The 181,996-nt window shown below is 42.6% G+C and carries 162 protein-coding genes, 1 tRNA gene, 5 riboswitches and 2 other annotated features (1 of these 170 only partly in view); of the genes, 121 read left to right on the top strand and 42 right to left on the bottom strand.

What is annotated here, in order from left to right; genetic code table 11:
* Nucleotides 1-82: 82 nt before the first annotated feature.
* From Q1B03_RS06865 to Q1B03_RS06840, 6 genes are all read left to right on the top strand, one after another.
* Nucleotides 83-154: transfer RNA gene (locus Q1B03_RS06865), tRNA-Glu, on the top strand.
* An 822-nt stretch (nt 155-976) separates the two neighbouring features.
* Complete coding sequence (gene glgB / locus Q1B03_RS06860; RefSeq protein ID WP_299739526.1) at nt 977-2,839, top strand: 1,4-alpha-glucan branching enzyme; 1,863 nt, start codon at nt 977-979, stop codon at nt 2,837-2,839.
* A gap of 16 nt (nt 2,840-2,855) precedes the next feature.
* Complete coding sequence (locus Q1B03_RS06855; protein WP_299739524.1) at nt 2,856-4,013, top strand: glucose-1-phosphate adenylyltransferase; 1,158 nt, start codon at nt 2,856-2,858, stop codon at nt 4,011-4,013.
* A gap of 41 nt (nt 4,014-4,054) precedes the next feature.
* On the top strand, nt 4,055-5,083 hold the full coding sequence (locus Q1B03_RS06850) for a sugar phosphate nucleotidyltransferase (protein ID WP_299739522.1): 1,029 nt from the start codon (nt 4,055-4,057) through the stop codon (nt 5,081-5,083).
* Nucleotides 5,080-6,525, top strand: a complete 1,446-nt coding sequence (glgA, locus tag Q1B03_RS06845; RefSeq protein WP_299739520.1) for a glycogen synthase GlgA — start codon at nt 5,080-5,082, stop codon at nt 6,523-6,525. The genes Q1B03_RS06850 and glgA overlap by 4 nt, the downstream gene beginning before the upstream one ends.
* A complete protein-coding gene (locus Q1B03_RS06840) occupies nt 6,515-8,920 on the top strand; it encodes a glycogen/starch/alpha-glucan phosphorylase (RefSeq protein ID WP_299739518.1) in 2,406 nt (801 codons plus the stop codon). Before glgA ends, Q1B03_RS06840 begins: the two co-directional genes overlap by 11 nt.
* A 39-nt stretch (nt 8,921-8,959) precedes the next feature.
* Here the strand turns inward: Q1B03_RS06840 and Q1B03_RS06835 are convergent, their stop codons facing one another.
* Together Q1B03_RS06835 and Q1B03_RS06830 are read right to left on the bottom strand one after the other, a co-directional pair.
* Nucleotides 8,960-9,721, bottom strand: coding sequence for a TraR/DksA C4-type zinc finger protein (locus Q1B03_RS06835; RefSeq protein WP_341358021.1), 762 nt, complete (start codon nt 9,719-9,721; stop codon nt 8,960-8,962).
* Nucleotides 9,722-9,835: 114 nt separating this feature from the next.
* A complete protein-coding gene (locus Q1B03_RS06830) occupies nt 9,836-10,759 on the bottom strand; it encodes a 1,4-dihydroxy-2-naphthoate polyprenyltransferase (RefSeq protein ID WP_299739698.1) in 924 nt (307 codons plus the stop codon).
* Nucleotides 10,760-11,062: 303 nt separating this feature from the next.
* Between Q1B03_RS06830 and Q1B03_RS06825 the strand changes: the two genes are divergently transcribed.
* From Q1B03_RS06825 to Q1B03_RS06795, 7 genes are all read left to right on the top strand, one after another.
* Entirely contained in the window at nt 11,063-12,469 is a 1,407-nt protein-coding gene (locus tag Q1B03_RS06825) for an isochorismate synthase MenF (RefSeq protein ID WP_299739514.1), read from the top strand.
* Nucleotides 12,462-14,204: a 2-succinyl-5-enolpyruvyl-6-hydroxy-3-cyclohexene-1-carboxylic-acid synthase gene (gene menD / locus Q1B03_RS06820; RefSeq protein WP_299739512.1), complete on the top strand. Its 1,743-nt coding sequence runs from the start codon at nt 12,462-12,464 to the stop codon at nt 14,202-14,204. The genes Q1B03_RS06825 and menD overlap by 8 nt, the downstream gene beginning before the upstream one ends.
* 2 nt (nt 14,205-14,206) lie before the next feature.
* Entirely contained in the window at nt 14,207-15,010 is an 804-nt protein-coding gene (menH, locus tag Q1B03_RS06815) for a 2-succinyl-6-hydroxy-2,4-cyclohexadiene-1-carboxylate synthase (protein WP_299739696.1), read from the top strand.
* Between the two features lie 15 nt (nt 15,011-15,025).
* On the top strand, nt 15,026-15,844 hold the full coding sequence (gene menB / locus Q1B03_RS06810; RefSeq protein ID WP_044340358.1) for a 1,4-dihydroxy-2-naphthoyl-CoA synthase: 819 nt from the start codon (nt 15,026-15,028) through the stop codon (nt 15,842-15,844).
* 274 nt (nt 15,845-16,118) lie between these two features.
* Entirely contained in the window at nt 16,119-17,609 is a 1,491-nt protein-coding gene (locus Q1B03_RS06805) for an o-succinylbenzoate--CoA ligase (protein WP_299739507.1), read from the top strand.
* Nucleotides 17,599-18,705 carry an o-succinylbenzoate synthase gene (gene menC / locus Q1B03_RS06800; RefSeq protein ID WP_299739694.1) on the top strand — a complete coding sequence of 369 codons (1,107 nt, stop codon included), beginning with the start codon at nt 17,599-17,601 and terminating at the stop codon, nt 18,703-18,705. The genes Q1B03_RS06805 and menC overlap by 11 nt, the downstream gene beginning before the upstream one ends.
* A 76-nt stretch (nt 18,706-18,781) precedes the next feature.
* Nucleotides 18,782-19,153, top strand: coding sequence for a VOC family protein (locus Q1B03_RS06795; RefSeq protein WP_299739505.1), 372 nt, complete (start codon nt 18,782-18,784; stop codon nt 19,151-19,153).
* Between the two features lie 62 nt (nt 19,154-19,215).
* Here Q1B03_RS06795 and Q1B03_RS06790 read toward each other — a convergent pair whose 3' ends face one another.
* From Q1B03_RS06790 to yidD, 5 genes are all read right to left on the bottom strand, one after another.
* A complete protein-coding gene (locus Q1B03_RS06790) occupies nt 19,216-19,938 on the bottom strand; it encodes a 3-ketoacyl-ACP reductase (protein WP_299739504.1) in 723 nt (240 codons plus the stop codon).
* 108 nt (nt 19,939-20,046) lie between these two features.
* Entirely contained in the window at nt 20,047-21,078 is a 1,032-nt protein-coding gene (locus tag Q1B03_RS06785) for a cytochrome d ubiquinol oxidase subunit II (protein WP_299739502.1), read from the bottom strand.
* A 24-nt stretch (nt 21,079-21,102) separates the two neighbouring features.
* A complete protein-coding gene (locus Q1B03_RS06780; RefSeq protein ID WP_282138950.1) occupies nt 21,103-22,461 on the bottom strand; it encodes a cytochrome ubiquinol oxidase subunit I in 1,359 nt (452 codons plus the stop codon).
* Nucleotides 22,462-23,103: 642 nt separating this feature from the next.
* On the bottom strand, nt 23,104-24,072 hold the full coding sequence (locus Q1B03_RS06775; protein ID WP_299739692.1) for a metal ABC transporter substrate-binding protein: 969 nt from the start codon (nt 24,070-24,072) through the stop codon (nt 23,104-23,106).
* 172 nt (nt 24,073-24,244) lie between these two features.
* Nucleotides 24,245-24,490 (bottom strand): membrane protein insertion efficiency factor YidD, encoded by a 246-nt coding sequence (gene yidD / locus Q1B03_RS06770; RefSeq protein WP_299739497.1) that lies wholly within the window; start codon nt 24,488-24,490, stop codon nt 24,245-24,247.
* Between the two features lie 240 nt (nt 24,491-24,730).
* Here yidD and Q1B03_RS06765 point away from each other — a divergent pair, with 240 nt between their 5' ends.
* A complete protein-coding gene (locus Q1B03_RS06765) occupies nt 24,731-25,204 on the top strand; it encodes an S-ribosylhomocysteine lyase (protein ID WP_299739495.1) in 474 nt (157 codons plus the stop codon).
* A gap of 47 nt (nt 25,205-25,251) precedes the next feature.
* Here Q1B03_RS06765 and ytzI read toward each other — a convergent pair whose 3' ends face one another.
* The gene (gene ytzI, locus Q1B03_RS06760) at nt 25,252-25,425 is read right to left on the bottom strand and encodes a YtzI protein (protein WP_299739493.1); all 174 of its coding nucleotides are present in this window, start codon (nt 25,423-25,425) and stop codon (nt 25,252-25,254) included.
* 50 nt (nt 25,426-25,475) lie between these two features.
* Here ytzI and Q1B03_RS06755 point away from each other — a divergent pair, with 50 nt between their 5' ends.
* Complete coding sequence (locus tag Q1B03_RS06755; RefSeq protein ID WP_299739491.1) at nt 25,476-25,799, top strand: hypothetical protein; 324 nt, start codon at nt 25,476-25,478, stop codon at nt 25,797-25,799.
* A gap of 196 nt (nt 25,800-25,995) precedes the next feature.
* Here Q1B03_RS06755 and Q1B03_RS06750 read toward each other — a convergent pair whose 3' ends face one another.
* Nucleotides 25,996-26,241, bottom strand: a complete 246-nt coding sequence (locus Q1B03_RS06750; RefSeq protein WP_044340349.1) for a DUF6154 family protein — start codon at nt 26,239-26,241, stop codon at nt 25,996-25,998.
* Nucleotides 26,242-26,469: 228 nt separating this feature from the next.
* Between Q1B03_RS06750 and Q1B03_RS06745 the strand changes: the two genes are divergently transcribed.
* The 3 genes from Q1B03_RS06745 (at nt 26,470) to ytkD (ending at nt 27,823) form a co-directional block, all read left to right on the top strand.
* The gene (locus tag Q1B03_RS06745) at nt 26,470-26,859 is read left to right on the top strand and encodes a phage holin family protein (protein ID WP_341356854.1); all 390 of its coding nucleotides are present in this window, start codon (nt 26,470-26,472) and stop codon (nt 26,857-26,859) included.
* Between the two features lie 56 nt (nt 26,860-26,915).
* Nucleotides 26,916-27,254, top strand: a complete 339-nt coding sequence (locus tag Q1B03_RS06740) for a hydrolase (RefSeq protein WP_299739484.1) — start codon at nt 26,916-26,918, stop codon at nt 27,252-27,254.
* A 95-nt stretch (nt 27,255-27,349) separates the two neighbouring features.
* Nucleotides 27,350-27,823 (top strand): RNA deprotection pyrophosphohydrolase, encoded by a 474-nt coding sequence (gene ytkD, locus Q1B03_RS06735; protein WP_299739482.1) that lies wholly within the window; start codon nt 27,350-27,352, stop codon nt 27,821-27,823.
* On the opposite strand, the gene Q1B03_RS06730 is transcribed toward ytkD, so the two are convergent.
* From Q1B03_RS06730 to Q1B03_RS06720, 3 genes are all read right to left on the bottom strand, one after another.
* Complete coding sequence (locus Q1B03_RS06730; protein WP_299739480.1) at nt 27,813-28,613, bottom strand: ABC transporter permease; 801 nt, start codon at nt 28,611-28,613, stop codon at nt 27,813-27,815. The genes ytkD and Q1B03_RS06730 overlap by 11 nt on opposite strands.
* On the bottom strand, nt 28,594-29,370 hold the full coding sequence (locus tag Q1B03_RS06725) for an ABC transporter ATP-binding protein (RefSeq protein WP_299739478.1): 777 nt from the start codon (nt 29,368-29,370) through the stop codon (nt 28,594-28,596). The genes Q1B03_RS06730 and Q1B03_RS06725 overlap by 20 nt, the downstream gene beginning before the upstream one ends.
* 76 nt (nt 29,371-29,446) lie before the next feature.
* On the bottom strand, nt 29,447-30,448 hold the full coding sequence (locus Q1B03_RS06720) for an ABC transporter substrate-binding protein (RefSeq protein WP_299739476.1): 1,002 nt from the start codon (nt 30,446-30,448) through the stop codon (nt 29,447-29,449).
* 218 nt (nt 30,449-30,666) lie between these two features.
* Here Q1B03_RS06720 and Q1B03_RS06715 point away from each other — a divergent pair, with 218 nt between their 5' ends.
* The gene (locus Q1B03_RS06715; RefSeq protein WP_299739474.1) at nt 30,667-31,467 is read left to right on the top strand and encodes a S9 family peptidase; all 801 of its coding nucleotides are present in this window, start codon (nt 30,667-30,669) and stop codon (nt 31,465-31,467) included.
* Between the two features lie 27 nt (nt 31,468-31,494).
* Complete coding sequence (locus tag Q1B03_RS06710; RefSeq protein ID WP_299739472.1) at nt 31,495-31,737, top strand: DUF2584 domain-containing protein; 243 nt, start codon at nt 31,495-31,497, stop codon at nt 31,735-31,737.
* Nucleotides 31,738-31,777: 40 nt separating this feature from the next.
* Here the strand turns inward: Q1B03_RS06710 and Q1B03_RS06705 are convergent, their stop codons facing one another.
* Nucleotides 31,778-32,110, bottom strand: a complete 333-nt coding sequence (locus Q1B03_RS06705) for a hypothetical protein (RefSeq protein WP_299739470.1) — start codon at nt 32,108-32,110, stop codon at nt 31,778-31,780.
* A 131-nt stretch (nt 32,111-32,241) separates the two neighbouring features.
* A riboswitch (cobalamin riboswitch) is annotated at nt 32,242-32,429 on the top strand.
* A 166-nt stretch (nt 32,430-32,595) separates the two neighbouring features.
* Here Q1B03_RS06705 and Q1B03_RS06700 point away from each other — a divergent pair.
* From Q1B03_RS06700 to Q1B03_RS06670, 7 genes are all read left to right on the top strand, one after another.
* Nucleotides 32,596-33,117: a hypothetical protein gene (locus Q1B03_RS06700; protein WP_299739468.1), complete on the top strand. Its 522-nt coding sequence runs from the start codon at nt 32,596-32,598 to the stop codon at nt 33,115-33,117.
* Between the two features lie 20 nt (nt 33,118-33,137).
* Complete coding sequence (locus Q1B03_RS06695; RefSeq protein WP_299739466.1) at nt 33,138-34,076, top strand: ABC transporter substrate-binding protein; 939 nt, start codon at nt 33,138-33,140, stop codon at nt 34,074-34,076.
* 219 nt (nt 34,077-34,295) lie between these two features.
* Entirely contained in the window at nt 34,296-34,988 is a 693-nt protein-coding gene (locus Q1B03_RS06690) for a copper homeostasis protein CutC (protein ID WP_299739464.1), read from the top strand.
* 82 nt (nt 34,989-35,070) lie between these two features.
* Nucleotides 35,071-35,187: riboswitch (TPP riboswitch) on the top strand.
* A gap of 148 nt (nt 35,188-35,335) precedes the next feature.
* Nucleotides 35,336-37,093, top strand: coding sequence for a phosphomethylpyrimidine synthase ThiC (thiC, locus tag Q1B03_RS06685; protein WP_299739462.1), 1,758 nt, complete (start codon nt 35,336-35,338; stop codon nt 37,091-37,093).
* On the top strand, nt 37,071-37,268 hold the full coding sequence (locus tag Q1B03_RS06680; protein WP_299739460.1) for a hypothetical protein: 198 nt from the start codon (nt 37,071-37,073) through the stop codon (nt 37,266-37,268). Before thiC ends, Q1B03_RS06680 begins: the two co-directional genes overlap by 23 nt.
* A gap of 97 nt (nt 37,269-37,365) precedes the next feature.
* Nucleotides 37,366-37,476, top strand: a riboswitch (SAM riboswitch).
* Nucleotides 37,477-37,545: 69 nt separating this feature from the next.
* A riboswitch (cobalamin riboswitch) is annotated at nt 37,546-37,731 on the top strand.
* Nucleotides 37,732-37,883: 152 nt separating this feature from the next.
* A complete protein-coding gene (gene metE / locus Q1B03_RS06675) occupies nt 37,884-40,184 on the top strand; it encodes a 5-methyltetrahydropteroyltriglutamate--homocysteine S-methyltransferase (protein WP_299739458.1) in 2,301 nt (766 codons plus the stop codon).
* A gap of 418 nt (nt 40,185-40,602) precedes the next feature.
* The gene (locus tag Q1B03_RS06670; protein WP_299739688.1) at nt 40,603-41,142 is read left to right on the top strand and encodes a biotin transporter BioY; all 540 of its coding nucleotides are present in this window, start codon (nt 40,603-40,605) and stop codon (nt 41,140-41,142) included.
* Nucleotides 41,143-41,185: 43 nt separating this feature from the next.
* Here the strand turns inward: Q1B03_RS06670 and Q1B03_RS06665 are convergent, their stop codons facing one another.
* Nucleotides 41,186-41,974 (bottom strand): GNAT family N-acetyltransferase, encoded by a 789-nt coding sequence (locus Q1B03_RS06665; protein WP_299739456.1) that lies wholly within the window; start codon nt 41,972-41,974, stop codon nt 41,186-41,188.
* Nucleotides 41,975-42,206: 232 nt separating this feature from the next.
* Here Q1B03_RS06665 and Q1B03_RS06660 point away from each other — a divergent pair, with 232 nt between their 5' ends.
* Nucleotides 42,207-42,356: a lmo0937 family membrane protein gene (locus Q1B03_RS06660; protein ID WP_299739454.1), complete on the top strand. Its 150-nt coding sequence runs from the start codon at nt 42,207-42,209 to the stop codon at nt 42,354-42,356.
* A 53-nt stretch (nt 42,357-42,409) separates the two neighbouring features.
* Here the strand turns inward: Q1B03_RS06660 and pckA are convergent, their stop codons facing one another.
* Nucleotides 42,410-43,999, bottom strand: coding sequence for a phosphoenolpyruvate carboxykinase (ATP) (gene pckA, locus Q1B03_RS06655; RefSeq protein ID WP_299739452.1), 1,590 nt, complete (start codon nt 43,997-43,999; stop codon nt 42,410-42,412).
* Nucleotides 44,000-44,328: 329 nt separating this feature from the next.
* Nucleotides 44,329-44,472: riboswitch (SAM riboswitch) on the top strand.
* Between the two features lie 211 nt (nt 44,473-44,683).
* Between pckA and metK the strand changes: the two genes are divergently transcribed.
* Nucleotides 44,684-45,886 (top strand): methionine adenosyltransferase, encoded by a 1,203-nt coding sequence (gene metK / locus Q1B03_RS06650; protein ID WP_299739450.1) that lies wholly within the window; start codon nt 44,684-44,686, stop codon nt 45,884-45,886.
* 237 nt (nt 45,887-46,123) lie between these two features.
* Here the strand turns inward: metK and Q1B03_RS06645 are convergent, their stop codons facing one another.
* Nucleotides 46,124-46,639, bottom strand: a complete 516-nt coding sequence (locus Q1B03_RS06645) for a gamma carbonic anhydrase family protein (protein WP_299739449.1) — start codon at nt 46,637-46,639, stop codon at nt 46,124-46,126.
* Between the two features lie 85 nt (nt 46,640-46,724).
* Here Q1B03_RS06645 and Q1B03_RS06640 point away from each other — a divergent pair, with 85 nt between their 5' ends.
* The 4 genes from Q1B03_RS06640 (at nt 46,725) to Q1B03_RS06625 (ending at nt 52,441) form a co-directional block, all read left to right on the top strand.
* The gene (locus Q1B03_RS06640) at nt 46,725-47,528 is read left to right on the top strand and encodes an alpha/beta fold hydrolase (RefSeq protein WP_299739447.1); all 804 of its coding nucleotides are present in this window, start codon (nt 46,725-46,727) and stop codon (nt 47,526-47,528) included.
* A gap of 14 nt (nt 47,529-47,542) precedes the next feature.
* Entirely contained in the window at nt 47,543-48,616 is a 1,074-nt protein-coding gene (locus Q1B03_RS06635) for a tetraprenyl-beta-curcumene synthase family protein (protein WP_299739445.1), read from the top strand.
* A 345-nt stretch (nt 48,617-48,961) separates the two neighbouring features.
* Nucleotides 48,962-51,328: an immune inhibitor A domain-containing protein gene (locus Q1B03_RS06630; RefSeq protein ID WP_299739686.1), complete on the top strand. Its 2,367-nt coding sequence runs from the start codon at nt 48,962-48,964 to the stop codon at nt 51,326-51,328.
* Between the two features lie 108 nt (nt 51,329-51,436).
* A complete protein-coding gene (locus Q1B03_RS06625; RefSeq protein ID WP_299739443.1) occupies nt 51,437-52,441 on the top strand; it encodes an LLM class flavin-dependent oxidoreductase in 1,005 nt (334 codons plus the stop codon).
* A 169-nt stretch (nt 52,442-52,610) separates the two neighbouring features.
* Here the strand turns inward: Q1B03_RS06625 and Q1B03_RS06620 are convergent, their stop codons facing one another.
* Nucleotides 52,611-53,183: a class I SAM-dependent methyltransferase gene (locus tag Q1B03_RS06620; protein WP_299739441.1), complete on the bottom strand. Its 573-nt coding sequence runs from the start codon at nt 53,181-53,183 to the stop codon at nt 52,611-52,613.
* Nucleotides 53,180-54,145 (bottom strand): TIGR01212 family radical SAM protein, encoded by a 966-nt coding sequence (locus Q1B03_RS06615; protein WP_299739439.1) that lies wholly within the window; start codon nt 54,143-54,145, stop codon nt 53,180-53,182. Before Q1B03_RS06615 ends, Q1B03_RS06620 begins: the two co-directional genes overlap by 4 nt.
* Before the next feature lie 201 nt (nt 54,146-54,346).
* Here Q1B03_RS06615 and Q1B03_RS06610 point away from each other — a divergent pair, with 201 nt between their 5' ends.
* From Q1B03_RS06610 to Q1B03_RS06600, 3 genes are all read left to right on the top strand, one after another.
* Nucleotides 54,347-54,640 (top strand): YtzC family protein, encoded by a 294-nt coding sequence (locus tag Q1B03_RS06610; RefSeq protein ID WP_299739437.1) that lies wholly within the window; start codon nt 54,347-54,349, stop codon nt 54,638-54,640.
* Nucleotides 54,637-54,801: a glycogen biosynthesis protein GlgD gene (locus Q1B03_RS06605; protein WP_299739435.1), complete on the top strand. Its 165-nt coding sequence runs from the start codon at nt 54,637-54,639 to the stop codon at nt 54,799-54,801. The genes Q1B03_RS06610 and Q1B03_RS06605 overlap by 4 nt, the downstream gene beginning before the upstream one ends.
* Before the next feature lie 156 nt (nt 54,802-54,957).
* Nucleotides 54,958-56,145 carry an MFS transporter gene (locus Q1B03_RS06600; protein ID WP_299739433.1) on the top strand — a complete coding sequence of 396 codons (1,188 nt, stop codon included), beginning with the start codon at nt 54,958-54,960 and terminating at the stop codon, nt 56,143-56,145.
* Between the two features lie 344 nt (nt 56,146-56,489).
* On the opposite strand, the gene Q1B03_RS06595 is transcribed toward Q1B03_RS06600, so the two are convergent.
* On the bottom strand, nt 56,490-56,999 hold the full coding sequence (locus Q1B03_RS06595) for a cupin domain-containing protein (RefSeq protein WP_299739431.1): 510 nt from the start codon (nt 56,997-56,999) through the stop codon (nt 56,490-56,492).
* Between the two features lie 173 nt (nt 57,000-57,172).
* Here Q1B03_RS06595 and Q1B03_RS06590 point away from each other — a divergent pair, with 173 nt between their 5' ends.
* From Q1B03_RS06590 to Q1B03_RS06565, 6 genes are all read left to right on the top strand, one after another.
* Nucleotides 57,173-58,534: a sigma-54-dependent Fis family transcriptional regulator gene (locus Q1B03_RS06590; RefSeq protein WP_299739429.1), complete on the top strand. Its 1,362-nt coding sequence runs from the start codon at nt 57,173-57,175 to the stop codon at nt 58,532-58,534.
* 295 nt (nt 58,535-58,829) lie between these two features.
* Complete coding sequence (locus Q1B03_RS06585; protein ID WP_299739427.1) at nt 58,830-60,152, top strand: GntP family permease; 1,323 nt, start codon at nt 58,830-58,832, stop codon at nt 60,150-60,152.
* A 15-nt stretch (nt 60,153-60,167) separates the two neighbouring features.
* On the top strand, nt 60,168-60,944 hold the full coding sequence (locus Q1B03_RS06580) for a 3-hydroxybutyrate dehydrogenase (protein ID WP_299739425.1): 777 nt from the start codon (nt 60,168-60,170) through the stop codon (nt 60,942-60,944).
* A 76-nt stretch (nt 60,945-61,020) separates the two neighbouring features.
* A complete protein-coding gene (locus Q1B03_RS06575) occupies nt 61,021-61,314 on the top strand; it encodes a hypothetical protein (RefSeq protein WP_299739423.1) in 294 nt (97 codons plus the stop codon).
* A gap of 122 nt (nt 61,315-61,436) precedes the next feature.
* Nucleotides 61,437-61,658, top strand: a binding site (T-box leader).
* Between the two features lie 92 nt (nt 61,659-61,750).
* Nucleotides 61,751-64,165: a leucine--tRNA ligase gene (gene leuS, locus Q1B03_RS06570; protein WP_299739421.1), complete on the top strand. Its 2,415-nt coding sequence runs from the start codon at nt 61,751-61,753 to the stop codon at nt 64,163-64,165.
* A 290-nt stretch (nt 64,166-64,455) separates the two neighbouring features.
* On the top strand, nt 64,456-64,767 hold the full coding sequence (locus Q1B03_RS06565) for a rhodanese-like domain-containing protein (RefSeq protein WP_299739419.1): 312 nt from the start codon (nt 64,456-64,458) through the stop codon (nt 64,765-64,767).
* Between the two features lie 95 nt (nt 64,768-64,862).
* Here the strand turns inward: Q1B03_RS06565 and dacB are convergent, their stop codons facing one another.
* A complete protein-coding gene (gene dacB / locus Q1B03_RS06560; RefSeq protein WP_299739417.1) occupies nt 64,863-66,371 on the bottom strand; it encodes a D-alanyl-D-alanine carboxypeptidase/D-alanyl-D-alanine-endopeptidase in 1,509 nt (502 codons plus the stop codon).
* Nucleotides 66,372-66,883: 512 nt separating this feature from the next.
* Here dacB and Q1B03_RS06555 point away from each other — a divergent pair.
* Complete coding sequence (locus Q1B03_RS06555; protein WP_044340313.1) at nt 66,884-67,066, top strand: sporulation protein Cse60; 183 nt, start codon at nt 66,884-66,886, stop codon at nt 67,064-67,066.
* A 47-nt stretch (nt 67,067-67,113) separates the two neighbouring features.
* On the opposite strand, the gene Q1B03_RS06550 is transcribed toward Q1B03_RS06555, so the two are convergent.
* Nucleotides 67,114-68,376, bottom strand: a complete 1,263-nt coding sequence (locus tag Q1B03_RS06550; protein ID WP_299739684.1) for an NAD(P)/FAD-dependent oxidoreductase — start codon at nt 68,374-68,376, stop codon at nt 67,114-67,116.
* A 201-nt stretch (nt 68,377-68,577) separates the two neighbouring features.
* Here Q1B03_RS06550 and Q1B03_RS06545 point away from each other — a divergent pair, with 201 nt between their 5' ends.
* Nucleotides 68,578-70,197, top strand: a complete 1,620-nt coding sequence (locus Q1B03_RS06545) for a polysaccharide biosynthesis protein (RefSeq protein WP_299739412.1) — start codon at nt 68,578-68,580, stop codon at nt 70,195-70,197.
* 168 nt (nt 70,198-70,365) lie between these two features.
* On the opposite strand, the gene Q1B03_RS06540 is transcribed toward Q1B03_RS06545, so the two are convergent.
* The gene (locus Q1B03_RS06540) at nt 70,366-70,620 is read right to left on the bottom strand and encodes a hypothetical protein (protein ID WP_299739410.1); all 255 of its coding nucleotides are present in this window, start codon (nt 70,618-70,620) and stop codon (nt 70,366-70,368) included.
* Nucleotides 70,621-70,746: 126 nt separating this feature from the next.
* Between Q1B03_RS06540 and Q1B03_RS06535 the strand changes: the two genes are divergently transcribed.
* Nucleotides 70,747-71,466 (top strand): pseudouridine synthase, encoded by a 720-nt coding sequence (locus Q1B03_RS06535; protein ID WP_299739408.1) that lies wholly within the window; start codon nt 70,747-70,749, stop codon nt 71,464-71,466.
* A 498-nt stretch (nt 71,467-71,964) separates the two neighbouring features.
* On the opposite strand, the gene Q1B03_RS06530 is transcribed toward Q1B03_RS06535, so the two are convergent.
* Entirely contained in the window at nt 71,965-72,186 is a 222-nt protein-coding gene (locus Q1B03_RS06530) for a DeoR family transcriptional regulator (RefSeq protein WP_044340309.1), read from the bottom strand.
* 563 nt (nt 72,187-72,749) lie between these two features.
* On the opposite strand from Q1B03_RS06530, the gene pepV reads away from it, so the two are divergent.
* The 3 genes from pepV to Q1B03_RS06515 are packed head-to-tail and all read left to right on the top strand — an operon-like array spanning nt 72,750 to nt 75,324.
* On the top strand, nt 72,750-74,156 hold the full coding sequence (pepV, locus tag Q1B03_RS06525) for a dipeptidase PepV (protein ID WP_299739403.1): 1,407 nt from the start codon (nt 72,750-72,752) through the stop codon (nt 74,154-74,156).
* 21 nt (nt 74,157-74,177) lie between these two features.
* Nucleotides 74,178-75,032: a D-amino-acid transaminase gene (gene dat, locus Q1B03_RS06520; RefSeq protein ID WP_299739401.1), complete on the top strand. Its 855-nt coding sequence runs from the start codon at nt 74,178-74,180 to the stop codon at nt 75,030-75,032.
* 13 nt (nt 75,033-75,045) lie between these two features.
* Nucleotides 75,046-75,324 (top strand): hypothetical protein, encoded by a 279-nt coding sequence (locus Q1B03_RS06515; protein ID WP_299739399.1) that lies wholly within the window; start codon nt 75,046-75,048, stop codon nt 75,322-75,324.
* A gap of 86 nt (nt 75,325-75,410) precedes the next feature.
* Here the strand turns inward: Q1B03_RS06515 and cysK are convergent, their stop codons facing one another.
* Nucleotides 75,411-76,340: a cysteine synthase A gene (gene cysK, locus Q1B03_RS06510; protein WP_299739397.1), complete on the bottom strand. Its 930-nt coding sequence runs from the start codon at nt 76,338-76,340 to the stop codon at nt 75,411-75,413.
* Nucleotides 76,341-76,505: 165 nt separating this feature from the next.
* Between cysK and thpR the strand changes: the two genes are divergently transcribed.
* The 5 genes from thpR (at nt 76,506) to Q1B03_RS06485 (ending at nt 82,098) form a co-directional block, all read left to right on the top strand.
* On the top strand, nt 76,506-77,066 hold the full coding sequence (thpR, locus tag Q1B03_RS06505) for an RNA 2',3'-cyclic phosphodiesterase (RefSeq protein ID WP_299739395.1): 561 nt from the start codon (nt 76,506-76,508) through the stop codon (nt 77,064-77,066).
* Nucleotides 77,067-77,080: 14 nt separating this feature from the next.
* A complete protein-coding gene (locus Q1B03_RS06500; protein ID WP_299739393.1) occupies nt 77,081-78,049 on the top strand; it encodes a nuclease-related domain-containing protein in 969 nt (322 codons plus the stop codon).
* Entirely contained in the window at nt 78,046-78,999 is a 954-nt protein-coding gene (locus Q1B03_RS06495; protein ID WP_299739391.1) for a diacylglycerol kinase family protein, read from the top strand. Before Q1B03_RS06500 ends, Q1B03_RS06495 begins: the two co-directional genes overlap by 4 nt.
* Nucleotides 78,993-81,137, top strand: a complete 2,145-nt coding sequence (gene pulA / locus Q1B03_RS06490; protein ID WP_299739389.1) for a type I pullulanase — start codon at nt 78,993-78,995, stop codon at nt 81,135-81,137. The genes Q1B03_RS06495 and pulA overlap by 7 nt, the downstream gene beginning before the upstream one ends.
* Before the next feature lie 187 nt (nt 81,138-81,324).
* The gene (locus tag Q1B03_RS06485; RefSeq protein WP_299739387.1) at nt 81,325-82,098 is read left to right on the top strand and encodes a phosphotransferase family protein; all 774 of its coding nucleotides are present in this window, start codon (nt 81,325-81,327) and stop codon (nt 82,096-82,098) included.
* A 4-nt stretch (nt 82,099-82,102) separates the two neighbouring features.
* Here Q1B03_RS06485 and Q1B03_RS06480 read toward each other — a convergent pair whose 3' ends face one another.
* Entirely contained in the window at nt 82,103-82,381 is a 279-nt protein-coding gene (locus Q1B03_RS06480) for a YtzH-like family protein (protein WP_299739385.1), read from the bottom strand.
* A gap of 262 nt (nt 82,382-82,643) precedes the next feature.
* Here Q1B03_RS06480 and trmB point away from each other — a divergent pair, with 262 nt between their 5' ends.
* Together trmB and Q1B03_RS06470 are read left to right on the top strand one after the other, a co-directional pair.
* Nucleotides 82,644-83,288, top strand: coding sequence for a tRNA (guanosine(46)-N7)-methyltransferase TrmB (trmB, locus tag Q1B03_RS06475; RefSeq protein ID WP_299739383.1), 645 nt, complete (start codon nt 82,644-82,646; stop codon nt 83,286-83,288).
* A gap of 133 nt (nt 83,289-83,421) precedes the next feature.
* Nucleotides 83,422-84,264 (top strand): MBL fold metallo-hydrolase, encoded by an 843-nt coding sequence (locus Q1B03_RS06470; RefSeq protein WP_299739381.1) that lies wholly within the window; start codon nt 83,422-83,424, stop codon nt 84,262-84,264.
* Nucleotides 84,265-84,335: 71 nt separating this feature from the next.
* Here the strand turns inward: Q1B03_RS06470 and Q1B03_RS06465 are convergent, their stop codons facing one another.
* Nucleotides 84,336-84,650 carry a PepSY domain-containing protein gene (locus Q1B03_RS06465; protein WP_299739379.1) on the bottom strand — a complete coding sequence of 105 codons (315 nt, stop codon included), beginning with the start codon at nt 84,648-84,650 and terminating at the stop codon, nt 84,336-84,338.
* A 223-nt stretch (nt 84,651-84,873) separates the two neighbouring features.
* On the opposite strand from Q1B03_RS06465, the gene Q1B03_RS06460 reads away from it, so the two are divergent.
* From Q1B03_RS06460 to Q1B03_RS06450, 3 genes are all read left to right on the top strand, one after another.
* Nucleotides 84,874-85,947, top strand: coding sequence for a M42 family metallopeptidase (locus Q1B03_RS06460; protein ID WP_299739377.1), 1,074 nt, complete (start codon nt 84,874-84,876; stop codon nt 85,945-85,947).
* A gap of 125 nt (nt 85,948-86,072) precedes the next feature.
* The gene (locus tag Q1B03_RS06455; RefSeq protein ID WP_299739375.1) at nt 86,073-86,594 is read left to right on the top strand and encodes a DUF84 family protein; all 522 of its coding nucleotides are present in this window, start codon (nt 86,073-86,075) and stop codon (nt 86,592-86,594) included.
* 149 nt (nt 86,595-86,743) lie between these two features.
* On the top strand, nt 86,744-86,986 hold the full coding sequence (locus Q1B03_RS06450; RefSeq protein ID WP_299739373.1) for a hypothetical protein: 243 nt from the start codon (nt 86,744-86,746) through the stop codon (nt 86,984-86,986).
* 93 nt (nt 86,987-87,079) lie between these two features.
* Here the strand turns inward: Q1B03_RS06450 and Q1B03_RS06445 are convergent, their stop codons facing one another.
* Both Q1B03_RS06445 and Q1B03_RS06440 read right to left on the bottom strand, forming a co-directional pair.
* Nucleotides 87,080-88,573: a peptide MFS transporter gene (locus Q1B03_RS06445; RefSeq protein ID WP_299739371.1), complete on the bottom strand. Its 1,494-nt coding sequence runs from the start codon at nt 88,571-88,573 to the stop codon at nt 87,080-87,082.
* 221 nt (nt 88,574-88,794) lie between these two features.
* A complete protein-coding gene (locus tag Q1B03_RS06440; protein WP_299739369.1) occupies nt 88,795-89,241 on the bottom strand; it encodes a YtoQ family protein in 447 nt (148 codons plus the stop codon).
* 173 nt (nt 89,242-89,414) lie between these two features.
* Between Q1B03_RS06440 and Q1B03_RS06435 the strand changes: the two genes are divergently transcribed.
* From Q1B03_RS06435 to murC, 9 genes are all read left to right on the top strand, one after another.
* A complete protein-coding gene (locus Q1B03_RS06435) occupies nt 89,415-89,921 on the top strand; it encodes a hypothetical protein (RefSeq protein ID WP_299739367.1) in 507 nt (168 codons plus the stop codon).
* A gap of 647 nt (nt 89,922-90,568) precedes the next feature.
* The gene (locus Q1B03_RS06430; RefSeq protein ID WP_299739365.1) at nt 90,569-91,600 is read left to right on the top strand and encodes a PTS transporter subunit IIC; all 1,032 of its coding nucleotides are present in this window, start codon (nt 90,569-90,571) and stop codon (nt 91,598-91,600) included.
* 1 nt (nt 91,601) lies between these two features.
* The gene (locus Q1B03_RS06425; RefSeq protein WP_299739363.1) at nt 91,602-91,919 is read left to right on the top strand and encodes a thioredoxin family protein; all 318 of its coding nucleotides are present in this window, start codon (nt 91,602-91,604) and stop codon (nt 91,917-91,919) included.
* Between the two features lie 176 nt (nt 91,920-92,095).
* Complete coding sequence (locus Q1B03_RS06420; RefSeq protein ID WP_299739361.1) at nt 92,096-92,905, top strand: DUF1444 domain-containing protein; 810 nt, start codon at nt 92,096-92,098, stop codon at nt 92,903-92,905.
* Nucleotides 92,905-93,510, top strand: a complete 606-nt coding sequence (ytpR, locus tag Q1B03_RS06415) for a YtpR family tRNA-binding protein (protein ID WP_299739359.1) — start codon at nt 92,905-92,907, stop codon at nt 93,508-93,510. Before Q1B03_RS06420 ends, ytpR begins: the two co-directional genes overlap by 1 nt.
* 581 nt (nt 93,511-94,091) lie before the next feature.
* Nucleotides 94,092-96,875 (top strand): DNA translocase FtsK, encoded by a 2,784-nt coding sequence (locus tag Q1B03_RS06410; RefSeq protein ID WP_299739357.1) that lies wholly within the window; start codon nt 94,092-94,094, stop codon nt 96,873-96,875.
* Nucleotides 96,876-96,983: 108 nt separating this feature from the next.
* The gene (locus Q1B03_RS06405; protein ID WP_299739355.1) at nt 96,984-98,087 is read left to right on the top strand and encodes a nicotinate phosphoribosyltransferase; all 1,104 of its coding nucleotides are present in this window, start codon (nt 96,984-96,986) and stop codon (nt 98,085-98,087) included.
* Between the two features lie 8 nt (nt 98,088-98,095).
* Nucleotides 98,096-98,764 (top strand): hypothetical protein, encoded by a 669-nt coding sequence (locus Q1B03_RS06400; RefSeq protein ID WP_299739353.1) that lies wholly within the window; start codon nt 98,096-98,098, stop codon nt 98,762-98,764.
* Nucleotides 98,765-98,921: 157 nt separating this feature from the next.
* Nucleotides 98,922-100,238, top strand: coding sequence for a UDP-N-acetylmuramate--L-alanine ligase (gene murC, locus Q1B03_RS06395; RefSeq protein ID WP_299739351.1), 1,317 nt, complete (start codon nt 98,922-98,924; stop codon nt 100,236-100,238).
* 381 nt (nt 100,239-100,619) lie between these two features.
* On the opposite strand, the gene Q1B03_RS06390 is transcribed toward murC, so the two are convergent.
* Nucleotides 100,620-101,735 carry an aminopeptidase gene (locus Q1B03_RS06390; RefSeq protein ID WP_299739349.1) on the bottom strand — a complete coding sequence of 372 codons (1,116 nt, stop codon included), beginning with the start codon at nt 101,733-101,735 and terminating at the stop codon, nt 100,620-100,622.
* A gap of 206 nt (nt 101,736-101,941) precedes the next feature.
* Here Q1B03_RS06390 and Q1B03_RS06385 point away from each other — a divergent pair, with 206 nt between their 5' ends.
* From Q1B03_RS06385 to Q1B03_RS06370, 4 genes are all read left to right on the top strand, one after another.
* Nucleotides 101,942-102,454 (top strand): DUF948 domain-containing protein, encoded by a 513-nt coding sequence (locus Q1B03_RS06385; RefSeq protein WP_299739347.1) that lies wholly within the window; start codon nt 101,942-101,944, stop codon nt 102,452-102,454.
* A gap of 16 nt (nt 102,455-102,470) precedes the next feature.
* On the top strand, nt 102,471-102,953 hold the full coding sequence (locus tag Q1B03_RS06380) for a YtxH domain-containing protein (RefSeq protein ID WP_299739346.1): 483 nt from the start codon (nt 102,471-102,473) through the stop codon (nt 102,951-102,953).
* Nucleotides 102,954-103,080: 127 nt separating this feature from the next.
* Complete coding sequence (ytxJ, locus tag Q1B03_RS06375) at nt 103,081-103,395, top strand: bacillithiol system redox-active protein YtxJ (RefSeq protein WP_299739344.1); 315 nt, start codon at nt 103,081-103,083, stop codon at nt 103,393-103,395.
* Between the two features lie 177 nt (nt 103,396-103,572).
* Entirely contained in the window at nt 103,573-104,145 is a 573-nt protein-coding gene (locus tag Q1B03_RS06370; protein WP_299739342.1) for a YtxH domain-containing protein, read from the top strand.
* 43 nt (nt 104,146-104,188) lie between these two features.
* Here Q1B03_RS06370 and Q1B03_RS06365 read toward each other — a convergent pair whose 3' ends face one another.
* Nucleotides 104,189-106,345, bottom strand: a complete 2,157-nt coding sequence (locus Q1B03_RS06365) for a cell division FtsA domain-containing protein (RefSeq protein WP_299739340.1) — start codon at nt 106,343-106,345, stop codon at nt 104,189-104,191.
* 205 nt (nt 106,346-106,550) lie between these two features.
* Here Q1B03_RS06365 and Q1B03_RS06360 point away from each other — a divergent pair, with 205 nt between their 5' ends.
* The 4 genes from Q1B03_RS06360 to motS all read left to right on the top strand — a co-directional run bounded on the left by Q1B03_RS06360 (nt 106,551) and on the right by motS (nt 110,931).
* Nucleotides 106,551-107,627, top strand: coding sequence for a bifunctional 3-deoxy-7-phosphoheptulonate synthase/chorismate mutase (locus tag Q1B03_RS06360; protein WP_044339452.1), 1,077 nt, complete (start codon nt 106,551-106,553; stop codon nt 107,625-107,627).
* Nucleotides 107,628-108,329: 702 nt separating this feature from the next.
* A complete protein-coding gene (ccpA, locus tag Q1B03_RS06355; protein ID WP_299739682.1) occupies nt 108,330-109,328 on the top strand; it encodes a catabolite control protein A in 999 nt (332 codons plus the stop codon).
* Between the two features lie 60 nt (nt 109,329-109,388).
* The gene (gene motP, locus Q1B03_RS06350; protein WP_299739334.1) at nt 109,389-110,204 is read left to right on the top strand and encodes a flagellar motor protein MotP; all 816 of its coding nucleotides are present in this window, start codon (nt 109,389-109,391) and stop codon (nt 110,202-110,204) included.
* The gene (gene motS, locus Q1B03_RS06345; RefSeq protein ID WP_299739332.1) at nt 110,194-110,931 is read left to right on the top strand and encodes a flagellar motor protein MotS; all 738 of its coding nucleotides are present in this window, start codon (nt 110,194-110,196) and stop codon (nt 110,929-110,931) included. Before motP ends, motS begins: the two co-directional genes overlap by 11 nt.
* 79 nt (nt 110,932-111,010) lie before the next feature.
* Here motS and Q1B03_RS06340 read toward each other — a convergent pair whose 3' ends face one another.
* The 3 genes from Q1B03_RS06340 to Q1B03_RS06330 are packed head-to-tail and all read right to left on the bottom strand — an operon-like array spanning nt 111,011 to nt 113,499.
* Nucleotides 111,011-112,186, bottom strand: coding sequence for an acetoin utilization protein AcuC (locus Q1B03_RS06340; RefSeq protein WP_299739330.1), 1,176 nt, complete (start codon nt 112,184-112,186; stop codon nt 111,011-111,013).
* Nucleotides 112,183-112,830 carry an acetoin utilization AcuB family protein gene (locus tag Q1B03_RS06335; RefSeq protein WP_299739328.1) on the bottom strand — a complete coding sequence of 216 codons (648 nt, stop codon included), beginning with the start codon at nt 112,828-112,830 and terminating at the stop codon, nt 112,183-112,185. Before Q1B03_RS06335 ends, Q1B03_RS06340 begins: the two co-directional genes overlap by 4 nt.
* Nucleotides 112,831-112,866: 36 nt before the next feature.
* Nucleotides 112,867-113,499: a GNAT family N-acetyltransferase gene (locus tag Q1B03_RS06330; protein WP_299739326.1), complete on the bottom strand. Its 633-nt coding sequence runs from the start codon at nt 113,497-113,499 to the stop codon at nt 112,867-112,869.
* 253 nt (nt 113,500-113,752) lie between these two features.
* On the opposite strand from Q1B03_RS06330, the gene acsA reads away from it, so the two are divergent.
* Entirely contained in the window at nt 113,753-115,471 is a 1,719-nt protein-coding gene (gene acsA / locus Q1B03_RS06325) for an acetate--CoA ligase (protein ID WP_299739324.1), read from the top strand.
* Nucleotides 115,472-115,594: 123 nt separating this feature from the next.
* Here the strand turns inward: acsA and Q1B03_RS06320 are convergent, their stop codons facing one another.
* Nucleotides 115,595-118,558, bottom strand: coding sequence for a transglycosylase domain-containing protein (locus Q1B03_RS06320; protein ID WP_299739322.1), 2,964 nt, complete (start codon nt 118,556-118,558; stop codon nt 115,595-115,597).
* Nucleotides 118,559-118,760: 202 nt separating this feature from the next.
* Nucleotides 118,761-118,970 (top strand) — a binding site (T-box leader).
* Nucleotides 118,971-119,043: 73 nt separating this feature from the next.
* Between Q1B03_RS06320 and tyrS the strand changes: the two genes are divergently transcribed.
* Entirely contained in the window at nt 119,044-120,306 is a 1,263-nt protein-coding gene (gene tyrS, locus Q1B03_RS06315) for a tyrosine--tRNA ligase (protein WP_299739320.1), read from the top strand.
* A gap of 338 nt (nt 120,307-120,644) precedes the next feature.
* Here tyrS and rpsD read toward each other — a convergent pair whose 3' ends face one another.
* A complete protein-coding gene (gene rpsD / locus Q1B03_RS06310) occupies nt 120,645-121,247 on the bottom strand; it encodes a 30S ribosomal protein S4 (RefSeq protein ID WP_034765742.1) in 603 nt (200 codons plus the stop codon).
* A 332-nt stretch (nt 121,248-121,579) separates the two neighbouring features.
* On the opposite strand from rpsD, the gene Q1B03_RS06305 reads away from it, so the two are divergent.
* From Q1B03_RS06305 to Q1B03_RS06290, 4 genes are all read left to right on the top strand, one after another.
* Nucleotides 121,580-122,191, top strand: a complete 612-nt coding sequence (locus Q1B03_RS06305; protein WP_299739312.1) for a hypothetical protein — start codon at nt 121,580-121,582, stop codon at nt 122,189-122,191.
* A 38-nt stretch (nt 122,192-122,229) separates the two neighbouring features.
* Entirely contained in the window at nt 122,230-124,062 is a 1,833-nt protein-coding gene (locus Q1B03_RS06300) for a sensor domain-containing diguanylate cyclase (protein WP_299739311.1), read from the top strand.
* A gap of 171 nt (nt 124,063-124,233) precedes the next feature.
* On the top strand, nt 124,234-125,415 hold the full coding sequence (gene megL, locus Q1B03_RS06295; RefSeq protein WP_299739309.1) for a methionine gamma-lyase: 1,182 nt from the start codon (nt 124,234-124,236) through the stop codon (nt 125,413-125,415).
* An 88-nt stretch (nt 125,416-125,503) separates the two neighbouring features.
* Complete coding sequence (locus Q1B03_RS06290; protein ID WP_299739307.1) at nt 125,504-125,689, top strand: hypothetical protein; 186 nt, start codon at nt 125,504-125,506, stop codon at nt 125,687-125,689.
* 126 nt (nt 125,690-125,815) lie between these two features.
* Here Q1B03_RS06290 and Q1B03_RS06285 read toward each other — a convergent pair whose 3' ends face one another.
* Nucleotides 125,816-126,301 (bottom strand): GAF domain-containing protein, encoded by a 486-nt coding sequence (locus tag Q1B03_RS06285; RefSeq protein WP_299739305.1) that lies wholly within the window; start codon nt 126,299-126,301, stop codon nt 125,816-125,818.
* Between the two features lie 284 nt (nt 126,302-126,585).
* On the opposite strand from Q1B03_RS06285, the gene refZ reads away from it, so the two are divergent.
* Nucleotides 126,586-127,239, top strand: coding sequence for a forespore capture DNA-binding protein RefZ (gene refZ, locus Q1B03_RS06280; protein WP_299739303.1), 654 nt, complete (start codon nt 126,586-126,588; stop codon nt 127,237-127,239).
* A gap of 54 nt (nt 127,240-127,293) precedes the next feature.
* Here the strand turns inward: refZ and hisJ are convergent, their stop codons facing one another.
* Entirely contained in the window at nt 127,294-128,088 is a 795-nt protein-coding gene (hisJ, locus tag Q1B03_RS06275; RefSeq protein WP_299739301.1) for a histidinol-phosphatase HisJ, read from the bottom strand.
* A gap of 279 nt (nt 128,089-128,367) precedes the next feature.
* Here hisJ and ezrA point away from each other — a divergent pair, with 279 nt between their 5' ends.
* A complete protein-coding gene (ezrA, locus tag Q1B03_RS06270; RefSeq protein WP_299739299.1) occupies nt 128,368-130,062 on the top strand; it encodes a septation ring formation regulator EzrA in 1,695 nt (564 codons plus the stop codon).
* A gap of 121 nt (nt 130,063-130,183) precedes the next feature.
* Here the strand turns inward: ezrA and brnQ are convergent, their stop codons facing one another.
* Nucleotides 130,184-131,524 carry a branched-chain amino acid transport system II carrier protein gene (gene brnQ / locus Q1B03_RS06265; RefSeq protein ID WP_299739297.1) on the bottom strand — a complete coding sequence of 447 codons (1,341 nt, stop codon included), beginning with the start codon at nt 131,522-131,524 and terminating at the stop codon, nt 130,184-130,186.
* Between the two features lie 343 nt (nt 131,525-131,867).
* Between brnQ and Q1B03_RS06260 the strand changes: the two genes are divergently transcribed.
* From Q1B03_RS06260 to rarD, 6 genes are all read left to right on the top strand, one after another.
* Nucleotides 131,868-133,019: a cysteine desulfurase family protein gene (locus tag Q1B03_RS06260; protein ID WP_299739295.1), complete on the top strand. Its 1,152-nt coding sequence runs from the start codon at nt 131,868-131,870 to the stop codon at nt 133,017-133,019.
* Complete coding sequence (gene thiI, locus Q1B03_RS06255) at nt 133,016-134,227, top strand: tRNA uracil 4-sulfurtransferase ThiI (RefSeq protein WP_299739293.1); 1,212 nt, start codon at nt 133,016-133,018, stop codon at nt 134,225-134,227. The genes Q1B03_RS06260 and thiI overlap by 4 nt, the downstream gene beginning before the upstream one ends.
* Before the next feature lie 85 nt (nt 134,228-134,312).
* Nucleotides 134,313-134,516 (top strand): alpha/beta-type small acid-soluble spore protein, encoded by a 204-nt coding sequence (locus Q1B03_RS06250; RefSeq protein ID WP_044339433.1) that lies wholly within the window; start codon nt 134,313-134,315, stop codon nt 134,514-134,516.
* A gap of 341 nt (nt 134,517-134,857) precedes the next feature.
* Nucleotides 134,858-136,441, top strand: coding sequence for an acyl-CoA synthetase MbcS (locus tag Q1B03_RS06245; RefSeq protein ID WP_299739290.1), 1,584 nt, complete (start codon nt 134,858-134,860; stop codon nt 136,439-136,441).
* Nucleotides 136,442-136,567: 126 nt separating this feature from the next.
* Nucleotides 136,568-138,169: an amidohydrolase gene (locus tag Q1B03_RS06240; RefSeq protein ID WP_299739288.1), complete on the top strand. Its 1,602-nt coding sequence runs from the start codon at nt 136,568-136,570 to the stop codon at nt 138,167-138,169.
* A gap of 73 nt (nt 138,170-138,242) precedes the next feature.
* Nucleotides 138,243-139,157 carry an EamA family transporter RarD gene (rarD, locus tag Q1B03_RS06235; protein ID WP_299739286.1) on the top strand — a complete coding sequence of 305 codons (915 nt, stop codon included), beginning with the start codon at nt 138,243-138,245 and terminating at the stop codon, nt 139,155-139,157.
* A gap of 381 nt (nt 139,158-139,538) precedes the next feature.
* Here the strand turns inward: rarD and Q1B03_RS06230 are convergent, their stop codons facing one another.
* Nucleotides 139,539-140,339 carry an NAD kinase gene (locus tag Q1B03_RS06230; RefSeq protein ID WP_299739284.1) on the bottom strand — a complete coding sequence of 267 codons (801 nt, stop codon included), beginning with the start codon at nt 140,337-140,339 and terminating at the stop codon, nt 139,539-139,541.
* A 157-nt stretch (nt 140,340-140,496) separates the two neighbouring features.
* On the opposite strand from Q1B03_RS06230, the gene sppA reads away from it, so the two are divergent.
* The 8 genes from sppA to Q1B03_RS06190 all read left to right on the top strand — a co-directional run bounded on the left by sppA (nt 140,497) and on the right by Q1B03_RS06190 (nt 148,460).
* Nucleotides 140,497-141,507 carry a signal peptide peptidase SppA gene (gene sppA, locus Q1B03_RS06225; RefSeq protein ID WP_299739282.1) on the top strand — a complete coding sequence of 337 codons (1,011 nt, stop codon included), beginning with the start codon at nt 140,497-140,499 and terminating at the stop codon, nt 141,505-141,507.
* 105 nt (nt 141,508-141,612) lie between these two features.
* Nucleotides 141,613-142,065 (top strand): RDD family protein, encoded by a 453-nt coding sequence (locus tag Q1B03_RS06220; protein WP_299739681.1) that lies wholly within the window; start codon nt 141,613-141,615, stop codon nt 142,063-142,065.
* An 873-nt stretch (nt 142,066-142,938) separates the two neighbouring features.
* Nucleotides 142,939-143,649 carry a DUF2953 domain-containing protein gene (locus Q1B03_RS06215; RefSeq protein ID WP_299739280.1) on the top strand — a complete coding sequence of 237 codons (711 nt, stop codon included), beginning with the start codon at nt 142,939-142,941 and terminating at the stop codon, nt 143,647-143,649.
* Nucleotides 143,650-143,664: 15 nt separating this feature from the next.
* On the top strand, nt 143,665-144,144 hold the full coding sequence (gene ytfJ / locus Q1B03_RS06210) for a GerW family sporulation protein (protein WP_299739278.1): 480 nt from the start codon (nt 143,665-143,667) through the stop codon (nt 144,142-144,144).
* Between the two features lie 129 nt (nt 144,145-144,273).
* On the top strand, nt 144,274-144,774 hold the full coding sequence (tpx, locus tag Q1B03_RS06205) for a thiol peroxidase (RefSeq protein WP_149157128.1): 501 nt from the start codon (nt 144,274-144,276) through the stop codon (nt 144,772-144,774).
* A 123-nt stretch (nt 144,775-144,897) separates the two neighbouring features.
* The gene (locus Q1B03_RS06200; protein ID WP_299739276.1) at nt 144,898-145,893 is read left to right on the top strand and encodes a class I SAM-dependent methyltransferase; all 996 of its coding nucleotides are present in this window, start codon (nt 144,898-144,900) and stop codon (nt 145,891-145,893) included.
* Nucleotides 145,894-146,274: 381 nt separating this feature from the next.
* Nucleotides 146,275-147,468 carry an acetate kinase gene (locus Q1B03_RS06195; protein ID WP_299739274.1) on the top strand — a complete coding sequence of 398 codons (1,194 nt, stop codon included), beginning with the start codon at nt 146,275-146,277 and terminating at the stop codon, nt 147,466-147,468.
* A gap of 155 nt (nt 147,469-147,623) precedes the next feature.
* The gene (locus tag Q1B03_RS06190) at nt 147,624-148,460 is read left to right on the top strand and encodes an EcsC family protein (protein WP_299739272.1); all 837 of its coding nucleotides are present in this window, start codon (nt 147,624-147,626) and stop codon (nt 148,458-148,460) included.
* Between the two features lie 44 nt (nt 148,461-148,504).
* Here Q1B03_RS06190 and Q1B03_RS06185 read toward each other — a convergent pair whose 3' ends face one another.
* Nucleotides 148,505-148,810, bottom strand: a complete 306-nt coding sequence (locus Q1B03_RS06185; protein ID WP_299739679.1) for a hypothetical protein — start codon at nt 148,808-148,810, stop codon at nt 148,505-148,507.
* Nucleotides 148,811-149,021: 211 nt separating this feature from the next.
* Here Q1B03_RS06185 and Q1B03_RS06180 point away from each other — a divergent pair, with 211 nt between their 5' ends.
* Both Q1B03_RS06180 and argH read left to right on the top strand, forming a co-directional pair.
* Nucleotides 149,022-150,233, top strand: a complete 1,212-nt coding sequence (locus Q1B03_RS06180; protein ID WP_299739270.1) for an argininosuccinate synthase — start codon at nt 149,022-149,024, stop codon at nt 150,231-150,233.
* Entirely contained in the window at nt 150,230-151,624 is a 1,395-nt protein-coding gene (argH, locus tag Q1B03_RS06175) for an argininosuccinate lyase (RefSeq protein ID WP_299739268.1), read from the top strand. Before Q1B03_RS06180 ends, argH begins: the two co-directional genes overlap by 4 nt.
* 50 nt (nt 151,625-151,674) lie before the next feature.
* On the opposite strand, the gene Q1B03_RS06170 is transcribed toward argH, so the two are convergent.
* Entirely contained in the window at nt 151,675-152,139 is a 465-nt protein-coding gene (locus tag Q1B03_RS06170; RefSeq protein ID WP_299739266.1) for a universal stress protein, read from the bottom strand.
* A gap of 108 nt (nt 152,140-152,247) precedes the next feature.
* Here Q1B03_RS06170 and Q1B03_RS06165 point away from each other — a divergent pair, with 108 nt between their 5' ends.
* The 3 genes from Q1B03_RS06165 (at nt 152,248) to Q1B03_RS06155 (ending at nt 154,364) form a co-directional block, all read left to right on the top strand.
* Entirely contained in the window at nt 152,248-152,400 is a 153-nt protein-coding gene (locus tag Q1B03_RS06165) for a hypothetical protein (protein WP_299739264.1), read from the top strand.
* Nucleotides 152,401-152,674: 274 nt separating this feature from the next.
* Entirely contained in the window at nt 152,675-153,640 is a 966-nt protein-coding gene (locus Q1B03_RS06160; protein ID WP_299739262.1) for a zinc-binding dehydrogenase, read from the top strand.
* A 70-nt stretch (nt 153,641-153,710) separates the two neighbouring features.
* Nucleotides 153,711-154,364: a YdbC family protein gene (locus Q1B03_RS06155; RefSeq protein WP_299739261.1), complete on the top strand. Its 654-nt coding sequence runs from the start codon at nt 153,711-153,713 to the stop codon at nt 154,362-154,364.
* Between the two features lie 143 nt (nt 154,365-154,507).
* Here Q1B03_RS06155 and Q1B03_RS06150 read toward each other — a convergent pair whose 3' ends face one another.
* Nucleotides 154,508-155,074 carry a TetR/AcrR family transcriptional regulator gene (locus Q1B03_RS06150; protein WP_299739259.1) on the bottom strand — a complete coding sequence of 189 codons (567 nt, stop codon included), beginning with the start codon at nt 155,072-155,074 and terminating at the stop codon, nt 154,508-154,510.
* A gap of 159 nt (nt 155,075-155,233) precedes the next feature.
* Here Q1B03_RS06150 and Q1B03_RS06145 point away from each other — a divergent pair, with 159 nt between their 5' ends.
* The 19 genes from Q1B03_RS06145 to Q1B03_RS06055 form a co-directional block, all read left to right on the top strand.
* Nucleotides 155,234-157,291, top strand: a complete 2,058-nt coding sequence (locus tag Q1B03_RS06145) for an RND family transporter (RefSeq protein WP_299739257.1) — start codon at nt 155,234-155,236, stop codon at nt 157,289-157,291.
* A gap of 2 nt (nt 157,292-157,293) precedes the next feature.
* The gene (locus tag Q1B03_RS06140) at nt 157,294-159,084 is read left to right on the top strand and encodes a YhgE/Pip domain-containing protein (RefSeq protein WP_299739256.1); all 1,791 of its coding nucleotides are present in this window, start codon (nt 157,294-157,296) and stop codon (nt 159,082-159,084) included.
* Nucleotides 159,085-159,618: 534 nt separating this feature from the next.
* Nucleotides 159,619-160,695 (top strand): peptidyl-alpha-hydroxyglycine alpha-amidating lyase family protein, encoded by a 1,077-nt coding sequence (locus Q1B03_RS06135; protein WP_299739254.1) that lies wholly within the window; start codon nt 159,619-159,621, stop codon nt 160,693-160,695.
* 136 nt (nt 160,696-160,831) lie between these two features.
* On the top strand, nt 160,832-162,076 hold the full coding sequence (locus Q1B03_RS06130; RefSeq protein ID WP_299739677.1) for an extracellular solute-binding protein: 1,245 nt from the start codon (nt 160,832-160,834) through the stop codon (nt 162,074-162,076).
* Nucleotides 162,077-162,206: 130 nt separating this feature from the next.
* On the top strand, nt 162,207-163,436 hold the full coding sequence (locus Q1B03_RS06125) for a carbohydrate ABC transporter permease (RefSeq protein WP_299739675.1): 1,230 nt from the start codon (nt 162,207-162,209) through the stop codon (nt 163,434-163,436).
* A gap of 1 nt (nt 163,437) precedes the next feature.
* Nucleotides 163,438-164,280, top strand: a complete 843-nt coding sequence (locus Q1B03_RS06120; protein WP_299739253.1) for a sugar ABC transporter permease — start codon at nt 163,438-163,440, stop codon at nt 164,278-164,280.
* Nucleotides 164,281-164,352: 72 nt separating this feature from the next.
* Nucleotides 164,353-165,510 carry an ROK family transcriptional regulator gene (locus tag Q1B03_RS06115; protein ID WP_299739250.1) on the top strand — a complete coding sequence of 386 codons (1,158 nt, stop codon included), beginning with the start codon at nt 164,353-164,355 and terminating at the stop codon, nt 165,508-165,510.
* A gap of 74 nt (nt 165,511-165,584) precedes the next feature.
* A complete protein-coding gene (locus Q1B03_RS06110; RefSeq protein WP_299739248.1) occupies nt 165,585-166,442 on the top strand; it encodes an esterase family protein in 858 nt (285 codons plus the stop codon).
* Entirely contained in the window at nt 166,436-168,229 is a 1,794-nt protein-coding gene (locus tag Q1B03_RS06105) for a glycoside hydrolase family 13 protein (RefSeq protein WP_299739246.1), read from the top strand. The genes Q1B03_RS06110 and Q1B03_RS06105 overlap by 7 nt, the downstream gene beginning before the upstream one ends.
* Complete coding sequence (locus tag Q1B03_RS06100; RefSeq protein ID WP_299739673.1) at nt 168,226-168,807, top strand: sugar O-acetyltransferase; 582 nt, start codon at nt 168,226-168,228, stop codon at nt 168,805-168,807. Before Q1B03_RS06105 ends, Q1B03_RS06100 begins: the two co-directional genes overlap by 4 nt.
* Nucleotides 168,808-169,135: 328 nt before the next feature.
* Nucleotides 169,136-170,380: a helix-turn-helix domain-containing protein gene (locus tag Q1B03_RS06095; protein WP_299739244.1), complete on the top strand. Its 1,245-nt coding sequence runs from the start codon at nt 169,136-169,138 to the stop codon at nt 170,378-170,380.
* Nucleotides 170,381-170,653: 273 nt separating this feature from the next.
* Entirely contained in the window at nt 170,654-174,445 is a 3,792-nt protein-coding gene (locus Q1B03_RS06090) for a S8 family serine peptidase (protein WP_299739242.1), read from the top strand.
* 376 nt (nt 174,446-174,821) lie between these two features.
* A complete protein-coding gene (locus Q1B03_RS06085; RefSeq protein WP_299739240.1) occupies nt 174,822-178,607 on the top strand; it encodes a S8 family serine peptidase in 3,786 nt (1,261 codons plus the stop codon).
* A 241-nt stretch (nt 178,608-178,848) separates the two neighbouring features.
* Nucleotides 178,849-179,394 (top strand): GNAT family N-acetyltransferase, encoded by a 546-nt coding sequence (locus Q1B03_RS06080; RefSeq protein WP_299739238.1) that lies wholly within the window; start codon nt 178,849-178,851, stop codon nt 179,392-179,394.
* A gap of 93 nt (nt 179,395-179,487) precedes the next feature.
* The gene (locus tag Q1B03_RS06075; RefSeq protein ID WP_299739236.1) at nt 179,488-179,859 is read left to right on the top strand and encodes an iron chaperone; all 372 of its coding nucleotides are present in this window, start codon (nt 179,488-179,490) and stop codon (nt 179,857-179,859) included.
* 38 nt (nt 179,860-179,897) lie between these two features.
* Nucleotides 179,898-180,488, top strand: a complete 591-nt coding sequence (locus Q1B03_RS06070; RefSeq protein ID WP_299739671.1) for a YdeI family protein — start codon at nt 179,898-179,900, stop codon at nt 180,486-180,488.
* 433 nt (nt 180,489-180,921) lie between these two features.
* Nucleotides 180,922-181,083, top strand: coding sequence for a hypothetical protein (locus Q1B03_RS06065; protein ID WP_299739234.1), 162 nt, complete (start codon nt 180,922-180,924; stop codon nt 181,081-181,083).
* Complete coding sequence (locus tag Q1B03_RS06060) at nt 181,071-181,751, top strand: sugar nucleotide-binding protein (protein WP_299739232.1); 681 nt, start codon at nt 181,071-181,073, stop codon at nt 181,749-181,751. Before Q1B03_RS06065 ends, Q1B03_RS06060 begins: the two co-directional genes overlap by 13 nt.
* A 72-nt stretch (nt 181,752-181,823) precedes the next feature.
* Nucleotides 181,824-181,996 carry the beginning of a YafY family protein gene (locus Q1B03_RS06055; RefSeq protein WP_299739230.1) on the top strand. 736 nt of this gene lie beyond the right edge of the window, so 173 of the gene's 909 nt are visible here — the first part of the coding sequence; its start codon is at nt 181,824-181,826; its stop codon lies off the right edge, out of view.

Genomic DNA, 181,996 nt, shown 5'->3' with positions numbered 1-181,996 from the left:
TGGCTGAAGAGGCGCCCCTGCTAAGGGTGTAGGTCGGGCAACCGGCGCGAGGGTTCAAATCCCTCCTTCTCCGCCATATTATGGCCCATTGGTCAAGCGGTTAAGACACCGCCCTTTCACGGCGGTAACACGGGTTCGAATCCCGTATGGGTCATCTGAAAAAAGACTATCATTTTTGATAGTCTTTTTTTTTGTACAAAGTAGTAGAATTAGTGGTTATTTTATTAATAATAGAAGAAAAAATGACTAAATGAAGAGAGTTAATTGAATATGGAGGCAGATCGGGACTAAAATAAGCGGTTTTACAAGAGAAACGCATGCTTCTATTTCTCTACGAAGGATATATTATCGACTTCTCCACATATATTATCGACTTTTCCCAATATATTATCAACTTCTGCACTTTTCTTTTCAGATCCAATTTTTCAATACAATAAACGGAGGATGGGAACATTCAGTCAGTGATCATCGAAAAGTAAATGGCATCAATCACCTCTTAATCTCTTCATTAAACTTCTCAAGCTCTTCAATAAACCCAACCTCCTTTAAAGACTAAACTATGAATGCTCCCTCCTTAATTACCCATCCGGGACCATTAGAACATGTTTCATTCACCCTACTAATCACCATAAGCATGCAGGCGCCTGATGCATTACGCCTTCTCAATCACTCCTTAATTCGACACCGCCATCCTTCTCACAATCAGCCAGAAACGATACAAAATACCGGAATCCTTCTGCATTTTCTGCAAATTTCACATTTTTTAATTAAAAAACTTTCGACAAATTCCGCTATGAATTCAACATGATTCCCCTATGTTCTTCCAATGTAAACCTTATCATTTAGTAAGACTTTCCAATAGTGAACCATTTTATCAAATGTATGTAGGAAATTGTCGTAATTGAGCGACGATAATAAAGAGGATTTTGATGAACTTGAAAGAAAGTAGTAAGTAGATTGAAAAAATGTAGGTGAGATGATGAACGCAATGACCATATCAGATTATGATGTTTTTTTGTTTCATGAGGGAAATTTGCAGCAGGCCTATCAGTTTATGGGTTCACATGTGAGAAGAGACTCTACTGGAACCTATACAGAATTTTGCGTTTGGGCACCGAAAGCAAGACATGTTTCATTGGTTGGATCTTTTAATCATTGGAATGGAACAGGGTATGAACTTACGAGGCGGAATAACGAAGGTTTATGGACAATTCGCATTGATGAGAATCTATCGGGAGAAACGTATAAGTACGAGATTACGACTCCCTCAGGTTCAAAGAAGCTGAAGGCGGACCCCTATGGGTTTGCTTCTGAGAAGCGTCCAAATACTGCAAGCGTCGTGTATGAGCTGCAGGGGTTTTCATGGGAGGATGAGGAGTGGCTTGAGCATCGAGCCAGTTCGACGGTCTATGACAAGCCTATGGCAATTTACGAAGTGCATTTAGGCACATGGAAAAAGAAAGCAGGGAAATTTCTTTCCTATAAGGAATTAGCACAGCAATTAATTCCCCATGTGAAAGAACAAGGATTTACACATATTGAGTTGCTTCCTGTCACGGAGCATCCGTTTGATCGTTCTTGGGGGTATCAAGGTACTGGTTATTATTCTCCGACTAGTCGCTATGGCTCACCTCATGAATTGATGGCGTTCGTGAATGAATGTCATTTACATAATATTGGCGTGATATTGGATTGGGTCCCGGGTCATTTTTGTAAGGATGCTCACGGGTTATATGAATTCGATGGTTCGTTTGCTTATGAGTATGGAGAGGAAAGGGACCGTGAGAATTATACGTGGGGAACGGCGAATTTTGATTTAGGTAAGGGAGAAGTGAGAAGCTTCCTGATTTCGAATGCCCGTTTCTGGATGGACCTGTATCATATTGATGGATTCCGGATTGATGCAGTGGCCAATATTATTTACTGGGCTAACCAGGGAGAGCTTGCTCCCAATGAAGGAGCCATACAGTTTTTGAAAAACTTGAATATGGCAGTGTTCGAGTATGATTCTTCGATTTTGATGATTGCAGAGGATTCTACAGACTGGCCACAGGTGACGTCTCCTGTTCATTATGGAGGACTTGGCTTTAATTATAAGTGGAATATGGGATGGATGAATGACGTCCTTAAATATATGGAAACAGACACGTCTGAAAGAAGGCATGTGCATTCTCTTATAACATTTTCATTGTTATATGCGTACTCAGAGAATTATGTGCTTCCCTTTTCCCATGATGAGGTGGTACATGGGAAGAAGTCATTATTGAATAAAATGCCAGGTGATTACTGGCAGAAATTCGCTCAATATCGTCTGCTCCTGAGCTATATGATGGCTCATCCAGGGAAAAAGCTTCTGTTTATGGGAAGTGAACTTGCCCCGTTTTCAGAGTGGAAGGATTTAGAGGAAATAGATTGGCATTTATTGGATTACGAATTTCATCACAAATTCAACTCATATTTTAAAGAGCTTATGCATTTATATAAAGGTGCTGAACCATTATTTCAAATGGATCATCGTTCAGAGGGATTCGAATGGGTGGATGTGGATAATCGAGAGCAGCAGATTTTCTCTTTTATCAGAAATGGGAAAGAGAAGGGGGATCATCTTGTGGTGATCTGTAATTTCAGTCCTCGTGTGTATCATCAGTATAAGGTAGGAGTCAATAAGGTTTCTTCTTATGAAGAGATTTGGAATAGTGATGATGAACGATTTGGTGGTTCACATCAGGTGAATCCTATGCCTCTTACAGTGCACAACGAGTCCTACCATGGAAGAGAAGGATATGTGGAAATGACGATTCCACCATATGCAGCCGTTTATTTAAAACCAATAGATTGAAAGGGGAGAGAAAAAGATGGCAAAAGGTAGATGTGTGGCCATGTTATTAGCAGGTGGAAAAGGGAGCCGTTTAAGCTCATTGACGAAGAGTCTGGCGAAACCAGCCGTTCCGTTCGGAGGAAAATATCGTATTATTGATTTCACATTAAGCAATTGCACAAATTCAGGGATTGATACGGTGGGTGTCCTTACTCAGTACCAGCCGTTAGTATTAAATTCTTATATTGGAATCGGAAGTGCATGGGATCTTGACCGTAGAAATGGGGGAGTGACCGTACTGCCACCTTATGCTGAATCATCTGAAATGCGTTGGTATACAGGGACGGCGAGTGCCATTTATCAAAATATGAATTACCTTGAGCAATATGATCCCGAGTATGTGCTGATTCTATCAGGAGATCACATTTACAAAATGGATTATAGTAAAATGCTTGATTATCACATCGAGAAGAAAGCGGATGTCTCGATTTCCGTCATTGAAGTAGGCTGGGATGAGGCAAGCAGGTTCGGTCTTATGAACACCAATGAGGAAATGAGAATTACAGAGTTCGAAGAAAAGCCGGCTTTTCCTAAGAGTAATCTTGCTTCGATGGGAATCTATATTTTCAATTATTCCGTACTGAAGGATTATTTAGAGATGGATGAGCGTAATCCCGATTCAAGCCATGACTTTGGGAAGGATGTTATCCCTTTACTGCTTGATGAGAAGAAAAAGCTGATGGCCTATCCGTTTAAAGGGTACTGGAAGGATGTCGGAACAGTTAAGAGCCTGTGGGAAGCGAATATGGACTTGATTGATGAGGAAAATGAGCTGAATCTGTTCGATCATGACTGGAGAGTGTATTCAGTGAATCCGAATGAGCCGCCTCAATACATTTCTGAAGAAGCGCTTGTTGAGGGGTCTCTTGTGAATGAAGGATGTACGATTGAAGGGACGATTCGTAAGTCCGTCCTGTTCCAAGGAACAACGGTGAAAAAGGGAGCACATGTAAGCCGCTCAGTCGTTATGCCGGATGCGGTCATTGGGGAAAACGCCTATATTGAACAGGCGATCGTGCCGTCGAATGTCAAGGTTCCGAACGGCCTATGCATCATGCCGGAAGAAGGATCGGATGAAATTATCCTGGTTACGGAATCATTCATTGAAACACTACTGGAACAAGAAAAAGTGTAAAGGTTGAAGACCCACATTACAACTTAAGAGGAGGAAGTGTTTTGAAAAATACAATGCTTGGCGTTATTGATGCTACTAGTTATTATGATTCGTTGGAGGATTTACTGTTACATCGTTCATTAGCTGCTCTTCCAATTGCCGGGAGATACCGCTTGATCGACTTTGTACTCTCTAATATGGTGAACTCAGATATTGGTTCCGTTGCGATTTTTCCTAAGTTTCAATACCGTTCCCTTATGGACCATCTTGGATCTGGGAAGAACTGGGATCTGAATCGGAAGCGTGATGGGTTGTTTTTCTTCCCGGCACCAGGATTAGAGGCGAATGAAGAGGGTGTGGGTTCATTTAATCACTTCGCTCATCACTTAGACTACTTTTATCGCAGTACCCAGGAATACGCATTGATCAGCAATTGCTTTACATTATGCAATATTGCCTATCAACCGGTTCTTGAACGCCATATCCGTATCGGCTGTGATATAACGGAAATGCGTCATAACGGAAACTCTTTAGATATGTACCTGGTGAAAACTTCTACACTCATTGATTTGATTGAGAATCGAAGTGAAACAGGCTATACGTGTATGCAGGATGTTGTGGATGATATGGACAGCGGATTTAAGGTGTGCGGCTATGAGCATGAAGGATTTGTTCAAACGATTGATTGCATTGAAGAATACTATGATGCCAGCATGAAACTTTTGAATCTATCTTATTGGAAAGAATTGTTCAAAAAGGATTCACCTGTCTACACGAAGGTAAAAGATGAGCCGCCAACACGCTACACTTCAGCTGCAAGTGTGAAAAATAGTATCATCGCCAATGGATGCTTCATAGAAGGCCAAGTGAAGAATTCTACGATGTTCAGAGCGGTCAAGGTAGGGAAAAATACGATGATTTCGGGTAGCATCATTATGCAGAAGAGTCAAATTGGAGATAACTGTGTACTAGAGAATGTGATTTTAGATAAAGATGTGAGAATCGAAGATGGCGTCAAGCTTATCGGAGATCCAAACAATCCAATAGTCATTCGCAAAGGGATGATTCAAGGAGCGCTGATGAATTCGTGAAAGTGTTATTTGTAGTATCTGAGTGTGTCCCTTTTATTAAATCTGGGGGCTTGGCGGATGTTGCCGGCGCTTTGCCTAAGGAATTAAGAAGTTTAGGGACGGATGTCAGGGTGATCCTGCCTAAATACGGTGGGATCCCTCATGAGTTTCGTTCAAAAATGAAAAGGAAGAAAGAGTTCTTCGTGTCAGTCGGCTGGCGGAATCAGTATTGTGGAATTGAAGAGTACAGTGAAAATGGAGTAACGTATTATTTCGTCGATAATGAATACTATTTTAATCGGGATCGTTTATACGGATATTTTGATGACGGGGAGCGATTTGCGTATTTTACCAGAGCGGTGCTGGAAAGTATTGCTGTTCTTGATTTTTATCCAGATGTGATTCATTGTCATGACTGGCACACGGGAATGGTTCCATTTTTATTAAGAACCGAATACCAGGAGAGACCGGGTTATTCGTTTATCCGCAGTGTGTTCACCATTCACAATCTTCAATTTCAGGGGATTTATCCTAAACAGGTGATGACTGACTTATTAGGCATTCACGATAAGTATTTTCATCACGAATACCTTGAGTTCTATGGAAATATCAATTTTATGAAGGGTGCTCTGATTTCTGCGGATTTTGTTACCACGGTGAGTCCTACATACAAAGAGGAAATTCTGACGCCTTATTACGGGGAAAAGCTTCATACTATTTTAGGGCAGCGATACAACCAGTTATTAGGTATTTTAAACGGTATTGATGATGAAGTGTACAATCCTGATGATGGAGAGTTTCCTTACTTTAGCGGCAATCTCCATGGAAAGAAGAAAGCGAAACTTCACCTGCAAAAAAGCTTGGGGTTAGAAGAGAATGAAGGAATCCCTCTTGTTTCCATCATTTCAAGATTAACGAATCAAAAAGGGCTGGAACTAGTAAGGGGAGTATTTCATGAAATGCTCCAGGAAGAAGTTCAATTTGTCCTCCTGGGAACAGGCGATTGGGAGTTTGAGCAGTTCTTCAGGGAGATGGAATGGACCTATCCGGATAAGGTCAGAGTGCAAATCGGATTTAATGAGGAACTGGCAAAACAGATCTATTCTGCCAGTGATATATTCCTGATGCCTTCTAAGTTCGAGCCGTGCGGACTGGGTCAATTGATTGCCATGAGATATGGAGCCCTGCCGCTTGTCCGGGAGACCGGTGGATTGAACGATACGGTGGAATCCTATAATGAAGAAACGAAGACAGGGAACGGTTTTTCGTTTAAGAACTTTAATGCCCACGATATGCTCTACACTTATCGAAGAGCTCTATCGTATTTCTACGAAGATCCGGAAACATGGAATCATATTGTACGAACTGCAATGAATAAGGATTATAGCTGGGCGCAATCGGCCTTTAAGTATAATCAACTATATGCTGACCTGGTATCAAGGAGTGAAAGCCATGTTTTCTGATCCAATTGAATTTAAAGAAATGTTTCTGAAGAAGCTTGAAATGATGTATGGGAAGACGTTTCCTGAATCCACCAGTCAGGATCAGTTTTTCACATTAGGTCACCTTATACGGGAATACATCTCCATGAACTGGATTCATACGAATGAGCAGTACCGGTTCAGTAAACAAAAGCAGGTGTATTACTTATCGATTGAATTTCTTCTGGGGCGTTTGCTCCGCCAGAACCTGATGAATTTAGGAATCTACGATATTGTGGATAAGGGATTGAAGGACCTGGGAATAGACCTTGCTGAAATGGAAGAGGTGGAGCACGATGCAGGACTCGGAAACGGCGGTCTGGGTCGTTTGGCTGCATGTTTCCTCGACTCATTGGCTTCCCTTAATCTACCTGGACATGGCTATGGAATCCGTTACAAGCATGGTTTATTTGAACAAAAGATCGTCAACGGTTTTCAGATGGAGCTTCCGGAGCAGTGGCTGCGTCATGGACATGTATGGGAAGTTCGAAAGTCAGATCTTACCGTCGAAGTGCCTTTCTGGGGGAAGGTGGAATCTTATACGGATAATGATGTATTGAAGTTTCGTCATGTGGATGCAGAAGTAGTAGCGGCCGTTCCTTATGATATGCCTGTAGTAGGGTATGAAACGTCGACGGTTAATACCCTTCGATTATGGAGTGCTGAACCCGCTGCCTATAAAGCCGGGAAAGATATGATGAAATACAAGCGTGATACGGAAGCGATCACAGAATTCCTTTATCCTGACGATACCCATGAAGAAGGGAAAATCCTGCGATTGAAACAGCAGTATTTCCTTGTATCAGCAAGCATCCGTTCGATTCTTGATTCCTACCTTTATCGAAATGGGGACCTGAAGGAACTGCATGAGAATATATCGATCCATATCAATGATACTCATCCCGTTCTCGCGATTCCAGAACTGATGAGGGTCCTGCTTGACGAATATTCCTTCGAATGGGAGGAAGCGTGGGAAATCACGACGAATACATTTGCCTATACGAATCATACGACGCTTTCAGAAGCATTGGAGAGATGGCCGATCCGTATTTTCCAACCTCTGCTGCCCCGCATCCATATGATCGTGAATGAAATCAATGAGCGATTCTGTCAGGAATTGTGGAAGGAATATCCCGGTGATTGGAAGCGGATAGAGGATATGGCGATCATCTCCCATGATGAAGTGAAAATGGCTCATCTGGCGATTGTAGGAAGCTTTAGTGTGAATGGCGTGGCAAAGATTCATACTGAAATCTTAAAGCTTAGAGAAATGAACTTATTCTATCAATATTATCCTGATAAATTTAATAGTAAGACAAATGGCATTACACATAGAAGATGGCTATTGAATAGCAACCCGTCTCTGTCGAATCTGATATCGTCTTCCATAGGAGATGGGTGGATTAAAGATCCAGGTAAGTTAGCGGACTTGAAAGAGTATCATCACGATACGGCGTTTCTTAAGGACCTGTATGATGTAAAACAGGAAAATAAACGGAAGCTTGCAGATCGAATTTTTGAAAGTAATGGAATCGTCGTGGATCCTACTTCGATTTTTGACATTCAAGTGAAGCGGCTCCATGCGTATAAACGCCAGCTGATGAATGTTTTACACATTCTTCATCTCTATAATCGCTGTGTGGAAGACCCAAGCTTTGATTTTCATCCGCGAACGTTCATTTTTGGTGCGAAAGCATCCCCAGGGTATTACTATGCGAAGAAAATCATAAAGTTGATTCATTCTGTAGCGGATCTGGTGAATGACCACCCGCTTGTAAAAGGGCGGATTAAAGTCGTATTCCTGGAAAATTACCGGGTTTCATTAGCTGAAGAAATCATTCCTGCAGCTGATCTGTCAGAACAGATTTCTACAGCCAGCAAGGAAGCATCCGGTACTGGAAATATGAAGTTCATGATGAACGGGGCTTTGACCCTTGGAACATTGGACGGGGCTAATATTGAGATTCTTGAGCAAGTAGGGAAAGAGAATATCTTTATATTTGGATTAACGGCGGATGAAGTAATGAAATATCAGCATCACGGTGGATACTATGCCATGGAGTATTTCCACTATGATACCCGCATTAAGAAGGTGTTGAATCAATTGATTGATGATACACTTCCAGACGCAGGTGACCATTTTGAAACCATCTATGACTCCTTACTGACCGAGAATGATCAATTCTTTGTTCTGAGGGATTTCGATTCCTATGTAAGGGCTCACGAGCAAGCAGGAAAAGCGTACGAAAATAAAGAGCATTGGTCACGAATGTGCTTGCAGAACATTGCAAACTCCGGCTATTTCTCAAGTGACCGGACGATTGAACAGTATGCGAAAGACATCTGGGGCATTTCACAGGGCAGTTTAATAAAGTAAAAGAAGGCTTGGGGAAAAGTTTCCCCAAGCCTTTTTAAATTATTTCTTCTTATCAGAAATATAACTGTCGCCATCTTTATACGGAATGTCACCCAATGTGGATTCCATATTATTTTCATCCAGCATATCCTCGTATTCTTCATGGGTTTTCGAAGGATATGCTTTACGATTGGAACCTTCCATATCGGTTCCGACAAAGGATTCGAAATCCTCGGTGAATCCTTCGGAAGTGTCCTCATCCTGATACAATTCCGAGTAGTCTTCATAATCACCTTCGAAGTCAGAAGGTGTTTCAGATGTCCCGAAGCGTCCTACTTCCTGAAAGCTGTCTTGATCATCACGGACATTACCATCTGTTTCATGTCTGAATTCGTTATCAACAGGCGGCTGCAGTACATCTTCCTCTACGGGTCTATCCTGAGGTGTCGATTGTTCCGGTGAATGATCTTTACAATAAAGTGTCGTTGGAATGACTTCCAAACGCTCAAAAGGAATATCCTGGCCACACTCTTTGCATTGACCGTATGTTCCTTGGCTTATCGCCTGCAAAGCGCGTTGAATTTTATTTAGTTCGAGCTTGGCGTGATCATCTATGGCGAAATCCTTCTCTCGTTCATATAACTCTGTTCCCATGTCGGCAGGATGGTTATCGTAAAGGGAGAGTTCACCTGAGTTATCCCGTTCATTTGTATGGTGAAGATTATCTAAATCCTGATGAAGATGTTCTTGCAACTGTTTTTCCTGCTGAACCAATTCTTGTTTTAATGTCTGTTTTTGGCTGTCTGTTAGCAATTTCTTCACATCCTTCATTATGTTCGCTTAAATAATGTACTAACCATACTTTATCCGAAAGTGGGGTTGTTAAAACATAAAAAAAAGAGTCGTCCCGAAATGAAGGGGCGACTCTTGATTTTTTTAAAGCATATATGCAAGTAATAGTCCAATGGATAATAGGAATCCAAAGATGGTGTTCGTTTGTGCGGTGGCTTTCATGGCGGGCATCATTTCGATCGGCTGTGATTTGCCGATGAATCCTGTCGTTGCCTTGAATGCTTTCGGAATACTTAGAAAGGCAACGAATAGCCAAGGTGATGAAACGCCGGCAAGGACCAGTCCGACAATCCAGCCATAGGATACGACAAACATGCCGCCCAAAAGGATGATCGCTCCTTTTCTTCCTAAAAGAATCGCGATGGTTTTACGGCCGTTTTCTTTATCACCGTCCAGGTCGCGGATGTTATTCGCTAATAGAATGGCGCCGACTAAAATGGATACGGGAACAGACAATAGGATGCTGTCACCATTGATATATCCAGTTTGAATGTAGAACGATATGAGTATGATCACAAGTCCCATAAAGAAACCGGCTACGATTTCTCCAAAAGGCGTGTAAGCAATTGGCATAGGTCCGCCAGTATAAAAGTACCCCGCTGCCATGCACACTATACCTATGAGTGCCAGCCACCATGTGCTATTAAGACAAATGTAAATTCCTAATAAAAGGGCGATTCCGTACAGTGAAAAGGCGAGGTTTATGACCGTGGATGGTTTAACTCCGTTCCGGACGATTGCTCCACCGATACCGACCGAATGCTCTGTATCCAAACCTCTTTTATAGTCATAATACTCATTGAACATATTGGTAGCAGCCTGGATGAGCAAGCAGGCAATGAGCATGGCTGCAAACAGTGATAAACTGATCTTGGTAAATTGCAGAGCTAGTACAGTCCCCAGTAAGACAGGTACAAATGCTGCTGTAAGAGTGTGAGGCCTTGTAAGCTGCCACCAGATCTTCCACCCTTTATCTGATTCCAACACGTTGGATGCTTGTTGTTCCATCATATTCTCTCCCTTACGCAATAAGGAATTTTCAGAAAACATTCCAATTCCTTTACAGATTAAAGTGTAGGTAAAGGGAAGAGGACTGTCAATCATTTTTTAAAAATCTGTGAAGGTGCTATTTTCCAGTAATTGAGGACTTTTACAACGCTTTTGGTTTCTCAAAAGGGGAAAAAGGGTTTATTATATATAATAAGGATAAATATTGTTAACATGTCTTAAACTCCGTTGACACACCTTAAAGACAGGTGTATCTTAAAATAAGTTTGAATATCGTACGTGATTTTGTTTGGGGGAATTCAATTGGTTACCATTCATAAAACCAATATTGAAAAAGCATATGATACAGCCAAAATGAAGGCTAAACAATTACATCACCCCGTCCTTCTCAGCATAGTGGAGGAAGTCGATGCAGTCGATCCTCTTTCTTTTTATTATGGAGGAAGCTCTTTTGTTGGTGAGCGTTTTCTATGGAAGGACCGTGATCATACCATCTCGCTAGTAGGGATTGGAGCGGCTCATATATTGTCTACAAATGAGATTGAAGAACGATTTTTTACGGTTGAGAATGAGTGGAAGCGCTTAATTGTAGAGTCTGTCGTTGTCACTGGGGAAGAAATTGCAGGCACAGGACCTTTGTTATTTGGCGGCTTTAGCTTTGATCCGCTTAAATCTATCGGAGAAGAGTGGAGGCAATTCTCGAACGGTACGTTTCAATTACCTATGTTTATGCTGACAAAGCCGGGAAAAACCAATTATTTAACGGTGAATTTCATTTGTCATCCGGATGAGGAAGAATCATTATTCTATGATTGCATAAGAATCAAGGATGAACTTCTTGCCAATGCAAGGATGCCTATTATTCCTGAACAGCCCCAATGGCTGCAAAATAGGGATATGAAGCCTGAAGAATGGAAGGATTCTGTTCAAAATGTGGTGAATCGTTTAAAGCAGGGTGAAATGGATAAGGTAGTGCTTGCCAGAAAATGTGAAGTGTCGTTTGATACCCAAGTGTCATCTGATTTTGTATTGGATAATTTGTGGAAGCAGCAGCCGGACAGCTTTGTCTTCAGCTTTGAGAGGGAAGATAGCTGCTTTATCGGAGCTACGCCCGAACGCCTCGTGAAGAAATCGGGAGAAGAAATTCTTTCCACCTGTTTAGCAGGATCGATTGCCCGCGGGGAATCGTTGGAAAGTGATGAGAAGCTGGGCGAAGAGCTCCTGCTGGATGAAAAGAACCGTTATGAGCACCAGCTCGTGGTGGAGAGCATTCAAGACGCTCTTACACCTTTTTGTGAAACATTGACGATTCCGTCTTCGCCTCAACTGATGAAGCTGAAAGACATTCAGCATTTATATACTCCTGTCATTGGACAGGCGTCTGAACATACATCTCTTATCAATCTGGTGGAAAAATTACATCCAACCCCTGCATTAGGCGGGGTACCAAGGGATAAGGCATTGCATGTGATCAGAGAAGAGGAAGCTATGGATCGTGGTTTGTATGCGGGTCCTGTCGGCTGGATCGATGCCTATGGAAATGGTGAGTATGCCGTTGCCCTTCGATCAGGTCTACTTCAGAAGGATAAGGCTTATTTATATGCAGGGTGCGGAATAGTGGCAGATTCTCAGCCGGAAAGTGAATTTAGAGAAACACAAATGAAATTTCGACCGATGCTAAGGGCATTAGGGGGAAACATAAATGATTGATGAACATCAGCAGCATTTAACACATTATTTAGCGGCATTTATTGAAGAATTAGTTGGAAATGGAGTAGACGAAGTAGTCATTAGCCCTGGCTCTCGATCTACTCCTTTGGCGTTATTATTCGCCCATCATCCAGAGGTAAAGACGTACATTAACGTAGATGAACGTTCTGCTGCGTTCTTTGCTTTAGGGGTTGCGAAGGCAAAGAAAAAGCCGGTAGCCATCCTCTGTACATCCGGAACGGCAGCAGCCAATTATTATCCAGCGATTATTGAAGCCCGCTACGCGAAAGTGCCGTTGATCGTGCTGACGGCTGATCGTCCCCATGAGCTGCGGGAGGTAGGTGCCCCGCAAGCGATTGATCAGCTGGATCTATATGGGAAACACGTAAAATGGACAGTGGATATGGCATTGCCGGAGAATAGTCCGTCCATGCTTGAATATGCAAGATCGTCAGCATCCAGAGGAATAGGACTTTCACTAGCAGAACCGAGAGGACCCGTTCACTTTAATTTTCCATTTAGAGAACCGTTAATTCCTGATTTAAAGGGCGTATCTTATTCAACAGGTTCACAGATGAAAAGGGTCCTCCACGGAGAAAGGAGCCTTTCCCACTCAATCTCTCAAGAGCTTCAAGGGATACTCAGAAATAAAGAGAGAGGTCTGATTGTATGCGGACCGGGCCTGAATAGTGATTCGATTGATTCCATCGTTGCCTTTAGTGAGAAACTCGGTTTTCCCATCGCAGCGGACCCCCTCTCCCAGATGAGAAGCGGTTCTCATTCGAAGGCACATATTATCGATACCTATGATACGTTCCTGAAGATTGATGAAGTGAAGAAGAGCCTGCACCCTGAAATCGTGATCCGTTTCGGTGCCATGCCTGTTTCAAAGCCTCTCATGTTGTTTTTGAAAGGTCTTTCTGAAATGCCATACTGGATCGTGAGTCCGGGGGAAGAATGGCAGGATCCCATTGCAAAAGGGACGGAATATATCTATTGTGATGAGAGCCAATTCTGTCAAAGCATGATCAATGAAGAAAGCCGTGTTTTTTCTAAAAAGTGGATCAATCACTGGAAGAATGTGAACCATTCTACAAAGGAACTCCTTCTAAAAGGTCATTTGTCATGGGATGAAGGAATGGCAGTAAGTGAACTTATTCAACACCTGCCTGAAAAATCAAATGTATTTGTAAGCAACAGCATGCCGATACGGGACATCGATACATTTTTCTTTAGTAATGATCGGTCAATCGGTATCTATGCCAATCGGGGAGCGAACGGAATTGACGGCGTGGTGTCGACAGCACTTGGGATGAGCACAAGCTCAGAATCCATGTATCTTTTGATAGGTGATCTTGCTTTCTTCCACGATTTAAACGGCCTCCTCGTCGGTAAGAAATACAAGCTTAATCTGACCGTTGTGGTCCTTAATAATAATGGTGGGGGAATCTTTTCTTATCTTCCGCAGGCGGGTGAAGGTGAATACTTTGAAGAGCTGTTCGGCACGCCAATGGATCTGGATTTTTCCCATGCGGCCAAGCTTTACGAAGCCGGTTATTTCCGAGTGGAATCAGAAGAAGAATTTGCTTTTGCTGTTGAGGAAGCAAAGCATAAAAACGGCTTGAAAATCATTGAAGTAATGACGAACCGTGAAGAAAATGTAGCAAATCATCGTAATTTGTGGAATTTTGTTTCCCGGGAAATGGTGAAGAAATGTAAGGGTGAAAATCATTGATCCTGCAAGTGAATGATATTCGCTATTTTGTAGAAGTTAAAGGAGAAGGAGAGCCTTTGGTTTTTCTTCATGGCTTTACCGGGGATACGACGACATGGTCAAAAATCACCGATCAATTATCTTCCACCTATAGGTGTGTAAGCATTGATTTGATTGGTCATGGCCGCACAGAAGCACCTGAGGATTTCTCAAGGTATACAATGGATCGTGTATCCAATGATCTTGATTCCATTTTGTCTGCACTTGAAATAGAGCAGGCGGTCTTGATCGGCTATTCAATGGGAGGCCGGACAGCCCTTCACTTCGCCATGAGCTACCCTCAAAAGGTGAAGTCCCTGATTCTTGAGAGTGCCTCTCCCGGATTGAAAACGGGTGAAGAAAGAGTGGAACGGCGGAAAAAAGACCACGCATTAGCCGAAAGGATCATGAGAGAAGGAATGGAAGACTTTGTCGACTTTTGGGAAGAGATCCCGTTGTTTGCTTCTCAAAAAAGACTTACTGATAATGAGCGTGCCGAGATTCGGCAGCAGCGCCTGGGTCAGTCCCCATTAGGCTTATCCAATAGCTTAAAAGGAATGGGGACAGGGGCTCAAGACTCATGGTGGGACAAGCTGGGCGAGCTTTCTATACCAGTCCATTTACTTGTCGGAGAGCTGGATCAGAAGTTTGTTCATATCGCAAAAGAAATGAAAAACCTCAATCCGGACTTTCAAATCATGACAATTTCTAACACAGGTCATGCAATTCATGTGGAAGAACCGCGAAAGTTTGGTACAATAATAGAGGATCTACTGTTAACTACATAAAGGAGGAACAAACCAATGGCTTTTGAATGGGTTTCAGAAAGAAACTACGAAGATATTTTGTACGAAACATATAATGGAATTGCAAAGATCACGATCAATCGACCAGAAGTTCGCAACGCTTTTCGTCCTAAAACTGTAATGGAATTAATCGATGCATTTGCTTATGCACGTGATGATTCTAAGGTTGGTGTCATCGTTTTAACAGGTGCCGGTGAGAAGGCATTCTGTTCGGGCGGAGACCAAAGAGTGCGCGGACATGGCGGTTACGTCGGGGAAGATGAAATTCCACGATTGAATGTATTGGATTTACAACGTCTGATCCGCGTGATCCCTAAGCCAGTCATTGCAATGGTAGCAGGTTATGCCATCGGAGGAGGACACGTCCTTCACGTAGTGTGTGATATTACGATTGCTGCTGACAACGCGATCTTCGGACAAACAGGTCCTAAAGTAGGAAGCTTTGATGCCGGATACGGTGCAGGATATCTTGCACGCATCGTCGGTCATAAGAAAGCGAAAGAAATCTGGTACCTATGCCGTCAGTACAACGCACAGGAAGCGCTTGAAATGGGACTTGTCAATACAGTTGTTCCATATGAGCAGCTTGAAGCGGAAACAGTTCAGTGGGCTTCAGAGATGCTTGAAAAAAGTCCGACTGCCCTTCGTTTCTTAAAGGCTTCATTCAACGCAGATACAGATGGATTGGCAGGTCTGCAGCAGCTTGCAGGTGACGCTACCCTTCTATACTACACAACGGAAGAAGCCAAAGAAGGTCGCGACGCATTCAAAGAAAAGCGTAAACCAGACTTTGGACAATTCCCTCGTTTCCCTTGATCTAAGGTGGCCTGATGAATCTTTGCTGATTCATCGGGCTTTTTTAAATGAAGATTTACTGAATACACATTCTGTTCTTGGTTTTTCTTATTGTTCACAATTTGGCACAAGTTTTGTGGGAGTCGGCACAACAAAAGCCAAAAGTGGCACAACAAAGTCCAGAAGTTACAGAACAAAGCTCAGAAGTGCCGTAACAATGAACAAAAGATCCAATAAAGCTCTGTAACGAAAGACGGTAAAGAGCACAAACAAGAAAGGAATGGAGAATGACAGGATGACTACACAGCAATTGCCTAACTGGCTAAAACAAAGAGCGTTCTTAACCCCTGATCGGATGGCACTAAGTAATGGTGATGTGGAATATACTTTCGGAGAGCTCTGGGATAAAGCAATTCATATAGGCGAACAGCTTCATACAGTAGTGAAATCTTCCACCCATCCCTTTGTGGGACTCATGATTAAAAATAAAGTGGAATCTGTGTTGGTTATCCATGCCATTCAACAGCTGGGATTCACGACGGTTTTATTAAACAACAAACTGAGTTCGAATGAATTATCTTTTCAAATACAGGATATGGAGTTAACAACGGTCATTTATGAAGATGAGTTTGAGGATAAGTTGTCTTTTTTAGGGGATCACGTTGATGGGGTCCCATTCTCTCAGTTGTTTCAAACACCACCTACAAGCTTTAAAGTGAAGGATTATTTTCAGTTAGACCAAGCATGCTCGGTTATGTATACCTCTGGTACGACCGGAGCCCCAAAAGGAGTCCTTCAATCGTACGGAAACCATTGGTGGAGTGCCATTGGTTCTTCCTTGAACCTGGGAATAAGTGAAAATGATGCCTGGCTTTGCTCGGTTCCTCTCTTTCATATAAGCGGGTATTCGATCCTTATGAGAAGTGTCATTTATGGGATGAAGGTACGACTGTTTGAAACCTTCGACGTCGAGAGCATCAATCAGGAGCTTGAAAGTGGAAGGGTTACGATCATGTCGGTTGTAAGCAATATGCTTCAGCGTTTGATGAAAGATTCAGGGAGTCGAACGTATCACCCGAATTTCCGCTGCATGCTGTTAGGCGGCGGACCTGCACCACTTTCTTTACTTCAGGCTTGTAAGGATAAGGGAGTGCCCGTCTTTCAAACGTATGGAATGACTGAAACGGCTTCACAAATCGTGACATTATCACCTGAATATAGTATGAAGAAGCTGGGTTCCGCCGGGAAGCCCCTCTTTCCTTCAGAATTAAGAATCAAGAATGAAAAAGGTGCAGCTCGAGCAAATCAAGAGGGTGAAATCCTGGTAAAAGGCCCGAATGTAACGAACGGGTATTATCGAAGAGAGGAAGCCAATGCGAAAAGTTTTGAAGATGGCTGGTTCCATACAGGGGATATCGGTTATGTAGATGAAGAGGGGTTCTTATTTGTACTGGACCGGCGATCAGACCTCATCATTTCCGGGGGGGAAAATGTGTATCCTGCGGAAATTGAAAGTGTGCTGTTGGGCTGTGACGGAGTAGAGGATGCCGGGGTGGCTGGAATTCCAAATGACACATGGGGACAAATTCCCTGTGCGTTTATCGTTAAAAAAGAGCATCTTACAAAAGAAGAGATCTTAAACTACTGCTCCGATCATCTGGCATCATATAAACAGCCGAAAAAAATAATCTTTGTAGATGAGTTACCACGAAATGCCTCGAACAAACTGCTGAGAAGGGTGTTACGGGAGCAGTGGGAGAGGGGACTGTATGTCGATGAAGATTAAATCCATTACGCTTCACATCCTATCGATGCCATTGAAAAAGCCCTTTGTGACCCATCTGCAAACCGTTGAAAAACGGGAAGGGATCATCGTTGAGATTCAGGATGCCGACGGATTGATTGGGCTGGGAGAGGGAGTTGCTTTTTCCACACCGTGGTATACAGAAGAAACTGTGAAAACATCCTATCATATGATCAAAGATGTATTAATTCCTTTAATGAACAGCGACCCGTTTGAACACCCTAAAGAAATCGGAAAGAGATTCGCAGCCGTTCGGGGAAATTCAATGGCGAAGGCTGCACTTGAAATGGCTTTATGGGATCTCTATGCAAGGCAGCAGAACGTTCCTCTCTGGGAGATGATCGGGGGGACACGTTCTGAAATTCTTGCCGGCGCCGTTGTGGGGTCCAACTCAGTGAAAGAAATGATCCATTCGGCTGAAGATCTTGTGCAGGAAGGGTATCAACGCATAAAGCTGAAAATCTCTCCTGGAGCGGATGTGGAGATTGTGAAAGAGTTGAGGGACCATTTTCCTTCGCTTTCTCTTCTGGCAGATGCGAACTCAGCTTATTCCCTTGAAGACAAAAGCCGGCTTCAAGCACTAGATGAGTTTGGTCTGGAGATGATCGAACAGCCTTTGGGAGTTAATGATTTAGTGGAGCACTCTCTTTTGCAAAAAGAGCTGTCGACTCCGATTTGTTTGGATGAAAGTATCGTAACCCCTCATGATATGAAAAGTGCCATCTATTTAAATAGTTGCGGAGTGGTCAATATCAAGCTTGGCAGAGTCGGAGGTTACACAAGTGCTTTGGAAATCTACCGGTTGTGCCAGGAGAATCACATCAATGTATGGTGCGGAGGCATGATCGAGTTTGGGGTTTCCCGGGCTCATAATCTGGCCCTTGCCACTCTCGAGGGATTCTCGATTCCGGGGGATATTTCTTCCTCCTGGAAATATTGGGAAGAAGATATCATTTCTTCTCCTATCGTCGTGAAAAATGGTAGGGCGGAACGTTTGGATGGTCCGGGGATAGGTGTGGAGTTGAATAAAAAACGGTTGAGTGAAGTGACCACGTATAGAGAAAAGTTTAACGCATAATTGTCTTTCCAATGGTAATTATTTATACTTGACCTATCACGAATATCTGAATTATCAATTTTCAGGAGGAGGAAATATGAAACTAGGTGCATTTTCTGTAAGCTTAAGTGTGAAAGACATTCATAAATCAAAAGCATTTTATGAAAAACTTGGATTTCAAACTTTGGGAGGGGAAATTGCCCAAAATTGGCTTATCATGAAGAATGGAACTACTGTAATCGGTCTGTTCGAAGGTATGTTTGAGAAGAACCTCCTGACCTTTAATCCAGGATGGGATCAAAATGCCGAAAATCTCGAATCGTTTACGGACATTCGGGACCTTCAAAAACAGCTGAAAGAACAAGGTGTAAAAATGTTGACTGAAGCAGATGAATCAGGCGAAGGTCCTGCAAGTTTCACGATTGAAGATCCTGATGGCAATCCGATTCTTGTAGATCAACACAGATAAAAAGAAGGTTGAAAAGGAAAAGCTCAGAGCTGAATCTGAGCTTTTCTTGTTTCTTATGTTTATTAAAAAGGGTTCGTCGCCCACTGAAGAGACTGCTTGATAAAGATACGCGGGTGTAATTTCAGCTGAGAAACCATATGTTCCGCTAAATCCTCGGGCTGCATGTATTTCTCTTTGTCCGCTTCATCGAGCTTATCCCCAAAGGTAAGATCCGTTGCCACGAGGCTTGGGTTCAGAGTCATGACACGGATATTATGTGGACGGACTTCCTGCATCAACGCTTCTGTCATCCCTTGAACGGCAAATTTCGATCCACTGTAAGCCGTGCTTTTTGCCGTGCCTTTCAATCCGCTGCTGGAAGAAATATTGATGATGTCCCCGCGGTTTTTCTCGATAAGTTGAGGCAGGACGGCACGCGTCACATGATACGTTCCAAATACGTTGACTTCAAAGGTTTTCTTCCAATCTGCCGGATCGATTTCCAGAAAAGAGCCGTACGTTCCGATACCGGCATTGTTGATCAGGATATCGGTTGGACCGAGTTCATTTTTCAGTTTCGAAATGGCTTCATCCACTTGCTCCATATCTGAGATATCAGCTACTGCGACACTGGCTTTCACACCCAGTGATCTTGCTTCTTCCGCCACATTTTCCAGTGTACTTTCTGTCCGGGCGATCAAGCCGACATGAACACCTTCTCGGGCTAGCTCCAATGCTGTTGCCTTTCCGATTCCCCGGGCAGCACCCGTAATATAAGCGATTTTACCTTTAATTGATTGTGCCACTATGGATCATCCTTTCAAATCTAATTTCTACCGTTAGTGTAAGGCCAGGGGAATGGATAAGCAAATGATAAGAGAAATAGCTCCGAGAGTCTCGGAGCTATAGTGCAGTCATTCACTTTTTTGCCTCAAATATCGTTTATCATTCATAAACAAGCTCCAAAAGTAGACAAAACCAGGAAACAGGATGATGAATCCGACAATATAGGTGATGAACACAGCCTTAAACGAGTTGGGATCCGTGAATCCGGACTGGATCGTGACTTCCGGGTAGATGATATAGGGCAGGTGGGCTTTACCGTATACATAGCTTGCCAGAACATATTGAAATGTCACGGCGATGACTGCCACACGGGGCATTCCCTTCATGCCCTCTTTATTGGTGGGTAGAAATAATGCTCCCCCGGCAACCAGGAACCCGATTAAGGAGAGCCATAACAAATTCTGGTCTTCCATCATTCTATCATATATCCATGACGCTTCATTCTTCATGGTGAACATAATGAGGAACGCCATAATGACAGAGATTGGACCGATGATCATCGCATCCCGCCGATACACTTTAAAGGCTTCAAATTCCTTAGAAGCTTTTGAGTAGTCAGCAAGAAGCAAGGATGAAAGAAATAACGTACTGGCAACGGCAAATCCGAAGAAGGCATATTCATGTGGACTCGTAAACAGCTTCCCGAGAAGAAGCGTTTGTCCGTCTTCAAAATCGATGTAAGGTCCGTGAGAGATGGGAAGTACGCTGATGAGCAGACCTGGAATCAACAATCCTGTAATCCCTGTCACATAGGTCAATGGCTTTCTGTAATCATCTGCCACGTGAGAGAATACCAGAAATGCACTTCGAAGAGCCAGAAGCAGCAGGATTAAACTTCCAGGGACGAGCAGCACCGTTCCTAATGAATAGGCTGCACCTGGAAACATACTATACACTGCCACTACCAGGGCAACAATGAATGTATTCGTCACCTCCCAGGTTGGCGACAGATACCGGTTGGCGATATTGGTGGCTTTTGTCTTGTCATGATTAATGTAGATCATCGACCAAAAGCCGGCCCCGAAATCCATCGTTGCCATGACGGCATAAATAAAGACGAACCCCCATAGTATCGTGATGGCAATCAATGCTTGTGTCATAACTTCACCTCCCATTATTGCTGTTTATGTGGATAGAGGAATATCCTTATTCTTTCCTTCCGCTTTGTTGATGTCTTTTTCAGGCGGATTCCGTTTGAAGTAATACAAGAGAACAAGAACCACGGACACGGCTAAAATCGCATAAACCGAAACGAACAGAACGAACAGAACGGCTAAGTTTCCCGTCGTGGTAACCGAATCCTCTGTACTCAGGATGCGGTAAATCGTCCAAGGCTGACGGCCGGTACAAGCGAAAATCCATCCGAATTCGATAGCTAAGATCGATAGGGGGCCACCGGCTACAAACGACCACATCAACCACTTAGGGAACCGGTCTTTTTTCAATAATTTGTTCCATACGTAGGCAATGAGGGAAAGTAAAATGAGCAGGGAGCCGATTCCCACCATCGCGTTGAATAACGTATGAACGAAGAGAGGCGGCCAATATTCTTCAGGAAAGTCGTTTAAGCCGATGACCTCCGTATCGAAACTGTTTCCAGCAAGAAAACTAAGGGCCCAGGGGATCTCGATCCCCCATTTTACTTCCCTCTCTACAGGATCCGTGAAGCCTCCAATGGAAAGTGGTGCATGGGTTTGGGTTTCAAACAAGCCTTCAGCTGCAGCCAGTTTCTCAGGCTGATACTCATGAAGCATTTGAGCCGATTCATGTCCATTAATCGCTGTGAAGAAGGAGAAGACGCCCCCTACTAATAAACAAATCATGAGTGATTTTTGATGAAATTTATAAATCCTTGACCCAAATGAAGTTCGGAGCATCTTAAATGCAGAAACTGTAGCAATCGTGAACGATCCCACTACATAAGCAGATAAAGCAACATGCCCCGCCGTAACGAAAAAGCTTGGATTGAAGAAGGCTTTCCAAGGATCCACGTTGGTAATTTCTCCGTTCACCATTTCAAATCCGGCGGGTGTCCCTTCAAACGCATGCACATTCGTGATTAAAACAGCTGAAGCAAGTCCACCGATGGCGACCAGGACAAGACTCACGATTCTCATCCAGGGAGCGATCCGATTCGCCGCATATACATAAATAGACATAAATAACGCCTCAACAAAAAAGGCATAGATTTCGATTTGGAACGGCAGTGCCATCACCCGCCCGATAACCTCCATGAACCCGGGCCATAGGAGTGACAATTGAACACCTGCAATCGTCCCTGTCGGAATCCCTACCCCCAGCAGCACGGCGAAGGCCTTCGTCCAGCGTTTTGCCATCACGGAATAATCGAGATCGTTCGTCCGTTGATACATTATCTCTGCAACAAGAATCATTAACGGAATACCGACTCCAAGTGTGGCAAAAATGATATGAAAGGCCATTGTAGTACCAAACAAGGAACGAGCAATTACTAATTCATCCATTCTCATGTCTCCCTTACTAGTCTTTAACATTTCCTTATTGTCCACTTAATGGAAAATAATATTCATGATTTTTAGTAGGGGGAGAAAGTTTGATTGTTGATCTGGAATGCTGTTGGCGAATGTCGATTTTTTTAAGTTGATAATATAATAGGCAAAGTCGAAAATATATGGGGCAGAGTCGATAATATAATTGGAAAGTCGATAATTTATGAGGTAGAGTCGATAATATAATTGGGAAATCGATAATATATGGGACAGAGTCAATAATATAATCGGAAAGTCGATAATATTTGGGCCAAAGTCGATAATATAGCAGTAAATTTAATCGTATATTGGCTTATCGCTTTACGGGAATCGAAAATATATATGCAAAATGAAGCAGAGGGTTTGATTTGAAAATAAAATTGAAAATTTGAAAATAAATGGCTCGATTTTGAAAATAAAACTGGAAAATTGAAAATAAGTCGACCGAATTTGAAAATAAAATTGATATCGGCCTACTCCCGGAGCTAAAAACCCGTCGATAATTGCTAATATACTTGCTAATTTAACGATTAATCTTGAAAAGTACCTTTTTATAAAGATTTTTAATCGCAAAAACTAAAAAAGAACAGCTCGCCAGCTGCTCTTTCTCAAAATGTTCTATTGTAATGCCTGTTTTAAAGTCTCGATGTTCTTCTTCATGAGTGAAAAATAGTCTTCATCATTCTTTCTGTCTTCTTCCGTAAGTACAGAAAGGTTATGAAGGGTCAGGGCTTTTGCACCCAATTCGTTTTGTACGACTTCTGTGAGACGGGAAGAGACGTTTTGTTCAAAGAGGATGTATTGAACATTGTCTTCTTTTCCTTTTTCAATGATTTTCTTAAGTTCTTGCTGCGATGGCTCATCAGCCGTATTCAATCCGGCAATGGCTTCCTGGTGCAATCCGTATCGTTCTTCCCAATAGCTGTAAGCAGCATGAGAAACGTAGAAGGTTTTCTTTGGTGCATTTTCAGCCATGTCCTTAAATTCAGCGTCCAGCGCATCTAAATCTTTCGTTAAAGCATCGAGGTTTGCTTGAAAATCTTCCTTATGTTCCGGCATTTCTTCTGAAAGGGTATCTGCAATGGTTTTCGCCATTTCTTTAGAGTAGACCGGGTCTAACCATAGATGAGGATCAACGTCATGGTTGTGCTCATCCCCGTGATCGTCCCCGTGAGAGTCGCCATGTTCTTCGTGCTCTTCATGCTCTTCAGCACTTTCTTCACCATGATCTTCTTCATGTTTCAATTCAACATGTTCACTGGTCGGTACAACGACTACATCTTCGTTTTCCAGAATCGATTTCGATCCTTCAACGAATCCTTCAAGTCCCATTCCGATGTAGAAGAAAACATCTCCATCAGCCATTTTAATCATATCTTTTTGTGAAGGCTCAAACGTATGCTCATCGGCACCTGGAGGGTAAATGCTTTCCACATCCACATGTTCCCCACCGATTTTTTTCGTGAAATCCTCGAGTGGATACACAGTAGTGTAGACTTCCAATTTATCTTTCTTTCCAGCCTCTTCCTGCTCAGAAGTGGCTCCGCAAGCGGACAATACGAAAATCAATAATAAAAATAAACTCATACGAATATAGTTCAAGAGGAATCCTCCTTTAAATGAAATAATTTGATAACTGTAATGATTACGATTTAGCACAAAGGTTATTTTACTACCGTTATGGGGAATAAGCAAGATAAATGGATGAATTTTTATATTTTATCTTTTTAAAAAAAGAAAGACTACCTCCGGATAGGAGCTAGTCGGGATGATTCGTATTTTTAGATGGCCACTTTTCTGGCACGTAATCAATTCCACCAGGATGAAAGGGGTGGCATTTAAAAATCCGCTTTATTGTTAACCAGCCTCCGCGTATTGCACCGAACCGGCTCACTGCCTGCACGCCATAATGGGAACAGGTTGGATAGAACCGGCAAGTGGGAGGCTTGAGAGGAGAGATGACCCGCTGGTACACCTTGAATACAAGTAACAATAACCTTTTCATAACACGTCTCCTGATTGATTTTCTTTTACTATATCAGAACTGTGAAGAGGATAAAAATGTTTTTAACTGCTGTTCTTCCAATGTTCATCACAATCGGTTTTTCTTCCGTATATAAAAAATGTATCATTAAGAATTTCCAATTAGAAAATACAGGTATTTTTTTTAATTCGGATTAAGTTGATGAAATAACTATGAATTTACGTTATACTTATAACTAGAAACTAAATGGGAGTGATTTTAATGCCTTCAGTAGAAAGCTTTGAATTAGATCATAATGCAGTGAAAGCACCTTTTGTGAGACATTGCGGTGTCCATAAGGTAGGAAGCGACGGACTTATCAACAAGTTTGATATTCGTTTCTGCCAGCCGAACAAACAAGCGATGAAGCCTGATTCCATTCATACACTAGAGCATTTATTAGCCTTCACCATCCGTAAATACGCAGAGCCATATGCTCATTTCGATATTATTGATATTTCCCCGATGGGATGCCAGACTGGCTACTATCTGGTTGTTAGCGGAGAGCCGAAAGTGGAAGAAATCATCGGCCTTTTGAATGATACGATGAAAGAAGCGGTCGAGATAGAAGAAATTCCGGCAGCCAATGAAAAACAATGCGGCCAGGCGAAGCTCCATGATTTAGAAGGAGCAAAGAAATTGATGCGTTTCTGGCTTAGCCAAAGCAATGAAGAGCTAAAGCAGGTTTTTGCATAAGAACATTAAAAAAATCCACCGTTCAAATTAGAACGGTGGATTTTCTTTTATTTGTCTTGCTTTTCATCTTCTTGCTTCATCTTCTCCAAGTGAGGATTATCTTCAAGTGGATCTACTGTATGTTTAACCGCTGTATATGCTTTGGAAGTCGTAAGGGCACTTACGAATATCACTAAAATACATATAGCAACAGCAATGATCAGGACAAGAGTTACTGACATTACGCAACCCCCTTTTTTTCACTATTTTACCATAGAAGAATGGGATGGTCGTGGATAAATATCAACATTTTTATGACGGAAATGCTCAAGGTTTCAATTTCCCTATAGAAAAATTTGGTATGCTGATTAGTGCGAATGACTTTTTATTAGTATGTACAAGCTTTGATAGTCGAAACGAGGGGGATGTTACCAAGGATGTTTCGTCAATGATGGGTAAGCAGGTCGCTGAGCTTCAACGAACACTCAGTATGAATTTATTGAAAAGTCAGATGGCGACTCAAACGGCTCAAGCGACCGTAATGATGAAAGAAATGCAGGTCAGTCAGCCTGCACCGCATCCCGATCAAGGACATGTCCTTGATGTGAGGGGATGAAAAGGGAAGAAGCCTTGTTCCGGAAAAATTCGGATCAAGGCTTCTTCTTTCATTTGGAAAATGACTATACGATTGTCCAGCTCCGGCGGCTAGTCCCTCAAGGTCATTTCTGAAAAATCCCCAAAAGGCAAAGAACGCCTTCAGGGATTTCCCAGAAATGCTTGTCGGGCCTTAGCAAGCCGCCTCCGCTTTTCGATTAGTGAAGGCTCTTTTTCTCGAGTCTCACTCGTTCTTCGCTGTTGGACCATTTTTCTTTAAGTGTTTCGAATATGTATAAGCGGAAGAAGTATTGTAATTCTTCTGTTTCCATTTCTTGAATAAGTTCCAGGAGCTCGTTCCTGGAGGTATCTTCTAAGATTGTAAGGGCAATGAGGTCTAAGTCTTCGTCGGTACCTTTGATCCTTCCTCGGTACATTTCATAAATCTCTTCGATCAACTTCATGCGCTTCACCTCCCTTTCGTATCATTTTACCATGAACGTTTATGAATTTCTCTACATATTATGCTAGGACAACTCTTATTTGTCTTTACCCTTTATAAGACTAATTAACCACGAGATATAAATCGGTCTTTGCTCACTTTTGACATAAGGTGCTATAAAAGCCGGTGGAGTCCTGGCTTCACATTCACTTGTAACAAAGCCAACCATTAGGAAAAGGGGATGCTATATTTGGAAAAAAGTATGCTGTTCGTTGGATCGGGCCTGGGTGCAATGATTCTAAATTTATTTGGAGAATGGAATTCGCTGTTGACTATCTTGTTAATTGCCGTGATTCTGGATTATTTCACCGGGATGATTGCAAGTGGGATCGAAGGAGAGTTATCAAGCAAATCCGGTTTGAAAGGGATTGGCCGGAAAGTGCTGATTTTCGCTCTTGTCACGGTTGCCCACCTTATTGATACTATACTAACAAATCAACACTTTATTCGTAATGCGACGATTATTTTTTATTTATGTAATGAAATGATTTCAATCATTGAGAATGTAGGTAGAGCGGGAGTCCCCGTGCCGGAGTTTTTACGGAAAGCGGTAGAAGTGTTGAAGAAGAAATCGAAGTGAATAGAATTTCTTCAATTGAGGAAAATGAAGGATAAGTACAGTGAAGGAGTGGGAAGATGAACGAAGAACGACATGATTATTATATTGAAGTAGCCACTGGTGAAATTTCAAGAAGCTCGACAGATTCCGAATGGAACTTTAAGATATCTGCAACCGATGAAGAAATCACCCAGCTTCGGGAAGTGTTCGATTCCAATCACTCAGTCGATTGGCAGAATTTCTATCGGGCTCACGTACCCTATCTCCAGTATCATTTTGATCGCGAGAATGATGCGTATGATGAAAACTTGCATCTTGTGTATGAAATGATTCATAAATTGGGAGATGATGAAGCGAAGAAATTCATTGATAGTATAGGTATCCTGAATTCGCAACCTCATGAAAACCAGGAGTAATGACAAAAGTGTTGGTTCAGAAGTGAAATCTGTGGACCAATGCTTTTTATTTATGGTTAGATGAAAGAAAGTGTGTGCGGATGAGGTGAAGTCAGATGGAACAGTTTATCGATGAAAATGGGAAAAGAGTAGAAATATGCTTTGAAAAGGGAAGGTTTCAACAAGAATCATACCATGTGTTAGTTCTATGCCGTTACAAAGAGAAATGGTTGTTAACACGGCATAAAAAAAGAGGTCTGGAGTTTCCAGGGGGAAAGCGGGAAAAAGGAGAAACCCTTGAAGAAGCTGCAGTCCGTGAAACGTATGAAGAGACAGGGGGAGTGATCAACCGGCCTTTATTTATAGGGGAATATAAGGTATATGATCACTCACCATTTATCAAAACCATTTTCTTTGCTCAAGCTGAGGAGCTCATAAACAAAGGTGATTATCTGGAAACAGAAGGAGCCGTCCTTTGGAACGGTGATTTCTCCAATATCCATGACGATCCTTCCTTTAGTTTTATCATGAAAGATCAAGTGGTGGACTTGGCTCTCAAGAGAATAAGGGACCTCGACCTTATGATTTGATCAACTTCTTTTCGAGCTGTTCAACCAGCTTATACATAATGGTAGCGAATATGGCAATGACAAGCAGGGATAGAAGGACAAGGGTAAAGTTAAAGACTTGGAAACCATAGATGATCATATATCCAAGCCCCTTGGCGGACACAAGGAATTCTCCTACGATGACCCCGACCCATGATAAGCCCACGTTTACTTTCAGTGTCGAAATGATGGTCGGGAATGAGGCAGGGAGAATGACCTCTTTAAACATTTGCCCTCTTTTTGCTCCGAAAGTCTGCATGACCTTTAAATAATTTGGATCTACTTCCCTGAAGGAAGTATACACAACAATCGTGGTGATAATGACGGAAATGACGGTACCCATGGCGATGATGGATGTGAAGCCGGGTCCCAACCCTACAATTAAAATCGGACCGAGGGCTACTTTTGGCATGGCATTAAGGATGACAAGATAAGGGTCCAATACTTTAGAAAGAAATGGTGACCACCATAATAAAGCAGCTAAAAGGGTTCCAAGTAAGGTGCCGAGAATGAATCCAATGATGGTTTCACCGAGTGTGACAGACAGGTTGGCTAATAGGCTTCCGTCTCCGAGTTTTATGAGAAACAGCTTCCAAATTTTCGAGGGTGAGCTGAAAATGAGGGGATCTACCCAGCTGTTCCGGCTCGCGAGCTCCCAAAGAGAGAAGAACACAAGGAAAATAAGAGCTTGATAAAACCAAACCCATCGCTGTTCTTTCTTCAATGATTGAATGTATTCCAAGTGTTTTTGTTTAATCGATTCGTGATTCAAGTTTTTCAAGCTCCTTCCAGATGGTTTGGAAAAATCCCGGGAATTCTTCGTGATTTCTGACTTCAAAGGGCATTAACCCTGTTAACGATGACGGGACCTCGAATGTGGTGTGAATCCGTCCTGGCTTTGCTCCGAATAGAATGATGCGGTCACTCATGGAGATGGCTTCCCCGATATCATGAGTGACAAGAATGGCTGTTTTTCCAAAAGACTTTAATGTGGAAAACACCAGGTCCTCAAGCTTCAATTTGGTTTGATAATCGAGGGCAGAGAAAGGCTCATCCAAAAGGAGCAATTGAGGTTCTGTGATCAATGTGCGAATCAGCGCTACCCTTTGTCGCATTCCTCCAGACAGTTCCCTCGGATACGACGTTTCTACACCCTCTAACCCCATCTCAGTCAATAAATCACGTGCTTCCTTCCTCTTTTCTTCTGTCAGGGTCCCCATAATGGTCAGACCTAAAAATATATTTTCTTCGATGGTTTTCCATGGAAACAGATAATCCTGTTGGAGCATGTAGCCGAGTTTCTTTTTCATTTTTCGGATAGGTTGGTTGTATAATGAAATCGTTCCTTCGGTCGGTTGGATGAGTCCTGCAATAATGGAGAGTAAAGTGGTTTTGCCGCATCCACTCGGACCGATAAACGAGACAAACTCACCTTCTTTTACAGAAAGCGTAATGTCTGAGAGGGCATGGGTGGCCGTTTTGGGTGAAAAGTAGGTATGATGGATCGATTCTAACGATAGAAAGTTCACTGTATTTCAGCCTCCATTTTCTTTTTTCTATAAGTAAATGAAGGGCTGACATGTGAAGTCAGCCCCAGGATTGTTGCTACTTTGCTGCTTTTTCAGCGATCGAAGTATTCACTAACGTTTCATGATCAACGGACTGCGGAAGCTCTCCTGCTTCATCCATGATGTTTTGGAGATTGTTCCACTCTTCTTCGTCAAGGATTGGATCGGTCGCAAAGGACCCTTGTGATTTATAGCGATCGACAACTGTTTCAATCAGTGCAAGCTCTGTGTCTTCAAAATAGGGCTCAATCACCTTAGCAATGTCTGCTGCACTGTTTTCCTCCACCCATGCTTGAGCTTTGTATAGAGCTTTCGTGAATTTTTCCACCGTTTCTTTGTTGTCTTTCATATAGCTGTCTTTGGCCATGAACGTTGTATAGGGAACATGCCCTGATTCGGTTCCAAAGGAAGCCACGATATGCCCTTTTCCTTCCTGTTCAAAAATGGACGCCGTTGGTTCGAATAGCTGAACGTAGTCCCCTGTCCCCGAAGCAAAGGCGCTCGCAATATTAGCGAAATCAATGTTTTGGATCAGGTTTAAATCGTTCTGAGGATCGATGCCGTTCTGCTTCAGCACAAATTCCCCTACCATTTGCGGCATTCCGCCCTTACGCTGGCCAAGGAAGGTAGAATCTTTTAATTGATCCCAATCAAAGTTTTCCACTTTTTCACGGGAGACGAGAAACGTTCCGTCGGTTTGGGTTAATTGAGCAAAATTAATGACCGGATCATCCGAACCTTGTGCATGGACGTAGATGGAGGTTTCTGAACCGACCAGAGCGATATCGGCACCGCCCGATAGCAAGGTGGTCATCGTTTTATCTCCACCCCACGTAGTGGTCAATTCAATGTCCAGCCCTTCCTCTTTGAAGAATCCTTTTTCGATGGCTACATATTCAGGGGCATAGAAAATCGAGCGGGTAACCTCTGCTACACGAACCTTTTGTACGACTTCTTCTTTTTCTCCACATGCTGTCAAACCGAGTGTTAACATGACGATGAGCAACATGGCAAAGCTACTTCTAAGCCATTTTTTCATTCAATATTCCTCCTTTAAGCTTTGTGAAACCGGTGTAACGATAGAATGGGATGAGTGCATCTTTCTTTGCCTTGTTTATCCTTATATATAAGAAGGGTAGGATGGTCATGAAGGCTGCGTCTCGGCATCTCCTGTTGATGATGAGATTTGCTAAAATAGTCTATGTAGAGTATAAAAAATGTGTGAATACCCAATGCACGTTTTGAAAGGAAGAGAATATGAAAAACGGAACGATTGTGAAGAAAACATTGTTTCCTTCACCTAATCCACATGTGGAACTATATGAAATTACCTATCTATCCGGAGGTCTCCGGGTGAGAGGCTTATTGGCTGAACCTGTCGGAGGTGGAAAGTATGATGGGTTCCTCTATCTGAGAGGGGGGATCAAAGGCGTGGGAATGGTCCGGCCGGCGAGAATCGCTCAATTTGCTTCTCACGGATTCATTGTTTTTGCTCCTTATTACAGAGGAAACCTTGGCGGAGAGGGAAAAGAAGATTTTGCTGGAGATGATCGTGAAGACGCCATTTCCGGTGTTGAATTGCTCAAACACTATCACAGGGTGGTCCATAACCGGATTCATGTGTTTGGCTTTTCCCGTGGAGGAGTAATGGCGTTACTGACAGGCGTGGAGCGCAGGGACGTTACCTCTGTTGTTACATGGGGAGGCGTTTCGGATATGTTCTTAACATATGACGAACGGAAGGATCTCAGGAGAATGATGAAAAGAGTCATAGGGGGAAGTCCCAATAAATTTCCGGAAAGATATGAATGGCGTACGCCCCTATATGAGTTAGAAAACCTAAAAGCTCCCGTTTTGATCATTCATGGTGAAAAGGATCAGAACGTTTCAGTTGAGCATGCATATAGATTAGAAAAACGACTGAATGAGCTGAATAAATCTGTGTCGTCCCAATACTTTAAAGAGTTTACACATTACTTCCCTCCACGAAAGAACCAACAAATCGTCTCCATGCTATGCACCTGGATGAAAAATCAAAAGACAGTGGTGTATGATTAAATACAAAAAGGATTGAGGTCAAGCGAAATGGGCATGGGCTTAGAGTTAAACACGATGATCGTGACAAAAGGAAAAGAAGTGAGGAAAGAAGAGAATCTGTTCGTACTGCAAAAGGACGGATATCGCCTTTACCCTATGCATATTCCGATAGAGGTAAGAAAAACGAAACACAGTGACCCGAGTGGTTACGGCAGTATCGAAAAGATGGAGTGGATGGATGAGAAAACGACGATCCTGTATCGGTTGATTTCCTTGAATTCCACGAACTAAATAAAGGAGGGCTGTAAACATCTGCTTACAGCCCTCCTTTTTAGTTGATTTCCTCATATAAAATATAACGATTATCCTCTGTCTGGGCGATTAGATAATTGCTGTGATCTTTCACGCTATAGATGGGTGTCCCTTTTTTTAGTATATTTGCCGAGAAATCATTCTCGGGGTGATATTGACTATCAATCTTTTCTTTAATAGATCCAAGCTTTTCATCCAGAACCAACTTCTTCTCCACAGGGACCTTCACATATTCCTTCTTGTTCACCACCATCATATCCCCGTATCCACATAATTCATGGGATGCAGGTTTTTTGTCTCCGCATGCACTTAACAAAAATACGCATAATAGCAAAACAATCAATCGCTTCATGTTTTTCCTCCTTATCATTTCTTCACATACTCAAAAGATATTCAAGCTTGTACGTCAACATGTTTGTTTTTTTATGCAAAACTTCATCATCTTTCATATGGATAAAGTGGTATAATGTTCCTTAAGTGAATAAACCCACGCAGAAATTAGGTGCTGATCTTTAGCATAAAGGGAATTCGGTGTGAATCCGAAGCTGTTTCCGCAACTGTAAGTGCTGACGAAATAAGAAGAAAACCACTATTTGATCATTCAGATGGGAAGGTTCTTAGAGTAGGCTGACGCACGAGCCAGGATACCTGCCTTTTTTCCATCGTATTATGCTCTTCGGAAGTTAAGGGTATGGTGCGGCTTTTTAGCATCTCTTTTTTCATATGGATGACAACTGCCGGCCAATATTCTTGGTTGGTTTTTTTGTGTTTATTTAAACCTCCCGGAAGATACGATAGGTGCTTCACAAACATCATTCAGAAAGGAGGAACTTACATATGGCAAAGGATTTCCGCTATTTATGTTATCCCTATATGCGTGAGTCTGTTTCAACCGTGGATTTTGAGATCCGGACCGATTCACTGTCGACTAAAATTGGACTCGCGTCATCAATGACGGAGCACTTACCGAAAGTTCAGGACGATTTACTATATTTAGCTGAGATGGCGTACCACCTCAATGGTTCGGTCCGGGGAATGACAGCCATCAAGGAAGACGACTTGAATAAATTGAGCCAAATGTACGATCGTTATGTGTCGGAAGTCGAGGAGCGTATCCAAACCTTTGTCCTTCCTCAAGGCTGTACAGCCGCATGTACGCTTCATACCTGTCGCAGTGAAGCAAAAAAGTCCGTCCGTGCCTTACATAAAGTCAGTACTGAGATGAAAGTGGAAAATATTCTATTTAAATACGCTCATTTACTGGCAAATGTCCTGTTTGTGATGGCCGTGTATGTGAATAAATGTGAAGGGATTGAAGAAATTCCTTTTGTGAGTAAATCGTATAAAGACAAAATATAGAGAAGCGGGGAAGATGAAATATGAAAAAGTCATGGTTAAATAGTTTACTATTATCATTCATCCTGGTTGTTTTCGCAGGGTGCAGCAATGGGGAAGAAGTAACATCCACAAAGGAAGTCAAGTCTGATAATGAGTCTTATTCTGTCATCGATGACAGGGGAGAAGAGATTAGCTTTGAGAAAGTGCCGGAAACCGTTATTTCCTTACAGCCGAGTAACACAGAGATTCTCTTTGCCATAGGAGCAGGAGATAAGGTAATCGGGGCAACTGAATACGACAACTATCCAGAGGAAGCGAAAGAGATTAAAAGAGTGTCGGATTCCATGACAGTCAATGCGGAAGAGGTCATTGCACTAAAGCCGGAAGTTGTCATTGCTTATACCACTGGAGATGATGCAGGAGTGAAGCAGCTTGAGGAAGCGGGATTAAACGTATTTGTCATTCAATCTGCCCAAACCTTTGAAGATGTTTATGGGGATATAGAACAAATTGCAACGGTAATGGGAGTAGAGAAGAAGGGGAACGAATTGGTAGACGGCATCAAGCAACAGATTTCAGATGTGAAAGAAAAAGTAAGCACGCTAAAGGAAAAAGAACAAGTATATTTTGAAATCAGTCCCTCCCCTGATATTTATACAGCAGGAGCAGAAACGTTTCAGCAGGAAATACTTGAAACGGCAGGGGTCGAGAATATTTTTGTAGATCAAAAAGGCTGGGTGAAAGTAGGCGAAGAAGAAATCATTAAACGGAACCCTAATATGATTTTAACGACAGTGGGTTATGTCGATGAGCCGACAGCCGAAATCAAGTCCCGGGAAAGCTGGAAAGATGTAAATGCAGTGCAAAATGGCCAAGTCTATTTCTTGGATTCAGACATTATGTCAAGACCAGGACCACGTATTGGAGAAGCCGTTGAGCTAACAGCAAAAACGGTGTATCCGGATTTATTTTCTGAATAAGATTGAATGGGAGATGGGGAAGACAATGATTTGCAAGAGGAATCATTGTCTTTTTCTGATAGATTGTTACTTTTTATAGGATTTGTAATGCAAACGTATGAGTATTGTCTTTTTAAATAACAACATATTTTTGCGGGGAAATCCTTTTCATCACAAGTTCAACAATCTTCAACATTGTGATAAAGTTAACGTAACATCATCACGTTAGGAGAATTCAACATGAGCAAACTGGAAGTCATAGTCTTGAATGAGGAAGATGCCAAAGTTGCAGAAGCATCCGGAGCAGATCGACTTGAATTGGTGTCTGCCATACATGAGGGAGGATTAACTCCTGATTTTCATGTGATAGAAAAAGTATTAAGGACCGTTTCAATTCCTGTTCAGATTATGATCCGATTACATAGTAAATCTTTCTCGTATCAGTCTGATGAATTGCATACCATGGTGGAACAAGTTAGAACAATGGTTGAAATGGGAAGCCGTGGCATCGTCTTTGGCGCATTATCACATGAAGGTAAGCTTGATTCCCACGCTTTAATGGAGATCGTACAAAGTGCGAAGGGTCAATCGATTACTTTTCACCGCGCTATCGACCTGTCTGATGATCCAGTAGCCTTATGCAAAGGAATATTCCATTCAGGATTGAACGTTGATCGAATTCTCACATCAGGCGGAAAATCTGAAGTGAGTAAGGGACTGGAGGCGATTGGTAAAATGAGGGAAATAGAGCAAATGGGTGGTCCCACTATCATGCCGGGTTCGGGTTTAACTGTGGAAAATATAGGCGAAATACACAGCAAGCTAAAAGCAAGAGAATATCATGTAGGATCAGGTGTCCGTCATAATGGGAGCTATGACTTCGGGATAGACCCTGAAAAGGTAATGGAAATCAAACGTGTGATTATGTTCTAATTTGATTTTGTTACTATACTACTATTGGAAAAAAGAATGAATCATGGTAAAAATAGTATGTAATACAATAGAATACTATCAATATTTCTACTAGGGGAGTCCGATAAATTGCTTGGACTGAGAGGAGAACGCATAAGTTCTTTGACCCTTTGAACCTGATCTGGATGATACCAGCGTAGGGAAGTAGTGCGGAAGCGTTTATTTGTGTTTTGAGGCGCTTACTACTTTTTGACATTTCGGGTTCTGATTATTCAGGACCCTTTTTTGTGTCTTCATGTCCTTTTGTTGAACAATGGGATGCCTGACGCAGTAACTTCTAAGATCCAATCAAAAGGAGGAGAAGTTAAGTGGCGATCGAGTTAAAAACGCAATTTAAAAACAGTAAAAAAGTATATGTCGGAGGATCAAGACCAGACATAAATGTACCGATGAGAGAAATAGAACTGAGTAGGACGAATGTTTCCTTGGGCGTTGAAGAGAATGAACCGGTTCGTGTATACGATACAAGCGGACCTTATACAGATGAGCGTTACCAAGTCGATATTCATAAAGGGTTACCTTCCGTTCGCACAGAGTGGATCCTGGAACGTCAGGATGTCGCCGCTTACCCGGGACGTGAAATCGAACCGGAAGATAACGGCTATAAAGGAGACGATCCTTATGCACACGTAGAGGCGTTCACTACTATCAAACGTACCCCAATACGGGCAAAAATGGGTCGTAATGTGACTCAAATGCACTATGCAAAAAAAGGAATCATTACACCGGAAATGGAGTTCATCGCTATCCGGGAAAATGTTGATCCTTCATTTGTAAGAGAAGAAGTAGCAAAGGGCAGGGCCATCATTCCTGCCAATATCAATCATCCTGAATGTGAACCGATGATCATCGGTCGTCACTTTCATGTGAAAATAAACGCGAATATCGGAAACTCTTCTGTATCATCTTCCGTTGAAGAAGAAGTGGAGAAAATGACGTGGGCAACTCGTTGGGGTGCCGATACCATAATGGACTTATCAACAGGTAAAAACATTCATACAACAAGGGAGTGGATCATTCGAAACTCCCCTGTCCCTGTTGGTACGGTACCGATCTATCAAGCACTAGAAAAAGTAAACGGAATTGCTGAGAATCTTACATGGGGTGTGTACAGGGATACATTGATCGAACAGGCGGAGCAGGGTGTTGACTATTTCACCATTCATGCAGGTGTTTTATTGAGGTATATTCATCTGACGGCTGATCGTACAACAGGCATTGTTTCCCGTGGAGGTTCAATCATGGCACAATGGTGTCTTGCCCATCATAAAGAGAACTTTCTTTATTCCCATTTTGAAGATATATGTAAGATTTTAAAAGCCTATGATATCTCCGTTTCCTTAGGAGATGGTTTAAGACCCGGATCAATTGCTGATGCGAATGATGAAGCACAGTTTGCCGAGCTTGAAACATTAGGCGAGCTAACCAAAATTGCTTGGAAGCATGATGTACAAGTCATGATTGAAGGCCCTGGTCATGTACCGATGCATATGATTAAAGAGAATGTGGATAAGCAAATGGAAATCTGTCATGAAGCTCCTTTTTATACCTTGGGGCCATTAACGACAGATATTGCACCGGGGTATGATCACATTACTTCCGCCATAGGGGCTGCCATGATCGGTTGGTTTGGGACAGCCATGCTGTGCTATGTAACACCGAAAGAGCATCTGGGATTACCGAATAAAGATGATGTGAGAGAAGGTGTCATTGCTTATAAAATCGCAGCACATGCAGCGGATTTGGCGAAAGGCCATCCAGGGGCACAAGTCAGAGATAATGCCGTTTCTAAGGCTCGATTTGAATTTAGATGGAATGACCAATTTAATTTATCCCTGGACCCGGAGCGTGCAAGGGAGTATCATGATGAAACACTTCCTGCAGAAGGGGCAAAAACGGCCCATTTTTGTTCAATGTGTGGCCCGAAATTTTGTTCAATGAGAATATCACATGACATAAGGGGAATGAAGGAGACTAGCATGAATGATGCTCATAAGGAAATAGAAAAAGGATTGAAAGAAAAATCGAAGGAGTTTGTGGAAAATGGATCAAACATCTATCGATAAACCTTCTTGTCATGTACTGAAATTGAAGAATGAGATCGTAAAGCTCAATCAGAGAGTCATCCAACTCGAAAAAGAAGTGAAGAGCATTCAGGAAAACTGCAGACATGTCTTTTATGAAACGGATGTAACAAGATCTTGTATCAAATGTCATTATGTAGAAAGTACCTATTATTAGAAACGTGTAAGGTATTAATTAAATTTCTTTTGACAGCTTATATGTACCGTGCTACGATTATTACAAATTTCGGAATAGTAAATGAATATATTTGTAACTCTTATTGAGAGTGGTGGAGGGACTGGCCCTGTGAAACCCGGCAACCATTCAACCGATGTGTTGAAAAGGTGCTAATTCCTGCAAAGCACTTTGCTTTGGAAAATAAGAGAGGATTCTCATAAACATGAAGCCCTCTCTTTCGCAAGAGAGGGCTTTTCGTTTTTATGAAAGAAAAATTAAATAGACAAATGCAATAGGTGCTGAGTCATGCTCAGCTAAAAGGGAAGACCGGTGAAAATCCGGCACGGTCCCGCCACTGTAATGGGGAGCGACTTATCATTCAACCACTATTTCTGTTGAAATGGGAAGGGATAAGAAGCTGTGAACCTAAGTCAGGAGACCTGCCTGTTGTATGCGCTTATGCTCTACGTGGATATAGAGAGGGGTGAGGAATACGTGTTGAGAATACAAGATTGTCTCAACTCAAGTTAGTGATGCGTATGAATCTCTCTTTCATTTGAAAGGGAGATTTTTTTGTTGATGACAACCATATCAAGTATAAGGAGTGAGGATTGAATGAGTAAGGTGATCAGTTCAAATTTAGGATATCCAAGAATCGGTGAAAAGCGTGAATGGAAAAAGACGCTGGAACAATTTTGGGCAGGGAAGATTGAAAAGGATTCCTTCTTAGAACAAATGGAGGAAATACGAGTCAACCATTTGAAGAAGCAACTGGATCAGGGAATTGATTTGATTCCGGTTGGAGATTTCAGCTCATATGATCATGTGCTTGATACAGCCGTCATGTTCGGCTTGGTTCCTAAGAGGTTTCATTATGGTGGGGGTAAGGTCTCTCTTGAAACGTATTTTGAAATGGCCAGAGGATCAAAGGACGCGGTGGCACTGGAAATGACAAAATGGTTTAACACCAACTATCACTATCTCGTCCCTGAACTTGATGGGATCGTTCCCCGGTTGGTGGAAAATCGTCCCCTCCATTTTTTTAGGGAGGCAAAAGAAAAACTGGGTATAGAAGGAAAACCGGTTATCTTAGGTCCGTTCACATTTGTGAAATTGTCCAAAGGGTATGATAACGGGGACTATAAAACCATCGTTGATCAATTTGTCCCTCTTTATGCTGAAGTATTGCGTGATTTACAGGAAGAGGGTGTAGAGTGGGTACAAATGGATGAACCGATCTTGTGCACATCCATCGGGGATGAAGAGATGGATCAATTTAAAGAAGTCTATCAAACACTTAAAGAATCCTGCCCCGGGTTAAAGATCATCCTCCAAACCTATTATGATAGTTTGGAAAGGTACCAGCGGGTGTTAGCACTCCCAGTGGACGGCATAGGGATAGATTTTATGCATGATCGTGGTAAGAATTTGGCGGCGCTGAAAAGATTTGGTTTTCCTAAAGATAAATTCCTGGCTGCCGGCATTCTTGATGGCAGGAATATTTGGAGAAGTAATCTTGCTGATACCCATTCGCTTCTATCGTTCATTGCAGGGTATGTTCCGAGTGATCGCTTGATCATACAACCATCATGCAGTTTACTTCATGTACCTGTAACCTTGCAGAATGAAGAAGCAATTGATACACCTCTCATTGACGCTCTATCATTTGCTGATGAGAAATTACATGAAATCACAATTTTAACGAAGGGGATTCGTGAGGGAGTCGAGACAATAGAAGATGAGATTGCTCAAAGTGTAACGGCGATTAAGAATTTAAACGAATCACCCCTGCGCAATAATAGGGAGGTGCAGGAAGAGGTTGAGGAATTGCAACCCGATAATGTAGGGAGAAAGGATCCTTTCCATATTCGTAAACTGGAACAGGCGAAGTACTTTTCATTACCTTTTCTACCTACCACTACAATAGGAAGTTTTCCTCAAACCCAGGAAGTAAGAAGGCAAAGGTTGAAATGGAGGAAGGGAGAACTTTCTGATGGGGAGTATCAACAATATATTCATGCGGAAATAAAACGCTGGATTGAAATTCAGGAACAAATAGGTCTTGATGTGTTTGTACATGGGGAATTCGAGCGGACTGATATGGTTGAATTCTTTGGTGAGAAATTAGATGGTTTTCAATTTACGAAGTTTGGATGGGTACAATCATACGGTTCCAGATGTGTGAAGCCACCACTCATTTACGGTGATGTGAATTTTAAAGAACCGATGACGGTTAAAGAAACCGTATATGCCCAATCATTAACCGATAAACCGGTTAAAGGGATGTTAACGGGCCCGATCACGATTCTAAATTGGTCATTTATTCGGAATGATATATCACGATATGAAGTATCGAATCAAATCGCACTTTCTCTCCAAAAAGAGATAGAGGAATTAGAAGCCCATGGGATTCGCATGATACAAGTCGATGAGCCGGCACTTAGGGAAGGTCTGCCTTTAAAGAGTGAAAATTGGGAGGAATATCTAAAGGCTGCCGTTTATGCCTTCAGATTGGCCACTTCATCTGTACAGAAGCAAACCCAGGTCCACACACATATGTGCTATTCGGATTTTGAAGATATTATAGATGCCATCAGTGATCTGGATGCTGATGTCATCTCGATTGAAACATCAAGAAGTCATGGGGAGTTGATCCATGTTTTTGAAGATTATACGTATGACAAAGGGATTGGTCTCGGGGTATATGACATTCATAGTCCACGGGTGCCGAAACGTGAAGAATTAATCCGCAATATACATCGGGCTCTGGAAGTGCTGGATCCCCATTTATTCTGGGTCAACCCGGATTGTGGTTTGAAAACACGTGGGATCGATGAGACGGTCTTAGCTCTTAAAACCATGGTGGAAGCTGCGGAACAAGTGCGTGAAGAAGTGCTTCTTAAAAATGAAAGATAATAGACGGAGAACGAAGAGAAATATGATCGAGTGTAGCTGTACGCTCGTGTGATCCACCTTTACAAAACGCAGGGCGCAGGTGAAAGGAAGTGCGTCCTGCTCATAAGGAGAGAAAGAAAATGCCATACATAGCCATAGGAAGAATCATTCAAGTATTTAATGAACATCAGCCAAATCGCACTATCCTATATTTGGTGAGTGATAAGGGGATTGATGAGTTCCCAAAAGGGAGGGTTACATTAAAAACCGCTTTAGAATGGCAGGCTAAAGAAATGATATGTAATGTTTATGCTCCCAGTTAAAAAACGAGAGGGAAGAAAAATAAGCTTCCCAAAATCCTTTCAATTGTGTTAACTTAATGTTATACATAGTTTACATACACAAGGGGGATTTGAAAGTGAACGGAGAAAAACTAAGGATGATCATTCACTGTGCCATCTTTGCTGCGATTACGGGGATTTTCGCTCAAATCGAGATTCCACTGCCACTCGTACCAATCAGCGGACAAACATTGGCAGTAGGAATTACCGCGACGATTCTTGGAAGCCGATATGGAGCGTTTGCCATGGTTTGCTATGCAGCCCTGGGAGCAGTGGGTGTTCCTGTATTTGCGGGCTTCAGTGGAGGGGCACAGGTACTGGTCGGTCCTACGGGAGGCTATATTTTCGGCTTTATCGTAGCGGCTTTCTTTACAGGCTTCATTCTTGAAAAAACCAAATTCACCATTCCGATGGCGATGATTGCCAATACAGTCGGAATGATCATTACGTTGATCCTGGGTACCATTCAACTTAAATTTGTAGCCGATCTTAGCTGGAATCAGGCAATGGCAGCAGGTGTATATCCATTTATCGTAGTTGGACTTATCAAAGCATTCCTGGCCAGTTGGATTGGAATCACTGTAAGACAACGACTGGTTCAGGCGAGGTTAATCGGGAATCGGAAAGCAGCAGCATAATGAAAAAAGTTGACTCTTTGTTGGGAGTCAACTTTTTTTATGACTAAAATTTATACATAGACCAATATCCTATATCCTTGAATCCGATTCGCTTATAAATTTTCCCTGCTTCAGGATTATCATAGAATAAGCACAATTCTTTTCCTTCTTCTAATACGTCACGACAGAGCTTCGTCATGCATTCCGTAGCGTATCCTTTTTTCTTGTACTCCGGATGGGTACAAACTGCCACAATCATCGCTGACATACTGTTTTCGGCGGTTGTAGAGGCGGAAGAAACAAACTTTCCGTCTTCCTCTACGTAATAGCTTCTGGAAACACCGGCTTCCATGCTGTGTTTTCTTTTTTCTACAGAAAAATCACCACCACTAAATTCAGGGATGCTGTTCAATAGGTCCACAAGTTGAGGTAGATCATTGAGGGTAGCCTGTTTAACATGAGGCAGGGCATGTCGGTTCATTGATTCCGTGTTGTCACATTTCGCATAATACATATGTCTTATTGATTTAGTTTCTCTGGATAAAAAGGGTTCAACCTGCGTCACGATCCTTTTTAATCCGGAAACGATGCTGTAGTCTTCAGTCCCATTGATGATTCTGGCAAACCCTTCCGCATCAAATTCACCCATGGAAAAAGGGATGAAGTTTTCTCTGTACTTAAGGAGGATTCCCCTCAAATTCCCTTTCGCATCAAAGTCGCCCCAAATTTTCTGAAAATCCTGTTCATACCCAAAGGCTTCAATGTCCCCGATAATAAACAAATTTTCAGCCGGCTGCTGCTGAATGAGTTGCTGACAAATATCATGATCCTGTTCTGTAAGTTGTCTGATCATCTTGATTCCCCTCCGTGAATTTTAATCATTATCATACAAAATTAGAAATATTTAGTAAAGTATTATTTTTAGGAAAATTTAATGAGAGCAAGAATTTTATTGAGTAAATTCAGCGTGACTAACAGAAGTTACTAATGGTTGTATATTTTTATATGTGAAATACCATGTATGGTTTTAAATTTATGGAAATAGGGAATCTTAGCATCAATCACAGTTATTAGGAGGGAAACTCATGCTTTGGACCATTATTGGAATTCTTTTAGTCCTTTGGTTGCTCGGATGGATCTTTAAAATCGGAGGAGCCATCATCCATATCTTACTCGTTATTGCCATTGTAGTCTTTTTATTTAACAGAATCACCGGCCGTAAAAAAGGATTATAACCATAACAAAGGTCCGTCCCTCAAGAATGAGGGACGGACCTTTGTATAGTAGACTATTTAACGGATGGACCGCCTTTAAGTTCGATTTCAGATGGTACGTTTGAGAATTTCTTGAAGTTCTCGTTGAATTTGTGGGCTAGTTCTTTTGCTTTCACTTCATATGCTGCTTCATTGGACCATGTTCTTTTTGGTTGCAGCACTTCGTCAGGAACACCAGGAACGTGAACAGGGATGTTCAGACCGAAGATGTCGTCCGTTTCTGTTTCAACGTGAGTCAGTTCGCCTTCAAGAGCTGCTTGAACCATAGCACGAGTGTAAGATAACTTCATGCGGTTACCAACACCGTATTCTCCACCAGTCCACCCGGTGTTCACTAAGAATACCTGTGCATTGTGCTCATCGATTTTCTTCCCAAGCATCTCGGCATAACGAGTTGCAGGAAGTGGCAGGAATGGTGAGCCAAAGCATGTTGAGAACGTTGCTTGTGGTGAAGTGATCCCACGCTCCGTACCTGCAAGCTTCGATGTATATCCACTTAAGAAGTGGTACATTGCTTGTTCTTTCGTCAGTTTGCTGATTGGAGGTAATACCCCGAATGCATCTGCCGTTAAGAATACGATTGTATTTGGATGTCCTGCAACACTTGGTTCAACGATGTTTTCCATCGCTTGAAGAGGGTATGCAGCACGAGTGTTTTCAGTTAATGTGTTATCCTCATAATCCGGGATGCGGGAATTGTCATCAAGGACAACATTTTCAAGGACAGAACCGAAACGGATGGCATCGAAGATTTGTGGCTCTTTCTCACGTGTCAGACCGATACATTTAGCGTAGCAGCCGCCTTCGATATTGAAAACACCGTTTGGAGACCAACCGTGTTCATCATCGCCGATCAAACGGCGGTTAGGGTCTGCGGATAAAGTCGTTTTTCCAGTTCCGGATAAACCGAAGAACAATGCCACATCGCCTTCGCGTCCCACGTTTGAAGAGCAGTGCATGGAAAGGATATCGGATTCAGGAAGCACGTAGTTTATGACAGAGAAAATCGATTTTTTCATTTCACCTGCATACTCAGTACCACCAATCAGGACAATTCTTCTTTCGAATGATACAATGATAAATGTTTCAGAATGAGTTCCGTCAACTTCGGGATCCGCCTTGAAGTTCGGAGCAGAAACGATTGTGAATTCTGATTGGTGACCCTTTAGCTCTTCTTCTGTCGGGCGAATGAATAATTGATGAGCGAAAAGATTATGCCAAGCAAATTCGTTGATAACCTGAATCGGCAGTCTATGTTTTGGGTCTGCACCTGCGAACCCTTGGAATGAGAACACTTCTTCTTTTTCTTTTAAGTAATTGATCACTTTTGTATATAGTTTATCGAATGATTCTGAAGAGATGGGTTGATTGACAGAACCCCACTCAATCTTATCCTTCGTGGATGGTTCTTCAACAATAAATTTATCCTTAGGAGAGCGTCCTGTGTATTTACCAGTTTCTGCTCTGACTGCACCTGATGATGTTAAAACGCCTTCATTGCGTTGAAGGACTTTTTCAACTAGTTGGGAAACAGATAATTGTTCCTGAATATTTTGACCGTTAAGTAATTCTGTTAATTCATTAGACATGCTCACTGAATTCATTAGAACCCTTCCTTTATATAAATTTATTTAATGGCATCGCTTACTTCACAAAAATAGTATAACACAATCAAGCTATTAGTCTATACTATTTATTTAATTTTATAATGTGTCTTCATTTTGTCACATTTTTCGTCCAAATACAGCTTGTTTCTTCTTATATATATGAAGAAAAAATCTAAATGTTTAGCCTCATTACCCCATTAGGTTATTTTAATGAAGAAAAATAGGTTGAAGTCATAAAAAGAGGCTAAAAGATTGGTTAAACCTGTCACTCGAAAAAAAGTTGACACCTCTAGTCCTAAACGTTATCATTGTTCCTTGAACGGATACTCTTATCCTGAGCTGGTGGAGGGAGCAGACCCTATGAAACCCAGCAACCTGCTAAATAGTGAATGGATCTTATACTTTGAAACGATCCGATTAAGCGAAGGTGCTAAACTGAGGCAAGGTCTATGAACCTTGAACGATAAGAGAGAAAAGGCGCGGCTATGATCTGAAACCTTTCCTCTATTGCTTTAATCATGAGGAAGGGTTTTTTCTGTTTATAGAGGATCAAATGCACATAATTCATGATTTTTTTATAAAAAAACCATGTTTACTTCATACTACTTAGGGAATGAGTACCGTATCTGTTTAATGTTTTGTTAGATCAAAGTCTAACAAATAGCTTAAGGAGGAACCTTGATGTCAACTAAACGTCGTCTGTTTACATCTGAGTCCGTAACCGAAGGACATCCAGATAAAATTTGTGACCAAATTTCTGATTCAATTCTTGATGCAATTCTTACCAATGACCCTAATGCTCGTGTAGCATGTGAAACGTCTGTTACAACGGGTCTTGTACTTGTTGCAGGTGAAATTACAACTAGTACGTATGTCGATATTCCGAAAATCGTTCGCGAAACAATCCGTGAAATTGGCTACACTCGTGCGAAATACGGCTTTGACGCTGAAACATGTGCAGTATTGACATCCATCGATGAGCAATCTGCTGATATCGCTCAAGGGGTAGACCAGGCACTTGAAGCCCGTGAAGGACAAATGACGGATGAGGAGATCGATGCAATCGGAGCAGGTGACCAAGGGTTAATGTTTGGATTCGCTTGTAATGAAACGAAAGAGCTTATGCCTCTTCCCATTTCCCTTGCTCACAAAATTTCCCGTCGCTTAACGGAAGTTCGTAAAGAAGAAATTCTTCCTTACTTACGTCCTGATGGAAAAACGCAAGTAACAGTTGAATATGATGAAAACGACAAGCCGGTTCGAATCGACACGATCGTTATCTCTACTCAACATCACCCTGAAGTAACGCTTGAGCAAATCCAGCGTAACTTGAAGGAATATGTCATCGATCCGGTTGTACCGAAAGAACTGATCGATGAGCAAACAAAATATTTCATCAACCCGACAGGTCGTTTCGTTATCGGTGGACCACAAGGTGATGCAGGTTTAACAGGACGTAAAATCATCGTTGACACATACGGCGGATATGCTCGTCATGGTGGCGGTGCATTCTCTGGTAAGGATGCAACGAAAGTGGACCGTTCAGCGGCATATGCAGCACGTTTCGTAGCGAAGAACATTGTAGCAGCTGGTTTAGCTGAAAAATGTGAAGTTCAATTAGCGTATGCAATCGGTGTTGCTCAACCGGTATCTATTTCAATCGACACATTCGGAACGGGTAAAGTATCAGAAGACGTATTGATTGATGTTGTCCGCAACAACTTTGACCTTCGTCCTGCTGGCATCATCAAAATGCTGGACCTTCGTCGTCCGATCTACAAGCAAACAGCTGCTTACGGACACTTCGGCCGTAACGATATTGATCTTCCTTGGGAGCGTACAAACAAAGCTGAAGCATTAAAAGCAGAAGCGTTAGGCGAATAAGATAAGATCAAAGAGACCAACACTTTATGGGTGTTGGTCTCTTTTTGATGAGTGGCATTTCTAATTGATTCGGCGAAATTTATTAGTTTGTGTCACATGGCAGACATATCCCGATACTGGCAGATATATTTCTAAAACGGCAGATAAAACCTGTTCGAGGAAACAATCACACGTGTTACACCTGAAAATATTACATGAGTAATCTAATGAAGGATGGGGTATCCCAAGTATAAGAAGTTAAAATGGTTTGATGCTTTTATAATATTGTCCTTTTTCAGCGTATTCTCTGGAAATGCGCTTCATTTCGCTAATATCATGTTCGTTTAGCTCTCTCACTACTTTTGCTGGCCTGCCGAATGCCAGCGTATTAGGAGGAATGACTTTCCCTTGAGGAACAAGGCTTCCTGCTCCAATAAAAGCTCCTTCACCAATTTCAGCATTATCGAGAATAATGGATCCCATACCGATTAACGCTTTCTTTCGAATTTTGCAGCTATGTAGAATCACTCCATGGCCGACGGTTACTTCATCTTCAAGAATAAGAGGGTTATTTGGACTCTGATGGAGAATGGAATTATCCTGTATATTTACTTTATTACCGATTTTCGTTGGAGCGACATCCCCTCTGATGACGGTGTTAAACCAAATACTGGACTCTTCCCCGATCTCGACATCCCCGGAGATGGTCACATAATCGGCAATGTAAGCTGAGTGAGAGATGACTGGTTTTTTATCATGATACGGATAGAGCATTTTTTACTACCCCTTTCAATAATATTTACTATAATAAATGGTAGCAGAATTCAATCAATTAGAGAACTATAAAGGAGGGATTGCCATGTGGAAATGGGAAACAGATCAAGAAGCAAAGGCAGTCATCGTCATCATTCATGGAGCAATGGAACATCATGGCAGGTACGGTTGGCTCATTGAAATGTGGCGTGCAGCAGGCTATCATGTCATAATGGGGGATTTACCGGGGCAGGGTATGACCTCAAGAAGTAAAAGAGGACATATTGATTCCTTTGATGAATATATAGTGGAAGTGAAAGATTGGGTACAGGCAGCATATCAATTTGAATTACCAGTATTTATGATAGGTCATAGTATGGGGGGGCTTGTTGCGGTGCGTATGCTTCAGGAATCCCATGTGAACCTGGCAGGTGTGATCTTGTCCTCACCTTGTTTAGGCTTGGTCACGACCCCTTCAAAACCGATCGAGCTCTTGTCCCACGGTTTGAATAAGATCGCTCCCATGGTGAAGTTTCCATCCGGGTTAACGATCGATATGGCAACAAGAAATGCAGACGTACGTGAAATTGACAGCAACGATTCACTCTATATCACCAAGGTGTCCGTCCGCTGGTACAGGGAGCTCGCCCATGCGATCAAACTGGCTTTTATAAACCTGGAAAAAATGCCTGACGTTCCACTGCTCGTGTTGCAGGCTGGTGATGACAAAATCGTCGATAAAAAAGCAGTGAAAAAATGGTTCAACGAACTGTCTTTATCTGAAATGCATTACAAAGAATGGCCGAAGTGCTATCATGAAATCTATAATGAACCAGAACGAGAAGATATATTTGAGTACTCCAAAATTTTCATTGAAAGTCGTTTGAAAGCGCTAGGATACATTTTGTAAAAGAGGTGGTAAAGGTGTCCATTCCAAGTGATCCCTTTTCGTTAATGACAAGAGTATACCGAAATGTTTTTCCGATTGTTCATAAAGAGTTAGATGAGTGGAAGAGGCGTGCAGAAGCGATCCCCAATCAGGAATTGAGAAGCCAGGCCCTTGCCAGTATAGAGCATAAAACGTTTCACTGTGAAGGTGGATCGATTCTTTCCCTGCTGGCACTGGACAGAAAAGAAGAAACGATTCGATTCATCGTCGCCTATCAAACGATAAGCGATTATTTGGATAATCTGTGTGATCGAAGCGTTTCCCTGGACCCCGACGATTTTGCCCTCCTTCATCAATCCATGAAGCACGCCCTGACGGTGGGCGCTGTCCCTGTCAATTACTATTCTTTAAGGGCGGATCAGGATGACGGGGGGTATCTGAGGGATCTAGTGCTTACCTGTCAGTCCGTTCTTGAAGCATTACAACACTATGACAGCATCAAAAAGGATCTTGTACAACTTTGTGAATACTACTGCGACTTGCAGATACATAAACATGTAAAAAAAGAAGAACGGGTAGGAAGGCTGCAGAATTGGTTTGAAACTCACCGTTCGAACCTTCCGGAAATGAATTGGTACGAGTTTTCCGCCTGCTCCGGGTCCACACTCGGTATCTTCTGTTTAGTTTCATACGCATGCCGGAGCGATTTTCAGCCGTCGCACACAGAAAAAATCAAACGTGGATATTTTCCATACATTCAGGGCCTGCATATTCTTCTTGATTACTTCATCGACCAGGATGAGGACCAGGAGGGGGGAGACTTGAACTTCTGCTTCTATTACGAGGATGATGAGCATTTAAAGGAACGGCTGCTGCATTTCCTTCAAAAAGCAGACGAACACACCCATGAACTGCCCCATGCCCATTTTCACCGCCTGATCAACAAAGGACTCATCGGCGTTTACCTGTCAGACGACAAGGCAAACAAACAAGAAAAAGTACAATCCTTCTCCAAAGAATTCATCGGACAAGCCGGTTGGATCACCAGATTCTTCTACATCAACGGCAAAATCTACCGCAAATGGAGAAACCGTAAAAAAATATCCTGAATAAGAGGGACGGACCTTCGACACGAGTGTCGAAGGTCCGTCCCTTTTTTTGTCTATTTCATCCAACTTTAGTTTGGTGGAGAATGCTAATTTCGACCTTTAATACCATATTTATACATAAAGTAATTGTTGCTTTTTGGGGATTGTGACAATTTACTTACTGTATTGTCAGTTGAATATCATACTATTTATCTATAAAAATTTTATTTCGTAATACTAAATAACCAATGTATTCTGAAAATATTTACTTTTCAGAATAGTGGAGTATATTTTAAATTAGTGAGAAATTATTACATAAAAAGAGGGGGACTTTTTTTGAAGACACGCAAAGTATTGTCAATGGCCATGGCTGCCGCTATCAGTGTCGGGGCGTTCACGGTACCGGCATCAGCTGCAACCACTGTACCGGAAAATGTATTAGCCAAGCCGACGGTGAAACACGAACATAAGCATGGAGGGCCTTTCGATTTAGGCATTGCGAATGACGAACGCTTGATCGAAATGTTGAAAAAAGAAGGTAAAATCAAACAAAATGCGACACCTGCTGAGGCTGAAAAAGCACTGCAGAAGTTCTTGAAAGCGAAAGCGGATTCTGCTGAAAAAGAAGCAGGAGAATTACATGAAAAAGAAGCTTCTGAAAAAGTGAAGCTTCAAGAACAAATGAAAAACAATGATTTGATGAATGGAAAAGGAAATAAATTAGGACAAGCCAAGAAGAATTCACCAGAGTCTGTGAAAGAAGAAGCGTATGCCGGTGAAATGCGTACGGATAAGGTGTTGGTTCTTTTAGTTGATTATCCTGACAGAAAGCATAATGAAATGAAACCTGAAGAAACGGATATGTATTACGAAGGTGAAGATGCTTATTCCCGTGAGCACTATCAAGATATGTTGTTTGGTACAGGCGGTTGGACAGGTCCAGACGGGAAAAACTATGTGTCCATGAAGCAATACTATGAACAGCAGTCAGGTGGAAGCTATTCTGTTGAAGGGGAAGTTGCTGGCTGGTATACAGCAAAGCAACCGGCGGCTGCATACGGAGGAAACTATCCTACTGAAGATGATAGCGATGTCAATGCACGTGGCCTTGTAAAAGAAGCGTTGGCGGCAGCGGCAGCAGATCCAGATGTAAACATTGCCGATTATGACCAATGGGATCGTTATGACCTTGACGGAGATGGAAATTACCTTGAGCCAGACGGTCTGGTTGACCACTTAATGGTGATTCACTCAGGTGTAGGTGAAGAAGCTGGCGGAGGAGAATTAGGATCTGATGCCATCTGGTCTCATCGCTGGAATCTTGGCGGGGTTCATGCTCTTCCAGGAACTGAAGCAACTGTCCCTTATTGGGGCGGGCAGATGGCTGCTTATGACTACACGATCGAACCTGAAGACGGTGCTGTCGGAGTCATGGCCCATGAATTCGGTCATGATTTAGGTCTTCCTGATGAATATGATACTCAGTATACCGGCGCAGGTGAACCGGTCAGCTACTGGTCCATCATGTCAAGCGGAAGCTGGGCTGGAGATATCCCGGGAACGAAACCTACAGGATTTAGTCCTTATATGAAAGAAATGCTGCAGGCTTCTGCAGTAGTGGATAGTGCAGGTACTAAAGGAAACTGGTTGACTGGATCAGAAATTAATTTAGAGGACGTTTCTAGTAAAGGAATCGAAGCACTCCTTGACGAAGCCAACACCAAAGGAACAAACAACGATGTAGTGAAAGTGAACCTTCCACAAAAAGAAACGGTCATCAATGAACCGGCAAGCGGTGAGAATGAATACTTCTCTGGAAGTGCAGATGACTTACACAATAATTTAACTACTACTGTGGATTTAACAAATGCTACTTCTGCAAAGTTCAATTTCAAAGCTTGGTATGACATTGAAACTGACTGGGATTATGCTTATGTAACGGTGAACGGTGAGCCGGTGGCAAGTGATATTACGACGAATACTAATCCGCATGGTTCTAATCTGGGTAATGGAATTACAGGTTCTTCTAACGGATGGATTGATGCTTCATTTGACCTTTCAGCTTATGCTGGTCAAGAAGTTGAAGTTGCCATTGAGTATGTAACAGATGCTGCTGTTTCAAATCCAGGCTTCTACGCAGATGATCTTTCTGTAGTAGTGGATGGAAAAGAAGTATTGTTTGATGATGCTGAAGGAGAACCTCAATTCACTTTAGACGGCTTCGATAAGAATGATGGTATCAAACGATCTGAGCATTACTACCTACTGGAATGGCGCAGCCATAACGGTGTAGATGAAGGTCTTGCCAACATCCGCCGTGGTGCGAGCTTAATGCAATTCGACGATGGTTTAGTGGTATGGTATGTGGATAAGCAATTCAGTGAAAACTGGACTGGCGTTCATCCAGGAGATGGATTTGTCGGTGTTGTGGATGCAGACCAAAGCACGAACTTCTGGAGCGATGGAGCGGTGGCTTCTTCACGCTACCAAGTACACGACGCTGCATTCAGTTTGAACAAATCAGAAAAAATGTTCCTGGATTATAGCAACACTCTTGGAATCACTTTGAAAGATAACCAAACTGCCCAAAATCCATTATTCAACGACAGTGCGGATTACAGCAATAAAGGGTTGGTAGACGCCGGACGTAACGTACCGAACTACGGATTGAAATTCCGAGTTACAGGACAAAGTGCTGATGGTACAGTAGGAAAAGTGTTACTTTACAAATAATTTATTAAACATAAAGGGTGACTGTCTCCTCGGCAGTCACCCTTTAAGCATGTTAGTGGACATTTTTTACTATGGAATTGATAATAATACTCACATCAATAAAAGGAGATGTCCATTTTGAAGCTAAGTGTTTTAGATCAGTCACCCATTTCAGAAGGAATGAGCCCTCAAGAGGCTTTACATCATACAGTACAATTAGCACAGCATGTCGAGAAGTTGGGTTTTGAACGTTTTTGGGTATCAGAACATCATGATTCAACGGGTCTTGCCGGTTCATCACCGGAGGTCTTGATTGCTCACCTTGCACAGAATACATCAAGGATCCGTGTCGGTTCCGGAGGGGTCATGCTTCCTCATTACTCTTCATACAAAGTAGCGGAGAACTTCCGATTGCTTGAAGGGTTGAATCCGAATCGGATTGATTTGGGACTCGGAAGGGCACCTGGCGGAATGCCGATGGCAACGATGGCCCTGCACGACGGGAAGCCGAGGGACGTCAATCGTTATCCAGAACAAATCGATGATCTGCTTGGGTATTTAACCGATTCATTACCAGATACTCATCCGTACCAAGGCTTAACGGCAGCGCCGATGATCGAAACGATGCCGGAAGTATGGATGCTCGGTTCAAGCCCATCCAGTGCGATGCTGGCGGCACAAAAGGGATTACCTTATACCTTTGCCCAGTTTATAAACGGGGAGGGCGGCCCTCAATATACTCAGGCTTACAGGAATAACTTTGTTCCTTCCGAATACTTGAAGGAGCCCAAAAACATCGTGGCCGTGTTTGCCATCTGTGCTGAAACGGATGAAGAAGCAGAAAGAGTGGCATCCAGCATAGACTTAGCGATCTTAATGATTGAACAAGGCATGCGTTCAAACGGCACACCAAGTCCTGAAAAAGCGGCAGCTTATCAGTACACGCCATTTGAAGAAATGAGAGTCCGCGAAAATCGTAAACGGATGGTCGTGGGCAATCCTAAAAAAGTGAAGGAACAACTACATTCACTCAGTGAACAGTACGGAACAGATGAAATCATGCTCGTCAGCATCACTTACGACTTCCAGGACAAACTCAAATCATTCCAATTAATCGCAAACGAACTGTTATAAGAATAGGGACGGACCTCGAAAAGGTCCGTCCCTATTTTTTTATTGGCCAGCTTCAGGACTTAGAGGCTCGAGGTCATAAGGCTAACTCACCAAAAAGGCACAAATCAGCCTTTTCGGCAAGTTAGCCTTATGCTTGTCGCCTCTAGGGAAAGCCCTTCCGCTTTTCTGTTTATCTCTTCTCCAATGCCACAATAAATGGAGGATTGTTTAGTTGATTCATGAATTGATAGCGAAGGACATGGACGTAGTTTTGGTCCAATTTTTCCACGTAGCGAAGGATATAGTCCCTTTCTACCGCTCCTTCCGGGTGCCCGTGATAAATGACAAGGACGAGGATCCCTTCAGGAGCCATCATTTCCAGGATTTGATTCAAGGCGAGTATCGTTGTTTTCGGACGGGTGACAATTTCCTTGTCGCCGCCGGGTAAGTACCCCAGGTTGAAGATTGCGCCTGTCACTTTCCCGTGATGGACAGGAGGAATGACGTTCATCACTGTCTCGTGCCCTTGGTGAAAGAGTGTCACCCGGTGAGAAAGGTCATGGGTGATGAGCTGTTCTTTCGTGTTTTCTATAGCTTCCTCTTGTATATCAAAGCCGTATACCCGGCCGTTATCTCCGACTAACCGAGCCAGGAATAAGGTGTCATGTCCATTCCCGAGTGTTGCGTCTATAGTAATGTCTCCTGGTTTGACAGCCCGTTCCAGAAGCTCTCTCGCAAAAGGTAAGATTCGATCTAATTTCATGCTTTCACATCCACTTTGAAAAATTTTCCCTGCCAGCTGTCCCGGCGTTTAAGTTCATCATCAATCGCGTTCAGTACACTCCATTTATTCACGCTCCACATTGGTCCGATCATAAGGTCGATAGGTCCGTCCCCCGTAATGCGGTGAACGATCATCTCCGGTGGAAGGACTTCCAGCTGATCGCAAACCAATTTCACGTATTTGTCGAAATCCATGAAGTCGAGCAGTCCTTTTTCATATTGCTTGACCATGGGTGTTCCTTTCAGTAAGTGCAGGAGGTGAATTTTGATTCCCTGGACGTCAAGTTTTGCCACTTCACGTGCCGTTTCCATCATCATTTCTTCATCTTCTTGAGGCAGTCCGTTAATAATATGGGAACAGACCCGTATACCGTGCTTTCTTAATTTATTGACGCCTTCTACATAGCACTGAAAATCGTGAGCCCGATTGATCAAGCCGGCCGTTTTTTCATGAACGGTTTGCAGTCCCAGTTCTACCCATAAATAGGTTCTATCGTTTAATTCTGCTAAATATTCAACCACATCGTCAGGAAGACAGTCCGGACGGGTAGCGATGGAAATACCCACAACGCCCTCTTGTTCGAGAACTGATTCATACTTCTCTCTCAGCACATCAACAGGTGCGTGAGTGTTCGTGAATGCTTGGAAATACGCCATGTACTTTCCATTTTTCCACTTCTTGTGCATTCTTTCCTTAATATCCTTGAATTGTTTATCTAAAGAGTCGACTCTGCTTCCGGCAAAATCACCAGAGCCTGCAGCACTGCAAAACGTGCAGCCTCCACGGGCGACCGTGCCATCCCGGTTCGGGCAATCGAAACCGCCGTCCAGGGCAACCTTAAAGACCTTGTGTCCAAAATGGTTTCGTAAATGATAGTTCCACGTATGATATCGTTTGGAATCTGTGGCATATGGAAATGGGTTTGTCCCGATGACAAACACCTCCTACGTTTCAATGTGTGTAACAGTATGTATGACGCTCAAAAAGATTTTAACATGAACACGGGGTCAAATGTATCCTGCATAAAGAAATAGGCGAAGATTACCACTTCTGAAACGGCCAATCAGGTTCAAACTAAGATGGAGGAGAGTAAGGATGGGACCTTCCTCTTCTTTATTCCAAACGTCAAGGAGGTAGTCGAAATGGCAACAAGAAATTCGGTAGATGAATGCATTCAAAAGTGTGAAGATGCCATTCGTTACGCTCAAGAACAATATAAATCAGGATCACAGCAGGAGCATTATCACGATGTGGAATATACTCAAGCCATGCAGCAGCTTGAAGCAGCAGTGAATGATGTAGCTCATTTAGCCAACAGCGCGAACTCTCAACAGCGTGAACAATTGCATCGCATGAGACTTCAGCTTCAAAACATGCAAAATGAGATGATTTTGTTAGATCACGATCCAAATGTAGTAGGAGGTAAATTACATTGACAACACGTTCTGACAAAAAAAATCCTGAACAAAAGACCCGCAGTGATTTTCGTAATTTAGATACAGAATTCGGGGCTGAAAACAATCCTGTCAAAGCTGCGAAAAAGCGCTACGAAAAACAGGGACAGCCTGTCAAATCCGATCATCATAACGGAAAATGATTGTCCTAAGCTAGGTGCTCTTAATGGAGGCACCTAGTTTATATATTGTGTTAAAAAAAGGACATCTATTTTAAGAAATAATTCTTGCCCCCTTTCACAAAAAAGAGTAAAATCCTTTTGGGACTCGAAATAAAATGATGGAAAGGGGGCAGAATCATGCCCAAATCATTATGGTTGCTTGTCATTGGAATGATGGTGAATGTGACAGGTGCCTCTTTTTTATGGCCTCTTAATACCATTTATCTACATGAGAATTTAGGGAAATCACTATCTGTAGCGGGAATTGTGCTGATGATGAACGCGGGAGCGAGCGTCATTGGAAATCTGATCGGGGGAACACTTTTTGATAAGTTCGGCGGTTATCGCTCGATATTAGTAGGGATTTCCATTACTTTGACTGCTCTGGTTGGAATGAATATTTGGCATGGCTGGCCGCACTATGTGGTCTTCTTGACCATTGTTGGTTTTGGTTCGGGAATCGTCTTTCCTTCCATGTATGCCATGGCAGGTTCGGTATGGCCTGAAGGTGGAAGAAAAGCATTCAATTCAGTCTATGTGGCGCAAAATATCGGAGTTGCGGTTGGAGCTGCATTAGGTGGATTTGTCGCCTCATTTTCCTTTAACTATATATTCTTAGCGAATCTTAGTATGTATATCGTCTTTTTCTTCATTGCCTTATTTGGTTATCGAAGCATATCCGTGAGCGCTCATCAAACATCTGTATTGAATGAGTCTAAGGTGATTAGGGATAAATCGAAACTGAAGGCACTGCTCTTCATTTGTGTCGCCTATTTATTATGCTGGATGGGCTATGTACAATGGCAATCCACCATTGCGACGTACACTCAGGAAATCAATATCAGTTTGAAACAATATAGCTTACTGTGGACAATCAATGGAGCACTGATTGTGCTTGCACAACCGCTTTTGTCGAAAGCCATCAAGCGTTTTGAACATAATTTAAAGCTTCAAATTATGATCGGGACGATTATATTCATGGTTTCCTTCGCAGTGGCTTCGATTGCGGATCAATTTCAATGGTTTGCGATTGCGATGATCATTCTGACGATTGGTGAAATGCTCATATGGCCCGCCGTCCCTACGATAGCCAACTCACTTGCTCCAAAAGGGAGAGAAGGTTTCTATCAGGGAATCGTGAATAGTACAGCAACAGGAGGAAGAATGATCGGGCCGTTTATCGGAGGAGTATTAGTGGACCTATTCAGCATGCAGGTGCTGTTTATGACGTTGATCGCTTTCTTCATGGTCTCACTAGTCATTACGAGTCAATATGACCGACCATTGAAAAAGAAAAGCGCTGTGTCCGTATCGGTTCAACAATAAAGAAACCCCCAATGAGGAATCATTGGGGGTTTTCTTCATATAAAAAGGGCTCCCGTTTCCTACGGAAGCCCACTTGCAAAAAATTGAGGCGAGAGATCAGCAAACGCCACATCGTTTGTTGTCACAAGGACGTGATCCCCGACTTACACAATTCAGCTCATCGCTATAATAGAATAGCATAGGACTAATAAGAAAACAAGACTATTTTACAAAAATAATCTAACCACTTAGATTATTGGATGTTTCAAAAGTGTTTATAGTCGTTTCTAAGAAGCATTACTATAGAAAAATAGGAATGGGAAAAAATCGAATGAAAACGGTACGATAGGATGCAGAATGCTAACTTAATCCATTTTCTTGACCCAATATTTTGTGAGTGGACCTGTTTCTCCAAACACAGGGTCCATTGTGGGTCGCGGAACGTTCTTAATTTCGATTAATACACTGGGCCGTTCACGTAATGAACCTTTTTTCAAATTATAATCATCACCGTTCGGATAGGCACCTGCGACTTTGAAGTCGTGACTTGCCGATAATTTCTTATGTCCGGTCCCGGCTGGAAGGATGATCACATCACCTTTATGGACCTTCACTTCTTCGCCCATTTCACCGCCTAACTGAACTGTTGCCTCACCTTCCATGACCCCTAATACTTCATGTGCATTACTATGATAATGGTGGTAATCATAAATGCCATTTGTCCAACTATTGAGCCACTGATTTCTGTTGAAGAGTTCTTCGGCGTTATGAGAATAATCAAGTGCATTGCGGTAAATGAGTACTGGCAGGTCCGGGTTATTAGGGATGATTCCATCGTCTTCGAAATAAAATATTTTCAGTTCTGCGATTTTCATCCTCTCATTCCTCCATTCGTTGTTAAGAAGATTCCCTAATTCCGTATACCTTAAACCGATTCTTTACTGGTTATTGAAATGATTGGAAAACGGCTTCATTTTCGAAACGCCGGTGAGTGTATGTGCTACTATAAATATATATGTTCACTTGCAAAATAAAGGGAGGCAAGGAAATGAGCAGCTTGTTAAAAAAGGTATCCGTCGAAATGATCGAAATCATTCTTGAGAACGCTTTCGAATGGTTGGTCGTCGTTGATAACGAAGGTACGATCATCTACATAAATGATAATTACTGTCGCTTTCTCGAAGTCGAGCGGGATAAAGCGATTGGTTCACATGTAACTAACGTCATCGAAAACACACGTATGCATATTGTTGCGGACGGCGGTAAAGAGGAAGTGGCAGACCTTCAATATATAAAAGGAAACTATATGATCGCCAATCGTATTCCGATCCGGGTTGATGGTAAAGTGATAGGAGCATTTGGATCGGTGATCTTCCGGGACACGAGTGAATGGATGCAAATGAGTTCTCACGTGAAGAACATGATGTCTAAAATTCAAAGCTATATTCAAGATATCAATAGCGGTGTGAAATACACGCTGAATGACATCATTGGTGAATCACCTGGTATGAATGAGCTGAAAGACAAAGCTCAAATGATCGCTCCCAGTGATATCTCCGTCCTCATCAGGGGGGAAAGTGGAACGGGTAAGGAACTGTTCGCTCACAGTATTCACCAGCTTAGTGAAAGAAGCGGACAACCCTTTATTAAAGTGAACTGTGCAGCGATTCCAGAGCAGCTTCTGGAATCAGAGCTATTCGGTTACGAAGAGGGTGCTTTTACAGGTGCGAAAAAAGGTGGTAAGAAAGGAAAGTTTCAGCTGGCTCATAAGGGAACTCTGTTTCTGGATGAAATAGGGGACATGCCTCTCAACATGCAGGCGAAGCTTCTCAGGGTTTTACAGGAAGGGGAAGTCGAGGCAGTCGGTTCAAACCGTGTTCAACATGTAGATGTCCGTATTGTTGCCGCCACGAACCGTCCCCTTGAAATAATGATGGAAGAAAAGCGATTTCGAAGTGATCTATATTATCGTATTAACGTCGTGCCTTTTCAAATTCCTCCTCTCCGTGAACGGAAGGAAGATATCGAAACCCTGGCAGCCTTTTTTTTGGAAAAATCCACAAAATCGTCGGGGAAACGGGTTCAAGGCTTCGAAAGCGATGTGATGCAGATATTTCTTTCCTATAGCTGGCCGGGGAATCTCCGTGAGTTAGAGAATGTCATTAATGCATCCACCTATTTATCTAATGGAAGCAAGATTTCTCTTCAGTCACTACCTTCATATATGAAGGCAGGAAATTTATATGATGTAGGATCCAAAACATTAAGAGAAATCCTCGAAGAAACGGAGAAATCCGTGTTGACACAAAGCCTGCAAACCCATCAGCATGATAAACGAAAGGTTGCAGAGTCTTTAGGGATAAGCAAATCAAGCATGTATGAGAAATTAAATAAATATCAGCTTCTATGATAATGGTAAAGATAGTCCGGAAATGTGGAAAGAAGTCCATATTTCCGGACTCTTTTGATTTTAATGTAAATATGTACATTTCGTGTCTTGAATATTGAAATTGTCCAGAATTTCGGAATTTATAAAAAATGTAAGTATGAAAATGAATGAGTTACCAGTAATCTGAAAGTTGGCACAATTATTGCATGGATTATGTTTGAAAGTATTTTATGGAAGGGAGAGCAGAAGTCTGAATAAAAATGTAAACGATTTCATTTTGTGGTGATCATCTCTAGAGAACAAAGGGGGAAATATCATGTTAAGCATGATCGGTCTTATTGGAGGACTTATTTTATTAATCTTTTTAACGATGAGGGGCATGAACATATTGATTGTTGGTCCCATATCGGCATTGTTCGTCGCGGTGTTAAGCGGAATGCCGCTCTTTCCACAATTGGCGGCTGAAGGGGAAGCCAATCTGGTAACCAATTATATGTCTGGATTCACAAGCTTTGTCGCCGCTTGGTATCTAATGTTCTTATTGGGTGCTGTTTTCGGAAAAGTAATGGAAGATAGCGGTGCAGCGGATAGTGTTTCCCGTTTTGTTGTAGAGAAAATGGGAATGAAATACGCAGTACTCGCCATTGTTGCAGCCTGTGCCGTTTTAACATATGGAGGAGTCAGTCTCTTCGTTGTAGCATTCTCCGTTTATCCTATGGCAGTTAGTTTATTTAAACAAGCTGACCTGCCACGCCGTTTCATTCCTGCGGCATTAGCATTTGGATCGGTCACGTTCACGATGACATCTGCAGGTTCACCGGAGATCCAAAACTGGATTCCGATTGAATATCTTGGTACGACACCATATGCAGGCTGGGAGGTCAGCTTGATCGTTGCCGTGTTTATGGCTGTCTTTGGCTACTGGTGGTTAAAGCGTATGATCACCAAAGCAGTCAATAAAGGAGAGAAGTTCCATTCACGTGAAGAAGATCCGGTCATTGATGAAGGAAGACCCCTGCCTAACCCGTTCATGGGGTTGGTTCCATTATTAGTCGTCCTTATTCTGGCTTTCACTTTCCACGATTCTTTAAAACAATCAGCACTTATCATTGCCCTGTTAGGTGGTGTGATTTCTGCTTACGTGTTAAATCGCAAATATTTCAAAGGCTTCTGGGGTGCTGTTTCCGAGGGTACGGTTGGAGCATTGATCGCCATCGGTAACACAGCGGCCGTTGTTGGATTCGGAGGAGTGGCCAAAGCTGTTCCGGCCTTCAGTACCGCGGTAGAGGTCATGACGAATATTCCTGGATCTCCATTGATCGGTGGAGCAATCGCCGTCAGTGTAATAGCAGGGATGACTGGTTCGGCTTCCGGTGGTCAAGCGATCGCATTGCCGATCCTCGCACCTCACTATGTTGATATGGGTGTGAATCCTGAAGCCCTTCACCGGGTAGTGGCGATATCTTCAGGAGCACTGGATTCATTGCCGCACAATGGATATGTCGTAACGACGATCCGCTCGATCTGTAATGAATCACATGGAGAAGCGTATGGGGCGGTTGGTGCAGTTACGGTCATTGTCCCACTGATCGGTTTAGCTTTAGCGATTCTTTTATTCTCATTTGGCGTAGGGATCTAAGAAAGGAGTATCATCATGGTTGAAAATAAAGTTGTTTTCATAACAGGGGCAGCGCAAGGGATCGGTTTCGAAATCGGAAAAGAATTCGCTGCTAATGGAGCAAAGGTCGTACTGACGGATCTGCAGGAAGATGCCGTTCAAAAAGCCTCAGATACCCTTAAGAGAGAAGGATATGAAGTACTCGGATTACGCTGTGACGTGACATCGGAATCCGAATTAAAAGGGGCAATCGCTAAAACCGTGGATCACTACGGCAAGCTGGATGTATTAATCAATAATGCAGGCCTTCAACATGTATCCCATATTGAAGAGTTCCCGACTGAAAAATTCGAACTTCTCATAAAAGTCATGCTGACCGCACCATTTATCGCGATCAAGCATGCCCTGCCTCACATGAAGGAGCAGGGGGAGGGACGGATCATCAACATGGCGTCCATTAATGGATTAGTCGGTTTTTCCGGAAAAGCAGCCTATAATTCTGCCAAACACGGAGTCATCGGCCTGACGAAGGTAGCGGCTTTGGAAGCGGCACAACATGGAATCACCGTCAATGCGGTTTGTCCCGGATACGTGGACACTCCGCTGGTTCGCAATCAGCTGGGGGACCTTGCCAAAACGCGCAATATCCCCTTTGAAAGAGTGATAGAAGAAGTCATCTATCCTCTCGTACCGCAGAGAAGATTACTCGATGTCAAAGAAATTGCAGACTATACCATGTTCCTATGCAGTGATGCAGCGAAGGGAATTACCGGGCAGGCAGTCGTCTTGGACGGAGGGTATACGATTCAATAGCTTGGTGAAAGAGAAACGACCTTTTAGGAGGTCGTTTCTCTATTGGGTGAGGTTGATGTGACGGCGATTCTGGTGAGTGAGAATTGGAAAAAAACGTAAATCGGCTGGATTTTTGATGAAAACGGCCGGATTATCTTCGATTTCGGCTGGATTCTTCGTCAAAACGGCTGGATTATCTTCGGTTTCGGCTGGATTCTTCGTCAAAACGGCTGGATTTTTCTTGATAGCGGCTGGATTCTTCGACAAAACGGCTGGATTTTTCTTGATAGCGGCTGGATTCTTCATCAAATCGGTCGGATCTTTCAGAAGCTACTTGATTCTTCTCGGAAACGGCCTGATTTTCATCAAAGAGGACCAAATTTACTCGTGAGCGTCACCTGTAATCCCATATTATTTAATAAAATGGCAATAATCTCATCCATTATTCAACAATAGGCTTGCGCTTCTGTATATTTTTCACTAAAATAGTGAATACATATATTGTTTACCAATATCGAAACGTTGATCAGGAGTAGTAATGACGGTCTTCTGTCGTAGAGAGTTGACGGGTGGTGAAAGTCAACCAGAAGCATCATGAACTCGCCTGCTGAGTTGCAAGTGTGAACCATAGTAAGACTTGCCGTTTTCCGCGTTAAGGATGAATGAAGCTGAGTGCGCGTACACTAATGTGGGTGGTACCGCGGGAGAATGTTAATACAAACTCTCGTCCCAAATATTTATTTGGGATGAGGGTTTTTTTATTTTTTTCAAAAAGAAGGGAAGTACCCTTACGACCTTTCGAATGACAATTAAAGGAGGATCTCAATATGAGTTTTAATCATAGAAGTGTTGAGACGAAATGGCAGCAGTATTGGGAAGAAAACAAAACGTTCAAGGCGACTGAAGACGAAGGAAAATCCAGTTTCTACGCGCTGGATATGTTCCCGTATCCATCAGGCGCCGGTCTTCACGTAGGACATCCGGAAGGGTTTACGGCGACAGACATCCTTTCCCGCATGAAGCGCATGCAAGGGTATAACGTCCTTCATCCGATGGGATGGGATGCATTCGGTTTACCGGCTGAGCAATATGCCCTTGATACAGGCAATGACCCGGCAGAATTCACTCAAAAAAATATCGATACGTTCCGTCGGCAAATCAAGTCACTTGGTTTCTCATATGACTGGGACCGTGAAGTCAATACGACAGATCCCGGCTACTACAAGTGGACGCAATGGATCTTCACGAAGCTTTATGAAAAAGGCTTGGCCTATGTGGATGAGGTTGCCGTCAACTGGTGTCCTGCACTTGGAACCGTGCTTGCCAATGAAGAGGTCATCGACGGGAAAAGTGAACGCGGTGGTCATCCAGTAGAACGCCGTCCGATGAAACAGTGGATGCTGAAGATCACGGCTTATGCCGATCGCCTTGTGGAAGACCTTGAAGAGGTTGATTGGCCGGAAAGCATCAAAGACATGCAGCGTAACTGGATCGGTCGCTCAGAAGGAGCAGAAGTGAACTTTACCATCGATGGTCATGACAAATCATTCGATGTCTTCACGACGCGTCCGGATACGATCTTCGGTGCGACATATGCGGTTCTGGCACCTGAGCATCCGTTCGTTGCAGAAATCACAACGGACGCTCAACGCTCGAAAGTAAATGAGTACATCGACAAAATCAAGTCGAAAAGCGATCTGGAACGTACAGATTTGGCAAAAGAAAAAACAGGTGTCTTCACCGGGGCTTATGCCATCAATCCGGCGAACGGCGAGAAAATGCCGATCTGGATCGCTGATTATGTTCTCATGAGCTACGGTTCCGGTGCGATTATGGCGGTTCCTGCCCATGACGAACGGGATTATGAGTTTGCGAAAGAGTTCGATCTTCCAATCGTGGAAGTCGTCGCTGGAGGAAACATTGAGAAAGAAGCGTATACAGGTGACGGTGATCATGTGAATTCCGGTTTCCTTGATGGACTTGGGAAGGAAGAAGCGATTACCAAAGCGATTTCTTGGTTAGAAGAGAAAAATATCGGAACGAAGAAAGTGACATACCGCCTTCGGGACTGGTTGTTCAGCCGTCAGCGTTATTGGGGCGAGCCGATTCCTGTCATCCATTGGGAAGACGGTACGACAACGACGGTTCCGGAGAGTGAGCTTCCTCTTGTCCTACCGAAGACGACGGAAATCAAACCGTCCGGAACAGGTGAATCTCCACTTGCGAACATCAGTGAATGGGTGAACGTCGAGGATCCTGAAACAGGCAAAAAAGGCCGTCGTGAAACAAACACGATGCCACAATGGGCAGGCAGCTGCTGGTACTACATTCGTTATATCGATCCACATAACGAAGAAGCCCTTGCCGATGCGAAGAAAATGCAGGAGTGGCTTCCGGTCGATACCTATATCGGAGGAGCCGAGCATGCGGTCCTTCACTTGCTGTATGCACGTTTCTGGCATAAGTTCCTTTATGATATCGGTGTAGTACCAACGAAAGAGCCATTCCAGAAGCTATTCAACCAAGGAATGATCCTCGGGGAAAACAATGAAAAAATGAGTAAATCAAAAGGGAATGTCGTGAATCCGGATGAGGTGGTGGAATCTCACGGTGCCGATACCCTTCGTCTATATGAAATGTTCATGGGACCACTGGAAGCATCCATTGCCTGGAGCACAAACGGCCTTGACGGAGCCCGCCGCTTCCTGGACCGTGTATGGCGCCTGCTTGTCGAGGAGGATGGCTCACTATCCTCTAAAGTGACGGATGCACCAAACAGTGACCTTGATAAAACGTATAACCAAACCGTTAAGAAAGTGACAGAAGACTATGAGGGTCTTCGTTTCAACACAGGGATTTCCCAGCTGATGGTATTCATCAATGATGCCTACAAGGCGGACACTCTTCCGAAGGATTACGTAGAAGGATTCATCAAGCTTCTTTCTCCGATCGCTCCGCATATGACAGAAGAACTTTGGAGCAAGCTTGGTCACGAAGGAACGATTTCCTACGAAGCATGGCCGACATTCGATGAGTCGAAGCTAGTGGACAACGAAGTCGAAATCGTCCTTCAAGTGAACGGAAAAGTGAAAGCAAAAGTCATGATCCCCCGCGATATGAACAAAGAGGATCTTGAAAAAACAGCCATGGAAAACGATGAAATCAAAAGCCAAATCGAAGGCAAAACCATCCGCAAAGTCATTGCCGTACCTGGCAAACTAGTGAACATCGTAGCCAACTAATATTTATGAATATTTATGAGGGACGGACCTTGAACTGAATCTGATTGTTAGGAAATGCTATCAATCGGGGATTCTGTATTTCACCAAGGTCCGTCCCTCCTTTCTATTTAGAAGGACGGACTACTATATGGGCCGGGTTTTAAGCGCAAATCGCTGTATATCAGTATTCCGTTGAGGTCCGTCCCTCTTTTTAGTCCTCTTTTTAGTCCCCATGTTTCGATCTGATATTTTTGTTTGGGAGACGGGCTTTGGTATAATCATGGTGAATGAATGAAGAAAGGAAGATGACAATGGAAACGATTAAAACGATTACAACTGATGAGTTAGAAAAGAAGTTGAAAAATGGTGAAGATCTGCTTCTCGTGGATGTTCGTGAAGATGAAGAAGTGGCAGAGGGAATGATTCCTGGAGCGAAGCATATCAAAATGGGTGAAATTCCTGAGTCACTTGATCAATTTGATAAAGACAAAGAGTACATCTTTATCTGCCGTTCAGGGAACCGCAGTGGAAATGTCGCTCACTACATGCAGGAACAAGGCTATAAAGTGGTGAACATGGAAGGCGGCATGATGAACTGGGCTGGGGAGACAGCAGAGAAATAATGGTTTTTTATGTGAAGCACGTTCCCTGTTTTTAAGGGAACGTGCTTTTTTGAACAAATGCTTATTATATTAGGTTGTTTAATAGTTAACCTATTTTAATCATGTTTTTTACTCGTATCATATTCAGACAATGCAACAGCAATTTTATCTTCAATATCTCTTAGATTACTAGCCATAAAGTTATTTAATATAATGGAAAATACAAGATCCTTTCCATCTTTAGTAGTCACAAAGCCGGAAAGTGAGGTAGCTCCTGTAATTGTTCCTGTTTTGGCTTTTACATTGCCTTCAGCAAGGGTTCCCTTCATACGGTTTCTCAAGGTGCCTCCCTCCAGGCGATTGCTTGCACCTGCAATTGGAAGAGAGTTTAGATAAACTGGGTACCAGTCCTCTTTTTGAACAGTGTAAAGTAACAGTGACAACTCATTTGCCGGAATATTCGTTACATGGGATATACCAGAGCCATCTCGAATTCGCATGGTATCTGTATTTAATCCACGCATTGAAATGTAGTCTTCAAGCACTTCAAGTCCTTTTTCCCAACTACCATCATGATGAACTACCCGTCCCATTTCTTTCACCAACGTTTCAGCGATTGTATTGTTACTTAGCTTCATGAAGGGAACCATTAATTCAGAAAGTGGCATGGACTCTCTTGTAAACAGTACTTCAGCATCTGCTGGAGTTTTTCCGTATTCACCCTGATGTTGTTTGACATGGACTCCTGCTTGTACAAGTGATTTCTTGAACAAATCCAGTGCATAACCAGTAGGTTCCCAAAGCGTCACCCAAGATCGGGCAGTTGAACTATTTACCGGTATAGAACCTTCTACCACAATATTGTTGGACCCATGTTCTCGAGAAACGCTGATCGATCGTGTTCCGCTTTCGATGGTTTTCGTTTTGTTGATGATGGTCGGATAGTTTGTCTCAGGAGAAAGTTTAATGTCTGCTGGCTGCCCTGCTTGTGTAGGGGAAGTTTCAACGATGACGGTACCAGCATCATAATCCGAATCAGGTGAAGCTGTTAGCGCTGAGATTTGAGCACCGTAATAATACGATTCATCATTCCAGATCATATCTTCAGAAAGCCTGACCGAGTTATACCAACTGTCGTCTGCAATAATATTCCCCTGGATTGTTTCGATATGATTGGACTTTAAGAATGCCGCCATCTTGTCAAAATCCTCTTTTAAAAGCGTAGGGTCACCTTTTCCTTTTAGGTATAGGTTTCCTTTTAAGACATTGCCCACAATCTTTCCATCGGTTAGTACTTCTGTTTTAAATGTGTAATCAGGCCCAAGGGTATGAAGAGCAGCAGCTGCAGTAAGAAGCTTCATATTAGAGGCAGTTTTCAAACGTATATCTCCTAAGCGATCAAGAATAATTTCACCACTTTCAGCATCACGCACACTGACCGAACCAATAGCTCCATTTAAGCGTTCATCTGCTAGTATATCGTGAATTTGCTGCTCTAGATCTGCATTATCAATTGATGCGTTTACTTTTGTAGGAGTCTCAGTTGAGTGAAAGGGGGTCAAGATGAGGGTGAAAAGAAATAAAATTGCTAGTAAACGGTTCCTGGTTAATTGTAACTGGTTCATTTAAATCCCTCCTAAATGGCTAATGCACTAATATTAAATGAAAATTGAGAAAATTATAATATATTTGCAGTATTTATACAAAAAATGAATATATTGTCATATTATACGCTGCTAAAAAGGGATAGAATATGTAACCTTTCTCATAGTTGGACTCTTCTAAGTCACAATGAAGGAAGTTTGGGGCTTTTTTTGTTAATAGGGTAGAAATTTGATACTAATCAAGTCACTATTAAGTGTTTCAGTTGAGATTAAGCAATCTTTAGAATCCCTGAACCCGATTAATGGTGAAAGTAGGGTATTTTATCAGCGAAATACAAGATATATCAGCGGAATTTTCATTTTATCAGCGAAATCCGAGATATATCAGCGAAATCGACAATATAACAGCGAAATCAAAAAAACCCCCACAATTCGTAACCCCCCACTAAATCCAAAAGAAATAACCCTTCAATAGTTTGAATACCAACTATTCTGACAATACTAATACCAAAAACAATCCGGGAGGGGATTCCGTGATCCAGGTTAAGGTCTTCGACTACGAGCATGAAAAAGATTTAGAGAAAGATATGAACCAATTCCTCAGTAAAATGGATGATAAAAAGATCGTTGATATTAAATATCACGTAGCGGCGATGTCGGAGGAAGTAGAGGACCAGATCTATTGTTTTTCGGCCATGGTTGTATATAGAAAATAAAAAGGTTGATTGCTCAGAATATGAGAATCAACCTTCTTTTTTTACCATCATACCTTCGCTGCATTCAATCCGGCAAGCCGTCCAGTAACAAGGGCAGAAGTAATATTATAGCCGCCTGTATATCCGTGGATGTCGAGTACTTCACCGCAGAAGAAGAGGCCGTTCATCTTTTTCGAAGCCATCGTTTTCGGTTCGATTTCTTTGATGGAAACCCCTCCGCCCGTTACAAAGGCTTTATCAATGGATAATGTTCCGTTCACATTGAAGGTGAATTGTTTTAGAAGCTTTGTAAAATGACGGATTTTTTCTGAGGAGATGTGGTCTCCTTTTTCGTCGTGATCAATCTCTGCGCGATCCAGTAAGAATAACAGATATCTCTCAGGGACCAGTCCTTTGAATATATTTTTTGCGGCTTTTTTTCCTTCTTCCTTTACCTGCTTATGAAGGGATTGAAAGAGCTGCTCTTCATTTTGATCAGGCATGGAATCGATTTGCATAGAAACATGGGTCAGGTTCCATTTTTTCATGGCCTTTACCACATATTGACTGCAACGAAGAACAGCCGGTCCGGAAATTCCTAAATGGGTAAAAATCATATCCATTTTATGCGTGATGATTTTCTTTCCCTTAGGATTCAATACGCTCAAATCAACACTTCGCAATGAAAGTCCTTGCAGCTCTTTCTTCTTAATAAACGGTTCATCCGACGTTAGGGGAACCTCCGTCGGGAACAAGTCGGTAATCGTATGCCCGGCTTTTGTTGCCCACGGATACCCATCACCAGTTGATCCTGTATGAGGGACGGACTTACCTCCAACCGCTATGACGACAGCATTTGCGGCAAGCGTTTCCCCGTCTTTCAAGAGGATGCCGACCGTTTCCCCGTTTTCGTATAAGACTTCCTCCACACTTGTGCTGGTTCGGGTATCCACCTTTAATTCCTTCATGCGGGTCAATAAGGCTTCCACAACGTCCAGGGCCCTGTTTGATACCGGGAACATCCTGCCGTGATCTTCCTCTTTTAATTTAATCCCGAGTTTTTCGAAGAAAGAGATGATATCTTCATTATTGAACTCAGAAAATGCACTGTATAAAAAACGTCCATTTCCAGGAATATGCTTAATGATTTCTTCTATCGGAAGTCGATTGGTCACGTTGCAGCGACCACCACCTGAAATCGCGAGCTTTCTTCCAAGTTTCGTTCCTTTATCAACAAGAAGGACTTTCGCTCCGTTCTCACCGGCAGCGATACTGGCCATTAAACCGGACGGTCCTCCACCTATCACTATGACATCGTATTTCTTTACCATTTTTCCACCAACTTTTAGTTTTGCTTGTTCGTCGCTCAAAAGAGTTTCTCCTTATTTTAAATGGGATGGGTTTTAAATACAACATTCGAAAAAAATTGTCATTCGATTCGTACAGTAGTAAACTACTGATAGTGTGTAAATTTCAAGATGTATTTTATTTTGTTTGTTTAACGAGCAACAAGATATATAGAGAGGGATACTATGTCATCTAAATTAATAAGAGGAACGTTTATCTTAACGTTAGGGACCTTTATTTCGAAGTTTTTAGGTCTTTTTTATGTTATACCGTTTGATGATTTGTTAAAAGGTCATGAAGAGGGGGCATCCCTTTATCAATATGGGTATGTACCGTATACCATCTTTCTGACTGTAGCGACTGCAGGCGTGCCGCTGGCCGTATCAAAATTCGTTTCAAAATATAATGCCATAGGGGAATATGCCGTAGGGCGAAGGTTATTTAAATCAGGCCTGGTGTTGATGACGCTGACGGGGATTGTATCATTCCTCATTATGTATGCATTTGCACCGGTTTTTGCTGAAATGACGATTAAAAGTGATGAGCAGGTTATTTCCGTTGCACAGGTGACAACGGTCATACGCGCAGTAAGCTTTGCACTGATCATCATTCCGTTTATGAGCTTGATTCGGGGATTCTTCCAGGGGCACCAATCCATGGGCCCGACGGCGGTTTCCCAGGTGATAGAACAGATTGTCCGTATCGTGTTCTTACTCGGCGGGATATATGTTGTATTGAACATTCTGAATGGATCAGTGACGACCGCCATCGCCGTAGCCACATTTGCTGCATTTGTCGGGGGGCTGGCAAGTCTCGGGGCATTGATTTGGTATTGGTTTAAACGAAAGCCTCATTTAGATGAGCTATTAGAGGAAGATCGCGGTCAAGAAGAGATTTCATTACGATCGATGTACAAAGAAATCATCGCCTATTCGATTCCGTTTATTTTTGTGGGGCTCGCCAATCCATTGTTTCAACTGGTTGATCAGATTACATTTAATACAGCGATGGCGGATATAGGGAACGCAAAAATCTCCGACCATGCCTTCGCCGTATTAAACTTCTATACTCATAAGCTGGTTATCATCCCGGTGTCATTGGCAACCGCCTTTTCTATGACGCTGATCCCGTTAATTACGACCTCTTATACAAGCGGCGACCGGAAAACGATGCGTAGAAATATTGACCAAACCTTTCAAATTCTATTGTTTTTAACAGTGCCTGCTGCTTTGGGAATTGCACTTTTAGCTGAACCGACGTATACGATGTTCTATCATAGCGATGCGTTAGGAACTTCTATTTTGAGATCCTATGCACCTGTTGCGATTCTCTTTGCTTTATTTGCTGTTACGGCAGCCATTCTTCAAGGAATCGATGAGCAGAAATTTACGATTTTCAGCTTGCTGGTCGGCTTGCTTCTCAAGCTTGTCCTGAACATACCATTGATTCGCTTATTTGAAACTCAAGGTGCAGTCATTGCCACTGTGATAGGGTATGCGGTAGCGATTTTAATCAATTTATATATCATCAAGAAATATGCAAGATATCAATTCCGACTGATTTTGAGAAGAACAATGTTCATTGGAGCACTGAATGCCATAATGGCAGTGGTGGTATTGGTGCTATACGGTGTACTGGTCCAATTCCTTAATCCGGAATCCGGATTCCAATCGATTATTCTCGTTGCTGTCTGTGGCGGAGTGGGAGCACTCGTATACTTCTACTTAAGCTTAAGAAGTAAATTGGCAGATCGATTATTCGGAGATAAAGTGGCGAGAATTCGCAGCAAACTTCGCATAGGGTAAAGGGAAAAGGGATGATACATGCCGATCATCCCTTTTTTTATTGAGCTTAGCAGGTTAGAAATGGAGAGGGAGGGTTGATTTGCCCTCGTTTTTAAAGAGTCTTTTTCGAGATTTACGCGTCGTTTTCATGATTTATGCACCGTTAATCAATAATGTGAAATGCGAACGCTAATTATTGTAATATCCAAGCTGTCTTTCAAGTCGCTCTACTTTTCTTTCTAAGCGGTCGACTCTACGGTCCAGACGCTCATATTGTCTCTCCAGTCGGTCTAACCGGGCGTTGACGCCGCCACCATAACCTTGACCAGGAAAACCTGGATATCCTTGACCGCCACCTCCAGGGAGTGGAATAGGAATTAATAATCCGCCTGAACCCTGTTGTCGATATGGATACATATGCTTCACCTCAATTATTTTTTTCATATTTGCTTACCTTTAGTAGCCTATGTTAAGAATAGAAACATGAATGGGTAGGTGCCCATGGACTGGTCAAATCATTAATAAAATCAACATTGAAGACGAACTCAACAAAAACGGAGCGTGATTAATTTGAGAATAGATAAAATGCTTGCCAATATGGGTTACGGCAGCCGGAAAGAAGTAAAGAAATTATTAAAGGATGGCGGACTTCAGGTCAATGGAGAGGTCATTAAGGATGGAAAGGTACATATCAATACGGAGAAGGATACGGTGATGTTGTATGGAGAACAGGTTGAGTATCGTGAATACATCTACCTTCTCATGAATAAGCCACCTGGAGTCATCTCAGCAACTGAAGATGGACAGGATGAAACCGTCATTGATTTACTTCAATTGGAAGATCAGATATTCAATCCATTTCCTGTTGGAAGACTCGATAAGGATACAGAAGGATTCCTTCTCATTACGAATGACGGTCAATTATCTCACCAGCTCCTTTCTCCGAAGCGTCATGTACCGAAAACGTATTTTGCCGTGATTGACGGGGAAGTGACAGAAAAGGACGTGGAAGCCTTTAAAAGTGGAGTCACATTGGATGATGGCTATAAAACGAAGCCGGGGGATTTAACGATCTTAAAATCGGGTTTAACTTCAGATATTGAATTGACGATTACAGAAGGGAAATTCCATCAGGTGAAGAGGATGTTTGAAAGTGTCGGCAAGCGCGTGATCTATCTGAAGCGTTTAACGATGGGACCACTCGAGCTTGATCAAGACCTGGAGCTTGGGGAGTACCGTGAGCTGACAGAAGAGGAAGTAACCCTTCTTAAGGAATATAAGCCGGAATAAAAAACGGGGCAGCACCATTCGGTAAAGGTGCTGCCCCGTTTCTTTGTTTAAAAAGTCATTTTAGTCCGCTATTCTCGTCTTATGCTTGTCGCCTCTGGGCGAAGCCCTTCCGCTTTTCTATGTGTCCAGCTCCGGCGGCTAGTCCCTCGAGGTCATAAGTCAAGAACACCAAAAAGGCAAAGGGCGCCTTTCCGGTGTTCTCGACTTATGCTTGTCGGGCCTGAACGAGCCGCCTCCGCATTTCTATGTGTCCAACTCCGGCGGCTAGTCCCTCGAGGTCATAAGTCAAGAACACCAAAAAGGCAAAGGGCGCCTTTCCGGTGTTCTCAACTTATGCTTGTCGGGCCTGAACGAGCCGCCTCCGCATTTCTATGTGTCCAGCTCCGGCGGCTAGTCCCTCGAGGTCATAAGTCAAGAACACCAAAAAGGCAAAGGGCGCCTTTCCGGTGTTCTCGACTTATGCTTGTCGGGCCTGAACGAGCCGCCTCCGCATTTCTATTAAGAAGTCATCTTCACTTTCTTCTCCGTAGTTGTCCATTGACCGCGACTTGGGCTTTGCACCAAGTCATTGTAAGCTAACACGTTGAGATCTCTTTGTATGGTGCGAGGAGTAATGCCAAATTCGTCTACAAGATCTTGAGTTGTTACAGTACCTTTCTGTTTAATGTACATGTATACAGCTTTGATTCTAGTTAGCATACGATTGGTTGAAGGTTTCAAAGAACCACTCCCTCATCATTTTTCCAAAGGCAAAGACTACATGCGTCATTTGTGCACCTCACGTGCTACCATATGTACTATGCGCTTTAGACAACCCCTTTTCTACATATAAAGTTTACTCATAAGATGTCAGACAATTACATTGTAACCCTAATCCGACAAAATTTCTAGAATATTGTCCAAATTTACAAACAATTTACGTAGTAACTCATGGTTGTATTCCTAGAATATGAATAAAATGCTAAATATATGTATTTTTTATCTTATAAAGCTCTTTTTGTATAGATTATTTCTATCTCACAGAAGAAAGGAAGTTGTCGATTTGCGCTAGAGGATGAGTGTAGGAACAAAACGTGGACCGTTCCTTTCCGCTGGAGGCACAAGATTCCCCGGCCGAACGCTAGCTGCAAGCGAAGCGGTTCCCCTCACCATCCAGCACACATTGATTGACAGAGCCCTGCACTTCCAGGGGTGATTCAGCAAAATTCTCTCTGTTTGGATTTCCCCATGAAACAGTATAAAATGATAGGAGAAGTAAATACATATAGAGCAGGTGGAAACGAATGAGTATCAATTGGACAAATGAAGTGGAGAAGCGGAAGGACGATTTGCTTAAGGATCTGCAACATTTCCTGCAAATTAAAAGTGTGTTGGATGAAGAGAATGCGACAGAGGAAGCACCGCTGGGAAAAGGCGTGAAAGAAGCGCTGGACTATCTGTTAACCCTTGGTGAGAAAGACGGTTTCACCCCTAAGAATGTGGATCATCTTGCAGGGCATTTAGGATTTGGGGAAGGAAATGACCTTCTCGGCATCCTTTGTCATGTGGATGTTGTGCCGGAAGGGGATGGATGGAGTGTCGATCCTTATGGCGGTGAGATAAAAGACGGTAAGATTTTCGCCCGTGGAGCGATCGACGACAAAGGTCCTACAATGGCTGCTTACTATGCCATGAAAATCGTAAAAGATCTTGATCCCACCTTTAATAAGCGAATCCGCATGATCATTGGGACAGATGAGGAAAGTGACTGGAGATGTGTAGAGCACTATTTCAAAAAAGAAGAAATGCCTACAATGGGATTTGCTCCTGATGCCGATTTCCCGATCATTCATGCAGAAAAAGGGATTGCCGACTATGATTTAGTTCAAACAGAACCAGCGGATGCGTCCCAATCAGGCATCAAAGTCCTGTCCTTCGAGTCCGGCCGCCGCTACAACATGGTTCCTGACTATGCAAAGGCAGTCCTTCTAGTGGACGAGGACCATACAAAATGGGTTCAAAACTTTGAAATTTTCACAAAGGAAGAAAACATCAAAGGTAACTATTACATCGAAAACGGCGAGCTTGTTTTTGAAGTCGAAGGTGTTTCTTCACATGGAATGGAGCCTGACAACGGGAAGAATGCGGGTCTCTACTTAGCCGCATTCTTATCACAGCTGCCACTATCTTCTAAAGGAAAAGAATTCTTTGAGTTCACGACCAAGCATTTCTTTAAAGATTCAAGAGGGATTCAACTCGGTGTAAGCTACCGTGACGATATTACGGGAGATTTAACGATCAACGTAGGGAAACTGCGCTATTCAGATGCTGATGGTGGACGATTAGGATTAAACATGCGTTATCCGGTTACGTTTGAGATGGAAAAAGGAAAGGCAATCATCGAGAACATAGAAGGCTATTCAATTGAGAACTTCTCAGATAGTAAACCTCATCATGTGTCGAAAGACGATGAACTCGTTCAAACGCTGAAAAAGGTATATGAGGATCAAACCGGTGAGAGAGGCGAGTTATTAAGCATCGGTGGAGGGACTTACGCCAGAAGCTTAGAGGCAGGCGTAGCATTTGGAGCTTTATTCCCGGGCCGTGAAGATATTGCTCATCAGAAGGATGAATATATGTATATAGAGGATCTCCTGAAAGCAACGGCTATTTACGCACAGGCTATCTATGAATTAGCCTGTGAATCTTAAGAGAGACAAGGGGAGAGCAGAATGAACACAGTATTTGTAAATGGGGAAGTCATCGATCGTGCCGATGCGAAGATTGATATTGAGGATCGGGGTTATCAATTCGGGGATGGAATCTATGAAGTGATTCGCGTATACGGCGGAAACACGTTCACGATGAAGGAGCATATGGAGCGACTTTATCAAAGTGCTGAAAAGATGAAGCTGTCCATTCCGTATTCGGAAGAAGAACTGACGGCACATCTTCTGGAGCTTATCGATTCCAATCAAGTGAAAGACGGGATTGTTTATGTGCAAGTGACCCGCGGTGTATCTTCCCGTCAGCACCATTTTCCTTCAAAAGATGTAATGGGAAGCGTCGTTGCTTATACCAAAGATTTTCCTGTTCCTCTTCACCAGATGGAGCAAGGTGTAACAGCTAAGCTGGTCGAAGATATCAGGTGGCTGAGATGTGATATTAAGAGCTTGAATCTTCTCGGAAACCTCCTGGCAAAAGAAGAAGCTGCTTCCGAGGGGCATTTCGAAGCCATTTTGCATCGAGGGGATACTGTGACGGAAGGCTCCTCTTCTAATGCATTCATGGTGAAAGATGGAGTCATCTACACACATCCCGCTACAAACCTGATACTCAATGGTATTACTAGAAGAGTCATTGAAGATTTATGCAGAAGAAATAATATCTCTTTTCAAGAAGAGACGTTTCTTGTCCATGATCTTCTCGAAGCGGATGAAGTATTCATCGCAAGTACGACTTCAGAAGTCATGCCCGTCATTAAGATCGATCAACAGGTGGTCGGGAATGGGAAACCCGGTACTGTAACGAAAAAGCTGCAGGCACTCTTTAGTGAAAGAAAAAGGGAACAAAGCCCGGTAAAATAGTTGGAGGCTTTAAATGAGATTGATTTGTTCACAACCATTTATGAAGACCGAACGTAGAATAGAAGACAACCGGCAATTCACCGTAGAGACAGAGGAGCATCTTTATTTATACAGTGATCGAATCGAGACTCCTACGAAAAGCTTCACCATCAAGGACGTGATGGATGTGACAAGCAAACCATTGTCAGCTTTCTATACTTTTTTGTATCTGCACACGATTGAAGGAGTGTGGACGTTTGTTGTTAAGTCATCTCCTGAACATTTCATTACGCAGTATCATAAGGTTAAATGAACATAAGGAAGAGGCTGCGCCGTTATGGGCGCAGCCTCTTTTGGTTATCGTCCGGATCGAGAAGTAAGTCGAAGCGCTTTTGTATATTAAAATCTGAACAGGTCGCTTGATAGATATCTTTCTCCTGTATCGCAGGCAATGCACACGACTACATCTTCCGGTGATAATTTCTTCGCCACTTCAATGGCTGCATAACAAGCGGCTCCTGATGAAGGTCCTACCAGAATTCCTTCTTCACTTGCCATTCTACGGGCGATATCGTAGGCTTGCTCGTCTTCGATTTTATGAATTTCATCATACACTTCCGTATTTAAAATATCTGGAACAAACCCGGGACTCGTCCCGACTAATTTATGCTTCCCTGGCTTTCCTCCAGAAAGAACCGGGGATCCTGCCGGCTCCACCACATGAACGGCAAGATCCGGGTAGTGCTCTTTTAACACTTCACCTGTCCCTGTAATCGTGCCGCCCGTTCCGGCAGTCGCAACAAATGCAGATAAGGGCTTGCCGATTTCTTTCATGGCTTCGACAATCTCGAGAGCAGTCGTTTCCCTGTGGGCATTTGGGTTCGCATCGTTTTCAAACTGCATCGGCATGAAGCTGTTTGGAATTTGCTCTGTTAATTCTTTCGCTTTTTCAATAGCACCCGGCATTTTGTCATCTCCAGGTGTTAAGACTACTTCAGCTCCATATGCTTTTAACAGATTAATACGCTCTTGAGTCATCGTATCGGGCATCACCAGGATTGCGCGATATCCCCTTGCGGCTGCATTCATGGCAAGGCCGATGCCGGTGTTTCCACTCGTCGGCTCTATAATGGTCGATCCTGCCTTCAATAAGCCTTCCTTCTCTGCTTCAACGATCATTTGAAAGGCAGCACGGTCCTTCACACTTTTACTCGGATTATAGAATTCTAATTTAACATACACATCCGCCCCGTCAGCAGGATTGAGGCGATTCAATTTGACTAGTGGAGTGTCCCCGATCAATTCAGCAATATTTTGTACAACTTTCATGTTCAACTTCCTTTCAGAAAACGTTCTTCTTCTATCGTACTAATTCATATAAATCTTATCAAATAAATGCGCTTTGTATTTCATTTTTATTGCATTTCCTCCTATTCATTCTCTCTCATGACACATTTTGCTAAAATGGTAGTAATAAATGAAAGGACGAGTGATATGTTGAAAGCTCACTATTTCTTTGCACTTTCCCTGTCTCAGGAAACGAAACGCCATATTCATAAATGGACGCAGCCAATGAAGGATGAGGATTCCTTTCAGCGCTGGGTGCACCCGCAGGATTATCACATCACATTAGCCTTCTTAGGAAATGCGGATGAACTTCAACCCGTGATCCATAAAGTAGGGGCTCTGGAGTGTTCTGCCTTCCCTTTAACCCTGGATTACTTCGGGATCTTTGGCAAAAGTGATTCACCCAGAATACTTTGGATGGGTGTTCAGCCATCAGAAGCATTACAACGGGTTCGGGACCGTATGTATGATGCGTGTGAAGAAGCGGGCTTTCAATTAGATAAGAGACCTTTTTCTCCACATATCACAGTAGGGCGGAAGTGGAATAAAGACTTCCCTTTTACTCCCGAATGGTTAAATGCGTTTCAGCCGACTGATACCCACTCCTTCACAGCAGGAGAAATTGTGTTATATCAAACCCACTTAGATAGACTGCCAAAGTATGAAGCCATTTACACCAAATCATTACAGGCATATCGACCGTCATGAAAGGATAGATTCATATGGCACAACTGATTAAACTCCAAGATTACGTTTCCAGGTACGAAACGGATTTATATAAATATCCTTCCCAATTTGTCCGATTAAAAAAGCAGCAATGGGAAAAAATGAAACAACATTGGGAAAACGGCGCTCTTCCTCCCGTTACACCCATCATGAAGGATGAAGTGCCAGAGGAGGAAGGGAACTCCATGAAGGAGAAGCTCTTTTCACTCTTTAAAAAGAAAGGAGCTCAAGAAGAGGAGCAGTCAAGTTCTATTCAACTGAATGATGACGAAATTGAAATCGAAATGGATTCACATCAAGATATCTCTACAGAGGAAGAATTAAAGGTTTCCTTCCTGGACCTTTTATTTGATTTTCAGTTGAGATGGGCAAGCTCCACGATTATGGAGAAATCCTATGTAGACAACAGCTATCATTATGACGAACGCTTGCGCTACCTGCTTCAGCGCTTTCCAGATAACATATTCGTGATGTACAACCCGGTACTAAGAATTAAACAAGCACCTGTAGAGCTCGAAACCATTTTGATCACTCCGACAGGAATATGGTGCCTAACCTTTCTTGAATTTGAGGAAGGAACCGCCTATATCGGATCTGGAGAACGATTTTGGCTGAAAAAATGGGGAGATGTCGAGACGAAGGTATTAAACCCTCTTATCGGTCTAAGGAGAATGGAGAGTATACTCCATCAGATCATTCAATATGAAGGAGTGGAGCTCCCTATTTATAAAGGTGTGATAAGCAGGAATGGATACATAGATTACCCACAGGCTCCAGTGGGCATCCAGTTTCTGGATAAACGGTATCACAACGAATGGTTCCAACAGCAGCGTTCAAGCTCTTCTCCAATCAAGAGTGTGCAGCTAAAAGCGGCACAAGCCATCATGGAGTATTGCGAAACCACTTCTTTCAGAAGGCTTCAGTGGGAAGAACAGACGGTTGGTTCAGATGAGAATCAACAATGAAAACGATTTTTATCGTGAACCCTTCTGCAAAGAACCATCATTCCTTAACTTCATGGAATCAATTTAGTCAAACAATCGACATTCCATATGAAATGTTTGTGACAGAGCACCCCGGGGACGTAAAGAGCATTGTCGCAAGTAAGGTCAACGAATCTCCTGACGAATTGCTCTTGGTCGTGGGAGTCGGTGGAGATGGCACCATGAACTCTGTGGTCAGTGGAACAATCGGTTTTGACAAGGTCGTTATAGGGTATATTCCATCAGGAAGCGGTAATGATTTTGCAAGAGGCTATAATTGGCCTAACAATCAAAAACAAGCATATACCTTAATAAAGCAGGGATTAAAAAAAGAGGATATCGTGCTTTGGGATTCTGGTCAATATTCCATGAGCAGCGGACCAAATGGGCATTTTGTGAATAATATAGGAATAGGCTTTGATGCGCAAATTGCCCGGATGGCAAATCGTTCTCCCTTTAAAAAGTGGTTGAACAAATGGTCCCTTGGGCAGTTGATCTATCCTATCCTTCTTTGTAAGGAAGCGTTTACGTTTAAACCTTTTTCTCTTTCGATAAGGGTCGATGGAAAAGAACAACGGTTCCACAAGGTATGGTTTGTGACGATTTCGAATCAGCCTTTTTTTGGCGGAGGGATGAAAATCGCCCCACAGGCCTGTCCTCAAGATGGCTACATCGATATGACTCTCGTCCACGGTTTATCCAGGTGGAAATTACTCTTGGTCTTTCTATCCGTCTTCTTCGGAAAACATACGGCTTTCAAAGAAGTCAGCACGCGTACGGGAAAGATGATTACGGTTCGATCGAGTCAGGATGTACCTGTTCACGCAGACGGAGATACTATTGAAGAACTGAAGAAGGCTGATGAATTGAAGGTGAATGTTCTTCCATTAAGTTGGAAAATGTTAAACAGAAGTGGGTGGCAGAAGTGTTAGTCATTAGCAGGCATTACGATGCGTTTTTAGATATGTTCAATACGATTACTATGATTCTTCCATACGATTATCATGAAGGTCATTCAAGTCACTTCACCCTGATAAAGGGAAGTGAAAAAATAGCTCTTCACATTGAAGAAAAGATTCCCCTCAATGATGCCATGAAATATGTCACGACAATCCAAGGCGAAAAGGTTATTTTAGGGAAAACGTATGAAGTGGTGGATGAGCATAACACAAAGACAGACCTACAGATCGGGGCGGTCATTAGAACCGAGGAATTTGATCAACGCTATTATTACGATGGGGATGACCTTGGTGTTACATACCAAGAAGGGTGCACCGTATTTAAAGTATGGGCTCCCACGTCAACAGAGGTAAGATTAAAGCTGAAATCCCCTGATGATGAAGAAATCCAGTATCCATTCGCGAGAGTCGAGAACGGCGTATGGGAATGTAAGGTGAATACCAATGTAGATGGGTATTATTATACGATTCTTACGTGCATCAATTTAGTATGGGATGAATCGATCGATCCATACGCTAAATCCGTTTCCTACGATAGTGAGTGGGGATGTGTTGTAAATCTGGGTAAAGGTGAGGCTCTTTCCTCCCTTCCACCATTATCATCTCCGACGGATGCAGTCATTTATGAGTTGAACATTCGCGATTTCTCAGCTCAAAAAGAAAGCGGCATGAAATATAGAGGAAAGTATCGTGCTTTTACAGAAAAAGGGACTTCCACTCCAAGTGGATTCAGCAGTGGAATTCAGTACCTGAAGGAGCTGGGGATCACCCATGTTGAACTGCTTCCTGTAAATGATTTCGATGGGGTGACCGATCACCCTGCCGATAAAAACTACAATTGGGGATATAATCCTTTGTTTTTTAACGCACCTGAAGGAAGCTACAGCTTAAAGCCTGAAGATCCATATGAACGAATCAATGAACTGAAAAGCGTGATTCGAAGCCTTCATGAAGAAAATATCAGGGTCATACTGGATGTGGTGTACAACCATGTTTTCATTCGGGAGGATTCGTCTTTTGAAAAGCTCGTACCCGGATATTTCTTCCGTCATGATGAAAATGGCTTACCGTCAAACGGGACCGGAGTGGGAAATGACTTTGCTTCCGAACGCCTGATGGCCAGGAAATTCATCGTTGATTCGATTCTTTATTGGATAGAAGAATACGGTGTCGACGGCTTCCGTTTTGATCTAATGGGAATTCTTGATATTAAGACAATGGCCACAATCCGTGAAGAAGTGGAGAAGGTTTTGCCAGGAGCCATTTTAATAGGAGAAGGTTGGGACCTGAATACGCCTCTGCCCCCCCATCAAAAAGCTAACCTGCGTAACGCCCATCAACTTCAAGGTATCGGTCAATTCAATGATTGGTTCCGGGACACGATTAAAGGAAGTACCTTTAACTTATATGACAAAGGATTTGCCCTCGGTCACGGTCATTTGGAACAAAAAGTGGAACTCGTCCTGACTGGAAGTGTCGGGATGAAAAATGGAGAAAGAGGACTCTTTAAAGAGCCGACTCAATCGGTCAACTATGTGGAATCCCATGATAACCACACCCTTTGGGATAAAATGAAGGCTTGTTTAAATGAAGAAGAAGGAACCCTTATGGATCGCCATAAATTGTCAACTACGATGGTGTTGTTATCACAAGGAATCCCTTTTCTTCATGCAGGACAGGAATTCTTCAGAACGAAAAACGGCATTGAGAATAGCTACAATTCTCCAGTGGAAATCAATCAATTAGACTGGGTCAGAAGAGAAGAATATGATGAGGTTGTCCAATATGTTAAAGCGCTGATTCAAATCCGTAAAAGTCACGGCGCCTTCCGTTTTCAGAAGAGCGGGTTGATCAGGGAGCATGTAGAAGTCTCCCATAGCATTGAAAATCTTGTCGTCGTTCACTATCGGAATGTACACCCGTATGGTCCGTGGAATGAGATCTTCATGGTCTTCCATTCAGATACGAAAAAATGTGACTATTCTCTTCCAGAAGGAAAAGATTGGATTTGTTTATCAGATGGTAATCGGGCAAATGTAAACGGTCTTTATGAGGTAGAGAAGCCGACCATAACCCTTGAACCCGTCTCTTCCTATGTATTTGTAAGGTAACAGTTCATTCCAGTGCTTGACGAAAACGCAAGATGACGATAAAATCTTAAACAGATGGCTATTGATTGTATTGCCCAATAGCTGTCTTTTTTATTTTATAAGACTTTTTTTGACAGTAAATAAATGAATTTAATAATATCGTAAAGAACATATAAACATGACAAAGGACCAATAGAAGGTGAATATATTGGAACACTTATTTGACCAAGATTGGGAAATAGTCCCCGCAGGCGGTGCAACTGGAGAAGCGTTCTTTGCTCAGTATCAGGAGCAAAGATTATTTCTGAAACGTAATTCCTCCCCTTTTGTAGCTGTATTATCAGCAGAAGGAATTGTGCCAAAGCTTGTTTGGACAAAACGAATGGAAAACGGGGATGTCATAACGGCACAACACTGGTTAAATGGGAGAGAATTAAAGCCTGAAGAGATGAAGGATGAAAGAGTGGCCAAGCTGCTCAATAAGATTCATTCCTCTAAGCCGCTTTCAACCATGCTTGAGCGGTTGGGAAAAGAGCCGTTTCAACCCGAGCATATGCTCACAGAAGTGGAGACAGGCTTAGAATTCGATCTTCTTTCATTACCTGTCATCAGAGAGGCACTCCTGTTTCTTCAAAAAGAGCTTGTGGATGTTCAACAAGAAGAATATGTAGTCTGCCACGGAGATGTTAATCATAACAACTGGCTGCTGTCTGATTACAACCAGTTGTATTTAATTGATTGGGACGGGGCCATGATTGCAGACCCGGCCTTTGATGTAGGTCTGTTATTATACTGGTATATCCCTGAGGAGCAATGGGAAGGCTGGTTAACTCAATACGGCGTTGAGTTAACCGATAACTTAAAGCTGCGAATGAAATGGTATGTGGTCGCACAAACGATTTTATCCATTCAGTGGCATAAAGGGAAAGCACGATTCCACGAGATGAATCATTGGATTGAATACTTGCATAAGGTGATCTGATTTATTAAGAGTAGCTATTCATATCCGTAACCCATTGGGACAAGTTTTCTTGATTGGTCGTGATATGGTTCGATAAGTCAGGTGAGGATATCCCGCTCTTACTGTACTGATAAATTTCTTGCAGGACAGGCTTTACGTTTTCATGAATATCAGCGTTAACCATTAATGACTTCACCAATCGTTCAACTTGCTCACATTCAGAAACCGAACCGCAGCAATCCGTGCTGTGATTGCTTAAAATATCTGATAATAACTGCATTTGATTCTGTGAATTTAAAGGCATAGAGTACACCCTTTCATTTTCGTCTCTCAAAGATTTAAAGAAAACACGTACTTTTTCAGCCCTTCAAAATGACCAGACCCGAAAAAGGAATTCACTATTAGTGTGTGAATTCCTTTTTCATTTATGCGCGCTTTTTGAGGGACGGACCTTAAGTGGGTATGTTAGCCAGAAGATCCGAAACGGGATTGGCTCTATTTTGGCTCTTGCACAGGACGGATAGTCGTGGTATGTTTTTTTCGATAATAAAAAAAGAGGTGTCTACATGCGTTTACGTAATAAACCGTGGGCTTCTGAGAAAATCAGTGACCATCCACAGTATGTTGTGGCAGAACCCCAGGAGATAAAAGGTCAATGGAATAAAGAGTTTGGTAATGACAATCCTATCCACATCGAGGTAGGAACAGGAAAAGGTCAATTTGTCACGGAGATGGCCAGAGCCAATCCGGACGTTAATTATATTGGAATCGAGTTATATGAAAGCGTCATTGTAACAGCTCTTGATCGTTTAATCGAAGCTGAGCTTCCTAACGTCAAGCTGTTAAATGTCGATGCAAAGAACCTGACTGAATACTTCGCATCGGAAGAAGTAAGTCGAGTATACTTGAACTTCTCTGATCCATGGCCGAAAAACAGACATGAAAAACGTCGACTGACTTATAAAGATTTTCTGAAGCTATATGAAGATGTGCTGATCAAAGGCGGAGAAATCCACTTTAAGACAGACAATCAAGGCTTATTCGAGTACTCATTAAAGAGCTTCTCCTGGTACGGCCTGCATCTGAATTTCTTGAGCCTCGACCTTCATAATAGTGAGTTTGAAGGCAATATCATGACTGAATACGAAGAAAAATTCTCAGCCAAAGGCCAAAGAATCTACCGGGTCGAAGCCCAATATCAAAATCAATAATTCACAGCTAAAGCAGCCCTGCAGATCTCGCAGGGCTGTTTTTTCATATTGGCTGCAGCGATCCGAGCATCCACCTATAAGTTGTCCGTAAATTCTGATAAAATAAAAGGGTATGAACAAAGGAGGAGTCAAAATGGAAACGTTGAAAGTTGGAGATCTAACGATACACTGGCTGAATGGCGGCGTCACTCACATGGATGGTGGAGCTATGTTCGGAGTGGTCCCAAAGCCTCTTTGGTCAAAAAAATATGCCGTGAATGACTTGAATCAGATCGAATTACGAACAGATCCGCTCTTTTTCAAATGGGAAGGGAAGAATGTATTAATTGAATCAGGTATTGGTAAAGGGAAGCTGAATGAGAAACAAAGACGTAACTATGGTGTGCATGAAGAGTCGGATATCGAGAGATCCCTCGAAGCACTGGGCTTGAAACCAGATGATATTGATGTGGTGTTGATGACCCACATGCATTTCGATCATGCTTGCGGTTTAACAAAATATGAGGGCGATACGCTTGTTCCTGTATTCCCGAATGCAACCATTTACACCTCCCAAGTGGAATGGGATGAAATGAGAAATCCGAATGTGCGCTCCCGCAATACATACTGGAAAGAAAATTGGGAGAGTATTCAATCCCAAGTGGAAACGTTCGAAGGAGAAAAGGAAGTACTTCCTGGAATCACAATGGTGCATACGGGAGGTCACAGTGACGGGCATTCGATTATCCTTTTAGAGCATAACGGGGAGAAGTTCATTCATATGGCAGATATCATGCCTACTCACGCGCACAAAAATCCACTGTGGGTACTGGCTTACGACGACTATCCAATGACGTCCATCGATGCCAAAGACAAGTGGATCAATCAAGCGATTGAAGGAGAATACTGGTTCCTATTCTATCATGATGCGGTTTATAGAGGGATCAAGTGGAATAGAGATGGAGAAATCGTTGATCACGTACTGAGGGAAAAATAATGATGTTTGAGAAAAGGATGGTCCCAAGGCATGTTGGGATCATCCTTTTAAATCATGCTGTTTTGCCATTTTTAAGATAAAGGATACACATCCACAACAGTGCCCGTATACGCATCTGCTAAAAATTCATATTGCTCCAGTTCACCGTCTTTTCTTCTGGATACGCCACCTTTATAAACTTTCGTTGTTACCGAGTGCTTCTGATAGTCTTCGGGCTTCATTCCGATCCAGGAGCCATCGATGTTCCCCTCTTTTTTGAATGAAAGTTTTACGTCCCTTAAAACTTTTTCGGCAGAAACCATGTTTGAATCATCCAGTTTTTCTTTAAGAAAATATCCGCCTACTGCCCCGATTCCGATTCCGATCATGAAAGATTTCCAGTTCATTTTTTATTCCCTCCACAGGCAATGAGTATTTGATGTTAAGGGATAGCATACTATCCACTATCTCCCTGGTGATTCTCGATAATTTTCCATCTATAGGTACATTCTATCAAAGAAATAATAAAAAAGAGAACTCCTTTTCATCTCAATTGGTGGTAAGACGTTCGAAAGTTCTGTAAAATAAGATTATACATAAAGTAGATTTTATATAAAAGGGGCATATGACATGAAACAAGATACGTTGGAACTTTTTAAAACATTGACTGAATTGCCGGGAGCACCCGGTAATGAGCATGCGGTCCGTAAATTTATGAAAGAACAATTGTCTCAATACTCAGATGACATTGTCCAGGATCGCCTGGGTGGGATATTTGGAGTGAAAAAAGGCAAAGATCAGGACCCTGTTGTCATGGTGGCGGGACATATGGATGAAGTAGGCTTTATGGTCACGTCCATTACGGATAATGGGATGATCCGTTTTCAAACCCTTGGCGGATGGTGGAGTCAGGTCCTGTTGGCTCAGCGTGTTCAGATCATTACGGATAACGGGCCTGTAACGGGTGTAATCGGAAGTATCCCCCCTCACTTGCTGGGAGAAGAACAACGAAGAAAGCCGATGGATATCAAGAATATGCTCATTGATATCGGTGCGGATGATCGGGATAATGCACTTGAAATCGGGATTAAACCAGGGCAGCAGATTGTACCGATTTGTCCGTTTACACCAATGGCGAATGAGAAAAAAATACTTGCAAAGGCCTGGGATAACCGTTATGGATGCGGATTGTCCATTGAACTGTTAAAAGAGCTGCAAGGTGTGACACTTCCCAACACCCTATACTCTGGAGCCACGGTTCAGGAGGAAGTCGGACTACGCGGTGCCCAGACAGCAGCTAATATGATTAATCCGGATATTTTCTTTGCCCTCGATGCAAGTCCGGCAAATGATATGTCAGGGGACAAAAATGAATTTGGCCAATTAGGGAAAGGTGCTCTTCTTCGCATTCTTGATCGTTCAATGGTTACCCACAGAGGCATCAGGGAATTCGTTCTTGATACAGCTGAATCAAATGACATTCCTTATCAATATTTTGTTTCTCAAGGCGGAACAGATGCCGGAAGAGTACATATGTCAAATGAAGGGGTCCCAAGTGCAGTTGTTGGTATCTGTTCAAGATATATCCACACACATGCATCCATGATACATGTAGATGATTATGCAGCTGCGAAAGAACTGATTGTCAAATTAGTGAAGCAATGTGATCGTTCTACAATCCAATCGATTAAATCGAATGCATAAGTAACTCTTCTAAAAAAATAGACCAAAAAGACTGTCTCGTTCAGGTACTTCTTGAGACAGTTTTTTTATAGAGAGAAAAAGAGTGCGCCAGCACGGCGTCTCTTATATAGAAATGAGGTATTTATTTGTTAAAAGTAGCAATTGGAACGACCAACCCTGCAAAGGTACAAGCCATTCAAAAGGCATTCAACGAACAATACGAGGACGTTCTTTTCGAGTGTCTCAAAACAGAGTCTCATGTAAGTGAGCAGCCTTTTTCTGATCAAGAGACGATCGAAGGTGCGCTAAATCGAGCGAAGAACGTATTACGGGCATCAGATAGTGAGATTGGTATTGGTCTTGAAGGGGGAGTGACGGAATCACTATATGGAATGTTTGTCTGTAACTGGGGTGCTCTTGTGGATCGCAGCGGGAACGAAATCATCGGGGGAGGTGCCAGGATTTCCTTACCTAAAGAAATCAGCAGCAAGTTAAAGGCTGGGAAAGAGCTGGGACCCCTGATGGACGAGTATACTCAAAAGTCTGGGGTTAGAAAAAAAGAAGGTGCTATCGGTGTGTTTACGAACGGGCTCATTACAAGAGAGGCCATGTTCCTGCACGTGGTTCAGCTGTTGATAGGCCAGTGGCAGTTCAGGAATAAGGTGTAGGGCAAATAATCCATCATACTTTTACCTATAAAAGGTACTTGGCCCATACCAAATCTACCAGCCCCTCATAGGATGGAGTATATCAGACTTTATTATATCTGATAAATTCTTTCTAAGGAGGTTAGAATTTATGGGATGCCATTATTGTAATGACCGAGTCGGAGGACGTCGCGATGATCATCGTGATGACAGAAGATGCTGTGACTGGGATAATTTTTTATTTGGTGACAGAAGAAGATGCAACCTATTTGGAGATGACGATGATCGTCGTAGAAGATGTCGCAGAAGAAGAGACGACGATGTTTTTGGAGCTGAAGATAACCGCAGAAGACGACGTAGAAGAAAATGTGGCTGTGACTTCTTTTAATAGTTGGAATGGGACTCCGTGTTGAAGCGGAGTTCCTTTTCTTTATCTCTACAAACTTTTTAACAAAGGCATAAGCCATACAAAAAACCCTCTGAAACCATTCAGAGGGTTAAATCAATTATTTTACACCTTTCATGTATGCCTGAATCTTAGGTGAAAGCAGGAATAGAGCAATACTCAATACGATTGCCATCCCTCCGATTGCACCAAAGTACATCGTTTCTGTTTCAGGTGTGTAGAAACGTACAAGCTGTGCATTCAACGCCTGTGCAGCAGCAGAAGCCAAGAACCAAAGACTCATTGTTTGAGCAGAGAATGCTTCTGGAGCAAGCTTCGTCGTGGCAGAAAGACCGACTGGTGATAAGCATAGCTCACCAAGTACAACGATGAGGTAACTAAGTACTAGCCATAATGGACTTACTAGTGAATCTTCTCCCCCGAAGTAGGCAGGTAATAGGATCACTAAGAATGATAAACCGGCAAACAATAGACCAAATGAGAATTTCTTTGGAATCGATGGTTGACGATCACCCAGTTTCACCCACATCCATGCAAATACTGGAGCTAATAGAATAATAAATAACGGGTTTAATGATTGGAACCAGGCTGGTGAAATGCTGATTCCCATGAATTCAAGGTCAGTTCTCTTATCAGCGTAAACTGCAAGGATGGTTGACCCTTGTTCTTGAATCGCCCAGAACATAACCGCTGCAATAAATAGCGGGATATAAGCTATTACCCTTGAACGTTCAGTTTCTGTTGTTTTCGGACTATAGTACATCACAATAAAGTAAATGGTTGGAACGACGATACCGAAGATACCTACTAAATTGATGAATACGTTTAATGTAAATAGGCCTGCTGGAATCGTAATACCTAAAATGATGGCAAGACCAACAACGACTAATCCTGCGATTAAACCATACTTTTTCTTTTCAGCTGGTGCAAGTGGATTTGGAACATACGTACCCGCAAGACCAAGGTTCTTTTTCTTTGTCGCCATAAAGACAACAAGACCTAAGAACATACCGATCGCTGCTACCGCGAATCCCCAATGGAATCCTTTTGTTTCCATAAGCTTACCGACAATCAGTGGAGCAATGAATGCACCAAGGTTGATACCCATATAGAAAATACTGAAAGCTGCATCGCGTCGAGTGTCACTTTCGCTATACATTTCACCGACAACAGTTGAAACGTTCGGTTTTAATAATCCTGTTCCGACAACGATCAATACCATCGAAACAAAGAACATGGCTAAACTTCCTGGAAATGATAGAGCAATATGACCAAACATGATGAATATTCCACCGTAGAAGACGGCTTTCGAAGTTCCGAATATTCTATCTGCCAGCCAGCCTCCGATTACTCCGGACATATATACAAGTGAACCATAGATCGACATGATTGCTAAGGCTGTGTTTTGCTCAAGGCCCAGACCGCCTTTTGAAACCTCATAGTACATGTAGAATACGAGGATGGCACGCATTCCGTAATAGGAAAAGCGCTCCCAAAATTCTGTGAAGAATAAAGTGAATAATCCCTTTGGATGTCCAAAGAAACCTTTTTGAGGGACACTATCCACAATTTTCTGTTTATTCATTGATGACATGTTACTACCTCCCTTATTCTTTTACTATAATATTTTAATATTTTCATAAAGTCAAAAAAAGTTTATAAATTGCTAATAATAACATAAAATGTCTTTAGATTGCCAATATTAAGTTATTTTTAAATAGTAAAAAAGTTCTGTTGTGTAGAAACTGTGACAGCATGAAAAAGGCTTGCCGTTCAATTTGAACGACAAGCCTTTTATTACTACTATTGATGTGATTATTCGGTTTCGAAAATATACGATAACGTGTTAATGGCTTGATCTATGTTTGTCACTGTAACACTTGCCTTATTGGAAAGCTCTTTTAACGGATGGTGTAGTTCTTCAGGACGAATAAGGATAAGGGGCTTTCCAAGTGTGATGGCGGTGCTCGCATCCATTGCAGTATTCCACTGTTTGTATTTTTCTCCAAACAAGGCAATCACTACATCGGCCTTTTTCATCAGTAGCTCTGTTCGAAGATTGTTAATGCTCGAAGCTGCCTCATCGCGGAGAATTTTATTTGGTTGTTCACCAAGGATTTCTTCTCCGATAGCATCGGAACGTTCGTGATTTTCCATCGGTCCGACGAAAGATAGAGGGAGATCAAGCTCTTTGGCTTTCCCTTTAAGATCGTTTCTCCAAGAACTATGTATTTCTCCTGCTAGATACACTGTAAATTCCATCGTTTTCACCCTCCTGTTTTTAGTCATTTTATCATAAATACCCTATGTGAGTTAAAAATAACCTGTTTTCCCATTAAAAAGGCAGGCTTTCTTGTTGGAAGGGTTGTCAGGTGGTACTTTGTGAGGGTATCATAAGCGTAGGTCCTAAGCATGAAAGGGAGGATAAGTATAGGATGAAAATCATACACTCAATCATTTTCTTTATCCTTGTGCTTATTTTAGCTGGATGCAACACGACAATCGATAAAGAAAAAGAAGAGACAGCCAAAGTGGTGGAGAACACACTAAGTTCAAATGAAGCAGCCAAAGAAGAGGCTGGAAACATTAACTTTTATCTTCCATTTGGAGCCAAAATAGAAAAAGAATCGCCTAATAATATCATTATTTCAAAAAGCTCTGATACTTTTATCCTTTTTACAAACCCTCAAGAACAAAAAGATAGTGAACTTCTATATAAAATGGCCATTAGTGACAATGAAAATCTCTTGAAACATGGGACTTTTAAAGAGGACAATCGCTTAGGATACTATGTCATTAAGAAACTGCCCGATACAGAAGAATACGAACTGATTGTTGGAGTGGGTGGAACAAAGATAACAACCCAAGCGGAGTTAGATGATTTAGCAGATCATGCAGAAGTGATGATGAAAATGGCAGCTTCAGTTAAACATAAATCCTAACGATACAGACCGATTTCCTGCTTAGGTGGGAATCGGTCTTTTTTTGCTCTTTTTTCAAAGATTGTTTTTTATGGCCGGGCTCTGTCAATCAATATGTGCTGGATGTTGAGGGGAACTGCTTCGCTTGCAGCTAGCGTTCGGCCGAGCCTCCTCAGCTTATCCGAACGGGTTCGCGGCACGACCGTACTTTCGCAGGAGTCTACGCAGTTCCCCTCACCATTTTTAAGAGATTTTCGTGACAGAGCTACAAGGTGTCAAAATTAATAACAATTCACTTTAAAAGAGTTGCTTGCTAAAGTTTTTGGTTTTTTTATTTCTTCTTAAGGAAACATTCTCCGATAGTTGGTTGGAGCGGAAGGATGCTCGACTCCTGCGGGAATAGCTGGACAGGTGAGACCCCGGAGGCTCACCGCCAGCCCCGCGGAAAGCGAGCATCCTGTAGCGGAAATCAACTACTACATTCTTCTTTAAGATAGTCAGAAATTTTGCGGAAAGAGTCTTTTTTATTCACGTGAATAGATACTCTTTAATTAAAGGAAAAATAGAAGGAAATTCATTGCCGGGTAAAGGTAAAATATATAGACAAAATAAACAAGTGTCTTTACACTAGTAAAAGTAGAAGGGTTAACACAGAGGAGAGGACTTAAGTGAGAGAATTCTTAAAGAGTAAAGGCATTACATTATCTGCAAAGGTTTATTTCATAGATGCGTTAAGCTATATGGCATTAGGGTTGTTCAGTTCGTTGATCATCGGATTAATCATTAAGACGATCGGGGAACAACTTCCAATTTCCCCTGGTTTAAGTGAATTTTTCATAGAGATGGGCGGTCTGGCAATCAGCTTGATGGGTCCCGCGATTGGGGTAGCGATTGCCTTTGGTCTCGGGGCTCCACCCCTAGTCCTATTTGCTGCGGTGGTAACGGGAGCAGCCGGCGCGAGCTTAGGTGGGCCGGCGGGAGCTTATGTAGCGGCTGTCATATCCACGGAAATCGGCAAGCTTGTCAGCAAAACAACGAAAGTGGATATCATTGTCACTCCATTCGTCACCATCCTTGGCGGATTCACAACAGCTTATTTTATCGGACCGGGAATCGCTGACTTTATGAGTATGTTTGGAAGCTGGATCAGCTGGGCGACAGAGCAAAGACCGATTATTATGGGTATTTTGGTTGCCGCCCTCATGGGTCTTGCATTGACGGCCCCAATCTCAAGCGCAGCCATCGCCCTTATGCTTGAGTTGAACGGGGTGGCTGCCGGCGCTGCTACGATTGGATGTGCTGCCCAAATGGTAGGCTTTGCTGTCATCAGCTATAGGGAGAATAAAGTGGGGGGATTGATTGCACAAGGAATAGGTACTTCGATGCTTCAAGTGCCTAATATTATCCGAAACCCCCGAATCCTTATTCCCCCGACCGTTGCGGGCATGATATTGGCACCCATCGGAACCACTATTTGGTTAATGGAAAACAATGCAGCTGGCGCTGGAATGGGAACAAGTGGTTTTGTTGGTCAAATCATGACTTTTAAAACGATGGGATTCAGCTGGGATGTAACCATGAAGGTCCTTCTGTTGCATATTGTTGGACCTGCATTCATAAGCCTGTTAATATCTGAATATATGCGTAAACTAGGTTGGATTAAACCTAATCAAATGACGATTGAAACAGGGGGAAAATAAAATGCGCAAGCTTGAATCAGTGGAAGAATTCCATCAGTTGAAAGAAAACGGCAAGCATGTATTTATGTTTTCTGCAGACTGGTGTCCCGATTGCCGGATCATCGAGCCAATCCTTCCGGAAATCGAGAGCCAATATTCAGAGTACACATTCCTATACGTAGATCGAGATCAATTTATTGATCTGTGCATTGAATTGGATATCTTCGGAATTCCAAGCTTTCTGGCATACGGAGACGGCCGTGAACTGGGGCGTTTCGTAAGCAAGGACCGGAAATCAAAAGAACAAATCGAGGACTTTATGAACTCATTAGCTTTGTAATAACAGCAAAAGGGATCACCTTATTTTGGGATCCCTTTTCTTTTTGCCTTAAATGAAACAGGTTCCTTTTGTATTCTAAAGATTTTGATGTAAAATGTTATAAGTGAATGAATCAAAGATGAAAGTATTGGATCGATACTTTCTATTATAAAAGTACCACCAAAGGAGGATCAGATTTGGACATAAAAAAGCTAAAAGGTATACTCCAGGAACGATTAGAGAAACCAAATCGTACGTTTACATATGATCGAGATAAGGATTCACTGAGAATTGAGAACACCGATACTAATAAAGGCATTACCGTAGCCCTGCCTCCTATCGTATCTAAATGGAAAGAAAACAATAAGTCGATTATCGATGAAGTGGTCTATTATGTTGAGGAAGCTTTAAATGTAATGGGAACTGGAGCAGATCTTGGGAACAAAGAGAAAAAAGTGTTTCCAGTGATCCGTTCCACATCTTTTGCCACCGAATCCAATGAAGGGGTTGCCCTCGTTACGGATGATCATACAGCTGAAACGCGTATCTATTATGCTGTTGACCTTGGGAAAACGTACCGCCTTTTAGATGAAAATATGCTAAAGGCTGAAGGATGGACTCACGAGCAAATGAAGGAAACCGCCTTATTCAATGTAAGAAGCTTGCCGACAGAAATGAAAAAGGATGAAGTAGCAGGAAACATCTTCTATTTTCTGAACAATAATGATGGATATGATGCAAGTCGAATATTGAATGACGCTTTCTTAAAACAAGTCAGCAATGATGTTCAAGGTGAAATGACCGTATCGGTACCTCATCAGGATGTGCTGGTCATCGGGGATATTCGCAATGAAACAGGTTATGATGTCCTGGCTCAACTAACGATGAGCTTCTTTACAACAGGAAATGTACCAATTACGGCACTTTCCTTTGTGTATGAAGAGGGAGAATTAGAGCCGATCTTCATTCTGGCAAAAAATCGCAAAAAGGAAAGGGAGAAGAAATAATGAACGTATTTTATAACTTAGAAGGTATTGGTGATACCCTGATCGTTACAATGCATCCAGGGTTTGAGGGAGAAGTTCAGCATGAAAGAAAAGAAGATGCAGCACGTTTGTTTGATGAGAAAACAGGGAAAACACTTGGGTATAACCTATTCCATGCATCAAAGTATATGGATTTAAGTGAAGTGGGACCTGTCGAAATGAATGAAGAGAAGCTCCAATTGATCAATGAAGCCATCAAGAAGAACGGTTTCGATGAAGTATTGGAAGCAGACTTTTCACCAAAATTCGTGGTAGGATTTGTGTCTGAAAAAGAAAAGCATCCAAACGCAGATAAATTGAACATTTGTACCGTGGATGTTGGGGATGAAACCCTGCAAATCGTGTGTGGCGCCCCTAATGTTGACAAAGGACAAAAAGTCGTTGTTGCGAAAGTTGGAGCTGTCATGCCAAGCGGAATGGTCATCAAAGATGCAGAGCTTCGCGGAGTGGCCTCATCAGGCATGATTTGTTCTGCCAAAGAACTGGCACTTCCAGATGCTCCCCAAGAAAAAGGGATCCTCGTTCTTGAAGATACTTACCAAGTAGGTCAGCCATTCACAGCTTAAAAATGTATACCTGGGTCCGGAGTATGGGCTCAGGTATTTTTGTTTTTATTAATGTTAGAGGTCGTACGATTGGGATGTATATAAACTTGTATATGGCAAGTTTATTTTAATTAGATTTTTTACCGAGTTCTGGGAAAATACATAGATCATTCATAAGTTGATTGGAGCGGAAGGTGCTCGACTCCTGCGGGAGAAGCGGGACAGTACGAAAAGCGGAGGGGCTTTGCCCAGGGGCGAAAGCATAAGACGAGTCTGCCGGAAAGGCGCTCTATGCCTTTTTGGCAGACTTGGCTTATGCCTCGAGCCCCTAAGCCCCGTAGCTGGACAGGTGAGACCCCGGAAGCGAAGCTGAGGAGGTTCACCGCCCGCCCCGCGGAAAGCGAGCACCTGGAGCGGAAATCAACCACTACTCGCTCTGCAACATATTTCCGAAAATATCTTCCAAAACGTATTACATTCTCTTTACACCTATGTTTATTTCGACACAATCCCTTAACAATTCTCCTATTCTATCGAAATGACTCGAATTTTTCTCTTTAACTGATAAAATATAAATAAGTATGAAAGAAAGAGTGATGTTTGTGAGTTGGATTAAAAAAATGTTTGGCAAATTATCAGATAATGATGAACAATTTGAAGAGTATTATGATGAAAAAAATGATGAAGTTCAGCATATAGAACGTAAAAAAACTGAACGTAAAAATATAGTAGGGCCCAATCATTCAAGAGATGTAGAAGCAAGAATGACGTATCAATATCCTAAAGGGAATTTTCGCTTTCCCCTTATATCGGATGGGGAAAATATAGAACGTCCACGAACGAATAGAAACCGTAGAAGCCAAGAGAAGGAAGAGCCAGCCAAGGAACAAAAGAATAAGAGCCGGAACCATCCTTCTAAACATACAAAGTGGAAAGAAGAAAAACCATCGGTTACTGTCAAAACGAAGAAAACTCCTAAAGTAGAAAAAGGAAATAGCAGGCCATTTACCCCAACGGAAATTCCGTCACCTATTTATGGTTTCAGAGGAAGACCGGTGAAAAAAGAAGAGCAAGTTGAGTTCGAACTTAAGAAATTTTTACATAATGACGAAGAAAGCAAAGAAGTTGTGATTGATCATGAAGCTCTATCAGCGGCAGAGGATTCAATTCCGTTGGAAAAAGAATCACAAGAAATCGCTGAAGCTGAGACAGCTGTCGAGAAATCCGAAAAACCTTTTAACCATGAACCAGTCGAAGTGATGACGAATTTCCGGGAGGAACATCTTGAACAACATCAGACTGAAGATGTTCTAATGGTAGAAGATGAAGTTATCGATGAAACAACGCCGGTTGATGAACCGGATCAAAAAGTAGAGCTTACTGAAGAAGTTTCACAGAAATCAAATGAACGTATTTCACTTATTTCGGAACTAGAGCAAGCACCCGAAGAGCAACATTTAGAGCAGGAGCATAATGACTCTGTGCAAGATGAAGAGCCTATCCAACAGCCTGCCTATTCTGCAAGGGATGAACAAGTACAGGAACCTGCTAAAGCTGTCCACGAGATACCAGCTCAAGAACCCGTTGTACAAAATGAGCCTCCGAGCGAGGATAACCGAGTACGGGAAGAGTCGGAATCGACACCTCCTCCACAACCACCAAAGGGGGAAGAGCCTAGGCAGCGAAAGAGATCTCATCTTCCTTTTAACGTATTGATGCTGAAACAAGATAAGCGGCAGTTGGATACGCGCAAAGCTCGAAATGTGGCGAGCAAGGAAAGTGAGCACCAAACATTAACTCAGAGGGCTGGAGAAGAAGAGAAGAAGGAAGAGCCTGTAAAGGAAGTAAATCAAGAAAGGGCAGCTGAATCAATATCCATACAGCATGCAGAAGAGAAAACATCGCAAGCTGGCCCTGTTCAAGGAGAAGAAGCGGTAAAGAGTTATAGCGAATTAAGCTCATCTTCTAAAAGGACAAGAGACTACGTCTTTCCTGAAATGGATTATCTGATGCCTCCTGTATCAAAGCAAATGAGCGAAGAATGGCTTGATTCGCAAAGGATTTTACTGGACGAGACCCTTCATAATTTTAATGTGAGGGCCAAAGTAGTGAATGTCACACAAGGCCCGTCTGTCACTAGATTCGAGGTTCAACCGGAACCTGGCGTGAAGGTGAATAAAATTACCAATCTATCAGATGATATCAAGCTTAGCCTGGCTGCAAGGGATATACGAATGGAGGCCCCTATTCCAGGTAAGCATACGATTGGTATTGAAGTGCCTAACCGGGAGAGCCGGCCGGTCTGCATTAGTGAAGTCATCGCGAGTCCGGCCTTTCAAGAGCCCACTTCCCCATTGACCGCTGCTCTTGGTCTGGACATTTCCGGACAGCCGATTGTGACTGATTTAAGCAAAATGCCACACGGACTCATCGCCGGTGCTACCGGTTCAGGTAAAAGTGTATGTATTAACTCAATACTCGTGAGTCTTTTGTACAAAGCATCACCGGATGAATTGAAAATGCTCCTCATCGATCCGAAAATGGTAGAGCTTGCTCCCTATAACCGGATCCCACATCTTGTCAGTCCGGTTATAACAGATGTGAAGGCAGCTACTGCAGCTCTTAAATGGGCTGTCGAGGAAATGGAAAGAAGATACGAATTATTTGCTCATACAGGTGTACGGGATATTAAACGCTTTAATGAACTGGCTAAACGGAATAAACAATACAGCGATATGCTTCCATATCTAGTCATAGTCATTGATGAGTTAGCCGACTTGATGATGATGTCGCCGGCGGATGTTGAAGAAGCGATATGCCGAATCGCCCAAAAGGCACGTGCCTGCGGGATTCACCTGATCATTGCGACTCAACGGCCTTCAGTCGATGTTATTACAGGCTTGATTAAAGCCAATGTACCAACACGAGTGGCGTTTTCCGTTTCATCAAGCGTCGATTCAAGAACAATCATTGATGGGAGCGGTGCTGAAAGGCTATTGGGTAAAGGTGATATGCTCTTCCTGGAAAATGGTTCATCGAAGCCGGTCCGCTTACAGGGAACCTTCGTGTCCGATGACGAAATCGATGACATCATCAATCATGTAAGAGAGCAAAGAGAACCGGATTACCTCTTTCAACAGGATGAATTAATCAAGAAAGCACAAGTTACCGAGGAAGAAGATGAATTATTTTTAGAGGCATGTGAATTTGTCGTCGACCAGGGTGGGGCTTCTGCTTCGGCCTTGCAGCGCAGATTCAGAATCGGCTATAACCGGGCGGCGAGATTAATGGAAATGATGGAGAGTAATGGAATCATTTCAGAGTCCAGAGGCAGTAAACCAAGGGATGTCCTGATTTCCGAAAGTGAATTGGAGACTCTGGCATAGACTAGTAGAATCATTTAATACATGGTATTCTGTTTATATGTGTCCTTTTAGGATTCAGTAAACAGAATACCTATTTTTATGTAGGAAGAGCCATAAGGAGCTTTAATAATGAAAGAAATAGAATTGAAACTTCAAGGAAAACTCAACAGATTGACCAATCATACATTTAAGTTTGACGAAAGAATCAAGGATGGCTGGTTTTCAGCTGTTTATTTTTTGAAAACGAAGGAAATCGCCAAAAAGTATAAACCGGATGCCGTTGTCACCATGCAATTCTTTCAAAAGAATCATGCCGTTATTTGTGGAACGGATGAAGTCATTGCACTTCTACATAGTTTTGCCGATAACCCGCAAAATCTCGAGATCCACTCTTTAAAAGATGGGGATCAAATTTCACCATTTGAAACGGTACTGACCATCAAGGGACGCTACCAGGACTTTGGCTATTTGGAAGGGATCATAGATGGCATCCTGGCAAGAAGAACATCAGTGGCGACGAGTGTCTATAATGTAATGAAAGCTGCCTCTATTTCAGGTAAACAAAAACCTGTCATCTTCATGGGTGATCGAGATGATCACTTTACTCAGCAAGCCGGTGATGGATATGCAGCATTCATAGGTGGATCTACAGCTCAGGCTACCCATGCCATGAACGAATGGTGGGGGAAGAAAGGGATGGGAACCATGCCGCATGCCCTCATCCAATTATTCAATGGAGATATCGTAGAAGCCACTAAAGCTTACCAGGAAACATTTCCTGAAGACGAGCTGATCGCTCTGGTAGACTATAATAATGATGCCATTACAGACTCATTAAAGGTAGCGCGGGAGTTTGGCCCTGAATTAAAAGGGGTAAGGGTAGATACATCACGAATGATGATCGATAAATACTTCCTCCGTAATCAACACGTGCTCGGCACATTTGACCCGCGGGGAGTAAATATGCAACTCATTAATGCATTAAGACAGGCATTGGATGAAGAGGGGTTCCACCACGTCAAGATTGTGGTGTCAGGTGGGTTTAACGAAGATCGTATTCGCCAGTTTGAGGAAAATCAGGTTCCGGTTGATATGTATGGAGTGGGAAGCAGTCTTCTGAAAATCCATGTCGGTTTTACAGGAGATAACGTCGTAATAGATGGTTCCCCTGAAGCCAAGGCAGGGAGAAAACTCCGTCCAAACCCCCGACTGGAAAAAGTAGAATTCGAATAGGTGAGAGGATGCAAGAAACAGACAGCCTTTTAAATCTAGAGCAATATAGAGTTAAAAAGCAGCGAATGGCCGAGGATCATATAAAAGACCTATACAGAAAAGCGCACGAGTACGCTTTGAAGGAAACGAACATTAGAGAAAAGGTACGGGCCAAGATGATGTTCTCTAAACGTTTTCTTTTACATGATGAGTCTCGGATGGATGAAGAAACCAAAAAGCTCTTTCAAGAATGGTTTTTGTTTGATTACAAAACCATCAAGGGGCAAACCCTGTTCTTTCAATTTCTTCAGTCCCATTCACTGCATGAATCAGTAAAACTGCTTGGTGCCATCATGCTGACAGCAGCGTGGGAGCCCGTCACCATTGGAAAAATCGATACACAGGATGAAGAAGCTACTTTTACATGTCTAAATATCATTCAGGATGAAGAAAGTTCTGTTAAAACAAACCTTGATTGTAAAGAAAAGGGAATTGTTGAGAATGGGATCTATTTCGTGAGGAAAGTCCCGTTGGTGACACATCAGTGGATCTTAGGTCCTGTTTTCCCCGTCAAATCAGAGGGGATTTTATCAGATATGAAAAATCATTATGGTCAAATGAATCAAAAAACTGGAGTATTATGGAGAACGTATTTAAAAGAAGAAGCACCAAACTTCATTCTACACAGTCTTTCGTAGCTTGTGCATGGTCAGGGATTTTAAAAAATGATATAATATTTCAAGTTGAAGAAAGTTCGCTTTTTTCTATACTCAATATCAAAAGCTTAAGACCGATAGCAAAATAATATTCATTTCATATAATGCTTTTAGATAGACGATTGTTGGAGGTTCTATTATGACTATATATCATTTCGTAGGAATTAAGGGGTCGGGTATGAGTGCTTTAGCCCAAATACTCCACGATATGGACTACGAGGTCCAAGGATCTGACGTAGATAAATATTTCTTTACTCAGAAGGCACTGGATGAATCAAATATAAAAATTCTTCCTTTCCAAAAAGAAAACATTGGAGGGGATATGCATGTGATCGCAGGAAATGCATTTCCTGACACGCATGAAGAAATTCAGGCAGCTGTCGAGCAAGGGTTACCCCTCACTAGATATCATAAATTTCTTGGAGAATTCATGCAGAAATTTACAAGTGTAGCGGTAACGGGTGCACACGGAAAAACGTCTACAACTGGTTTATTAGCACATGTCATCAGTGGTGCAAAGCCGACTTCATTTCTTATTGGGGATGGAACAGGCAAAGGTGAAGTGGATGCTCAGTACTTTGTATTTGAAGCGTGCGAATATCGCCGTCACTTCTTGTCTTATTTCCCTGACTATGCCATCATGACGAACATTGACTTTGATCATCCTGATTACTTTGCCAATGTAGATGACGTTTTCTCTGCCTTCCAGGAGATGGCGATGCAAGTGAAAAAGGGAATCATCGCATGTGGAGATGACGAACAGCTACAGAAAATCCAGGCTCAAGTGCCAGTCGTATTTTACGGCTTCGCTGAGGAAAATGACTTCCAGGCGAGAAACGTATCGCGGGACAGAAGCGGAACAACATTCGATGTGTTTGTGCGTAATGAATTTTATGCAACATTTAAAATACCAACCTTCGGGGATCACAATATCATGAATGCTTTATCCGTCATTGCGATCTGTCATTATGAAGAGCTGGATACAGCCATCGTTCAAGAGAGATTAAGCACATTTAAAGGAGTTAAACGCCGCTTTTCTGAAAAAGAGGTGGGCACTCAAATCCTGATCGACGATTATGCTCATCACCCGACTGAAATCAAAGCAACCGTGGATTCTGCAAGACAGAAATATCCTGAAAAAGAAATCATTGCTGTCTTCCAGCCTCACACATTTACACGTACGCAAACCTTCCTTTCCGAGTTTGCAGAAACCCTGAGTCTAGCAGACAAAGTGTACTTATGTGAAATCTTCGGTTCCGCAAGGGAAAATCATGGGAAACTTTCGATCAACGATCTTGGAAGCAAGATTGAAGGATGCGAGATTATAGATGAACAAGATACGACTGCCTTACTCAAACATGAAAACGCAGTGCTGATTTTCATGGGAGCAGGAGACGTACAAAAGTTCCAACAAGCGTATGAAAAAACGCTGGAGGAACAGGTAGCAGAAAATTAATATGGAAAAACCGGTTCTTATGGGAGCCGGTTTTTTCTATTTTGTAAGGTTGAATTGATTATGATAGCTGGGTTCGACAGTTGAAAATGGTGGGGAATTTAACTGTTTAAAAAAGCGGTGTTTTTAACAGGCAAATAAAGGTTAAAATTTAACAGGTGAAAATTTGTTAAATTTCAACAGGCAAAAAATTAGTTGAATTCAACAGGCAAAAAAAGGCTGAAATTCAACAGGCAAAAAATTAGTTGAATTTAACAGGCAAATATCCCAAGAATTTCAACAGGCAATCATTCTCAAGTGTTCAACATCCAATCAGTCGGCCCTCCAAAGATTCACACTACAATAAAAAGCCACCGTCATGATTCATGACGGTGGCTTTTTCGTTTACTTCAAATTCTCAGGATTCAGCACATCTAGTTCTTCAATGACAAATCGACCGTCTTTGCGAATTAATACATCATCGAAATAGATCTCGCCTCCACCATACTCAGGACGCTGAATCATCACCATATCCCAGTGAATGTTCGAGTGGTTTCCATTATACGCTTCTTCGTAGCATTCACCCGGTGTAAAGTGGAAGCTGCCATCAATCTTTTCGTCAAATAAGATGTCCTGCATCGGATGCTGGATGTATGGATTCACACCAATGGCGAATTCACCTACGTATCTTGCCCCTTCATCCGTATCAAAGATTTTGTTGATTCGCTCAGTGTCATTTGCAGTAGCTTCAACAATCTTACCTTCTTTGAATGTCAATTTTACATTTTCGAACGTAAATCCGTTATATGGAGATGGCGTATTGTAAGAAATCACGCCGTTCACCGAATTCTTCACAGGTGCACTGTACACTTCACCATCGGGAATGTTCAGGCGTCCCGCACATTTCACTGCAGGAATGTCCTTGATTGAGAATGTAAGGTCCGTCCCTTCTCCGACAAGGCGGACTTTATCCGTTTTGTTCATGAGTTCGACCAGGTTATCCATGGCACTGTCCATTTTGCTGTAGTCCAGGTTGCAGACATCGAAGTAGAAGTCTTCGAAGCCTTCTGTACTCATATTGGCGAGCTGTGCCATCGAAGCAGTCGGATAGCGGAGCACGACCCACTTTTTCTTAGGGACACGAATTTCTCTATGTACTTTTTTACCAATTGTATTTCCATGGATCTTCATCTTTTCGTCAGGTACATCCGATTGTTCACTGATATTATCACCTGAGCGCAAACCGATATACGCATCCATCTGTTCCATGACATTCGCTTCAAAGCTTGCAATCATGTTGTATTGTTCTTCTTGGGCACCCATCAATAATGCGCGGTCTACTGCGTGATCTTTAAGTGACACAAAAGGATATCCCCCGGCTGCATATGCTTCCTTAACGAGTGCTGTCACTAGTTCCCGTTGCAAGCCGAAGTTTTCGATCAATACTTTCTCTCCAGGCTGTAACTGCACGGAATATTGAATTAAATTTTTTGCCAGTTTTTCAATGCGTGGATCTTTCATGTTATCTTCCCCTTTGTATATAGTCCATTTTATTGTACCCTAAAACATGATTTAATGGATGCGATAAACAAAATGAGAAAAGCTAAAAGAAGAAATATTTTTTATTTTTTCATGCAGGAGAATTCATGAGAAAGGAAGAAATACTAGTATAATGTTTATTTGTTTATGATAAGGGTAAAGAATTTCTATACATGGAGGTGTGGCATATGGAAATAATTCTTTATCTAAGCGTGGCTGTAATAGCAGTTGCATTTTTTATTTTAGTTATGAGTGTAATGAAAACATTGAAGTCTCTAGGCTCAACTTTAGACAGTGTTTCAACTACATTGACCGGCCTTGAGAGTCAGCTTCAAGGAGTAACAAAAGAGTCCACAGAATTACTACATAAAACAAACCTATTAGCCGAGGATATCCAGAAGAAATCTGAGGATCTGAACACTGTTGTTTATGCAGTAAGAGATGTAGGGCACTCCATCCAGAACCTTAATAACTCGGTTAAGAAAGTAAGTACTTCCATTTCAACTGAACTTGAACGGAATCAAGGGAAGATTTCACAGGTTGTTCAGTGGGGAAATGCTTTCATTGAGTTAAAGGACAAATGGAAACAAAAACAGGAAAAACAGCCAACTCAACCTGATGAAGCTGTTCAAAACCAAACACCAAAAGAAGTTCGTTCTCAAGAAAAATTGATAAAAAGAGCAAGATCTTATAACAATTAGAGAGGGGAATTTTAAAATGACACAACAGTACAATCAAAACCAGAACCAGAACCAAACAAATGACAGCAACAACATTAATTCAAAGGACTTCATGATCGGAACACTGATCGGAGGAATCGTAGGAGCGGCTACAGCTCTACTACTGGCTCCTAAATCCGGTAAAGATCTTCGTCATGATATTAACGAACAGGCAGGCGTCCTGAAAGAAAAGACAGGTCAGTGGAAAGACACGGCTGTAGAAAAGAGCAATGAACTTGCAGCGGTTGCGAAAGAAAAATCTTCTGCCCTAACAAAATCAGTACAGGAGCAATCCAACAATGTGGTTGGCAAGCTGAAAACATACCGCTCTAATAATAACGAGCTTCAAGAAACAAATGATGAGCTGCAAGCTGTTGCTGTAGGTGAAACAACACCTGTTGAAGAAACAGAAGATGTGAATCAAAAGCTCGAAGAAACAAAAAAGGCGTTTGATGAAACTGAAAAAACATACAATCAATAATAATTGATTCCAGGGGCGGTGAAGTGATATGATTACTTCACCGTTTTTTTGTTGCAATTAAAAGCCAGGAGGCATCCGTTTGTCTCTTGTCTAATAAAGCACATGTATGAAAGGGAGTATGAATCTCATGCAAAAGATTGAAACCGTTCAAGAGTTTGAAAAGCTTTCTGAAACAAGTTCCCGCTTCTTTTTTATGAAGCACAGCTTAACATGTCCGATAAGCTCAAATGCTTTCAACGAATACCAAGCTTTCTTAAACAAGCATGAAGAAGAAGACGGCTACTATTTAGCCGTTCAGGAATCAAGGGAGCTATCCAGTCATATTGCTGAGAAGTACGGCATTAAGCATGAATCGCCGCAAGCCTTTCTTTTTATTGAAGGGAAACCAGGCTGGAATGCTTCACATTGGAATATTACTGAGAATGAATTAAATAAGTTGTAGGGGAAAGGACTCTGTTTTGACAGGGTCTTTTTTATTTTATGTGTACTTACTGATGATTTCGTTTGGGATTCCTAATAATTTTTGGTAATTCCCTCCCATGTGTTTATTTTCTATAATACAGGGAATTTACTCTATAAGAATAAAAAATTATCTAAAGTAAACTAGGAGGAACGATTCATGACACAGACTGTACCATATAAAACTCAAACAAGTAATACGACTACGAAGAACGGCACTTCCGGTGAGAAGAACGGTAAGTTATTAAAAGGCATGGTTGTGGGAGCTGTAGTAGGCGGCGCAGTGGCTATGCTTGATAAAACAACAAGAAAGAGAGTATCTTCGAGAACATCAAACGTGAAAGACTCTACGATGGGGATGGTGGCAAAGGTAAGAGAAAATCCATCGGGAATCATGAACGACTGGCAGGATCGCCTTAAAACGGCATCTACTGTATTAAAGGAAGCGATCAACGATGCACAGAGCCTTTATGAAAAGGTGAATGATGATGTGATTGATCAAGTGAATCAAGTAAAAGAAGATTCTTCTGAAATTATAGCCACTACCAAAGAAGCAGCAGAAGAATTGAAGGATATTGGTGGGAAAGTGAAAGAAGCGGGAGAAGAAGTGACAGGCGACTCGACCTCTTCTGTAAACGGCACTCAGCCTTCAACAAGCTCTATTTCTACAGATAATAACAATATCCATCCAACTAACCGTACGAGCAGCTTACCTGGCCAAGTTGGATCGTAAACAAAAAAACTGGCGTAAATGCCAGTTTTTTTCTGTCTGATAGTCAGCGTGTCCCTTTAGGCCACACGATTTCGAGTTCATCCCCCTGTTGGATTTCCTCATAAAAGGTGGTTTCCTCCCCATTTTTCAAGAGTACGAAGCTCCCATTCGCATGAGAAGGCATATTGACTTCAACTGAATTAAACAAGTCTTGGAAAATAAATGAGCTCATTTGTTGTGCTTCTATTTCAATTGTATCACCGGATAATAATCGATCATCCATTTTAAGATTAATCCCATTGCGATAAACCCGGCTGCTCTCTTTCATAAGTTCTACTTTCTTGCCGTTAAAAGTAATCAGGATAGTGGACCCCGGGGTGAGCTGTTTCTTGATGAGAAGCTCCTTTACCGTTGGTGTGGAACCAGGTTTGAATGAAACGATATCATTCTGCTGAATCCTTGATGAAAGCTTCGCCTCAATACCGTTTATGAATAGCTTTCCGCTATAGGCAGGGAAGAACGTTTCTTTTCCATTGATGGAAATATGATAGGGCTTTGTGCATTCTACCCATTCTTCATACCCAAAATGCTTTAACACGTCGAAGAGTGATTCCGTTAATTCGATTCGAATAGAATCACGATCCTGAATGGTATCATCAAGGGATGCACGCTGATTGTTTCTGTATACGAGTGGAGTAACTACATAATTGTCATCGCCAATGACAATCTGTTTAGAAGAGGACGTGTCAATCAGATCACCGATGCTTACCCTGGGTTGAGTTCCGTCATTTCCTCTATGAACAGAAATAATATCGTTATTTTTAATGTTTTCATCAAGTGCACTAGGCAGACCATTTTTTTCAATGAGGGGCGGGTGACCGTGACCTCCTGGCAAAGATATATCTTGACCATTGACTGATACAAAGAATCCACTTCCCGGTATCCCGTGCCATTTACTCAACTTTAACCCAGCAGCCAAAATGCAGTCGCCGACCGTTAAGTCCTTTACTTCAAACAATCGGACAGGTTGATTGTTCACGTGAGCGGTGACGTATTGAACAGGGGCTTGTTTAGCAGCAATGGCAATTCCAATCGGGGTAACGAGGTCAGGTCCTTTCGTTACTTCATCCAATATGGTTATATTCTGAATCGCCTCTACGCCTCTTACAGCGACCCGATTATGAGGAAGCTGCAGGGATGCTGCCAATCGGTCGGGCAGTACAGGTGTTAGGCTGCCTCCTCCTACAAGCATGACAGCTTGTGGGGGCTTTCCATTGTTCAAACGGAGAATCTCCTTTGAAATCTCTTCTGCCAACCGATTCACAGCTGGTGTGATTTTCTCCACCACCTCATGTGCAGGATAACTCGTTTCAAAGCCAAGAATATCGGTAACAGTAATCAGATCTCTGGACTGAAGCTCCCTCTTTGCCTGTTCCGCAAGTGGAAAGTCCAACAATAATTCATGGCTGAGGGCTTCCGTTATTTCATCCCCGGCTGTCGGGACCATCCCATAGGCAATGACAGTCCCCATATTGGTGATCGCGATATCCGATGTTCCTGCTCCGATATCAACGAGGGCTACATTGAGTCGTCTCATGGATTCTGGAATAAGCACATTAATGGCAGCGATGGGCTCTAATGTCAAAGCGTCCATTTCAAGGCCGGCGCGATTGAGTGCCGCAATCAAGGATTCAACCACGACACGTGGGAGGAAAGTCGCGATAATCTCGACGGTGGCTTCATCCCCTTGCTGATCGATGAGGCTTCCGATTTCTTCACCATCCAAACGGTAAAATAGGACAGAATAACCAACACAGTAATAGTGGTAGCCCTTCGTATCATTTTCATTTTCTGCAGCTAATGCTTGAGCTTGCTGGACAGCACTTAACTCCAGATGGAGGATATCGTTTTTTTGAAGAAGGGGTTTTCCTTTAATATTTGATGTGCAAGATGCTATTTCCGTTTTCAGAGCTCTTCCGGCTGCTGCGACACACACTTTATAAAGGGGGCCATGTTTCTTTTCCAAACGCGCTTTAATGGAGTAAATGACCTCTGATACAGCAGGAACGTCATGAATCTGACCATCCAGCATGGCTCTCTTTTTATGCTCTTCTACTAAAATATCTGAAACTTGAAATATTCCGTCTATTTCTTCTAAAATAATCCCGACGACCGACCTGGTTCCGATATCTAATGCAAAAATTTTTTGCTTATTTTTCAATTAGTGTTCACCCACTTTAGCCTATTCTCATACAATACTAAAATACTTTAGTGCTTAAAAGCGTCTAATTAATAAAGAATTTTATCGTGACATTTTAGATATGTTCTATTATAATAAGTTTCAATATCAAAAATGTATCATACTTTCTTAAAACTATAACAGTTTTTACGTATGAACAGGATAAAAAAAGAAAGGGTGCTGTATTGTGAGTAATCAAGAGCTCGATCAATTACGAAAACAAGTCGACGAGATGAACCTAAAACTATTAGACACCATTAATGAACGTGCTAAACTAGTTCAGGAAATCGGGCGTGTCAAGGAGACTCAAGGAGTATACCGCTATGATCCTGTTCGCGAAAGAGGCATGCTAGATCTGATTAAAGAAAATAACAATGGTCCATTCGAACATTCTACCATTGAACATATTTTTAAAGAGATCTTTAAAGCCGGTTTAGAGTTGCAAAAAGACGATCACCGTAAAGCATTGCTTGTTTCCCGTAAAAAGAAACCGGATGATACGATTGTCAATATCAACGGAGATTCCATTGGTGATGGAAAGCCTCATTTCATTTTCGGTCCATGTGCCGTTGAATCTTACGAGCAAGTGGCTGAAGTGGCGAAGGCCGTTAAAGCAAAAGGACTTAAATTGCTTCGAGGCGGGGCATTCAAACCTAGAACTTCACCTTATGATTTCCAGGGCCTCGGGATTGAAGGCTTGAAAATTCTTAAAAAAGTGGCGGATGAATATGATTTAGCTGTCGTAAGTGAGATCGTTAATCCAGCCGATATCGAACCTGCGCTGGAATACATTGATGTGATTCAAATCGGTGCGAGAAATATGCAAAACTTTGAGCTGTTAAAAGCAGCCGGGGCAGTGAAAAAGCCCGTATTGCTTAAACGCGGTTTAGCTGCAACGATCGATGAGTTCATCAACGCTGCCGAATACATCATTTCACAAGGAAATGGAGACATCATCCTTTGTGAACGTGGAATTCGTACGTATGAAAAAGCAACAAGAAACACATTGGACATTTCGGCTGTCCCAATTCTTAAGCAAGAAACGCATCTACCGGTATTCGTGGATGTAACACATTCGACTGGACGTAGAGATCTATTGCTCCCAACGGCAAAAGCAGCACTTGCCATCGGTGCAGATGGAGTAATGGCCGAGGTTCATCCTGATCCTGCCGTTGCCCTATCCGATTCAGCTCAGCAAATGGATTTAGATCAATTTGATCATTTCTACCAGGAGCTATTAAAAGGCAGAACGATCGAAGTATAATGTATATAAGAGAAGGGTTGGATCCTATTCATGGGGTCCAACCCTTTGTTTTTGATTTTCGAAAGAAAAATACGAGTTTTTACGATCACTTTAGGCATTTTTTAAAGTAATGTCCTTTTGAAAGCCCAATTCTTTGTTTGGGAGTAGCGAAATACCTGAGTTTTTAATTGAAACATCGAATCTTCATTAGGGATATCGGCGAAAATTTCATTTTAACGGTGAAATTCTGATTTTAACGGAGAAATTTCGGTTTTAACGGCGATATTCCAAATATAACGGCGAAATCTAATTATTACAGCGGAATTCAGATTTTTAACAGCGGAATCCCAGATATATCAGCGAAATCTTCAATTTAACAGCGAACCCCCAAATATATCAGCGAAATCCCCAACCAATAACCTGTCAAAATACCCTCTGAAGATTCGTCCTATGCTTGTTTTCTCCACTAAACCTCCCCCGCTTCTGCAAGCTCAAGCTATTATGAACTTTTTATTAAGATAAGGCGGAGTCGTTGCAGGAATATAGAGACTATCGTATGATTATCTAGGTAATTGCAGATAAATAACCTATATACATTGAAAAAAACACTAACGTGAATATAAATATGTGCATTTTTTAACAAACTATTGTAATCGCTTTTTTCTTTAGGTTTATTTAGTGTAAAATAAGATAAATGAGTAGAAGAGTAAAGGAGAGTTAATGATGAACGTTACAATATATGACGTAGCAAGAGAAGCAAATGTTTCCATGGCAACCGTTTCACGTGTAGTCAACGGAAATCCCAATGTAAAACCGGCAACAAGAAAGAAAGTACTGGAGGTCATTGACCGCCTTGGATACCGTCCGAATGCTGTAGCAAGGGGACTGGCAAGTAAGAAAACAACAACGGTCGGAGTCATCATTCCGGATATCTCTAATATTTTCTATGCTGAATTGGCACGTGGGATTGAAGATATCGCAACGATGTACAAATACAATATCATCTTAAGTAACTCGGATCAAAATGCTGAGAAGGAACTTCATCTTCTTAACACGATGCTTGGAAAACAAGTAGATGGAATCCTGTTTCTTGGAGGTCACATTTCCGAAGAGCATGTTCAGGAATTCGAACGTTCTCCGGTACCAATCGTGTTAGCGGGGGCAGTGGAAGAAACAAACAAGGTTCCATCTGTTAATATCGATTACAAAGCGGCTTCTTATGATGCTGTTACGGAATTATTAGAAAAAGGGCATAAACGGATTGGATTTGTAAGTGGTCCTTTCCACGATACGATTAACATGAAGTTTAAGTTGGAAGGGTACCGAGAGGCCCTTGCCAAAGCCGGAGTGGAATATAGTGACGACCTGGTTGTTGAAGGTGAGTACACATATGATTCAGGACTTGAAGCATGGCAGAAGTTTTCTGAGCTTGCGGACAAGCCGACCGCTGTGTTCGTCGGAAATGATGAGACGGCCCTTGGAGTCGTTCACGGTGCCCAGGATCAAAACGTGTCCATCCCCGATGAAGTTGAAGTGATCAGCTTCGATAACACAAGACTGGCGCTTATGGTTAGACCACAGTTAACTTCCGTTGTTCAGCCTTTATATGATATCGGGGCTGTAGCGATGAGGTTATTAACGAAATATATGAACAAAGAAACGGTTGAAGAATCAACAGTTGTTCTTCCTCATCGACTTGAACATCGTAACTCAACAAAATAAGAAGTTTGTCGATATAAAAGATAAAGACAAACAGAACTTATTTTTGTAGGGAGAGTCAAAATGAAAAAGCTTGATGTTCTTACACCAATCGGGGTTGTAGTTGGGTTTCTATTCGTCGCTTTCGCCATCATTACGAACGCAGGTATTACAGGCTTCAGTTCCTTCATAGATCTGCCTTCCATGTTTGTTGTGATAGGCGGGTTGGTCGCTGCCATGTTGGTCAGCTTCTCTATCAAGGAATTGAAGCAAATGGGGAAAGTGATGAGAGAATCCTTTCGTGACGAGGAATACGATCTTCAAGGTCTCATTCGCACGTTTGTGACACTTTCAGAAAAAGCCAGACGTGAAGGCCTTCTCGCATTAGAAGCGGAAGTGGAAGAAGTGGAGGATCCTTTTATTCGAAAAGGTGTCCTCTTAGCAGTGGATGGCATTGAGCAGGACGTGATCGTAGATATAATGAATGCTGAAATCATCGCTTTAGAAGAGCGACATCGTAAAAATAAAAGTTTACTGGACAAGGCGGGGGAGTATGCACCTGCCTGGGGTATGATCGGGACCTTGATTGGTCTCGTACTGATGTTAAAGAATTTAAATGATCCAACGTCATTGGGCCCGAATATGGCCATTGCCTTATTAACGACTTTATATGGATCGATCCTTGCAAATCTTGTCTTTCTGCCCATGGCATCCAAATTAGCGATGAAAACAGAGAAAGAAGTGTTTATGAAGCAAATCGTGATTGAAGGTGTTGTTGGAGTACAATCTGGTCAAAATCCAAAACTATTAGAAGAGAAACTAAGAGTGTTCTTATCTAATGAGGAACTGGAGATGTACTCGAGCAGGAAACAAGAGGAGGCATCATTCGATGAAGCGTAGACGACAACAAGCGTCTCAGCCCACGGGTGCTCCAAAATGGATGGTAACCTTTTCTGACCTCATTACTCTTATTCTCGTATTCTTTATTTTATTGTTTTCTATGTCACAAATAGATATTGTGAAATTCAGGGCCATCGCTGATTCCTTTCAACAGCGTCAAATCCTCGAGTTTTACCCATCTGTCATTCCATTCGAGAACCCTTCTGCTGAACCTGAAATGGAAATGGAGAAAATGCAGCCTCAAAGCAGTGAACAAGCCGACAAAGAGTTAACTCAACTTTTAGCGGATATTCAGAGCTACTTAAATGAAAACAAATTAAGTGACGTTGTAGTTGCCACAAGAACCGAGAGAGGTGTCGTACTGGTTCTCCAGGAGCAAGCTCTATTTGCCTCAGGTGAAGCAACGGTCCTTGAGGACGCTTATCCGTTCTTAAATAAAGTGGGGGATCTTTTATCCAGAATCCCAAACTTCGTGAAGGTAGAAGGACATACAGATAATCGTCCAATCGGTACATATCGATTTCCATCAAACTGGGAACTCTCCTCTGCAAGGGCAAGCAGTGTAATTCGATACATCATTCAAACGGAGAACCTGGATCCGAAGCGCTTTATCGCCGTCGGATATGGGGACACACGGCCAATTGCCCCGAATGACACCAGGGAGAATCTCCAAAAAAACAGACGGGTCGAAGTGATCATTACAGACCCTGCTTACGAAGAACAATAAAAACCAAGGGCTTCTCAGTGGTGATGAGAGGTCCTTGGTTTTTTGTTGATTTGTTTAAAAAGCCGCCTCTTTTTTTCGATTAACTGCTAGGCTTTTGCCTCAGTTGCTGTCGGATGGAGTATAGGGCTTTTTCAACAGTTTGTTTATTTTTTTCCGTGATTTCCCCTTTTCGCGGAATCGGCTTGTATATGTCAGGTCTATCCCACCATTCAGATGGCAAGGTGACACCTGCCTTACTCTGCCAGCGTTTCGTCCACTTCCCAGGGAAGGAAGAGGCGAGGTCCATTCGACCGGTCATCTGCATCCAAATCATGCTCCATGCCCTTGGGACGACTCTCCAAATGTCATAGCCACCCCCACCAACGGCAATCCATTTACCATCGCAATACTCATGAGCAAGCTCATGGGCGATACGAGGGATTTCCCTGTATATATTCATAGTAGCTGAAAGGTGGGTGAGGGGATCATAGTAATGGGCATCTGCCCCGTTTTGAGTCAAAATGACGTCGGGCTTGAAGAATTCAATGACTTCACGGAAGGACGTTTCGTAGGCTTCGAGCCAAGATTCATCCTCTGTAAAGGCATCGAGGGGTATATTGAAGGAATACCCATATCCTTTACCGTGACCGCGCTCATTAATATTACCTGTCCCTGGGAAGAGGTAACGTCCCGTTTCATGGATGGACAGGGTACAAACGTCCGGATCATCGTAAAAGGACCACTGAACGCCATCTCCGTGATGAGCATCTGTATCGACGTACAGGACCCGCGCCCCATATTTTTCCTGCAAATAGCGAATCGCCACTGAACTGTCATTATAAATACAGAAGCCGGATGCTTTTCCTTTGAAGCCGTGATGCAGACCACCGCCGAGATGGAGGGCATGCTTCGCTTTTCCCGTCATGACATAATCAACGGCCGTCAACGTTCCGCCCACTAAATAAGCACTTGCTTCATGCATTCCTTTGAACATTGGGGTATCTTCTGTACCAATACCAAACCCTTCTGCCTGATCTTGAGAGAGTTGGCCGACACTCGCTCTTTTGACGGCGTTTACATAGTTGGGATCATGATTAAGAAATAGTTCTTCGTCGGTAGCCATTCGTGGGGGGACAATTTCATCTGATTGAAGAGCATTTACTTCTTTGAGTAAGTCCATCGTCAAGGTCAATCGGGTTTGATTGAAAGGATGCTCATCAGAGAACCGATACTCAAGGAGTTCATCTGAATAAATGAAGACAGCATCTTTGGTCATGATGAGATTCCTGGCATGTTTGGCCATAACACGTCATATCCTTCTTTCTTGAGATCATCGATCACATTCATCGGATTCATCGTTCTTACGCGGAACACAAGTATTTTAAAGTTTTCGTCCTTTTTATCCGGATACACGAGGACACTTTGAATATTAGAGTTATTTCTTCTGATGATACCGGCCACTTCATAGAGAATGCCAGCTTTATGTGGGACTTTCACTTCAATTTGAGAGCCGGGTTGGTGGGCTCCCGTCAGTTGAATGAGAGTGTACAGCAGGTCTGTTTCAGTTATGATTCCTACGAGCTTTTTTTCCTTCAGGATAGGCAGGCAGCTGATTCGGTGCTCATAAAAAAGAGCGGCAACCTCTTCTACGAAATCCAATGGATGACCTGTGATCACATCTTTCTTCATGATCAACTTAAGAGGATTCTGTAACTCACTAGTAGAGGAGTCATCATGAAAAATAGATGGGGTACCGTCTTTTACATCACGGTCACTCACGATTCCGATTACTTCCAGAGCATCATTCGTAATCGGGATATGCTTGATTTTCTTCTCCCGCATTAGTTTTATGGCTGTTTCAATTGTATCGTCTGCTTTTAATGTTTCGACTTTCGTTTTCATGATTTCTTCTACAATCACGTTCTCCACCCCTTTAGAAAACTTGTCAGAACTCCATTAATACATAAAACGATTCATAAATCTCAGCTGATCAAATCGTTGGATGGAATCTGAATCCACTCTTTTACCGATTCTCGCCATTAAACAATTGGCTGGATGGGAGCTGATTTCAGGGTCATCAGTTGCGTAATACTCCAAACCGCCAGCGTTCATCATCTTTTCCATCACCTTACGATATTCCCATACGTTCAAGCCGGTTCCTTTAAGGTCCCAATGCCAATAGTATTCAGTCGTAATGACAATAAAATCTTCCATATGATCATCCATCATGGAAACCCTTAACAGGTTTTTCCCGACGGAAGCCCCGCGGTATTTAGGGATGACCTCGATTGCTCCAAGCTCGATAAGATTCTCCATTTTCCCTTGAGACCAGCGTTCAAGAGGATCAGGATATAAATATGTAACATACCCAACGATCGTATGATTGTCTCTCGCAATCAGAATTCGTCCTTCTGGTAAACCGGCAATCTCAACAAGGGCTTTATGTTGCTGAGCAGGAGGTCTGAAAGCGACCAAGTCTTCGTGAAAATCAAGACGTGCCAATTCTTCAGCGGAAATCGGGCCTTCAATGATGAGATTTCCTTTTGTTGTCTTTAATTCTGTTGCATTATAGGTTTTTTTCAATTTCATCTGGACACCACCTAAAGATATTCCTCAAGTACATTATACATGAAATGAAAAAATGTATAGCGCTTTCACGAAATTTTCAGACGTCTGCAGAGGAAATATTATTCTGCAATACCTATATAGAGCAGGGGTTTGAACCGTTTTTGTCCTAAAAATACTAGGGAGAACTTTATGGCAGATTTTTTAAAAAATTGAGAAAATATTAAATTTATACTATAATAAGATTGTAATTTCTTACATAAGGGGGATGCGGTATATGAAAGTGGAAGCGTTACCAGTGACAAAGGGAAACTATAATCTTGAGAGCTATGAAAATACGTATGAATCATTTGATTGGAAAGATGTTGAAAAAGAATTTTCATGGGCGGAAACAGGACGTGTTAATCTGGCTCATGAAGCAATCGACCGACATGCAGTATCTTTCAGGAAAAATAAAGTCGCTCTTTATTACCGAGATGCAGAACGTGATGAAAAATATACGTACTCTGATATGAAGAAGATGTCGAACAAAGCAGGAAATGTATTGAAGCGTTTTGGGGATGTTGAAAAAGGTGACCGCGTCTTCATCTTCATGCCGAGATCACCGGAATTGTATTTCTCCGTATTGGGTGCGATCAAGCTGGGTGCCATCGTAGGTCCTCTGTTTGAAGCATTCATGGAGGGAGCCGTCCGTGATCGATTAGAGGATAGTGAAGCAAAGGTACTGATCACGACTCCTGAACTATTAAAGAGGGTTCCGGTAAGTGAACTTCCGAACTTAAAGCATGTGTTTCTAATTGGGGATGAGGTACAGGAGGACGATGTTCATGTTGACTTCCTATCAAAATTTGCTGAAGCGAGCGATAAACTGGCAGTAGAATGGGTAGACAGGAACGATGGGTTGATCCTTCACTATACATCAGGGTCCACTGGAAAACCAAAAGGGGTCCTTCATGTCCATAACGCTATGATCCAACATTATCAAACTTCCAAATGGGTGCTCGACCTTCAGGAAGAGGATGTGTATTGGTGCACAGCTGATCCGGGCTGGGTCACAGGGACTTCATATGGAATCTTCGGCCCGTGGCTGACAGGTGCCTCGAACGTTATTGTAGGGGGACGCTTCAAGCCTGAGAACTGGTATAAAACGATCGAAGACTATGGAGTGACGGTTTGGTACAGTGCTCCAACGGCTTTCAGGATGTTGATGGGTGCCGGGGATGAAGTCGTGAAACAATTCGACTTAAGCTCTCTTCGCCATATCCTGAGCGTAGGTGAACCACTGAATCCGGAAGTTGTGCGCTGGGGAATGAAAGTATTCAATCTCCGCATCCATGATACTTGGTGGATGACGGAAACAGGCGGTCAATTGATCTGTAACTATCCGAGCATGGAAATCAAGCCAGGTTCCATGGGGAAACCATTCCCGGGAGTGAAAGCAGCGATTGTGGATGATCAAGGAAACGAAGTGCCCCCATACCGCATGGGGAACTTAGCGATCAAAAAAGGCTGGCCGTCCATGATGAACCAGATCTGGAATAATCCACAGAAGTATGACTCATACTTCATGCCTGGTGACTGGTATGTTTCTGGAGATTCAGCTTATATGGATGAAGACGGATATTTCTGGTTCCAGGGCCGGATTGATGATGTCATCATGACGTCTGGAGAACGAGTAGGTCCATTTGAAGTAGAAAGCAAGCTTGTAGAACATCCGGCAGTCGCCGAAGCAGGTGTTATTGGAAAGCCTGATCCGGTTCGCGGCGAAATCATCAAAGCGTTCATCGCTCTTCGCGACGGATATGAAGTGACAGATGAGCTAAAAGAAGAGATTCGTCAATTTGTTAAAAAAGGATTAGCTGCCCATGCGGCTCCTAGAGAAATCGAATTCCGAGACAAACTTCCGAAGACACGAAGCGGAAAAATCATGCGCCGAGTATTGAAGGCATGGGAGTTAGACCTCCCTACCGGTGATTTAAGTACAATGGAAGATTAATAGGTGGAAGAACCCCCGCTCGTGGAGCGGGGGTTCTTTTGTGGGTGCTTTTTTGGTTTGGGCGAGGGAGGGAACAAAAAAACGAGCGAAAAGTAAATACTTTCGCTCGTTTTCAACTTGTATCTAGTTCTGCTCAGCAGGTGGATCAGGCTCAGTCGGTGGCTCGGTTGCGCCGCCACCGTCACCGCCTCCATCGTCTCCACCGCCGCCATCACCGCCTCCATCATCAGATGGAGGTGGCGGTGGTGGCTCAGGCTTGTCTGGTTTAGGAGGGGGATCGGCTGGTTTATCACCAGGCGGTTTCGGATCCGTTGCCGGTTTTTCAGGCTTTGGCTCAGCCTCCGGTTTTCCGATTTGTACAGTATTGGAAGGTGCAGATTGTCTTCCGGCTACGTCTACGGAAACCACATAGAAATCACCATTTCCAACGGAAACTGAATAACTTCCGCCAGACTTGACACTGCCGACCTTGCCGCCAGATTTACTATATACACGGTATCCGACGACATCGCTGCTTGCGGATGACGTCCAAGTGATGGTATTTCCATTAGCACTTGCTTTTACCGTACCGGGAGCTGATCCGTCGTCAGAAATTTTATTTTCTGCAATCAGAACATTTTTGAATCGATTGTCACCTTCCGGAATGAGTTTGTTTGGATCTCCAGGTACAGAACCAAATACATTCTTCACAAAGTCAGGATTCAAGATCACTCCCGGCTGTGAAAATTCTTCCGGCGTATTAGGCAGAGCTAAATATTTCTTTCCGTTAACCATGACATAACGGCTCATTAGTAAGCTGTCATCGGTTTTGGTCGGTACATATTTAGCGTTGAATAAGTCACTTTTCACTAACCCGGCCTGACTGCATGCTTCTGATGGCAGCAATCCGGAAATGGAGCAGAAGGATCTCCTTACAATGCCTTCCGGTGCTGTAAACGAAGCATCGGGATCGATCAGCTCAGGAGCCAAGTCCCTCGTATCATTCAATAAGTATGACCATAAGCGGATATTACGTAATCCATAATGTCCATACTGTGCCCGGGATCCCGGTGTATTTAATGAAGAAGGTGTGTCATATCCGAACCAGGTTCCGAAAGTGATGCTCGGATTGGATGCGACAAACCAGTGATCCTTGTAATCCTGACTCGTTCCGGATTTCCCGGCCCAGTCTGAACCAAAGTTCAGGAATTTCTTCGCATAACGCCCCGTACCTAGTGAATGATCCAGGGTATCTCTCATCATATCGATGGTGAGGTAAGCAGTCTGCGGACTGAACACATCCACCGGTTCTACTTTATGCTCGTAAACCACATTGCCTTCTTGATCGACAATTTTATCAATCATGTAGGCATCAATGAATTTTCCGCCGTTTGCAAAAGTGGTGTAGGCATTTACGTTTTCTTCGACTGTTACACCACTTGTCGTGGCTCCCAGTGCAAGTGACAGGTTATTATCATATCGGCTGTTAAGTGATGAGAATCCCATTTTCAGAAGGAATTCTTTAAATGGATTTCGGTTATAGATATTGGCATATGTTCTTACTGCAGGTAAGTTCAATGATTCTGCAAGTGCATGTCTTGCAGGGAAAAGTCCGCGTTCATTAAGCGAGTAGTTTTCAGGCGTCCACCCATTGATGTTTACACCAACGTCAGGAATAGGGGATCCAGGTGAAATGTATCCGTATTCCAGTGCCGGGGCATACGCAAGTAATGGCTTCATGGTGGACCCGTTCGATCTCAGTGCCTGAGTGGCATGATTGATTTGTTCCGTTTTAAAGTCACGGCCGCCGATGAAACTGATGATGCGTCCCGTCTTATTTTCAATCATGATCGCTCCGACCTGAACCGGTTCCTGTACTTCCACTTCTTCTCCTGTTTCAGGGTCCGTTGCCGTTACAAACTTAGAAGGACCATACATTTCATAGGCATCTTTTGTTTTCTGCATTTGATCATAGATTTTTTTATTGATGGTTGAATGAATTTCATATCCGCTTTGACGGACATTACGATCCGCGAGCGTGCGGTATTTTTCTTCAAGCTCATCATTGTTTTCAAGGTCTTGTTTTGAATATCCGTCTTTCTCAGCCAGTACATCCGTCATAATATCCACTGCCCTGCTTTCCAGTTCAGCTGTCAGCCATGGATATTGTTCGCTCGGTGATGGTTTAGCCTTGATGAAATCTTTCGACAGGTCATAGGCAACAGCATCATTGTACTCTTTTTTCGTAATGTAACCTTCCCGGTGCATTCTGTAGAGTACAGTGTTTTTACGGCTCATTCCGGCTTCCAGATTCTCTTTCATTTCTCCGTTATTCGTGAATGGAGTGTAAGAGAAAGGAGCTTGTGGAAGTCCTGCAATGAAAGCAGATTGAGGCAAGGTTAAATCTTTGGCGTCCACTCCGAAGATCCCTTGAGCAGCCGATTGGACACCGGCGATATTCCGACCGGAAGAATTACGACCAAGAGTCGCTACATTCAGATACGCTTCCAGTATTTCGTCTTTCTCAAAAAATCTTTCTAAACGTAAAGCAAGAAGAATTTCCTTCGCTTTTCGTTCAAAGGATACTTCATTCGTCAGAATTTGGTTTTTGATCAGCTGTTGAGTGAGTGTACTTCCACCTGATTGGGTAGAGGAATTGGTGAATTCCTGAAGTACGGCACGCATGATTGCCTTGGGTACGACACCGTTATGATCTTTGAAGTATTCATCTTCCGTTGCAATGACAGCATTCCGCAGGTCTTCGGAGACATCTTTAAGCTTTACTTCTTCGCGCTCCAAGTCCGTCCGGAGTTTTCCCAGATAGACATTATCAGCGAAGTAAAGCTGCGACGTTTCTTCATAGTTGTAAATGTCCTTTTTCATTTGGTCATAAGGACGAATCGGTTCTTCCTTCACGAGAGAAGCGAAATAACCGGCTCCGACTCCTCCTGCAAATGCAAAGCCTAATACAAATAGAACGACAAGTATCAGGGATAGGTTCCAAAATACTCCGTATGTAATTCTAGCTCGTTTTTGAAATCCAGTATTTGAAAAGAACCTGATTGCAGGATCTAGTTTTTCAAGTAATTTGTTCCATTTTTCCTTCATATAATCATTCCCCCCAGAACATTCCCATTATAGCATATTTACGAGAGAGCTGTCGTAAAAAGTCAAATAAAAGGGTTGTTGGTCGGGCAGTATTTTTAGTAGGTTTATTGACTATTTATTTAGAATGTGGTAAAAACCTTATATAGCGAATGATTGATGATCTGGCTTCTTAGCTGGATGTATGAACTTAAAAAATGAATGTGTGATCGCAATGAGAGGAATAAGTAGTCTGCCTTCCCTGTTAAAAAGAGAGTCAGTGGTTGCTGTAAACTGACACAAATGGCAGATGAATTACATCCTGGAGCTTTTGCTGTGAACCTTTAGTAGCAGCAAACGGTTAAAGCCGTTATCTTTAATGAGTGAAGGATGTAATTCCTTAAATTGGGTGGTACCGCGCGACAGCGTCCCTGCATATTTGCAGGGACTTTTTTGTTGTCTTTTTTCGGGTATTGCCGTGCGTGTTTTACAAAAAAGGAGGAAAAAACATGGATTTGATAAAAGAATTGGAATGGCGTGGAATCACGTATCAGCAAACGGACGCTGAAGGGTTGAAGGACCTGTTGAATAAAGAAAGTATCTCCATTTACTGCGGGATTGATCCAACAGCAGACAGTATGCATATCGGGCATCTCCTGCCATTTTTAACACTGCGACGCTTTCAGAATCAAGGGCATCGTCCTCTCGTGTTAGTGGGGGGAGCAACTGGCCTGATCGGTGACCCGAGTGGGAAAAATGAGGAACGTAAATTGCAGACAATTGAAGCGATTCAAGGGAATGTAGCGAGCATTAAAGTGCAGCTCCAAAGCATTTTCGATTTCGAAGGGGAAAATGGTGCAGTGATGGTGAATAACTATGACTGGATCGGAGCAATGGATGTTGTTACATTCCTTCGTGATTTCGGTAAGCACGTGGGTGTGAATTACATGTTGGCGAAAGATACAATTGCATCACGCTTAGAATCAGGTATTTCGTTCACTGAGTTTACGTATACCATTCTGCAGGCGCTGGACTTTAATCATCTATACGACAACTACAATTGTAAGCTCCAAATCGGTGGAAGTGATCAGTGGGGAAATATCACGACTGGCCTTGAATTGATCAGACGTACCCATGAAGAAGAAACGAAGGCATTTGGTTTCACGATTCCACTCGTAACGAAAGCGGACGGAAGTAAATTTGGTAAAACCGAAAGTGGGGCGATTTGGTTAGATCCGAAGAAGACATCTCCTTACGAGTTCTACCAGTTCTGGATCAATGCGGCCGATGCAGATGTAGTGAAGTACCTGAAATACTTTACATTCCTTTCCCATGAAGAAATCGATGCATTGGCTCAGTCCGTTGATACGGAGCCACACCTACGCAAGGCGCAAAAGGCGTTAGCAGAAGAGATGACTAAGCTCATTCACGGTGAGGAAGCACTTGACCAAGCAATCCGCATTACACAAGCTTTATTCAGTGGTGATATCCAGTCTTTATCAGCTTCTGAAATTCTGGAAGGATTCAAAGATGTTCCTTCTTTTGAACAATATAAAGGAGAAGAAGTCGGATTAATCGATCTGCTCGTCAATGCAAAAATCTCGCCTTCCAAGCGTCAGGCACGTGAGGATGTTGGGAACGGTGCGATTTACATCAACGGTGAGCGTATCACGGATCTTCAGCATGTGATGGGCGAAGGTGACAAAATCGAAGGACAATTTACCATCATTCGCCGCGGAAAGAAGAAATATTTTAGAATTCAGTACGTATAATACTAGTATTGAATCTGACAGTGCGGTATCCGTTCCTCTTTTTGGAGCGGGTACCGTGCTTTTTTGTGTCCGGAAGGGGGATTTGAAAATATATTGTATTAATTGAAAATAAAAGTGCCATTTTTGAAAATATATCTTGAAAATTGAAAATAAACAGTCCATTTTTGAAAATATATCTCAAAATTTGAAAATAACTTCATAAGAAACGCTTCTCCTAATTCCATCACATACGTAAAACAGATGTGAACTCTTCGATTTTTACTAATAAATGTTCAAACAACTAAAGAAGTTAAAAAAAAACACTGCCCATAAAATGGACAGTGTTTTTCTCACAAAGATTAACGAGAGTAGAACTCAACGATAAGAGCTTCATTGATTTCAGCTGGTAATTCAGAACGCTCAGGAACGCGAGTGAATGTACCTTCTAATTTGTCAGCATCGAAAGTTAGGAATTCAGGAACAAAACTGTTCACTTCCATCGCTTCTTTGATGATGTCAAGGTTACGTGATTTTTCACGAACTGAGATTGTTTGACCAGGAAGAACGCGGAATGAAGGGATGTCTACGCGAGATCCGTTCACTGTAACGTGACCGTGGTTAACAAGTTGACGAGCTTGACGGCGAGTACGAGCAAGACCTAAACGATAAACAACGTTATCCAGGCGGCACTCAAGTAGCGCCATGAAGTTTTCACCGTGTTTACCTTGTAATTTGCCAGCTTGGTCAAATAGGTTACGGAATTGACGCTCAGTTACTCCGTACATGTGACGAAGTTTTTGCTTCTCTTGAAGTTGTAAACCGTACTCAGAGATTTTTTTACGTTGGTTTGGACCATGTTGTCCAGGAGCGTAAGGACGCTTTTCTAATTCTTTACCCGTACCGCTTAGAGAGATTCCAAGACGACGAGATAATTTCCAGCTTGGGCCAGTATATCGAGCCATGAATGACTCCTCCTTTATTGTTTTTATTTTGTTGTAAAATAAAAACACCTGTGAATAAACAATTATGTGCATTTTGTTTTCATGTACCTTCGCCCTAGCAGCAGAGGGTTACAAGATACACCTCAAGGTTAGAGGAACAAAATACGATCATAAAGGACTTCACTGAAGCTGCATTATTTTACACAAAGAATATTATATGATGCGAGAGAATAGAAGTCAAGTAAGTATTTTGGATTCGTAGATTTATGCAAAGGTGATCGGCTTAAATAGTCCATAAGTCATTTCTTGTGCTATAATAAAACTTGGAAAATATGTTAAATAGGTGAGTGTCGTTGAAAGAATCAAAAAGAGAAAAAACCCTTCGATTTGTATTGATCGGCCTGTGTATATTGGTTGTTTTAGGAGGGTTTGTTTATTCTTCTAACTCGAGAGAACACGTGATGGTTCCTGAACAACCGATCCATGCGGAAGTATTATCTGCAGGAAACGGAGAGCGGAATCCCATCATTGCTGTAGCGAAGATGGCTCAAGACCAGCCTGTCCTTATTATGTATGAACTTGATAGAGGAAATCAGTATTATTTTAAGGTAGTACATAGTGTGTCGTTAAAGAAAACCGTGAAAATGTTAGGGCTCACAAAAGATAAAAATGGGATCTGGGTCCAATTAGATAAGAAACAATGGGTGTTATTTTCGGAATCTTTAGAGGTTTTACAAGAGAAAAAGGATGCTCCTTCTTCAATGATTTCCAGTCAACACCCCTTTGAATATAATGAGCGTGACCAGTTGATAGACATTTCCTTTAATGAAGACAAAGACCCGATTCAATTGGATCTGTCAGATCGAAAAGCAGAACCTGTACAAGTCCATTCCTTAGCGGTGGATCAGTCATTATGGCTCGTTGTACTACAAGAAGATTTGGTACTGGCTCAGGGCCAGCGATGATAATAGTTTCACAAACCTTTTAGGTGTGGGTGAGAAAAATGTATGTAATTCATCATTCTTTACTTGAATATAAGTCAAAGCTTTTTGATTTAATATATGAAGAAATGTCAGCAGAGTCGGGGCATTCTGCTCAATTGCAAAAGTGGCTGACGATTATCAAAGACTGCCTTGATATTGATCGGGCATTTTTATATTTTTATAGCGAGTCTGCCTATTTCTTATATCACCCCGGTCACAATAGGGATGTTCCTCTCACTCTTGCTGAAACAAAGGAGGAATACATTCTTCCTCCTGTTATGGTCGAGGAAGAGGAACATTTCACCATTCGTTTTCACTTTACGAATAAAGATGGCAGTCCTTTAGCGATTCTTTTAGTAAAGAGGGAGGATCGGAAAGAAAAGGTGGATGAAGGCTGGCTCCATGCCTTTTGGGAAGCAAGCAATCAGTTTTTACAGCATACAGGTGGAATCCAGACCGTACTCGAAGATGAGAAACGGTACAGGGAATTATTTAAAGTAACAGAGATCTTTCACTCCACTAGGGATGTCCATACGCTTCTCGTACAGATCATTGAAACGCTGAAGCAAGTGTTCCCAATTGATGAATTTCACTTGTTATTGTCTAACGACCGGTATGAATTCGGGACTCTCCCCATTAAAAACTTTGACTTTGATCGTGCCAATGAGTCTGCCATGCAGGCATTTGTGAATGGGAATATTGAAGTCGGTGAACAGAATGTCCTATATGCACCTTTAAGAGGGAAGCAGGGAATCTATGGGGTGCTTGAGGTGAAGTCAAAATCCAATGCAACCTTCACGGACCAGAAGATAGAGTTCATTCGTTTGCTTGCCTATACGACAGGGAGCGCTCTTGAAAATGCCAAGCTCTATGAACAATCTAAACGGCTCATTACCGATCTGCAGCTTATTAATGAAACCTCCCACCAATTAAACTTGAATTTGCGTTTGACGGATACGGTTATGTTTTTAAAGAAGCAGATTAAACGTTCCTTTCAAGCATCAGCGATTGGATTTGTACTCCATCAAGAAGGGGAGTATAGAATCCTGGAAGAAAGCTCTTCTGTTTTTCTTGAAGAAGAAGGGGAAAAGTACATCTCTTATGTAAAGGAGAGAATCGAGAAGGAACGGGATGCGATCTTTTTAGGAGATGTGAGCGATCGATTTGATATGGGGGCGGCCTTTCCATCCGTCATGGCCGTGCCTATGATTCAGAATGAAGCCCTGTTAGGGTTTTGCGTAGTGTTACATAAAGAACCATACATGTTTTCATTTGATATGTATAAGCTGCTTCAGTCCTTTATCCATCACTCGACCCTTGCGATAACCAATGCAACCCTTCGTGAAAAGCTTGAGCATATGGTCATTACCGATCATATGACCAAACTATTCGCACGAAATTTTCTCGATGAGGAAATGGAATCTTCCATGGGTAAGGATTCATTGGGAACCTTCCTGTTAATTGATATCGATGATTTCAAAGCCATTAATGATAATTACGGACATCAAATTGGTGATGAAGTCATAATCGGGGTGGCGAACCTGATTAAAGGAATCGTAAGTCATCATGGATTTGTTGCCAGATGGGGAGGAGAGGAATTAGCGGTCTATTTACCTTCTCTTGATGTTGAGGATGGATTGGTGATTGCTCAACGCATTGTCGAACAGATTCCTATAAAAACGGATCCTTCCGTAACCCTGTCCTGTGGATTATCCACTTGGAGAGGATGGGATGACCAGTGCCCCAAATCTGTGAAGGAATTAGTAAAAAAAGCAGATGATGCACTCTATCATGCAAAGAATAATGGTAAGAACCAGGTTGTGAAAGATTGTGATGGAATGATCATGGAATAATGTTCTTCAACAAGCCGGAGTCGATATGGCTCCTCCGGCTTATTCTTATTGGGGGACAACCGTTGATAGCCCTTTACCACTTTAGTGTAACCGCTTTCTTTTTTATCGTGGTTATCATATTCTAGAATAGTAGTTACTTAGACTTAAAGGGAATACTGGGAGGAATACTATATGAAAGAAGAGAAGCGTTTTGAAACAAGGGTCATTCATGAGGGGTATGCATCATCCCGGCATTTTGATAGTTTAGCGCCACCTTTATATCAAACTTCTACTTATACCTTTGCAAATGCGAAACAAGGGGAAAATCGATTTGCTGGTGAAGAGGAAGGATATATATATTCAAGATTGGGAAATCCGACAGTATCGATTCTGGAAGACAGAATGGCATCGTTAGAGGGTGGCGGGGCTGCCCTTGCCTTTGGTTCCGGTATGGCAGCTGTATCCGCCGTGTTATTTTCCTTAACCAAATCAGGAGATCATGTCTTATGCTCTCAAGGGGTTTATGGCTGCACGTTCGGCCTGCTTCAGCTGCTTCAAGAGAAATTTTCCATTCAACATGACTTTTCTTCCATGAGTACAGAAGAGGAAATCCGTGAGAAAATCACGGAACAAACGAGCTGTATCTATGTTGAAACACCAATCAATCCGACTATGCAGTTAATCGATCTTGAGCTTGTCGTGAAGGTCGCCCGGGAAAAAGGAATTCCAGTAGTGGTCGATAATACATTCTGTTCTCCTTATTTACAACGACCATTGGAACTGGGATGCGATATTGTCATTCATAGCGCGACGAAGTACATTGGCGGTCATGGAGATGTGGTCGCGGGGCTCGTTGTGGGATCACAGGAGAAGATGGCAGAAATTCGCATGACGACACAGAAGGACATTGGAGGAATCATTTCTCCTTTTGATGCATGGTTATTATTAAGAGGGTTAAAAACGTTGGCAGTGCGGATGGATCGTCACTGTGAAAGTGCTGAGAAGATTGCAGGTCTATTAGCCGAACATCCGGCAGTAGAAACCGTCATTTACCCTGGCCATTCCAATCATCCTCAACATGAGGTAATGAGGAAACAAATGAAGAAAGCCGGAGGAATGATTTCCTTTACGATAAAAGGTTCGAAAGAAGAGGCCCAGAAGCTTATGGATGATCTGGAGATGATCAAGATTGCCGTGAGTCTGGGGGATGCGGAAACATTGATCCAGCATCCGGCGACCATGACTCATGCAGTCGTACCAGAGGAGTCTAGAAAAAGCATGGGAATCAGTGACACGCTCCTAAGGCTTTCCGTAGGATTGGAAGCACCGGAGGATATATGGGATGATTTATCGCAGGCGTTGGATAAGGCATAAGGGAAAAAGGAAGGAACCGGGTTGGCTGGTTCCTTCCTTTTTAGTGATGTGTTGTAATAGTGATTAGTGTACAGCTGATATTCACAATTTGGCACAACAAATGGTGAAAGTGGCACAACAAATGCTGAAGGTGGCACAACAAATGCTGAAGGTGGCACAACACCCGCCAAAAGCGGCACAACAACCGGTCAAAGTGGCACAACACCCGCCAAAAGGGGCACAACACCCGCCAAATTGGACAATATCCCGTACTCTTTCGTATATCAAGCCATGAACACCAGTCCAAATTGAATCATTCATCAAAAAAATGGATATGATAAAGCTCTTTTCCAATCTAAATAAAAAAAGGCCTTTCAGGTTATGAAAAACACCTGCAGGGTCCTATCATCATGTTCACGTATTAAAGGTGACGCATTAGTTCTTCCACAAAGATTTCCAGATACTTCTGATCCTCTTCATCAAATCTAGCTTTTTCCGGACTATCAATATCCAGGACTCCGATCAGTTTTCCTTCTTTCACAAGAGGGATGACAATCTCTGATTGAGAGGCTGCATCACAGGCGATATGTCCCGGGAATTGGTGGACATCATCGATCAGAAGCGTTTTTTGTTCACTTGCGGATGTACCGCAAACGCCTCTTCCTAATGGGATTCTCACGCATGCAGGCAGACCCTGGAATGGTCCTAATACCAATTGTTTGCTTTCTTCTTCATATAAATAAAAGCCTACCCAGTTAATACGGTCCATGAATTGATTTAAAAGGGCGGAAGCATTGCTTAAATTCGCTATTTGATTTGGTTCACCTTCTAATAAAGCTTTCAGTTGTTTCGTAACAAGACCAAAGCCCTGTTCCTTTGTACCTTGATATTTTTCTGCTTTAAACACCAACAACTCCCCCAATTCTACAAAATGTGCGTTATTTCATGTCCGTTTGTTCCCCGAAGCCTTCTATACAACAAATCCTGTCGAGAAATACTTAGAGGAAATCCACATGAAAACACGAATTCTTTGAGTAAACAAACTATAATAGAAACATCTATTGAACCATTTTTAGCATATTTCATCCTAACCTTCAATGATTAAGATTTTTTCATCATAAGATTTTTAATAGATTGAACCCTCGTCACTGTTTTTTTCATAAGCCTATCATATTTGAAAGAAGGGGAAATATGAAAAAACTAGATACCTCCATACCGACGAAAGAAGCTATTTTTCAAGCAGCCGTGTATTTGTTTTATGATCATGGTTTTGATGGGACCTCTGTCCGGGATATAGCAAAAAGAGCGAATGTAAACCCTGCTACCATCTCCTATTACTTTAAAGGGAAGCAGGGAGTATTAGAAGCATGCTTTACTCAATTCTTTGAACAGTATCTGCGCTTTCTTCAGGAAGAAGTGGAAGCATTGAACTATGTAAGTGCTGATTTATGCTTAAAGCGGGCAGTGTACAAAATCTTGAAATTCCAAAGTGAACATCATCAATTATCCAGGTTCATCTGGAGGGAAGTTTCGATTGATTCACAGGTTGTGCGTGAAATCATTTCTTCTTATCTAATGAAAGAAAGATATTATATGAAGCGATTGTTTGAACAAGGGATGAAAGATCATGCCCTGAAGAAGCAGCCTGTCAGCTTTTTAGTGATTCAGCTCAAGTCCATGCTGACGATGCCGTTTCTCAATAGCCAGCAATTAAGGGAAGTATGGCAAATGTTTCCTCAGGAATATTATTTTATCGATCAATACTACAAGAATATTGATCAATGGATTGATTTATTACTCGTTTCAGAAGCGAAGGAAGTCATGAAGAAAGAGCTGATTATCTAGGCATGCATAACCCAAAAAGAACTCTTCTCGTCAGGTAGAAGAGTTCTTTATCTTTTATAATTGCATCTCTGCCCTACCTTGTTCTATACCGGCAGCTGTATGGGCATCAGACCCGTAAACGGTTTTGATTCCCAAGGAAAGAGCTTGTTGAATGATTTCTGTTGGGGGATAGGGCTCACCACAGAAGGGCTTCACCAGGCCAGCCCCATTATAATCCAATTCCAGATTTCTCGATGCTATTTCTTTTAATATCAAAGAGGTTTTCTCTGAAAAAGCATGAGAGGCAGGATACAGCTGTTGAAATTTCTTTACGAGGGTCATATGACCGATCCGTTTAGGCTTATAGGGTCCTAAGTCAGCTCTGATAGAATTTAATACTGTATCATAATAGCGTTCGTAAATCGCATCGACGGATCCGTAATGCTCAATCATAGACTTGAATACATCAGGACTGAAGTCAAGACAATCCCATCTTCCCTTGTGCTGCAAAAAATGGACAGAAAGAATACTATCATCCAATCGAGGACCGTAAGCACTTAAAAATTCTGCTGTTTCTTTCTCAAATCCTGCAATGTAATCTACTTCTAATCCTGAACGAATCGTGATTTTATCTTTATATTTCTCCTTAAGGATATCCAGAGTTTGAAAGTATTCTAAAAGATGCGATGGATCCATTCCGCTATCCTTCTCGGGTGTTGTATCTTCAAAGCCCTGGGGAAGTGGAGCATGCTCCGTAAATGTTATAGTAGAATAGTTTAGGGTGAGCGCTCTTTCGATATACAATTCAAATGTATCGTCACTTCCATGGGGACAAAAAGGAGTATGGATATGCCCGTCCACTTTTATCATAAGTCTTCACGTCCTTGTATATTAGTATGAATAAGCACTGATAAATCAAATGATTGATTCCTTCAATTTCCCATGAACAACGAAAAGTAATATTAAAAATACATATAAAGAAGTCAATTTTTCCTTGAATTTGCTGAAAATGACTTTTATCACTGAAAAATTAGAAATTAATAGTCAAAAATTGTCGTTAACATGGTATCATTATAGCAATGAGAATTTATTAATGAAACATTCAAATTGATATAGATGTCTACTGAATAGTTGAACAGGGGGCTTAAGATGCAATACGTCATCGCTGGAATAATACTTATCTTAATCATATTCCTTATTGGTTTTATCTCTAGAAAAAAATATTACGCTGAAATTGATCGTTATGAAGCTTGGAAAATAGAAATTATGAACAAGCCGGTTTCAGATGAACTCTCCAAAGTGAAACAATTGAATATGACGGGGCAAACAGAGGAATTGTTTGACGGTTGGAGACAGGGATGGGATGAGATTGTTGCTGTGCAGCTTCCTGATGTTGAAGAACTACTATTCGATGCAGAAGAGTACACCGATAAATTTCGTTTTACTAAAACAAAAGCGACACTATCCCTGATCGACAAGGTTCTTACGGAAACGGAAGAGAAAATCGGGGAAATACTATCAGAATTAAATGAGTTAATTGGTAGTGAAGAGAAGAACCGTGAAGAAATTCAATCTCTTCAGGAAGAATATCGAAACAGTAAAAAACGGTTACTTGCGTATCGTCATACATATGGTCAAACAGCTAAGTACATAGAGAATATCTTAGATAGGCTCGCTGAACAAATGAATCAATTCAATGAATTGACAGAGCAGGGGAATTATCTGGATGCGAGAGAAATCGTGCTTAGCCTGGCACAGGAAATGAAAGATGTTTCCTACAAAATGGAGACGATTCCTAAGTTGATCACCGATTGTGAAAATCTTTTACCATCTCAGTTATCGGAGCTGGAAGCTGGATACGTAGAGATGAAAGATCAAGGATACATGCTTGATCATATTGAAGTAGGGAAAGAGGTTGCATCCCTGAAGGAAACCCTGCTCCACTTCAATAAAAATCTTGAAGAGCTTCAGGTAGAAGAGGTAGAAGAAGGAATTCAGGAAATTAAGGTGAAGGTCGAGACCCTTTACGATTTATTGGAAAAAGAAGTTCATGCCAAGCACTTTGTCCAACAGTATAAAGATCAAACGACTGAAGGATTAATCAGGGCGAAGGAAGATAATGAAGACATCCAATCTGAAGTAAGCTTAGTGAAACAAGGCTACCATCTTCATGATGCAGACCTTGGTACACCGAGCGAAATAGAAAAGAAAATCATTCAGCTTTCAAAGCGCCACGAATTGTTGATGAATAAAGAAGAATCGAATGTCACAGCATACTCCATTTTAAGTGATGAGTTAAAGGAAATCCGAAATGGCCTGGAAGAATTGAATCGGGAGCAAAGTGAGTTTTCCATCTACTTACAAAACTTACGTAAAGATGAATTGGCTACCCGTGAGAAAATCCAGGAGCTTAAGAAAAAAGTGTCTGAAGCAAGCAGAATGATTTCAAAGAGTAATGTTCCAGGATTGCCTGCAGATTACAAAGAGCTTCTCGATGAGGTCCATCGGAAGATTGAGCAAGTGAATGCCAGTTTAACTGAGAAACCTTTGAACATGAAGTTTGTACAAGAAACATTATTGGGTGCAGAAGACACTGTCGATCATTTCTATTCGAAGACACGAGATTTAATCGAAAACGTCCTTCTATCGGAGAAAATCATTCAATACGGAAATCGCTATCGCAGTAAGTACAGTTCTGTCAGAGATGGCCTTCAGTCTGCTGAAGAAGCCTTCCGTGACTATGATTACCGAAAAGCATTAGAAGAAGCCGCAACAACGATTGAAAAAGTAGAGCCAGGTGCTCTTAAGAAAATTGAGAAAATGATGGATGTTCATGAAAAATAATAATCTGCTCGACTGACTCACATATAAAAAGGACTGATTTAGAAGATTCATTCTAAATCAGTCCTTTTTCATGTTTACCATCCAGCTCCGGGGCTAGAGGCGACAAGCCCCGGGAGCGGCTTTAACTGGCTTCAATCGTCCGCTTTGTTTGTCCAACAAGTGCGGCAATCACGAATCCAATTATTGCACCGATCATCGCTGGTACTAACCAGCCGATTCCTTGTGCATAGAAAGGAAGGAATTCAAGTGATTGACTAATGGCTGTCACGTCGACTCCAGCGGTTTTGATGCCATCAATTAAACTGATCAAACCTGTTGGAATCAGGGCTCCCACGTAGACGAGAGAATAGCCGTTAAATCCGTTGTGCATGAATGACAGTAAGATCAATACGATTGCCAATGGATAGATGAAGATGAGTACCGGTAATGATACCGCAATCAGCTGAGTCAACCCAATATTGGCAATAATCATACTAAATGCAGACATGATGATCACTAATTTCGGATAGGATACAGGGAGAATCTTCGCGAAATATTGTGAACATGCAGAAACAAGTCCAACTGACGTAGTGATACATGCAAACGTAATCGCGAGTCCCAAGATGATCGTTCCCGATGAGCCGAATAAATGACTCGCCGCTGCAGATAGGATGGCGCCGCCGTTTTCCTGTGTTCCGATGGAATCTGTACTAGTTGCGCCAATGTAACTTAAGGATAAATAAACAAGTGCTAATCCGATAGCAGCGATCACCCCTGCAATGATCGTAATGCGTGTCAGGCTTGCTTTACTCGTCACACCACGGTCTTTAATCGAATTGATCACCACAATCCCAAACACTAAAGCAGCGATGGTATCCATTGTTAAATATCCTTCAATGAATCCCTTGAATAAGGGTCCATCCTGATAAGCTGGGTTCGGTGCCCCGAAATCCCCCATAGGTGTTACAATACTTTTCACTACCAGGATCGTAAGGATCACGATAAGGGAAGGGGTTAAAATCTTTCCTATTCTGTCTACGAGCTTAGAAGGATTCATAGCAAGCCATGCTGTCAATCCAAAAAAGATAATCGTATAAACGAGTAAAGGAATACCATATTTCGCAACATCTTCAGGTAAAAACGGGATTACTCCGATTTCATAAGCAACTGTTCCCGTTCTCGGTATCCCGAAAAATGGTCCGATGGCCAGGTACATCACGATTGTAAAAACCAGCCCGTATAATGGATGAACACGATTCGCAAGTGTTTGAAGGTCTCCTCCCGATTTGGCAATGGCGATAACGCCTAATAAAGGAAGCCCCACTCCAGTTATAAGAAAGCCGATAATACCTGTCCACACATGTTCTCCGGCTTGCTGCCCGAGAAATGGCGGGAAAATCATATTACCTGCTCCGAGGAAAAGAGCAAATAGCATTAATCCTATCGTGAAGATTTGGCTAAATGATAGCGCTTTCTCTTTCATATATACCCCTCCGTTTGTAATCGTTATCATAAGCAAAAAATATCTTATCATAAGATTGTAGAAAAATGTCGAAAAACTAAATAATCTTACAATTTAGTATATTTAAATAACTTCTGTCGTTATTTCCTTTATGATTCTCGCAAAAATTCTGTCATTTTTCAATGATTATTTTTGGAAATTGCAAAAAATTATAGAAAAAGCATAGAAAATTAGTATTACTACAATAATATCTTTCCCTGCATCATGAATATCATTTGGGTTCGGGATGATTTATGGTAAGATTAGTGATTGAATATGACTGCTGCGGGTTTCGCAGGTCACCACAGTAAAAGAGGGTGGAATCTTGATTTACTTAGATAATAGCGCTACAACCAAGCCATATAAGGAAGTACTGGATACATTTATTAAAGTGAACGAAAGTTACTATGCCAATCCTTCTTCCATCCATTCTTTTGGAGGGCAAATTGAGAAATTAATTCAGCAGTCCAGGGAACAAGTGGCTTCTTTATTAGATATAAAAAAGAAAGAAGTGTTTTTTACCTCTGGCGGCACAGAATCAAATAATCTGGCGATAAAAGGGACGGCTTTGCAATACGGTCACAGAGGGAAACATATCATTACGACAAAAATAGAGCATCCTTCCGTCCGGAGTGCCGTTAAGCAATTAGAAGAGCTGGGGTATTCTGCGACATATCTCGATGTTGATGACCAAGGCAGAATTCAACCTGAAAAAGTAAAAGAAGCGATTCAGGATGACACCATCCTTGTATCTGTCATGCAAGTGAACAACGAAATCGGAAGTGTCCAGCCTATCCGGGAAATAGGGAGGCTGCTAACGGACTATCCCAAGATCCTTTTTCACGTTGATGCTGTTCAAGCATGTGGGAAGGTCCCACTTATTCTCCACGAAAAGCTTATTGATTTATGCAGCATTTCCGCTCATAAAATTCATGGGATTAAAGGCACGGGAATGCTTTTCGTGAGGGAAGGACTTGAGCTTTCGCCGATCATATCGGGTGGGGAGCAGGAAGGTAATCTCAGAAGCGGTACGGAAAATACAGGTGGAATCGTCTCATTTGCAAAAGCATTAAGAATGCACCTGGCGGAAAGTAAACAGAAACTTCCTTTAATGGAAGAAAACAGACGGTATTTAAGAAGAGAATTGGAAAGCATGGAAGGTGTCTCTGTTCATACACCGGTGAGCGATCATGCCCCTCACATCCTTAACTTTTCTATAGAGGATTTCAAAGGTGAAGTGGTCGTTCATGCATTAGATCGACATGAGGTGTTTGTGTCGACAACAAGCGCCTGTTCATCAAAGCAAAGTAAGCCAAGTCAAACGCTTCTATCCATGGGTGTATCAGAGAATCTGGCGAATAGTTCCATTCGAATCAGCTTGTCTTTTCACAATACAATGGAAGAATGCCGGCAATTCATACAGTTATTAAAGAAAGAAATAGCCCTATTACAAAAGACAATGAGGAGATCACGATGAATTATAATCGCATACTAGTAAGATACGGTGAAATTTCAACCAAAGGTAGAAACAGAAAGCAATTTACGGCTAAGTTACGGGAAAACATATTGGAAGCATTGAAGGATTTTCCGACGATCACGGTTTCGGCAAGCCGCGACCGATTGCATATTCAGTTAGGTGAAGAGAACGGGGAGGAGATTATTCCAAGATTGGAGAAAATCTTTGGGATTCAATCGTTTAGCCCGGTTGTAAAAGTAGCACAGGATATTGAAGAAATTATGAAAGCAGGATTAGCTCTCGTTCAGAAGAGCTTCGAACCTGGAAAAACGTTTAAGGTGTCTGCCCGCAGAGCGGATAAAAAGTTTTCAATGGATACAAATGAATTGAATTACGAAGTTGGTTCTTACATCCTCCGCAATATGGACGGTCTAAAGGTAGATGTGAAAAAACCTGATATCAACCTTAACGTAGAAGTAAGAAAGGAGGGTGTCTATCTTTCATCCGAAACCTATCAAGGCTCAACGGGGATGCCGGTCGGCGCAAGCGGGAAAGCGATGCTGATGCTTTCAGGAGGTATTGATAGTCCGGTTGCCGGTTATTTAACGATGAAAAGAGGCGTCGAAGTAGAGGCTGTTCATTTCCACAGCCCGCCATTTACGAGTGAACGTGCCAAGCAAAAAGTAATCGATCTTTCCAAGAAGCTGTCTGCATTCAGCGGGAAGGTAAAATTGCATATCGTTCCATTTACGAAAATACAGCAAACCATCCATGATCAGGTTCCTGAAAATTACACCATGACTTCAACGAGACGGATGATGCTCCGGATTGCAGATCAGATTCGCCATAAGAACGAAGGATTGGCACTTGTTACCGGGGAAAGCCTCGGACAGGTAGCTAGTCAGACCTTGGAGAGCATGCAAGCCATCAATGATGTCACAAACACACCGGTGCTGCGACCTCTCATCGCCATGGACAAGTTGGAAATCATCGATATCGCTCAAAAAATTGATACACATGACATTTCAATTCTTCCTTACGAGGATTGCTGTACGATTTTCACTCCACCTGCACCAAAAACAAGACCTAAAAAGGAAAAAGTGGAGTATTATGAAAGCTTTGTTGATTTCGACACCCTGATTAAAGACGCAGTGGACGAAACAGAAACCATCACGATTGATGGATCAACAGGTTCAAATGTAGAAAAAACATTTGACGAACTACTCTAAAATTTAGGATTATTTACCAACTATTTTCCTTGCATGAAGCCATGTGTTTTTACACAATCTATATTCAACAAGGAGGTGAAAACACATGGCAAACAGAAGTTCAAATCAATTAGTAGCTCCAGGAGCTCAACAAGCAATCGACCAAATGAAATACGAAATCGCTTCAGAATTCGGAGTTCAACTTGGTCCAGATGCAACAGCACGCGCTAACGGTTCTGTAGGTGGTGAAATCACTAAACGTTTAGTTCAAATGGCTGAACAACAAATCGGTGGCGGATACGCAAAATAATTAAATACAATGGCTACAAGGAGCGAGACTCTCTCGCTCCTTTTTATTTTTTTCTTTTTGGCTCTGTTAAAGTCTAATGTTGTTTTTTACTATGATGAAAGAGGATGGGATAAAAGTGTTTTAGTCTAAGTAAAACACGACAACAAACTTTACGAAAAGAGCCTTTTTCTTTGCAAGATGATGTTTTTTGATCGGATGTTGAAAATCATTCCCTGATTTATGGGTAGTTTGTCGAAAATCCTCACAATTTGACTATAAACGAAATATAAACAAATAATTTAAAAAATTTAAATTATTTTGTATAATAAAGAAGTAGTATCGACAAACAAGGGGGAGTCATAATGAAGAGGGAAGAACTCATTGCACCGGAAAAGTACAATTTAGTAGAAGAAGTAGAGAAGTTTGCAAGTGATCAGGAAAAGCTTGCGATCAAGTGGGAAAACGAAGAAGGAACAAAGGAAGAAATTACATACACACAATTATTGAAAAATGTAAATAAGATTGGAAACGTTTTCTCGGGGGAGAACCTTGAAAAGGGGGATGTCATCCTGGTCATGGTTCCACGCTTAATCGAAGCGTACGCCGTGTATCTTGCAGCCCTTAAGTTCGGACTCGTTGTGATACCAAGCTCGGAAATGCTTCGGACAAAAGATCTGGAATATCGTATCGATCACGGGGATGTGAAAGGGATTGTAGCGTATTCTCCATTTGTTGAGCAGTTTGAAAATGTAAGGGGAATGGAGAATCTCAAGAAGTTCGTCGTGGGAGAAAAGCAGGAAGGCTGGATTGCAATAGAAGAAGAAATGAAAGTAGCCTCTGAAGAGTTAGCATTCGCTGATACCAAAAGGGACGATATGGCATTCCTTTCATACACGTCAGGAACGACTGGAAATCCTAAAGGGGTTGTCCATACACACGGATGGGCATATGCTCACTTAAAGACAGCGGCCCGTGAATGGCTATGCATCGAAGAAGGAGATACGGTTTGGGCAACGGCAGGTCCGGGTTGGCAAAAATGGATTTGGAGTCCTTTCCTATCTGTGCTTGGGTCTGGAGCTACAGGACTCGTTTATCAAGGGAAATTCGATCCTAATAAATATCTCCAAATGCTTCAGGACAATCGGGTAAATGTTCTGTGCTGTACACCAACAGAGTATCGCTTGATGGCTAAAGTGGATAACCTCGGAACTTATAAACTGGATCAATTACATAGTGCGGTATCGGCAGGAGAGCCGTTAAACAGGGAAGTCATTGATGCCTTTAAGAGGCACTTTAATATAGAAGTACGTGATGGATATGGCCAAACAGAAAATACGCTCCTCGTCGGCATCATGAAAGGCATGGAGCTGAAACCGGGCTCAATGGGGAAACCGACTCCAGGCAACAGAGTCGAAATCATCAACGAGGAAGGGTACCCATGTGAAGTCGGAGAGGTTGGTGATATAGCGGTTCATGTAGAAACACCTGCACTCTTCAAGAATTATTATAAAGATCCAGAACGGACTGCGATGCAATTCAGAGGGGATTACTACATTACAGGTGATAAAGCGAAAAAGGATGAAGACGGCTACTTCTGGTTTGAGGGACGCGGTGACGATATTATCATCAGCTCCGGTTATACCATTGGACCTTTCGAAGTGGAAGATGCCCTGGTCAAGCACCCATCCGTTCAAGAATGTGCCGTTGTAGGAAGTCCAGATGAAGTAAGGGGCCTGATCGTGAAAGCCTTTGTCGTCCTGCGGGATGATGTGGATCACCAGGATCCGGAATTGATTCCGGCCCTACAGCAGCATGTTAAAGACTTAACAGCACCTTACAAGTATCCACGTAAGATTGAATTTGTGAAAGAATTGCCGAAAACAACTTCTGGCAAGATCAGGAGAATTGAGCTAAGACAAAAAGAAATGAGTTCAGTTAAAAACTAGACAGGAATAGGGAGCCAATAGGGCTCTCTATTTTTTATGGGGACTATACACCTTTCCCCTTTCAGAATCTTCCTATAATATGGTACATTTGAAAAATAGACTTTTTATGAAGAAAGGAAAAACATCATGGGCACTTTATGGAAAAACGGAATCATTTACACAATGGAAAACGAAGGACATCATGTTGAAGCAGTTTACACGGAAAATGGAGTCATCAAAGGGCTTGGCTCATCCGACGAACTGGAACAGAATGAACAATTCACGATTGAGTCCGTAGTAGATCTTGGGCAAAAAGTGATGTTCCCGGGGTTTGTCGATAGTCATATGCATCTGATCGGTCATGGAGAAACGTTAATGAGGCTGGACCTTTCCAGTATGAATAGTAAGCAGGAAGTGCTAGAGGCAATTAAAGAGAAAGCAAAGGGCCTTGAGAAAGGTCAATGGGTCATTGGCGAAGGCTGGAACGAAAACCTCTGGAGTGATGCAGAGGTTTTAACAAAGCAGGAAATCGATGAAGTCGTACCGGATCATCCCGTCCTTCTAAAACGTATTTGCCGTCATGCCATGGTGGTGAATTCACCCGCTTTAAAAAATGCAGGAATCGATGAAGGCACTCCAAATCCTTCTGGAGGATTAATTGAGAGAGACGACAGTGGTGCACTAAACGGTTTGTTAAAGGATAAGGCTCAGGATCTGATGATCGATTCATTACCCCCAATCTCATCCGAATATCTGGTAGAAGCCCTGACAAAGGGGATCGAAAGCTGCTGGGAAAACGGATTGGTCGGTGGTCATACAGAAGATTTAAGTTATTATGGAAACTTTAAGAAAACGTATGATGCATTTGTAAAAACGATCACCGAAGGCAAGAAAAAATTCAGGTCTCACCTACTGGTTCATCATGAAGTGATTGAAGATTGGAAGGAAGATGGACACCACTTCCAGAGCGGCAATCAATATATTGAATTCGGTGCCATGAAGATCTTTGCTGATGGCGCTTTAGGCGGAAGGACTGCCCTGTTAAGCTATCCATATGCCGATGATCCAAGTACGACCGGTGTCAGTATCCATACAAACGAAAAACTTCTTGAGCTTGTGAAGAAAGCTAGAAAGTACGATCTTCCGATTGCCGTTCATACGATTGGTGATCAGGCTTTTGAAAATGTAGTGGATGCCATCATGGAAGAGCCCTCTCACTTTGGAAGACGGGATCGACTCATTCATGCACAAATCCTGCGGAAAGAACTGATCGAGAAAATAAAGGATCTTCCGTTAATACTTGATATTCAACCCAGGTTTGTCGCGTCGGATTTCCCTTGGGTCATTGATAGATTAGGTAAAGAAAACATGAAATATAACTATGCGTGGAAAACCCTGCTTGAAGAAGGCATTCCATGTGCCGGTGGATCTGATGCGCCGATCGAACCGATTAATCCGCTGTGGGGAATTCATGCGGCGGTTACGAGAACGAATCCATTGGACCCTGACAAAACAGTATATCGCCCGGAAGAAAAACTGACAATGTATGAAGCTATTTCCCTGTTTACAAAAGGAAGTGCCTATGCCTGTCATCATGAACAGGACAGAGGCCTCATACTCGAAGGCTATACAGCGGACTTTACCGTTTTAGACATCGACCCCTTCAAAGTGGATGCCGATCAATTATTAAACAAAGTGGTAGATATGACGGTTGTAGACGAGACCATCGTTTATAAAAAAAATAAATAATCATTGCCCCCAAAACTTTTCATGGATATAATGGAGATATTTCGGAAATAGAAATAGTTTTGGGGGTGTTTTTATGAAGCACGATCAAGCTGGAATCGTCTATACAGCTTTTTCTTATTTTTTATGGGGAATTCTCCCGATCTATTGGAAATGGTTAAATCATGTATCGGCAGATGAAATCCTTGCTAACCGCATTTTTTGGTCCTTTTGGTTTATGCTCTTATTCTTAGTCGTCAGTAAACGTTGGAAGGACTTTCAGGCATATATAAAAACATCGCTCACGAAAAAGAAGCAGCTGTTTGCCCTGCTGCTGGCTTCTTTATTGATTAGTACAAATTGGTTCATTTATATCTGGGCCGTCAATACAAATCAAATGGTGGAAGCGAGCCTCGGGTATTATATCAATCCCCTAGTCAGTGTGCTATTAGGGGTATTCATCCTGAAGGAGAGCTTGTCGAGGGCTCAAATGGTCTCCTTTGGATTGGCGGCGATCGGGGTTCTGATCCTAACGATATCCTACGGTGACTTCCCATGGATCGCTATTGGTCTAGCATTCTCCTTCGGCTTATACGGATTAGCCAAAAAACTCATCCAAGTCGAATCATCCATCGGACTGACCCTGGAAACCATGACCATAGCGCCATTATCACTACTCTACCTCGGCTACATGTTCAATGAAGGATCCCTGTCCCTTTTCCATGTATCATTAGGGACGGACCTCTTATTAATGGGTGCCGGTGCGGCAACAGCCATCCCTTTATTATTCTTTTCAAAGGGTGCTCAACAAATCCCGCTCTACATGGTCGGATTCCTGCAATACATTGCCCCGACCATCACGTTGATACTCGGCATATGGGTCTATAATGAAACCTTCTCATTCACCCATCTCATTTCGTTTACGTTCATATGGCTCGCACTAACGATTTTCACCGCTTCCAGAGTGCAATACGCCAGAAAGCGAAGACGTGAAGCGAGATTGTCCGCTTGATAAAATGCGAAACGCTCCAGCATGTGCTGGAGCGTTTTTTATAGGGACGGACCTTGCACTTGTTCACAGGTAATAGGGACGGACCTTGCACTTGTTCACAGGTAATAGGGACGGACCTTGCACTTGTTCACAATTTGGCACAACAAACTGCAAAAGTGGCACAACAACCGATCAAAGTGGCACAACACTCGGTCAAACTGCCGCAACAAGAAACTTATTACACAATAATAATGCTAACGACTATCTTAATCGTTAAGAAATCCCCAACTATACGCAGACTCCGTTAAAAAAGCTCGCATATGATCAAAAATAACCCCATTCTAATCTATCAAGTACATAAATTCGTTCATAACGTCATTCTAACCACTTAGTAATGGATTCTTATAAAAACGAACGCTTCACTTTCTCCCAGAAGGAATTATCTTTTAATTTTACCGTTTTAATGATTTTATCGCTTAACTTCGCTTCGACTTTTTCCACGTGTTGAATACTGAGAGCCTCATTATCCATCCCCATTGCAGGGTAGTCATTACCGTCCTGAACGATCTTAAGGACCAAGCGGCGCTTATCGCTGAGAATGAAGGAAGACCCGAGGGTACGGTAGCGGTTATTATTCAAGGATGCCATCTCACTTACTTGAATACAAGGCAGCATCGGATCCACCACTGCTCCGCTGACCGATTTATTGTAAGCAGTACTTCCCGTCGGAGTTGCAATGATCATGCCATCTCCCCGGAACGTTTCGAAATGATTATCATCGATGAATACGTCCATGACAAAGGTTTTGATGATGCCGGAGCGGATGCTGAATTCATTCAAGCAATGGAAGGAAGTTTGGTTATCGACGGTTACTTCGATGGTCGGATATTTGCGTACTTCGATTTGCTCCGTTGTCATCGCTTCAATCATTTTAGACGTATCGTCAATATGGAAATCGCAATACATACTCAAAGTGCCACCTGTTGAAATGCCTGCATACAAGCAATCCTGCCTGAAGCCGGTTTGGCGGACGGCTTGAAGAAACGTTCCGTCCCCTCCGATACTGACGATGATGTTCGCTGTCTTTGGAGAATCGACAATGTTGAAATCATAACGCTTGGCAAGCTCGTATAAATGGTCCAGCTTTGCCTGCATCCCTTCCTCATGTAAGGCATAGAAATAAATATTTCGACGGTTATTCATCGTATGTACCTCCCTGAAATAAAAAATAAGATAATTTTTCCCATTTCCATGAAATTTTGCTAGAATCTAACTTAGTGAATATTCTATCATGTTTTTACATGAGAATGATATTCATATCCTTACATAAGATAGGGTAAACAAGGGAGGAATATACAAAATGAATGCAAAAAGATGGACGGCGTTAGGTATTGCTGTTGGGCTATTCTTTGTTTCTGTCGTAGTCAATTTCGCTACATCTGCGGCGACCAGTGATTTTGATAAAGCATTTGAAGATATGTTTGGTAGGACGGAGAATGCTTTCGGTGAAGAAGTGATTGAAGAAGGAAATGCACAGAAACGAATCGCTGTTTTAGAAGTGGAGGGTGTGATTCAGGATACGGGAGGGGCTACATCCTTATTTGAAAGCCCTGGATACAATCATGAACTATTTATGAAAAAGCTTGATGCGGTTCAAGAAGATAAATCTGTTAAAGGAATTATATTGAAAGTGAATTCCCCGGGTGGCGGAGTAGTGGAGAGTGCTCAAATCCATTCGAAGCTTGTAGAAATTATGGATAAAACCAAGAAGCCGATTTATGTTTCAATGGGAGGTACAGCGGCTTCCGGAGGTTATTACATATCGGCTCCAGCTACGAAGATTTTCGCCAGCAAAGAAACACTGACCGGTTCACTCGGTGTCATTATGCAAAGCATCAACTACTCAGAATTAGCAGAGAAATATGGGGTCGATTTCGTTACCATCAAAAGCGGACCATATAAAGACATCATGAGCCCGACCCGTGAAATGACGGATGAAGAAAGAAAAATAATACAGTCGATGATCGACAATTCCTATGAAGGCTTCGTGGATGTCATTGCGAGTGGACGCGATATGTCTGAAGCAGAGGTCAAGAAAATTGCAGACGGAAGAGTATATGACGGCATCCAGGCGAAAGAAGTCAATTTGATTGATGAATTCGGCTATGTAGAGGATACCATAGAAGCCATGAAAAAAGATCATAAGTTAAAAGGTGCTCAAGTATTTGAATACACTGCAGGCGATCCTTTCTCCGAATTCTTCAGTATGGGTGCAAAGAAAATGATCGGGCAGGACATGGAAGCAGCGGCATTGATGAAGCTGCTATCGAAACCAAATTCTCCACGATTAATGTACCTATACTCTGAATAAGGAAGGGTGAATGAAGTGAGTGACACACAAGATCGTTCTGTATTAAATGATGAGGAACGGGAGCGAATCGAAATTCATTCGCCATCTCCGCATCAATCAGGATCCATGAATCACGATGGATATTACTTAGCAGGATTCTGGATAAGGTTTTGGGCATATTTACTGGACCTTATCGTGATTGGAAGCATTACACGATTAGTCGTGAATCCAATCTTTAAATTAATGGATATTTCCCTTTCAGAGGGCTCGATGTTTGCTCCGATTTCGATCTTAACGAGTATCGTTTTTTATGGATATTTTATTTTAATGACGAAATACTTCAGCCAAACGATCGGCAAAATGGTGTTCGGCATTAAGGTGATCGATTTAAAAGGCCTGAAGCCTTCGTGGGGAACGATTCTATTTAGAGAATTGATCGGTCGTTTTATCTCTACCACGATTTTCATTCTCTATGTGGTTGTAGCCTTTACGAATAAAAAACAAGGGATACATGATCTGTTTGCCGACACGACGGTGGTTCAGGAAAAGAAGAAGCTGGAGTTTAAGCCAGCTCTGTAAATAATTGTTGTTTTGAAACCAAACCTGCTTATATGGGTTTGGTTTTTTGTTTCTAATTAATGTGAAAGGATGCATGGAATTAAAAAATCGATGCAATTAATTGGAAAGAGACGCAATTACGTAGGAGAACGACGCAATAAATCGGAAAAAGACGCAATTACGTAGGGGAACGACGCAATTAATCGGAAAAAGACACAATTCCAAAGGGGAACGACGCAATTAATCGGAAAAAGACGTAATTAAGTAGAGGATCGACGCAATTAATCGGAAAAAGACACAATTCCAAAGGGGAACGACGCAATAAATCGGAAAAAGACGCAATTACGTAGGGGAACGACGCAATAAATGGGAAAAAGACGCAATTAAGTAGAGGAACGACTCAATAAATCGGAAAAAGACGCAATTCCAAAGGGGAACGACGCAATAAATCGGAAAAAGACGCAATTACGTAAGGGAACGATGCAATAAATCGGAAAACGACGCAATTACGTACAGGAACGACGCAATAAATGGGAAAAAGACGCAATTAAGTAGAGGAGCGACGCAATAAATCGGAAAGAGACGCAATTACGTAGGGAAACGACGCAATAAATGGGAAAAAGACGCAATTACGTAGGGGAACGACGCAATAAATCGGAAAAAGACGCAATTCCAAAGGGAAACGACGCAATTATTAAAAAGGGGATGTCCCATTTACCCTCGTGGGACCCAATAATCACTCAATGACCGGAACAAATACAATATCGCAAGTGTTTTCTGCAAATAAAGCTCTCTTTTTCCCGTTAAACAAGCCCCTTCCCCACACAAAATCTCTCCCCCTTAGTTTATTTTTTCAGGCAAAGGCCATAATAAGAGGTTGAAGGGTGTGAAAATATGAGTTGGTGGATTTGGGCATTAATCATCGTTATGGCACTTATTATGTTTATTTTATTTGTTCTTATTATTACGAAGCTGACCGTTACTCTCTCTTTGTACCACGGGAATGACAATGACCATTTCAAAGTGAAGCTGAGGGCATGGTTTGGCTTGCTAAAATATACAATCGATATCCCGTTAGTCAAACTCGATGACGATGGTCCGAATATCGTGTTAGAAGAAGAACAGAAAAGAGGCAACGAAAGCAATCCATCAAAGACAAAAGCTTCTAAAAAGAAAATCACTCCACAAGATTTTATAGATAGTTTGTATGATACGAAGGAGATCATCATACATGTTCAGTCACTTCACAGAATCATCCGGTCATTTCTCAAAAAGGTCAAACTGGATCATGTGCAGTGGAAAACGTTATTCGGCACTGGCGATGCAGCTTCAACAGGGACGTTAACAGGGACGATATGGGGGATGAAAGGGAGTATCATCGGGATTCTGAGCGGTTATGTGCGCCTTCAATCCATGCCCGTCATAGAGGTGACTCCGATGTTCCAGCACGCTGTGATCCAAACGCAATTTTCATGTATTATCCAGTTTCGGATAGGGAATGCTATCCTAGTAGGTTTCAAGATACTTCGGTACTGGAGAGGCGGTATGGCTAAGTTCAAGACAAAGCCCCTTTCCACACTTTCTGGAGAAAAACATTCAGTTTAATAAGGAGGTCTTTATATGTCAGAACATCCTATTGAAGGTCTAATGACCACGGCAATGGAAAATTTAAAAGAAATGATCGATGTGAATACGATTATCGGTGATCCCGTTGAAACACCCGATGGAAGTGTCATCCTGACAGTATCAAAGGTTGGCTTTGGATTTGCTGCAGGTGGAAGTGAGTTTATCATTGATGGTAAAGGAAAAGAGGATGGTGGCGGAAAAGGCGGAGACGGCGGAAGTGACAAATCATCCCCTAAACAGCAGCCATTCGGTGGAGGTAGCGGGGGCGGTGTCTCGATCACCCCGATCGCATTCTTGATCGTCAGCTCAAAAGGAATCAAGATGCTTCACTTAGATGAAAGCACTCACCTGATCGATCGCCTGCTGGATCTTGCTCCAGGTGCCATCGACAAAATCCAGGGTATGATGAAAAAGAATGATAACAAGCAAGATAATCAGAATCAGGGAAATCACAAACAAAATCTGGATCTATAAACGAGAAGAGGGCTTACTCAAAAAGAGTGAGCTCATCTTTTTTTTGAAAAGAACCCCTATGATTTGCTTTACCGTATCGTTTTTCTGTACTATAAACATGTACATATTATTATGGAGGAGGAACAAATAATGGCAAATATTACGTTTAAGAACAATCCTGTCACTCTATTAGGTAATGAGGTAAAAGTAGGGGACAAAGCTCCTAACTTCACAGTATTAGCTAATGATTTATCGGAAGTCACACTGAATGATTCCAAAGGCAAGGTGCGTTTGATCAGTGTCGTTCCTTCCATCGATACAGGTGTTTGTGATGCACAAACACGAAAATTCAATGAAGAAGCAACAAAGTTTGATAATGTAGAAGTATTGACGATTTCCGTGGATCTTCCATTCGCTCAAAAGCGCTGGTGCGGGGCAAACGGTATCGAAAATGTTCAAACTCTATCCGACCACCGCGATCTTTCTTTCGGTGAAGCATTCGGCGTACACATCCAAGAACTACGTCTGCTTGCCCGTGCAGTATTCGTAATCGACAGCAACGATGAAGTGACGTATGTGGAATATGTAAGTGAAGCAACAAACCACCCGGATTATGATGCTGCCGTTGAAGCAGTGAAGAACGCTAAATAATTTTGTATTAACTGCACATTTTTTAGACATGCTGACCTCATTATCGGAAGGTCAGCATTGTTTTTTTTACAAACTCCTGGGACAAAGGTAAAATAGATGAATGAAATTGTGATAAAGGAATGAATGCCGATGATTAATTCGCCAGTCGAATCATTATTTGGAATAATCGATGAAACTGCTACACTGCTGCAAGAGGAACTGGCATGCAGTTATTTAGAAGCCGTTGCAGAAACGGGAGAAAACCTTTTTCAGGGGGACGTCCTGCAAGAGGAAGTCAGTGAACTGACTAAGAAACGCCTGAACAAGAAGTATGATGAAGTGAGTCTTTCTCAGCTTGAGAATGAAAATATCCGTAAAGCCTTTCAATTCGCGATCTTAAAAGGAATGAAAGAAAACGTTCAGCCGAATCATCAAATGACCCCGGACTCTCTTGGTTTATTTATCAGCTATTTAGTCAATAAATTCACTCGAGGTATGGACAAACTTACCATCCTGGACCCGGCGATCGGAACAGGAAACCTCCTTACGACGGTTTTGAATCAAATGCCAGGAAAAGAAACACAATCCATCGGGGTGGAAATTGATGAAGTATTGATCAAGCTCGCATACGTGGGGGCCGATCTTCAAAAACACCCATTACAGCTCTTTAATCAGGATTCAATCGAACCTCTGTTCATCGATCCTGTAGACCTTGTGTTATGTGACCTGCCAATTGGCTATTACCCGAACGATTTACGTGCACAGGACTATGAACTGAAAGCAGAAGAAGGCCACTCGTATGCCCACCATCTGTTTATGGAACAAAGCCTGAAGCACACGAAAGACGGAGGATACCTTTTCTTCATCGTGCCAAATGGACTATTCGAATCTCCATACAGCACACAGCTGCAAACGTATTTGAAAGAAAAGGCTGATATCCAAGGCTTCTTACAGCTGCCACTTTCCCTATTCAAAAATAAAAACTCAGCGAAGAGCATCCTGGTCCTTCAAAAGAAAAAAGAAGGCCTACAGCCTCCTAAAGAAGTATTGCTTGCTCAGCTGCCAAGCTTATCGAATCAAAGAGCCCTGCAGGACATCATGTCTAAAATCGATCAGTGGCTTGCACAGAATAAACAATAATATTTTACAGGACTGCCTCTTGGCGGTCTTGTTTTTTTTGTGTGTTTTACTCTTCTTCTTTTACGGGTATGAAGGAAACGAGGCATTCGATTTTGGGTCATCGACCGATATACGGATTTATCAACCTTTATAGGGATATATCGATCGTTATGCACGATTCGACAAAATTTGCACAAGCCCCTATCATCCATCTCCCACCGTTACTTCAAATTCTAACTTTTGCGAAAATATTTAATTTAACATGAAAACGATGTCATTTCAAGCTTTTTCTTGAAATAGATGGTAGTCAGTGATTTAATGGGGAATTGAGAGATAAAAAATGATTCAATGAACAGAATAAATAAGAGTCAAGAGATCGAAAAACAAAAGGAGCGATACAACGTGGCAAAAAAAGTGATTGCAATTAATGCTGGAAGCTCTTCTTTAAAGTTTCAGCTTTTTGATATGCCTGAAGAAACGGTCATTACCAAAGGTCTGATTGAACGTATCGGGTTGAACGATGCGGTTTTCAATATAACAGTGAATGATGAGAAGCGTGAAGAAGTAACGGATATTCCGAACCATGAAGTAGCGGTTAAAATGCTGCTTGAAAAGCTGACAGGCTATGACATCATCAACTCACTTGATGAAATCGATGGAATCGGTCACCGTGTCGTACATGGCGGAGAAGTCTTCAATGATTCTGTACTGATCACAGACGAAGTGATTACGAAGATCGAAGAACTATCTGATTTGGCGCCTCTTCATAACCCTGCAAACTTAACAGGTATCAAGGCATTCCAGAACGTGCTTCCGAATGTTCCTGCGGTTGCAGTATTTGATACGGCGTTCCATCAATCCATGCCGGAAAGCTCATTCTTATACAGCCTTCCTTATGAGTATTATGAAGATTTCGGAATCCGTAAATATGGTTTCCACGGTACGTCCCATAAGTATGTATCTCAGCGTGCAGCTGAAATGCTTGGCCGTCCGGAAGAGCAAGTGCGCCTGATTTCTTGTCACCTAGGTAATGGTGCAAGTATCGCGGCAATCGAAGGCGGTAAATCAATCGATACGTCAATGGGCTTCACTCCTTTAGCAGGGGTTGCCATGGGTACTCGTTCAGGTAATATCGACCCGGCCCTTATCCCGTTCATTATGGAAAAGACAGGATCAACGGCTGATGAAGTATTAAACATCCTGAACAAGAAATCCGGTATGCTTGGTGTATCCGGGTTCTCAAGTGACCTGCGTGACATCGAACAACAGGCATCTGAAGGGAACGAGCGTGCGGAATTGGCTCTGGAAGTCTTCGCAAACCGTATCCATAAATATATCGGTTCATATGCATCCCGCATGTATGGTGTAGATGCAATTGTCTTCACAGCAGGTATCGGTGAAAACAGTACCCTTATCCGTGAAAGAGTTCTTCAAGGACTGGAATTCATGGGCGTATACTGGGATCCTGCACGTAACAAGGTCCGCGGTAAAGAAGCATTCGTCAACTACCCGCATTCACCTGTAAAAGTCATGATCATTCCAACGAATGAAGAAGTCATGATTGCACGTGATGTAGTGGAAAAAGGGAATATCTAATGTAAGCAAACAGGGTTGCCTTGATGGTGACCCTGTTTTTTATATAGAGAAAACAAATAACAGAGTATTCAAAAGACTTTCCTGGTGAGAAAAGAATTGTCGTCTATATATATGGTATACTATACGTAAATTACGGAATGTAAGGAGTGGGAGAAGTGAACTGGTCTGAACGAGATAAACAAGTATGGCAATCCATCAAAGCCTGGAAAGAAGAATTATATGAATACGAAGCGAATGATTTAGAACATACATATGTCAAATGGCTGGATTACGCATTTGAATCAATCCCTGAACATGTTCAGGACCAATTTTTTCAACGCCTTGATGGCTGGTTGTTTCACATGCATTCTCTTATTCAAGGCTCACAGATGCAAAACGACGCCCGTGAGCGCATCCTTGTCACGGCAAGAGCCTTTAATCAGGACGTTCAAACGGTTGAAGATCTTCACTTTTTAACGATTGATCAGCTTCACTACATAGCGGAACAGCATGCTGGCCGTCACCGGATCTATTCATTATTTCAAGGGGGGGTTACGGGAACCGGGGGGCTGGTGGCATTGGGCTCGGATTTGCCTGCCATGGCCGTCATCAATATCCGTTCGGTTCAGCTTATTGCCATCACCTATGGTTTTGATGTACAAACTCCTTTCGAGATGATGACGTCACTGAAGGTGTTTCATGCCTCGACACTTCCTTCCCGACTTCGTGCACTTGCCTGGGAAGATCTAATGGAAGATCTGAATAAAAAGGATTCTAATTACTTTTATGATGGATCAGAACAGCTGACAGACTACACGTGGCTGGAAGGGCCCATGAAACAAGCTCTGAAAGGGTTAGCCATCACAATGTTTAAAGGGAAGAAGTGGTCCGGGTTACCTCTTGTCAGCATCGCCATAGGGGCAGGGGTCAACTATCAGCTTTCGAGAAAGATCACTGATTTTGCGGAAAAATACTATCAATACCGTTATTTGCGTCAAAAGAAGAATCAATAAAAAGTAGAGGGGACGATGTGGACACATCGTCCCCTCTTCTTTTTTTAGCACTGGGTTTTTTCCGGGTTGGTTCGATACCAAATCCATAAGTCATTGATTTGTGATGCTCTTTCAGAGATCTCGCCATTAATTCTACATGATTTGTCAAAGCCCTCTTCCTGAGACAATTCTCCTTGAAGTTGTTCAATTTCAACTTCAATTTCATGAATTCTGTCAGGAATGGCTCCTCTCACACGCTCCCATTCCAGTAGAACAGATTCTTGTTCCTGTGACGAATAGGCATGCCATTCATTCGTGAGATATGGAAGATGTATTCTTAATCTTGAATTATATACGAAAAAATCTTTCACCATAGATTGTGAACTCCTTATGATTCATTCTACATTCATCCTACAATATTTCTCCTTATAAGCCCAGTACAAAGCGGATTGTGAAATCCTCTTATAAAATATTTATACAAATTCATGAATAAGTATTGATGATTCTCTGATAAACTGCTAATATAAATTCATCATAAAGAATAATTATTCAATATATATAGATTAACAGGAGGAGATACGGATGAATAAAAAAGTGGTATTAGCCTACTCAGGTGGTTTAGATACGTCGGTTGCGGTTCAATGGTTAAAGGAAAAAGGATATGAAGTGATTGCATGTTGCCTGGATGTTGGAGAAGGAAAGGATCTGGATTTCGTTCAAGCAAAGGCGTTGAAGGTAGGAGCTTCAAAAAGCTATGTCATCGATGCGAAAGAAGAATTTGCGAATGAATATGCCCTTCTTGCATTACAAAGTCACGCTCTATACGAAGGGAAATATCCACTGGTATCTGCTCTTTCAAGACCTTTGATTGCGAAGAAACTTGTGGAAATCGCTGAACAGGAAAATGCTACAGCGGTCGCACATGGATGTACCGGAAAAGGGAATGACCAAGTGAGATTTGAAGTATCCATCGCTGCATTGAATCCTTCCTTAGAAGTGATTGCACCGGTTCGTGAATGGAAATGGTCACGTGAAGAGGAGATTGAATATGCGAAGGATAAAGGGATTCCTATTCCAATCAATCTTGATTCCCCTTATAGCATCGACCAGAATTTATGGGGAAGAAGCAATGAGTGTGGAGTTCTTGAAGATCCGTGGGCCGCTCCTCCAGAGGATGCCTATGATTTAACGTCCAGTATCGAACAATCACCAAACGAAGCGGATGTGGTCGAGATTACATTCTCGCATGGAGTACCTGTTGAATTAGATCACGTCGCATATCCACTTCATGAGATCATTTCCAAACTGAATGTCATCGCTGGTAAGCATGGGGTCGGACGTATCGACCATGTGGAGAATCGCCTGGTCGGGATCAAGTCCCGTGAAGTGTACGAATGTCCAGCAGCCGTCACGCTGTTAAAAGCTCATAAGGAGCTGGAAGATCTCACGCTTGTGAAAGAGCTTGCTCATTTTAAACCTGTGATCGAGAAGAAAATGACGGAATTGATTTATGAAGGATTATGGTTTTCCCCACTGAATAAAGCACTGAAAGCATTCCTTGATCAAACGCAGGTGTATGTGAATGGTGTCGCACGTGTGAAATTATTCAAGGGGCATGCGATCGTGGAAGGAAGAAAATCACCGAATTCCTTATATGATGAGAAACTTGCTACTTACACAAAAGCGGATGAATTCGACCATGATGCTGCCGTTGGATTCATTCAATTATGGGGTCTGCCGACAAAGGTTTCAGCAATGGTCAATGCTGAAAAGAAGGAGAAAGTGACTCTATGAGCAAGCTCTGGGGAGGACGTTTCACCAAGAAGCCGGAAGAGTGGGTGGATGAATTCAACGCATCCATCTCTTTCGATCAGGAGCTCGTTCTAGAAGATATTGAAGGCAGCATCGCCCATGTAAAAATGTTGAAAAAATGCGGGATCCTGACTGACAGTGAAGCAGATCAAATCCTGGACGGACTTCATGTACTCTACGGAAAGGCCGAAAAGAATGAACTTCAGTTTTCTGTCGAGTATGAAGATATTCACCTGAATTTGGAGAAGCAGCTGATTGATCTGATCGGAGAGGTCGGCGGTAAGCTTCATACAGGTAGAAGTCGTAATGACCAGATCGCGACCGACATGCACCTATTTCTAAAGAGACGCGTTGAGGAAATCGTTACACTAGTTGAGGATCTTCAGCAGGCAATCATTGTTCAGGCCGAAGAAAATGTTGAAACGATCATACCTGGGTATACTCATCTTCAGCGTGCCCAGCCGATTTCCTTCGCCCATCACCTTATGTGTTATTTCTGGATGATTAAACGGGATAAGGAACGACTTGTTGACTCTCTTAAAAGAATCGACATATCCCCATTAGGCGCAGGGGCACTGGCTGGGACGACATTCCCGATTGACCGGGAATTTTCAGCCGAGCTGCTTGGCTTTGGGGCATGCTATGAAAACAGTCTGGACGCCGTAAGTGATCGTGATTTCATCCTGGAATTCCTGAGCAACAGCTCGATTCTGATGACCCATCTATCCCGTCTGGCTGAAGAGATGATCCTTTGGTCCACAGAAGAATTTCGCTTCATCGAGCTAGATGACAGCTTTACGACTGGAAGCAGCATCATGCCTCAAAAGAAGAACCCTGATATGGCGGAGCTTGTCAGAGGGAAGACAGGAAGAGTGAATGGGAATCTTATTTCCCTTCTTACCGTTTTAAAAGGCTTGCCTCTTGCATACAACAAGGACATGCAGGAAGACAAAGAAGGTATGTTTGATACCGTTAAAACGGTGGTGGGATCCCTGAAGATTTTCACTGGAATGATCTCTACGATGAAAGTGAACACGAAACAAATGGAGAAAGCGGTAGGGAACGACTTTTCCAACGCGACGGAACTTGCCGATTACTTGGCGACGAAAGGGATTCCGTTCAGACAAGCCCACGAAATCGTCGGGAAGCTGGTTCTCTATTGTATTGAAAAAGGCTGCTACCTGAAGGATGTTTCTTTGGAGGAGTATGGTGAGTTTTCTTCATTGATTGAAGAAGATATTTATTCGATTTTGACTCCGTATTCGGCGGTTGAAAGAAGAAAGTCTTATGGTGGTACCGGGTTTGAACAGGTGAAGGTTCAGATTGAGAAGGGGAAATCTCCTGTGAAATCCTTCAGTACTCAATCTGTGTAAAAAAAGAGCCGTTGAATGTAGAGTCTATCTCCATTCAACGGCTCTTTTGGTTATGATAATAATTCCTCTTCTAATTCTTCTGTCCGAACTACGAGAACATCACAATGGGCAGCTCTTGTAATATGCTCGGACACACTTCCGATAAGGAATCGTTCGACGGCGTTGAGTCCGGTTGCGCCGCATATGATAAGGTCTGCTTTGACGTTCTTCGTTGCTTCTCTGGGGATGATCACTTTCGGGGAACCGTACTCGACATAGGTTTTCACTTTTGTTAACCCTGCTTCTGCAGCATCTGCTTTGTACTCATCTAACAATTCTTCAGCATACTTGATAGCTCTTTCTCCTACTGTGCGATCATAGGATTCGATCGCCGCAAAGGAACGGGTATCGATGACATGAATCAATGATAATGTTGCATCATTACGTTTAGCGATGGCAATCCCTTTTTTGAACGCCCATTCTGCTTCTTTGGATCCATCAACGGCTATTAATATGTTCTGATATTTTAAACTCATTGTTATCCCCTCCTTACCCTTATCATACTATATTTTTCCACTCATATCTGTAGCTAATTTTCGAACAATAAAAGGGAAACGAATACTTATTTATAAGGGGGAATCGACATGAAGAAGAGGGATCCGAAAGAGCAGTTTTCATATGACGAGCAGGCAAATGAACAGGTGAGCCAGCAGATCATGGATTCTTATACGAGCGGGGTCATTGATACGGAGAATGGTCAATATAGTACGTATGAGAATGAAGAGAATGAGAAGTAGGTAGTAAAGATACCTATTTTCTACAAGCTTTCATGCTTAGTTTAAAATATGTGGAGCTGAATAAAGGCAGTCGAGAGCAAGCAGGATATTTTCCTGCTTGCTTTTTAATGGATGTCATGGACTGATTTTTCTTATATCAATAAGAGAATGTTATGATTGTCCTTTCAGTTTTAATATTATTCGAAAACCCCTTTTTACAGTAAAATGAAGAGTAAGTGATGGGAAAATATGTTATACAGGAGATTCTACTTTGTTGTATAAGGGAGCTACAATAATGAAAGCCGTTATTCAAAATGAGTTCGGAAAATCAGATGTACTTGTATTCGCTGATGTGAAATGCCCGGAAATAACGGATGATGAAGTGTTGATAAAAACCGCATTTACCAGTGTGAATTATGCAGATATCAAGTCACGGAAAGGTACTAAAGTAGAGGGGAACTTCCCCTTCACTCTTGGATTGGATGTTACGGGAACCATTGTGAGGGCGGCAAAATCGTCTACCTTTTCCGTCGGTGACCGTGTCATCGCCTTTCCCATAGGTGGCTCATACGCAGAATATGTGAAGGCAAATCAACAATTGGTGTTCAAAATCCCTGACAGTCTTCCTCTTGAACAGGCTGCTGCCATGCCGACCGTATCAATCTTGTCTTACCTTCTCTTACATGAAGTCGGTCAAGTGAAAAAGAGCGATACGATCGTCATCCATAGTGCTGCCGGTGGCGTAGGTTCTATGCTTGTACAACTAGCAAAACTTGCTGGGGTAGAAACGATCATTGCAACAGTGGGGAACATTCGGAAAGAAAACTATGTGAAGAACTTAGGTGCAGATTTCGTTTGTACATACGACTCTTTTAAAGAGGAAGTCCTTACGAGCACATGTGATCAAGGAGCAAATGTCATTTTCGATTCAGTAGCAGGTGAAGTCACTTCCAGGAGTCTCGAGTGTTTGGGTCTATATGGAACCCTTGTTCAATTCGGCAACAGCAGTGGAAAAGCCGGTACCTTTAAAACAAGCGATGTTCATAGTTCCTGCAGAAATATAAAAGGCTTCAGCTTAGGAACGACCAGGAAACATCGACCGGGACTTTTGGCTCCTGTTGCTGATCAGGTAATAAAGTTATTTGCCTCCAAGAAAGTCATCCTGCCCGTCGCACAGATCTTTGAATTGAGAGATGCAGCAAAAGCGCATGAATTGATAGAGAGTCGTGATTATGAGGGGAAAGTGCTGATTAAGGTATAAATCCTTGCTGAGAAAGATGTCTCAGGTTAAAAGATCCGTTACCCTTGAAATTTCTTAGTAGGGAGTTAGAATGATGATGATTAAAGTGATTACGTGTAAAGTGAGCGAGGAAAGGAAGGAAGATTTTTTCGAAGAACAGAAAATTTGGAAAGCGCTGAGTCCGCTGAACGGATTTTTGGGTCAGGTTGGTGGGTGGAGTGATCAGGACCCTTCTACAGCCTGTATTTTTGCTTTTTGGGAAAATGAAGAAGCCTATCAGTATTTTATGGATAATGTACATGACGAAATCCTTCTCCATTCAAATCAATCGAGTACCTATAAGTCTATAGATGTATCATTATATGAGGAGAGTTTTACGGTCCCTGGTTCGGAAAAAAAGATAACTCATGTTTTAGAGAAAGCTAAATATGTTCGAGTGGCCAGGGCACTAGTGAAACCTGGACATGCAGATCATTTTATTGACATGCAAAAGACGATTTGGAATCCAGGAATGAGCGCAGCTGAAGGGTTTCTTGGGGGATCGTTTGCTATTTCTAAAAAGAGAGTGAGAGATTTTCTGGTGTTTACCTGTTGGGGAAATGAGAGATTCCATCAAATTGTGGAAAAGCATTTTCCAGCTTTAGTTAAGGAAACCAAAATGCAAACCGATGTGCAGGAGATTATGGGGGAAGAAGTTGTACTTGAAGAAGCGTGGCGAGTACTTCCCTTCAATAATGGTGGTTAATCTATCATAGTGATAAACTCGCCAACCTTTAGTGTGATGTATAGTACAATCTACCAATTTATAAGTAAATGAATAACTAAAGAGTCTACCCGAAGACGTTATCTAATATTGTCTTCGAGTAGGCTTTTTTGTGAACAATGTCCCTACCTCACCCCCGACAACCCCCGATTAATAAACCGGTGCAAGATCCCCGCCATCTCTTCAGGCGTCTTATCCATGCCATTCTCCACCCAGTTTTTAATGACGTGAATGCTTCCGCTTACCATGAACATATTGATGTATTCATAGGTTTCTTGATCGATCCTGCTATCGGTGATCCAGTTTTTGAAGATGAATTCATGGGTGATGATCATGCCTTTTTTGAGAAAGTACATATCGCTGTTCTCGCTGAGAAGTGCCTCGCAGATGTCGCTTTTGTCGGCGATGTATTCGAATAGTTTTTCGGTCATTTGGAGGGCTTCTTCTTCTTTTGAAAAGTTGTATTGGCTCAGTGTGACGGTCAGGTCCTCGATGAATTCTTCTTCGATTGCTTCGAGCAGTTCGTATTGATTTGAGTAGTGGGCATAATAGGTGGATCGGTTGATGTCTGCTGTTTCGCAGATTTCTTTGATGGTGATGCTTGAGATTGATTTATCCTGCAGTAGTTTCAAGAGGCTGTCCTTTAAAACCATGCGTGTATATTTTTTTCGTCGGTCCATTTTTGAGTTCAAAGATCAACGTTCCTTTCATGCTTTTTGTGAGATATCCAACACACAAGAATGATGTGTTGAGTATTGAACATTCCTTATGCAACTGTCCGTTGAATATCCAACACGGTGTTTATTATAATGATAAGGTGAAAATGTGAGAGATACAAGTGAGGTTGAGAAATGATAAATTTAGCAGCATGGATCATAAAGCATAAGAAAGCTGTGTTGATTGCGTTTATGCTGGTGACGATCCTGTCAACGGTTGCGCAGTTTTTTGTAAAGGTCAATTATAATATGGTCGATTACTTGCCCGATGATGCCCAGTCGACACAAGCGATGGACATCATGGAAAAGGAGTTCACGGGTGACGTTCCCGATACGCGGGTCATGGTTACGGGTGTGACGATACAGGAGGCACTCGAATTTAAAGAAAAGCTGGAGAACATTGACGGAGTATCGGATGTGATCTGGCTGGATGATATGGTCGATCTGAAGACGCCTTTGGAAGTGGCCGACAAGGAGACGGTCGAGAATTACTATAATGATCAGAATGCGCTGTTTTCCATCAGTGTCGCTCCCGGCGATGAGGTCCGGATCACCGATGAAATCTATGAGCTAATCGGTAGTGATGGTGCGATTGCCGGTGAAGCGGCCAATACGGCAAGTTCTCAGAAAATGGCCGGAAGTGAATCGATGTACGCAGGGATGTTACTGGTCCCCCTCATTATTTTGATTCTGGTCGTCTCAACGACTTCGTGGATCGAACCGCTGTTCTTCCTGACGGCGATCGGGGTGTCGGTCCTCATCAACCTGGGAACGAATATCTTCCTTGGGGAGGTTTCCTTCGTCACCCAGTCGGTTGCTCCGATCCTGCAGCTGGCGGTGTCCCTGGATTATGCGGTATTCCTGCTTCACAGCTTCTCCGATTACCGGAAAGTGACGGATGATCCTGAAGAAGCGATGAAGCTTGCCATGAAGAAGTCGTTCCCGGCGATCACGGCAAGTGCGGCAACGACGTTCTTTGGATTTATCGCCCTTACATTCATGGAGTTTCAAATCGGATCGGATCTCGGGGTGAACCTCGTGAAGGGGATCGTCCTGAGCTTCATCAGTGTGATGGTGTTCCTGCCAGCACTGACGTTAGTTTTCTATAAATGGATGGATAAGACGAAGCATAAGAGCTTTGTTCCGAGCTTCGCGGGTATCGGGAATAAGGTGCTGAAACTGAAGGTACCGAGCCTGATCTTTGTATTTGCCATTTTGGTTCCTGCCTTCCTGGGGCAAACGAATACGTCATTCATTTACGGGTCAGGTGAGCAGCCGGAAAACACCCGTGTCGGGAGTGACTTCAAGAAGGTGGAGGAGGCATTTGGTGAGACGACACCGATCGTTCTTTTAGTTCCAAAAGGAGATACGGCCAAAGAAAAGGAGCTCGTGGAGGACATCGAATCCCTTGATTATGTGACTGGAGTCATGGCGTATGTTAACCAGGTTGGCTCTGAGATCCCTCCTGAGTACCTGGATAAATCGATCACCGATGAATTCTACTCTGAAAATTACAGCCGGATCGTCATTAATACGAATCAGGGTACGGAAGGAGAGGTTCCTTTTTCCATCGTAGAGAAGGTGGAAGAAGCGGCGGCGGATTATTACGGGGATAAAGCTCTGGCGCTTGGGGAGAGCGTGACGCTTTATGACATCAAGAATACCGTCAAAAAGGATAATGTGGTCGTGAATGTGCTGACAGTCGTGACGATTGCCCTTGTGCTTCTGTTCAGCTTTAAATCGATTACGATTCCGGTGGTGCTGCTCATCACGATTGAAGCGGCCGTATGGATCAATCTGTCGATTCCATATTTCACGAATACACCACTCGTATTTGTAGGCTACTTGATCATCAGTACGGTACAGCTTGCCGCGACGGTCGATTATGGGATTTTATTCACAGAGGCTTATACCCATTATCGAAAGGAAATGCCTGCTAAAGAAGCAATGGTGAGAACCCTGGATGAGAAGACATTCTCGATTTCGATTTCGGCAGCGATCCTTTCGAGTGTCGGCTTTATTTTGTGGATCACCTCCTCCAATCCGATCGTTGGATCCATCGGTCTATTGATGGGCAGGGGGGCGCTGCTAGCCTTTATCATGGTCCTCTTTGTCCTGCCGGCGATGCTGTTGGTATTCGATAAAGTCATTAAGAAAACAACGTATAAAGCAAATTATTATGAGGAGAAATGATGATGAGAAAAAAACAATTACGCTATTCTGCACTCGCATTGATGCTATTCTTGCCTTCATTTCTTAGTGTACCCGCCCAAGCGGCAATGGAAGGAAAGGTCACTTCGAAGGATGAAGTCGTGTACGCGACATTGGACGCAGCTGGAGACCTGGATTCGATCTATGTCGTGAATACCTTCGAGGTAGCTCGTGCCGGAAAGATCCTCGATTACGGGGAATTCAGCAGCGTCAAGAATCTGACGGATCTGAAGAAGCTTGAGCTGGAGGGGCAGAAGGTTGAAGTGGATGCCCCTGAAGGAAAGTTCACGTATCAAGGAAACATGAAAGAAGATACAAAGTTACCATGGGATGTGAAGGTATCATATAGCTTGGATGGGAAGAAAATGGATCCATCACAACTTGCAGGAAAAAGCGGACATCTAGAAATCAATATCGATACTGCTGAAAATAAGAATGCAGGTACCGTATTTTATGAAAATTATTTATTGCAGGTTTCCCTGAACCTGCCGAATACGTATGAGAACATCGAAGCGGCAGACGGAATGGTGGCGAATGCTGGGAAGAATAAGCAAATCACCTTTACCGTCATGCCTGGAAAAGAGAAAAAGCTAAGCGTGGAAGCGGATGTAGTGGACTTTGAGTTCGAAGGAGTTCAAATTGCGGCGGTCCCTTCCACACTCCCAATCGATACGACGGGAACAGAAAATATGACCGATGACATGTCGGAGCTATCTGGTGCCATCGGGAAGCTAAATACCGGGGTGGCCGACCTGAAAAATGGTGTGTCCCAATTGAACGATGGGGCATCGAGCCTGCGTGATGGTTCGGCTCAATATAAAAATGGCATCAGTGAATTGAACGGTTCTTCGTCTCAAATTGTCGGAGCCTCGAATTCTATCGGCGATGCACTGCGAACCATCAATCAGTCACTGGCTGCGAATCCTGCCGAAATGGATTTATCAGCTTTGAATGAGCTGCCGGCTGGTTTGGCACAATTGGCAGATGGCCTGACACAAGCCGCGAATGGGTTATCGACCCTGCAGAAGAACTATTCTTCAGCCTACGCTGCATTGGACGGTGCGATGGCGGGAATCCCTTCTTCCGAGCTCTCGGAAGAAGAGATTGCCGCATTATATGAAAGCGGAGCGGAGCCGCAGGTAGTGGATAAACTGGTGGAGTCCCATCAAGCTGCGCAAAAAGTGAAGGGGACCTATGCAAGCGTCAAGGAAGCCTTCGCTGCCGTGGAACCAACCTTGAATCAGGTGAGTGGTTCCGTCAACGAGATGAGCGGACAGCTGACGTCTATCTCGAATAATCTGTCTGCATCCTTGAAAGAAACGGATATGAGCGGGTTTGCTCAGCTGCAAAAAGGACTGGGTGAACTGTCCGCCAACTACGGCGACTTCCACTCCGGACTGGTCCGCTATACAAAAGGCGTGGGTCAGTTATCCACTTCTTACGGGAAGCTTCACTCCGGCATTGCTGAACTGGCTGGAGGAACAAACGAATTAGAAGATGGAGTCGCAGATCTTCACAGTGGAACGAGCAAATTGCATCAGGAAACGAAAAACCTTCCTGACAAAATGCAAGAGGAAATCAATAAGATGATGGCTGAATACGATAAATTGGACTTCAAGCCTGTATCCTTCGTTTCCTCCAAGAACGAAAAAGTATCTTCCGTGCAATTTGTGATCAAGACAGAAAGCATTGAAAAAGAAGAAAGAGAAACAAAGAAGGCAGTGCCTAAGAAAGAAAAAGGGTTTTGGGATCTGCTGATGGATTTGTTTAAATAACCTGAGAGTATTTGCTGATTGACACAAAGGTGGTTGGTTTTAGTAACCACCTTTGTGTCATTTTTTTATTTATTTTCAAGGGCACACTCTCGTTAAACGCTGTTCTCATACTACGCGTGGAATGAATTTAAGCTTCAAACAGGTGATTCATACATAACAAAATACTCCTTTGACATACCTGCTAAAGAAAATTCGACAAGGAGGATCAATTATTCAAAAAGAGGATTAATAAATCCAATCTAGGATTAATAAATCTGGAACAGGATCAATAATCCCAAATTAGGATTGAAATCGGCCAGTCAGGATCAATTCTGCGGCAAAGGGACGCCTCATCTGAATGAACTGCCCCAAATCCGTCCCCATTCAACCGTTAAGAATCCTTTCCAGCTAAAAAAAAGACAATACACACCATAGGTCTCCAGACTGATATATTTTATGTCACAGGTCAGAGGCAACTTCCATCCAGCATATGTTACATTCATATAAGCAATCATAAAGAATAAACAAACATATAACATATGGAGTTGAGTTGTAATGCGAAAGAATATTCTATTAGTGATAGGTATCCTCCTTATATTAGGAGCTTTGATAGCATGGTTCAGTCGTGGAGGAAGTGATACAGTGTATAAAGAAGTCCCTGAAGCAAAACAGTCAAAGGATTATAAACCTGAAATTCTTTGGCCGCTGACAGAGGCAGATAAAGAAATGGCAGGGGAAGCCAGTGGAGTAGCCGTCGATAGTAAAGGGGATATCTTCTATTTACATCGGGGAAGTTCGGAATATGGTGGAGAAAGCTTAATACAAGAACCTGCCCTCATTGTGATTGACGGGGAAACAAAAGAGGTGAAAAACCGTTGGGGAAAGAATATGTTTGCATCCCCTCATGGCTTGGAAATCGATGATGAAGATAATGTTTGGATCACAGATATAACGCTGAACAAGGTGTACAAGTTTACACCTGATGGTCACTTACTGGCCACATTTGGAGATGACTATCCATTTTATATGGAGGCTGCTCTGCGGATAAGGAATGTACTTCCAAATCTTCCAACCGGGATGACTAAGTACACATTTGCCCGTCCTACAGATGTCACCGTTATGGAAGATGGTTCATTCGCCGTAAGCGATGGTTATCGTAATAGAAGGATTGTAAAATTTGATTCTGATGGAAATTTCCTTTGGGAGAAGAATGACCTGGGGAACGGTACGGGTGAATTCAACCTTCCTCATGGAATTTCTCATGATCAGAAAGGGAACTTGTTTGTGGCAGATAGAAACAATGCAAGAGTTCAGGTGTTGAACCAGGACGGGGAATTCCTGGATGCGTGGGAACAGAAGGAAATAGGTCGTCCTTTCGGTGTGGAAGTAGGGAATGATGGAAACGTGTATCTCGTAGATGGCGGTGATGCACTTTATCCAAACACAGGAAGAGGATCACATCAAGTAGTGATAGTAAATAAGAATGGTGAAATCATCAACCGATTTGGAAAGTGGGGTTCAAAAGCCGGGGAAATGAAGGTTCCCCACGATGTCGCGGTGAATCAAAATGGGGATATCTTTGTGGCAGAACTTCAGAATAACCGGCTGCAAGTATTCAGGGTCAAGGAATGATGGTAGAAAAGGGCACAGACGTGTGCTCTTTTTTTATTGCTTTGAAAGGGCTTGCGAAATTTCTGAAATCTATTATACTATTAATTAATTAAATGAATTAATTAATTAATTAATTAGGGGGTTATATTAAATGAATATGGTAAAAGCTTTATTGCTTATAGGGGCATTAATAGGTTTAGGTGGATGTGGACCAGAAGAGTCCTCCTCATCTGTAGACGAAAAAAAGATCAATTCAAAACCTGAAAATCTTATTGTTTGGGAGGATATTGGGAAATCAGATGCCTTGGCACCAGCTATTAAGAGCTTCGAAGAAAAGACGGGAATAAACGTAGAAGTTAAAGAAGTAGAAATGTCTTCTCAAATGAAGGAGAGAATCAGGTTGGACGGACCCGCAGGCACAGGACCAGATGTATTTACCCTTCCTCATGATCAGATCGGACAGCTGGCCATCGAAGGAATTTTGAATCCGATTGATGTGAACGAGAAAATACTTAATCAGTTTACTGATTCTTCTATCGATTCCCAGACCTATGACGGGAAGGTGTATGGACTGCCAAAGGCTGCTGAGACACCGGTGCTGATTTATAATAAGAAACTTATGGGTCAGGCACCGGCATCCATGGAAGAATTATATGCCTTATCTAAAAACACAGAACCAGGCCAGTATGGATTTCTAGCAGTTTGGAATACCCTTTACTTTGGCTTTGGAGTCATGGGAGGCATGGACGGTTATATCTTTGACGACGAGGGTGGAAGTCTCAATCGGAAGGATATCGGGTTAAATAATGATGGTTCCGTTAAGGGAGCGGAATATATCAAGAAGTGGTATCAAGAAGGAATATTCCCTAAAGGATTATTCGGTGAAAATGGTGGAGCCACGATGGAAAGCTTGTTTATCGAGGGAAAAGCATCTGCCGTAATGGCGGGTCCCTGGGCGTTTAATAGTTTCAGAGAAGCCGGTGTAAATATTGGTGTGGCTCCTCTCCCGAAACTGCCAAATGGCGAACCGATGAAGACGTTGATTGGTGTCAAGGGTTGGCATGTCAGCAGCTATTCATCTCATGCCAAATGGGCACAAATGCTGGTCGAACATTTGAGTAGTGAAGAAAATGCCAGAATCCGTTTTGAAACGACAGGAGAAATCCCACCTGTCAAAAGCCTCCTGAATGATCCGCTTATCCAAGATAACCAAGAAGCTAATGCTGTTGCGATTCAATCCACATATGGTGTCCCAATGCCGAATATTCCGGAAATGGGAGAGGTTTGGGGACCGATGGGGACAGCGCTTGAGTTGATCACGTTAGATAAGAAGCCAACGGAAGAAGCTCTTGATGAAGCCGTTAAGACGATTCAATCTTCCATAGAAGCAAATCATCAGTAAGGAGGGAGGCGAATCGATGAATAGTGTCAGAAAAGAAGAACTTGAGACCTGTGATCTTACTGAAAAGCCCTCACATTCTCAGAAACAGTCACCGGGCACAAAACATCGAAGGCTTGCTGCGGTGTTATCGATGATACCGGGGCTTGGACAATTTTATAACCGGCAATTTGTAAAAGGCTTGATATTCCTCTTGATGGCTGGCTCGTTCTTTATTGCTTTTCATGATTTATTAGATATCGGGCTTTGGGGATTAGTGACACTTGGATCTGAACTGCCCCGTGATCATTCCATATTCTTGTTGATACAGGGAATCATTGCTTTGGTAGTTACGCTGTTGGGACTGGCGGTATATGGCTTCAACCTATATGATGCGTATCAAACAGGTAAAAAAAGGGACGAACGCCGTTCAATAAGCTCAGTAAAGGAGCAATACCGGAATCTGATTGACTCGGGGTTTCCATATATGATGTTAACCCCCGGTTTTCTCCTTTTGTTGTTTGTTGTTGTGTTTCCAATCATCTTCATGGTGCTCCTGTCATTCACGAATTATGACCTTTATCATTCCCCACCTGCCAAATTGGTAGACTGGACAGGATTTCAGAATTTCATTGATTTAGTAAAAGTAGATATTTGGAGGGAAACATTTCTCAGTGTATTTGCCTGGACCATTATCTGGACCTTTGCAGCGACAACTGGGCAAGTTGTGATTGGGATTCTGTTAGCAATCGTGATACAGCAAAAGGAAATATGGGGGAAGAGAGTATTTCGGACCATCTTTATATTACCTTGGGCGATCCCGGCTTTCGTTTCTGTCTTAATCTTCTCAGGTATGTTCAATGAGAGTTTTGGTGCCATTAATCAGAACATCCTTCATTTCTTTGGAGTTGATGCGGTTCCTTGGCTGACTGAACCATTCTGGACGAAGATTGCGTTAATCTTCGTTCAATGGTGGCTTGGCTTCCCATTCATCTTTGTGATGGTGACAGGGGTTATCCAGTCAATACCCGGAGAGTTGTATGAAGCTGCCGCAATGGACGGAGCTTCACGCTTTAGTCAATTTAAGAACATTACCCTGCCTATGATTCTATTTGCGACCGCTCCCATCTTGATTACACAATATACGTATAACTTTAATAACTTCAATGTAATCTATTTGTTTAATGGAGGAGGTCCTGCTGTTTCCGGTCAGAATGCAGGGGGAACGGATATCCTGATATCGTGGGTGTACGATCTGACTATGGCTTCTGCTCAATATGGTAAAGCCGCGGCCATTACAATGATTCTATCAATCATCGTCATTGTGATAGCTTTATGGCAATTCAGGAGAACAAAATCATTCAATGAAGAGGATATGATGTAATATGAAAGCAGCATGGTGGAATGGAATACGAATAACAATGTCATACGCATTTCTCTTTACAGCAAGCATCATCGTGCTTTATCCGGTCCTATGGGTCATTGGAGCTTCACTGAATCCCGGAGACAGTTTAACAAGCTCTTCCATCATTCCGGACAATTTCACGTTTGCTCACTATCAAACGCTGTTTGACCTTGAGAGTACCCCCTATCTTCTATGGTACTGGAACACCATTAAGATCTGTTTCATCACCATGATACTGGCCGTCATTTCTATTGGGCTGACTGCCTATTCGTTTTCACGTTATCGATTTAAAGGGAGAAAAAACGGCCTCCTTTTATTCCTGATTTTACAAATGGTGCCGAACTTCTCTGCTTTGATCGCGATCTATGTCTTTGCAAATATGACGGGTTTGATCGATACCCACCTTATCTTGATCTTGATATATGTCGGTGGATTGATTCCTATGAATACGTGGCTTGCGAAGGGGTACTTTGACACCATTCCCCAATCATTGGACGAATCGGCCACCATGGATGGAGCCGGTCATCTTCGCATCTTCTGGCAGATCATCATGCCATTGGCTAAACCGATACTTGCGGTGGTGGCTTTATTCAGTTTCATTACGCCTTTCACGGATTTCATATTGGCGACGATCCTGCTTAGATCCGAGGAGAAATATACCCTTGCTGTTGGACTTTATCAATTAATCAGTTCACAGTTTGGTAATTCATATACTCAATTTGCTGCAGGAGCTGTACTGATTGCTATTCCAATCAGTATTCTATTCTTCTCGTTGCAACGTTATTTCACTACCGGATTGACAGCTGGAGGAACCAAAGGATAACGGGATTCCATTGGTGATCAATGAGGAAGTCTGATATATTAGTCATATTAACGTTGGAAAAGGAATGGAATCATGGGATTAAAAGGGCAGAATACGCAAAGAACTAAACAATTTAACCGCTCCCTCGTCTTGAAGACGATGTTGAGAAACGGACCGATCTCAAGGCATCAGATTGCTGAGCTGACCAATTTGACCAGGGGGACCATTACGTATATAACCTCGGATCTTTTAGAAGAGGGCCTGATTCAGGAACAAGGGAGTCTCCCGGTTGAGAAGCAGGGGGCTGGCCGGAAATCCGTAGCCCTTACTCTACGGGATGAAGCCGCATGGGTGATTGGGATGCATATTGGGATGAAAGAAATCTCCATCGGGTTAGTCAGTCTGAACGGAAGGGTGAAGGATGTAGTCAGAAGCACACCTTCCAAAGAGTTTACGGTCGATGCCTACCTCCATTTTATAGTGGAAGAGTTAAAGACTTTCATTCATCGGCATTCAGATAATGTGATTACCGGATTAGGAATCGGGGTCAATGGGCCCGTGGATATTAAGAAGGGGACAGTTCTGGGAAACGAAGAGGAAGGCTGGCCGGAAATTCCCCTTTACGACTATTTACAGAACCACTTTTCGTTCCCGGTTTACGTAGACCGTGATGTCAGCTCCATGACGCTTGCAGAGAAGTTGTTTGGTGAAAGTAAGCATTTCGATCAGTTTATGTTTCTCTATGTGGGCCGCAGCCTTGGATCTGGGCTGGTATTAAATGACACACATTTCCGTAGTGGTATATCAGGTGGGGGAGAATTCGCTCACATGACATACCAACCCGACGGACGGCCATGCTGGTGCGGAAACAAGGGGTGTATCAATGAATATGCATCCTTGCAAGCTCTTGCCGAGGAACGGAAGAGTGACTCCATTGAGGAGTTAACACATTCTATCCTAGAAGGAAACGCAGAATCCATCGTTGCCCTGGAGGCTGCAGGAGAGAAGATTTCAGTTCCGTTATCCTCCTTCATCAATATCATTCATGTTCAGAGAGTGGTGATTGGAGGGCCACTGGAACGATATAATAAGGTTCTTGCCGATTTGATCAGCAGGGAAGTCAACAATCAGGCATACGTAGCTTCCTTACAGAAGGTCGATTTCCAGGCATCCAGTCTCGGCGAATATATTGAAGTCATTGGTGCAGGAAGCCTTGCCCTGCTGAATGGCATCTATCAATACAAAAGTTGAACATGCAATGCACGTGTTCAACTTTTTTTACCACTAATAGTTAATTCATTGAATCAATAAAAGGAGAACGAATTATGAACTCATCTATTCAAACAATTGAAAACGTTTCATCCGTTTATCTAGGCAATACCCGCAATGTCCATATCTACCTGCCCCCAAGTTATAAGGAGGGGAGTAAGCATTATCCAGTATTGTACATGCAAGACGGTCAGAATATCTTCCACACTGCATTTAATGGACAATCCTGGAGGATGCATGAGATAGCGGATGAGTTAATTAAACAAGGGGAAATGGAAGAAATCATTATTGTTGGAATAGAGAATCACCCGACTGAACGTTCCAATGAATACAACTTTTATTTTCATGGAGAGGGGGAAGTAGATGTGCCGTTCTCAACCACGCCTTTTTCTGCAAAGGGAAATCAGTATGAAACATTCCTGATTCATGAAATCAAACCTCTTATCGATCAGACGTACCGGACCAAGAAAACCGCTGAATGTACGGCATTGATGGGTTCATCCATGGGAGGAGCGGTCAGTTATCATATCGGCTTTCGTAACCCGGAAGTATTCAGTATGGTTGGCATCATGTCGCCTTATTTCTATTATCATCATAAGGAATTGAAACGAGAGATAAGCCTGGTGAATAAATTTTCAGAGAAAGTCCCATTAAAGAAAATCTGGATGGATATTGGGGCAGAAGAAGGTCCATTAATTGAAGTTGCTCAAGTGGAAGATATGGCAGCACACCTTCTACGATTGGGATACGAGCATGAAAAAGAATTCCTGTTTCAGATTGATCACTCTGGAAAACATACAGAAGATGACTGGGCGAAAAGGGTTCATGCCCCACTGCTCTATTTCTTTGGAACAGAAAAAGGAAAGGCTGTACTGATTGATGTATTAGAAAAGAAGGAGGAAGTAGGATGCTGAGAGAAGCTGTTTACCACCGTCCAAAAGGAAACTATGCCTATCCGTTGGATCACGACACTCTTCAATTCAGGATCCGAACGAAAAGAAACGATGTAGATTCCGTTTACTTGATATGGGATGATCCTTTCCGTGGTGAAGTTGTCGATCACGTGTGGAGCTGGATTCCTAAACAGATCGAAGAAATGAATAAGTGCGGCTCGACAGAATTATATGATTATTGGACAGTGAGTATCAGGCCCCGGGACAAAAGGGTGAAATATTCCTTCGAGCTTCGGGATTCAAAGGAAGTGCTTTATTTCACTGAGAAGGGCTTCTATCCATCACTGGACGAAGCCATTTCTTCGTTCTTCCTGTATCCTTATTTATTGGAAGAAGACGTATTTGCCGCCCCAGATTGGGTGAAAGATACAATATGGTATCAGATTTTTCCGGAGAGATTTGCCAATGGAGACAAAGGGAATGATATTCAGGGAACACTCCCTTGGGGAAGTGAGGAACCAAGTGAACACACTTTCTTCGGCGGGGATTTCCAGGGAGTCATCAATCATCTCGACTATTTGGATGAGCTGGGTATCACAGGCATCTATTTCACCCCCATCTTCAAAGCTCCTTCCAATCATAAATACGATACGGAGGATTACTTAACGATTGATCCCCAGTTCGGTGATAAAGAGACATTTAAGCGATTGGTGAATGAGTGTCATAAGCGAGGAATCAAGGTTATGCTGGACGCGGTGTTTAATCACTGCGGCTTCACTTTTCCTCCCTTTCAGGATGTTTTAGAAAACGGTGAGAATTCCCGGTTCAAGGACTGGTTCCATATTGACGATTTCCCGCTACAGACAACACCGGTCCCGACATATATGACGTTTGGATACACCCATACAATGCCAAAGTTAAATACGGCGAATGAAGAAGTGCGCAGTTACCTGCTGGAAGTCGGGAGATACTGGGTGAAAGAGTTTGACATTGACGGCTGGAGGCTGGATGTTGCGAATGAGGTTTCCCATGATTTTTGGAGGGGATTCAGGAAAGAGGTCAAAAAGGTCAAACCGGATCTTTATATCCTTGGGGAGATCTGGCACGATGCCTTACCGTGGCTTCAGGGAGATCAATTCGATGCCGTCATGAATTATCCATATACGTCTCCGGCATTAGACTTCTTTGCGAAAGGTTCCATCACAGCCATTCAATTTGCCAATCAGACAACGGATGCTTATTTGATGTATCCGAAACCTGTCATGGATGCTTCTTTCAATCTGCTTGGAAGTCATGATACCCCGCGAATTGCCACTTTATGTGGCAACGATTCGAGAAAGGTTAGGGCATTGTTTACCTTCTTGCTCACTTCTCCTGGTACTCCGTGTTTTTATTACGGTGATGAAATCGGTATGACTGGAGCGATGGATCCGGGGTGCAGAAAGTGTATGGAATGGGATACAGAAAAGCAGGACCGGGAGCTGCTTACCTTTATCACCGAGCTTATTGATTTAAGGAAAAAGCACCGGGCATTAAGCAGTGAAGCAAGTATAGAATTCATTCAAAGCCCTATTGAGGAGGACGTGATTGGCTACAAGCGAAGCTGTGGGGATGAGACTGTCTTATGTTTTCTCAGCCGTTCAGACAGTAGCAAGTCCCTCACAATGCCTGATGACCTGATTGGAAAAACAGTGGAGGATTTACTGACTGGAGAAAATCCATTAACAGTGGCGTCCAAGATGGAGGTGGAGGCTTTCAGTATTAAAATTTTGAGAATCGTAGATGACAGTAAAAGGAGAAATAACTGATGACTGAAAAAGAAAAAATGTTAAATGGAGAGTACTATAATGCAAGAGATCCCGAGTTGATGGAAATGGCCAGGAAAGCAAGGGTTCTGATGGATCAATTCAACTTCTCCCCTCCAGACCAGGCAGAAAGAAAACAGGAGATTCTGGCCGGGCTTCTTGAAGCAATGGGAGAAAATGTGTGGGTGGAAAAGCCGTTCTACTGTGATTATGGACAAAACATTTCAATTGGAAAAAACACGTTTATCAATTTTAACTGTACTATTTTGGATACAAATAAAGTGACGATAGGGGAGAACGTTCTAATTGCACCGAATGTCCAGATTTATTCGGCCACTCATCCTCTCCGGGCATCTGAAAGAATCAATCTCCATCATGGTCCGGATGAAGCCCCTTACCGCACATTGACTAAGCCAATCTCTATTGGAGATAACGTGTGGATAGGCGGTAATTCAGTCATTTTGCCAGGAGTCACAATAGGAAACAATGCAGTTATCGGAGCCGGAAGTGTTGTGACGAAATCAATACCTGAAAACAGTCTAGCAGTGGGAAATCCTTGCAGAGTCGTAAGGGATATTTAGAAAATGAATAAAGAAACACCATAGTAAATCGGAAAAAGGCTGGGACCAGAGTGTTTTGGTCTAAGGAAAACCCGAACAAATCTGTTTAAAAGTAGCCAGGTTTGTTCGGGTTTTATATTTATTTTCGGGACAAGTAATTCCAGCTGTTTAAGAGGTGGCTGGAGTGCAAGACGAAGACTCCCCCCAAATAGTGCTGTTTTAAATGCAACCACTCCTTTAGTCCCATTAAAAACCCCTATAGCAAATTGGAAAAACAAGTTATAAACTTTTTTCTATAGAATCTCTTGAACTAAATTCAATATACGTGACCTAAAGGAGTGCCAGCACAATGATTGAAGGCAAAATCATCAGCTTCTACCGTGAAAAGAGACAAATGACCCAGCGTGATCTTGGTATTGGGATTTGTTCAAGTACTCATGTCAGTAAGATTGAGAGAGGATTGACAGAGTATTCGATTGAAGTCCTGAACCTATTAGCAAACCGGTTACAGGTGGATCTAAAGAAAGAAATAGAGACTTATTATTCTATTAAATCAATGCTCCATGATTGGATGAATGCCATTATAATGAGGCAGAAAAAAAAGGCTGAGCGCATTAAGCTGCAGTTGGAGGAAATCGAGTTGTTGGAACTCTCTGACTTTCAACAATCCTTCAAGCTTATACATATACGGTACAGCATGCTCATCGGTCATTTTTCTGATGTCCCCTTGATGTTAAGGGAGATGGAGAAGGAAATGAATTTGTCTTCCCTTGATGCTAATTTACTGCTCCATAGTAAGGCGATCTACTTGATGCAATTCAAAAGGGATTATCAACTTGCCATGGTGCTTCTTAGACAAATTGATGAGTCCTCTTATCCTTACCATGAATATTATTATCACCTGGCCCTTAATCATCATTTTCTTAGGCAGCATATTTATGCCTATAAATACGCAAGCAGGAGTCTCGAATATTTTATGAAAACGAATAATTTCGTGCGGATCATCGATGCAAAAATGCTCATTCTGGTATTATTGGAGTATGATCATTTGAATGAGGATAAGGGAGAGGTATATCGATCCATGCTTGAAATGACAGAAACGTTAGGACTGCATGATCAACATTCCTTCATCCTCCATAACTATGCCTATCATCAGCTTGCACATCATCGTTATGGGGAGGCAATGGAATTATATAAACGGTCCATGAGATTGAAAGATCCTCAGAGCTCCGTCTATCTTGAGTCATTGGAAGGCTATGTCCATGCCGCATCCAAGTCAGGAAAGAAATCTGTGAGAATCCTGCTGGAACAGGTGGAGGCAGGATTGGGGTTGGCTGAAGAACTTCAGGATGAACGGCATGTGCACTTATTCAAGCTTCATAGATTCAGGATTTTAGATCAACCTGACGATTACTATGGCTATTTGGAAAACTATGCCTATCCCTATTTCTCAACCAATGGAATGCATCGTCTTAAAGAGTATTACCACATTCAGCTCTACCATCACTTTATGAAGACAGGTCAAATAGAAAAAGCCAATTCCTTTTCACGGTCGTACATAGAACCTGTAAAGCAGTATGATGTGTTTGCTTAAGAGTTCCTCCCCTCATAGTGATGGGAGGTTTTTTACTTCAGTGAGCCATTCATTTTGATAAAAAACCCAATTTAGAATCACGATGTTAATCAAATAGTCCCAAAATTTCTTCCTTCTTAAGTGATTGACGTAAGAATTTGAGCCGGTAAACGGGAAAAAAGTACAAGAAAAACCCCGATAGGCAATTGTCAGCGCACTGCCTACAATAAACGTAACGTATACATCCGGTGAGCGCATTGAATCTAGTAATCTATCATTACAGGAGGAAATGAGATGAAGAAAAGAAGAATTCCAAAATCGGTAGCGATAGCTCTATCAGCTGCGATGCTTGTCTCCCCGGCTTTCGGTGATGTAAGTGCGGAGATACCGGAAAATGTGTTAAATGGACAAGAAGAAGCATTGAGCGCACTTATGAAAGGTGAAGGGGACAACGTTGTATCTTCTGTACAGGGGACGCATCAGATTACACTTATTACCGGCGATGTCGTGACGGTAACGGAAATAGGGGAAGGGAAAAGTGTGATTGAAGTCAAACCCGCTAACGGGATCGAAGACAAGGCACGCATCATCACGGTAGATGATGAAACATTCGTCATCCCGGAAGAGGCTATGCCTTTTGTTGCAGCTGATAAGCTCGATCAGGACCTGTTCAACATCACGGAACTGGTGAAAAACGGGTATACCGACGGGAACGAAGCAACCGTTCCGATGATCGTTCAGTATAAAGAGTCCAAAGTTCGTGCCATTACAAGTACAAGCACACCTAAGGCACCTGAAGGCTCTAAACGGACGCGCGTTCTGGAAAGTATCCGGGGTGCTGCTGTATCGGCTGAGAAATCACAAGCCAAGAAATTCTGGGACGCGGTGACAGATGAAGTGGATCCAGAAGAAGCAACGGGAAATGCACATGCAGAAATTGAATTGGAACAAGGAATCGAGAAGATCTGGCTGGATGGAAAAGTGGAAGCAGCACTTGAGCAAAGCGTTCCACAGGTCGGCGCTCCGATTGCATGGGATCTTGGGCTTGATGGGACAGGGACCACCGTCGCCGTTCTTGATACGGGAATCGACCCCGAGCATCCGGACGTATCCGGAAAGATTAAGGAAAGTAAGAGCTTCGTTCCGGGAGAGGATATCCTTGATTATCATTCCCATGGTACACATGTCGCTTCAATTGTATTGGGAACAGGGGCAGCTTCCGATGGTAAAAAGAAAGGTGTCGCCCCGGGAGCTGATCTGATCGTGGGGAAAGTGTTGAGTAACAGTGGCTCCGGACTGAACTCCTGGATCATTGACGGAATGGAATGGGCAGCTGAAAACGCAGATGTTGTCAATATGAGTTTGGGAAGTAATGAACCAAGTGATGGAAAGGACCCAATGGCCCAAGCATTGAACGAAATCACAGAAGCAACCGGTACTTTATTCGTAGTTGCGGCAGGCAATACAGGAGGTGCGGCCACTATCGGATCTCCGGGGGCAGCCGATAAAGCGCTTACGATCGGGGCAGTATCCAAAACAGATCGACTTGCCAGTTTTTCTTCAAAAGGGCCACGTATTGGAGATCAGGGGTTAAAACCAGATTTATCCGCTCCAGGTGTAGGGATTATTGCGGCGCGATCCCATTATTCAAGTGGCCAAGGCTACTATTCAACGAAGAACGGAACTTCCATGGCAACCCCTCACGTAGCCGGAGCAGCGGCCATTCTTAAGCAGAAGCACCCTGACTGGACAGGGGAAGACATAAAAGAAGCGCTTATGAGCACAACCAAGAAATTGAATTATCTGCCTTATGAGATAGGGACGGGGCGTCTCGACATACCGGCTTCATTAGGAGGAGTCCGTGCGACAGGTTCTATCCACTTCGGATTCTTCGATTGGCCTCACGAAGAGGAAGAAAGCGTCGAACGGATCGTTACATATACGAATGATGGAGATGAACCGATCACATTAGATCTTACCACTGATTTCAGGGATAAAGAGGGCAACGCTGCACCTGATGGGTTGATCCAGCTATCTCAGGGTCAGGTGACTGTCCCGGCTAACGGGACAGCTTCAATTAGTGTGACAGCTGACGTGGACCTGGCTGCAGCAGGGGCTACCCTACAAGGTCATATCAATGCAGAATCCGAGGGTTCATCTGTTGTCCATACCTCCATGAGTTTAGTGAAAGAAAGGGAACTTTATTCGATGAAGATCCGGGCGATCGATCGGGATGGTTCACCGAATCTGGCTTATGTCACGGTATATTCGCCGACCCTGGGAATCAACTTTGTCAGAGTAGATGGTGAAAAAGAACTTCGTCTTCCGCCGGATACCTATTCCGTCACATCGATGATGGATGTAGATGTAGAAACGGATCACTCAGGTGTTGCATTTGTAGGAAATCCGGAATTAGAGTTGGAACAAGACTCGATTGTTGAACTGGATGCCCGGGAAGCGAATGAGGTAATCGTTAAAACACCTAAAAAAGCTGAAGAAATCTATAAGAGAATGGACTACATCCGTCAGTTTGAAAAAGGGATTGTCGGAGAACAATGGACACTCCCTGTGACGGACGATAAAATATATGCCGTTCCAATCGAAGGGGTGAAGGAAGGCACATTTGAGTATTCCACACGTTGGCGTTTATTCAAACCAACTCTGGATATGAACTTCCGTGGCCGTATACTGGAAGATCTGCCTCAAGCAGGGGTAATCCATCTGGAAGGCAAACACAATCTGAAAGTGGTATATGCAGGAAAAGGGGCAGCTTCTGATTACGAAGGAGTCGACGCTGGTGGGAAAGCCGTGGTTATTGAGCGAAGTGATGACGTCACTCCTTTCGAAAGGGCTAAAGCAGCGATTGCAGCGGGGGCGAAACTACTCATCGTGGTGAATGATACGCCTAAAGAGTTGATAGAGATGTATTTAGATACGAAGGAATCCAAAGAGCACATCCCGCTTGCCGTTACATCCGTCACAAGTGTGGATGGAGAAGAGTTGATCGAAGCAGCGAAAAAAGGGAACCTGGTCCTTCCGTTAGAAGGTTCACCGATATCTCCCTATTCATACGATTTGATTTCAGTCTACACCGATTCCATACCGGATGAAACGTTGGTATATGCACCTACACCTGATGAAATGGCCAAAGTGGAGACTCATTATCATGCAGACCGGGAAGTATGGGGCGAGGAGCACCGTTTTGATTTCAGTCCGGTGCGTAAGGTTGACCGCGTACTCGGAAGGGCTGCCGTGAAACTCCCTCACGACAGGGAAGAATGGGTTTCTACAACTGAAGGAAGCACGTGGTATCAAAAGACAGGCATGTACAATGGTGATTCCTATTGGGAGGTGAGGGACAAGCAGATGGACTACGATGCAGGCGACCGCTTAGAACATAACTGGTTTGGCTCGGTAGTCCGTCCGGCATTTGGACCGGGCATCTTCTATCCTTATCGTCAGGGGAATATCTTCTACTTGAATATTCCCGGCTGGGGAGATTCAGGACCGGGGCATTCAGGCTTCATGGAATCGGATACGATGAAGGATACCAAACTGACGCTCTATCAGGAAGATAAGTTGGTTAAGGAACAATACGGGCAGGCATTGCTCTCTTGGATGCATAACCATCCGACTGAACGAACGAAGTACCGTCTCATTTCTGAGAATGTACGTGATCCGGAACTGTGGAGCACGTCAATAAAAGCCCAAACCGAGTGGACGTTCTGGTCAGAGTACCAAGGACCCGGCAAATCGACTGTACCACTTATAGAGCTTGGATATGACATAAAGACAGACATCGCCAATCGTGTCGAAGCGAACAGATCAATAGAAATGGTCTTATCGGCAGAGCATATTGAAGATGCAGTGGGGATAGGCAATATCGAGGGGGCAACTCTGGAAGTTTCTTTTAATGAGGGACAAACATGGAAAGACGTGGACCTCTCTGTAGAAGGTGCCCAATGGAAAGCTAAAATCAAGCACCCGAATGATCCGGATGGCTCTGTTTCTCTGCGTGCAAGCGCGTGGGATGATGCCGGTAACTCGGTTAAACAAGAGATCATCAAGGCTTATGAATTGAAATAGCATATGAAACGTGCAGATAGGTTGATGTCTGCACGTTATTTTTATGTTTAAGAGCTCAGATCAAGATGCAATTGGAATAGGGTATGATATGGAATGGTTCTCTCAAAGGCTGCTGACGTCTCCTCGCTATTAAACTCACCCATTTATTCATCATCTCCTAATCTTCAAACTTCCAAAACCCCCTGGAATTTTATTACTTATAGGAAAAAGGGCCTGATTCCCTGTGTGGATTTCATACGATATTCGATTCTAAAGCTTGATGTTTCGGGACAGATCCACCTCAAAAACCCCGATAGTCAATCATCTGAATATTACCTAAAATAATAATAGTGCCAAACAAAATAGAATTCTACTAATCTCGTAAGGAGGAAAGAATATGAATACGAAAAGTAAGTTGCCAAAGCCGATCGGACTCGCTTTATCGGCGCTTTTACTTGTATCTCCCGGAATAGGAGCGGGGGCACAGTCTCCGATAAACGTTATGAATGATAGAGAAGACGCGTTAAACTCCCTTATCAAGTCGGAGGAGCATAGTGTTGTTTCCAATTCCATACAAGGAACCCATAAGATCACACTGATTACAGGTGATGTGGTTACGGTAACGGAAATCGGAGAAGGGAAAAGCATAATCGAGGTGGAACCGGCAGATGGGGTGGAGGACCGCACCCGTATCATTACGGTGGATGATGAAACGTTCGTTATTCCGGAAGACGCCATGCCATTTCTAGCAGCGGACAAGCTCGATCAGGATCTATTCAACATCACGGAATTGATTGATAACGGGTATGCAGATGGAGAAAACGCGACCGTTCCGATGATTGTTCAATACAAAGAGTCCATGGCCCGTGCTGTTTCAAGCACACCAAAAGCCCCGGAAGGTTCAAAGGTTACCCATGTCCTGGAAAGTATCCGTGGTGCAGCTGTTTCGGCTGAAAAGTCACAGGCAAAGAAATTCTGGGACTCGGTGACAGATGAAGTAGACGAGCAAGAAATGAAAGAAAGTACAGTAGAGATTGAATTGGAACAAGGGATCGAGAAAATCTGGCTCGATGGAAAAGTGGAAGCGACACTTGATCAGAGTGTTTCCCAAATCGGGGCTCCCAAAGCCTGGGATTCAGGCTTGGATGGGAGCGGGACGACCGTCGCAGTACTTGATTCAGGAATCGATCCAGATCACCCGGACTTTGAAGGAAAGTTAAAGGAGAGTAAAAGCTTCGTTCAGGGTGAAGATATTCTGGATTACAACTCCCATGGAACCCATGTGGCTTCAACCGTTTTGGGGACAGGTGCCGCTTCTGACGGAAAGATGAAAGGCGTGGCTCCGGGAGCAGATTTGATTGTCGGGAAAGTCTTGGCGAATAATGGAACCGGTCTCAACTCCTGGATCATTGATGGGATGGAATGGGCATCAGAAAGAGCCGATGTTGTCAACATGAGCCTTGGCAGCCGTGAACCGAGCGATGGAAGCGACCCGATGTCACAAGCGTTGAATGAATTAAGTGAAGAAAAGGGTACGTTGTTTGTTGTAGCAGCAGGTAACCGCGGCGGTGAAAGCACCATCGGTTCGCCGGGGGCAGCCGAGCACGCACTGACAGTGGGAGCTGTTACCAAAACAGATCAACTGGCGGGATTTTCCTCAAGAGGCCCTCGAATCGGTGACAAAGGTCTAAAGCCTGATGTATCAGCACCAGGGGTCGGGATTGTTGCGGCTCGCTCACAATACATGAGTAATGGAGAAGGTTTTTACACTTCCAAGAACGGTACATCGATGGCAACCCCTCACGTAGCGGGAGCCGCGGCAATCCTTAAACAACAGAATCCTGATTGGAAAGGAACTCAGTTGAAGGAAGCTCTGATGAGTACCACGGAAAAATTGAATTACAAGCCTTACGAAGTAGGAACCGGTCAACTTGATATTCCGGCAGCATTGGGTGATGTAACCTCAACAGGTTCCATTCATTTCGGATTTCTCGACTGGCCACATGATGAAACCGAAAGCATTGAGCGGGTAGTGACGTACACAAATGATGGAGATGGGCCGGTTTCATTGGACCTGTCAACAACGTTCACTGATACAGAAGGAAATGCAGCCGCTGATGGGATGGTGACATTATCCGAAGATCAAGTGACAGTACCCGCTAACGGTGAAGCATCCGTCACAGTGTCAATGGATGTAGAAAAGGCTCCGCCGGGATCAACTTTCCAAGGTCATCTCACGGCAAGTTCACAGGGTGAAAAGGTTGTACATACAAGTATGAGTCTTGTGAAAGAAGAAGAACGTTATAACCTGACGATCCGGGCAATCGATCGGGACGGCTCACCGAATGAAGCGTACGTTCAAATTTATTCACCTCAAAAGGGATTGAAGTTGGTAAGAATCAATGGTGAAGAAGATTTAAGACTTTCTCCAGACACCTATTCCATCACCTCCCTCATGGATGTCGATGCTGATACGGACCACTCAGGTGTGGCTTTTGTCGGGGATCCAGAATTTGAATTAAAGGAAGACGCGGTGATTGAACTTGATGGCAGAAAAGCGAATGAACTTGTCGCCAAAGCACCGAAAGAAACAGAAGAAGTATACAGAAGAATGGATTACATACGTGAATTTGAAAACGGTAGGATCGGCCAGCAGTTCACCCTTCCTTCAACCGATGACAACGTTTACGCAGTACCTGTTGAGAAAGTGGAAGACGGCATAATGGAATTCACTACGCGCTGGCGCCTGGTGAAACCTGTGATCGAGATGAATTTCCGTGGCCAAGTTCTCGATGATCTTCCTCAAATAGGCGTGACACATTTAGAAGGAAATCACAGCCTTCAAGTGGTATATGCTGGTAAGGGGGCTGCATCGGATTACGAAGGTATTGATGCCAAAGGAAAAGCCGTCGTCATTGAGCGTAGTGATGAAGTGGAGTCCTATGATCGAGGGAAGGCAGCCATGGCAGCGGGAGCAAAGCTTCTCATCGTAGTCAACGATGCACCTCAAGAGTTGGTTGAGCCATACAGGAATGTAAATGAGAGTTATGATCCAATTCCCCTTGCCGTTACATCTGTAACGAGTGTGGATGGGAAAGAACTGATTGAAGCTTCACGTACTGGAAATCTGGTCCTGCCTGTTAAAGGGGCTCCAAACTCTCCTTATTCATATGACTTGATTTCAGTCTACACTGATTCTATCCCTGATGGACCACTGGTTTATGCCCCGAAACCGGAGGAACTGGCTAAAGTGGACACTTCCTATCATTCAGATCGGGAGGCTGCAGGAGAAGAATGGCGCTTTGATTTCCGTCCAAACCGTACGGTAGACCGCAAATTCAGGTGGGAACCAATTGAGTTTCCTCATCAAAGGGAAGAATGGATCTCTACGACTGAAGGAAGTTCATGGTATCAAAAAGCTGCCATGACAGGTTCTGATGAAGACTTTTGGGAAATGAGGGATGGGCTAACGGCATATGAAGCAGGTGACCGTTTAGATAAAACCTGGTTTGGTGCAGTGATAAGCCCATCTTTCGGAGAGGGATATTTCTCCCCTTTCCGTGAAAGGAACCGATTCTACTTTAACGTACCAGGTTGGGGCGATTCCGAGGCAGGGCATGCTGGCTCGAACCCCTATACACTTGATGATCAGAATTTAAAATTTTATCAGGGAGATACCCTTATCAAGGAAGCAATAGGACAAGGGCTCTCCACAAGTCATAATAATCCGAGCGAACGTACCCAATATCGACTCGTTTCAGATAACACTCGTAACCCTGAACGTTATGACACATCTGTAAGAACCCATACGGAGTGGACATTCTGGTCAGAGTATCAGGGGTTAGAGGAAACAACAGTACCGCTCATGGAACTTAACTTCAACGTAAAAACAGACATGGCAAATCAAGTAGAAGCCAACAGTACGACACAAATGACCCTATCAGCCGATCATATTGAAGACGCTGTCGGTGCCGGAAACGTGGAGGGAGCTACACTGGAAATCTCCTTTGATGAAGGCCAAACGTGGAAAGCGGTTGATTTGTCAGCTGAAGGTTCACAGTGGAAAGCCAATATCAAACATCCGAATAACCCGGGCGGATCCGTCTCCCTACGAGCAAGTGCATGGGACGATGCGGGCAATACGATCAAGCAGGAAGTCATTAAGGCGTACAGATTAAAGTAGTTGTTAGCTCATTTTATGGTGTTAATCAAATAGACAAAGAAAGGCGGGTAAGGTTGATCCTATGCTCGCCTTTTTGTCATGGAATGGCCAACATATTTAAAGGAAAACAGTAGACAATCAGAGAAAATAATACATGACGGATTCTCTGTGAGAAGGTATTATCTTAATGTAGCAGACATGATTGCCAGAGGGTGTAGCTATATACCCTCTGACTCAACGATTAAAAAGGGGGGCCTTGACGATGAATCTATTATATGAAGTGATTCCGGAAGAAAAGGCAGAATACTGTCGGGACCTGTGCAATGAACTGATGGACTTTCAACAATTAAAGGCTACTATTACTCCAGAACGGTTTGACAGCATGAATTTTGATACCAGGATGCTGCCATCGATCCAAAGTGCGTTACACAATTACATAGTGGTGGTGAAGGATCCTCATAAACATGACGAAATTGTCGCCTATGTGTATTCCAACATATCACCTAAAGAATCGTATTCAAATGACTTTGCCACGTTTTTCGATCTTTCATCGGTTAAGAAAGAGAATGTAGGTTGTTTATCCCAATTTTATATTAAAGAGGGGTATCGGCAATTCGGTGTGGGATCCAGGCTTTTTACCATGTCTATGGATTGGTTGAAAACATTCGAGGATGTGGAAGATTATTTTGTGTTTACATCGAATGGGAATCAAGAGGCGTTGGAATTCTATCAGCGGAAAGGGTTCTCGGTTTCTCATGATATCCTGGATGGCTTTATCACGGTTTTACGAAGTCATAGGCGAAGATAGGGACAATTTTGACTATCCAGTATGTAAAATATATAGTTGAAATCAGATAAGGTTAATCCTGAACGGCATCATTTTAAAGTAGGAGGGAACAAGATGGATGTATTTGCACCATATTTAGCAGGTATCGATAACCCCGATCATCGCAATCGAATGGAGGAAATCCTGAAGTGGATCATAGAGAAATTCCCGCAAATGGAACCAGTGATGAAATGGAATACCCCTATGTTTACTGATCACGGGACATTTATCATAGGTATCTCCACTGCGAAGCAACATGTAAGCGTTGCACCCGAGGAAGTAACCATGACGCGTTTTGCCGATGGAATTGAACGAGCCGGCTATAGTGCCACCAAGGGCTTGTTTCGAATTAAATGGAAAGACCCTGTGGATTATAAATTGCTTGAGGATATGATTACATATAATATTCAGGATAAAGCAGAATACACGGGATTTTGGCGGAAATAGACAACACTTAGAGTTCATATAAGAAGGAGTGTTCCATGATGATAAAGCCGAATCGTAAGGTGGATGGATTTATAAAAAAAACCAAGACCTGGAAGGAAGAATTTGAGAGGTTGAGAAGCATCCTTCTTGGCTTTGAGGAGCTGGACGAAGAAATCAAGTGGATGCATCCTTGTTACACGCTAGAGGGTAAAAACATCGTGTTAATGCATGGATTTAAAGACTATTGTGCGCTTCTGTTTCACAAAGGGGCCTTATTAAAGGACCCTGACGGGATTCTCATCCAACAAACGGAGAATGTGCAGGCAGCGCGCCAGATCCGGTTCACGAATGTTCAAGAAATCATAGAAATGAAGCCAATCTTGAAAGCGTATATCCAGGAAGCCATTGAAGTGGAAAAGGCCGGTTTGCAAGTGGAATTAAAAAAGACAGAAGAATACACCATCCCGGAAGAACTTCAAACCAAGTTCGATGAAGTTCCTGCCTTGAAGACGGCTTTTGAAGAATTGACCCCGGGAAGGCAACGAGCCTACATTCTTTATTTCTCTAAAGCCAAACAATCCAAAACCCGCGAATCAAGGATTGAAAAATATATGGAGCAAATTCTTGATGGTAAGGGATTGAATGATTAATAGGGACCTGTCCCCTCGTCCCACATGAATAATTAGGACGAAAGCAAAATAGGTATATAGAAAGACTGATGGTACAAGTTCCATCTTGTACTGAGCTCTGGATTGGGGCTGATTCTATGTATCGAAACAGAAATAGAGATAGGCTTGTGAACATCGTCATTTTATCGCTCGTTTGCATCCTTATGTTTCATATCATTCGGATTATCCTTCACGTTAAGGTTTACTTCGTGTATAGCATGGGGATGGGCTATCTTTTATTTATTGGACTAATCATCTTCCTGATTATGTTCCTATATTTGAAAAGGTGACTGTCCTCTAGGAAAACGCAATTAATAAGATTGCGTTTTTTTATTTGGCATTTAAAGGGTTTTCACAGGAGTTTAGTAGAATATGAAAAGTGAGAATACAATTTCCGTGAATGGAGGGATTTCACATGAGGAAACTGCTCCTGTTCGGCGCAAGTGGATTAGTGGGGAAGGCGTTGGTGGAAGAGTGCAAAGATTCCTTTGATGTATTTGGGACCTATGCAACCAGGCCGGTAGATCTCCCAGAAGAAAAACAATTTCAATTAGAATCAGCGATATGGATAAGATGAAAGAAATCGTTCAGTCCATCAAACCCGATAGCATCATTTCATGTCTAAGAGGTGATTTCGATCAACAGCTTGAATTTCATAGGGAGCTGGCATTGGAAATCGAAAACACAGAAAGAGTACTCTATTATTTTTCAACGGCAAATGTGTTTGATGGGGATTCCACGAAGCATCATTCAGAAGAAGACACTCCTAACGCTGAATCACCTTATGGACAGTTCAAAATTGAGTGTGAAAATATGTTGCAGGAAGTTTTAAAGGAACGTGCGGTTATGATACGAATTCCGCAAATATGGGGGAAAAAGTCTCCGAGGTTGGATCAAGTCAGAAGTGGAATTGAGAATAACTCGATCGATGTATACAGCAATCTGGAGTGCAATCATCTAACGGATGAAGTCCTTGCAAAACAGTTGAAATACATCATCCTCCATAAACTTTCAGGAGTTTTTCACCTTGGTGCAGTCGATATGATGTCTCAAGATCGCTTTATTAAAGAATTAGTCAGCACTCTTACAGACAAAGAAATAAAATTTCATTATCGTTTGCTTCAAGATATACCAGATACATATCATTTTGGATTGAAGAGCATTCGAAACGATCTTCCAAGAAGTTTGTTGAAGACGAATAGGGAAATGATAGACGATATAGTTAGTCCAGATGGTTCACGATGAATTATCAGAATGGATAAGAATTTTGTGACCTGAGAATAAAATATAATCATAAATTAAATGGAGCAATGGAACATGAAAGTAGAACGATTACTGGCGATTATCATCAAGTTATTAAATACCAATAGAATAACGGCAAAAAAGCTTGCCGAAGAGTTCGAGGTCTCTGTACGGACGATTCAAAGGGATATCGAATCAATTAACCTCGCGGGTATTCCGATTATTTCATATAAAGGTTCTAACGGCGG

Source organism: uncultured Rossellomorea sp. (assembly GCF_947488365.1).
Classification (GTDB): domain Bacteria; phylum Bacillota; class Bacilli; order Bacillales; family Bacillaceae_B; genus Rossellomorea.
Note: the sequence above shows the minus strand (reverse complement) of the source record. Positions and strands in the feature narration are given on the sequence as shown.

Excerpts from the sequence above, each read along its gene's own strand:
- Q1B03_RS06500 (WP_299739393.1), top strand. The coding sequence starts at position 77,081 with ATGGCACAACTGATTAAACTCCAAGATTACGTTTCCAGGTACGAAACG.
- ezrA (WP_299739299.1), top strand. The coding sequence starts at position 128,368 with ATGCAATACGTCATCGCTGGAATAATACTTATCTTAATCATATTCCTT.
- Q1B03_RS06135 (WP_299739254.1), top strand. The coding sequence starts at position 159,619 with ATGCGAAAGAATATTCTATTAGTGATAGGTATCCTCCTTATATTAGGA.
- Q1B03_RS06245 (WP_299739290.1), top strand. The coding sequence starts at position 134,858 with ATGAAGAGGGAAGAACTCATTGCACCGGAAAAGTACAATTTAGTAGAA.
- brnQ (WP_299739297.1), bottom strand. The coding sequence starts at position 131,524 with ATGAAAGAGAAAGCGCTATCATTTAGCCAAATCTTCACGATAGGATTA.
- Q1B03_RS06625 (WP_299739443.1), top strand. The coding sequence starts at position 51,437 with ATGTCCATTTTGAAGCTAAGTGTTTTAGATCAGTCACCCATTTCAGAA.
- Q1B03_RS06445 (WP_299739371.1), bottom strand. The coding sequence starts at position 88,573 with ATGTCATCAATGAATAAACAGAAAATTGTGGATAGTGTCCCTCAAAAA.
- Q1B03_RS06830 (WP_299739698.1), bottom strand. The coding sequence starts at position 10,759 with ATGGAACAACAAGCATCCAACGTGTTGGAATCAGATAAAGGGTGGAAG.
- Q1B03_RS06600 (WP_299739433.1), top strand. The coding sequence starts at position 54,958 with ATGCCCAAATCATTATGGTTGCTTGTCATTGGAATGATGGTGAATGTG.
- Q1B03_RS06765 (WP_299739495.1), top strand. The coding sequence starts at position 24,731 with ATGCCTTCAGTAGAAAGCTTTGAATTAGATCATAATGCAGTGAAAGCA.
- Q1B03_RS06750 (WP_044340349.1), bottom strand. The coding sequence starts at position 26,241 with ATGAAGTTGATCGAAGAGATTTATGAAATGTACCGAGGAAGGATCAAA.
- ccpA (WP_299739682.1), top strand. The coding sequence starts at position 108,330 with ATGAACGTTACAATATATGACGTAGCAAGAGAAGCAAATGTTTCCATG.
- Q1B03_RS06690 (WP_299739464.1), top strand. The coding sequence starts at position 34,296 with ATGAGCAAACTGGAAGTCATAGTCTTGAATGAGGAAGATGCCAAAGTT.
- Q1B03_RS06855 (WP_299739524.1), top strand. The coding sequence starts at position 2,856 with ATGGCAAAAGGTAGATGTGTGGCCATGTTATTAGCAGGTGGAAAAGGG.
- Q1B03_RS06110 (WP_299739248.1), top strand. The coding sequence starts at position 165,585 with ATGAACTCATCTATTCAAACAATTGAAAACGTTTCATCCGTTTATCTA.
- Q1B03_RS06465 (WP_299739379.1), bottom strand. The coding sequence starts at position 84,650 with ATGAACTGGAAATCTTTCATGATCGGAATCGGAATCGGGGCAGTAGGC.
- Q1B03_RS06080 (WP_299739238.1), top strand. The coding sequence starts at position 178,849 with ATGAATCTATTATATGAAGTGATTCCGGAAGAAAAGGCAGAATACTGT.
- Q1B03_RS06640 (WP_299739447.1), top strand. The coding sequence starts at position 46,725 with ATGTGGAAATGGGAAACAGATCAAGAAGCAAAGGCAGTCATCGTCATC.
- Q1B03_RS06300 (WP_299739311.1), top strand. The coding sequence starts at position 122,230 with ATGTATGTAATTCATCATTCTTTACTTGAATATAAGTCAAAGCTTTTT.
- Q1B03_RS06405 (WP_299739355.1), top strand. The coding sequence starts at position 96,984 with ATGAAAGAAATAGAATTGAAACTTCAAGGAAAACTCAACAGATTGACC.
- Q1B03_RS06540 (WP_299739410.1), bottom strand. The coding sequence starts at position 70,620 with ATGAAAAAAATAATTGAGGTGAAGCATATGTATCCATATCGACAACAG.
- Q1B03_RS06660 (WP_299739454.1), top strand. The coding sequence starts at position 42,207 with ATGCTTTGGACCATTATTGGAATTCTTTTAGTCCTTTGGTTGCTCGGA.
- Q1B03_RS06130 (WP_299739677.1), top strand. The coding sequence starts at position 160,832 with ATGGTAAAAGCTTTATTGCTTATAGGGGCATTAATAGGTTTAGGTGGA.
- Q1B03_RS06140 (WP_299739256.1), top strand. The coding sequence starts at position 157,294 with ATGAGAAAAAAACAATTACGCTATTCTGCACTCGCATTGATGCTATTC.
- dat (WP_299739401.1), top strand. The coding sequence starts at position 74,178 with ATGAACACAGTATTTGTAAATGGGGAAGTCATCGATCGTGCCGATGCG.
- motS (WP_299739332.1), top strand. The coding sequence starts at position 110,194 with ATGAAGCGTAGACGACAACAAGCGTCTCAGCCCACGGGTGCTCCAAAA.
- Q1B03_RS06515 (WP_299739399.1), top strand. The coding sequence starts at position 75,046 with ATGAGATTGATTTGTTCACAACCATTTATGAAGACCGAACGTAGAATA.
- Q1B03_RS06390 (WP_299739349.1), bottom strand. The coding sequence starts at position 101,735 with ATGAAAGATCCACGCATTGAAAAACTGGCAAAAAATTTAATTCAATAT.
- Q1B03_RS06385 (WP_299739347.1), top strand. The coding sequence starts at position 101,942 with ATGGAAATAATTCTTTATCTAAGCGTGGCTGTAATAGCAGTTGCATTT.
- menD (WP_299739512.1), top strand. The coding sequence starts at position 12,462 with ATGATTGATGAACATCAGCAGCATTTAACACATTATTTAGCGGCATTT.
- Q1B03_RS06065 (WP_299739234.1), top strand. The coding sequence starts at position 180,922 with ATGAGGAAACTGCTCCTGTTCGGCGCAAGTGGATTAGTGGGGAAGGCG.
- Q1B03_RS06085 (WP_299739240.1), top strand. The coding sequence starts at position 174,822 with ATGAATACGAAAAGTAAGTTGCCAAAGCCGATCGGACTCGCTTTATCG.
- Q1B03_RS06780 (WP_282138950.1), bottom strand. The coding sequence starts at position 22,461 with ATGGATGAATTAGTAATTGCTCGTTCCTTGTTTGGTACTACAATGGCC.
- Q1B03_RS06695 (WP_299739466.1), top strand. The coding sequence starts at position 33,138 with ATGAAAAAGTCATGGTTAAATAGTTTACTATTATCATTCATCCTGGTT.
- Q1B03_RS06075 (WP_299739236.1), top strand. The coding sequence starts at position 179,488 with ATGGATGTATTTGCACCATATTTAGCAGGTATCGATAACCCCGATCAT.
- glgB (WP_299739526.1), top strand. The coding sequence starts at position 977 with ATGATGAACGCAATGACCATATCAGATTATGATGTTTTTTTGTTTCAT.
- Q1B03_RS06240 (WP_299739288.1), top strand. The coding sequence starts at position 136,568 with ATGGGCACTTTATGGAAAAACGGAATCATTTACACAATGGAAAACGAA.
- Q1B03_RS06450 (WP_299739373.1), top strand. The coding sequence starts at position 86,744 with ATGACCGAGTCGGAGGACGTCGCGATGATCATCGTGATGACAGAAGAT.
- Q1B03_RS06795 (WP_299739505.1), top strand. The coding sequence starts at position 18,782 with ATGAAACTAGGTGCATTTTCTGTAAGCTTAAGTGTGAAAGACATTCAT.
- Q1B03_RS06340 (WP_299739330.1), bottom strand. The coding sequence starts at position 112,186 with ATGACCAAAGATGCTGTCTTCATTTATTCAGATGAACTCCTTGAGTAT.
- ytpR (WP_299739359.1), top strand. The coding sequence starts at position 92,905 with ATGAACGTATTTTATAACTTAGAAGGTATTGGTGATACCCTGATCGTT.
- ytkD (WP_299739482.1), top strand. The coding sequence starts at position 27,350 with ATGGAACAGTTTATCGATGAAAATGGGAAAAGAGTAGAAATATGCTTT.
- Q1B03_RS06165 (WP_299739264.1), top strand. The coding sequence starts at position 152,248 with ATGAAGAAGAGGGATCCGAAAGAGCAGTTTTCATATGACGAGCAGGCA.
- rarD (WP_299739286.1), top strand. The coding sequence starts at position 138,243 with ATGAAGCACGATCAAGCTGGAATCGTCTATACAGCTTTTTCTTATTTT.
- dacB (WP_299739417.1), bottom strand. The coding sequence starts at position 66,371 with ATGAACCAGTTACAATTAACCAGGAACCGTTTACTAGCAATTTTATTT.
- Q1B03_RS06170 (WP_299739266.1), bottom strand. The coding sequence starts at position 152,139 with ATGAGTTTAAAATATCAGAACATATTAATAGCCGTTGATGGATCCAAA.
- Q1B03_RS06440 (WP_299739369.1), bottom strand. The coding sequence starts at position 89,241 with ATGGAATTTACAGTGTATCTAGCAGGAGAAATACATAGTTCTTGGAGA.
- Q1B03_RS06115 (WP_299739250.1), top strand. The coding sequence starts at position 164,353 with ATGGGATTAAAAGGGCAGAATACGCAAAGAACTAAACAATTTAACCGC.
- Q1B03_RS06435 (WP_299739367.1), top strand. The coding sequence starts at position 89,415 with ATGAAAATCATACACTCAATCATTTTCTTTATCCTTGTGCTTATTTTA.
- Q1B03_RS06495 (WP_299739391.1), top strand. The coding sequence starts at position 78,046 with ATGAAAACGATTTTTATCGTGAACCCTTCTGCAAAGAACCATCATTCC.
- Q1B03_RS06710 (WP_299739472.1), top strand. The coding sequence starts at position 31,495 with ATGGGCATGGGCTTAGAGTTAAACACGATGATCGTGACAAAAGGAAAA.
- Q1B03_RS06370 (WP_299739342.1), top strand. The coding sequence starts at position 103,573 with ATGACACAGACTGTACCATATAAAACTCAAACAAGTAATACGACTACG.
- hisJ (WP_299739301.1), bottom strand. The coding sequence starts at position 128,088 with ATGATAAAAGTGGACGGGCATATCCATACTCCTTTTTGTCCCCATGGA.
- Q1B03_RS06805 (WP_299739507.1), top strand. The coding sequence starts at position 16,119 with ATGACTACACAGCAATTGCCTAACTGGCTAAAACAAAGAGCGTTCTTA.
- Q1B03_RS06645 (WP_299739449.1), bottom strand. The coding sequence starts at position 46,639 with ATGCTCTATCCGTATCATGATAAAAAACCAGTCATCTCTCACTCAGCT.
- Q1B03_RS06630 (WP_299739686.1), top strand. The coding sequence starts at position 48,962 with ATGGCTGCCGCTATCAGTGTCGGGGCGTTCACGGTACCGGCATCAGCT.
- Q1B03_RS06215 (WP_299739280.1), top strand. The coding sequence starts at position 142,939 with ATGAGTTGGTGGATTTGGGCATTAATCATCGTTATGGCACTTATTATG.
- leuS (WP_299739421.1), top strand. The coding sequence starts at position 61,751 with ATGAGTTTTAATCATAGAAGTGTTGAGACGAAATGGCAGCAGTATTGG.
- Q1B03_RS06740 (WP_299739484.1), top strand. The coding sequence starts at position 26,916 with ATGAACGAAGAACGACATGATTATTATATTGAAGTAGCCACTGGTGAA.
- Q1B03_RS06090 (WP_299739242.1), top strand. The coding sequence starts at position 170,654 with ATGAAGAAAAGAAGAATTCCAAAATCGGTAGCGATAGCTCTATCAGCT.
- Q1B03_RS06620 (WP_299739441.1), bottom strand. The coding sequence starts at position 53,183 with ATGAAATTAGATCGAATCTTACCTTTTGCGAGAGAGCTTCTGGAACGG.
- Q1B03_RS06425 (WP_299739363.1), top strand. The coding sequence starts at position 91,602 with ATGCGCAAGCTTGAATCAGTGGAAGAATTCCATCAGTTGAAAGAAAAC.
- Q1B03_RS06230 (WP_299739284.1), bottom strand. The coding sequence starts at position 140,339 with ATGAATAACCGTCGAAATATTTATTTCTATGCCTTACATGAGGAAGGG.
- ytxJ (WP_299739344.1), top strand. The coding sequence starts at position 103,081 with ATGCAAAAGATTGAAACCGTTCAAGAGTTTGAAAAGCTTTCTGAAACA.
- thpR (WP_299739395.1), top strand. The coding sequence starts at position 76,506 with ATGTTGAAAGCTCACTATTTCTTTGCACTTTCCCTGTCTCAGGAAACG.
- Q1B03_RS06250 (WP_044339433.1), top strand. The coding sequence starts at position 134,313 with ATGGCAAACAGAAGTTCAAATCAATTAGTAGCTCCAGGAGCTCAACAA.
- pepV (WP_299739403.1), top strand. The coding sequence starts at position 72,750 with ATGAGTATCAATTGGACAAATGAAGTGGAGAAGCGGAAGGACGATTTG.
- ytzI (WP_299739493.1), bottom strand. The coding sequence starts at position 25,425 with ATGTCAGTAACTCTTGTCCTGATCATTGCTGTTGCTATATGTATTTTA.
- Q1B03_RS06160 (WP_299739262.1), top strand. The coding sequence starts at position 152,675 with ATGAAAGCCGTTATTCAAAATGAGTTCGGAAAATCAGATGTACTTGTA.
- rpsD (WP_034765742.1), bottom strand. The coding sequence starts at position 121,247 with ATGGCTCGATATACTGGCCCAAGCTGGAAATTATCTCGTCGTCTTGGA.
- pckA (WP_299739452.1), bottom strand. The coding sequence starts at position 43,999 with ATGAATTCAGTGAGCATGTCTAATGAATTAACAGAATTACTTAACGGT.
- motP (WP_299739334.1), top strand. The coding sequence starts at position 109,389 with ATGAAAAAGCTTGATGTTCTTACACCAATCGGGGTTGTAGTTGGGTTT.
- Q1B03_RS06680 (WP_299739460.1), top strand. The coding sequence starts at position 37,071 with ATGGATCAAACATCTATCGATAAACCTTCTTGTCATGTACTGAAATTG.
- Q1B03_RS06145 (WP_299739257.1), top strand. The coding sequence starts at position 155,234 with ATGATAAATTTAGCAGCATGGATCATAAAGCATAAGAAAGCTGTGTTG.
- Q1B03_RS06775 (WP_299739692.1), bottom strand. The coding sequence starts at position 24,072 with ATGAGTTTATTTTTATTATTGATTTTCGTATTGTCCGCTTGCGGAGCC.
- Q1B03_RS06610 (WP_299739437.1), top strand. The coding sequence starts at position 54,347 with ATGGCAACAAGAAATTCGGTAGATGAATGCATTCAAAAGTGTGAAGAT.
- Q1B03_RS06720 (WP_299739476.1), bottom strand. The coding sequence starts at position 30,448 with ATGAAAAAATGGCTTAGAAGTAGCTTTGCCATGTTGCTCATCGTCATG.
- Q1B03_RS06700 (WP_299739468.1), top strand. The coding sequence starts at position 32,596 with ATGGCAAAGGATTTCCGCTATTTATGTTATCCCTATATGCGTGAGTCT.
- Q1B03_RS06580 (WP_299739425.1), top strand. The coding sequence starts at position 60,168 with ATGGTTGAAAATAAAGTTGTTTTCATAACAGGGGCAGCGCAAGGGATC.
- Q1B03_RS06565 (WP_299739419.1), top strand. The coding sequence starts at position 64,456 with ATGGAAACGATTAAAACGATTACAACTGATGAGTTAGAAAAGAAGTTG.
- Q1B03_RS06320 (WP_299739322.1), bottom strand. The coding sequence starts at position 118,558 with ATGAAGGAAAAATGGAACAAATTACTTGAAAAACTAGATCCTGCAATC.
- acsA (WP_299739324.1), top strand. The coding sequence starts at position 113,753 with ATGAAAGTGGAAGCGTTACCAGTGACAAAGGGAAACTATAATCTTGAG.
- cysK (WP_299739397.1), bottom strand. The coding sequence starts at position 76,340 with ATGAAAGTTGTACAAAATATTGCTGAATTGATCGGGGACACTCCACTA.
- Q1B03_RS06550 (WP_299739684.1), bottom strand. The coding sequence starts at position 68,376 with ATGGTAAAGAAATACGATGTCATAGTGATAGGTGGAGGACCGTCCGGT.
- Q1B03_RS06670 (WP_299739688.1), top strand. The coding sequence starts at position 40,603 with ATGATCATTCACTGTGCCATCTTTGCTGCGATTACGGGGATTTTCGCT.
- thiI (WP_299739293.1), top strand. The coding sequence starts at position 133,016 with ATGAATTATAATCGCATACTAGTAAGATACGGTGAAATTTCAACCAAA.
- refZ (WP_299739303.1), top strand. The coding sequence starts at position 126,586 with ATGAAAAAACTAGATACCTCCATACCGACGAAAGAAGCTATTTTTCAA.
- tyrS (WP_299739320.1), top strand. The coding sequence starts at position 119,044 with ATGGATTTGATAAAAGAATTGGAATGGCGTGGAATCACGTATCAGCAA.
- menC (WP_299739694.1), top strand. The coding sequence starts at position 17,599 with ATGAAGATTAAATCCATTACGCTTCACATCCTATCGATGCCATTGAAA.
- Q1B03_RS06705 (WP_299739470.1), bottom strand. The coding sequence starts at position 32,110 with ATGAAGCGATTGATTGTTTTGCTATTATGCGTATTTTTGTTAAGTGCA.
- argH (WP_299739268.1), top strand. The coding sequence starts at position 150,230 with ATGAGCAAGCTCTGGGGAGGACGTTTCACCAAGAAGCCGGAAGAGTGG.
- Q1B03_RS06785 (WP_299739502.1), bottom strand. The coding sequence starts at position 21,078 with ATGACACAAGCATTGATTGCCATCACGATACTATGGGGGTTCGTCTTT.
- ytfJ (WP_299739278.1), top strand. The coding sequence starts at position 143,665 with ATGTCAGAACATCCTATTGAAGGTCTAATGACCACGGCAATGGAAAAT.
- Q1B03_RS06400 (WP_299739353.1), top strand. The coding sequence starts at position 98,096 with ATGCAAGAAACAGACAGCCTTTTAAATCTAGAGCAATATAGAGTTAAA.
- Q1B03_RS06180 (WP_299739270.1), top strand. The coding sequence starts at position 149,022 with ATGAATAAAAAAGTGGTATTAGCCTACTCAGGTGGTTTAGATACGTCG.
- Q1B03_RS06585 (WP_299739427.1), top strand. The coding sequence starts at position 58,830 with ATGTTAAGCATGATCGGTCTTATTGGAGGACTTATTTTATTAATCTTT.
- tpx (WP_149157128.1), top strand. The coding sequence starts at position 144,274 with ATGGCAAATATTACGTTTAAGAACAATCCTGTCACTCTATTAGGTAAT.
- megL (WP_299739309.1), top strand. The coding sequence starts at position 124,234 with ATGAAAGAAGAGAAGCGTTTTGAAACAAGGGTCATTCATGAGGGGTAT.
- Q1B03_RS06105 (WP_299739246.1), top strand. The coding sequence starts at position 166,436 with ATGCTGAGAGAAGCTGTTTACCACCGTCCAAAAGGAAACTATGCCTAT.
- yidD (WP_299739497.1), bottom strand. The coding sequence starts at position 24,490 with ATGAAAAGGTTATTGTTACTTGTATTCAAGGTGTACCAGCGGGTCATC.
- Q1B03_RS06125 (WP_299739675.1), top strand. The coding sequence starts at position 162,207 with ATGATACCGGGGCTTGGACAATTTTATAACCGGCAATTTGTAAAAGGC.
- Q1B03_RS06120 (WP_299739253.1), top strand. The coding sequence starts at position 163,438 with ATGAAAGCAGCATGGTGGAATGGAATACGAATAACAATGTCATACGCA.
- Q1B03_RS06545 (WP_299739412.1), top strand. The coding sequence starts at position 68,578 with ATGTCATCTAAATTAATAAGAGGAACGTTTATCTTAACGTTAGGGACC.
- Q1B03_RS06840 (WP_299739518.1), top strand. The coding sequence starts at position 6,515 with ATGTTTTCTGATCCAATTGAATTTAAAGAAATGTTTCTGAAGAAGCTT.
- Q1B03_RS06480 (WP_299739385.1), bottom strand. The coding sequence starts at position 82,381 with ATGCCTTTAAATTCACAGAATCAAATGCAGTTATTATCAGATATTTTA.
- metK (WP_299739450.1), top strand. The coding sequence starts at position 44,684 with ATGTCAACTAAACGTCGTCTGTTTACATCTGAGTCCGTAACCGAAGGA.
- murC (WP_299739351.1), top strand. The coding sequence starts at position 98,922 with ATGACTATATATCATTTCGTAGGAATTAAGGGGTCGGGTATGAGTGCT.
- Q1B03_RS06095 (WP_299739244.1), top strand. The coding sequence starts at position 169,136 with ATGATTGAAGGCAAAATCATCAGCTTCTACCGTGAAAAGAGACAAATG.
- metE (WP_299739458.1), top strand. The coding sequence starts at position 37,884 with ATGAGTAAGGTGATCAGTTCAAATTTAGGATATCCAAGAATCGGTGAA.
- Q1B03_RS06220 (WP_299739681.1), top strand. The coding sequence starts at position 141,613 with ATGAATCACGATGGATATTACTTAGCAGGATTCTGGATAAGGTTTTGG.
- Q1B03_RS06060 (WP_299739232.1), top strand. The coding sequence starts at position 181,071 with ATGGATAAGATGAAAGAAATCGTTCAGTCCATCAAACCCGATAGCATC.
- sppA (WP_299739282.1), top strand. The coding sequence starts at position 140,497 with ATGAATGCAAAAAGATGGACGGCGTTAGGTATTGCTGTTGGGCTATTC.
- Q1B03_RS06070 (WP_299739671.1), top strand. The coding sequence starts at position 179,898 with ATGATAAAGCCGAATCGTAAGGTGGATGGATTTATAAAAAAAACCAAG.
- Q1B03_RS06595 (WP_299739431.1), bottom strand. The coding sequence starts at position 56,999 with ATGAAAATCGCAGAACTGAAAATATTTTATTTCGAAGACGATGGAATC.
- Q1B03_RS06330 (WP_299739326.1), bottom strand. The coding sequence starts at position 113,499 with ATGAAATTGAAAAAAACCTATAATGCAACAGAATTAAAGACAACAAAA.
- Q1B03_RS06380 (WP_299739346.1), top strand. The coding sequence starts at position 102,471 with ATGACACAACAGTACAATCAAAACCAGAACCAGAACCAAACAAATGAC.
- menB (WP_044340358.1), top strand. The coding sequence starts at position 15,026 with ATGGCTTTTGAATGGGTTTCAGAAAGAAACTACGAAGATATTTTGTAC.
- Q1B03_RS06665 (WP_299739456.1), bottom strand. The coding sequence starts at position 41,974 with ATGATCAGACAACTTACAGAACAGGATCATGATATTTGTCAGCAACTC.
- Q1B03_RS06715 (WP_299739474.1), top strand. The coding sequence starts at position 30,667 with ATGAAAAACGGAACGATTGTGAAGAAAACATTGTTTCCTTCACCTAAT.
- Q1B03_RS06200 (WP_299739276.1), top strand. The coding sequence starts at position 144,898 with ATGCCGATGATTAATTCGCCAGTCGAATCATTATTTGGAATAATCGAT.
- Q1B03_RS06460 (WP_299739377.1), top strand. The coding sequence starts at position 84,874 with ATGAAACAAGATACGTTGGAACTTTTTAAAACATTGACTGAATTGCCG.
- trmB (WP_299739383.1), top strand. The coding sequence starts at position 82,644 with ATGCGTTTACGTAATAAACCGTGGGCTTCTGAGAAAATCAGTGACCAT.
- Q1B03_RS06590 (WP_299739429.1), top strand. The coding sequence starts at position 57,173 with ATGAGCAGCTTGTTAAAAAAGGTATCCGTCGAAATGATCGAAATCATT.
- Q1B03_RS06470 (WP_299739381.1), top strand. The coding sequence starts at position 83,422 with ATGGAAACGTTGAAAGTTGGAGATCTAACGATACACTGGCTGAATGGC.
- Q1B03_RS06155 (WP_299739261.1), top strand. The coding sequence starts at position 153,711 with ATGATGATGATTAAAGTGATTACGTGTAAAGTGAGCGAGGAAAGGAAG.